This is a genomic window from Glycomyces sp. MUSA5-2 (assembly GCF_037034145.1).
Taxonomy (GTDB): domain Bacteria; phylum Actinomycetota; class Actinomycetes; order Mycobacteriales; family Micromonosporaceae; genus Glycomyces; species Glycomyces artemisiae.
This window is the reverse complement of the sequence record NZ_JBAGKG010000006.1, coordinates 1-230686: the sequence shown is the minus strand read 5'-3', so window position 1 is coordinate 230686 and position 230686 is coordinate 1. Positions and strand designations below refer to the sequence as shown.

Here is a 230686-nt window from a genome sequence, read left to right as displayed (position 1 = left end):
GGGGCCAGTCCATGGTGCTGTCGTCGCGCGTGTCGCTGCGGTCCTCCGCTTGGTAGTGGTGGGTGTCGTGGACGTCGATCGCGATGGTGAGCTGCTGGTCGGTCGTCGCGGTCCCGGCAGGCCGCCAGTACCAGTCGCACCGGTAGGTCGAGGACGAGCCGGTGGTGGAGGCTGAGGGCCGGGGCGGTGCCGCGTCCGCCCAGTCCAGGTATTGGACTGCGGCGTCGTCGGTGCCGAGGCAGTGCTCGGCCCAGTCGTCGGGGGCGGCGAACTCGTAGCCGAGTCCCGGCCGCAGCAGCGCATAGACCGCGAGTCCGGCGAGGATCAGCGCGACGGTCCCGGCGGCCAGTCGGATCCGTCGCGCCGAGCCCGGCTCCCAGCCCCGCGGGGCGCCCGGGGCGGGGGCAGCGCCGGGCGTGTACGAGGGCGGTGTCCCTGGTGGGCGTCCTGGTGGCTGCTGCACGGTGTTGTCGGTCCTTTCAGTCTCGTCGGGCGGGTCAAGGGTGAGGTGCGCGGTGCCGCGCGGTCGGTGGGAGTTAGAGCTCGGTGGTGTGGTGTGGCCGCAGGCCCTGGTCGCAGACGGGGCAGTGCGGTGGGGCGTCGGCGAGGGTGCGGGAGTCGGTGCGCACGGGCCGCAGCGGCCAGCATCCGCAGATGCCGCTGAGCCGGACCGGGAAGACCTCGCGGCGGGCGCTGTCGAGCGCCTGGTCGAGGTCGGCGAGCTGGTCCCGGTAGCGGGCGCGGGCCGCCTCGTCGAGGGCGACGGGGATCCAGCCGCGGCCGGGGACCTTGTCGCAGACGAGGCCGACCTCGGCGGCGACGGTGCGGAATCGGCGGTTGTGCCAAGAGGTGACCGGGGCGGGGAGCCAGTCGATGAAGGTGCCGGTCTCGCGCAGGTGCCGGGTACGGGCGATGCCGTGGGCGGCATCGTGGAGCACCGTCAGCGCGAGCGCCTCGGCGGAGGCGTCCTGGATCTCCAGGATGCCCAGATGCAGCTGCGTCTCCTGCTCGCCCAAGGGCCCGATGCCGGTGTCGGTGCGGTGGCCCCAGTCGTAGGGGGTGTGCTGGCGGGGCGGCTGGCGGTAGACGATCCGCGCATCCGGGAGGTCGGGGTGGTGGCCGCTGATGGCGTCCCAGAACGTATAGAGGCTGGCCGAGACGGCGGGGAGCAGGAGCGCATCGCCCGGGCCGGGGGCGTGGGTGTCGATCACGGCCGCACCGAGTCCGGCGGCGGCGGGGTCGACGGCCCGGTAGGGCTGGCCGCAGCGGCTGCAGGTGGGGAGGGCGTGCGCGACCATGGCGGCTTCGGCCACGACGTAGCGGTGCTCATCGCAGGCGCAGTAGGCCACGACCCAGTCCGGGCCTGCCGCCGGGGTGCGGGTCCGTGCGGCCTGCTCGGCCTCGTTGACGGCGGCGAGGACCTCGGCATACTGGTCGCGGGTGCCCGGGGCCAGTTCCACCGCGCCCCAACCGTCTTCGGTGAAGGTGCGGTGCGGCTGCAAGCCGACGGTCTCGGCGTAGCGGGCGAAGGATCGCAGGTGTCGGCCACCGGGGCGGCCGAAGGCCGCCGGGCGTGGGTCCGGCCGCCAATCCACCACGCCGTCGGTGGAGGCGAGGCCGTGGGCGGCATCGTGGAGGAAGCCGATCAGGTGCGTCTCGACTCCGGTGCCCGGATTGGACGGTGCGACGGCCATGAACAGGTCCGGCGTCGCCTCCCCGGCAACGGCGGGGCCGGCGCGGTGGAAGACCGCGTGGCCCCAGGCGGGGTCGCGTCGCAGCTGGTCGGGGTCGGTGCGCACGATGGTCACCGGCGGCAGCCGGGGGTGGTGTGCGCGGATGGCCTCCCACAGGCCGGTCAGCGCGAGGGTCGTCGATGTGTCCACAGGGGTGCCTTTCGGATGGTCGGGGTGGGTCGGTCTCCAGTGTGGCGGCCCGGACCCGTTGCCGGGCACCGTCACCGGGTACGCATCGTGCACGGGTCCTCGCGAGGGCCGGCGGCGGTGCCGGGCGGGGAGGCGCGACCGAGGCCGTTCGCAGGGCCCGGACACGGTCGAGTCGGTCAGCTCGCCCAGGACGGGCGGTCGCCCTCCAGGACGCCCGCTTCGAATACCGCTTCCCGCGCATCGATCTCCTTGATCTCGTGCAGTTCGGAGCCCACGGTGAAGAACCGGACCGGCTTCTCAAGGCTCAGGGCGTACTCGATTTCGAAGAGGACGCCGTCGGCGATGTCGCCGAATACCCAGGTCTCGTCGGTGGTGCGCACGAGGTTGTTGTTGGCGCGCCTGATGCGGTCGCGTTTGACGGCATCGCCCAAGAGGTCGCCCAAGTAGTAGCCGAAGAGGCGGAAGGGGTCCAAGGGCACGGCGTCGCGGCGCAGGACGAATTCGCAGATGACGTCGCGGCAGTAGAAGCTCAGCTTCGAGTGCGCCGTGTAGATCATCGGAAGCGGGACGAGCAGATCCATTCCAGTCTCCAATGCTGGTGGTGCGGGGTACCGCCTGCCGGTCGTGTCGGGTGCAGGCGCGGTCGAGTCCAGTGCGCGCCAAGGGCGGTCAGTCGTCATCGAGGCTGGACTCGGAGGCAGGTGTCGGCGTCGGACTGCCGCGGCGCTGTCGGGGTGTGCGCAGGGCTCGCTGGCCGTCTCCGGCTGCCGTTTGCACCAGGTCCTGGATCGCGCCGGGGCGCTGCGGGGGCAGGAACAGCGCCTGCTCGATGTCCAGTCCGGTGGCGAGTCGGCGCTTGACGGTGCGCAGGCTGACGGTGCAGTGCTGGTCGCGGGCCCAGGCCGACAGCCGCTGCGTGACGCCCCCGATCGTGTACGCGGGGTCGGTGCGCCGGGACGGTTCGGTCAGGGCCTGTTCGCTGGGCCAGCCCGCCTGCACCCGGTGTCCCAGGGTGCGCTCGCCGACGTTGCAGGCCGGGTCGCGGGACCACTCGGCGAGGGTCATCGATCGCCCGAATGCGGTCACCAGGCGGCGAGGCTGGTCCTGGGGTTCGTCCGGGATCGGTGGCAGCGGCCGCAGGTGGCGCGCGGTGGTGCTGCGTTCGAGTCCGGGGCGCGCCGCGGGCGCTGGTGGCGCGGCCTGTGCCCGCTGCCGCTGGTCGGGGGTGGGGTGGGGTGCGGTCACAGGCCGTGCCTCGGATGGTCCGCGAAATCGACCGGGACCGTCATCGCGGTCGTGTAGTAGGCGGTGGGGTCGGCGCGGTACAGCTGTGCGGGTCGACCGCCGCGGGAGGACCGGTCGCGGGCGTCGAGGGCCTGGAGGACGCCGCGGCGGTGCAGGGTCCTGTCGAAGTTCCCCGGATCCAGGCTGCTCCCCCACATGGCCTCGTAGGCTTCGCGCAGGTCGGTGATGGTGAACGCGGGCGGGCACAACCGGACGGCGATCGCGGTGGTGGCCATCAGGTACCGGATCTCGCACAGGGCCCCGAGAATGAGCGGCTCGGCGTCGCCGTGGGCGGCGTCGGCGACCGGGGTCCACGCCCATCCGGGCGGTGCGTCGAGGTCGGGGCCGGCGAGCGCGGCGGACCGGATCCGGACCGCGCCGTCCTCGATCACCGGCTCGCACGGGGCCGAGCTCAACCCGATCCGTGCCGCCTGCTCGGGGTCGGTGCCGGTGAGTGCGACCAGGAGGCGGTCGGCGGTCGCGCCGATGCCCCCGCGCTCGACCACGGCTGAGGGGAGGTCGTCCCGGTTCGTATGCGCCGCAGCGGCGCCGGCGCTGGTAAGGAGATGGGGGCGCCGGTCGCGGACGGCGAGCACCAGGAGGTCGACGACGACGCGATCGACGCCGGCGCGAGGGGCGGCGGGGGTTCGGTCGGTCATGGCAGGTCTCCAATCTGGAACCGGCCTCCGGTCCGCTCGGGTGCGGGGGCCGGCGCGGTGCCGGTCGGGCCTGGCCGGTGTGGTGAGGCTAGACGGTGGCATCGCCGGGCTCCTCGCTGGTGTAGTCGACCAGGACCGCGGTCGCGTCATCGGATCCTTTGGTGCGCGGGTATTGCCGCGCGTCGGGGTCGCCCTCCTCGATCGCCCGCACCTGTTTGATGATCGCTCCGGGGCCCTCGGCCAGGGCGAGCGCAAGGAGGCCGGCGGCGTCGGTGGCGCCGTACACCTCGGACAGGGCCGCGGCGCCGTCGGACAGCAGGAGGACCTGCCGCAGCCCCAGGACCGGGACGATCCGCGAGTACGCCCGGTAGGCCGCACCCGGGTCGGCGGCGGCGACCCAGTAGCCGCCGTCGGTGTTGCGCCGGGCGTGCATGACCTGCTTCATGGCGACCAGAAGGTCCTCGCGGGCCGGGTCGCCGATGGGGAGGGCGCAGGCGGCGTCCCGCTCGGATTGTCCGATGTGGTCGACGCTCTGGGTGTGGGCCCGGGTGTCGGTCTCGGTGGCGACGATGACGGTCGCATCCCCCAGGACCAGGACCTCGACCGCGCTCTCGCTGTAGGGGGCGAGGGCGGCGACGGTCGCCGAGGGCGTCCCCGGATGCGCCAGGTCGCAGCCGGGGTGCGCGGCGGCGGTGTCCTCAATAGCGTCCAGCAGCGCGAACCGCAGCCGCTCGGGGCCTCCGGCGGCGGCCGCGCGGGCGGCGAGGGCCTCGGTCAGAGCGCGGGCGTACCAGGCGGTGCCATGAGCGCAGCCGGTGTCGGTGCGGGCGGTCGCACCGTCGGCGAGGACGACGACGCCGACCGCGGGGTCGATCAGGTAGTGGTCCTCGTTGGGGCGATCCGGTGTCCCGGGATCGGTGGCTGCTTGGATGCGCATCAATACTCCTCAATGGTGGTGTCGTCGCAGGTGGCCGCGCCGCCTGCGGCTGGCGCGGGTACCAGGTGGTGGTGCCCGCCCACTCCTCGATGCTCAGCCACGGCCGCCCTCCTGGGCCGGATCGGACGCGAGGGCGGTGACGGTGGCGCTGGTGGGTTCGAGTGCGCGCCGGAGGGCGGCCGGGAGCGGGACCTGTGCGGACCGGGCGGCGCGCCGGTAGCGTTTGGCGGCGACGACCTGCCCGGTCGCGGCGGCGACGTCGGTGAGGAGTTCGAAGGCTAGGGACCGGGTCGGCTCGTCGAGGAACTGGTCGAAGACGTCGGCGGCGGCTTCGAGCTCGGCGATGGCGGCGGTGCCCTCGCCATTGGCGTGGAGGATCCGTCCGTATTCGAGCCGGCCCCAGGCCAGGCTCCACTGGTCCTCAAGCACGGCGAGCTCGGCGACGGCCTGCTCGGCGTGGGCGAGCGCCGGGCCGGGCTCGCCCCCGGCGAGGTGGAGTGCGGCCCGCGAGTGCACCACCATGGCGGTGCCGCGCGCATCGCCGCAGCGGCGGAAGCACTCTTCCGCGGCGTCCAGATGCGACTCGGCGCCGTTGGTGCCACCGCCCTCGAGGGCGAGCAGGGCGATCCCGCGGTGCGCGAACCCCGCGCCCCACCAGTCGGCGGCCCCGACCGCGGCGGCCAGGGCCCGCCGGTAGGCCGGTCCCGCCGCGTCCCGCTCCCCCCGGCGCTGCAGCGCGTCGGCCAGGCCGAGCAGGTGGTGGCGGACGGCATCGTCGAGGCCGGCGGTGGTGGCGGCGATGAGGCCGTCGCGGTGCAGGTCGTGCCAGGTCCGCCAGTATCCGGCGATCTCCCACAGCGCCCCGGCCTCGGCCGCGAAGCGCGCCGCACCCTCGTCGTCGCCGTCCTGGACCAGGTGCGTGAACCTCGCCTCCAGCTCCAGGCGCGCGGCGGTGAACCAGGCCATCGCCTCTGGGCCGTCGGCGAAGGTCAGCGGCTCCCGGGCGGCGGCGTGCGGATCGTGGCGGGGCCGGGAGTGGGGCAGGGCGGCGCGGCGGGCCGCACCGGCCAGCGCCGTCCACTCCTGGCGGGAAGGGGTCGTAGTGGCGAGGTCGGTCATGTCGTTCCGTTTCTCAGTGGTCGATGTGGCTCAAGGAAGGGACGGTCGCCCGGGGTGCGGCGGCAGCGCGTGCCGCGTCGCCTGGCGGCGCGCCCCGGGATTGGGGGTCAGCCGGTTAGCAGGCCGGCCTCGTCGAGGTGCTCGTGCACGGCTGGAAGCAGCACCGTGGTGATCCAGTCCCTGACGGTGTCGGCGCCGATCGGGCAGCCTCCGGCGCCGGGTGCCGGGCACGGGTCGGTGCCGGGGATGGCGACGGTAATCCGGACGGACACGATCACCGCGCCTGCCCAGGCGAGGGCTTTGAAGTTCGCCCCGTCGGCAGGCTCGGGGTCGGACGCCAGGACCGCCGCGTCCCAGTCGCCGCCGATCGCGGCAATCTCGGTCATGTCAGGGAAAGGCTGCAGGCCGTACGTGATGGCATCCGGGTCGGTCCAGGCTGCGAATGCCGCTGCAGCGGATTCGGGCGAGTGCCATGTGTCGCCGCTGGCCCTGACGACGATGGATTCCTTCATCATCTCGGCCTGGAACCGGATCAGGGTCTGCACGCAGGTGCCCAGGCGGTACTGCTCGGCGCGGCCGGGGTCGTAGCCGTACGCGTGGGCGAGCGCGGTGGTCTCGCCAGCGCCGAGCAGGCCGCACAGGTCCGCGGCCTCGAGCGGGGTGCCGGGGTCGACCGTGCGGTCCGGGACCGGGGTGGGACGGTCGGGCCCGGGGCCGATGACGCACCCGGCCCCGAGCGATGCCGCCAGCAGCGCGGCCGCGGCCCGGGCCCGCGGTGTCCTCCTGCGCGTCCGCGCGCCATGGAAGCGCCCCGGGCGTGCCGGGCTGGCGGCGAACGGCGGCGGGATCGCAGCGGGGCGTCGGTGGCCGAGCGGCCCTCGGGTCTCAGCCACGGTCGCCCGCCGCAGCATGCTCGCGTGCGGCACGCGTGGCCGGGGCGTCTTCCCTCGCACGGCCGCCGGCGGCGGTCGCGGCCGGTCCGGTGGCCTCGGGCATGGGGTGGGCGGTGCCGGTGACGGCGATCCCGGCCCCGGCGTGCTCGGGGAGGTCGACGAGGATGCGGGACGGGCATCCCATGTCGAAGCCCTGGAGGATCGTCACCCGCGTGCCGCCGGGGAGGTGGCCGAGCATGTGGAGGTAGGCGCCGGTCGCGGCCGCGGCCGCGCCGGTCGCGGGGTCCTCGTAGATGCCGCCGACCGGGAACGGGTTGCGTGCGTGGACCAGGGTGTCCGTCTCCCGCCAGATCAGGTCGATGGTGTCCCAGCCGCGGGCGGCCATGAGGGCGGTGAGGGCCTCGGTGTCGTAATCGAGGTCGGCCAGGCGATCCCGGGTGGCGGCGGCGATGACCGGATGGCGCGCCCCGGCGAAGACGACGCGCGGCGGCAGGGCCGGGTCGAGGTCGCCGGCCTCCCAGCGCACCGCGGCCAGCAGCGCCGCGAGGTCGGCCTCGCTGAGCGGGCCGACCTCGGGCGCGACGCTCGTCAACGTCGCCGTCACCGTCCCCTCCGGGGTGCGGGCGGTCGTCACCGGGACCGCTCCGGCCAGGGTGTCGAAGAGGAGGTCACCGGGGCCGGACCGGTCGGCGAGGGCGACCGCGGCGGCGATCGTGGCATGCCCGCAGAACGAGACCTCCCGTTGGGGGCTGAAGTACCGGACTTGGTACGCGGCCCGGCCGCTCGTGTCGCGGTCGGGGTCCGGTTGCACGAAGACGGTCTCGGAGTAGCCGATTCGGGCGGCGAGGTCCTGCATCGCCGCATCGTCCATCCCGGTCGCCTCCAGGACCACCCCGGCAGGGTTGCCGCCGCCGGGGCCCGCGGCGAACGCGGCCCAGCGCCCCACCGCGGCATCGTCGCCGCGGGCCCCGGGCGCCGTGCCGGGCGCGGCGGGCCGGACGGCGAGGGCGTCGATCTCCACCAGCGCGCCTGGCGGCAGGTTGACGCCGACGGTGGTGCGGGCGGGCCGGTGGCCGCCGAGCGCCTCGGCGTAGGCCGCGTTGATCGCCGCGAAATCGGCCCAGTCGGCCAGGTACACCCCGACCCGGATCACGTCGGTGAACGAGGCCCCGGCCGCGTCGAGGACGGCGGCGAGATTGGCCAAGGCCTGGCGGGTCTGCGTGCCGGCGCCCTCGGCGAAGGCGCGCGTGTCGGGGTCGGTGCCCAGCTGTCCGGCCAGCGCCAGCACCTCGCCCCTGCCGGCGGCCTGGGCGTACGGGCCGGCCGGGGCCGGGGCGAGCGTGGTGTGGACAACGGTGACGGGGCTGGTGGTTCGGGTGGGCATGTGGTGGCCTCCAAGGCTCGTTCGGTCGCGGGTCGTCGATGTCGGGCCGGCGGGTGCGGGGCTGGCCGGTGCTGCGCGGGGTGAGGCGGCCGCCGGGATCGCGGGAGCCACGGCAGACGGCGGGGCCCATAGTGGTGTGCGCGGGTCAGGGTGGTCGCGGTGGGCGGTCGCACTGGGGCGGGGCTGCATCAGGCGCGGCCCTCCCACTCCGCGGTGAACTGGGCGAGGAACCGCATCAGGAACTCGTGGCGGCTCTTGGCGATGCGGCGGGCGGTCGCGGTGTTGAGCATGTCCGGGATCCGCGCGGCTTTCTCCAAGAGGTGGTTGATGCTGGTGGTGGTCTGGGCGAGGTAGGCCTCGGCGGTGTCGGCGTAGAAGGCGGGGAGGTCGGGGTCGTACATCTCGCGGCCGATGGCGCCGCCGTAGGCCATGGCTCTGCAGATGCCGATCGCGCCGAGCGAGGCGAGCCAGACCGCGTCCTGGACGATCCGCCCCGCCGCCGACAGCGGCCGACGCGGGGTGTGGGCGCCTTGGAACTTGATGCTGGCGATGTCGGCGGCGACCGCATCGGCGAAGGCCGCCGGAGCGCCCTGGCCGATGAGGAAGGCCCGCGCCGCCTCGGCCCCGGATTTCGCATCGCCGGTGCGTTTGACGTCGGCGACGTCCTGGAGCGCGGCGGTGATGACGATCCGCTCGATGAAGTCGGGGTCAGTGTGGCCCTCGGCGACGGCCACAGCGCGGGCGTTGTGCACGACCATGCGGACGGCATGCGGGCCGTGGCCGGTCCGGTCGGTCGCGGCGTCGGCCAGGCCGTGCGCGAGGGCGGCCCGGGCCAGGTCGGTCATACCGAGGTGCTCGTCGACGTCCGGCAGCACGAACATGTCGGTCACAGTGTGTCTCCTAGCGTCAGATGCAGAGTCGGGTGCGGCGGGGTGCGGCGAGCGCGGCGGATCAGGCGCAGACGGGCGGCGAGCCAGGCGAGGTCGGCGGCTACCAGCCGGATCGCGGCGGTCTGCGGTGCGTCGCAGACGCCCTCGGCCCGGTCGCGGGCGAGCATCCGCGCAGCGATCAGCGGGAGGTCGGCGGTCGAGCGGGTCGGGTCGGTGGCCAGGAGCAGGAGCCGGTGGCGGCGCAGCAGCGTGGCGCTGGCGGCGCCTGGGTCGGTGGCGGCGGCCCGGGGCGGCGGGGCGGTCTGGCTCCAGCCGTGATGGTGGGCGCGACGGCACCACTCGACAAGCGCGGCCGGCCCGAACCTGGTGTCCAGCAGCCCGAGGCGGTCGAGTGCGGCGGAGCGGACCAGCCACGAGCCCCACACCGGCACGGGAGCGACGCACCTGCCGCCCGGCGCCGCCGCCGGGGGCGGGTCCGGAGGCTCGGGGTCGGACAGGAGGAGCGCGGCCGCGTGCGGGCGCCGCCGCCCGGCCGCAACGAGATCGCCGAGGGCTCCGGGGGCGGGGCTCGCTTCGGTGCCGGCCAGGAGCACCCAGTCGGCGCGGTCGCGGGACCGGGCGACCGTGCACGCGAGATTCGCCGCGCCGACCCACGTCACCGGCCCTCGCGGGCGCATCACCTGGACGTGCGGCGCATGCGCGGCCGCCCACGCGGCGACGACGCCGTCGCCTCGGGCATCGATCACGCGCACCCGCAGGCGCACCCGCTCGTCCGCCGCCGCACCGAGCCGCTCTACAGTGGCCGCCGCGTCGGCAGCATCCCAAGCGAGCACGACGGCAGTGACGGACGCCGGTGCCGCGGTATGCGCAGCGGGGCCAGCGGCGAGTCGGGGCGGCAGCAGCGGGCCCGGTCCGCGGGCGGCGACCGCCTGCCGCGACCGACCATCTCCGGGGGAGGCCTCCCGGTCGGGGCCGGTCATGTCGGGCTCCCGGCCGCGCCATCGGCGCGGTGAGCTCGGGGCCGGTCCGGTGCCGCCTCGGCCCCGGGCAGCACGTCGCTGACGGCCAGCCCACCGGCAGGGGCGCCGGTCGGCGATGCAGTGGTCGCGCTGGTGGCATGGAAAAGAATCCCCACCACGATGGCGAATGCGCCGAGGGTGACGGCGATCCAGATAAGGCCCCAGGCGCGGTGGGACGGCGCCAGGAACGCAGGCCGCACCACCACCGCCCCCAGTTCGCGTGGGCCCGCGTGTGCGTCCAAGTGGCGGGCCAGGTTCGTCCAGTCGTCGTCGTGGGCGTAGCGGTGGTGGAGCACGGTGCGGTGCGACAGTGTCGAGTCGATGATCCGCTCGCCGTCCACCAGCAGCGTCCCGCCCGTTCGCGGCCGGATCCACAAATGCAGGCCGAACGGGGGAAGCACGACCAACACGCGGGCCACCGGGTCGAACACGGCTCGGGGATAGCGCAGGTACCAGGCGCCGCAGACGGCCAGGCACACACCGAGCACGGCGTCCATCAACGCGATGGCGCCCCAGCCCGCCGAGTACGCGGCGCCCATGCACCCCGCCATGACCATCCCGACCCCGACCACCAACCAGGACTGGCGCCCGCGCATGCGCACCGTCAGGTGTGCGCCGGCCCGCGGTCCTGGATCGACCCGGTCCCGCCCGGGGCGGTGGGGAACCCGGGCTGCTGGTGTGCCGGGACGGTCGTGTGGCGCCGGGACCGGAGGCGGTCCCGGGAACGGATCGTGCGGCGCGGCACCCGCAGGCGGTGCGGGGTCCTGGGAGTAGACCGGGCGCGGCGCGCGGGGGCAGCGCTCCGGATCAGGGATCGGTGGTGTCACAGCATTCCATTCAGGAGCGATTGGGGAATCGAGTGGAGCAGGAGGCAAGGGGATGCCAGTGTGGCCCGGCGCCTGGTTCAGACATCGCGCTCCCAGCCGATGGGCCAAGGCCGCGAGCGCCACCCGTGCGGGGCCGGGACGCGCCCGGCCTGCACGGCCGCTTCCAGTGCGATGGCGCGGTGCTCGCAGCGCCGGCGCACCAATCGGGGGAGGCGCCAGAGCACGCGCGCGAGCGCGGCCGCAACCGTTCGGGGGTGCTCGGCCCCGCAGTGCAGGCGGGCGCGGGCCGCTCGCATAATCCCGGCGACCGGCAGGGCCGGGTCGGTGGCGATGAAGTCGAGGTCGTCGCGCAAGAGGTCGGCCGCGCTCCCGGTCCGCGACGGCACGCCGCCGGTCGATATCGGGACGGTGAGCGCCGCGCTGGCCCATCCGCGCAGGCCAGCGCGCCGTACCAGGTCGGCCAGGGCCAGGCCGGTCGTGTACGCCGGATCGAGGCTGCCGACGGCGTCGAGCAGGTCCGATCGCAGCACCACCGGTGCTCCGGCACGCCCGCGCAGCGCCGCGAGGGTCTCCAGCGGCGCGTCGAGGCCCGCGAGCTCGCGGGCCTCGACGGCCGCCGCTGTGCCCCCGGCAGGTGCCGGGCCGGGGCGGAGGCAGAAGATGCCGGTGGCCTCGAAGCGGTGGACGGTGTGGTGCACGGTCGCGAGCACGGCGGGCGCGACGGTGGTCGACGCCTCCAGGACCAGGACCGAGTCCGCGCCCCACCAGTGGACCATCCGCTGGACGGTGGCGGTGACCGCGCGGGCGCGGTGCCAGCTCGCGGGCCAGGTGATCGAGGCGAACTCGGGGAAGGCGTCCAGGATCCAGTCTGCGGCGGCGGCGCCGGGATGGTCGACGACGATTACTCCGACCGCGATCTGGTACTGGCTCGCTTCGCGTACGGCCTCCCGGAGCGAGTGCAGGGTCGGCTCGAGCGTGCCGCGGTCGGCGGCAGGCACGACCACGGCCATTGCCATACCCTTACCGCACATGCCCGCCGCCGATCTGCCGCAGGCGGGCACGGGCGGCGCGGGCAGGGTGCGGCCCCGAATCCGAGCGGGCTCGTCGTCGCCGCCCGAGGACGATCGGGTCGCGGCGCACTCGCCCGGGCGCACCGGCGCCCCTAGCGGCTTTGCGGCGTGCTGATGTCATGTCCATAACGGTGTGTTCCTCGCCGACGGTCACAGGTACGGGTCCGGGGGGATCTGGGCGCGGTACTGGCGGATCCGCCCGACCGCACCGGCAACGCACGCCCCGACCCCGGCGAGGGTGGCCGCCGCAGCCGCAATCGCCCGCAGCGACGTCAGGCCGGTGCCGGGGTCGAGGACGACCTCGGTTCCGAGCGCGATGAGCGCGGCCGCGGCGATGCCCGGCCCGAAGGCGCGGGCCAGGTAGGGGGCCGCGCGCGGCAGCCACGTCCAGGCCAGGATGATCCGGGGCCGCCGGGGCAGGACGAACCCCGCCGGGCGGCCGGGGTCGGGCCTGGCGGCTCGGTCGGTCGGGCCGGTGGCGACGTCAACGGGCGCAGGCATGCTCGCTCCTGTGGTGAGTCGAGATCGGTCGTGTGTCGTGGAGGCGTGCCGCGGCGGCCGCGCCCGGCCGGGCCCGCAACCCGCCGTCGCCGCTCACCAGGCGGCCCCGGTCGCCATGACGGCCAGGCACGCCGGGAGGCTCATCAAGGCGTCGCGCCGGGCGCGCTGGAGGGCGGCGTCGTGACCGAGCCGGGCCCGGTCCGCCACGAAACTGGCGGCGTGGGCGACGCCGAAGGCGACACCGACAATCGCCGGGAACGGCACGGGCGGCACACCGACCAGCAGCGGCACCACGGTGGCGAGGACGGCAGTAAGGCCGCCGGCGACGGCCGGGCGCCGAAACCACCGCGGCGGCTCCAAGCCGAGGGCCTCAAGGAGGCCGCGGGGGCGGTCCACCGAGAGGCGGGCGTCGGTGCCGGGATGGGCCAATGCGGCGAGCACCCGGCCGATGACCTCGTGGTGTTCGAGCTCGGCGCCGGCGTCGCACCGCTGGTAGAAGGTGCGGGCCCACAACTGGAGGTCGGCGGCGCTGAGCGACCCGGACTGCACGCGGCCGATCGCGTCGCCGACCTGGATTCGCGTCAGGCGGTAGCGCAGGTCCGGCGCCGGTTCGATATCCACCAAGGCCCGGGCGGCTCCGGGCACGGGGCGATGGAACTCGGCGAGGTCGGCCAGGGCCTCGCGCTGGCGCCGCTCGTATGCGGGCGTCGAGGTCTGCTCGGCCCACGCGGCCAGGTGCGGGAGGGCCGCAGCCACCCACGCCGCGATCACCTCCCGGTCGAGGCCCTCGGCGCCGGCGAGCTGCCAGTGGTCGACGAGGACCCCGGTCACCGGATGGAACGCGAGCTCGGCCACCGGGACCGGGTCGGCGGCGGCGCCGCGCAACAGGACCGCGCGGCCGGGCCGACCGGTGCGCTCCAGCGCGAGGTCAGCCGTGCCGCACCAGAAAGCGGCGATGATCATCCGGTTCGCGTGCCTGGTGGGAGTCACCGGGGTCCTCCCGTCGAGGCCGCACCCGCAGCCCGTCCGGCACCGGGGGGACGGCGGCCTGCTCCCGGCGGGGTTGCCTCGGGCCCGCGCGGTGGTGGTGCGGTGCCGGGATCGGTCTGGTCGGGGACGTTCAACGGGTCGGTAGTGGTGTCGGTGTCGGGCATCGGATCGCTTTCAGCGCAGCGCGCAGGGTGGGGCCGGACGGTCAGGGGGCGGGTGCCGAGCGCGGCTCGCAGGGCCGGGCTAGGTGAAGGACATTGCGGCTTCGACGCGCGAGTAGTCGCCGAATGCTTGTTCGACCTCGTCCTCGTTGAGGCCGAACCACTTGATCGCGTACTCGTGGGTGCGTTTGGTGGGCCGCGCCATGGTCGCGCCCAGGCGGGCCGCGTCGTCAGCGGTCCACTTTGCGCCGAGCCGGTCGTAGAGGACAGGCATCTTCTCGTGCGGTTTGTCGACCACGACGTCGTGGTAGGGGACGTCGATGATCTGCTCCCTGGGCACCGCCGCCCGGCCCTGGCCCGGCGCCACGGTCCGCGCCGCGCGGGCGCGCTCGACCATCCAGGGGAGCATCCGCAGGCACATCTGCCCGACCTCGGCCGGGTCGGGGCGGTGCACGTGCATCTGCCAGGAGGTCTCCACCAGGGAGCAGATCGAGCCCATCACCGTGACTGGGGCGCGGTGCATCCACACGATCTGCGCGTCGGGGAACACCCGGATGATCTGGTCGAGGTTGGCGAGGTGCGTCGGGGACTTGATGACCCACCGTTGCGGCTCCCTCCCGTGCTGCAGCACTTGGTAGGCCTTCTTCAGCAGGTCGTAGTCGCGGGTGTAGTCGCGCTGGTAGCACCATGTCTCGTATCCGCGCATGGGCGCTCGTGCCAGGTGCTGGGCGCCGTGGGGCAGCAGGAACGGGTCCTCGTCCGCGCCGGCGGCAGCCTGGGGGTGGATGGCGCGCATCGACGGCGCCAATCGCAGGACCAGGCGCATCACCTGGTCGATCTGGCGGACCAGGCGCGCCTCCTCACGGGGCGGGAGGGCCAGGGAGGTGTGCATGAGCTCCCACAGCGCCGGCGCCCGGTGCCCGGCCGACTGGGCGATGACTTTGTGGGTGACGGTGGTGCCGGTGCGGGGCAGGCCGACGATGACGATCGGCCGCTCGATCACCTCCCGCCCGATCTCGGGGTGGGCGGCGTGGAGGGCTTCGATGCGCATCTGGTTGGCGATCCGGGCCTGGACGTCGCCGCGGGCCATGGCCCAGCCCAGCCCCGACAGCCCCGGCGCGGTCGCGAAGCCTGCGAGCAGGCGCCGGTAGCCGTCGATGTCGGCCTCGTGCATCGGCGGGTGATCGCCGGCCTGGTCTCCGGCCCGCTCGAGGAGCTTCCAGAAGACCCGGTCGGGATTGTTGCGGGATCGCAGGCTCGGCGCCATGAGGGCGTTGAGGACGGGGATGAGGTTCGAGGTGCGTTTCATCAGGGCTCGTTTCGCATCATGGGGGCGGGCGTGGCGGGGAGGGGTGTGCGGTTCAGGCGAAGCGGTCGCCGAAGAGCCGGTTGAGGATCCGGGTGCCCAGGCGGACCTTGCGTGAGGCGCCGTCGCAGCTGCGGCAGGTCTTGGAGGTCGTCAGGACCCAGAACCGCCGTTTGAAGCGCCCGCCGCCGGAGCAGCGCAGGCAGTCGCGTTCGGTGTAGATCGCGCAGTCGATCAGCCAGGCGAGGACGAGGGCGGCCGCGGCGATGCCGGCGAGGAACGGGTGGCCCGTCCACAACAGGCCCGCAGCCGTCAGCGCGCTGATACTGGCCGCTACGACGTTGCGGACGCCGAACGCGCAGGCCACCGCGATCGCGACAGCCGTCGTATCCGGCTGCTGGAGGAGGAAGAGCAGGAAGTCGAGCAGCCCGGTGAGGGCCGCGGTGAAGGCAGTGGTGAGGGTCTCGGTCATCTCGGAGGACGGGCCGGGGTCGGGGTCGCCTCCTGCCGCCGGCCCGGGCGGCAGGACGAACACTGGTGGGGTACACGGAAATCGCAGGCATCGGTTACAGGGGCTCGCCTTCGCCGTCGGTGCGCCGCCGCTGCGCGCTCTGGCGGCGGGTGTGCGTGGCGACGACCAGCGCGATCCACCCGATCGCGATGCCGGCGGCGAGCGCGCCGGCGATCAGGACCGGCCAGAGCTGGTCGATCCCGCCGTGCCAGGACAGGTACAGCAGCCCGGCGCCGACCGCGAGGAGTGCGAGCGGCACGGCGAGGGCCCGGGCCCATTCGCCGGCCGCGGCGAGCAGGATGGCTAGGCGCATCAGGACCAGCCTCCGAGCAGTCTCGGGTGGAAGACGTCGGGCTCCCAGAGGCCGACGACGGCCAGCGCGATCATGTTCCCGTCACGGAGCTCAACGCTGGTCTGGAAGGCGCCCTCGCTGGTGTCGAGCGCGGCGGTGCATTCGGCCGCGAACGCGCCGACCCACGCGGTGAGGGCGGGATCGGTCTCGTGCAGGTTGCCGACCGCTCGCTGCAGTTCGCTTGCGACCCATCGGACTGCGGCCGGGGCATCGAACTCGGCGCCGCGCTCGTACCGGTTCCACGGGGTCAGCCGCCAGATCCGCGCCTCGGCCGGGAGTGCCTGCGCCACATGCCCGTCCACATACGTCGGGACCGGGTCGGCGCGGCGCTCGTACCGGTAGCAGTGGTAGATCGCCGTGCCCGGTCGCGGCAGCCGCGGCTCCTCGCTAGGCGCGTCGCGTTCAGGGCCGGTGCCGCCTGCGGATGCGCGGTGGCGGACGTAGACCGGCCGGATCGGGACCAGTTCCTCAACGACCGGCACCGGACACCTCCCTTGGCCGGCGGTTCCCGAGCACAGAGTTGGGCTGCGCGGGCAGACCCGGCGAGAGCTCCAGGCCCCCGAACGCCCACCGCCACAGGGCCATCCCACACACCACGGTCAGCTCCGCTGCAAGACCGGCCATGTCGCTGTTGAGCGCGTCCTGGTGCGCCACATGCAGATGCGGCGTCCGGCTCTCACCCCACCGGATCACCCCGATGTAGCCCGTGCTCTCCGGTGCGGAGGCGGCGTCGGTGCACCAGATCGAGGAGCCGGAGTCCACCGCGTAGACCACGGTCCGGTCCCCGATCTGCGCCCGGCCCAGGACGGTGCCGTGCGGCAGGCCACGCGTCGACGTCGCCGCCGACACCGCCCCCTCCGCGGCACTCTCGACAGCGCCATTGCGCCCCCGCATTCGCAGCCGGCCTGCTCCCCCCTTCATGCCGCCACCCGATCCGTCGCAGCGGCATGAGCGGCCAGCGCGCATTCCCAGCGCGACTTCACCCGCGCCTGGAGCCTCAGCAGCAGGTCCACCGGGAGCGCACCGGTGTTGCCGAGGTGGAGCGCGGCGGTGTGATCGTCGAGCCGGTCGGCCCAGCCCTCGAATTCCTCCACCAAGACCCCCCGGCCTCGTTCCAGCGGGCGGCGGATGATCGCGACCCGCTCGCCGACCAGGTCAGCCCACAGCTCGAACACGACCGCACCGTGGATCTCGCGGTCGCGGTTGTCCGCGGCCTGATCGTGCCAGCGGCGCCAGCACCCGGCCGCCTGCACCAACACGAGCTCCCGCAGGCCCGGGCTCGCCCAACTCGCCCGCGCCGCTTCGACGACGACCCGGACCGAGCCGGGCCCGGGCAGCCCAGAGACCAGCGCGAGCGGATGCACGGCCCCGGCCTCCTCGACCACCACCCGCACCTGCCCGGCTCCGAGGTCAGGGGTCATGAACACTTCGTGGCCGGCCACGCGGAACCGCATCCACGGCCCCGGCCCGGGCAGACCCTCAGGGACTGGTCGCATCCTCATGCCCGCTCCCCTCCCGCGCTGGCGTGCACAGAGCCGATCCCGTGCACGCCAGCAGGACGGGAGCGGTCCGGTCGCGCAACTACCGCATCCCACCGCGCGACCGGACCCGAAGGAGGCCGCCGCAAGCCCTCCCCCTCGCGACACCTCCCCGTCTCGGTGTGCCCGACTGGCCGGCCGAGCCCAATGCCGGCGGAGCCAATCAGAGGGCCGTCAGGTCGCGGGTGCGCACCGAGCCGGTCCGAAGCCCGCCTTGCAGCAGCACCTGCCGTAACGCCAGGATCCCCCTGCCGCCAGGGCTCGTCCTCGCCCGGTTCGGCGAGACACGCAGGGCACCAGGCAGACTCGTTCGGGCGGATCACATACCGCCAGCCGCAGGCGGCCAGGCCATCCCCCACCTGCACGTAGCCGACCACGACCAGCCGCAGCAAGGTCGTGCACCCGGCACAGGTCACCAGCACCGGCCGGGCGGCAACGCCCGCGCCGGTCATCTCGATCCCGAACACGACGGGCCGGTAGCCCACGAGTACGGGAGTGGAGGCGGCACTGCCGTGCACGGCAGCCGTGTGTGCCGCCGCCCCCACTCCCTCCCCAGGCACCGGAGCCAGGAGATCCCCGGTACCCGCACCGCCGCCACCCCACATAGCGACAGCACGACTCGAAGTCGTTGCGTCAGCAACACCAACGCGATCAAAGACCAGCTCGACGTTGCGCATGCACATCAGGAGGACCCTCCCGCCTGCGCGATTAGCGCGGCACTGGCGTCCTTCGCCTGCTGCTGCATCGCCCGCCCCTGCTTGCACAGCCGCCGGCGTTCGCCCCCGGCGCCGCGGCACCGTCCGCACCCGTCGACGTGATCGAGGTATTGCGCCCGCGCCGCATCAGGTGGAATACTGGTCGAAGCTGGTCCTTTTCCTTTCATGGAGTCCTCCAGGATTCGTTGATGGTCTGGTTGTTCGGGGTTGCGCGCCGTCATGTCCAAGTGGGGCGCGCCGGCCCCGTTAACGTGTCCGCGCCGGAGTCCGGCGCCGGTTGAACAGGCCCGCCCCGGCCGCGTTGCTGTCGTCAGCAGCCGCGCGCCGCGCGCCCTCAGGGCTGCCGCGCACCTCACCAGGCCCTGGGTCCCTCACCACGTCCGCGAAACAGCTCCGGCCGCACTCGGCCAGGGCCGTCGCTCGTTCCGGTGTCAGCCATCCCTTATGGGACAGCGGCACCACATGCGGCTGCATCGTTCCGATACCGGTCAGGTTCGCAATCCCGCGCGGCGACACCGCCGTGAACTGCGCGGTCACGAACGTGGTTCCCGGGGCCCAGACGAACTCGATCCGCTGCCCGTCGATGACCGTCTCGCCGATCGACACCTGCACACTGTCACTGGGGTTCATCCGATGACCTCCAGCTCGAAGTGCCGCCAGAGCACCTGCACCGTATCCACGACCTCGATCCGGGTGGCCGACGTCCAGACCGCGAGCGCTGTCGCCAACTGCGGCCGCGGACCGGAAAGCCCGACGACCCGGCCGAGCTCGCCGTCGAGATCGTCGGTATAAGCCAGGCGCACCAGGTCGAACGCGTCACCCTCGCACTGGAACATGGCAACTTCCTGCTCCGCGAGGTCAAAGCGGTCGATGATCCGCCGAAGACTGCTGGTTGCGGTCACTAGGGACTCACCGCCCCTCGCGGCAGGCCCACGCCGTCCCCGACTGATCCCCTGCCGACACTCACAGGCGCCTGCGCTTGCGTCGAGGACACCGTCGCAATGGCACGTTCGAGTGCGGCCGCGAACAGACTGGTGAACTCCAGCTTCCATTCAGCAGTGTTGTGTCGGTAGAGGCCGACAAACTCGATGCCAGGATCGATACAGGTAGGTCGATGTGCCCGCGCAATCACCTGGCCTTTGGCGTCACCGAGCCGCGCGGTGACGCTTCGGCCTGTCCGGGCGACCATCATGCAGACCAGGTTTCGGCCATCGGGCCCTGAAAAGGTATCCAGCAGGCTTGACGGCAGGAGCGTCACTGCTGCAAGGCCTCGACTTTCAGACTGCGGAACGGCCTCACGCAAAGCTCGAATCGACAGGGTCCGCAACGAGTCCTTCCACGAACTGCTTCGCGTCCGCCATCGGTCCTCGATCTCGACAACCGGCTCGACACTCAATGGGTGCCAGATCCTCGCCACCGATGTGCGACTGCCCTCGCTGCCGCTGTGCCGCACCGCCACCGATCGACCAGTACGCGAGACCACGAGCGCAAGCTCTTCGCCATCAGGACCGCTGAAAGTACCGAGCTCCTCGTTGGGATTGAGCGCTTCCTCGTTCACCTGGCCTCCTCTCACGTTGACCGACCGCGGCGGTGGCCGTGGATTGATCGTGTGAGAGAGACCGTAAGCCCTGGTCAGCGGCGTACACAATCTCCAGCGCCGGTTCGCATCACCGGTTGCCACTGAAAGCTGCCACTCAGAAGGTCGAAATACTGTTAGTTCTAACTGGCAGCACCCACTGGTGCTTGAATGTGCGCTCATCGCTACAATCTGGCCGTATGACCGCGAACGAAACCAGCGCCTCCACCGCTATCTCGACTCCTCACGCAGTCATCGCTGAGATCCTTGAACAGGAGCGAACGAAGCCGCGCCCGGGGAAACCCAAGGGACTGTCGAAGGCAGACATCCCCAGTGACGTATGTTCGCGGACCACCTACAACATGCTCATCAAGGGGACATATCCCAAGGTGAACCCCTCGATGATTCGCGATCTTATGGACGACATATTCCACTCTGATCCTGAGCTCATCCGCGAGGTTCGTGAGCTGGCACGAGCCACCCACGAAGAGCGATGGTGGGAGGCCTACCGATCGGGCATCGCAGACAACAGCTGGCTTGCAATCCAGCGCGAGGAACGCGCCTCCCGCATCGTCAGCCACACGAACAATTTCGTTCCGGTGCTCGCCCAGTCCGTCGAGTTTCTCTCGGCCCTGTTCGACTCGCTGAAGAAGACCGTCAAGGAACACGATGTCGACCTTGACGCCGCATACCAGCTTCGCCTCGGCCGACTGGAACGATGGGAAGATTCGGAGCAGCCCCTGACCTGCGTTATCGGTGAAGCAGGGCTGAGGATCGATCTCGGCGTGGACGTGCGCGAAGCACAGATGCGGCACCTCCTGAAGCTTCACGAGCTGCCTCATGTTGAAATCTTCGTGGTCCCGTTCTCGGCAGGCAGGTACAGCGTTCTGCAGTATGAGTTCAGCATCCTCGAGTTCGACGACGGCCCGGAATCGCTCATCCGCGTCGCAGGTTTGAGTGAGCGATACCTCACGCCGGACAGCCGACACGGGCGGTTCTTCCGCGACGGGATCACCGAGGCCAAGAACATGGCGATATCGATCAAGGAGTATGCAGATGGAAGCGCATGAAGGCTGGCGCAAGTCCTCCCGATCCCAGCAGGGCTCCAACAACTGCGTCGAGGCCCGGGTAGCCCCGGAGGGCCCGCAACTGTCTGATAGCAAACTGGCTGGTGAACACCGCCCCATCATCACCCTCGATGAAGCCTCATTCGTGACCTTCATCGAGCACATTAAGTCAGAGTCCTTGCGCCGTACGGACTGACGGAAGAAGAAAGGCCCGCCAGGTGGGACTGAGCGGACCAATCAGACAATCGCAGCACTCAGCATAGCGTGACCGCCACCCTCTGTGGGGGCGGTCGCGCTTTTGAGTCCCAACAGGGCGCTTCCATGGGCGAGGCTACGAGAGCTGTCTTCGGAGGACCGCGGCGAGCGCCCTTTCATGAACCAGCCCAGGGCGCGTGAGATCAGCCGTCGGCATCGAGCAGTCCACGATCGTGAGGTGGTTGGCGGCTGGAGCAACGCCACCGTCAAGGATCACCGCCGCATTGATAGCCGTGTGGTCCAGGAACGCATGCACCTCCTGGACGGAGATAGCCGGCCCGGGTGCGTCAACACCGGCATCGCCGGAAATGTTCACCGTCGTGGCCGCGACAGGCACTGGTGAGCTGAGCGCGAGCTCCCCGAGCGGCCCGGGGGCGATCGTGACGAGCGCTGGCGATCCGACGGTGGCCTGTTGCACGTCGGCCTGCGGCGTAGATTTCCATGGCAAGAGCATTGCGAGGTTGCCGGGCCAGAACGCGTCAGCGAGGAGCTCAGCCTCAGGGTGCATGACGAACAGGTCCGCGCAGACCTGCCGTGAAGGGGCGATGTACACGAGCGACTTCGATCGTGGTCGCTGTTTGCTGGTGAAGATGCTCTCGCAAGCAGCGAGATTGGTCGCGTCGGCGCAGATCATGTACCAGCGCTCGGTCGGCACGATCACCAGCTCTCCATCATCGAGAGCTCGGGCCGCCTTCTCCAGTTCGCTGACAGGGATGGATTTCACGCGCATCATTCCAATCGTCATTCTTATCGAGGGTTGTCGGCCCTCACGTTCGCAGCCCCTGGTAGTCAAGCCACGGATCGTGCAGTGCATCGAGCCGCCGCTGTGCATGGTCGGTGTGCTCGACGCGGAAGTACACCATGATTCTTGGCTCAGCGCCGAAGTTGCGCCCGACGGCATGAGGGACAAGGTGGTGCATCAGCAGAAGATCGCCCGGTCGACCGAGAAAAGGGGTGCCCGATTGTGCATCCAGCTCCGGGGGGACTTGCTTTGTGAGTCCCTGGGACCATTCGGACTGAAACCATTCCGACATGGCTTGATGGCCACCGGGTTGGTAGTGGAGCGCCCCGCCTTGCGGGTCGGTGATGTCAGAGAGCACCACACCGGCTAGCAGGGAGAAGGTTCGCAGTTCATTCGGGTCGAGGTGTGGGCATGCCACGCCATCGACGTGCATGGACTTCTCCGGCTGTGGCGTGGATAGCCTCCCTTCAGGTACGCGGATCTGCAGCTGCATGGTGGCGACCGGACGGAAGGTGCCCAGGAGTTCCGCAGCCAGTTCCGCTGCTGGCGACTGGGCGAAGAGCGCTAGGAGGTCCGGGTGGCTCTTGAACTCGGGGGCGAACGTTCGTTGTGTGTAGCCGTCGATGAGGGCAGGATCCATAGCCTCGTGGTACCAGTCGTCGACGAGTTCACGAGCGCGGGAGATCAGCTCTGGCGCGACGGCGTTTCGCCGAATGAGCATCCCTTCACGAATGAAGGTGCTCTTCTCGTTGGGGGTGAGGGACATTGAACCTCCAGATGGCTTCAGGACTGCGATCTTCTTCAGGTAGTCAAATTGTCGAGCGCCCGCTCGGCTGCGTGGAGGGCACTGCCAAGGACGGCTTTCCCCATCGTGGCGGTCGCCTTGCGAGGATCGCCTCCAATGACGCCGACCCTCGCGAGGGCGTCGTCGGCAGTCGACCACGGCCAGGTCGTGCCTCGATTGAGAACGAACTCCTCGATGCGAGCGCTAGCCCCGGCATGGTGCGGTGGGATTCGATCTAGATGCACGTCTTGAGCTGCAAGCGCGAGCATGATGGCGGTCTCGGTGATTCCCGCGTGTATCTCGGGGGTCGATCCGTCGTTCGCAGCGATAGTCGACAGTGCGATCGGGTGGATGATGCAACCGGTGACGCCGTGGTCATGCTCGAGTTCTCGCAAGAACGGTTCCAAGAGTCCCCGGTTGCCTCCGTGGCCGTTCACGATCAGGATCCTCCTTGCGTCAGTCGACCGTAGATGCTCGGTGATGACAGCCTCGAGCAGGGATCGGAGGCTCGTGATGCGCAACGAGATGGTTCCGGGGGCCCAACTGTGCTCCAGTGACAGTCCGTATTGGATTGCAGGAAGCTGCCATATGTCGAACCGTTGACCGTGCTCCTGTGCCAGGAGTGCGGTGAACTGCTCTGCGATGATGGTGTCGGTGTTGAGCGGCAGGTGCGGGCCGTGCTGCTCCTGTGCTCCGATCGGCAAGCACAGTATGGAATCAGCGCTGATCGCGTCCGAGATCTCGAATGATGTCAATCGGCCGAGTGCCCGCATCGCCGGCCTGGTGTCGTCGTTCATCGCGGTTGCCGTCGACCGATGCGGATGAGGAACTCGTTTTCCTCGGTGAAGTGATCCTTACTATTGTGCTGGGCGAGAGCGGCCAGCACTTCGGTCTCGAACGCTTCGAGGCGATCGCCGAACAGGTGCGGCGCGGCGAATGTCGTCGAGTAGAGGTATCCGAGGATGCTTTCGGTGGTCCATTCCCGGTGCACTGGTACTCGTACTTCTTCGACCTGGTTAAAGGGGGATTCCTCCATGATCTCGCTGTAGGGCCGGTTGTGGTGGTTGAACGTGCCGCTCCCGGCGCGGCGTTCTTCACCGAGGAAGTCTTTGATGACGTTGCGAACCGATTGCTTCCATGGGCTGTTGGCGACCCAGAAACTGTTGTCTCCGAAGATGGCGACGGCGCCGTCGTCCGCCACCTGGTCGTCGAGCAGCTCTAGTACCGTGGCTTGATCGAGCCAGTGGAAGGCGCGGCAGATGGTGACCAGGTCTGCTTGCCATCCTGCTGGGGGTTTGAACTCTTCGGCCGTCGATTCGACCAGCGATAGACTAGAGCCTTCGGGGAGCTGTGGACGCAGGGCCTTCTCTGCCACCGCGAGCATCCCTGGGTCGTTGTCGATGGCGATGATGTCATCGAAGTGGTGCAGCAGGGCTTCGGCGACGAGTCCGGTCCCGGCCCCGACGTCGAGTAGTCGGCGGGGCGAGGCCGCGACTGTGGCCTGATCCAGAATCGTGGCTACCTCCTCCGGAATGCCGGGTCGGAACTGGCGGTAGTAGTCGGCGGTGCCGGTGAATAGGCTCATGCGTTCCTCGTCTCGAGTAGGCGGCAGATGTATTGAACGGCGTCGGTGAAGTTCTCCGCGACGTGCACGTCGTTGGTCACCAACGGGGATTCGTTAGGTGGTGTCCGTCCATGTGAAATCCAAATGACGGTGGCGTTGACGGCTCTGGCGCCGAGGATGTCGCACTCCCAGTCGTCGCCGACATGGATCAGGTCTGAGGCCGCGAGCTGGTAGACGCTTGCGGCATTGATGAACGCCTCCGGGTCGGGTTTGGCGAAACCGGTATGGCAGGAGGGGAAGTGGGTGCTAACCCATGGGGCGAAGAGTTGCTCAAGCCGCTCGGTGTCGACCTCGGCGCAGGTGACGTTGGAAATGGTCACTACCGTCGCCCGCTGGCTCAGTCGGCGCAGTGCCGCGGGAACCCCGTCAAAGAGGACCAGAGGTGATACAGGGAACCCGGAGGGGAAGTCTCGGGGTGATATCTCCAGTGCGGCGCAGACCTTCCCGATGACACTTGGGGTGATCGTCGGCGCGGTGTGGAGAATTCCGCGCATGATGCGTCGGGCTTCTTTGGGCGTGAGCGGTGACAACGCTGAGAGTCGGGCGGCTATACCGGGCCCTTGCGCACCGCCCAACGTTCCTCCGATGTCGAGACTGACTACTGGCCTCTGTGAGGTGCTCATTTGGCTTCGCTCCTGTGTTGGGGGAGCGCGGCCACGATGACCACGATTCGCGCTGCGCGGATCGATTCGGTGCTCGCCTCATTGAGGAAGGTCAGTGCATATCTCAGTTCGGCGCTGTCGAGTGCGTCGAGGTTGCGATTGCTGTTCTGCGCGGCTTCTGCGAGGTCTTCGGGGATTCGACGCGGGCGGATACCCCGTGGCAGGTGGAGTGTGCCGCTCCAGGTTCCATCCGGCGTATTGACGGGTGCTTTCTGGCGAAGGACTGTGACGTCGTCGAGCGTGATGATCTGCACAGGTGCGGGTCCTGACCCGAGGTCGAGGAGGCCAGAGAGGAACGTGTCGTGGCCGTCGAGGCGTTCGTCCAGGACGAGAAGCGGACCATCTTGGCCCTGCCGAGTGGTCCCGTTGACGGAAATCTGGGTCCTGGGTTGATTCATCGGATGCTCCGTGGGTTGGCGCCGAGGCCAGGATCGTCGGACATGCGAAGTCTGCCGTCCATGGGATTCCAGGGATCGGTGTACTGGAGTTGGCGGCGAGGTTCCCACTGGTGGCGGTATTCCACGGCAGGCACTGCATCAGGGTACGCCGCAGCCAAGTGGATGCCGGGGACCATTGACCGCCCGTGTGGATACATTGGAACTCCGGTGTTGCGGCTAGTCTCGAGAATTTGGACCGCGCGTGTAATACCGCCGCATCCGACGACGTCGATTGTCAGTGCGACCACGCGAGACTGCTGAAGGAGCGATTTGAAGTCGTCCTCAGGGCGTAGGCGCTCGCCGATGGCAATGGGCAGACCCGCGGCGGTGAGTCGGCGGTAGGAGGAGGCGAGGTGTTCGGGGAGAGGGTCCTCGAGCCAGATGAGTGGGGGCAGTTCGGTAGTTGCCGCAACCGCTTCGGCGAGCGCCCGATCCCAGGTGCCGACGGCGTCGACGGCGAACGAACCGTCGAGGACGGAGCCTGCTCGGTGCATTGCGGTCACGAGCTTCGCAGCCTCGACTTCCACCGTTCGTTCTGGCCTGCGGCGCAGGCCCCATTTGGTGAAGGCCCAGGCGTATTCAGATACCTGGCTGAGCGCGCGTGTACTGCAGGTGTCGCTGAGGTCTTGGCTGAGCCATGAGAAATAGGCGCGAACCGCGCGCGAGCTGCGATGCGGAGCGAGCAGGTTCGCGACTGTTCGGCCGACAAGCTTCCCGTGCAGATCCCATATCGCACAGTCGATAGCGCCGACGGCCCAGTCAGAGATTGTCGGCAGATGGGATCGCAGGTGCGGTCGAAGCCGTTCATGCGCGAAGGGCGATGCTCCAATGACGAGGTCCCTGGCTGCTTCGATTGCTCGACCGATGATCCCGCTGACCGGTCCATACCAGCCGGTCTGGTCGGCTGCATGCACGCCGACGAAGACCGTGTCGTCTCCAGGTTGGGTTCGCATGCCGGTCAGTGCGACCGTAACCCGGTTGATCAGCGGTTCGGACACGGTTCCTGCCGGGAGGTAGTCGTCAGCTCGATCGCGGCTTGTAGCAACCCTTCCGAGTCGAATGCAAGTTCGTGCGCCAGGGCTTGCTGCGGCATGGGCCCACGTGGTTCTCTCCACCCGATGACCCGGACCGGCCTGCGCACTCTTCCAGCCAGGAGTCCCCACACTGCAGCAGGATGACCGATGGTGGCTATGACCACCGGGGACCGCTCCCCGAGGAAATGGCGCACCTCCGCGTCCGTCATTCCCCTCGGCCACCGCCGCGGGTCGCCGAGCACAGTCAGGTCGAGCAGGCCGACCACCCGGATACTGCACCCCAGTTGCCTCCGGATGTTCGGTACGGCGGCGCTGATGACGGCGGCGGCGAGATCGCCAGCTGCGACGAACGTGAGTTCCGGCTCTTGCGGGTCGCTCAAGTGCGGCCAGATCGCTAGGCCACGTGCCATTTCCTGTTTGATCGTGAGCTCCGGTATTCGCACCTTCGAATGCTTGCCGGCGATGACGATGTTGACGTTGTCGGTCGACTCAAGCATGCTGTCAAGCGCAACGGCAGTCCGGTGCGGGTCTGCTGGAGTGAGCACGTGGACGGCGGGATCCTCGGTTGCCAGGAGCGCGGTCGCCAGTGATGGGTCGCCGTGGGTGTAGGTGTTGTGCCAACCGTAGGAGGTCAGTAGAACGTTGAGGCTGGGGGTCTTTGCGCGCCCTGCGAGTCGACGATGCTTGAGATGGCCGATCAGTCCCGAGGTGAAGAGAGGCGCGAATGCCTCATAGGAGACGAGAAGGCCGCGACGTCCGCTGGCGGTCCATCCGCCCAGCCAACCCAGGAGAATCTCTTCCGCCAGTACCTCGGACGTCCATTCTGCGCTCGCGAGCGAGCCCAAGTGGTTCGATTGAAGCTCATCGGGACTGAATAGGTGAAAGTCACCCTGCGCGGCGTGCTTGACCAGAACTTCGGCGACGGCATCGCCAAATCCCTTTGGGCGCACCAGTTCGAGCCCCTCAGACCCGCCCTCCGCCGCTGGCCAAATACTTGTGCCACGGTTCCAGACGGCAGCATTGAGAGCTTCGGCCAGCACCCCCACTGGCCGCGCATCGCGGTCGAACAGTTCAGCCGGGCGGTATGACACCAGCCAGCGCTCCAGTAGCTCCTGCTGTCCGCACTCATCGCGGACGAGCGTGAGCGGGGTCTTGTGCAGCCTTGCAGTACCCAGAAGTGGTATGCCATCGACTGATTCGGGCCCGGTCCAGCCCTTGACACAGGAGAAGACGACCGTTGACTTCGTCCCGGCGACGACGTCTTGAATGGAGTCGGCGAGTGCGTTGCTGAACGCCCGGTGCGCTTCCAGAGCGTCGCCGTCCACGCGCACGACCCGGGCATGCCAACCTAGACCAGAGAAATACGCCTCGAGTTCGGTCTCCGTCATCGCCCCAAGCAGCGATCGGGAACCCATGCGGAACCCGTTGAGGTGCAGGATTGGAAGGACTCGGCACGGGTCGAGTGTTCGGGCAGCAAGCCATGAGGCGGCTGTCGTGGGCGTTTCGCACTCGCCATCGCCGATGATGGGCACTGCAATCCGCTCTGGTGCCGCCATGGCCAGTCCGTGGCTGAAGGCGAGGGTGCCTCCGAGGCAGCCGCCGGGCGAAATCCCGCCGGGCAGCAGCGGGTGCGTTTCGGCTCCCAGACCGCTCACCTGCGGAAAGTCTGCTGCAAGCTGCGCCAAACCGGCCGCGTCGCGCGTGTACTGGGGCCGGATAGAAGCGAGGTGCCCGTTCAGCCAGGAGTATGCGAGCTGGACCACCCCGGCGTGACCTGCGCCGATTACTGGGATCAGTTCACGTTCGGGTGGAGCGACTCCTGCCGCGAGGGCCGTGTGGGCGAGGGCCCATGCGGTACCGGGCACGGTTCCCCAATGCCCAGCAGGACGGGCCTTGATCTTCGCGTTGAACGTCCGCTCATGCAGCGTAGGCGGTACGTCGAAGTGCACAAGCACCACAGCGACAAAGGTCGCTGCTCTCCATAGTGCGTCAGCCAGCGCGTTCACGGTTGCACCAACCACTCGCTGCCGAACTTGAAATACCACAGGGATCGGTAGCCCTCCCATGCGGCGGGGCGCAGGCCGGTATTGTCGAAGATCCGTTCGATGTCCCGGCGCGCGTGCAGGTAGTACCCGACAGACGCCGATCCGTCTGCTCGCAGATACGCCATGATCGAATTGTGTGCTTGGTACACCTGGAAATTCGGGAACTCGGTGATGTAGGGGAGCATTCGAGCTACTCCGTCGCGGAGCTCGCGCAGCGAGTCCAGTCCTACGATGTACGTGAACGAGGTGTCGTGGCCCGCCCGCGCTGCCCGGCGAAGGAGGTGCGGCATCTCCTCGGGCGCCAGATCTGCCTTGCTTGACTTGAGGAGCAGCGATCGCCTCCCGAAACACTCTGCCGTCAGACGCAGCACGAACGGTGAAACATGCGTCGCCAGTTCCTCGAAAGCGGCGTCTGTCCGAAGTACCGAGGTAAGGAATCCGATCCGGGCGCCGATACCCTGAGCGGTAAGGACCTCGCGAAGGCTCCGGACATGTCCTACCGCAGCTCGCTCCCGTTCGAAGCAGCCCGTCGAGACCGTCACTTCCTGAAGCTCAGTCAAGTCGTGGCGCGGGTGCTGCGCGGTCATGGCTGCCAGCAGTTCCCCGAGTTGTCTCTCTTCGGCCAAGCGCGGATCAGCCGCCGCTTCCAAGGTATTGGGACAGAATGCGCACCCCACGCATCGACTGCGGGCGTTGGGATTGAGTGTCGCGGCCCGCCCGTCATCGCGGAAGTATCCGCCGACGGCATCATCGGCGACGACCCGTTCGACCGTGCCTACGACTTCCTCATCAAGCATTAGCAGATCGTCTTGAAGCCGGAACGGGGAGGTCCGCATGTTGAGCGGCACGATGACGGTCCATGCAGGTGCCGGACGCATCGACAGCCGTATTGCAATCCGCGCACGGTGCTGACCTTGCTCAGCCCAGATACCATGCAGATTGATCGCGATAAGCAGAATGTCCTCAGCTGGCACCTTGTAGAGTTTCGCCAGCCGTTCGACGTCCGAGAGCGTCACCACCGCTGCCGAATCAGGATCAAGTACTGCCACTAGGTACTCCGTTCTCCTCACCAGTGCATCTGGGCCTCGTTGGCCTAAACGGATGTTTAGGATCCATTGTGTGTCGCTGCCTCATGAATTTGCTTGCGGCCGTTACATCCCCTCTTGCTCAGGAACAAGCGTAGGAGGATCCGGACAGCATCCGCAATCTTCTGGGATTGCTCAATGCCGCATTGACTACTGGCGGCTAACTCTGTATGTCAATTTTCTCTGTGAGGTTGGAGCGGTTCGGATCCTCCCTGTCCTACCGCTGTCACCAGATGTTTGTTTCAGCATCACCAATGGGCGGGAGGTGGACTGGAACTTTTCCGCTCCAGAGCCCGTTACCTCAGCCTCTCGCAGCAGCCGGGAGAGCGCGACAGGCCCAACCAGCGCCCTCATCCCGTGGAACCGTTCCACAGCAACCGGACAGCCCGCAGCAGACTCGGACGCAACCGATACGATGGACGCTCGTCCACCGACCTCCGGAGGCGACGACGTGTCCCGGCGAAAGCTCTTTGCGACCAGTTCGATCGATCCGACGTTTTGGCATGACTCCGAAGTACGGACTTCGCTGGCTCGGCGCGACATCGCCGCGTTGCTCACCGCGTTCATCAACCACCACACCGACTGCACGCAGACCAGGCTCGCCCAACTCATCGATCACGATCGCTCCGACGTTTCCCACTGGGTCAATGGCCACCGGCAGGCGTGCGTCAGCGATATCGAAGTCCTCGCCCGCATCGCGGATGGACTACTCATGCCCGATGCTTCACGCGTTCTGCTCGGGCTCGCACCCGCCCGGGCCCGCGCCAGCACATTCGCTACGGACCCCGCTTCGCCCTCCAGTCTCGGTGACCGAACGGCCATCGATGTCGCGATCTGCGGCAGCCGCAGGGGGGATTCCGACACCGACGCCATAGACGCAGTCATTGCCCCACTGGCACGACTGGTCCTGCGCGAGGGCTGGCAGGTACACCACGGTCCAGTTGGACTCGGGATTGAGGTCATGACCTATATGGCGGACCAATACCAGCCACCGGGCGCCGACGCGGCCATTGGCCGCTACGGGCACCACAACGTCGTCGCCCCGGCGCACTGGGTCCTGGTTATCGGCGGAGGCCAAGGCACCGCGATCGAACTCGACTACGCCACGACATTGGGTAAGCGAGTCATCCCGCTCGCTGCTAGCGGTGGAGCCGCCGCACAGTTCGCAGCCGAGGCTGCCAAAGACAGACGCCTGCGATCCTGGATCACCGACGAGGCCTTTGGATCGCTGATCGCCTGCACTCCAGAGACCTACCCGACACAAGTGCTCAACCTGACCCGATCCGGCACCACCGAGGAAGTCCAGAACACATGACCAATAACAATGCCCGGCCGTACGTACTCCTGTCAGTTGCCGCCTCAATCGACGGCTACATCGACGACGCCACTCCCAACCGCCTCCTACTTTCCAATGACGAGGACTTCGACCGTGTCGACCAGGAACGCGCGGGCGTCGACGCCATCCTCGTCGGCGCTAACACCATCGCCGCCGACAACCCCCGCCTCATGGTCAGATCCGAGGACCGCAGGCGCACTCGGGTCCAGGCCGGCGCGACCGAGTCACCCATCAAGGTGACCGTCACCCGAGGCGGCACCATGCTCGACCCGCAGGCGAAATTTTTCTCCACCGGAGACCAGGACAAGCTCGTCTACACCACTAGTTCGGCGCGCACCGACGTCGCGAAACGCCTGGAGAATGCCGCAACCGTCATCGACGCTGGCGACCCGCTCGATCTCAACCGTGTCTTGGGCGATCTCGCTAGGCGTGGAGTCCAGCGCCTAATGGTCGAAGGCGGTAGCCAGATGCACACCTCGTTCCTGAGCGCAGGACTCGCCGACGAAGTCCATCTCGTGGTGGCGCCATTCCTCATCGGCCACCAGTCCGCTCCGCGATTCGTCGGTATTGGTGAATTTCCCCAAGGCCCCGACAACCCGTTCCGACTCGCTGATGTCGAGCGTATCGGCGAAGTCGTCCTACTGCGCTACCTTGCGCCCACACAGTAGCTGCCAAAAGCAATAGCAGCGATCCATACGGTCCGCTCTACTACTACAGATATAATAGCCGGTTCCATTCGGCAGACATGAAAGAAGCAACATGAGCAACGAGTCAGGGTCGCGATTCCGCGATGCGTGGATCGAGGGCATCAAGCGGCATTTTCCCGGGGAACCCAAAGCGGGGTACATCGCCCCTTGGGAGGAAATGCCCGAATGGGAGCAGACCGCTGCCGCCGCCGTATACGAACAGGTCCGCCACTTCATCGCGACCAGCGACGGCGCTATCGCGCACCTCGCCCCAGTGCAACGCGGCCAATTCATCGCCGCGTGCTGGAATGCCCAGATCCACCGGCTTCTACCCTCCCCCAAGGCCAGCTACGTCGCCCCGTGGGAGGAGCTCCCCGACTGGCAGCGCGCCACCGATATGGACATCTTCACCCACATCGAGCGACTCGAATCCCAACGCGGATAGCCACTCCAGATCCAGGACGCGTGTCCGCCTAGAGCAGGACACGGTGCTGTCAGGCACACCACCGAATGCAGCGCCGCCCTAGAGTTGACTCCCGCAAACCGACTCGAAGCGGCCGTCGACTATCTCGGGGTCACAAGGCCTTGGTTCATCGCCCGCTGTGTCAAACTCAGCGGAACTGAACTCGACGGGCCCCTGCGCTCACGAAGCCGTCCACCTGACCGACCGGAGTACCATGCCCTCCACCACACTCACACTCGGACGCACGATCGCCGTCACCTTCGAACCCGGCGACGACTTCCTGACCGAACTCAGTACCGTCTGCCAGGACTACGGAATCCGCCAGGGCTACCTGCCGATGTTCGTCGCCGCGTTCACCACCGCCAGCATCGTCGGCACCTGCAAGGCCGTCGAAATCCCCGCCGCACCGGTGTGGGACCAGGTGCAGCTCGAAGCGGTCGAGGCCGTCGGCGCCGGCACCCTCGCATGGGACCCGCAACAGCAGAAGATCGCCCCGCACCTGCATCTCAGTGTCGGCGAGAAGCGCCGCTCGGCCACCGGGTACACCAGCCACCTCCTGGGCGCTACCGTAGATTTCCTCGCCGAGCTGATCATCCAGGAAGTCACCGCGCCCCAGCTCCTGCGCGAGCCCGACCCCAGCATGTACAACGTGCCACTGCTGCGCTTCACCCCCGGCACAAGACCCGGCGAACCACGGGCCTGAGGTTTCGCTAGATTCTGTACGGTTCGATAACACCTTGTGCCGATCACTTCCTCGCATCCATCCTGGTGTACATGCTCGCCAACGCTGTTCCCCTGTACCGGATTCGGATCCGCGCACCGAAGCTTGAACTGCGCTTGGCACTACCCGATGAGCTGCCGCGGCTGGGGACCGCAGCGGCGGCGGGCATTCACGCGTCTGATGAGCGCCCCTATCTCGCTCGGCCCGGGAGCACCTCGTGGGTGCTGCTGGAGCCCCGAGAGCGGGCGCGCGCCGTGGTGCTGCAGCAGTTCGAGGCCATCGGCGCTTGGAGGCCCGACAAGTGGGTGCTCCCGCTGGGCGTGTTCGTCGACGACGAGCCGGTCGGGGTGCAAGTGGTCTACGCCGAGCACTTCGCGCTCACGCGCGAGGTGGCCTCCTCCTCTTGGCTGACCATCACCCGCCAGCGCCAGGGCCTGGGCACACAGATGCGCCAGGCCGCTCTGGCGTTCGCGTTCGATGCGCTGCATGCGCGCACGGCGTTGACGCGCAGCTTCGAGGACAATCGGGCCGCCTGCCGGGTTTCGGAGAAGATCGGGTATGTCAGCGACGGCAGCGAAATCGCGGCCCGAGAGGACGGGAGAGCACACCTCGCCCGCCGGTTCCGCATCAGCGCAGATCAGTGGCGCTCAGGACCTCGGCCCCCGGTCGCCGTCACCGGCCTGGACCGTGCCCTGCCGTACTTCCTCGGCAGCGCGCCATGATCGAGCACCGACCCGTCCGCGCATTCGACGATTCAAGGAGTGCTGCTCATGCTCGCCGATCTCATCCCCCTGTTCCACTTGCGGATCCGTACCGCCCGGTTGGAACTGCGACTGCCCCACCCCGACGAGCTCCCCGCGCTGGCCGCCGCAGCCGCATCGGGCATTCACCGACCTGACGAGCGGCCCTTTCTCGCAGGACCTGGCGAGACGGCGTGGGCGCTGCTGCCCCCGCACGAGCGTGCGATGAACCTCATCCAGTGGAACCTGAGCGCACTCGGGAGCTGGAAACCCGAGCAATGGCGCCTCGAACTCGCCGTGTTCCTCGAGGGCGAGCCCATCGGCGTGCAGGCCGTCCATGCCGAGCATTATGCGATCACCCGGCAGGTCACCACGGGGTCATGGCTGCGCCTCGACCGCCAGGGGAATGGCCTCGGCACCCAGATGCGCGAGGCGGCCCTCGCGCTGGTCTTCGATCATCTCGAGGGAGAGTGGGCGCGCACCTGCACCTACGACCACAACCTCGCCTCGAACCGCGTCTCCGAGAAGCTCGGATACCGGCCCGATGGGCTCGACGTCGTCGCAAAGGAGGACGGCCGAGCCCACACGGTGCGCCGTCATCGGATGTCCAAAGCAGATTGGACGGCCATGCCCCGGGGTGCGGTCGAGGTTGACGGAGTCGCTGACGTTCGATCCTGGGTCGGACTCGATGCTCAAAATGGAGGAGACCGACAAGGGTAAGGCTCTGAGTCGGAGCCCGGTCGATCCGCCGATGCCCATTTTCACAACAGGTCATGCACCGCCGCACCATCTTCCGCTTGCCGGGCAGGTCATGCGCGAATCGGGATGGCGGGTTGGCCTCCGGCCAGGGGTCCGGCCACTTCCAGCAGCCGCCCCACGGCACCATCGATGAAGGCGTCGAATCCGGGGGAGATACCGGTCTGAACGCCCTCGAACCAGAATACGTGTCCGGCGCGCTCGTGCCCGGGCCGGACCACCACTGCCGTGCCGCCTTCACGCGCCCACGCCACCGGGTAGACGTCCTCGGTCTCAAGTTGTTGCGAAGCCAGGTCACCGGTCGCCGCCAACTGCGCCGTCATGGCCGCCATGCGGCTCCGGTCGCCCAGCTCCGCGAGCCCGAACAGCGCGACCGGCCACAGCGCGGGCCAGCCGTCGGCATACCGCAGGAACCAGCGGTGGCGCTCGTCGAAGACGATGCCGCTCGCCCGCTCCCCGGCGGCGATCGCCACCGGTGCGGCGCGCGATCGCGGCGGCCCGGCCCGCAGATTCCCGATGTCGAGCCCGGCGAGCGCGACCAGGGCGCGCATAGCCGCATACAGCGGCAGCGGCCGGTCCGCGAACGGGTCCCCAGGAGTGTCCATGCCCGACCGTATCCCGTTCGGAGGCTTCGGCTTCGCATCCCGCCAGGCGGCATGTCGGTACCAGTCCCGGCCAGTGGTCGGGCGATAGTCCCTGTCTGAGCTGCCGTTCGCACCGGGCGAGGCCGACAGGCAGGCTGCAGCGTTGCCGCAGCTCACACCGTCGCCCCGATGTCGATCACGTGCGGTGCAGTACAGGTGACAAACCCGCTCGGGCGCGCTATCGTCTTGTCTCGTTCCGAACACATGTTCGACTAAACTCAAACTAGGAACGGGGGTTCTCATGGCGTCTGGCGGTGCCGTGCGCGCCGACGCGGCGGCGCTCGCCGCTCGGCTCGGCCTGGTGCGCGCCCGGGATCTGGTGCCCGCCCCGCCGGCCACGGCCGGCGGGGCGGCGATACCCGCACCCCGCACCCTAGCGGTCACCGCCGACATCGCCCCGCTCCTGCCCGGCGCCGGCATGGCGGCCAGCACCGCCATCGGCGCCGGCGCGACCGGTGCGCTCGCCCTGCTGTGGCGGCTCCTGGCCGGGCCGACCACGGCAGGGCTGTGGTGCGCGGTGCTGGGCCTGCGCGGGATCTACCCGCTCGCCGCCGCCGCTGCCGGGGCGGACCTCGACCGGCTCGCGTTCGTGGACGCGGCCGGGCCGCGGATCGGCGACGCGGCGAACGCGCTCGCCGACGGCCTCGCCGCCCTCGTCCTGCCCTCCGCCGCACTCACCCCCGCACAGACCCGCCGGCTCGCAGGGAAGGCCAGGAGGGCAGGGTGCGCGCTGATCTGGTGGGAGACCCGGCACGTGCCCGGCGTCGACGCCCGCCTGGACGTGGCCGCCGCCCGGTGGCAGGGTCTGCGCGCCAACACCGGCCGATACTGGGGTGCGGGCGAGCTCGACGCGGTCGAGCTGGAGGTGCGCGCCGCATGGCGCTCCGGCCGCGGCGCGCTCGAGCGCCTGTGGCCCTACGGCGGCGCCCCGCAGGCGCCCTCGAACGTGATCGCGCTGCGGCGGCGATGATGTCGCGGCTGCTCGTCGTCCACCTCCACGGCATCGATGCCGCGACCGACCCAGCACGGTTCAACGCGGTGCTTGACATCCTGACCGCGCATGCGGCCCACTTGGAGGTCCTCGGTCCCGCCGCCGCGGCCCTGCGCCTTCCCGGCCACGGCGACGAAGCGGCCCTCGCGGAGGCGGTCCTGGACGCCGTCACCGGCCTGGCCGGGGCCGACGCCGACATCGGGATCGCCGACACGCTCCTGGCCGCCACCCTCGCCGCCGCCGAAGGCCGCATCGTCCCACCCCGCAGCGACGCCGCCTTCCTCGCACCCCGACCCCTGGGCGACCTGGCCCGGACCGGCCTCCTCGACCCCAAGACCGTCGAGACGCTCCGGCACCTGGGCATCGGGACCATCGGTGCGTTCTGCGCGCTCGACGGCGCCGCCGTGGCCGAGCGGTTCGGGGCTGCCGCCCGCCGCGCCCAGACCCTGGCCGCCGCCGACCGCGACCGCCCGCTCATTCCCCGGGCCCCCGACGAGGACCTCACCGTCGCAATCGAACCGGACGAGCCCTGGGCCACGGTCGAGCAGGCCATGTTCGCGGCCCGGCCCCTCGCCGAGGAGCTCCTGGCCGCGCTCGCGGCCCGGAACCTCTCCTGCACCCGGGTCACCATCACCGCCGCCACCGCCGCCGGGCTCACCCGTACGCGCACCTGGGCCACCGATCTGGACACCGACGCCGCAGGGCTGGCCCGCCGGGTGCGGTGGCAGCTCGACGGCTGGCTCACCGCCGGCGGCACCGACGCCATCGCCCGCCTCACCCTCGCCCCCGCCGCGGTCATCGGCCTCATCGAGGCCGGACGGGGCCTGTGGGAGACGAAGTCCCCCACGGAGCTTCGCGCCGAGCGGGCGCTGCGGCACGCCGAGACCCTCCTGGGCCCCGGGACGGTCGTCCGCGCCCGCGAAGGCGGAGGCCGCGACCTTGCCGAGCGGCTCCATCTCCTGCCCTGGGACGCCAATGACCGGCCCGAGCCGGGCGGGCCCTGGCCCGGCACCCTCACCGGCCCGCCGCCGGCGATCACCGTTGCCGAACCGGTCAGCGTCCTCGACACCGCAGGCGAGGCGGTCACATGCGACGCCCGCGGGTTCGTCTCCGCCCCACCCGCATTCCTTACCGATACCGACGGCACCCGCACGGCGATTACCGAGTGGGCGGGCCCGTGGCCCGTCCAGGAGCGCTGGTGGGACCCGGCCCGACGCCGCCGCTACACCCGCCTCCAGGTCCTCCTCGCCGACGGCCGGGCCGCGCTCCTGATCCGCGAGCACCAGCGGTGGACCGTCACCGCCTGGTACAGCTGAACCTCAAGCACCCGCATGGACGGTCAACCCAGGGTGCTTGCGGCGGGCACCGCGGCTACTCCAAGGTCCCGAACCGGCGCCGGTCGGCAGCGATCATGTCGATCCAGTCGCTGCGCGACACCCGCAGCTCCTCGGCTCGATGTTCAAGCTTGCCGTCCGCTGCGGCTGCGGCGAACTCGGCTCGCAGGAACCGGGTCTGGACCGCTTCCCACACGACCAGCTGCTGCCGCAGCCGGTCGATGATCTGCTCCAGCGGCAATCGCACGTCAATGGCCGCATCACCAGTTGGGCCGTGGACGAATCCGCGGGTCCGCTGCGCCGCGATGTAGATCCGCGTCATCGCCTCCAGCACCGCCAACGTCTCCGTATTGTCCGCGCCCCACCAGTGGGACACGCCGCCCTCGAGCGTCTCGTAGAACGCCGGATGGCCCGGCAGCTCGTGCCCGGCAATAGTCTCCACAACGCATTCGCCGGGACTGCCGTCGGCGTTTCCGGTGTCGACCAGGAGCACGGTGTGCGAGCCCGCGTCGTAGAGCACCCGGGTCCGCCCACCGAAGAACGCGCTCAGATCCGGCTCCTCCAGTGCGTCGGGGAAGTCCTGGACCGCGGCGGCGCGGGCAGCATCGGCAGTGGGGTAGGTCGTTTCCGTCATGCCGGGAACTTAGATGCACCGGCCGCCGCCGTCAACCCGCAGCGGGACACTCACCCATCGAATCCAGAGTCCACGCCGTCGCCGCCTGGCAGGGAAAGCCGATGCCGGGGGCGTCCGAGGCCCACCAGCGATCATGCGCGACGCCGCCCCGCAAGGTCGAGGTCGTAGACGGCCCGGTGCTTCCCGACGCCCTTGAAGTCGGTGATGACCTCGACGCCTTCGGCAGTGACCTGATCCCCTGGCCGGTTGGTGAACCCAAGGCGCATCCATGCCCGGTGGGCGACATGGTTTTCAGGAGCCGAGGTCAACGTGATCCTCGTGCACCCCCGCTCGGCCGCCACGGCGCGCAGCTGGCCGACGAGCATCCGCGCCATGCCTTGCCTGCGGTGGCCGGCGTCGACCATGAGGTCCTGGAGATAGATCTCGCCCGGTCGCGTCTGCGACTGCACCGCGATCGCCGCAGCCACCACCACACCCTCGTCATCGAGCACCACCGGGCACGTGTCCGCGAAATGCGTGGCGTACAGCCAGTAGTCGGAATCATCCCTCGCCCGCACGAACGGCGCGCCCGCCGCCATCAGGTCACGGACCGGGCCAGCGAGGTCGAGCGTCAGATCAGTGAGGCGCATAAGGCGCCATCGTAAGCGGTGCGGCGTGTTCGGGTGGGCCCGACTCGATCTGCTTGCCATTCGCACGGTGCCACCCGCGCCCCGAGGGGCCCTTCATGGCGGCGGTCGGCGTTAGCATGATGGCACGATCCCACGCACGAAGGCGCCCAAGGCGCTGTACGGAGAGGGCTACCCGGTGACGGACATGCTTGACGAGACGGCCAGCGATCGCGCCGGTCACCGGCACCGGTTGGGCCCCTTCGATACTGAGACCGACCCGTCCAAGCATGACGCCGCCATCACCGCGCTCGCCGGCGCGGCCTGGGCGCGCTGCGGTCTCTGCCGCGCCTCGCATGCCGCAGCCCTCGCCGGACACACCGCGGTCCTGGTGCGTCTGGTCGAGCTCGTCGCCCGCGCGTACACCAGCCGCCACCCACTGCGGGAGCTCTCGCCGGACGGGACCACCCAGCGGACCGCCGACCTCGCCGAGATGACCGCCACCGACCGCGCCACGGCACTGGACCGGATGAGCCGCGAGGCCCGGATCCAGCTCACCGACCACGCGGCGAGCCTGCTGGTCGGCGTGTGGTGGATGCGGCAGATGGCCGCCGAAGCACCCGAGCGCGCCGCCGCGGCAATCACGCGCGCCAGGGAACGATACGACCTCCCCTCGGCCGAGGCGGCGGGCGCAGGTCCGGCCTGGGCGTGGGCGCACCTCCACACTGCCCGGCGCACCTACGAGGGCGCCTCCGCCGGGTCCTACACCACCGAGTACACGCTGCACCTCGCCACCACCGACGATCCTGGCGACGCGGACGTCCTGCTCGGTCCGATCGCCCTGGACCCGCCGGTCTCCTCTGAGCGCGAGGCCGACCTGGTCCTCGACGCACTCGGATGGGCCCGGGCCTGGGCGCGGGGCCGCTGGCAGGAGCTCGATCCCGCGACGCTCCAGCAGGGGAACGTTCAGTGGCCCGACGGGCGGGCATGGGTCCGTTCCGACGGGCACCAGGTCCTGCGGGTGCGCCGCGGCGCACCCGCACCCATCGAGCCGGTCCCCTATGGCGAGGACTTCCGCTGGCCGCTGCAGTCCGACCGGTACTACCCCGTGGACGACCTCACCCTCGTCGGTCCGCCCCCAGGCCACGTCCGGTACGCGCTCGGCCATATCGCCTCGTCCGAACCGGGCCAGCTCCCGACGTCCCCGGTCCGGACCGACCCTGGGAGGGCTCCGGGTCTTGAGGACGAGCGAACCGCGAGGGCTCGCGAGAGCGTTGAGCGGTTCCGGCAATGGCTCGGCGACCAGGTGCAGGCCCACGGCTGGCCGAGCGTCGGCGCTGATACCGAGCACCTGTCCCTGGCGGTCCTGGCTTGGGTGGCGGGCGACCCCGACGAGCACCGCCGCGCCCGGCAGGTCCAGTGCCTGGCCGCTGCGGTCGCGGCCGGGCACGCCGACCCCGCGCACCTCGAGACCCTCGCCGATATGCCGCCGTTGCCGCCGACAGCGCTGCTCCAGGCCGTCTACCGCCTCTACCCTGAGGCATGATCCCGCAGCCGCACCAGCCAGCCTTAAACCAGAAAGCCGAGACCCGACTGCGGCGCTCGCAACGGCAGGGCACGGCGCGGCAGCGCATAGAACACACCCGGGCTTGCACCGAACCGGCCGCCAGCGCCCCTGGTTTCCACCGAGTCGGACAGCGCGCGAGCCCCTCACCGAAAGCAGGAACCTCACATGGCCGCCGAACCGACTATGGACGTGCGGGTGACGGTTAGTGTCGACGACACCGTCGTCCAGTCGCACGCGTCTTCGACAGCTGCATCGCCCGAAGCACTGTCCATATCGACGCCGACCAACTGCGCTCCGCTCTCGAACTCGGCGTTCTGAAAGCGGAGGTGCTGATCCACCCCCTCCAGCCGGGCAAGTACCTCAACCGCTGATCATGCGGACCTGGTCGCTGCACCGTCGTGGTCCTCCAGCAGTCGCGCGCCTCGCCGCCACCGCGGGCGCGCTGGTCTCGGCGTTCCTCCGAGGCCGGGTGCCGCCTTGCTGCAACTGCCGCACCCCAATAGCGGCCGGCACCGCGCCTCAGACGGGCAGGTAGCGGTCGATGACGCTCCACAGTTCCTGCGCGACGAAGTCCGCGAACGCCTTCGTGCGTGCAGGGTCGGGATCGGGTTCGGGGTCCTCGTCGGTGAGGGTGACGGCGAGATAGTCGTGGTAGTCGCCGTAGATCCGGTGGGCCCAGATCGTGACCACTGCCTGATCCGCGCCAGAATCAGTGCTCACGAGGCAGGCGTCCGCATCGGCGGCGAGGTCCGCCCCGGCAGCGGCGAGGGCGTCGGCCAGGTCGGGTGTGGTCTGCAGGGTGCGGGTGCAGCCGCTGGCCGGGCCCCAGGGGATCGTACGCGGATAGGCCCACAGCATCTCGATGGCGACCTCGGCGCTCCCAGCAGGACGGCCGTCGATGACGAGGTCGAAGGCGACGCGGCAGCCGCCCGCGTTCGCGAACGACCCCTCCGGGGACGTGGTGAGTCCGGTGAAGGTGAAAGCCGGGCTGTTGCTGTCGGCCGCTTCCCAGGCGGTCGCCGAGCACAGCCCGCCCGGGTCCTCGGCTGCGGGGCCGAGCAGGCGCTCGGCGCGTGTCGGGGCCGGCTCCCACCACGGGCGCTCCGACAAGACGGTCGCCAGCCCCATGCCGACCGCGAACATCACCAGCGCCAGCGCGGAGGTGAGCAGCCGCCGCCCGAGACCCGGCCGCCATGGCCGGGCCCGGTTCGTGGGGACGGCGGGCTCATCCATGGCCGTCGGCGCCTTCGAAGTCGGCTTGGTCGAGGTCGGCGCCGCTGGTGCCGGTGCTGCCGGCTTGGCCGGCGACGGCGCCGTGGAAGTCGCCGAGGGCCTCGATCGAGCCCTGGACGTCTTCGGCGGTCTTGCGGTGCATGTCCCACAGGAAGATCACCAGGGAAATGGCGGCGATGATGAAGCCGATGATGATGGACAGGGGCGCCAGGAGGGCGCCGAGGAACCCGCCCAGTCCGAGAATGTAGGCCCACAGGCCGCTGGCGGCCATGCCGTTGCGCGCGGCGACGTCATCGAGGCCGGCGAACTGCTCGCGCAGACTGGTGTCGAGCTCCTCCAGCGAGGCCTTCAACCGCTCGGCCATGTTGTACAGCACCAGCGCGGTGCCTTCGGCCTTCGCGCGGACCTCCTCGAAGAAGACGTTGATGCCCTGGTAGATACCGCCGCCTTCGACCCATGCGCGGAACCGGTCGGCCAGATCGCCCCGCCAGGAGTCCTCCAGCAGGGTCTCGAAGTCCGCATCCGACAGCGTCGCGAACCGCTCCTGGGTGGCCTGGTGCAGCCGCAGGGCCGCGGTCTGGATCGCGACCGCATCGACCGAGCACAGCTCGTACACCACCTGGCTGGGCAGGGGCGCCTCGGCGAAGGACCCTGCGGGGTTGCCGATGCCGTACTCGACGGCGAGCTCGTCGAGGATCCTGATGTACTCGGCCTGCTCCTGGTAGAGCGCGACGATCGGGTTGGCCCACGCGGTGTCGACCGCATCGGGCAGGGAGGTGACCTCGTCGGCCATCGTCAGCTCCTCCAGTTCTCGAGCTCGGCCGCCAGCGCGTCCATGTCCGCGGTGATGGCGTCCTCGGTCTCGAGCCAGCGGTCGACGAAGAGCGCCAAGGTCTCCCGGAGGTCCTCGATGAGCTGGGCGGCGGTCACCGCCTCCCCCGCTCGGGCGAAGAACACCATCTCGATGGCGGCCGCGGCGCCTTCGGTCCACAGTGCGTCGGGTCCGAGGCAATCGAGCGGGAGCATCAGAGCGCTGTCGAGGTCGGCGGGGTCGACGGCGGCCGGGGCCTCGGTCGCCAGGAGCGCGGCATGGCCGGTGAGGGCATCGAGCCGCGGCCCGAGATGGTCGCGGTAGGCCAGGACCGCATCGGGGTCCATGAACACCTCGGTCACGGCGCCGCCTCCGCTCCGGGTCGGTCGCCTAAGAACGGGACCGCGCGCACCACTTGCTCGGCGAGGAGATGGTGGGCGCGGTTGTGGGCCGCGATGACGGCCGCGGTGATGTCGGCGGGGTCCATCGCCTGGGCCTGATCGGATCCGATCGCGATCCGGCAGTGCCCGTCGAGCTCGGCGGTCGCGGTGACCGCCCCGCCGGCCGCGGACGCGCTCGCCTGCATCGCCCGGACCAGCCGCTCCCGCACGCCCTCGAGGTGGCCGGCCGCGTGATCAAGCGCGTCCCGGCGTGAGCTACTGGCGTTCACGGTGTCGCCTCGGGTCGGGCCAGGGCCGCCTGGATCTGGTCGACCCGTTGGTGGAGGCTGCCGATCAGCTCCGAGAGGGCGGCCGACCGCCACTGCCAGCCGTCGGGTTCGAAGTCGAGGTCGGGGGCGTCGATGTCGACCGCGGTGAGGTCGCCGAGGAGGTTCATGGCCGCACCGACCCGGCGGACCGGCCACGCCTCCGCGACCGTCAACTCCGCCAGGACGGGCGCCGCCCTGACATCGTGCGGAGTCGCGCCTGCGGCGGCGAGCTCGCGGCGGGCATACATGATCACATCGGCATCCAACGGGACTCCCTGGACTAGGGCCACATAATCGGACTTTCTTCATGCTACTGAGCGCCGCCGCAGCTCACCGCCCTCGAATCGACAAGTGTCGCTAACTCGTCACTTCGCGGTCGCAGCGGCTCGCCAGGGCAGCAGGCCACCTGCACACCCGTCAAGCGACGGCCGAGAGCGCGACACGATCAGCGTCACTAGGCCCCTGGGCGCGCATCGGGCGATTGCCGATCCCTAGGCCGCCGCCGGGTCCCGCACCGGCCCGAAGCCCGCCCGCACCAGCACGTCATGCGTTGCCGTGCATACTGGTCGCCATGACGGCTCCCGATCCTGCACGGCATTTCCTGGTCCGACCCGGCGCACCGTTCACCGAGGCGCTGGACCTGCCGGGCTGGGAGGACTACAGCATCTGGGGCTATGACGACCCGCTCGGCTCCTTTTTCGCGCAGCTGTGGCGCAACGACTCCGGCGGTCCCGACGAACCGCAGGTCGCCATCAACGGGTTCGACCGCCGCCTGCCCTGGCCCCAGACACTCGCCGTCCACATCCGGTACCACACCAAGACCGACCCGGCCGCCGTCGTCGCCGCGCTCGGCATCGCCGACCCCGACCCGCATCTGCGACCGCCCTCCGCCCTGCGCACGGGCCTCAGCGAGCACCCCGACAACCGCCCTTTCGCTGAGGGCTGGCGGTACGCCCTGCACTGGCTGCTCGGCACTGTCGACGAGGCCCCAGGGTCACGCGTCAAAGCCCACCCGTTCACCGGCGATCCCCACCGGGCAGCCGCAGAGAGCGCCTTCGCCAGCGGCCGCTGCTACATGACCGTCGAACGCGAGTGGTACGCCGGGGCCGACACCGCGCTGGCCTGGGCGCTCCGTCGCGCTGAGGACTGACTGCTGATGACGCTCAGCATGTGTCAGCTCCGGATAGTTGGCCAGCACGGTGCGCGCTTAGGCCAAAGGACAGCTTGCAGCAACCAGGTTTTGACAGGCGCGGTTCGCGCACTTGGCTCCGGGTGCGAGATGCGTCAACACTACCCTGCGCAGACGCTCCGTCCTTCATGGAGCGCATCGTCGAGGCTGAGCCTCGCGCCGGGGAACCCGTTGGGGTCGTCGAGGAGGATTTCGCGGGACTGGTACCAGCCCAGGTTTTCTAGCTGGTGGTCCTCGACCCCTTCGAGACCGTAGACGACACCGTCGAAGACACCTGTAATGACTTGCTGTTCTCCGCGGCACTGGAGCACTCCGTCATCGAACTTGAATGGCCAGATCTTCCCGGCGTCCTCATACGCTGCACGGGAGACCTCGATCTCGCCTCGGATGGTGCTCACGTCCTCCTTGAAGTCGTCGTCTGCTTTCGCCGAAAGTGACGAGAGCGCGATAAATCCAGCGATGACGGCCACCGCGACGATTGCGAATTTCGTGAAGCCGCCGCTGACGCTGGCGGGTGTGGCCGACTGTTGGACGGGCTGGTTCCGAATTGCTGTGTTCATCGCACCCGCCAGGCTGTGGGCACGGCTGTTGATCGGAGTGACTTCGCCGGATCTGCTGTATTGGAAGAGGGCGACGGATCTGCCGGCCCAGGCGATGGCTGTGTCCGTGTATCCCGCAAGGCTGTAGAAGACCGCGGTCTTCTCTTCACGTTTGGCGGTGCCGAGCACGTCTCTGATCTGCGGTTCGCTGGTTTTGGTCGCTTCGAACTTCACCTGCGCAATCGCTCGGCTTGAGTTGACGTCCTTGCCGTGGTCTGCACCATTGCGGGTTGTCTCAGCGTCGTCGAACCCGAGGGCCCGCATGTGCGCGGCAGCGCATGCTTCTGCGGCTTCCCAGTTCATGATCACCTGGTCGGTCTTCCATTCTCCCCGTGTTGTAATGGTCGTCTCGCGCTCGGCGATGCCAGGCGGCACCGCCCGATCGCATTGCCGAGTGTGCGAAGCAGCTTGGCGCTGTTGCGGCGGAAGTCCTGCCCGGAACGGTTTGCGGTCAAAACAATGTGAGCTGCTCGAATGTGTTGTCGTCTTGGTCGGAGTCATCGTCGCTGACGTACTCGTCGTCCTCATGCGGCAGGGCGTACTGGTTGGTGCGGTGCGCCATTGCGAGTGCATAGGGCAGTTGGAGTCCTTCAGGGTGCTCAGCGCAGTAGCGCTGTTGGTGGACGAACATGGCCCAGTCTGCGGCCGAAGCGTCCTCATCGGCCCGTGACAGGCCGGCGACAGTGATCTCGAGCAGGCGTGGGACCGGCATGGTCTCGCCGGGCTCGGCTGGCTTGACGCCTTTGTACTGGTAGTCAGTGAACTTGCGAGCAGCGGTCGGGCGGGTGTTGAGCTTGGCGCTTTTCTCAGTGAGGCTGTAGTACACCCGCGCAGCAGTCTCGGCGTCTTCCCGCTGCCACAATCCGGTGGTGAACCCAGCGGTCTCGTCGGCCGCTTTCGCGGAGGTCGCCCACCACGCTGGGGTTTCCGCACGGCTGTTTTCGAGTCGGGTGCGCACGACTCTGAGCTTGGGGCCGACCACCGCGAGGGCTTTAGCCTGGCCATCGCCGATTCGGAGCGTGCCGTCGGTGAGCCCTTCGTCGGTCAGCCAGCTCCATCGTGAGCGCAGGTTGGTGGCCTCGGCGAGGACGAGGGTGTGCCTACCGCGCAGGCTCGGCAGTGTTGTGCGGATCAGTCTGGCGACCTCTTCGCGCTGCGCGTCTTCGTATCTGAGGTGCTCGGCGCGCGGAGGCGACGTGGCGAGCTCGCAGAGCAGCTGCGGGTACGTCATCCAGTCGTCGGAGTCCGCGGTGCGCGCCATGATGCGCGGTTGCCCGGGTCGGATGAGGATCGCGATGGGTGTGTACAGGGAGTGGTGCATTTCGGCGGTGGTGTTGCGGCGGACGAGCCAGAATGCGACCTGGTCGAAGTCGTCGGGGATCTGGAGGTCGCTGGTGTGGGGTGGTAGGAGGCGGATACCGAGTTGGCGCATGCCGTCGCCGAACGCGGCACGGGCGCGGTGTGGGACTTCCTTTTTCTTGCCGCCGGTGGTGATGAACTGGGTGACGCGGCCGGCTTCGGCGGCGCCGACGCGGATGGCCCGGTAGGGGTCGGCTTTGCGGTCGGTGCGGTAGTGCTCGCGTTCGGGGATTTCGGCAAGGACGAGTTCGCTGCGATGGGGCTGGGATTCGAGCAATGCACGGATTTCTTTGGCGCGGTGGGCTTCGGCGGCTTCGTGGCTGGTCTTGCCGGTGAGGCGTCCGAGGTCGCCAAGGAGGTGCCCGCCGGCGTGGAAGGTGAGGCGGACGGCCAGGCCCGGGCAGGTGAACAGGAATTGGTTGGGTTCGCCGTCCACTGGAGTCGCGTCGAGGCCGAGCCATGCTGCGGCGGCCTCGGTTAGGGCCGTCCGGATGCGTGTGGTGGAAGTGAGAGCGTCGATGCGCAGTTCTTCGGAGCCGAGGGCTTGGGTCAATCGCGCGCGGCGCACGGCGGCGTTGTCGCCGTCCACGATGGCGTTGGCTGCGGCGGCGTCGTCTCGTTCGGCCTCCCAGATCTTGAACTGTTCCTTGTATTCCTTCTCGGCTTTGGTCTTGGCCTCCTGGCTCTCCCATTCGGCATCCGCCTTGGGCGCTTTCGGTTCTCGCGGAGTGGAGACGCGGTCGGTGTATTGGCCGGGCGCGGCCTGGTTGGGATGGTTCGTGCGTCGCAGGCCCACGGCTGGTTCGAACTCCGCTGGGAGTGCGGAGGCGGCCCAGGCGATAAGGTTGCGCCGTTCGTCGGGCATGATGCCTGCCTCGACGCCGTGGCCGCCCATTTGGGTGTGGTGGACGACACCGAGGTCATAACCCAGGTGCGAGCGCAGGAAGCTGCCGGGGTCGGTGCGGACCTGCGCGAGTTCGGGGAAGGCGTCGATGAATGCCAGTCGGCCGAGGATCTGGGCGGGGCCGCCGCCGCGCCAGACGGTTTCCTTGCGACCGCGGTCCCATTTGAGTGCGGGCATGGCGAAGCGTGGTTCCGGTTCGCCGGGGCCGACTGCAGGCGTGGTGCGCAGATAGACGCTGACCGAGCGGCGTGGCGGGATGAAGACCTTGCTGGTGACCCAACGGCGGATGCTGGCGCTGATGTGGAGCCGGGGTTCGGAGTCGAAGGGGACCGTGCGCATCTGCAGGTGCAGAACTGCCGAGAAGTACCAGGTCTGGGTCTCGTTGTTCTTGTTGGCAGTGGTGTATTCCTTGGGCGGCCAGGACATCAGTTCGGCGCCATCGTCGCAAGGCACTTGGGCGAAGCGCAACGCGCCTTCGTAGGGGTGCGTCCGGGCGCGGGCAAGAATGTGCTCAGCGGCAACTTCAGGAAGGAGCCGGTACAGCGATCGCTCCAGGACGGCGGTGCCTCCGGGCGAGGTGCGGATCCAGTCGGCTCCTGGTACGGCGAGGGTCCAGTCATCCTGGTGCGCTTCGACGTCGAGCGCTTCGCAGGCATCACGCAGGTCGGCAAAGGTGGCTTCGTCGCCGAGCAGGTCGAGCATGTATGCCTGGGTGATGCGTTTGAGCAGGTTGCTGCGGGCGCGGTTCCGGGAGTACAACCATCCCGGGGCGGCGTCTGGTCCGATCTTCGCGGCGGTGTCGATGATGTCGGGTGCGATGGCCCGCAGCGCCTTGTTGACCGGGCCCATGGACGGGTAGCGGTCGGCGTGGAAGGAGCTCCAGTTGCGCTGCCAGATCTGCTGCAGCAGGCCCGGCCAGTGCTCGGGCACGTTGAAGACGTAGTAGTCGCCCAGGAGCGCGGCGAGGTCGGTGTCTTGGCGCAGTCGGAAGGCCGCGGTCCCCACATAGTTTTTCTTCTGTCCGCTCATCCCTTACTCCTTGGTGTCGAGGCTGATCAATGCGTCCCAGAACGGTTGGAACAGCGCTTGGGCGATGGCCCGGTTGTAGGCGGAGGCGTTGCCGTCAGGGGCCAGGTGGGGTTCGAGGATGGCTTCGAAGCGTTTGAGCATGCTGGTGTCGGGTGTGTCGCGGGCGGTGTTGCCGCTCGCCAGGCCCGGGGCGAAGGCCGCGTCGCAGAACTTGACGCGAGCGGGCGCGCCCCCGCGGACCAGCCGTCCGATGACCTGCCACATGACGACGAGCTGATCCCAAGTGAAGGAGTCCTTCTCGCCGTCCTTGAGCGAGCTCCAGGCGACGGTGCGGGTGAGGTATCGGTGCCATTTGCGGACCGCTTGTCGGCGGAACGCGGCCGCGGCCTGATCGGGGGTCGGGTTCCCGTAGCGCAAAGCGTCGAACTCGCCGTCGCCGACGAACCGCATGGCCCAGTCGTTCTCGGCATGGATGGCGAGGTTGATGTCGTCGGGACGGTCGTGGGGGCGGGCCAGGAAATAGACGGTGCCGATGGCGGCCGTGCCGTCGTCGAGAACGATGTTGTGGCCGCGTTCGACCGCCAGCAGGGGTGCGACGAGGATCTGGCTGTCCAATCGCGGATAGGCGGCAAGGTCGCCACGTCGCAGGGAAAACCAGGAGTCGTCGTTGTCGGCGTCGTCAGCGATCAGGAGCGTGACCTTGCCCTTCCATTCGGGCAGGTCGTTCAGGAAGTGTGCGGCCACCCTGGCTTCCTCGTATGAGCCGGTGAGCAGCAGGAGGCGCCGCCGCCGGGGGTCTTTGATCTCGGCGAGCTCGTCCTGGAACGGACTGGTTTGTCCGACCAGCTTCCGGTCGGGTTCGGCGAGCTGGCGCAGCATCTCCGTCAGGACGGCTCGGCGTTGTTCGGGCGTGCGGTTGCCCGACAGGCGCAATGGTCGCCCGTCACTGTCTTCGAGGAACTGGCTGTGGAAGACCGTCTCGCGCACCCGGTCGACATAGTCTTGGCGTGGGCTGAGGATGGCATCGACCGGCGCGTGCAAGTGATAGCGGCTAGAGGTGCCCGCCCAGCTGGTGGCCGACATTGCCAGGACGTGCGGGCCGGGCCGGTCGGCCGAGGCGCCCAGCGAGGGCAGGCGCTGCAGCAGGTCCCTGCCGAGCCCGGAACAGTGGAAGAACCGCAGCGATCCGCTGTGCGGCGGAGGACCGGGTTGCTCAGGCGTGAATTGGTAGCCGAGCACATTGCCCATCGGAGATTCCGCCATCAGCGGCTCGTAGTCCCGTGGGGGAGTGCGGGTGAGCGCGTTCGAGGCCGATTCGAGGTTCAGCGCCGACTCGACCAGGGGCCACATGCTCGTCAGCACCGTCAGCTGGTCATCCAGCACTGCGACGAGCAAGGTGAACGCGAACCGCTGCCGGTCGGCGTCGTCGCTCCCGGCCGGTTCGGACGCCTCGCAGGTCAGGCCCGCGATGAGACGGCCGAGCCGGGCATGGTCCACGTCGGTGTTGATCACGATCGCATTGGCCATATCGACGAGCTCGCGCAGGAGCGCTGCGTGCGGATGTGTTCTCGGGACGCTCGTCTGCAGGGGCTTGTCGCGAAAGTCGTTGAGCACCCGCTCGAACAGCGACTCCCCCGCGTCGTCCTCCTCGCTGGTGATGACGCCCCCGAACCAGTCGCGGTAGAGCTCCCGGTGGAGGGTCGCGGCACTGAAGTAGTCGGTGCCGACCCAGCGGCGCAGATCCTGATCGTCATTGAGCATCGAATAGATCCGGTCGGCAGCCGCAGCGACAGCGTTGAGTGCCACGATCCAGCGGCTGACCTCCTTGTCGGAGAGTTGGCGGCGCCCCTGGGCGTTGATCTGCTCGAGCGTGTGGCGGCGCAGCCAGTCGATCCAGGAGTCCGCGCCTCTCCCGCACAGCGTCGCCGCTGGTGCGAAGTGGATGTCGAGCTGCGTCTGGACGCGGTCGGCCTCGTCGACGATGATGAGGTCGGAGCGGTCGCAGGCCGCCTCGAGATAGCGGATGCGGGCGTCGGTCTGGTGCCTGGGGACGCTGGCGTGCAGCAGGCCAGGCACCGTTGCGATCCAGATAGGGGCGTCAATGAGTTCGCGAGCGCCCTGGTGCCGTGGGCAGATGCTCCAAGCAGGGCACCCGTGGAATCGTTCTGGCTCCGGCCGCCGAGCGGTGGTCGGCAGCGCCTCCGCATCCTCGTCGGTGAAAGGGTCGTCTAGCACCGGTGCCGCTACTGGGAGGAGGCTGGTGCATGGGGCTTCGTGGAGACGCAGTGGCGTCACACCTTCGAGGCCTCGGAGTGCATCGATCATGCAGGCGCTGGAGAGGTAGTCGAACGCCGGGTCGTTGTGCTCAAGCATGCTGGCCGCCCCGCTGCCGTGCTGGCGCCGGTGCAACCGGTGGATGTGCCGCTCGCGCGTAGTGCGGCCGATGATCGGGGCGGCATGCACCTGCGGATGCCCGAGCCTGTTGAAAATCGCGGTCGCTCGGAGACTCTCAGCGACGTCCCCGACCACGATCGTGACCTTCAGCCCTAGATGCACCACACAGTGGTAGGTCAGGAGAAAGCTGATGGTGGACTTGCCCGCACCGACCATGCCGACCAGGTGGAACAGGTCGGCGATGGTGAACTGCCAGTCTTCGTCGAAGACGAACCCGCCGAACGCGGTGGCCACCCGGACATCGCCGAGGCTCTGCACCCACTGCCGACGCTGGCCCTGCGGCAGCACCGCTTCGGCGGCGTCCATCGCTTTCGCTGCGGCCAGCAGTTCGCTGCCAGTAATGATGATCGGATTGCCGCCGCCGGCCTTGGGCTGCCCGAAGGAGTACTGGCGGGGTGCGGGGCTCGCGGCGAGGGACTCGGGAAGATTGACCGAAAAGTGGCGGTCGCCGACGCGGAACCGGTGCTCGCCGGCTCTCGCGATTGGCAGCGGGGCCTGCACCAGATCGGGGAGTGAATCTAGGACCTGGTCGTAGAGGGCAAATCGGCCTGCCGCCAGCGCGAGCTCCTGGCGCTGTTCGGGTCGACTGTCGAGGTCGGTGAGGGCGAATCCACGGAATTGCTCGGGGACTTGCATGTAGCGTTTGACCTGGCGGCGCCAGATATGGCGTCGTCGTAGCGATCCGAGGTATTGACGCGCGCAGGCGATGCGGTGGCGCTGTTCATCGGTCAGGTCGGCATGGAAGACTTCCGCGTAGGGCATGCCACCGAGCAGCGTCCACCCGTCGCGAGCGCGCCCTTCGGGGAGGACATCCAGCAGGAGGTGGAGCCCGAGTTCGACTCGGGCCATCGCGGCCGGGGTAATCGTGCCTTTGAGTTCGGCGGGCCATCCCCGAAGGCCGGCCTCGATCGACTCCGACCAGTCGGCGGTGCTACGCACTGGCGTGGTCCTTTCCTGCAGCGGCTGCCCGGATGCCGGACATGGTCGTATCGACTTTTTTCACGAAGCTGCTCACGGGCACCGGCTCCAAAAACGGTAGATTCGGGTGCCGGATCTTTCGTGCGTACGTGAACGACTCGGCGTAGCCGCCGCCGGTAAACCGGTAATCGGGGACGACGAGGAACGCCTCGTCGAAGCCGGGGTTGGTCTTGAAGGTGGTGAATCTGCGGCCCAGGACTGCGCCGTTGGCGTAGTCCTTGACGTCGACGGCCCACCGGAGGCCGTTGGGGAGGATTACGAGGAGGTCGCAGGCGTCGAAATTCGGCCACATCTCGACTTTGACCCCGCTGGCGATCAATCGGTCTTCGAGGTCCACTTCAGACAGGCCCGGACCGGTGACGAATGCGCGAAGGGGGTACTCCAGGTGGTACACCCCGCCGTTGGCGCCTGCTTCCAGTTCCCGGCGGATCTTCGCGGACTTGCGGCCGCGGCACCGGTCGAGATCGCAGACCCAGCCACGCCCGGTAACCGGGGTCAGGAGGCATCCGCATCCGTCGCATTCGGCGAAGACGCCCTTCGACTGCAAGCCCGCCGGTGCGGGCCGGTAGCAGGATCTGAGGACGTCCATGCACGGCTGCAGGAAAAGGTCGTCGCCGAACGCCTCGAGCATCTCCAGCTGCGTCATGGTCGGCCGCCGGATAAGCAGGCGCCGGAAGGCCACGTATGAATTCGGGGACTTTGCTTCCCGGCATGCGGTGAAGGCGGCATCGAGGATGGCATGCTCGAACTTCTCACCGAGCGGGTCGCGGTAGTCGACGATCAGCTCCAGGCACTCCTGGGTCGGGTGCATCGACACGTTGTCGAGGAGGACCGCGCCGGAGTCCGATCCCGGCAGCCATTCACGCGCCGGCACGCCTGCGATCAGCGCCACCATGTGTGGCACGCTGCGCGGCACGACATATCCGGTTGCAAGCGAGGTCCGGAGTACCAGATGGTTGTAGGCCCGCTGGGTCACCTGGTCGTAGACTGGGTCACCGGGTACCTCGGTCCGGGACAGTTTCACTACGGCGGTCGCGACCGCCGAGAGCAGTTGGTCGGCTGTGACACCGGTATCGGTCACCGGCCGCCTCCTTGAATGGATTCGGGGCACCATCGCTGGTAGGGGCACCGACTGCAGGCCGGGCCCGGTGATGGCGCGAAGTGGTCGTCATTGAACCAGAGGGGTACGACACTCGCCAGGACTTCTCGGGCGGCTGCAATGTTCGAATCGTTGCCGCACTCCAGGTATCGGATATCCGGGCCGCGGTCGGTCAGGTACTCCACTTCGACACGGGCCACCGGAGTGTCCGCACCGAACGCTCCTCCCTCACACAGCAGGAGCGCGATCGCCAGTTGGATCCGTTTCCAGGAGTCGAACAGGTTCCATCCGCTCCGCGGCGGAGCGCCCGACGTCGCGGTCTCGCGCCACACCAGCGCCCCGTCCTCGCGATAAAGCAAGTCAGGTTTGGCTTTGATGATCGCGGACGCGTCAGGGTCGAAAGCGACGATGGTGGCTTGCGCTTGAGCGCCGGTGACGGCGCATCCGCTGTCCCAGGGGCAGGTGTACCGGTGGCCGGCCAGAAGTCGGCGCGCACGCTCAAGCTCGGCAGACCCGATCCGGTCTGAGCCGACAAGTGCCGACACTGGCGCCCGCAGCTCGTCCAGACTGCATCCGCGGTCGCGAGGCATGTCGTGGAGGGCATTGAGCCTGGCATCGACGGTGCGGCCGGTCAAGGTTGCGGCTGTCTCGTCGCTGGTGCCGTGCAAGTTGATGCGAGCGAGGCGGTCCTTCCGTGGGCAGTCCTGGTAGTACCGCAGGCTCGTCGCCGAGACCTCTCGCAGCGGTCGGCGCGGGTCGCAGACCCCGAGCATGCCCTTCAGTACCGGGATTGTCTCGCACGCGTCGAGCCGCTTGCACTCATCGCAGTCGTGGCCCGGGATTGCCTCCGCCGGACCCATCACCGCGGCGATGGCCGGGCGCCCCAGGGACTCATACCGGGCTTTCGCCGACGCAGGGCTCCCGTTCCACAGTTCTCGCGTTGCCCCGTCGTTGAGCCCAACGGCGAGCACCGTGACCTCGTCGGCTTCCACTGACGTGTCGTCGAGGGAGAACGGTCCAGTCCAGGGATCAGGGCGTTCGCCGAGGCTTCCCATCGCGGTCGTGTAGGCCGCGATCGCGACCTTGACCTGATCAGGGGACCGTTGGTCGGGAGAAGTGAAGGTCGGCATGACCAGGACGCGGTGGCGCTCATTGACGTCCGACACGTAGCCGCGGCCCCAGGAATACAGTTCCCTGGTCTCACTGCTCCCTTTCGCCTGGACCACCCACCAGCCCCGCACCGCTCGAAAACCCATGGACATGAAATCGGGATAGGCGAACGCCGCGTGGGCAATCCAGCGCCGCTCAGGAACATCCAGCCGCTCACCCCACCGATCGAGAATCGACAGGGCCTGTCCGAGGCGGACTCCATCATGCTCGTGCGCGTCGAGAACTGCAAAAAGCGGTTCGAAAAGGAAGTCCTGCAGGACAGGGCGCTGGCGCCATACGCGGTTGACGGGGCGATTCACGCGGGCTTTGGCACGTCGCGCTACTGCGCACGGTGCACCGATTGCCGTGGCCATGCTCGCGCTGATTCGGAGGACGGCAGGCGTAGCCGGGTTGACAGAGTGCTGCTCCAAGAAGGGGCCTTCCGCAGAGGAATGCTGTCCGGCCACGCCAAAGGGCGCCCGACTGGCTTCCTACCGCCGAACTGAGAGGCTCGATGGATACAAGCGGCCGTTCGAACCGTCTCTATGTACCAATCACGGCTCAGCCTGTCAACCGCCGTTTTCCCTATGGCGCACACGCTCTGGACGGAGTGTCACCATTGTGGCTGGAGTGTTGTTTCGGCGACTGTGATGTGGGCAAGCTCTCCTGGACCGTTGGCGCTCCTCGTCTGGCCATCCGCTCCTGCGACGCGCACCCATAGAGTCAGCGGTACTGGAGGCTCCTCTTCGACCACTGGGACATGCAGTTCGGCGTCGGGGCCAAGCATGGGAGCTGCTTGTTCGGTAAGCATCAGTGTGATCGACTCCTGAGTCCTCGCGCATCGACGGATTCCGCAGTACACGTCCCGACTTCGTCGAGAGAAATCTAGTAGGTGTTCTACCGACCAGAGCGGTGGCGATGTCATCGAAAATAATGAGAGCCTTACCCTGGCCCCGGTCAGGCCGATTGTCCAGTCGAGCAGCGGATCACTCACCGAATTCTGCGAGGCGCAGCTCGGGATGCTCGTTCTCCCGGCCTGACGTGAGGATGAGACGGAGGTAGGCGGCGATGTTCGCGAGCTCCTTCGTCTGGAGCGCGAGGTCAAGCCGCAGCCCATCTACTCCGAGGGCTTCGGCAGCCTCGGCAGAGAAGTTGAATTGGATCGATTCACTGGTCATCGTGCACAGCAGGATGCCGCCGTAGCAGGACTCGTCCTCGTCAATGGACACATGGTAGGTGTCCCACCCCATTTCGCGTTCGGAGTCTGCAACCTCCCTGAGCGAGCCTTGCAGCATGACACTGTGCCCGCCGTCGCCGGTTTCCCCCATACCCAGGATTGCGACCCCGTCCGCCAGCATGCAGGCGACATCCTCGGCTGCGAACTCCATTGCGTCGCGCTACTCGCCGTCGCCGCTGAGATCGAGTTCCGGGTGCTCTGCGGACCGTCCTGAGGTGAACAGCAGGCGCAGATGCGTGGCAAGTCTAGAAATATCCTCACCGGGAAGGCTGAACCGAACCTCGACCTGATCAGTACCGAACGTGGCAGCAGCTTGTTCGGAGAACGTCAGTGTGATCGTCTCCCGGGTCATCACGCATCGGCGGATGCCGCCGTATACGGCTTCTTCTTCGTCGAGGGAGATGTAGTAGGTGTCCATTCCAGTCCGCACATCAGACTCGTCCGGGGCATCAAGGCTCGACTGGATGTCGACCGTGTGGCCCTCGTCATCCGCTTCGGCAAGGAACAACTGCGCCACTCGGTCTTCGACTGCGAAATCGACTTCCGCTGCGCTGAACTCCATTAGCTCCGCCCCTCGTTACGGCCAGGTCTCATCGTAGCCCCACTTGTATATCACGTTAGCTTGTCGGTCCTGCATCAGGCGTTTCATGGCATTCTTGCATTGTGGACACGGTGGTCGGGTGCCTGCGATTTCTACCCGAGAGCCGGGTGGAATCGGATGGGTATTGAAGAACGGGTCATCGTTCATTTCCGGGTGGGCGCTGCCGTGCATGCGGACCGATCGGTTCTCCGTGTGAGAGGCACTTGCCCCTTTACGCCGCCCAAGCGCTTTTTCCTGGCCCGTCTGGTTCCCGCTCTCGATGTCGTAGTCGTAGAGGGTCTTGCCACTGCTATCAGCGACCCGGACGTGCGCGAAGTGCCCCGGCTTGCGCTTCTTGTCACGGATCTGGTCAGTAGGTCGTGGCGGGGCGACGCCCCCGAAGTTTGCGGCTCCACTCGAATCGGAGCCAGCACCGTGGCCGCGGGTGCGTTCGACGTGCAGTTCGGCCGTTCGCGCTTCCAGCTCGGCGCTGCTGGCTGCTGCTCGCGCCCGCTCGAGACTCTCCTTTGCCGCAAAGTAGTAGCCAGCGATCCCCTCGTGCCCGTTCGCCGTTGCGTCCTGGGCGTTGGATTCGCACTCAATTTCTGCTGCAGCGGATTGGAGCAGAATGGTGTCGATTTGGTCCAGCGCTTGCCTGATCTGCTGGAGGATGTCGTCGTTGGAGGTCACGCAGGGGCTGCTTTCTGGGGGTAGGGGCGCGATACACGTAGGCAGTCGCGCCCCGCGGCGCTTGGGCCGCCGCGGGGTGTGCCGCAGGTCCGGACGTCGTCCGTCCCTGCGGGATCGTCGAAATCGCCGCGATTACCCTTGCGTCTGCGCCACCCAGTTCTGGGCCTCGTCGGCCTCAGTCGACGCTCCTTGCAGCGCCGCCGAGACTTTCTCCATGGCCTCACTCCCGGTCCGGTACAGCGAGGCGATGCCCTCGTGCCCCTTGCCGCCTTCTTCATCGGCGCTCTGCCGGCAGGCTTCCATGGCAGCAGCAGCGGCCACGTTGGCCTGCTCGATGCCCTCCTTCACTTGGAGGATCATCGCCTGAATTTCGTCCCGGCTCGCCATGCGAAGGAGCTCCTCTCACACCGGCCCCCCAAGGCGAGGGGCAACGTCCCCGCGATCCTACGACACCAGCTCACATCCGCGGCCCCGTGATGAAGGCGGCACGCTATCGTTGGCACGCCGCATGATCACCGCCGCGCCCTGCTCGACACCAGCGCCGCCGCCGATACGCCAGCGCACACCAGCGGCACGGTCGACGCATCCAGTCCGAAAGCTGCCAGGAGGACCTGGCTGCCCGGTCCCGGCGATCATCCCGCCTCTGACAACGACAGCGAGTGTGCCGCCATGGAAACCCCCGCCCAGCACGGCCCCGACACACATGTGTCCTGCGTCGGCTGCGACGGGACCGGCTCTATCCTGATTCGCTGCTCCTGCACCCGGACCACCGGCGAGCACCTCATCGAAGATGCCGGCACCAGCTCCCCAGTCGCGACGGCGCTGGCCTTCCCCGACTGCCGCGTCTGCAACGGCTCCGGAACGCACACGTTGACGTGCAACGCATGCTCCGGCGCCGGAGCGATTCGCCCGCAGGTCGTCTACACCGCCGTCAACCTGGACACCGGTGCGATCGCCTCCGAGACCCTCATCCCCGGCGCCCTCACCCCCGTCCCCCACGAGACTTCTCCTGGCCGAATCCAGCACTGGGAGCTCCCTGCCAGCGCCGTCGTCGACCGACTCGTCGCCGCCGTTGGCGGCGAGCTTGACCGACGACACGCCACAGCGGACCTGTACCGCAAGAACCTGCCGCTGCCGAACACCTGGGCACCGGAGGTGCCGCACGCGCGGCGCCTCGAATTCGAAGCCATCGCGCTGGCCCGCGCCCAGACGCTCACTCGCCACCGGCACTTCTTCACCACCCAGGCCGCCGCAAGCCGCACCGCCGCGCCTGATCGCCTCTCCACGCTGGCCCGGGTCGCGGACCTGGTGCACGTGGACCTGCGTTGCTGCCGGTTTCCAGCCTCCGGCGCGACAGGGCAGGACAGACCGGCATGGACCGTGGTCTTCGCCGTGCCCACCGACGATCTCCCGTTCCCCGACCCGGGGCCGGTGCTGCACGCGACGCTCGATGCCGCCCTCACGGCCGCCGACCCTGTCGTCCTGCTGCGCAGAGCGTTCGATGAGGTCGATCCCTCCCGTCCCGCTCCCGCCGCCTTCATCGACCCCGCGCACCTCCAACCGGTGCCCGGAGACACTCGAAGCGATACGGAGGTGATCGCCGCACAGCTCGCGACCCTCGCCGGCGAGGACACCGGGGCACTCGCGATCCGACGCGCGGGCACGTGGCACTACACCAGACTCGACACCGCCGACGCCGTCGAGCGCTTCACCGAGACGGCGACCGGTCAGATCCGCCGCACCATAGTGCCGACGTGGACTCCCGCCGATGCACCACCGCCGCCCGCCTGGCGCGGCCGCCCGATCCCCGAGCGCGTGTGCCTCCAGTGCGAGACCGGCACCACCTGGGTGCCGTGCGAGTGCATCGACACGCTCACCGGGCACGCCGATCCGCTCTGCGACGCATGCGGCGGCACCGGATCCCGCCCGTCCGCGACCTGCACCATGTGCGGGCGCACCGGGCGCCTGCGGTACGGGTACACCGTGACCGTCACCGATCTCGACTCCTTTGCCCGGCACTGGAACTTCGACTTCGACACCCGCAACGACCATGAACCGCAGCTGTGGTCGCTGGACCCCGAACTCCGCCGCTACCAGCTCCCGGAGTCCGATCGCCTCACCGCCCGGCTGTTCGATGCCGGGATCGACTACGCCGACCTGCGCACGCTCACTAACCTGGCGCCGACCCCGGACCTGGTCGACGGCGGCACCCTCGCACCGCCCGGCACACCCCTACTCGACGTGGTGCACCAGCACACCCGCGAGCGCGCCGCAGGGCACGCTGGCGGGCGCATCGTCCTCGTCTGGCAACAGCCGGCCGCAGCGACCGTGTCGCAGGCTGTGCGCCTCGCGTGGGGTCTGGGATTCGACCTCGTCATCGGGGCCGAAGACCGCAACACCCCTGCCGCTGCCGGGACCGCGCACAGTGGCATGCGCTGGGGCGCGGCCTTCCTGCGGCCCGGGCAGGCCGCCGACCGGACACTGACCGCCGCCTTCGGGAAACGACACCTCGCCGACGCACTGCAGGCCGCCATCGACGGCCTCCCGCATCAACTCAATATCGCCCGCGACGGCAAACCCGGGCCGACCGAGGTCGTGCCGGCGCCGCAGCAACCGGATCCGCCCCATGTCGGCGGTACCGAGCGGCTGGAGGCGGTGCTCTCACGACTCGCCACGACACACACTGGCACCGAAGTCGCCGCCCTGGCCGTTCGCCTCGCCCCCGCCTCAGTGTCGGTCGGATGGCTGGTTGCAAGCGCCGAGGCGAGCGTGCAATCTGACGTCCCGATCCTCGAGGCGCCGAGCCTGGCGGAGTTGCTGGAACGGCTCGGCTAAATCCGGGCGCGACAAGTCCTCGGCTCTTACGCGGTGGAGTGTGGCCCGTCCGGGTCGTCGAGAAGTCGCAGTTCGATCGCGACCGCGCCGAGCGAGCGCTTCTCGGGCCCGTACAAGGCATCGATTCCGGCGAGTTGTGCTGCGATGCTCCGGCACGGGTTGATTCGGTCTGCGTCCTCGGTCTCGTACAGCGACTCGAAGCTGTCGTACCGCCGGACGTCGATCACGCGCACCGCCAGCGTCCGGTCCCCGCAGGTGAACCTGATGCGGTCGCCTGCCCGCAGCGCCTGGCGCTTGCGGTCGGCCGATCTCACCTCGATTGTCTTCGCCCCGTTGAGGATCAGCTCGAAGGGTTCGTCGAGCAGGTGCATCTCGATGGCGTCCGGGTCGGCGTCCCAGCTGACGCGGATGCGCGAATGCTGCTTGTCGAGCACGACTGCTCCGGCGCCCTCTGCTTCGATGCGGGCGTCTTTCGGGTAGACCTCGAACACCGGGTCGGCATGGCTGAGGTGCTGCCATGCGCGGGCGTCGTCGGCGATCCGTGCGGCCAGGCCCGCCGCGCCCGGCCCGTAAGCGAACACCCCGACCTCGTGACTGGTCTCGGGGTCGCCGGGGTTGGTGGGGCGCAGCGACAGATGCGCCACGGCGCCGTCGTGTGCGATGCCGTAGACCAGGCCCCAGGCGCGCAGTGCGTCGGGCAGGTAGGTGCGCGGTGCGGCGAGGGTGAACATGCCCGGATGGTGCACGGTGAGGTACACCAGGAGACCGTCGTAGGGACTGGGGTAGGCCAGTCCGACACCGGTCCAGATCCGCACCGGCTCGGCCGCGAGCATCTCCGCGATGTCCGCAGGGACGAGTGGGAGCTCGCCTGCAGCTTCGAACTGGAGCTCCTCGCCGACGGCGGCGGTCGATCGCGGTCCCGCGTCGCGGCCGCGCTGGGCGAGGAACCCGCCGGCGAGCACCTGCCTGGATCGCAGGCCGTACGCGGTCGCTTCGAAGCTCAGGATTCGCTGAATCCGCCCCAGGGCCAGAGGCATGACCAGGCGGCCGCCCGGGGCGAGCTGCGCGATCCACTCCGGTGCGGGCTCCCAGGCCCCGACCGACACCAGGATCCGGTCCCATGGCGCGCCATTGGCGTCGCCGAGCGCCCCGTCAGCACAAGTCACCGTGACCCGGCTGTAGCCGTTGGCGTCGAGGTGCCGGTGCGCCTCATCAGTCACGTCCGGGTCGATGTCGATCGTGGTCACCTGGCCGGTGGGCCCGACCAGTTCGGCCAGGAGCGCGGCGCAGTAGCCGGTGCCGGCGCCGATCTCCAGGACCCGGTGGCCGGGCGCGAGGTCGAGCATGTCGAGCATCTGCGCGACCATCGAGGGCTGCGAGATCGACGACAGCGACCTCCCGGACTCGTCCCTGCGGGTGACGACCGCGTCGTCGATATAGGCCGTCGCCAGATCGACCTCGGGGACGAAGGCGTGGCGGGGCACTCGCCGCACCACTTGCAGTGTCGGAGCGGTCAGGTGCGGGAAGCCGTGTTCGATCCGGTCGACCATGGCGGTGCGGAGCGCGGTCGCGCGGTTGTCGTCGTCGGTCACGGCCGCCACGATCCCATACTGGTCCGACAGTCCTTGCATTGCAATCCGCCGGTTGCGGGCGCGGATGGCCGCCGCGCTATCCGACGGCGCCCGGGAGTGCGTTGGCTGTCGGCGCGGCCTCCGTGGCGGGCAGTGGAAGCGGGCCGTCGATGACCGCGAGGAGTGCGGTCGCGGCGCGGCGCAAGGGCGCTTCGAGCGCGTCTCGCTTGCGGTGGAGCTGGTCACGGTAGACCGAGGTGGTCAGCGCGACCGGGTGGTCGGTCCTGGGCCCGTTGTGGACCAGGATTGCCATGCACGCGCCGACTTCGTTGAACTGGGCCTCAGCGATGAACAGGTGGCCGGGCTTGTCGACCAGTCGCTGCTCGAGGTCGTCAATGGTGGTCGGGGTCTGTGGCGTGAACGGGTGCAGTCCGTGTCGGGCGAGGTAGCGGCGGCGCTGGAACGAATCGAGGTGCGCCAGGACCGCTTGGCCGCCCGAGGTGGCATGGGCGGCATCGGCCGTGACGGCGGGCAGGAGCGAATCGCCCTCGGGTGCGGGTCGGAAGTGGGAGAGGATGAGCCCGTGCTCGCGCGAGATGCGGACGAGCGCGGCATCGTGCCCGGATGCTTCGACGTACTCCTCGATGATGCCATCGAGGACCTCGTCGCTGGCGGTGCATGGCGGCAGCATGAGTCCGTCGGCGTCGATGCGGTATCTGCCGGTTCCGGGGCCGGTCTCGGCGATGCAGTGGAACTCGGTACCGATGCCGATCGCGGACCAGGCCTGGTGGGGGTCGATGCCGACGTGCTCGGCGAGTTCGGTCGGCGTCAGTCCGTCGGGGGCCTGCCGGAGGTGTTCGAGGACGCTTTGGAACCCTCGGATGAGCTCGGCCGATCCTCCGGCGACGGTGGGGCCGGGATTGTGGCTGCCGAACGGGTCGCGGAGGATCCAGCCCCCGGCGGCGAGGGATTTGAGGTGGGTGCGCAGGGTCTGGTCGGACATGGTCGCTCCGGCCTCGGTGAGGATCCGCCGCAACTGCTTGGTGGTGCGCCCGGGGTGCTCAAGGACGGTCTGGAGGATGCGCAGGGTCCGTTCTGACGTCTGCACGGGCCATTGCCGATTCGGATCTTCGTGCGTATCCATGTCCTGTGTCCCCCGATACAGGCGGTGTCGGTGATCGGGTACCGGACGACTCAGGAACGTTCTCGAAGGCGTAAAGGTCGAGATTTTTCTAGCGGAGCTGGAATCGCGCGAGGCTTTCCGACCTAGCGGTTACTGACAGTCATCTGACACGATCGTTTTTGTGAACTCTCATGATACGCAGCAAAATGTGCTAGCCGCAAGGCTCGCGGCCCTGGTCAGCGTCGTGCTCGCGGCAGCCGCCTGCACCGACGCCGCTTCAGACGACGCGTCGACCCCCACCGATGACGCCTCCTCGGCGTCGGCCGCTCCCGTACCGCCCGAAGCGATCGAGGACCCCGAAGCGGCGGCGATCGCCGCCTACACCCGGTACTGGGACACCCTGACCGCCGCCGCCGCAGCACCCGACGGCGACTACAGCGAGTTCGACGCCATCAGCGCCGATCAGGCGCTGGAGTATGCCGTCGCCATCGAGTCCGAAGCCTTCGAGAACGGGAACCGCATGATCGGCACTGTCGGCCTCAATCCCTCGGTCAAGGACGCCGTCATCGGCGACGACCTCACCCAGGTCATCGTCCGCGACTGCGCGGACACCAGCGGCATGCAGACCCTGAATCAGGACGGCGAACCGGTCGCTGGCGAGTCGTACGGCCCCCAGGAAGTCCAAGCCAGAGTCGAACTCATCGCAGGCATGTGGATCATCACGGTCCTGGCGATCCAGGAGGTCGGATCATGCGTCCCCGACGACTAGCCGTCCTCCCCGCCGCGGCAGCCGCCCTGGCCCTCGTACTCCTCGCCGACCACCCGGCTGGGGCCGATTTCGGTCCCACCTGCTCGGACGACGACGACTGGTGCGAGGTCGAGGCCGAGGACCCGGGCGACGCTGGCGGCGACGGCGGCACCGGGGCTGACCCGGGTGTTGACGACGGCGCCGAACCGCCCGCGGGGGGCGGTTCGGGCACCGGGACGGATGCGCTGAGCGACTGCACGTCGTCGGTCGTCGATGATGTGGATTCGCATCCGCTGGCCGGCCCGCGGCCGAGCGACCAGTCGGTCCTGGTGATCGAGAACTGCACGATGGAGTCCGGATCGAGCATCCAGTCCGCGGAGTGGGTCGAGCTCGGCGCCGACGGCCAGGTCGGCATCTCCACCGAGGTGCTCGCCCAGCGCGCGGTCGACCGGCTCGTGCTCTTGCAGCCACAGATCGGGGCCAGTCCCGAAAGTCAGCAGCTGGTGCGGTTGCCGACGTGGCTGTGGGTCGAGGAGGCGACCTGGTCGGTGCGCGTGGCCGAGGCCGCCGCGGGCGACATGACCGCCACCGCCACCGCCACACCGGTCGCCGTCTCCTGGGACATGGGCGACGGGTCCACAGTCGATTGCACGGGCCGCGGCGTCGAGTGGAAACGCGGCACCGACCCGAAGGCGGCCTCGGAGTGCTCGCACACCTACCTCCAACCAAGTTCGGACGCGCTGGCGGTGACGGCGACGGTCACCTGGCGGGTGACATGGGTCGTGACCGATGCCGAGGGCGAGCTCGATTCAGACACCGAGCCGGACATGACCACGGCCAGTGACACCGCCTGGCCGGTCCTGGAGTCGCAAGCGCTCGGGGAGCGCTGATACCGATGGCAACGGGGGGAATCGTGAATGCCAAGCAGCCCAAGGGCACCGCGCCGAAACGGCGTCGCCCGCCCAGGCGCACGGTCGCGCTGATCGCCTGCATCCTGGCGGCGCTGGGGTCGGCCGCGCTGTTCTCGACGGTGGCGTTCACCAACGCTGAGGAACGCACCGAGGTGCTCATCGCCCGGCAGGCGATGCCGGCCGGGCACATGGTCACCGACGCCGACCTGGACCAGCGCGAAGTGGCCGCGGCCGATGTCGCCGCGCTCGGCGCGATGGACGCCGACCGGGGCAGCGCCGTGGTGGGCAAGGTCGTGTCGGTGCCGGTGACCGAGGGCGCGCTCATCACCGAGCAAGTGCTCGGCGACGCGTCCCTGCCGGAAGCAGGCAAGGTCACCGCCACCGTGCTCCTTGCCGATGGCCGGTGGCCGACCGCGCTGGAAGCGGGTCTGCCGGTCACCGTCATGGGCGTCAATGCGGCGGGAGCGCCGTGGCAGGCGGGCGCGGTCGCGCTCGATCTCGCTGTCCCCGAGGGCGGTGGCGGGGCGCTGGTGTCGCTGTCGTTGGCCGCGACCGATGCCGCCGGGCTCGCCGGGGCCGATCCGGCCTCGCTCATGGTCGTCATCACCGCGCTCACCGCCCCGAGTGGAGGGAACTGACATGGGACTGATCGCCGTCGCCGAACTCGCCGCCGCGCAGGGCGCGACGACCACCGCACTCGGGCTCGCCGCATGCTGGCCCGAGGCCGAGGTCGTGCCGGTCGTGGTCGAATGCGACCCGGCCGGAGGGGACCTCGCGGCCCGCTGGGACCTGTCGGTCCGCCCCGGCCTGGCCGAAGCCGGCGGAGCTGCAGCCGCCGCCGAGCAGCCCGGGCCTGCGGCCCTGGACGCGGGAACACAGGCCATTGCGGTGGCGGGCCGCACCGTCGAGGTCGTGTGCGCCTCCTTGGGCGGGGCCGAGGTCGCCCCGGCCCTGGCCGTGCTGGCCGCGCCCGGATCGAAGGCCCTTGCGGCCCCGGACGGGTGGGTCGTGGCCGATGCCGGGCGCCTCGACCCGCATGCCCCGACCTGGGCCCTGCTGGCCGCCGCCGACTGCACCGTCCTGGTGGCGCGCGCCGACCTCGAAGGGCTCGCGCACCTGCGCGCGCGCCTCGACGCATTGGCGGGCTCCCTGGCCGGCCCCATCGCGAACCGGGCCATCATCGCCCTCGCCCCGGGGACCTACACGGTCGACAAGGCAACCGACCTGCTGCGGGCGGCCGGGGTGGAGATCCCCGTCGCCGGACCGGTCGGCCGGATCCGGCCGGTCTCGCCCGACCCGCTCGGGTGGCGCGGCAAGCGCGCCCTCGGCGCCTGGCACCGCCTCGCCGCCGCCGTCCACGCCAAGGCCCTCACCGGCCCGCCCCTGGCGCTCACCGCCGGAGCCGCGGACACGAAGGAGCTGTCATGACCACCACCGCACCCGCCCTCAGCGTCGACGCCGCCGACGAGACCGCCACCGTGGAGGCCTTGTGCGCCGCGGCCCGGGAGGTCCTGGCCGCGCGTCCCGCACCCGGGCCAGGCGAGCGGCCCGCGGCGATCGCCAACGCTGCCGAACAGGTCGTCCAGCAGCACAGCCAGGACCTGCTGCGCGCGGGCCGGTCGCCGGTCGATGCGGCCGGGCAGCGGCGGCTGCGCCAAGCAGTCGAAGCGCGACTGTCCGGCCTGGGGGCCTTCGCCCCCCTCCTCGCCGATGAATCCATTGAGGACATCTGGTGTATCGGGTGCGACAACATCACCGTGGTGCGCGCCGGCGACGTCCGGGAGGCGGCCGCACCGGTCGCGACCTCCGATGCCGACCTCGTCGACCTGGTCCGCGCCATCGTCGCCGCCGGCGGCACTGACGGCGAGCGCCGCTTCGACGCCGCATCGCCAACCGTGAACTACCAGCTACCGGACGGGTCACGGTTGCATGCGACCCTGGGCGTCTCGGACCGGCCGACCGTCTCCATCCGCCGGCACCGCCTCGTCGAGGTCAGCCTCGCCGAGCTGCGGGCAGCGAGAATGTTCGGCGCCGATATCGCCGCGTTCTTGGAGGCGGCGGTCGCGGCCCGGTGCAACATGATCATCAGCGGACCGTTCCGGTCGGGCAAGACCACACTGCTGGGTGCCCTCGCCGGGCTGCTGCCGGCCCAGGAGCGGCTCATCACCATCGAGGACGCCCGCGAGCTCGGCCTGCACCGCGACTCCCGCCACTCCCAGGTGGTCAGTTTCGAGACGCGCGAGCCGAACATCGAAGGCGCCGGGGAGGTCTCGGCCTCCCGCCTGTTCCGGGAGGCGCTGCGCATGTCTCCGGATCGGATCATCGTCGGCGAGGTCAGGGGCGGTGAGGTCCGGGTCATGCTGGAGGCGATGTCGACCGGCACCGACGGGAGTCTGTGCACCATGCACACCTCCTCCAGCCAGGGCGTGTTCTCGAAGATCAAGAGTTTCGCGCGCGACGGGGGTCTCGACCCGGAGGCCGCGGCCGAGAAGATCGCCGAGGGCCTGGACTTCATCGTCCAGATCCGCCATACGCCCTCCCGCGGCCGGTACATCTCCTCGATCCGTGAAGTCCGCGGCGCCGAGGGCACGCAGGTGGCCTCGAACGAGTTGTGGGAAGAGGGCCGGGACGGGCGGGTCCTGTTCCGCACCATGCCCTCCCAGGCTCGTGCCGAGCGGCTGCTCGAGCACGGCTGGGTCCGGCCGGAACTGGCCGGGTGGTGACCATGGACGCCGCTACCGCATTCCTGGGCGCCGCCTTCGGGCTCGCCGTCACCGGCGCGGTCCTGGCCGCCCGCCGCCCCGCACCTCCGGCCGACGAAGACACTGACACCCCTCCTGGACGGGTCGTGCCGTGGCGGCGTCTGGCCCTGACCGCGATCCTCGCGGCGGCAGTGTTCACCGCGACCAGGTGGCCGGTCGCGGCCGCCGCCGCGGCCCTGCTGGCATGGTTCGCGCCCACCATCTTCGGCGGGGCCCGCGAGTTCACGGCGGCGATCGCCCGCATCGACGCGGCAGCGGCCTGGGTCGAATCGCTGCGCGACAACCTGGTCGCGGCCACAGGCCTGGAGGCGACCATCGTCGCCTCGGCCCGCCGCGTCCCCCCGGGACTGCGCCCGGAGATCCAGGCGATGGCGCAGCACCTCCGCGCCGGTGCGTCCCTGAAATCGGCGCTGCTGGACTTCGCTGCCGCCGCAAACGAAGCGATCGTCGACGATGCGGTCATCGCGCAACTGGAGGCCAGGACCAGCGCCGGAAATCTTGCACAGGTCCTGACCCGGCTGGCCGAAGAAGCGCGGGAAGAGGCCGGGCGGATCCTGCGCATCCGCGCGGCCCGCGCCCGGATCCATACCGCCGCACGGCTGATCACCACGGTCATCGTCATCATGACGACGCTGCTGATCGCCTTCGGCTCCTCGTACCTGGAGCCGTATAACAGCGCCGCCGGGCAAGTGATGCTCGCGGTCGTATTCGCGATCGCGGCCCTGGGCCTGTGGTCGCTGTTCCGCCTCGCCCACGAACCGCAGCCACCGAGCTTCCTGCGACCGGCCGAAATCGAGGAGGCCCAGTCATGAACCTGCTGCTCGCCGCCGTGCTCGGCATCATCTTCGGGCTCGGAGCTGCCGGGGCCGTCCTGGTCCTGCGCCCCGCCCGTCCCCGAGCCGCGGCCGCGCTCGCCTCAGTCACCGACCACACCCCGGTCACTGGCGCCGCCGGTGATGAGCGGGTCGAGGACCACAGGTGGCCACCGCCGCGGATGCGCACCGACCTCGCCGCGATCGGACTGCCCCCGGCGCTCTTCCGCCAGCGCCTGGTGCGCACCGTCATCGCCGCCGTCGCGGTCCCGCTCATCGGGGCCGGACTGCTCGCTGCTGTTGGCATGGGGGGCGTGCTGGTGCCTGCGGCCGGGCTCAGCGCGTTCGCCGGACTCATCGCCTACCAGTTGACCTGCGCGCACCTGCGCGCCGCGGCGAACGACGCGCGCGATGAATACCGCAGGGGCCTGGCAACCTACCTCGGGCTGGCCGCGATGCGCCTGTCCTCGGGCGCGGGGATCGAATCGGCGCTGCGCAAGGCGGCCGCCGCAGGGCACGGCCCGGTGTTCGCGGCCATCCGCGCCGCGCTCGACCGGGCGGCGATCCTGGGACAGTCCCCCTGGGACGCCCTGGCCGACCTCGGGGAGCGCGTCGGTGTCGCCGCGTTCGAACAGCTCGGCGCCACCGCCGGCCTCGCCGGCGAATCCGGCGCCCGCATCGGCACCTCGCTGGCCGACCGCGCCCGCGCCCTGCGCCTGGCCCGTCTCGCCGAGCTCGAGACGAAAGCCAACATCGCCACCGAGCGGATGAGCCTGCCCGTCGTCGCGCTCGCCACCAGTTTCCTCCTGCTGATCGGCTACCCCGCCATCACCTCCGTCCTGACAGGACTGTAAGCCGCGACCAAGGAAGAACTACGAGAGAGAACGCACCATCGGGGGATGACATGTACCACGCATATTTCGAATGGATCCGCTGCCACATGGCCGATCTCGCCAGTGCCGCCCGCGAGGACGGCGGCCAGGGCGGGATGTCCGACGAGGTCTCGTGGACCGCGATCATGGTCGCCGCTGCGATCGCCGCCGCCACGGCCATCGCGGGCGCCGTGGTCGCCAAAGCGTCCGGGATCGCGTTCTAGGCGCCAGGCCATGAGCACCGCATTCCATGACCTCTTGCGAGTACGCACGGCGCAGCGCAGGTTCCGCGCCCCGGCCCGGGGACATCGGCAGGGCGCCATCGCCATCGATTCCGAGCCGCTGCCGCTGCTGCGGGGGCCGGTCTGGAACCGCGGCGCCGGCGTGGCCGAATCCGTCATCGCGGTGTTCGCCGTGTTCCTCTTGCTGTGGTTCGGCATCCAGCTGGGGATCTGGGCCCACGCCCACCATGTTGCCGCGGCCGCCGCGCAGACTGCGCTCGCTACCGCACGGACCGAGGACGGCTCGGCCAGCTCAGGGGCCGCCACCGGCGCGGCATCACTGGGGATCAACGCCGGCGGGTCGTTGGAGGATGCCAGCATCACCGTCGACCGCGGCGCCGAGACGGTCACTGTCACGGTCACCGGGCACGCGCCCGGGGTCATCCCGGTCCCGAACTGGTGGGGCGTCACGGCTTCGGCGACCGGCCCGGTCGAGCGGTTCGTCCCGACCGGGGAAGGCGGTTGAGTCGTGTCCGCCGCCGGGATACTGCTGGCGCCGCCGCCGGGCATGGAGCATCGCCTGCATCGCCATGCCGGGTCGGGGATAGTCGAGGTGGTCCTGTTGTCGCCGCTGGTGGGTTTCATGGCGCTCGTCATCTTTGGGGCCGGCCAGATCGTGTTCGACCGGATCGCGACCGACGGGGCGGCGCACGCGGCAGCCCGGGCCGCCAGCCTCGAGCTCACCATGGGCGAGGCCCAGAGCGCCGCGGCGGCAGCGGTCGAGGCGAGCTTGGGCGACCGGTGCACGGCGTACTCGGTGCACCTCTCAGGCGACCTCGCGCCAGGCGGGACTGTCACCGCCACGCTCACCTGCACGGTTGACGTTGAGTCTCCAGTCTGGCCGCCGCAGGAGCTGATCTCGACCGCCCTCTCGCCGGTCGACGCCTGGCGAGGTGCGCCATGACTCCCACTGAGCCGCTCCCGCTCCTGGTCACTGGTGGCTGTGACGGATCGCAGCACCGGGCCAGTGCCGGATGGGCGACGGGCGTCGTGGTGGTCATGTTCTTCGCGCTCGTGGCCGTGCTCGGGCTGGTCGCCGACGCCGGGCTCACCGTCGCGGCGAAAGCCCGCGCGCAGACGGCCGCTGCCGAGGCCGCCCGCGCTGGCGCGGCCGAACTTGATGTGGAGTTCCTGCGCACCAACGGCATCGTCCGGCTCGATCCCGCTGCCGCACAGGCGGCGGCCAGCGCCTGGCTGGGTGCAACGGGGCACTCCGGCACCGTCTCGGCGACGGTCGCCGAGGTCACCGTGACTATTCGAGACACCCACCCGACGCAGGTCCTCACCTTCGTCGGGGTGTCGTCAATTCCGTTCACCGCCACTGCGACCGCGGCCCCCAACCAGGGGGAGGACGCCGCGGCTGGCCCGAGCACAGGGAGTCCGCCATGACCCGCATTGCCACATCCACCACGGGCCCGTCGTTCGGCGCGCGGATGGCATGGGGCGCCGTCGCCGGGCTGGGCCTGGGTGTCCTGCTCGCCGGCGTGCCGGTAGCTCTGGCCTCCGGGTTCGGATGGCCGCCACCGGTGCCGGACCGGGATGCGCTGGCCTACCCGCACCTCCACGAGTCCGAATTCCTCGCCATCGCCCTGGCGTGGGCCGGATGGCTGGTCTGGGTCTGGCTGGCGTGCACGGTCATCGCCGCTCTCGTCCACTATCTGCGGTGGGGGATGCGCCCGGAGACGCTGCGCGATTCGGCCTCTCCGGCCCGATGGCTCGCCGGAGCGCTCATCGGCACGGTCGCCACCGCCCTGCCCGCCACCAGCGCGCTGGCCGCCCCCGCGGCCCCGGCGCAGACGAGTGCCGGCCTCGAAACCGGTGCCGACGCCGAAACAGATGCGCCGACGGCCCGGCCCCTAGTCTGGACGACGACTGAGGCCGCGCCGGCCGAGGCCGAAACGGCGGCAGCCGCGACGCCGGTCACCGGCGGCAGTCCCGATCTTGACAGCGGTGCGACGGTGCATACTGTGCGGCAGGGCCAGGACCTGTGGACGATCGCCGGCATCCACTACCACGACCCCACGCTGTGGCCGCTGATCTGGGAGGCCAACAAAGGCACCGTCTTTGCCGACGGTGAGACCTTCACCGACCAGGACGACATCAAGCCGGGTTGGGTCCTGCGCATCCCCGCCCACACGACCGCCGCCGACATGGAGCCCGACGACGACGGATTCATCACCGAGACCGTCGACCCCGATGAGACCCTGTCGGGCTATGCCGAGGAGTACCTCGGTGACGCGTCCCGGTACGGAGAGATCTTCGAGGCCAATGATGATCGGGTGCAAGCCGATGGCCGGACCCTGGACGACGCAGATGTCATCGTCGACGGCTGGCAGATCCGCATCCCTGTCGAACCTGACCTCCAACCGGCACCGGCAGCGGAACCGGAAGGGGAACCGCCGGTCCCGGGCGACGGGGACGACGGTCCGGTCGATACCGGACCAGATGAGCACGCCGACACCGAACCGCCCCCGCCCGACCCCGAGCCGGACCCCGGAGCGGATGAGGACAGCACGCGGGAGGCGGCCGAGGAGGAGCGCACGGGCGTGCTCGATGCCGTCCCGTTCGGCATCTGGCTGACCGGCGGCACCTGCCTGGCCGCAGCGACCATCGCCGCGATCGCGCTGCGGCTGAAGCGCCGGCGCGCTCCGGCCGATCACGGCAGCGACCGGATCGAACCCGATGCGGCCTGGACCGGCCGGCTGTCCGATCTCGAAGCGCGCATCGAAGCCGAGCACCGCAAGCTCATCGCCGCACCAGCAGGACCCGGACCCGCCATGGCCGATCCCGACGAGCCCGAATCCGAGGCCGAGCGCGGCCCGGTTGCGGTGCGGCAGTTGGCCGCCGACGGGATCGGTCTGCTCGGACCCGGCCAGCACGGGGTCGCCAGAGCCGCGATCATCGCCGCCGCCAGCGCCGGCGCCGAAGTGCGCCTCACGCAGGCCGCGAACCTCCGCCTCGACCTCGACGAGACGCACCTGCCCAGGTGCGTGACCCTGACGGCGGACATCGACGGCGCCCTCGCCGGGCACCAGGCACCAGGCGACGTCCTGCTCGTGTGCGCCGACACCGAAGTGACTCCCGCCGACCCGGCTTCGCTCCCGCAGTTCCTGTCCACCGACGGGCACGGGGCGATCATCCTGGGCGAATGGGAGCCGGCCACGGTCCGGGTGGCCGGCGACGGCACGATCGAAAACGCTCCGGCGAGCGCCGCGGACCTCGGCATCCTGCACATCGCCGATCGCGACACTACCGTCAGCCTGCTGCAAAGCCTCAAAGAAACCGACACCACCGCCGCACCCCCTGAGGACCCGGCACCCGCTGGCGCGGGGACCGCCGCCCATGGCCCGACCGAGCCCGGGCACACCGTCCCCGGCGACGTCCAGGCCACCCCCGGCAGTCGTGCACCCATCCCTTCGGACAGCGCACCTACAGCAGCGGCCGATCCGGCCGGGCCCATCGCACGCCTGTGCCTGTTCGGGCCTCCAGAGGTCTACATCGGCGATCAAACAGTCGCCTTCAAAAAGGGGCGGCGCGCCAAGGCCTTCCTGGCCGCCCTCGCCCTCGCCGACGGGTCGGTCAGCAGAGCCGACCTCCTGCACGCCGTTCTGCCCGACCACGATGATCCAACACGGGCCCGCTCGAACCTCAACACGATCGGCTCATCACTGCGCGGCAACCTGCAACAGGCCCTCGGCACCGAATCACCGATCTACCACTGGGACAAGCACACCGACCGTTACGAACTCGATCCGGCGGTCTTCACCACCGACCGCGACGCCTTCGACAGCGCCGAGCAAGCCGCAGCACTGGCCACCGATCCCAAGCACGCCGCCGCGCAACTGGAACAAGTGGTGCGCCTCTACACCGACGACCTGGCACCGGACCTCCACACTCCCCAGGTCGACCAGCTGCGCGCGCAGTACCGCGCCGCCGCCGCCCGCGCCGCACAGAAGCTGGCCGACCACTACGCCGAGCACGGCGACCGGGCCCGCGCTGAGCACCACCGCGCCCGCGCCCGCATCCTCGGCGCCAACGAGCCGGCAACGCCATGACCGCCGCCCTCGCCCTGCTCGCAGCTCTGGCCGTCCTCGTGCTGGGGCCATATGCATTCGCGTTCGAATCGGCCCTGGCCGGTGGGCGGTTCGCCCCCGACCTCACCGCGCGGCAACGGCACGTCACGGCCGCCATGATGATGGCCATCGCTGGCGCTGCCGCCCTCGCCGTCACACACACCAGCGCGCTGCGGCCGGCATCGATCGCCCTGATCGCCGCCGCCGCGGCCACACCGGTCCTCGCCTTCATCGACATCCGCGCCCGCCAGCTCCCCCTGCCGCTCACCGGTCTGCTCGCCGCTGCAGCGGCACTGGCCTTCAGCATCGACGCCTTCTCCCACGGCACCTGGTCGCACGCCTGGAGCGCACTGGGCTCGGCTCTCGTCACCGGGTCGGTCGCCGCCGGGTTCTGGTACTTCGTCCGAGGCTTGTTCGGACTCGGGGATGTCACCCTGCTCACTGTTATCGCCCTCTACCTGGGATGGTATTCCTGGGCAGCCGCGTGGCTCGGCGTCCTGGCGGCGACCTTCGCCGCATGCCTGCTGGCCCTCGCCCATAAGATCCGGTACCGCACGAAAGGCGCCCGGATCCCGCTCGGACCCGCCTTCCTCTCAGCGTGGTGGCTCCTCGAAGCACTCACACTCGCCACCTGAGCTCCCGGAAGACACATCACCATTCAATCCATAGTGGACTAACGAGGCGAGGAGAAAGGGCCCTCCTCCCGGCTGTAGCGGCCAGGGGCCTACCGGGTGCAGCGACTGCGCACGTCCGGCGGAGGCGCCGATTGGCGCCTCCGCCACGGACGTGCGCGAGGGGAGCGACGATCGCTGCTGGCGGAGTCATGCAGGTGGCGGGCCGGCGTCGGCAGGGTGGAGTTCGGTGTGTTTCTCGTGCTTGCCCACCTCAGGACTCCTGGGCTGCATTGCCGTGACCGGTGCGGCGAAGCTAGGCTCCGCGGAGGTAGCTGCGCGAGTCCTTCGTGGCGGCACCGGCATCCAGGACGTCGGCGATGGCGGCTACGGCCGGGGGGAGTTCCTCGGCCTCGGCCATGACGGCACGCGCTGCGGCCACCAGGGCCGAGTCGTCGGCATCCCAGGCGGCCAGGGCCGCGAGCGCCGCGCAGGCGGTCCGAGCGGGCCCGTAGGCGTGGCGGGTGAGTTCGTTCCACAAGTGACATCCGGCGGCGGCCGTGTGGGTGCCGTCGAGGATGTGGTTCACCGCGGCGGCGAACAGCGGGGAGTCGGTCGCCAGCGCGGTGGACAGGTTGATTGCTTCGGGTGCGGTGAGGGGCCGCATGCGCGAGAGGAGGTCGTCAAGCTGCGCGCGGTCGCGGACGGCTAGGGCGGCGGCGTCCGCGCTGGCGGCGAGCATTCGCAGCCGCGCGATCTGGTCGTTGGCGGCGACCAGCTGGTCAAGTTCACCGATGCCCTCGGGCAGGCCGAACAATTGCATGCGGGCTGCGCGCACCCCGTGGGCGCAGATCGCGATCGCCGTCAGGCGGGCCCATGCCGGGTCGAGGTCGGGGAGCGGCTCGGTGTGGAGTGCCAGGTCGGAGTCAGTGCTCTCGGCCAGGCGACCGTAGCGGGTCCCGCTGTTGGTCACGATCAGTGCGGTGCTGCGCTCGATGAAGTCGAGCGCGTCGTGGAACTCACCCACCCTGACGACCGCTTCGGCGACGTCGGTCGGATCGGCTGCGAACCCGATGAGCCATCCGCGGGTGGCTCCGGCTCGGCTGAGGGCCTCGCTGAACTCCGCGAGCTCCTCCTCCCGCTCGTATCTGAGGTGGTGCAGGGGAGCGGCCACGATCTGCAAGGGACCCGCGAGGCCGAGCGCGATCGCCACGAGGGCCTCCTCGGGCGGCTCGTTCAGGAGGTGAGGCACGAGCGCGGCGATGACACCGGGGTCGGCGTCGGCGAGCTCGTGCAGACGAGGGAGGTGGCCGGTGCGGGAGGTGCGGCCCTCGCCGCCGTGCTGCGCGAGCTGCTCGCGCAGGGTTCGCGCTTCTCCTGCTATGTGCCCGGCGCGCTCGTAGATCGGATCGCCGGTGGCGTTGTGGAACACGGGGTTGCGCCCCTTTCTGGTGTGGAGTGGACGGCGCGGCGCCGGAGGGGCGCCGCGCCGGGTTCGGTTAGGAGTTGCGGACCTCGGTGAGGCTCTTCAGGTCGGCAGCGCCGAGGTGCGCGCGCGGACTGGCGCATTGCCCGGAGAATGCGACGCCTTCGGCGCGGAGGCGCTCGCGTTCGGCATCAGGGTCCGCGTAGCAGGCGCGGGGGCGGCCCGCCGAGGTGAGGACGCGGTGGCGTCCTTGGACTGCCTGGAGGTCCAGGAATCTGGTAACCACCTGCGCCCGGACGCCGGTCACCTCGCCGAGCGCACTGCTGCTGGTCCACTTCCCCGCTGGTATCGCCTCCACGACCGTGCGCACCGTGTCGGTCCATGCGGGCGCCCTGCGGGGTGCGGAGGTCACGTGCGCAGGTCCGGACGGCGCGGAGGACGGTGGTGCAGGTTGGCGCCCGATGGCCTCGCGCAGCTCGTCGGCGTACATCCGCTGGAGCGGATCGGCGATGCCGATCGCGCTGAATCCGACACCTTCGCGACGCAGCGTGCGCTGGACGGCGTCGGGGTCGAGGCCGGTTGAGCCCCGAGAGCTGGGCCGCCCGGTCACGTTGAGGACCCGGTGCCTGCCGACGATCGTGTGCTTGGCGAGGTGGCTGACGATTTCGCGCTGGTGGTGGCCGGTCAAGTCCGTCAGGTCCTTGAACGTCGTCCACCGTCCTTCGGGGATCGCCGCGAGCGCGGCTCGGACCACCTCATGCCAGGATCGCCGGTCGCCGGGCCCTGGGTCAGGTCGGCGGGGCCGCACCGCGGCGAGCTGTTCGAGGTATTCGGGGAAGTATCCATGCGGGGCGGGCCACGCCTCCGTGTGGACCTCGGGCGCCGCGGCTCCGGCGCTCCAGGTCATTGCGAAGCGCGTACCTGCGCAGTAGGCCCGGATCGTCACGGCCCGAGAGAGTCCGGTTCCGCTGAAGTGCGCGCGGGCGGCCCCGGTGAGGTCGTCCAGCTCCGCCCCGCCCATCAGGTGCTGGTACTCCTCTGCGGCGGGGGCGGCGATGGTCATCTCGGCGGTGTCGTCGCAGATGGTGAAGGTCTCGCCGTCCTGGTCGACGGGCCAGTGGAGGTACTCGGCGGCGAGGCTCTCCAGGAGCGCGCCGACGCGGACGCGGTAGTCCGATCGCCACGGCGGCGTCCCTTTGGTACCGGGCTCGTCCGCCGGGCCGGGGGCCCCGGCGTGGTTCTCGGGGACGGCCGCGCGCAGGCCCGGCGCGTCGGGGGCGTGGAGTTCGAGGGCGACCGACCGTCCCAGGAGCCGGACGGCCTGGCCTTCGCAGAGCCAGCCCAGGCGCGGATCGGTCCAGGCCGGGCGGACGCCGATCGCGACCGCGTCACGTCCGCCGAGCTCCTCCTCGTAGAACACGGCGCCGTGCCCGAGACGGATGTACTCGCCTTCCTCGGGTGCGGCGTGGCCGGAGAGTCCGACCCGGGCGGCCTGCTCGGCGGTGGGGCGGTCAAGCACGCGGGCGACGAGGGTCCCGCGGGCGCCGGTGTGCTTGGTGTCGAAGCGGTGGCGGCTGCCCTGGTCGTCGGTGAGGGTGAGGGTGCCCCAGCGGTCGCTCATGACCTCGGCGCGGTGGATGACCACGCGGCCCGCGCCGAGGGCGAAGCGCTGGCCCGCGGGGACATCGGCGGCCGGAGCGTCCCACCATCGGGTCTGGCATTCGGGGCCGCAGAAGCGGACCGAGCCGGGTTTGATCGGGATGCGGCAGGCCCAGCAGAGCGTGAATCCCACCTCAGGCCCCCACAGCGACGATCGCGGCGCGGCCGGGGCGTGCCGGGGGCGGGGTGGCGGATCGGGCGATGACGCCGATGGCGACGACCAGGTGCCCGATGTTGTCGGCGTCGAGGGCCAGGAGCGTCGCGCCGAGGTCGATCGGCAATCCGGCGGCAAGGGAGACGGCCGCCATCGCGAGTGCCCGCTCGCCCCCGGACAGGGGTGTCCGCGGCAGGGCCGTGCGCATCGTCCCGAAGTCGATGCTTGCCGTGTCGCCGGAGACGGCGATGTTGTCTGGATCGGCGCTGCATCCGATGAGCCGGAGCTCCTCGACCCCTACCGGCGTGGGGAACTTTGCGAACCGGTCACCGGTGCGGGCAGCGGGGGACTCGGTCAGCGGCCAGATCGAAAGGTCGATCGGGCCTCGTGGTCGGCTTGCGATCGCAACGAACTCTTCGGAAGGGCTGCGGCCGACGATGATCGGGACGAGCCCGGCGACGGCTCTCAGATCGAAGGAGGCGAGGCCATGTATCGATTTGCAGACTGGTGGGTTCACTGTTGGTTCCTTTCTGGAGTGGGCGCGGCCGCTCGGAATAGGGTTCAGGTGCTGGCCGCACATTGACGGATCAACCGGGCGGGGTCAGCCCCCCGGATCCCGTGCAGTCCCTGCTCAGCGGCCCTGGGCGGCTGTCGGGTCTTCCCGACCCGTTGCGACAGTGCCGATGTGCTCGGCTGCGGCGCGCGAGCGCCTCGGAGGCGCCGTCATACTCCGTCACCGGTGTACGACGGCGCCCCCGCGGCAAGGACGGGTGCCGGTCAGGTGAGGTCACGGACCCGGTAGGTGATGGGTTTCTCGTTTTCGAGGGTCAGCAGCGCGACCTGGTCCTTCCCGGGCGGTTCGGTGAGCTTCGCCATCACTTTGCTGACCGATCCGTAGGAGTGCTTGGAGACGAGGTCGCCGTGCTGCGCGCGCAGTTCCCGCACCACCTCGCCGATCTTGTAGGACTCTCCGGCGTTGTCGGGCTGTTCGAGGAATTCCCGCACCAGGCCGCTGAGTTGATCCTTGGCCAGTTTGGAGGTGCCGTTGCCGCGGAGGCCCGATCCGGGTTTGCGTCCCTTGGGCATGCCCGGGATCGCCTTGGTCGTGCCGCATTCGGGGCACGCCACCTGGTCGGGGGCGTCGTCGGGCTGGACTTTCGCCGCTTGGTCGAGCAGGTCGGCCGTGTCCGTCCCCTTCCATGCCCAGGTGCATTCCTCCGACTGGGGGTCGAAGGGGCGCGAGCACTCGATCAGGCCCTGGTGGGCCAAGGCCCGCAGTGCGGTGAGCAGGTGCAGGGACGTGGCCGAGACGTATCCGGCGGCGGCGATCTCGGCGGTGCTGAGCGGGCCGGTGGCTCCGGCGAGGGTGCGGGCGGCGTGCATGACCATCTGGTCGGCGTCCCGGACCTCGGGCTCGGTTTCCTGATCGTCCGCGGAGGCGTCCGGGGCGCTGGCGTCGGGATCGGTGTCTGCTCCCGTGCTGACGTGCGAGGGAGCGGCGGGGGCGGCTGGTGCCGCGGTGGGACGGTTCGGGTCCTTGGCGGCTTCGGTGCCGCCTGCCGCGGGGGCGGGAAGGATCCAGGTCCACTCCCGGGCGGTGCCGGTTCCGTCGACGCGAAGCACCGGCGGGGTGGCGGTGGCGAGTTGATTGAGGATCTTTCCGGCCAGTTGCTTGGAGACACCGGTCCCCTGCGCGATCGCATCGAGGCCGTGGACACCGGGGTTGGTGCTGAGGAATTCGGCGATCTTGCGGGTAGCGGGGTCGGGTTGCTTGGCAGCCATGGGCTGCTCCTTTCAGGTAGTGATTGCCATGTGCATGACGATGGCTCGACTCCTAAGGGAGGTCGAGCCATCGGCGAGTGGTTCGGAGAGTGGTTCGTCGGTCGGCGGGTCTCCTTTCGGTTGCGGCGGGTGAGTCAGGTGGGACCGGCGCCCTCGCGGCGTGGTTGCGCCCTGCAGGTGAGGCCGTAGCCGGTAAGGGCGTCAAAGACACGGTCGGGAAGGGGCCGGGTGCGGTTGCGGGCGTTGCTGAGTGCCCGGCCGAGCCGGTATCCGTCGGCGCACTGGTAGCTCTTGGGGACCTGGGCGTTGCCATGTTCGGTGACGTACTCGCTCAGATGGGTCAGGAGCAGGTCCCATTGGTGCTGGCGGGCGTTCCAGATGAATCCGAGCGCAGCGAGGCGGTCGTGCACCCACTCCGGCGCGCTCTGGGGATGGGCGCGGAGGTTGCTGATGCGCTTGCCGAGGTGGTATCCGTCGTCGCAGGTGAAGTCGGAGGGGACGAGCAGATCACCGTGGTGCGCCTGGTATTGCTCGAGTTCGTCGAGGAAGGTTGTCCACCGGTGCTCTTCGACGTCCCACACCATGCCCAGGGCTTCCAGCTCGTGCTGCACCTGCTGGGGAACGGTGGTGCGGTGCTTGCGGGCGCGCCAGAGCCGCCCCGGCAGGTCGAAGCCGTCCTGACTGGTGTAGTCGGCCGGGACGGTGAGGTGTCCGTGCGTGGTGTGGAAGGCGCGAGCGTGCTCGAGTAGGGTCTGCCACCGAAAGGCGTCCAGGTCCCACACCATGCCGACAGCTGTAAGTGCCGCCGCGACCTCAGCGGGCAGATCGTCTCGGCGCCTGCGCGCGTCGGCCAGTGCACTCCCGAGCGGGTACCCGTCGGGACGGGTGAATCGCACGGGCACCACTGGGGTGCGGTGCTCGGTGCGGTGGGCCGTGAACGCCCGGATGAGGTCGACCCAGGAACGAGCCCCAGGCTCGGCGTCGATGCCCATCGCCTCCAGGGCTTTCCGAGTGGTCGGCAGGAGCCGTTCCCAGGTCTTTCGGGCTTGCTGGAGGCGTGCACCGAGCGGGTAGCCGTCCTCGCACCGGTACCGGGTGGTGATGTGGCCGTGTCCGTGTTCGCTGGTGAATGCATCGGCGTGGTCGATCAGGAGGGTTTCTTTGTGGGCTTGGCTGTCCCAAGTGATCCCGAGCGCGTCCAGCTCCGTGCGGATGTGGGCGGGGATTCGGTCGGGGTGGCGGCGCATGTCCACGACGCGGGAGCCGAGCTGGTACCCGTCGGGGAAGGCGTATCTGGCCGGGACGTCGCCGTGACCGTGTTCGGTGGTGAACTGCCGCAGCCGTTCCAGCAGGACCGCCCACCGGTGTGCCCGGCCATCCCAGACCATGCCCAGGTCCTCGAGGGCGTCGACTCGGTGCGGTGGGAGCAGGCCTTTGGCGCGGCGCTGGCGCTGGTAATGGATCCAGTTCCCCAGTGGGGCTCCCGACTCGAAATGGCCAGCGGGGACGCGCAGGTGCCCGTGTGCGGCCGCGAACGCGGCAGCGGCGTTGTAGCCTTCCTGCCAGGCGGTCGTCGTGCGGCGCACCAGCAGCAGCCGGAGGCGTTCGGCAAGGCGGATGTCGGCGCCGGCGGGAAGCTCGATGGTGATCCGGTCGGGCAGTTCGATCGGGGTGTGGTCATAGGTGCGGCGCTGCCGGTCGAGCGCGAAGGCGAGGTCGCTGTCGAGGGAGCGCAGGGCGTTGACCGCCTCCCACAGCACCTCCCACTGCTGAGGGTCGAGGTCGGTGATGTCGGTGGCGTCGTCGGCGGCGGGGATGACGATGGGGACGATGATGGTCGCAATCCCCTCGCCGGTGGGGCTGGTACGCAGGGCCCGGCCGATGGCTTGGACAGTGTCGACCGGACTGTGCTTGGCGTGGGTAAAGATGACGCCGTCGACGCTGGGAACATCGACGCCCTCGCTCAGGCACCGGACGTTCGACAAGACAGTCACGTCGGCGGGCGGGTGGCGGAGCGCCTCGAGGTGGCGGCCACGGGTGGGCCCGAGTGTGGTGCCGTCAAGGTGGACGGCGTGCACCGTCCCCGGGCGCTCGGCTTCAGAGAGCAGGCCGCGGGCGGCGGGGAGGCCGCGGGTGAACTCCTTGGAGGAGTCGATGCGGCTGGCGAAGGCGATGACGCGCCGCAGCCCGAACTGCTTGACGGCTTTGAGGCAAGCCAGCTGGGCGGCGAGGAGGCGCAGATCGCGGCCCGTCCCGTCGCTGGTGGTCCAGTCGTGTTCAGTGTCGTTGAGGGCCTGGAGGAGGTCGGCTTCGCCGATCCCGATGACCGCGACGCGGTAGTCGTCGAGATGCCCCTCACGGATCGCCTCGGCGAAGGGATAGCGATAGGCGACCGGGCCGAACAGGTCTTCGTCCGACATCGAGTGGTAAGCGGTGGGGTCGTCCGCTTCGAGGTCGATGCGCGGGGTCGCGGTCAGAAACAGGCGGCGCGCGGCGGGCAAGGCCTGGTTGTGGAGGATCCGGCTGATGAGGCCGGGGGTGCCAGTGAGGTGGTGTGCCTCATCGCAGATCAGCAGATCGGCGCTGGCTCCGGCGTGCTGGAGCGCGTCGCCGAGGACGGGCGCGGAGCGGTAGGTGGCGACGATGAGTCGGCGCCCGGAAAGTCCGGCGAGATGGGCGCGGATGGCCTGGGGGTCGGTGGAGGTGGCGGCGCGCAGGTCGGACAGCGTTGCGGCGGTGTCCGGGTCCGTGTCGGTGATGGTGTCGTCGGAACACACCGCGAGCACGGCGTCGAGGTGCGTGTGGCGTCTCCAGGTGGCGATGATCTGAGCGGCGAGGGCAATGGTGGGGACGGTGACGACGATGAGGGTCTCGCCGGGGCAGAGGCGGTCGGCGGCGGCCAGGGCGATCAGGGATTTCCCGGTGCCGCAGGCGGCGTGTACTTGGGTCCGGTCGTGGGCTTTGAGTTGTGTGCAGATCGCCTCGACGGCGTCGCGCTGATAGGGACGTAGGTTCACGGCGGGCTCCTTCATTGCAGGACATCGACAAACCCGACCCCGACAGGAGGCATGGGCGTCGTGGACGGCAGGTGGGATGGGACCACCGCTCCAGGCGGGTGTCGAGTCCGCGACGAGTGGTTGAGCGGTGCGGAGTGTTCGGGCTTCGGCAAAGGCCAAAGTGGCTGCGATTGGGTAAGGGCAGGCGCGCGAGCGGGCTGGCGAACCGGTGTGGTTCGCCAGCCCGAGACGAATGCGGTCCTTGACTGGGAGTTGGAGTTAGAGGCGCTTGCGTGCAGAGCGGTCGCCGAGGATCGCCTTGAGGGTGCGACCGGTCGCCTCGTGAATCCACCGGGTGGTCGAACTGTTGCCGACAATCCCGGTGTGCGCGACGGCGGCGGCGGTGGTTGAGGTGTGGAAGCGGCCGTCGTCGCCCAGGAGCATGCCGTCGACCTGGACGGTTACGGTGTAGTCGTCGTCGCCCGGGTGCGTGTACCTGAGTCGGTCGCCGGGGGCGAGCTCGCCGGATGCGAGCAGCAGATCAACGTTGCCGCGGTGGCGGCCGGTGCGGTGGCGGGCACGCAGCGAGGGTTGCCCGTCGGGGCCGGTTTCGAGGAGGCCGAGGACCCGTTCGAGGACTTGGTTGGCGCTCTCACCGGGTTGGGCGAGATCGGTGAGGTGGTCCAGGACGGTCCCGGTGATGCGGATGGTGAACTGCTCGTTCATGTGCTGCTTTCTGGTAGCGGAAATGCGGTTCGGGATGGGTCTGGCCGCACGAGCGCTCGTGCGGCCAGGGTGTTGTCGGCAGGAGCGGGAGGCCGCCGTGCGGGCGGCCTCCCGTGTGCGGTCAGGTCGCCTTCGCGGCCTTGGCGAGTGCGTCGGTGACGGCGTCGGCGAGGACGTCGATCACCGCACTGGGCTTGGGGCACGGGATGTGCTCGGCGTGGGCGAGCGGCCTGGAGCGGGCGGGCCCGAGTTGGATGACCGCGCACCCGGCTTCGGTGAGCTGCTTGCACTGGTCGGCGACGACCTGCCGCTGGGAGGCGGCGAGGTCCCCGTCGGTGATGAGCACCAGGGCGCGGGTGTTGCCATCGGCCTGGTCGAGGTCGAGGGCGGCGATGAGGCCGGCGATCGCGACGTCGGCGTGGTCGGTGGCGTACTCCAGGACCGGCTGGGGCACCTTCTCGGGTGTCTCGCCGACGGCCAGCAGCGCGCGGGGCCGCTCGCCAAACGTGGTGGCGGCGGCAGCGCCGCCGGAGATCTTCGTGGCGTGCGCGAAGATCCACGCCGCCGATCCGGCGGGGTCGAACCAGTCGCTCATGGACCCGGAGACATCGACGGCGATCCCCACGCGCGCTTCGGGGTCGGCCGGTGCCGCCTTGGCCCGCTGCTTCCACATCTGCGCGCTAACCAGGGCCCCGGCGGCTCTCTGCGCGGCGGCGGACTGGACGCCGCGCATGTTCAGCCGTCCTGGCGGGAGCGCGGCGGGGGCGCTGGTGTGCCCGGGCGGGCGCTGCGCGGCCTTCTTGATGGCCGCGCCGAGCGTGGCCTTCGCGGCGTGTTCCTCGCTGGTGGGGTCGCGTTCGGCCTCGGGCGAGGTGAACTTGTCCCACAACTGCTTCCCCGCCTCGGCGGTGGAGTTCCCGCCGGCCCCGCCTCCACCGCCGGTGAGGTTCCAGCCGGTGGCGGCGTCGGGATCGGCGGCGGTGGGGGCGTCGGCGGCGATCTGGGCGAGCGCGTCGGCGATGGCGTCCTCGACCGCTGTGAAGGCGCCGGTGGCGGCCGCAGTGTTCGCGCGGTCCTTGGCCTGCCGGTTGATCAGGGCCCGGGACCAGGCGACGGCGAGGTCTTTCATCCGGCCGGTGTCGGTGTCGGGGCAGATGATCGCGCCGCGCCACAGCTGCTGGAGCCGGTTGAGCAGGTCGGCGCCGAGTACGGCGTGCAGCGCCTGACGGGCGGCGGTGATGCCGGGGTCGGTGCGGTCGAAGACGCCGGCGTCAACCCGTCCGAGGGTCAGGCAGGCGGCCTCGGCGGCCTGCGCCAGGTCCAGCAGCGGGTACGAGCTCGCCGCGGCCGCGGCGGGTTGGAGCTGATCGGCGGCCGAGCGCAGCCACTGCCGGTCGTCGGGGCGGCGCTTGAGGTGGGCCGCTTCGATGCGGACCTCTTCGAGCAGGACGGCGGAGCGGGCGACCCAGAACGGCCAGGCGTCGTCGAGGTCCCACTGGGAGTGGCGGACATGGGCGCTCTGGTGGCACAGGACGCCGATGAGGACCGGGTACCAGAAGTGGTCGAAGGAGTCGGCCACATCCATCTCGTCGGGCGCCAGGCCGGGACAGCACAGGTCGGTGTCGAGCTCGACGACGTTGTGGGCTTTGAGGTAGGCGCCGGCGGCGCCGTGCCCGGCCCCGGGGGTCGCCACGACGGTGGTGCCGCCGGTCCCGAGGATGACGGCGAGCAGGTCGGTCAGGTCGGCCGAGACCTGCCGCCATGCCGGATCGCAGGGTGTGGGTGTGCTGCCGGTCGGCTGGTGCGGATGCTGTCGGGTCATGTCGATGCTCCATTCGGTTGCGGTTGCGGTTGCGGTTGCGGTTGCGGTTGCGGTTGCGGTTGCGGTTGTGGTTGCGGTTGCGGTTGTGGTTGCGGTGCTGTGGGTGTGGGTGCGGTCGGTGTCCCGGCGCTGGAGGGCGGCGGCGCTGGCGCGGGCGGCGCGGGGGCGGTGGTGGTGGTGAGTTGGGCGCCGAGGGTCAGCGGGCGGGCGCGAGTCCCGGCGGCGGCGGAGACAGCCTGGGCGACCACGGTGCGGTCGGCCTCGGGGGCGATGCCGACGAGGTTGTGCAGGGCGAACTTCTCGCCCATGAGGCGCGCGGTGTCGCGGAACGCGATGAGCTCCCGCATCTGCGGCGCCCACGTGACCTTGCCTTCGGTGTGCTTCTTGGACAGTGCTTTGGCGATCGTGATCGCCGCGGTCGGGACGCCGAGCTGGGCGGCGAGGTCGTAGTCGGTGTGGATGTCGATGTGGATGCCGAATCGGGAGGCGAGCGCCTCGGTGAGGACCGCGCCGTGTACGAACGGGTTGTGCCCGGCCAGGACGTAGAAGCCCTCGGCGGCGGTGACGGTTTCGTTCTTGTGGGCTTTGATGGCGATCTCGCCGCGCCCGTCCATGGCCGGGTAGAGCGTGGCCAGCACTGGTGGCGCGATGAGGGTGGCGTCGTCGATGAGCAGCGCGCGGCCCTCGCGCATAGCTCGCACCAGGGGCCCGTAATGGAAGACGAAGGTCCCGTCGGTCTCCTGGGTGTACTCGCCCACCAGGTCACCGACGCAGGTGTCGCCGTCGCCGGCGACGGTGACCAGGTCGGGGAAGGACGCCTCGGCCAGGGCGGTCTTGCCCGTCCCCGGCGGGCCTTGCAGCAGCACAGGGATGCCGGCCGCGCGCAAGTCCTGCAGGACCTCGACATCGGGGCGGCCGTGGAGGTCGCGCGGGAAGTACGAGGTGCCGTTGGGGCGCGCTACGGGCGCCACGCGGCGGCGCCTCCCGGAGGTCGGCGCCGGAGCGGGTGTCGGTGCGGGGGCTGCCTGGGTTGTCTTGCTGGTGGTGTCGGTGGCGAACAGGAGTGGTTTGCCGCCGAGGTTGACCGCGTCGCCGTCGGCGACCAGGCGCTTGAGCGATTGGGCGACCGCACCGGAGGAGGTCTGCCCGTTCTTGAGGACTTCGGCGTAGACGGCGGCGACGGTCATCGGCTGGCCGCTGGCGGTGAGGATGTCTTGGATCTCGCGTTTGAGCGCGTTCGGTGGTCTGCCTGACATGCTGCTGCCTTCCTGTTGCAGGGCATGGAGAAACGGTCTGCGCGGGCCCGCTGCAGTGCGGGCCCGCGCAGGCGAGTGGTGCAGCCGCGGCCTCGCTGGAGGCCGCGGGTTCGGCGTGCGTATGCAGCGCCGGTGGCAGTCCGGTCGATACGATGCAGGAACTGCTTTTCCTTCTGGTGGAGCAGGGCAGGCGCGGCCCGAGATTTCGCGGTCTGGTGGTCGCGCCTGTTACAGGTCGAGCGGGCTCGACCAGACCCGGGCCGAGTGCGGCGGGTCGGCGATGCGGTGGGCCTCAAGGCTCACGATGTGGTTGTGCAGGTCGTAGAGGCGCTGGACGTCCAGCCACCGGGTCGGTCGCGGCACCGGGCCGGTCGGGACGGTCCCGACGGCGTATCCCGGAGCCTCGGTCCGGTCGAGGACGAACAGGGCGCCCGCGCCGAGCGGATAGGTCCGGCCCACCTCGGGAGCGCGGGGGCCGACGCCCAGGAGCGGGTCGGTCGGCATCACCGGCCAGCGCAGCGCGGTGACCGTGGCGTGCAGCCGGACGTACATGCCGTCCCAGTCCCCGAGCGTGAAGCGCGCCAGGTCGAAGCTGTCGGCCTCGGGCCGGAGGCTGACGGTCCCGTACCGGCCCAGGTCGCGTTCGGCCGCAGGCCAGGTGAGGATGCCCGTCCCCAGCAGCAGCTGCGGCGGCCGATCGAGATCAGTCACGGCCCCTCCCGCTCGTGGTGATCGGTCCGGTCCACGGTGTCGCGTAGAGACGGATGGTCTGCATGTCGAGGTCGCAGCAGGCCTGCGGGTCCAGCCAGGGCCCGAAGGTCGCGGCGTCGGGGAGCAGGCCGATGGTGGGCGGTCGGTGCGCTCTGCCGGGGAGCCGGTGCAATCGGCCGCGGCCGATTTCGATCTCGTCGCCGATCGCGACCGTGCGGGGTTGGACGCCGAAGTCGGGGTCGGCCCCGAGGACGGGAGCGTGGACGCCGCTGACCCTGGCGGTCAAGATGACCCGCGTCCCTGCCAGCTCGAGGTCCGGGAGCTGGTAGTTGAGTGCGCGGAGCTTGTTCCCGCTGCTGTAGACGGGTCGGCCGATCCGGAAGCTGCCGAAGCGGCCGATATCGATTTCGGCCGCGGGGAGGCTGAAGATCCCCGAGAGGAGGAACTTTCGTGCAGGCTGGTGCATGCTGGTGCCTTTCTGAAATGGTGCGGACGGCGGGCGCGGCAACGCTGTGACGCCCGCCGGGTACAGGACTGGTCAGGTTGCGCCCCTGGTGGGCTACAGTCCTGACGCCGTTGGTCCCCGTGTCGGTCCGGGACGGGGTGCAGCGGCGAGGTCAGGTGCCGATGCCGGTGTCCACGAGGTGGCCCGAGACCAGGGGTGCGCCGTGGTCGAGGTCGGCGGCGGCGACGCCGTAGGCGATGACGTCGGCCAGCAGCTCCGCAAGCGGGCAGTGCTCGCCGAGCGCGAGCTCGAGCGCGGAGGTCGCGGTGGCGAGGTCGCCGGTGCGCCAGGCGGCGAGCGCGACAAGTGCGAGGGCGGTGGCCCTGGCGTCGTCGACGCCGATGCGGGCGGCGCCCTGCCACAGTTCGATGCGGGCCTGGACGGAATTCTTGGCCGCCCAGACCGCCTCGATCGCCTCGGCGAGCACCACCGGGTGTTCGGCGAGCGCGAGGCCCAGCTCGACCAGCGTCGGCACGGCCGGGACGCGCGGGTCGGCGAGTGTTGCGGCGAGCAGGCGGCGGTCTGCGGCGGCGAGGTGCTCGGGGTTGGTGGCGCGGCGGCGCCCGATCGCCTCGTGCCGGATGCGGCGTGCGGTCGCGAGCACGTCGGGCGCGACTCGCTCCCCGGCCTCGCGCTGCATCGTGCGGGTCTGGTGGAGTCCGGCACGGCAGGCCAGGGTCCACATGCGCGCGACGACCGGGTCCAGTGCGACGACGCGGTCCCAGGTGCCCGGTTCCGGTTCGCCCGCGCACCTCGCCAGGCGGCTCCATTGGAGACCGTCGGCGGTGATGTGCAGGAGCCGGTCGTTGCTTTGGAATACGGTGTCGGACATGGCTTCCTGGAGCGCGGCGATGCGAGATGGAAGTGCCTGGGTGTCGTTGGTGTAGGCCAGCAGCCACAGCTGGCGGCAGTCGGCGGCGGTGAAGACGCGGATGAATCGGTCGGCGGCGTCCTCGGTGTCGAGGTCGGCGAGGGGCCAGGAAGCCAGGGCGCCGGTGGTGGCGCCCCAGGAGCCGATGCCGACGATCTCCTCGACGGGGGCCCGGCCCAGCAGGACCGGGGCCAGGGCGGCGACGACGCCGGGGTTGAGCAGGTTGATGGTGCCGACGCCGGAGGCGGCGTACGATCGCAGATACACTGCGTTGTCCTTTCTCACGATGGGATGCTTGCGGTGCTGGTGCGGGACAAGGGGGTTCCAATTCGCTTGTCCCGCACCGCCTCTAATTGGTGCTGGCCGTCTCAGGCGGCCGCGTGGACGGGTGTCGGTGCCTCGGCGAGCGCGCGGGAGCAGGTGCAGGCGCGGTGGATTTCGAGGCGGACGCTGCGGTCGGCGGCGAAGCCGACAGCGTCGCGGTCGAGCCAGCACCAGCCGTCTCCGCGCGGACTGCAGCCCGCCAGAACGGCCTCTTCGCTGCCGACGGCACCGGAGATCTCCAGGCAGACGTGGCCGCGCGCCAGCGCGAGACTCACGGTGGCCGGTCCTTGGGTGTGGAGTCCGGTCCAGCGGGTGAGGCCGGGCCAGGTGTCCTTGTGGAGGACGGCCACGAGCGTCCCGGTGCCGCCGAGCGGGACGCGGCGGAGCGCGAGACGCTGCTCGGTGGCGGGGTGGTGCAAGGCGACCATGCCTTCCCCGCCGGTCCGACCTTCGGCCTCGGGCAGGCGCAGCACGCCGAGACCGAGGACCTGCACGGCAGGCGGGTCCTGGCGGTGCTGTTCCTGGGGTGCGATCATGCCCCCACCTCCTCGGCCGCGTCGTCGTCTCGGGTGTCGTCGTGCTCGGCGTCGGCGCGTTCGTCGCGGTAGATCGCCTGGGCGTCGGCGAGGAGCTGGTCGATATCGCCGCCCCAGCCGTCGGCCCAGTGCCCGGCGTTGCAGATGAAGTCCCGCAACACCTCAGCGCGGACCTCGTTGTCGGCGTACGCGAGCGGTGCGCCCTGGCCGGTGCGGGCGGCGAACGCGTCGAGGGTCTCCTCGACCAGGTACCCGCGCTGCTCGTTCGCTACGACCGGGTCGTCGCTGATGCGCGAGTCCCGCTGCTGCACGCGGAAGCGGCACGAGCTGCACGGCTCGAACCACCGGTGCGGCTCCTGTCGGCGCTGCCCGCAGTGGCGGCACCAGGTCCAGATCTCCGCTCGCCATGCCTCGAGTTCGCGCTCCTCGGCCTCGACATCGCGCCAATACGCACGGAGCGCGTCGGTGATGAGCTCGTCGATGAAGGCGCCGGTGCCTTCGCCGCAGTGGAGCTCGTCGACCAGGGCGGCGATGATCGTCTCCCGGTCGGGCAGGTCAGCGCTCGCGCCGGTGGAGGCGGGGCGGAGTCGGAGGGCGGCGCGGTGGGCGCGGGCGCGGTTGCGCTCGGCGAAGGTGCGGGACTCATCGTGCACGATCTGGTCGAGGTGGGGCATCGTGATGTCGGCGCCGCCGGGCGGTGCTGCGGCGCCGCGGCCGCGGCCGGGGCCGGTCGGGTTGGGCTGGTTGGTCACTGGTGTGCTCCTTCGGGTCGGGTTCGGGTTGATTGCGGCATCGCCTGCGGTCCTGGGGCCGCGGCGGTCCGCTGACGCGGGGCGGCTCGAGTGTCGGTGTGGCGGCGGGCGGGGGTGGCGAGGGTGAGTTCGGCGCACACCTGCGCGAGCGCCTCCAACGGCTTGCGCTTGGTGTGCCGCTCGGCGGCGAACACCACCCGGCCCGCTGCGACTTCGAGGTGGACGGTCTCGCCCTCGGCGAGTTCGAGCGCGTACCCGCACCAGTCGAGTTCGCGGCGCAGGGTCCGCAGCCACACCGCACCGGGCCCGCGCCCCTTCGACCCGGGTGTGCCGGTGTCGGTGTGGATGGCCCGGGTCTGGTCAGGGGTGAAGACTCGGAAGCAGCCGCGCTCGCGGTTCTGCGTGCTGAGTACGTAGAAGCCGCTGGCGCGCTTGCGGATGCGGTGGCCGTGTTCGAGCCAGGCGTCGCGGGTGCCGAGCTCGGTGACTGTGGTGCCACTCGCGTGCTCCTGGAGGGAGAGCAGGCATTGGCTGCGCAGGCTCCAGCGCCCGATGGTCGGTGATCGCAGCGCCATCTGCGTGGTGATCGCGCCCGCTTCGGGGAGCGCGAGCACGCTGTCGGCGGCAGCGACGAGTTCCGCGAGGCGCTCACGCCCCCGCGTACGATGATCCATAATGGAGGATTTCCTTTCGGTTCGGTCGGTGGGGAGATTGGCGCAACTCCACGCGCGCGTCGAGTCGAGTTCGCGTGCACCGGAGTGCGCCTGCTCGGGCCGCGTGCGCGCGACGTTGCCCCCTGTTGGCATGCCAGGTGGCGGCGTCACGGGCGCCCGCCGCCGGTGCTGCCGGGCGGGAGGGCGGTGGCGTGGACGACGAGGTCGTCGTTGCGCACATGGACGGTGTACTGCTCGCCCTCGTCGCCGATGCCGGTGAACTGCCCGGTCATGCGGGCCACGCAGCCGTCTTCGTTCGCCAGGGCGGCGAGGTGGGCGAGGCGGCGCAGGGATATGACCATCACGGCGTGGTCGGTGCCGAGGGCGCCGGGCTTGACGGCGATGACGGTGCGCTCGTCCTGGGACAGGACGGGGATCAGCACCGGGGCCAGGGTGGGGTAGGCGCGCGGGTTGATCGAGGCGAAGTCGAGGTGGTGGTCGAGGTGCTGGATCCACCACTCGACGCTCATGGCGGGTTCGAGGCCGATGCGGCCCTGGTAGGTGATGTCGGCGTCCATGCTGTCGTCTGCTTTCTGTTCAGGCCCGTTGCCGGGCATACGGAAGGGCAGCGCCGTTCGGCGCTGCCCTCGCTGGTTGTTGGATCGCTGCGGGACTGCGAGTGCGGTTACGGGGTGCGGGTCGGTGCGGTCAAGTCGTGGAGGGTCGTCGTGATGGGGGCGAGGTCGTCGGTGTCGAGACCGGCGTCGTCGAGGACACTGCAGTGGAGGCGCAGCAGCAGTTCCTTCGCGGCGGGACAGATCGGGGCGAGGTGCGCCGCAACGATGCGGGCTTCCAGGCTCGCGAGGATGCGGGCGGCGCCAACCAGGTGCGGTGCGGCGTCGGCGGTGATGCGCGGGTGCCTCCGGCGGGTGCGGGTGCCGAGGACGAAGGCGGCCGCGCCCACGAGGGCGGCGAGCAGCAGCTCGCCGAGTGTGAAGTCGAATGACATGGGTTGGACCTACTTTCGATGGATTGGATGACGAAGGCAGGGGCCGCGATGCGGCCCCTCTTTTCCGTTGGCGTGCGGCAGAACGCGGCGCGCCTGATCGGTGCGCCGCTGAGAACACGGCGGAGCCGAGCGGACGACTCGGCGGGCCGGGCCGGGCAGGTCAGTGCTGGCCCTGATTCGTGCAGCAGGGCCGGTCGCAGTCCCAAGCCCGGGCGGCGATGAGCGCCTGCAGTTGGGTGGGGCTGATCTCGTCGAGGACGGCGTCTGCGAGGACGCGGGTGCGGTTGTCGTCGGTGATCTGGGCCTGGCGGGCCAGCGCCATGCGCGCGGCTGAGCGCCGCCCGGCCAAGTGGCAGCCGAGCCCGGCCATGCCGGCCGCCCAGTGGCCCTCGCCCGGGAGCAGGCGGGCCGCCCACAGCCACGGGTCCAGGCGCGGGTGCGCGGGCGTCGTGGCGAAGGCGCGGCACACCCATGCGAGGGTGCGGCAGTCCAGGACCGCCCCGCCCATCGCGAGGGCGTGGCCCGGGCCGGGCAGGAACGCCATCTCCTGCGCGAGCTCGACCGCGCGCTGCCCGTCGTGGTACCGCTCGGTGGCCGACATCTCGGCCCGGGCCCGGCGCTCGCGCGGCACCTGCACCGGCCAGCGGGGGTCGCGGTGGCCGAGGGCCCCGGTCGCGTCGAGCACGCCCCATCGTCCCCAGGCCCGGCTGTCCGCATCCAGCGACGCGATCGTGCGCGAAGGGTCGAACGCGGTTCCAATGGGCGTCCAGGGCTGGTCCAGCTTGCGGTAGAAGAGGTCGCCGGCGTCGGTGTCGATGCGGACCAGGACCGTCGTCAGCTCGAGAAGGGGACGCTCGAGCATGGACCTGAGCTGGTCGTCGGTGGCGACCAGCCCGTCACAGCGCTCCTGGGAGGTGTAGGCGAGGACGGCGGTGTCGCAGTATTCGCTGCCGGCCTCCCGGACCGCGGAGCGGAGGCGGCGCATGGCGTCCGCGTCGTCGAGGTCGATGCCGACGCACGCGATCGGGCGTGCGTCGGCGAGCCAGACGACGGCGATCGCCTCGTCCAAGGGCCGGCTCAGCCAGCGCGGAGCGAGGATCGTCAGGTCGGCCAGTGAGGCGCGGCCGGGCGCGGGGACATCGGGGTCGAGCTGGACCCCGGTGTACAGGGCGGAGACGGTCGAAGCGGACATGGTGTGGTTCCTCTCGATTTGGTGTGCGGTGGGCGCATACGAAGCGACCGGCCTGGCGCCATTGCCGGGCCGGTCGCAAGCGCGGTCGGGCCGGCGTCGGTTTCAGGTGAGGTCCGCGGGCGGGCGCGGCTCTGCACCGGCGAACGGCGGCCCGTCCGGGTGCAGGACGTGGAGCTGTGGCGGCTCGAAGCCGGCGGCGACCATCCACATCGCCAGCGGCCAGCGATGGCGGTGCGGAATCGCGACGGCCGCACCGTCGGCGCCGCGACCGCAGAGCACGGCTTCGCTGTAGCAGTTCAGGAGGCGGCCGCCGACGAAGCGGCTCACGCGCGCCGCGAGCGCGTTGTACCGCAGTTCGAACCCCGCTTCGCGGGCCGCGACCAGCTGCAGGTCGTCGCCGAGCTGCCGCGAGTACCAGCACCGGGCGGGCAGGCCCGTGACCTGCGCCAGCAGGTCGGGGCGCAGTTGCTGCCAGGTGGCGTTCCCGGTCAACGGGTGCAGCACCACCACCGGGTGGCTGAGCTGCTCGACGGCAGCGGCGAACGCCGCAGGCCCGGCCATCGCCTCCAGGTGGCGGGCGGTGGCTTCCGGCAGCGGGTACGCGATGTTTCGGCCGAGCGGGCGGACGCGGTCGCCCGCCGCGGGAATGACAGTCAAACTGGAGCCGTTGTCCCACAACACCTCCAAATGCCCGATGTCGCTCTGCCAGGACATGACGGTGCCGAGGGCGCCCGGCGCGAGGTCGGTAAAGGGGTCGTTCATCCTGACGAGCGCGACGCGGTCGCCAGTTCGGTACAGCGCGTGGGTCATTGCTTCCTCTTCTCATTGATAGGGCTCAAGGCGGCAGCACCGTTCGGCGCTGCCGCCCTTGACTGCAAAGACCCGTCCCCGCTGCGGATGGCAGGTGCGAACGCTGGCACCGCCTCGGAGCAGTGCTGCGCCGCGGTTCGGAGCGGGAACGGGTCGGTATTCGACGGGACGGTCAGGCCGTGTCCTCGATGGTGGTGCGGGCCAGGACCAGCAGGTCGGCGAGCGCGTTGCGGGCCTCGTGCCGCTCCTCGATCGCCTGACGGACCGGTGCGATCAGGAGGTCGACCCGGGACGGGTGGAGGTAGCCGCAGGTCTCGACTGCCGCATCGGCTTCGGTGAACTGGCGGGTCTTCGACTCAGGAAGCCAATCGACGATCGCCAGCGTGAGGCGGTAGGGCCCCAGGGTCGCGTTGGCGACGCGGTCGGCGAGATGGAGGCGGTCGGCGGCCGCCGTCAGTTCGTCGGCCAGGTAGCCATCAAGGAGGGGCAGCGCCTCCAGGACGGCGTCCCAGCCGGTCTCACAAATGGTCGCCGCCATCCGGTCGGCGTGCGGGAACTGCACCCGGTTGATGAGGTCGGTCATGGTCGCGTTCCTTTCGATCGAGGGAAACAGGAAGCGGCGCACCCGATCGGGTGCGCCGCTGTACGGAGGCGAACTGCGGGGATGGTTCAGCACGGACCGGCCCACGCCGCCGCGCTCGTGCGCGGGTTCGTGGTCGGTACGGTGAGGTTCGCCGGGAGGTTCGGCGGCCAGCCAGTGGCCCCCGCGCGGCACCGTTCGAGGGGCTCGAACAGCGCCCGCTGGTCCCACCACAGCGGGTCGCCGATTTCGAAGCGGCCGATCCAGGTGCCGTGGCGGTGGAGTTCGACCCGGATGGCCGCGTCGGCGACGGCGAGCCAGGTGTGCACGATCGCGTCCTCGCGCGGGCCGGGTGCGGCGGCGATGCCGACACCGGCGAGCAGGCCCGGACCGCAGGGGCTCGCGGCGGCGAGGAGGTTGGTGATGGATTCGAGGTCGAGCGCGGTCTCCAACCACCAGGCCGGGATCGGGGCGTTCGAGCGCACCCGGATGGTCGGGTCCTCGTCGAAGTCGACGAGGCCCCAGCTGGCGACGAGCAGTCCGGAGACGGTGAGGCGGCCCTCGGCGTCCTGCCAGCAGGCGATGGTCCAGCGATCGCCCTCGTAGAGGCTCTCGGGTGCCGAAGCAGCCCAGCGGCGCAGGGCGGCGGTGAGGTCGTCGTGGTTCACGATGGTGTTCCCTTCGAAGGTTCGGGATCGGAGCAGGGCAAAGAAGAAGGGCGCAGCCGTCGGCTGCGCCCCTGCAGGGTGTGGACTGGCGGTCGGTTCCGTGGTCGTGCGATTCCTCCTCGATCAGATCGGTGCACCGGGCGGTGCCGCTGCACCGCGTGCCGCCGCGAGGCACGTCGAAGCCGCAGGGCGGTGGGCTCCCGGCGCAGCGGCGTCCCTCCGGCGCATGGCCTAGTCCCCGGAGGGGGCCGCGGCTGCCGCGGTGGCGCGGCGGGGCTTGCGGCCCTGGCCGGTGAGGGTGCGCTTCAGCCACCGCCACACGCGCAGCGGCCGGGGCCAGGAGCGACGGTCATGCGGGAGGCGGCGGCAGCCGCGGCACCGGCACGCGGGCCGGTGGAGGGCGAACAGGGTGAACGCCTGCTCCCGGTCGCACCCCTCGATGGTCAGCCGCGTGTGCTGATCGAGGATGACGATCGCGACCACCCCGAAGCGGGCGATCTGCAGGCTCTTGATCGTGGCGGTCATGCGGTAGGGGCTGCGCACCTTCCAGTGCGAGCGCACCCCCGCCGGGAGGGTCAGGACCGGGCGCACTTTGCACCGGTCGCCCACGTTCCAGTCGAGGTAGTGCATGGTTGACTCCCGTCGCTCACGTCGTGCCGGGCACGACGAATGCCCGCGCGCCGGACGGCGTGCGGGTGCGTGCTCTCGAGGTGAAGGCAGCGCCTGCGGCGCTGCGGTTATCGGTTGAGCCGGGGCGCGGTACTCGCTGCCGGGTTCGCCGGTTCCGACCAGGAAGCTGGTGGGAGGGTCGACGAACGGTCCGGAACGGGCAGGCGCCGCCTGCAGCTCAGATATGGAGTTGGAAACGGGTAATGCTGTATATAGGCAGGGTGCGCGGGCGCTTCCGCGCGGGTGCGCGCACCCAATGCGGGCTCAGGATCGCGCCATGGGGTGAATGTGCTGCATGCGGGCTCGGGCAGCCCTTAGACTCCGAGGATGGAACCCGTATCGCCTCCCCGCGGTTACCGGACGATCCTGACGCTCGTTCTGGAAGCCACTCCTGCCGTCCGGTGGGCGCGCCGGGCCCGATTCCTCGGCTGGGCCGCGGTTGCCGTCGGCGTGATCGCGCTGGCGCTGAGCTGGGATGCACGCTCCTGGGCGGCCTGGTTGATCGCTGCCGGATTCGTCATCGGCGTGGCTGCGCGCCTCCACCTCATGGCGGCAGTGTCCGGGGGCCTGGCCGGGCGTACCCCCGAATACGTCATCGCGGTCGCTGTGGCGGCCACACTGACGCTAGCCCTGGTCGTGGCACCGCTGTCTGCGGCGGACACGTCCCGCTCGTCGGCACTGTGGGCCCTGGCGATCGGCGCCATGCTGGTCGCGATCGACCAGATCGGGTACCAGTGGTGGGTGTGGCGACGAGGCCACGGTGCCCTCGGTACCGCGGTCATGGTCCGGGCCTACCAGGGGGCTCTGCAGGAGGGGTGGACTACCGATCCTGCGACCGGCAACCAGCTCAAGGTGGTGGCCGGCAAGCCCGGCCGCTCGGCGCCACACACCCGCATGACCGTGCTGGAACGCTCCAGCAGCCCCGCACCGATGTGCGTCGCTTATCAGGCCGGCAGCGGGCTGCCCGGGTACGGCCTTGCGCTTCGCCGGTACCACATCCTCGCCGACGAGCCCGCTGCTGCCGCGCTGGCGCCGCTGGCGGAAGGGGAGCGGGAGGTGCCGCCGATGCGCGTCGCCGAGGTGCTGGCGCTGTGGTGGAAGGTGCGGCGCTGCGAGGCCGCTGTCCGCCATTCACCGGTCGACAATGCCAGCGCTCACTAGCACACTGTGTCAGCGGCCTATGCGACTTCCCCGTTCGCGGTTACGAAACTTCCCCGCAGCACCTGTCCGATCTCAATTAGGCCGAGGCAGCCAGACCGCTGTTGAACTGCGATTTCTCATGGTTCCTGGGGCAAGGTCCGGGTCGGTCAGCCGAACCCCGCTGGTACACACCGGCTAGAGTCATCCGATGTTCGCTGCCATGACGGTGCTCATCCCGGTAGCGCTGATCATCCTCGTGGCGTTGGCGGTCGCCGCCGTAACCGTCCCCTTGAGGAAGCGCCGCCCCGCTCGAAGCGCGGTATTCATCGCCGCATCGCTTGCTTCCCTGTGTATCGCAATCCTGCTCTACCTGGGCACACTCTTCATGTCTTCACCGTGGGACGCCAGATACGAATGCAGTCGGCACGGTGCAGGCGAGTTCGTGAACCTCACAGAGTCACTGTTCCCTCCCAGCGTCGCGCTCGAATGCACGGAGCGGACAGTCCAGCTCGTTCCGGTTGGAGCTAATGCCGCACTGATGCTGCTCATCGCCGCGACAGTCGGGTTCGCCACCGCGGCGATCGTCGCCCACTGGAAGAGCATCGGATAGCAGAAGAGCCGGATGCCGCTTGCTTGCGGTGGTCCGGCTCGCTCGTGCCTCCCAGGATGCTTTGGGACGCAGCAACACGAGACCGACTCAGGATGGGTGCCTCAGCTCGACTGAGACAACCCCCGGATGCCTCCGCTAAAACGAGACTGCCTCGGAACTAAGGAGACGGGACAGCACCGCTACGCTCCGTAGTTCACCCAGTCGAGGACTGGTCAATTTCTTGACTGGTCAATTTCTTGACCGTATGATCGGACTCATGACGACACCAAGTCAGCGACCCGAACCGCATACACCCGTCGACATCGCCAATTACTTGGGTGAACGCCGAAACCTGTTCCTCGCGCTCGTTGCCGATCTACGGAACGGCTACGGAGTCAACGAAATAGCGCAGATGGCCGCCCCTGCGCTGAGCCGACCCGTCGTCCAGGAGCATCTGGCCTGCGTGCGACTCAAAGAGGCCGCTGTCAGCGTGCTCGCCGGCGCGGAGATCGGTGAGTGGCTTGACGTCTCCTACCCCGAGGATGGCAGCCGTCGACCACGCAAGGTGCTCATGCAGCTTGGAGGGTTCACCGAAGAGCACGACATCGATGAGACCTTGCTTTCAAGGAAAGCGATCAAAGTCCTTGAGTCGGCCGGCATCCTTTGTGAGAGTGGAACAGATGATGCCGCTGCGGACCTTACTGCCGACATCCCCCTCATCCTCACGCACTTCCGGCGCGAGTGACCAGCACTTCAACCAATTTAGGACGATTCGCGAACTCGATCGGCTCGTTGATCACGTTCTGTAACTGTCAATGGCCGCCACCGGAGAGCGCCGTTGGGGACGCCGCGACCGCCAGCGGGGAAGCACTCTTGGCCGACCGTGCCTGGTTGGTGGGAGTCGCTGGCCACGTCGGGGAGTGCGACTCCTTGCGTTCCAGCCGAGGCGGGGCGTCGCGCTCGGGCTCGTTTGAGGGCGCGAACGGACAGGTGACGCGAGGAGACCGAGAGGGCCGAGCACGAAGGAGACTGAGCGGGTCGGGAGCCGGTTGACACGGGCCTGGGGGTATATACACATATATATTCGGTTCCGTGAGGCTTGGGTCAGTTCGGCATCGTGCTGCAGGTTCGCAAGGTGCTGGGTGCGGGCGGGTGGACGGGTCGGTTGACGGGTGGTTGGCGGCCTTGATCTGGACGGGTCGATCAGGACGGGCTCTTGGTGACCTTCAGTCAGCAAGTGCCGCAAGGCTCGTGGGCTGACCGGTGGCCAGCAGCGTCCACCGCTGTCCGGTGAGGATCCCGGTGCCGGCGTCGTAGAGGGTGTCGGCGGTGGGCAGCGGCACGGTCACCGTGGCGGCGACGGTGAGGTCCCGGGTGTGCGGGCAGGCGCGCTGGAGCGCCTCGAGCCGCTGCCTGGCGGGGAGTCCGAACAGGAGGAGGCGGTCGCCCAGGGGCCCGGGGAGGCGGCCGTCGCGGTAGCGGTGGATCTTGTCGACCAGGTGGGCGATGGTCTCGGTGCCGCGGTCGTGTTCGTACCACAGCCGCAGGGTGCGGCCGTCGTTCCAGGTGAGGGTCGCAGCGGCGTCGGGCCGGGCGTTGATGATCTGCGCGGCGGCTGTGGCTTCGGGAAGCCACTCGGTGACTCGGGCGGTGCCGGTGGCGCGGGCGGCGAGATGAAGGTGGGCGAGGAAGGTATTCACGCCTTCCTTGTGGGGGCGGTGGGCAGAGTGGAAGGTCTGCTGGGCGGCGATGGCCGCGGCCGCGCGCGTGGGGGGCGTGGTGCCGTTGCGCAGCGCGCAGACGGCGGCGCCCGCCCAGGCGAGGGTGTAGCGGTGGGCGCCCGACCCGGTGACGCGGCCGTGAGTGATCAGGCCGAGTTCGGTGAGGTCGTGGAGGCGGGCGGCGGCCCGGCGGCGGTTGGTGAAGAAGACGGCGGCGATGATGCTGGCGGTCGCGATCCGGTGCTCGGCCAGCAGTTGCAGGATCTGGTAGTCGCGGGCCGTCAGCCGGGCAGCGAGGGCGATGATGGCGTCGATGTGGATGCTGTTGTGGGCCTTGGCCATGTGTGCCTCCAGGTGGTGAACGGCCGGTCGGAATCGGCCAGCGCTCGGATCGTCTCCGCGTGGCCGAGGGCCTCGGGCAGCGGAAGGGTCTTGAGGGTGAAGGCCGGCTGGATCTGGCCGGCGACGATGGTGCGGCAGGCGGCGGTGTAGGCGCCCATGTGGACCAGGTCGTGGTCGGTCAGGTTGGGGAGGGTGTGCGCGGCGAAGAGCTTGGCGTCGCGGGGGCTGGAGGCGAAGAGGATCTTGGTGCGGGCGTTGGCGTCGAGGGCGTCGGCGAGGTCGCGCGGGAGCTGCCCGAGATGCTGGTGGGCGAAGGTGAAGGAGAGCCCGAGTTTGCGGGCCTCGGCGAGGACGTCGGCGAGCATGTTGGAGAACAGCAGGTAGTTGTGGCCCTCGTCCATGTAGAGGGTGCAGTCCCGGCGGGCCCGGGCGGGGAGGGCTTGACGGGGCAGGACCGCCTGCCAGACGCCGGCGGCGATCAGGGACCCCAGGAGGCGGGCGGCGTCGTCACCGAGGACGCCTTTGGGGAGGTTGACCAGGATGATGCCAGCGTTGTCGAGGGCGGCGGGCAGGTCGATGCACAGCTCGTCGGCCGGGTCGCCGATGACCTGGCGGATGAACTTGCGCGACAGGACCGACCGCAGCCGGGCCAGGACGGGCCCGCTGGCGACGGTCTGGACGCTCTCGGGCAGGGCGTCGAACCAGCGCCAGAACTCCTGGAGCACTTCGTCGTCCTGGATGCTCGTCACAAGCGGGGCGCGGCGGACGCGGTCGGAGAGGATCAGCGGCAGCGCCGAGAGGCCGGCGAGGTCCTTCTGCTGAAGTTGGGCCTGGGTGCGCAGGGCCTGCTTGGCGATGTCGTCGGCCCTGGGCCCCCAGTGGTCGGGCCACAGCTGACGGAAGATCCCGACGAGGTGGTCGATCGCGATCTCGCTATCGGGGGCGCGGCGGACGGGGGCGAGGCCGGGCGGGGCCTCGGGACGGGTGGGGTCGATGATGACCACCCGGCCGCGGGTCTGGTCGGGGTCGAGCCGGTCGAGCACGTCGCGGATGAGGTCACCGTGCGGGTCGAGCACGACCACTGAGCGGCGGTCGCGGATGTCGGCCAGGATCAGGTTCACCATGAGCGTCGACTTGCCGACACCCGTGGCCCCGGCCAGATGCAGGTGGTAGCGGGCGTCCTGGGCCGAGAGCGCGACGCGCTTGCCGCTGGTGGCGGCGACGCCGAGAGTCTTGGTGCCCCGGCCCCCGGAGGGGACCTCGGGGGCGGGGGCGACCGGGCGGGCGCCGGCGCGGGCGAGGGCGGGCACGATCGCATCGGCCGGGACGTGCGCGAGAGCGGTGACCTCGGCGGCTGAGGCGAGCACCCCGGGTGCGGGTGCGGCCCAGGTGTTGAGGGCGCGGACGAGGCCGGTGCCGCCGCGGCGGCGCCGCCAGGCTCCGCCGAGGATCGGGGCGGTGGCGGCGGCGAGGTTGCGGGCCCGGGCGACCGTATACGGTTTCCCGACCGTGGTGGCCACGGCGTACCGCACGCCGATGGACCAGAGGGCGCCGTCGGCGAGCCGGTCGGCGACCTGCTTGCGGTGCGCGGTGATCCAGGCCGGCTCGACGGGGCGGTGGACCGGGGTCGGCCGGTGGCCGGCGCCGGGGGTGACCAGGTCGAGCAGGCCGCCGAGGAGCGAGGTGCGGGTGCGGGGTCCGGCGGCGGTTTTCGCAGCCCGGCGCACCTGGGCGGGGGCGGCGGGGCGGGCGGTGATCTGGACGAGCGCGATGTCGTCGCCGCGGTGGGAGACACCGGCGGCGATCAGGCCCCGCAGCACCTCCCCGGTGTCGGTGGCGGCCACCAGGGGCACCGCCGAGGCCACGTGGCGCTTGGCGAGCGCGAACCATCCTGACTGGAGGTGCGTGCCGTCTCCTGCCGGCAGGGGCGCCTGGGCGTCGGTGACGGTGCAGACCGCGCCGGGCCAGCCGGCGTCGACGGCGTGGATGATCTGGTCGGTCGGGAGGGTGCCGGGCACCCAGATGCGCACCGCCAGGCGCCCGCCGGTGAAGTGGTACTCCCACACCAGGTGGGCTTGGCCGTGCCACCAGCGCCGCCAGCGGCCGTGGCTGATCGAGGCGAGCTGGCGCCAGGCCAGGACCGCGCTCTTCGGATCGACCTCGGGCGGGGCCTCGATATGCACGTAATGGCCGCCCTTGCGCGCGTGCGCAGCGGTGTTCGCACGCACGCTCTGGCGCACGAGGGCCAACGACAGGGCCAGGGCGGCCGCCAGGACTGCGGCCGAGAGCAGCAGCCCGACCGGGATCGCCACCTCGGGCAGCAGGTCGGCGGGGGTCACAGCGCCACCTCCACGCTCTGGAAGAACGCGACCGGTTCCAGGGCGGTCGCGAAGGACGGCTGGTGCGAGCGGTGGACTTCCAGGTGCAGGTGGGGTCCCGAGGAGCGTCCGGAGGAGCCGACGTAGCCCAACAGGTCCCCGGCCGCGACGGTGTCGCCGACGGTGACTTCGGGACGGGAGCCCATGTGGCAGTAGCGGGTCAGCAGGCTCTGGGCGTGGGCGATCTCGACGTACCAGCCGCATCCGAGGATCTCGGGTGACCCGTCGACGTCGCACGAGAGGTTCCGCCCGGCGGGGGTGCGGGCGTTGCACACCACGGTGACGACCTCGCCTGCAGCGGCGGCGAGGATCGGCTCGCCGCGGGGTGCACCGAGGTCCACGCCGTTGTGCTGCGGGCGCTCGGTGGTGCGCCACCCGGAGGTGACGCCGTACCCGGCGACCGGGTGGATCCACTCGCTCGCGCAGGCCTCGCTGATCGCCGCCACCGCAGCCCGGGCACCGGGTTCGTCGTCGGCATAGGCATCGGGGTAGGCCGAGACCTGGACGCGTTGCGCCGCAACAGTGACCGGCAGCTCCTCCCAGCCGTCGACGTCCTCGAGGGCGTCGAAGAACAAGCCGGCGCTCCCGGCGGGATCCATCAGGGTCGCGATCGGACCCCAGTGCGGACGTTGCTGAAAGATGCCGATCGAGTCGTGGTCGAAGCCCTCGCCGTCGTGGTCGAAGTCGTAGGAGTCGGGCACGGCGGGGTTGGCGAGCACCCGGATCGTGCTCTCCTGCATGGCGGTCGCGATCGCGACCACGGCGGCCTGTTCCGGGAGTTGCCGTTCGGAGGCGGTCTGCCAGATGGCGAACGCGTGCGCGGCCTGGACCTTCCCGAACCCCGACCCGAGGGCATCGGCGATGGCCTCGAGGTCGGCGTCCGCGATCGTGCAGGCGCCACCAGTGCCGATAGCGGCGTGGCGGTCCGGTTGGGCGGCGCCGACGGTGACGACCAGGCACCCGGCCACGGCCGCGCACAGCACCGCGGCGACGAGGATGAGGCGCTTCATGACCGGCTCCCCGCGGACAGGCCCGTCAAGGCGAGGCGGTGCTCGACCGGGCTGGCAAGGGCGCGGAAGGCGATCTGTGCGCCGCCGCCGAGCAGGAGCCCCTCGCCGAGGCGGGCCGAGCCGATGAGCGCGGCCGCGGCAGTGGTGAGTTTGAACGCTGCGGCGATGCCGTCGATCGCCTGCGGCGCTTGGCGAAGCAACACCTGTGTCGCCGCGTTGTGGATGACGGTGCGCCCGAGCTCGGTCCCGGTGACGTCCTCGGCGTCCTGGGTGACGACCGAGAGCCCGCAGTTGCGTTTTCTCGCCGATTTCGCCAGCCTTGAGAGCCACTGGGCGCCCTGGCCGGTGCGCAGCATCAGCCACGCCTCATCCACCACGATCAAGGTGCGGGGCCCGCCGGGGGTGAGGCTGCGCCAGATCTGGTCGAGGACCAGCAGCGTCGCGACCGGGGCGAGTTCGGCGGGCACGGCCGCGAGATCCCACACCTCCAGCGGCGACGCGGACGAAAGCACGCCGCTCGGTGTCGAGGCGCTGCCCATGTCGAACACGGTCCCGGGGCCGACCCAGGGCCCGAGGCGGGCGGCGAGGTCAGCGCCGGTCGTGTCGCTGGCGAGGACGGCCGTGACGTCGGCGAGGGCCGGGGCCGGCCGGGCCCACGTGGCGGGGTCGTCGCTGATCCCGGCGGCCTCGTAGCAGGCGGCGACCGCGCGCTGCAGCACCGCGGCCTCGACCCCTGGCAGGCGCTCGCCCAGGAGCGTCTCGACCACGGTGCCGGCGAAGAGTCTGCGCCGGCTCAGCTCGTCGGCCTCGCCGACCGCGGGCATTGCGAGGGGGTCGAGGCGCTCCCCGGGCCCGCCGGGCCGGTGGACGGTCCCGCCGACATGGGCGGCGAGGGCGAGGTACTCCGATTCGGGGTCGACGACCACGACCCGCACGCCCTGGTAGAGCTCTCTGAGGATCGTCGTCTTCGTCAGATAGGACTTCCCGGCCCCCGAGCGCGCGATCGTGACGGAGTTGTGGTTCTCCTGGGAGGCCCACCGGTCCCACAGGACCGGCGCCCCGGTGTACAGGTTGGTGCCGTACAGGACCGCGGTCTCGGGGATCGCGCCCAGGTCCGGTGAGGCGAACGGGAAGGCCGCGGCGGCCGTGGCGGTGTCGACGGTGCGGTGCGCCCCGACCGGGTCGATCCCGAACGGGACGCCCGCGATCGCGCCCGGAAGCTGCCGTGCGGTGGCCGGCCGCAGGTCGATCATCGCCGCGGCCGCCCGCGAGCGCACCCGCGCGCACACCAGGTCGAGGTCGGCGGGATCCTCGGCGTGGACGGTCAGGTACAGGGCCTGGCGGTGGAGTTGGGCGTGGCCGCGGGCGACCTGGGCGGCCAGGTCGGCGGCGTCGGCCGCCGCGGCCTCCACCGCCGGGTCCTCCAGCCGCCCGCGCACGGACTGGTAGCGGCGCTGGGACTCCAGTCGGGCGCGGCGCCGCTGCAGCTGCATCGCGGCGACTTGGGCGGGGACGCCCTCGAGGTGCAGGCTGATGGCGACGCGGGTGCCGGGGACGGCGAGCCGCCCGGCCCACCCCCACGGCAGCGTCGCGGGGTATCCGGTCACGAGCAGGACCGCGCTCCAGGAGTCCCCGGTGCGCAAGCGCCGCATCTCGACCACGGTCGCATCGGGCCACAGATCGGCCTCGAGCCCGAAGCGGGTGCGGGTGTGGTGTCGGTTCATTGCGACCAGCTCCCGAACGCGGGTGTGGCGGTGCCGTACGGGTCGAGGCCGTACCGGATCCGCTCGGCGAGGGCGGCTCGGTCCAGGCGCCGGCACGTCGTCTCGATCTGGGCGAAGAACGCCTCCACCTGGGCCGCTGCCAGTGAGGCCGCCTCGGCGTCGGGCCCGGTGACAACGACGGTGATCTCCCGGGCCAGCAGGTCGTGCCCGGCGGTCAGGCTGGCGAGCCAGGCCCGGTGCGCCCGGGCAGCGTCACGGAGGGGCCCTTCGCTGAGCTCCGCGGCGCGGGTATCGAGGCCGGCCAGGTAGCCGGTCAGGTCGATCGGGCGGTGGTTGACGCACACCTGGAGGTGGCCTTCCAGGGTGTGCAGGAGCCGCGCGAACGCATCGCACAACGCGCCCTGCTCAGCGCCGGAGCGCAGGTCGAAGTTCACGCATCCGGCATCGAGGGCGATCGCCGCCCCGGCCGGACCGAGGTCGATCACCCCGGCCTTGTCCACGCCGTCCACCGGGACCGGGGCAGGGCGCACGCTGGTGCGGCGCGCCCGCCGACCGGTCAGGGCCGCAGCCGCTTTCCCCGCGCTCGGTGCGGGACTGCCGGCGGCGAGCGGGGCCCGCGGGGTGCGCAGGGCCGCCCATACGAGCCGGTCCAGGCTCGTCCCGTCCCGGCGGATCATGGCCAGGGCGAACGCCGCGGCGGCGACCGGTGCCGAGAGAGCGATCAGGAACACCGGGTGGACCTCGCCGGCGAGGGCCTGCCAGATCCCCCACAGGGCGAGGGCGGCCGGTGCGAGGATCGCGACCTGGCGGCCGGTCAGGTTGAACAAGATCCGGTCGGGCAAGTCGAGGTCGGCCGGGACGTAGACGCTCATCGCCGCTCACCCCGCTCCGGCTGGGAGGGCGGCTCCTGGTCGGGTCGCGGCGGCGTGGCCGGCACCGGGCGGCCGGGTCCGGCGGCCATGCGGGCCATGGCCGCGGCCGCGGCCCGGCGCAGCTCGGCCTGCCGCTCCTGCGCCTCGTCGCGGGCGGCGGACTCGCGTTCGGCGCGTTCGCTGTCGAGGATCCAGTGGTCCAGTTCGGCCTCGTTGCGGCGCGATTCCAGCATTTCGACTTCGTCGGGCCGGACCGTCACCCGGGCCGGTTCGTACGCCTTGCGCGGCATCAGGGCCCCGTCGGGGACCTGGGCGAGCGGGTCCTCGCCGGGGACCGGATCCGGGCTGGCGTCGCCGAGCGGCGAGTCCGACGGCGCGCCAGCATCCACCGGTCGCCGCCCGCCCAACGGGTAGTGCACGGGCCGGACGCGTACCGGCCCGCCGCCTTCAGGACTGACCGGTGCGGCATCGGCGTGCGGCGAGGACCCTCCGGTGTTGTCCGGCTCGGCGGAGCGGCGGGCGTCGGTCGTATTGCGGAAGTCGGCCCAGTCACCGAATCCTTCCGGTTCGGGCGGCAAGTCGGGGAATCGGTCCGCCGCGCCAGCCGGATCGGCTTTCGCAAACGGCCGACGCATGTCGATGCCCCAGGCCTTGTCGCCGACGTTGATTGACGGCTGGGGGCCCTTCGCAGCGCTGATCGATTTCGACATCAATACGGCGCCGAGCAGGCGCGCGCCGGGCAGGTGCATCGGGCGGCCGCGCGCGATCCGGAATGCCTCTTGGTGGACTTTCCAGATCATCCACACGATCACCAGGAGGTACAGATCGGTGACATTGATGTGGAAGAGGTGGCCCCAGTAGCGGGTGTCGGTCATTTTGATCCAGACCCACACCAGGGCGGCCTGGCCAATCGCCGAGGCCATGCACGCCCCAAGCATCCGCCACCACAACCGGGCCGCCCATTCGGTCACCGGGAGCCCGTGGCAGGCCAGCGCGACCGGCGCGAGCACCACCACGAAGAAGAAGGCGATCGCGCGCACGATCGCGGTGAACAACAGGACCAGCAAGCAGACCGCGACGGCGAGAATCCAGAGAATGTCGACGAGGAGGTTCGGCTCTTCGCAGGCCGACACGTCGCCCGCATCCATGCAGTCGAGGTAGTCGTATTCGGCATCCATCCAGTAATCGACGGTCAGCTTTTTGGGGAACTCCTCCAGATATGCGCTGCCGCTGGCGTTCGCTTCGATCGCGACAACGCTGAAACCGTCGACGACGGCATTGGTGGCGTCCATCGCCTGCTCCACGATCACCGCCGACAATCCGGCCAGCAGTAGGCCGACGACCAGACGGGGCGCGATTTCACGAATGGTGTACCGGGTCTGGAGCGTCTCGTGTGACATGACGAGGTACCCGCCCACGACGACCACGAGTGCATAGCCGACTCCGGCGAGCACGAGGAATTCATCGGCCAGCGGTTGACCGGAGTCCCAGGACATGGACGACAAGTGGATCCAGTCCATATCCTCCAAGACGCCTCGCAGGCCGTCGCGAAACGCCCGGAGCAGCCCCTGCACCCATTCCAGCAACCCGTTGAGGGCGTCCTCAAGCCATTCAGGCATATCCGCACACCCCCTCGCAGTACCGAAGGAGAATTACGTGGAGAAACGATCCGGAGTTTCTATGCGCAGGTCTCGGCTTCGCGAAGGACGGTGCGACTGCGCGCGTATGCGAGCTGTGCGGCGAAGAGGACCTGGCCGCGCAGGGAGTCGGCGGAAAGACAGCCGGCGCGAGGCTATTCATAGGTCAGAATGCCTTTGAGGATCTCGACGAACGGGATCGCGAGCAAGATGATGGCGAAACCCAGTGCCGCCGCCCGCAAAGCTGTTTTCGACTTCTCCGCTTCCCCCGGTTCAGAGGCCAGCAGGTATCGCAGACCCGCGATCGTGAGCATGACTGCGACGACCGTCCCCGCGATACCGACCACCCACAACCGAAGGTTGTCGAGCACCGCGATGATGTCGTCGGTGTCGGCCAGCGCCGCGCCGGGCGTGGCGAGGATCAGGACCGCGATGCCGACGCCGGCCGCCGCTGCGCGCGGCGCCCATCGGGCCGGGCGGGCCCGGGTTGTTCGGTGAGCCGTTCCCACGTCTCGCACCCCCGTGCGATCGAGTCGTGAGGTCGGCCCGGGGGTTGGCCGGGCCGACCGGGCCCGTCGGCGGGGGTCGGTGCTCGGTGAGACACCACCTCCTCAAGTCAGGTGCGAACAGGAATGCCTGGACCGCACCCGCGCCTGCGGGGCCCGAGCCGGTCATCGGTCCGACCGGCTCACCTAGGTACGGCAGGGTGCGCGGGCATTTCCGCGGAGGTGCGCGCACGCACCGCGCACCCGAGCAGGCGAAACATCGCAGCCGGGCGCAAACCACCGGCCGGAGGGTGCGCGCACCCCGACCAAGCCCGCACCGGTCGCCTCGCAGTGAGTGCGCGGAGGTGCCGGGCAAGGGTGGCGCCGTTCAGCGGGGGTGCGCGACGGCAGGTGCGCGCACGCCAGGCGTGAGGTGCGCACGGGGCTGGACGCACCCTCGGGTGCGCGCGCTACCTGGGAGAACACCGAGGCAACCGGCCTCGAACAACTGCCAGGAGCCCATCATGCGCACCGACACGACACCGCTGGAAGTGGTCGCTGCAGCGTTCACCGCCCTCATCACCGGCGAGGAGAAGATCACCGTCGACGCCGCCACGATGAGCGGTCTACCCGATCGCGAACTGAGCCTCGCCGAGATCGCCGCCATCTTGAGCGACCGCGACACCACGAACGGGGCCAAGGACGCCCTCTGGGCCGAGCTGGTCATCCGGACCAGGAAGTCACCGGCGCCCTGGACCTTCATCTGCGCCGGCCTGGCCCTGCCCGGCCTGCGCAACGCCGTCAAGAAGGCGGCCTGGTTCGCCCCCAGCTTCGCCGAACGCGCCGACATCGAATCGGCCGCCATCGAAGGCTTCACCACCGCGCTCCCTGACGTCGACCTCGTCGCACCGCGCATCGTCAGGCGCCTGTGCAACTCGGCCCACACCCAAGCCCGCCGCTACGCCAAGGAACTCGGCCGCTACCAGAAGGGCATGACGTCAGTCGTCTACGAATCCCGCCCGCCCAGGAAGCCCGACGGCCACGTCGACTTCGTCCTCGCTCGAGCCGTAGGGGACAATGTCATCGACGAGGATGACGTCAGGATGATCCAAGACACCTTCCTCGACGGCCAGAGCGTCAACGACTATGCCGAGGCTCATGGCCTCAGCGCCGATCAAGTCACCCGATGGCGCCGTCGGGTCCGTGAGAGTCTCGGAGAGTGGCTCGGAGAATAACGGCTGCCACCGGCTATTGGATACGGTTTGCGATATGCCTGACCCGCATATGAGCGTCTTTCCGCAGATTTTCCAGCAGTGAGCTGTACTCAGCGAGCGGTGAAGGTGAATCCGCTATGGCACTCACTAGCCGTTCTCGCACCCGGTCCTGAGGATCATTGGCAAGCGACTTCAGTTCTGACGCCATTGTTCCTGCGCGGACCAAACAGACCGCGGCTGCCGCCCTCACCGAAGGCACAACATGGGTGGCGAGGAGCTTCGGTATATGCACAGGGATCTGGGCGACCGGAAGGTGAACCAGTGACTCGGCAATCTCCGCGAGCACCTTAGGCTCGGTTTCTGATCGGAGCAGGTCAATAATGCAGTCAAGCACCATTGAATATTGTTCGGGAGTAGCGGCCAGGGCGGCGGCGGTATGCACTCCAGCGCCTCGGATAGAGCTGTAGAAACCTTGCATGCGGACAAAACCAAGCGGGTCTGAGAAGAGCTCTCTATCGGCGTCGTCCGCACTGCCATCGAATTCTCCTAGAGCAACTCGAATGACTCGTCGGAAAATCGCCTCGCGGTGGTTCGAAGATCGGATCTTTGCCGCTAGCGCATTGAGATCATGGAGTGCGTTTTGGCGATTCTTCGCTACATCTGCCCGACACTCAGCTTGATTCAGGAGAACTTGAGCGATTGCGATTAGCTCGGACTCGGTAAGGACTTCCGCGACCAACCCGAGCTCCCAATGAGAGAACCCGTATGAATGGGTTGTGCCGTCTGGAGGCGTCCATGATTCAAAATCTGCAACGTACTGAGTGATGAACTTCTCGACCCGACTCCTGATCGACAGCCCAAACGCAGCAATAAAAATGAGACACAAAACTCTATTGAGAGGGTTCTCTTCAAGTTCGGTTTCAAGCATGTTCCAAACAAGGCCAGAATATTTCTTTATGATCCGCTGTATTCTCACTACCAGGTCTTCGCCGAAATTTTCGGTGTCATCGCGAAGGATTTGAAGCGCGAGCTCCAAGGCTGATATGGCAGAGGTGCCATTTTCTTGGATAAGGCAAGCCAGAATGCTGGCGTACTCTCGATGGTATCTGAGCGACTCGCCTGCAGGAAGTTCGCCCTTTTGTCGCCTTATTAGTTCCACGATTGCATCAGCTTGTGACTCAGTGCAGGTGTCTGCGAGCGTCGCGATGATAGTGGCCGCCACATCAGTCAGAGCCGGGTGCCGACCCTTCCAAGGCTTGTCGAGTACTGCGAGTGCGGATTCACACCAGAGACTGCCTACCTCATCTGTCACGAGATTTGCACACGCGGCCATCGCACTGAAGCTCGCCGGCTGGGAGTTGGGCGCGCATAGGAAAGGGTCGTCAGGCTTGAGGCCAACGACAATGCCAGTTAGCTTTGCCGCATGCTCCTTAGCGTCTTTGGCGGCTCCGGCGCGGCTGTACCAGCGCAATGCCTCAATCGGCCTTGACGATCGCTCACAAATATTGCCCATAGCATGGCATGCTTCGAGTTCTTGCGTGAGGAAGCCACCTACGACACTCGCCCACAGCCACATTCGCACCTTCGCCAGTCTGTCAGGTGAGGGTTTCATACTCCCCGATTTGGCAGATCGTTCCAGTGGACCGATCCTGGGCACGATCGCCTTGTCGCCGCTGGTCGCCGACAGTGCGGCGAGCATGCGGCGTTGTTCAGCCGGTCCCTTGAAGATCATCGTCCCGGTCCAGGCCAGGAGGTTCCAGCGGATCGGATTCCATTCGGCGGCCTCGCTTCCCATGCGTTCGCGAAGCGCCTCCTTCACAGCGAGGCGATAATGGCCTTCTGCGCGCTGCGGGTCCTGGAAGGCCTCAGCTCGCCCGTGGCGTGCCTGAGCCCATGCCCGGCGACGTCCAGAGCTTCCCGTGAGATCGAATAGAGCCGTCCAGTCGGACGTGAATTCGGCAAGGCAGAACCCCAAACGAAGCCGTAGGTCCGGGTCGCCATCCGGAGTCTCAGCGAGGACCCTGGTGTATGAAGCTATCGAAGTACTGCTTGGAGCCGAGCGCGCTACTGCGTTGTACCACTCAGCGGCGAAAACTGCGAGCGGCAGTTGATAAGGCTCGTCACCTTCGAACGCAGCCACGCACTCATCAAGTGCCTCGAAACTGTTCGCTTCTTGCGACCAGGGCACACGCATTGCCAGCAAGAGGGCGTTGATCGCGCGCTTGGTCGCCTCTGGGAGCATCTGTAGGCCGCTGACCTTGACTCCGTACCACCAGGACTTGGCGCGCGAAATATTGAAGTCCCTATGGATCGCGTCCCAGGCCAAACGCAGAAGCAGGTCGACTGATTCCTCCTCCTTGCCCGCCTTCAACAGTGCCAGCGCCTGACGGTGCCGGTACTCCTCAGCAATCGGATGGAAATCATCGCCATCGAGCCGCGCAGCGATAATCCCATACCGTCTCGCGGCCTCGAGCGCCTCGCCAGCCTTCTCCAGCTCCTGCGCGTCATGCACATCGGCATCCATGCCACGAGCGGCAATCGGACCATCGAACAACTCGTCTGCAGAGAGAACCGGAAGGTCTTCAATCTCCTGACTCAGATGGTAATGATTTTCAATGACACCGCGATTGACGCCAACAGCGGTGGCCTGCACGCCGGTGGCGCTGACCTGGTTCGCACGCCTAATCCGTCTTATCAGCTTCAGGATCATCGCGAGCACCCGAGTTAAACGTATTGGTGATATTGCCATAGTTGTTTCCAACAACAGTGGATTGTGTGCCAGATGTTGTCACAGACCCCTGAACGGGAGCTTGCTTCCCTTCCGATTCGCCCATCGCGATTCTGCTTGCCACGGCATTTCCGACAAGGAGAATCACTATCAGGGCTCCACCTAGGATGACCCAGGCCCAAGTAGCCCCGTCGGTAAGCCTGTTGACTACGATCCCGCCTGGTATAAACAGGATAATTGGGATAGATGTAGCAATAGTGTAAGGTTTCCACCGCTTCACCAGGCCATTATTTCACGTCCTCCGTCCCGCGGCGGCTCAGCGGCTGCTCCACTTTCAGTCAGGGCTTGTACGAAGCGGTGGTTTCACGTAGTAAGCAGCGTCGTGTGCATGATGTCGTTGATTCCAGGCACTGCGCGCTGCCGCCCGTCCTCGGCGACCGAGAGTCGCGCGGAAGCAAGTTGATGCTCAATCTCACCGAGCTGGACCGCGACGCCGCCGATGTCGACCGCCAGTTTCTCGGTGTACTCGACCTTCGTGTGTGCTTCCTGCTCGAAGTATTGGAACGGGGCGCCTTCAAAATGGGCTTCGGTCCAGGAACTGACGAGCGTCTTCCCCTGCAAGAGCAGGATCGCCTGGTCAATCTTGCGCCAGTCAGCCTCAGTGACCTCAGAAAGGTCTGGGACGGTGATGGGGTGTTCCGTGTACTCCTGGATTATGACGAGAGAGCGGACGAAGGACAGGACCGCGGGGTGGACGAGTTCCGTCTGCTGGTTGATCGGGGACTTGCTCCGGTACGGCCCGAGCTTGCCGCCGATCTCAAGGCAGTTGGGCTCAGTGAACTCCGACAGGAACTCAAGCACCGGTAGCACCTCGACCGCTGTCGCACCCACCAGGCCGTGTAGCGCCAATCGCATCGAATGGCGACCGGTCTCCTTGTCGTGGAAGCTGTCAACGGAGAACGTTTTTGAATCGTGGATGCTCTCTACCCACACGCCGGTGCCGCTAGGTCCGACCGACGGCGGGAACACCTTCATCTCGATCGGCGAACCTGCTGTTCCGTCTGGACGAGCAATGCGCATTCGGATTTCTTTGGGCGGGACTGTATCGGAAGGGCTGATCCGCACTGTGCCGACATCGCTGCGCGCGAGCCCGCCCGGGAGATCGGCAGTCACTGAGGCGGCCACGGTAAGCGGAGTGCCGTACTTGAGCCATGAAGCGTAGGCGTCGTGATCGAACCCCGGATCTTCGAACCGGAAGGCCACATCGACCGGCACGGGACGGTCTTCTGTCGCGCTGGCGTAGCGTGCGTAGATCTTCAGGGTGACCCAGCCTGTCGGCAGGCTTCTCTGAGTGGCGCCGACCAGCCACGGCTCGTTCCGCAAGATCGGCTTTTCCGGATCGATGCTCACGGCGTACCGGAAGTGCGGGTCATAGTCGAGAATTGCCAGGAGGTCGGCAAGGTGGTCCTGGAGTTCACCGGGAGTGACCGGCGCAGTCAGGGGGGAGTTTGTTGCGTGTATCTCCTGCACCCCAAGGCCAAGGCGGGCGACTGTCTCGGTGGCTACGCGGAGGCGCTCGCGGCCATCTGCCAGGTAGTAGTCAATCACATTGGGGTATTTTGCGGCGAGCCCGTCACAGTAATCGAGCCCGCGCCACTTGATGATTCGGCCAGGGGCGGCCCGCCACTCCTCCAGGCGGTCCACCTCATCGTTTTCGAGTGCCAGCGCCGCATCCTGTCTCATTTCAGCGATGACGCGGTCAGGCATCGGTTCGAACCAGTCACGTAGATTCTCAAGAGTGGGGTCGAGCGGCATCACGAGGTACCAGTCCGCCAGTGGAAACCCCCTTCGGAGGAACGTGAGCAAGACTCGTCGAAACGAACTCTCGATTTTCTTTTTCTGGCCCGCAGACAGGTTCTGTGAGAACTGCTTGATCTCCAGGACGTCTAGTCTGTTCGGCTCCAGAGAGTTCGGCGTCAAGACATCGATGCCTCCGTCACCCTTTGAGGCGCGGATTCGATTAGCGTGAACGAACTCCGTGCAGAGCATGCACGCTAGTACGGTCTCTACCTGTTCGCCGTCAAGGACGGACCAACCCACCCGCTGCATGAGAGGCTTCCTGTCATGTGTTGTCACCAGCGTCCACGAGTTAGCAGGAGTGAGGTGCGACACAATCTTCTGAATCCTGGCTCCCTTGAGCAACAGGATCACTTGAACGAGCTGCGCGGCTCGACCACCCGCCGATCAGTCAACTGAGCGGACGGAGTAGATGTTGTGTCTGAGGCTCCCAGGAGCGTTGAATGACCTACTGCTTCAGAGCAAAACTTGCTTCCACTACCCACCGACCGCCGCGTCCCGCGGCCGATGAGGTAGAGGTTCTGCGTTGTGCCCCCGGCAGGATTCGAACCTGCGACACCTGGTCCCGGAAACCAGTGCTCTATCCACTGAGCTACGGAGGCGCGCCCGACGAGTCGGACGGAACGATGCTATCAGCCCCCGGACGGGGGGTCGAACGCGGTTTGGCCGGTGAGGATCACACCTTCGTTTCGTCCTGCGATTCGGCGCGGCGAGTGTCGGAGGGCGGGCATAGGCTGACTCCGCCGAAACCTGTGAGCCTAGCGGACACGCTGCGGTTTCGCCGTGCGAATCACCGGAAAAACACATCATCTTGGGGCGACCCCAAGGACCGACCACAACATGTATGATTCCCCTCTGTCAGAACCAACAGCACGAGGGGATGCAGAGATGACCGGGCTCGCCACCACGCCATCCGCCACCACCACCGCTCCGCAGCAGCGGGAGCCCGAGCAGGGCCCCGCGGCGCTGATCGCCGAGCGCATTCGCGTCCATGCCGCCGGACTGCCCGACGTGGACGGCGAGAAGGTCATCGCCCAGATCGAGGCGGGCCTGTGGCCCGGCGCGACCGAGAAGGCGCTGCGCGAGCGCGCCGTCGAGATCACCTCGTCGAGCGTCGCCTCCGAGCCGACCTACTCCAAGCTCGCGGCCCGGCTCCTCGCCGAGCACATCGCGGAGGAGACCGCGGGCGAGGGCGTCACCTCGTTCACGACCTCGATCGCCGCGTGCCGCGACAACGGCCTGCTCGCGGACGACCTCGTCGCGTTCGTCGACGCCAACGCCGCCGCGCTCGACGCCGTCATCGACGACGCCGCCGACGACCGCTTCGAGTACTTCGGCCTGCGCACCGTCTACGACCGCTACCTGCTGCGCCACCCCGAGCACCGCACGGTCCTCGAACGGCCCCAGTACTTCATGCTCCGCGTCGCGTGCGGCCTGAGCCAGTCCGTCGAGGAGGCCGCCGAGCTGTACCGGCTCATGTCGGCCCTCGCGTACCTGCCGTCCTCGCCGACCCTGTTCAACTCCGGCACCAAGCGCGCGCAGCTGTCCTCGTGCTTCCTGCTCGACTCCCCCAAGGACGAGCTCGACTCGATCTACGAGCGCTACAGCCAGGTCGCGCGCCTCTCGAAGTACGCGGGCGGCATCGGCATCGCCTGGTCGCGCGTGCGCTCGCGCGGCTCGCTCATCCGCGGCACCAACGGCCACTCGAACGGGATCGTGCCGTGGCTGCGGACCCTCGACTCGTCCGTGGCCGCGGTGAACCAGGGCGGGCGCCGCAAGGGCGCCGCGTGCGTGTACCTCGCGACCTGGCACGCCGACATCGAGGAGTTCCTGGAGCTGCGCGACAACACCGGCGACGTCGAGCGCCGCACGCACAACCTGAACCTCGCCAACTGGATCCCCGACGAGTTCATGCGCCGCGTCGAGAACGACGCCACCTGGTCGCTGTTCGACCCCAAGGAGACCCCCGAGCTGGTCGACCTGTGGGGCGAGGAGTTCGACGAGGCGTACAAGGCCGCCGAGAACGCCGGGAAGGCCCGCAAGACCGTGCCGGCCCGCGAGCTGTACGGCCGCATGATGCGCACCCTCGCGCAGACCGGCAACGGCTGGATGACCTTCTCCGACACCGCGAACCGGACCTCGAACCAGACCGCGCGCAAAGAGAACGTCATCCACCTCTCGAACCTGTGCACCGAGATCCTGGAGGTCACGAACGACTCCGAGACCGCCGTGTGCAACCTCGGGTCCGTGAACCTCGCCGAGCACTGCTCGCCCGAGGGCTTCGACTTCGAGCGGCTGGAGACGACGGTCCGCAGCGCCGTCAAGTTCCTCGACCGCACCATCGACCTGGGCTTCTACCCGACCGCCGAGGCCGAGAAGGCCAACCGCAAGTGGCGCCCGATCGGCCTGGGCTGCATGGGCCTCGCCGACGTGTTCTTCAAGCTGAAGCTCGCGTTCGACTCCGAGGAGGCGCTCGCGCTGTCGACGGCGATCGCCGAGCGGATCGCGCTGGTGGCGTTCGAGACCTCCGCGGGCCTCGCCGCTTCGCTCGGGGCGCACCCGAACTTCGCGGAGACCCGCGCCGCCGAGGGCGTGCTCCACCTCGACCACTACCCGAACGCGCGGATCACGCTCACCGAGCGCTGGGACGCCGTCCGCGGGCAGGTCGCCGAGCACGGCCTGCGCAACTCGCTCATGATCGCCATCGCGCCGACCGCCACGATCGCCTCGATCGCCGGGTGCGCCGAGTGCATCGAGCCGGTCGTCTCCAACGTGTTCAAGCGCGAGACCCTGTCGGGCGAGTTCCTCCAGGTCAACCGCCACCTGATCGCCGAGCTCAAGGAGCGCGGCATCTGGAGCGAGCAGCTGCGCCAGGCCATCGTCGTCGCCGAAGGCTCCGTCCAGGGCATCGACGCGATCCCGGCCGACCTCCAGGAGCGGTACCGCACCGCCTGGGAGCTGCCGCAGCGCGCCCTGATCGACCTCGCGGCGGCCCGCACGCCGTTCATCGACCAGGCCCAGTCGCTCAACCTGTTCCAGGCCAGCCCGACCATCGGCAAGCTCTCGTCGATGTACCGGTACGCGTGGCAGCAGGGCCTCAAGACCACGTACTACCTGCGCAGCCGCCCGGCGACGCGCATCAACCAGACGACCGTGAGCGCCGCGCCCGCCGCGCAGGCGCAGCCGGAAGGACAGTCGCAGCCCACCGAGCTGGAGGTCATCCCGGCCGACATCGCGTGCTCCCTGGAGAACCCGGAGAGCTGCGAAGCCTGCCAGTAGGACCGCCGGAGGCGGGCCCGGCCGGGCCCGCCTCCCTGTTCCCTTGAACAGCACAGACTTCGAACTGCCGCCCGCCCCTAAGCGAACCGACTACCGAGAGGACGCCCAATGCTGCTCGACCCGGGCATGAACCTGACCCTGCGACCGATGAAATACCCGGACTTCTACGACCAGTACCGGGCGGCGATCAAGAACACGTGGACCGTCGAGGAGGTCGACCTCGCCTCGGACCTGACCGACCTGGCGACGTTCACCCCGCAGGAGCAGCACCTCATCCACCGGCTCGTGGCGTTCTTCGCCACCGGCGACACGATCGTCGCGAACAACCTGGTGCTCAACCTGTACCAGCACGTCAACTCCCCCGAAGGGCGGCTCTACCTCTCGCGCCAGCTCTTCGAGGAGGCCGTGCACGTGCAGTTCTACCTGACGCTGCTCGACACGTACCTGCCCGACCCCGACGAGCGCGCGAAGGCGTTCGACGCGGTCAACAACATCCCGTCGATCAAGCGCAAAGCCGACTTCTGCTTCAAGTGGATCGACGAGGTCTTCGACATGCAGGAGCTGAAGACCGGCGAGGACCGCCGCAAGTTCCTCCTCAACCTCATCTGCTTCGCCGCGTGCATCGAGGGCCTGTTCTTCTACGGCGCCTTCGCGTACGTGTACTGGCTGCGCAGCCGCGGCCTCCTCGACGGCCTCGCCACCGGCACCAACTGGGTGTTCCGCGACGAGTCCTGCCACATGAACTTCGCGTTCAGCGTCGTCGACGTGGTGCGCCAGGAGGAGCCCGAGCTGTTCGACGAGGAGATGCGCAAGCAGGTCACCGACATGCTGGAGGAGGCCGTGGAGGCCGAGCTCCAGTTCGCCGAGGACCTCATCGGCGAGGGCATGCCGGGCATGACCGTCAAGGACATGAAGTCGTACCTGGAGTACGCCGCCGACCAGCGCCTCGTGCGCCTCGGCATGCCGAAAAAGTGGGGCTCGGAGAACCCGTTCCCCTTCATGGCGCTCCAGGACGTGCAGGAGCTGACGAACTTCTTCGAGCGCAGGCCGACCGCCTACCAAGTGGCCGTGGAAGGCAAGGTCGACCTCGACGAGGAGTTCTGATCCCGGGCCGCAGGGTGTCTCCCGCCTGCGGCTGAACGAGGAGGGGCCCGGCGCTGGTGCGCCGGGCCCCTCTTTGTCGCTGCTTGTCGCTCGCTGCGCTCGCTCCGGATTCCCGAAGCGGCGCCGCTTCGCTTGCCGCTACCCCGCTCTCGCGAACGTGGAGCCCGAAGCCTCGGTGCCGTCGCTGAGCTGGGCGACGCACAGGAACGTGCCGTCGCCGGGGACGTACACGTCGGTGGTCCAGTCGACGGCGTCGCTGGAGACGAGCTGCGAGAGCGGGCCGCCGTCGGCCTGGCCGTTCACGCAGGCCGCGGCCACGGTCGGATCGGCCCGCGCCGCTTCGACGTCGGCGACGCCCTCGGGGAGCTGGCCGGTCGCGTAGGCCTCCCACAGGTGGTTGCCCTCGCAGCCGGTCGCGGCGAACGCGGCGTCGAAGCAGGCCGGTTCGGCGACGCAGCCCGCGCCCTCGACGGTGAGCGTGCATTCGCCGACGTAGTCGTCGGCCATGGACTGGGACGCGAGGTCGGCGGGTTCCTCGCCGCCGCCGAAGAGCCACACGCCGCCCGCGATGAGGAGGCCGAGGATGACCAGGCCGACCGCGCCCATGCCGATGAGGCGGCCGATCTCGGAGCCGCCGCCGCCCTCTTTGAGGCGGCGCTCGCGGCGGGTCAGGCCGGTCTCGTTGCGGGGCACGGGGACCGGGAGGCGGGAGTCGTGGTCGTCGTCGCGTCCGCCGCTGAAGGCCTCCCAGCGGCCCGTCTCGCCCGCGAAGTCCGAGCCGGGGGCCGGGGCCGGGGCGGGGCTCACCGGAGGGCTCACGGGCGGGCTGGGCATGCGCGCGGGGCCCGCTGCGGGGGCCGCGGCGCGGCGCATCGGCGCGGTGGCGGGGGCCGGGGGCTCCTCGGCCGCGGGGCCGCGGCGCTTGGCCGGGGCGAGGCGGAGCGTGGACGGCGAGTCGGGCAGGCCGCCGAGCTCGGCGTAGCCGGGGGCCGCGGGCTCGTGGAACTCCGTGGGGGCCGCGTTCAGGGGCGGCGAGGTGTAGGCGCCGTAGAGCCCTTGGGACGCAGGCGAAGGCGCGTGCGGGAGGTCGTCGGTGACGCGCGGGATGATGCCGGTGGACGCCTCGGGGATGCTCGCGAGGAACTCGCGGAACTCGACCGCGGTGGGGCGCCCGTCGGGGTTGTTGATGAGCGCGGTGCGCAGCATCTCCAGGAGCAGGGGCGATATGCCGGGGATCGCCGGGATCGGCTGGTCGAACAGGGCCGCGACCTCGTTGATGTCGAGGCCGCCTTCGGCGGGGAAGCGCGGCGGGTTGCCGCTGAGCATCGCGTAGAGGGTGGCCGCGAGGGAGTAGACGTCGGCGCTCGGGCCGACGTGCTGCATCTGGAAGACCTCAAGGGGCGCATAGGCGGGCGTCGCCATCATCGAGAACCGCTCCCCGGGGCGGGGGGTCGGGATGAGGCTGGAGAGGCCGAAGTCGGCGAGCACGGCGTGGCCGTGGTGGTCGATGAGGAGGTTCGCGGGCTTGATGTCGCGGTGGACGATCCCGGCCTCGTGGGCCGCGGCGAGCGCGTCGGCGATGCGGATGCCGATCTCGATCGTGCGGTGCGGGGGGATCGTGGTGTGGCGGTCGAGCAGGTCGGCGACGGAGCCGCGGCAGCGCTCCATGACGACGTACGGGTTCGCCTGGTGGGTGAGGCCGGCCGAGAGCATCTTGACGACGCAGGGGTGGTCGGAGAGGCGCCCGGCGGTCTGGACCTCGTGGCGGAAGCGCTCGCGGGAGGCGTCGTCGGTGAGGGGGCGGGCCTCGATCTTCACGGCCACTTCGGCGCCGTCGTCGAAGCGCGTGGCGCTGTAGACGGTGGAGTAGGCGCCGCGGTCGATCTCGGTGAACCCGGTGAGGCGCTCGATGCCGTGCAGGAGCGACTCGGGGTCGGCTTCGGGGCGGGCTCTCGGCGGGGAGAGGGGAGCGGTTGGAGCACCGTAGGACGACATGGTGTCCACTGGAAACTGCCTCCGTTCTCGGCCGACGTGCAAGCCGAAAGGTCGCTCGGTGTCGAGCCTGTTCAGGTCGGGTGCGCGGGTCAGCGCCGGGGTGCGCGCCGCTGCGTTGCGAGAGCGACTCGGGCCTGGGGGATCCGAGTCATGGGACCTATCGGATAACGGTACGGCAACGCGCCCACGATTCTGTATACCCCTAGACGAAAAGCCAGCGAGAACTGGCCGAACGGTTGATATGTCGCTTCCCGAGGGCGAAGTACCGGTGGCGCATAGTGAACGCATCCCCCGTGTAGCGCGCGGGAGGACGGGTGTTCCGGCGGCCTCCGCGGGGATGCCCGTCCGCCCGCCGCGTCCTCCGATCATCAGGCTCCCGCCACCCGGTCGCCGTCGAGTTCCATCGCGTCGGCGAGGTATCCGGCGGCCCACGCGGTGGACTCCGGGTCCTCGCCGAAGGACTTGATCACGGTCTTGGCCCATTTCGCGGCTTCCTCGGGACGGCCGTCCTCGTCGAGCAGGCGCGCGTAGCGGGCGACGATGGCCCGGCGCGGGCGTCCCAGCGACGGCTCGTCGTAGTGGGCCGCAAGGGGTTCGAGCATCCGCAGGGCTTCGGCGCGGTCGCCCTTGGCGGCGCGCACGTCGGCCAGGAGCGCGGTGTTGGCGGCGCGGCCCGGCTCCAGGACGTCGTCGGTGAGGAGCGCGAGCGCTTCCTCGGCGGCGGTCTCGGCGGTCGCCGGGTCGCCCATTTCGAGCGAGCAGCGGCCTCTCAGGTTGTGCGCCAGGCTGATGAGGAGCGGGTGGCCGGTCTTCGCGCCGTACTCCTCCGCGTGCGCGGCGAGGTCCAGGGCGTGGTCGAGCGCGCCGATCGAGCGGGCCGCGAGGGCCCGCACGTACTTCGCGAAGCCGCGGCCCCAGTCGTCGTCGATCCGCTCGAAGTCGCGGAAGGACTTGCGCGCCAAGGCGTCGGCGCCTTCGGGATGGCCGAGGCCGATCTGCGCGGCGGCGCCGATGGCCCGCAGGAGCCCGACGGCGAACACGTCCCCGGAGCGCTCGCCGATGGGCATGAACACGTCGGAGAGGCGCTTGGCCTCGGTGAAGCGCCCGGCCATGAGGAGCGCGAACGCGGACACGCCGCGGACCCACGCCCGGCCGACCAGGTCCATCTGGCGCGCAAAGGCTTTGGCGGCCTCGCGGAGCACTTCGTCGGCGCCGTCGAAGTCGCCGCGGGCGACGAGGACCCAGGCCTGGTGCTGGAGGGCCCAGGCCAGGCGCTTGTCGTCGCCGACGCCGAACGCCACGTCGTAGGCGTCCATGAAGCGGGCCTCGGCCTCGGACAGGTGCCCGGCGAGGAAGTCGAGGAGGCCGATGCGGCACTGGGCGTCGCAGCGGGGCCCGGCGAGCCCTTCGCGGCGCGACAGCGCCAGCGCGGCCGTCCAGGCCCCGCGGGCCTCGGCGAGCTCGCCTTTGTAGCGGTGGAGGCGGCCGCGCAGCAGCAGGAGCTGGGCGACGAGTTCGGAGGCGTCCTCGGGGAAGTCGTCGCCGAACAGGCGCGGCGAGGGGTGGTCGTCGTCGCCGTGCGCGTGGTCGTGGTCGTCGTCGGGGATGAGGCCGATGTCGATGGCGAGGCCCTCGATCTCGGCTTCGGCTTCGACGGTGCGGCCGAGGCGGGTGAGGGCGCGGCCGCGCAGGAGCCGGTCGTCGTGGGAGAGGGTGGCGATGCGCTCGACGCCGTTGAGGAGGGCGACGGCGCGCTCGGGCTCGGAGGCGTCCATGGCGCGGTCGGCCTGCTTGCGGACGGCGTCGACGGCGAGCGGGAGGACGTTCCAGACCTCGTCGATCGCCTCGATCTCGACTTCGCGCGCGAGAGTGACGGCCTGCTCGGCGTGGAAGACGACGAGGTCGTCGGCGCTCTGGCCTTCGAGCTCGGTGTCGGCGGCCCAGCGGGCGACCTCGGCGTGCGCGTGCGCGGCGTCGGCTTTCCCGATGGGCGCGTAGGCGGCCTGGCGCAGCAGGGGGGTGACGAAGCGGTAGCCGCCGTAGGAGCGGCGGCGGAGCATGCGGCGGTCGAGGAGCTCCTGGAGCGCGAGGTCGAACTCGCCGGGGACTTCCTTTTCGAGCAGTTGCGTGGCCTCGGGCGGGACGGCGTCGCCGAAGATCGAGGCGGCGCGCAGCAGCGCGCGGGCCGCGGGGCTGAGCGCGTCGATGCGGGCGCCGAGGACCTGCGCGAGGTCGCGCGAGAGGACCTTCCCGGTGAGCGAGCCGGCGGCGAGGCGCCACTGGTCGCCGGTGCCGGTGAGGAGGTCCTGCTCGACGAGGAGGGTGACGAGTTCGGCGAGGTAGTACGGGTTGCCCTGCGCGAAGCCGAGGAGGCGGTCCTCGTCGGGCTTGGGCAGGCGCCCGCCGCCGAGGAACTCGCGCAGGAGCCGCGCGGCGTCGGCGCCCGCGAGCGGCGGCAGCGGGTGGACCTCGGCTTCGGAGATGCGGGTGAGGACGCCGGAGGACCTGGTGAGCTCGGGGCGGCCGTAGAGGAGGACGAGCACGGGGCCGTGGATCTTCGCGAGCGCGACGCCGAGGGCGTCGATGCCTGCGGCCGAGGCGGTGTGCAGGTCGTCGATGATGAGGACCATCGGCGTGTTCGTCGACATGTGCGTGATGAGCTCGGCGACGGCCTCGGGGATCGTGTACGCGTCGGACTGCTGCCCGGTGAATCCGCCGACCCGGTCGGCCGCCCCGGGGCGGCCGTGGCCGAGGAGGCCGAGCAGGACGGTGATGTTCAGGCGGCATTCGCCGTGGTCGGCGTGGCCGTCGGCGATCCTGCGGAGTTTGGCCTCGGCGGTGGCGCGGTCGTCGTCGAAGCGCAGGCCGGCGGCCTTGCGCACGAGGTCGGCGAGCGGACCGAAGCGGCGGCCCTCGCCGTAGGGAGCGACGCGCACGGTCAGCACTCGTGCGCCGCGCTCCGTGGCGAGCGTTCTGACTTCGCGGGCGAACCGGGTCTTGCCCATGCCCGCTTCGGCGGTGTGGATCAGGACGAGCGGCTCACCGCGGTCGATGACGGCTTCGAGCCGCCCGGTCACGCGCCCGATCTCGGCGTCCCGGCCGATGAAGGGGGCGGTGTCGCCGAGGCTCGCGCGCGTCCCGGGCTCGTCTTCGAGGCCCAGGAGCTGGAACACTTCGACAGGCTCACGCTTTCCCTTGAGGCGCACGGGAGTGAGGCGGCGCCAGGCCGCGGCGTGCTTCGTGGCGCGCATGGTCTCCTCGCCGGCCCAGATGGTGCCGACGGAGGCGATCGCGCAGATGCGCGCGGCGGTGTTCACGGTGTCGCCGATGACGGTGTATTCGAGATTCGCCTGCATGCCGGCCACGACGAGCCCGGACCGCAGCCCGATCCGGAGCCCGATCGGCAGACCCCCGCCGGACTCGGCCTTCAAGAGCCTCCGGACGCGCTTCTGCATGGCCTGAGCAGCCCGAACGGCGCGCTCGGCGTCGTCTTCATGGGAAAGCGGGGCGCCGAAGACGGCCATGATGCCGTCCCCGGTGAGCTTGTCGACGTGCCCGCCGAACTCGTTGACCGCGGAGACGCACTCCGCGAGCAGCCGGTCCGTCACGGACGAGACCCGCTCGGGGTCGAGGCTCTCCGACCAGGTCGTGAAGTCGGAAAGGTCCCCGAAGAGCACCGTGACATAGCGCCGCTCCGTCTGGGGAGCGGTCGCTTCAGGTGACAGGGGCGCGCCGCAGTTGTGGCAGTAGCGCGCGCCCGGCACAGTGGGCACGGAACAGAACGGGCAGGTCACAGCAGCACCAACGCCGGGACGGGGCTGTGTTGTTCCCCACTCCTTGTGGGAACGGGGCCAAACTTGCGATTCACGGTGGCAAGGATACGTGGCCTACCTGACAGATACCTGTGTGCGGAGGCACAAATCCCCGAGGAGGGGACCAACCCTCCCCCGTTATCGCCGACCCCCACCCGAACGGCTGATCCGGTTACGATCATGCCGTTGCGCAGCACCCCTCACCCTCCGCACCCGAAAGACACCCCATATGGCCCCTCCCCTCTCCGACCCCGACCGACGGGTCCTGAAACTCCGCCCCAACCGCCGCAATTACGCGATCATGGCGGCCGTCGGTGTGCTGTTCAGCGCGTTCTACATCCTGGTCATGCCGCTCGGCATCGGCGCTTGGAACCACCTGGTGAACCTGGTCGTGCTGCCGGGGGTCGCATGCCTCTTCCCCGGCCTCATGGGTCTGGCCGGGTTGTTCTCCTATCGGTACCGCCTCGACGACCAGGTGCTCGAAGAGCTCACTTACTGGCGATGGGTCATCCGCACCTACCCTCGGAAGGGCTACGACCGCCTCGAATTCGTCAACGACCGGCTCTACCAGGCCGACGGGCACGGCGAGTCCCGCAAAGTCCGCATATGGCGCTGGACGGTCCACCCCGACGACTGGGCGGTCTTCGCAAAAGTCGCCCCCAAGCCGCGCCGGCTGGACGACCTCCCGACCATTCCGCCAGCGCAATCCGCACCGCCGCCTCCCCCAGCCCCGCCATCTCCGGCCCGCGGGCTGCTGACTGTTCGGTACAACCGACCTCATGTGTGGTGGCTGCTGGCGGGCAGTGCGCTGCTCTGGTTCTGCTTCCTGGTGCTCTGGGCCCGCTCGGCTCCCGGTTACAGCTTCGACCGCTGGCTGGCGTTCGCGATCTACATGGCAGGGCTGATCCAGTCGGCCTTCTCAATCAAGGCGCTCCGAGCCAAGATCTGCTTCAGCTACGACCCACAGAGGCGCGAGGTGACCACCCGAGGTCGGTGGGGTTCCCGAACCATGTGGTACCCGAGAGACTCCTCAGAGGGACTCGAATACTCGGTCCACACCGGGACCATCTACAAGATCACCGCCCAGGGCAGGCGCCGCAAGTTCGTCCGGATGTCGCACTGGCTGAACGGGGAGGACTGGGCGGCCGTCGTGGACCATCTGCTCGCCAGCGCACCAGCAACCGACACCGGTGATTCGATCCCCAGGACGCCGTCCCGAGTACGGGTGCAGGTGAACCCGTGGCGGGCCGTCTCGGTCGTTGTGGGCGGCTTCGGATTGGCGATCTTGTTCTTCGCGGCGGACCCGAGCGAACCCGGCTTCGCCTGGGAACTGCTGTACGCCACGATCGCGGGCCTCGCGCTGCTCACCAGCATGGACGTGGTGAATCACCTGGCCTTCAGGCCGTTCTTGACCTTCGATCCCGAGAAGGGCCGGGTCGTTATCCGCCCCGGGACGAACCGCCACGCGGTCTTCCCTTCGAAGGACTTCGAGCGGGTCGAGTACTCGATCTATGACGCGCGTGCCTACGAAGTCCGCTCGAACGGCGAGCGCAAACGGCTCCCGATCCCGCGCTGGTACATGAACCGCGCCGACTGGGGAGCGTTCGCCGACGCGCTGATCGCCCACCAGGAGCAGTCGGCATCTGAACCCCTCGAAAACGAAGGACTCCCGAAGTGAACCCGCCTCCCGCGCCCGAAACACCTCCGGCCCCGCAGGGGGATGCACCGCCGTTCCGCATGCGCCTCGACTCGCTCGGCGCTGAGCGAACCGTAATCACCGTGCCGTTCAGGCGCGGGCCGCTCCTCTGGATGGTTGTGCTCAGCTGGCCGCTGACACCGGTGGCGTTTGCGGCGGCCATTTACCTCAGGGTGATCGGCATCGAAAGCCAGCTCCCCATGATCGTGCTCGGTCCGCTGCCGATGGTCGCGGTCTTCAGCACCGTTCTCCTCGTACTCAAGGTCGGGCTCTCGTACGACCTGCGGCAGAGGCAGTTGAGCGGCCTTAACGGACCGATCAAGTGGCGCTTCGGAGACCGTATCGAATACTCGATCTACCGCGGGCGGCTCGAACTGATCCGAGCGAATGGCAAGCGACGCGGGCTCACCCAGAACTCGTGGGCGCTCGACCAGGATTCCTGGACCGAGTTCGTCAACGTCTACCTGTCGCACCAGAACGAATGGAAGCGCGCCGACGACAACGCCGCTGCGCCCGCCGCTCCACCGAATCGAGCGGGCTCGCTGATCGAGGTCGGCATACGCTGGCGCTTCTTCACCTGGATTCTGGTCGCCGGACTCGTCTACGCCGGGCTCAACTACCTCTTCTGGCTCGACACCACGGAGAACTACTCGCCCTACGGGCCGATGGCGATCATCGCCGTCGGCTGCTTCCTGTTCGGCACGGTGCCGCTCGTCCTCAGGCCGGTGCTCACCTATGAGGACGGCCGGGTCAGCGTCAAGACGTTCGGCCGGGCGCGCGAGTTTCCGAGCAAGGGGTACGAGCGGTTGGAGTACTCGGTGTACTGGGGGTGCCTGTTCGAGGTGCGCGCCGATGGGAAGCGGCGGCGCGTCGTCAGGGGGTGGGCGCGCGATCAGGAGTCCTGGAAGGTGTTCGTGGACCGGTTCATGGAGGACCGGTCGTCTGAATAGACGCCGAGGCCCGGTCCCGCGGGGTGCGGGCCGGGCCTCGTTTGCGGCTTTGCTTAGGCGGTGACCAGGCTGGCCTTCTGGAACTCCTTGACCGAGGTGTAGCCGGTCTTGGCCATGGCCCGGCGCAGGCCCCCGAAGAGGTTCTGGGAGCCGTCGGAGGAGTTGGAGGGGCCGTAGAGGATGGCTTCGAGGTCGGGGACCTCGATGTCGCCGGAGTCTCCCGGGCGGAAGCGGCCGCGGGGCAGCTTCGGGTGGGAGGCGGCGGAGTGCCACCAGGCGCCGGCGGCCGGGGACTCGGCGGCGTCGGCGAGGATCGAGCCGAGCATGACCGCGTCGGCGCCGCAGGCGACGGCCTTCGCGATGGCGCCCGAGTTGGTGATCTCGCCGTCGGCGATGAGGTGGACGTAGCGTCCGCCCGTCTCGTCGAGGTAGTCGCGGCGGGCCGCGGCGGCCTCCACGATCGCCGAGGCCATCGGCACGTCGATGCCGAGGACGGTGTCGGTGGTCGACCAGTCGTCGGAGCCGACCCCGACGATGACGCCCGCCGCGCCCGTGCGCATCAGGTGCATGGCCGTCTTGTAGTTCGTGGCCCCGCCCACGACGACCGGGATGTCCAGGTCGGCGATGAACTGCTTCAGGTTCAGGACGTCGCCGCCGGAGGAGACGTGCTCCGCGGAGACGATGGTGCCCTGGATGACCAGCAGGTCCACGCCCGCCTCGACCGCGAGCGGCGCGAGCTCGGCCGTGTGCTGCGGGCTGAAGCGGATCGCCGTGGTGATCCCGCCCGCGCGGATCTCGGCGATCCGCTCGGCGATGAGCTCGGGCTTCACCGGCTCGGCGTAGATCTCCTGGAGGCGCTCGATGGCGTTCTCCGCGGGCGTGTCCGCGAGCTCCTTGAGCAGCGAGGTCGGGTCGACGTAGCGGCACCACAGCCCCTCGCCGTTCAGGACGCCCAGGCCGCCGAGGCGGCCCATCTCGATCACGGACGCCGGGCTCATCGTCGCATCCGAGGGATGCGCGACGGCCGGGATCTCGAACCGGTAGGCGTCGAGCTGCCATTCGGTGGAGACATCGTCGATGTCCCTGGTGCGCCGGGTCGGCACGAGCGCCACTTCGGACAGCCGCCAGCCGCGCGCCACGATCTTGCCGGGGCCGATCTCGACCAATTCCCGCACAGTCTCTCCTCCTACCGGGCCCGACTACCGCGTGTGGTAGTTGGGCGCTTCCACGGTCATCTGGATGTCGTGCGGGTGGCTCTCCTTGAGGCCCGCAGCGGTGATCCGGACCAGACGGCCGCGTTCATGCATCCCCTCGATGGTACCGGCCCCGGTGTACCCCATCGCAATACGCAGACCGCCCACCAGCTGGTAGACCACCTGTGCGAGGGTCCCGCGGTAGGGAACCTGACCTTCGACGCCCTCGGGGACGAGCTTGTCGTTGGAGTCGACCGCGTCCTGGAAGTAGCGGTCCTTGGAGTAGGACTTCGCCTGGCCGCGGGACTGCATGGCGCCCAGGGAGCCCATGCCGCGGTAGGACTTGAACTGCTTGCCGTTCATGTAGATGAGCTCGCCGGGGCTCTCGGCGCAGCCTGCGAACAGCTGTCCCATCATGACGGTGGACGCGCCGGCGACGATGGCCTTCGCGATGTCGCCGGAGTACTGGATGCCGCCGTCGGCGATGACCGGGACGCCGCGCTCGCGGGCGACGCGGACGGTGTCCATGATCGCGGAGACCTGGGGGGCGCCGACGCCCGCGACGACGCGGGTGGTGCAGATCGCGCCGGGGCCGACGCCGACCTTGATGCCGTCGACGCCCGCCTCGATCATCGCGGCCGCGGCCTGCGCGGTGACGATGTTGCCGCCGATGATGTCGACCTTGTGGCCGAAGTCCTTGGAGATCGAGGCGATCATGTCGAGCACGCCGCGGGAGTGCCCGTGGGAGGAGTCGACGACGAGGAGGTCGACGCCCGCCTCGACGAGCTGCCCGGCGCGCGCGTACTGCTCCTCGCCGACGCCGATGGCGCCGCCGACGCGCAGGCGGCCCGAGTCGTCCTTGGACGCGTTCGGGAACTCCTCGCGCTTCGCGAAGTCCTTGACGGTGATGAGGCCGCGCAGGTAGAAGTCGGCGTCGACGATCGGGAGCTTCTCGATCTTGTGCCGCTTCAGCAGTTCGAGGGCCTCCTCCTGGGAGACGCCCTCGGGCGCGGTGATGAGGTTGTCGCGGGTCATGACGGAGGCGACCTTGACGGACAGGTCGGTCTCGAAGCGCATGTCGCGGTTGGTGATGATGCCGACGAGCTTGCCTTTTTCGTCGGTGACCGGGAGGCCGGAGATGCGGTACTTGCCGCAGAGCTTGTCGACCTGGTCGAGGGTGTCCTCGGGCGAGCACGTGACCGGGTCGGCGACCATGCCGGACTCGGAGCGCTTGACGAGGTCCACCTGCTGGGCCTGCTCCTCCGCGGGGAGGTTGCGGTGGAGGATGCCGAGGCCGCCGAGGCGGGCCATGGCGATCGCCATGCGGGCCTCGGTGACGGTGTCCATCGGCGCGGTCAGGAGCGGCACCGAGATGCGGATGTTGCGGGTGAGCTGGGAGGAGGTGTCGACCTCCGCGGGAACCACCTCGGACTCGCCGGGCAGCAGCAGCACGTCGTCATAGGTCAGGCCGAGCGGGATCGCACTCGCCGCGCCCATCGGCACCGTGGTGCCCCCGACACGCTCGCCGGCAGCGCCTTCGAGCCCTTGAATTCCGAAATCCCCTGAGAACGCCATGGGGCAATGGTAGTGCCGTAACGTGCGTCGCCCCGCGTCGCACACGTCCCCGTGGGGTGTGATTCACGGCGGGGAGCTGGGCATCCGGTCATCCTCTGAATCGAGACGGCCCCGGGCGGGCGCCGCGGGGCCGGTCGATGAGTGAACAAGGGTGTGAAGTTGAGGGGGAGGTGAGGTGAGGGGGGTTACTCGAAGAGGTCGCCCGCTTCGTCGGTGAGGCTCTCGACCACGTCGCTGTCGGAGACCGCGTCCCACGCCTCGGTGGCGCCGTCGCTGACGTCCTCCCACACCTCGGTGGCGTCGATGTCGGTGACCGCGTCCGCGACCCCGTCCACGACGTCGTCGAAGATCTCTTCCACGTTCTCGCCGAAACCGTCCATGTGCCCGTCTCCTCGCATCCGTCGGGGTGTCTTGCGGCCCAGCCTAACCAGCGCGCCACGGCGTGTCAGCACCTGATCGCGACGATGGCACGCATCCGGGAGTCCCGCGCCGCGCACCCGCGCTCACCTGGCGTCGTCGCCTCGGGGCGTTAGGCTGGAACCGTGTATGAGGAGCCTCGCGACCCGTTCGCCGACGATCCCGACCACGCGGAGGCGCTCGCCCCGTTCGAACCCGAGCTGGACGACGACGACCGCGCCGACCTGCTCGAAGACCTCCACGAACTGGAGATGTTCGAGAAGGTGCTGCAACCGCAGGGCTTCCGGGGCGTCGTCGTCGACTGCGCCGACTGCGACGAGCCGCACTACTTCACGTGGGGCCTGCTCATGGCGAACCTCCGCGGACTGCTGGAGGCGAACTGCGCGCAGGTCCACGAGCCCGCCTTCGATCCGGACCCGGCGCACTACGTGACCTGGGACTACGCCCGCGGGTTCTCCGACTGCTGGGTGAAGGTGCACGGCCAGGCCGACTAGGCCGGGCGCTGGAGCAGCGCGCCGTCCTCGACGACGGCCGCGATGCGCGGCGCCTGGACGACCACGTCGCCGAGCCGGTCCGCGTCCACGACCACGAGGTCGGCGGCCGCGCCCGGGACCGGGCCGCGCTCGGGCAGCCCGAGGACCGCCGCCGGATTGGCGGTGATCGCGTCGAGCAGCACGCGGCGGTCGGCGGGCGAGACGGCCCGGAAGAGCAGCCCCGCAAGCCACGCCGCCTGGAGCTGGCTCCCGTTCCCGTAGGGCGCGAACGGGTTGCAGAGGTTGTTGTTGGCGATCGAGACGCGCACGCCGAGCGCGGCGGCGCGCAGGATGGGCGCGACCGAGCGGGTCGCGAAGCCGCCGGAGGCCGCGCGCGGGTGCCCGGCGAGGTAGAGGTCCGTGGCGGGCATGACCGCGAGCGCGATCCCGGCGTCGGCGAGCGCTGCGAGGGCCTTGTCCGGGTCGTCCATGGCGGCGAGGGTCGTGACGTGGCCGATCGCGACCCGGCCCTGGAATCCGAGGGCGCGGGTGCGCTCGGCGACGAGGTCGATCTGCGACGCGGCCGGGTCGTCGCTGAAGTCGAGGTGCAGGTCGACGGGTGCGCTGTGGGCTTCGGCGAGGGCGAACACGAAGTCGAGGTGCGCGGCGGGGTCGGCGTCGACGTAGGGGCAGCCGCCGACGACGTGCGCGCCTTCGCGCATGGCGGCGCGCATGAGGTCGGTCTGGCCGGGGAGCTCCAGGCCGCGCTGGGGGAACGCGGTGAGCTGGAGGTCCAGGCGGGTGTCGAGGCCGCGGTGGAGTTCGAGGAGGTCGAGGCCCGTGGCGGGGTCGATCTCGACCATGGCGCGGGCGGCGGTGGTGCCGTTGCGCAGGAGCGTGTCGGCGGCGCGCTGAGCGCCCGCGGCGACCGCCCCGGCGGGGAGCCGGTCGCGGAGGCGGGCGACGGTGGCGATGGCGTCCCCGAGGTCGGGGGTGAGGGCGGCCCCTTCGGCGGCGAGGGCGTCTTCGATGGCGGGGAGCAGGAAGGCCTTGTCGAGGTGGACGTGGGCGTCGGTGAAGGCCGGGAGGACGACGCGTCCGGCGGCGTCGAAGACCTCCGGACCGGGATGCGGCATTTCGCCCAGACCTGCGGTCGGGCGAGTCGCGATTCGGTCGCCCCCGGCTTCGATGGTGCCCGGCGGGTCCGACAGCGGCTTCGGAAGCGGCGGTTCCGGAAGCAGTGGTTTCGGAAGCGGAGTGACGCTCACGATGCGGCCGTCGGCGATGTGGAGGTCGGCGAGGCCGTCGGCGGTGCGGGCGTTCGCGATCCGGGCGAGTGGGGTCACGGGGGTCCTTCCAGGGGGGCGCCCGGCCGCTGCCGCGGCCGGGCGCCGGGGCGGGGCTACTGGAGTCCGATGGCCGGGTCGATGAACTCGTTGGTGACGATGTCGTCGGCCGAGATGCCCTCGGGGACGGTCTCGCCGTAGCCCTCGAAGATCGGGAGGACCGCCGCGATGACGCGGTCGACGCGCTCGGTGTCGAAGTTCCCCAGCGTGTCGTCGGGCCCGTTGGCGACGATGCCCTCGGCGAGCTGGACCTCCACCGAGTCGGCGTTGCCCTCCAAGGTGATCGGGGGCCCGTCGGGGATGGTCTCGGCGATGCGGAGGATGGCCTCGTTGACGGGCTCGGGGTCGTTCACGTAGTCGATCTGGGCCTGCTGGAGCATCGGCACCAGCTCGGTCAGGCACGGCGCGAGCTCGTCGAGCTCGCCGGAGCGGACCGACCAGGCGTGCTGGTAGATCTCGTACCCGGCGTCGTCGACCAGAAGATAGTCGGTGGGCTTCATCCAGCCCTCGACGTCGTGCTCCCAGCGGTACGGCTCGTTCGACACGTAGCCCTGCTGCATGACGCGGCCGCCTTCGGCGACGAAGCGGCTGGGGGTGCCGTCGAAGGAGGCGTCGGCCTGCGACGGATCGACGTACCCCTGGGCGATGAGGTAGTCCATGAAGACCTTGCCCTCGGTGTAGACGATCGGAGCACCGGTGGCCTTCACGTCGTCCCAGGAGTCGATGTCGTAGGTGGCGGGGTCGAACATGACGATCTGCGGCGTCCGCTCCAGCGATGCGAACACGCCGGTGACCGGGAACTCCGCGTTCGCGCGCACCGCGTCGTCGGTGGGCACGAACCCGAGGGTGATCGAGGTGTCCTGGTACATCTGCGCGGGCACCGGCTGGCCGCCGAGGAACGGGCCGCCGAGGCGGACCTCGACGTTGACGCCCGTGTCGCCGAGCGGGCCGGTGTAGGCGCCCTGCTCGACGTCGACGGTCCCGTCGGGGCCGACGAGCTGGAACGCGGCGGCGCGCTCGGGCGTGGCGAACCAGTCGGTCTGGATGACGATCGTGGAGGGGCAGATGTCGGCGAGGACGCCTTCACCGGTCGGGGCGGGCACGTCGGTGGCGGTGGCGGTGCAGGCGGCGAGGAGGCTCGCGCCGGTGAGGGCCGCCGCCGCGGCGGTGAGCCGGCGCCGCATGGGTGCGTGGTGCATGGGTGTCTCCAAAGGGGATGGTGAGGGTTATCGCTTGCCGTGCAGGCGGTCGACGCGTCCGGCGAGGAGGTCGAACGCCCAGAACAGGCACAGGCCGACGAGCGAGGACAGCAGGAGCGCGGTGAGCAGCTCCTCGGTGGCGAGGCGCTGGCGGTAGACGTCGATCATGCGGCCGATGCCCGGGACGCCTTGGCGGAAGAAGAAGTCCGCGACGATCGAGCCGATGATCGCCTGGCCGCCGGAGATCTTGAACCCGGAGATCATCGCGGGCAGGGCGGCCGGGAGCTGGAGCTTCCACAGGCGCTGGAGGCGGGTCGCGCCATGGAGGGTGAACAGGTCGTGCTCGGCCGGGGCGACGGACTTGAGGCCGAACAGGGTGTTCGTGACGACCGGGAACAGCGAGACCATGACGCAGACGATCACGCGCGACCCGAACTCGTACCCGAACCAGAACCCGAACAGCGGGACCACCGCGAGGATGGGGATCGTCTGGAGGACCACCGCGTAGGGGTAGAGCGAGAACTCGGCCCAGCGGGCCTGGCTCATGACGACGGCGACGAGCACGCCGAGGACGATCGCGATCGCCAGGCCGCACAGCGCGACCTGGACGGTGTTCCACAGGGCCGTGAGGATCTCGGTGCGCGCCACCGGGTCCAGGAGGCCCTCGGCGACCACGGCCTCGGGGGGCGGCAGGAGGAACCGGGAGGCCTCGGGCACGAGCAGGTGGCTGGAGGCGGCCCACGCGGCGATCACGAGGACGAACACGGCGACCGGCGCGAGGACGCGGAGCGGCGCGGGCCGGCGGCGGGGCCGCTTCGCCTGCGGCGCTTCAGTATCGGCGGGGGCTTCGAGGACCGCGGTCATGCCGGCACCTCCTGCTCGGCGCCGCGCAGGGCGGCCGAGACCTCGGAGGCGAGGGCCGCGAACTCGGCGGTGTAGCGCAGTTCGGGGTCGCGCGGGAAGGGGAACGGGACGGGGAGGTCGGCGGCGACCTCGCCGGGCTGGCCGCGCAGGACCACCACGCGGGTGGACATGAACACCGACTCGGGCACGGAGTGGGTGACGAACACCCCGGCGAAGCCGTCGCGTGCGAACAGGTTCCCGACCTCGGCGTTCAGGTGCTGGCGGGTGATCTCGTCGAGCGCGCCGAACGGCTCGTCGAACAGGAACAGCTCGGGGCGCATCGTGAGCGCGCGGGCGATGGAGGCGCGCATGCGCATCCCGCCGGACAGCTGCGAGGGGCGGTGCTTCGCGAAGGCGGCCAGGCCGACCCGCTCGATCGCGTCGCGGGCAGCTTCGCGCCGCTCGGCTTTCGGGACGCCGGCGAGTTCGGCGGGAAGCTCGACATTGCGGGCGACGGTGCGCCACGGCAGGAGCGTGGCCTCCTGGAAGACGTAGCCGAGGCGGCCGGCGCCGACCTCGACCGATCCGCCGGTGGCCGTCTCGAACCCGGCGGCGAGCCGGAGCATCGTGGACTTGCCGCAGCCGGAGGGGCCGACGAGCGAGACGAACTCGCCGGGGCGGATCTCCAGATCGACGTCGTGGAGCGCGCGGGTGCCGTTCGCGAAGGTCAGGGAGGTCCCGCGGAAGGCGAGGGCCGGGTCGATGCTCATCGCGACCGCCTGGAGCGGTCGTATACATGACCCGGCCCGGGCCTTGTTTCGGAGGTGAGCCGTGCGTTCATGGCTCAAGTTCTACCGGTATACCATTGCAGGTTCCGGTCCGGAGGATTACACGGGTATTTCGTATACGATCAGTCGGTGAAGACGCCGTCGTGCGCGACGACCGCGCCGCGCTTGACGACGAGTCGGCGCGGCGGCACGCTGACCACGGCTTCCGCTGGGGCCGAAGCGGTCACGGCGAACAGGTCCGCATTGCATCCGACGGCGAGCCCGTAGCCGTCGAGGCCGAGGACGGCCGCGCCGCCGTGCGTCCCGGCCGCGAGCGCGAGCTCGATCTCCGGGTCGGACATGAGCCGGTCGCGGAAGGACACCTGGTTGATCCGGCGGAGCATGTCGCCGTCGCCGTACGGGGTCCACAGGTCGCGGATGCCGTCGTTGCCGATCGCGAGCCGCGCGCCGGTCTCGGCCATGAGGCGGACCGGGACCACGGGCGCGCCGCCGACGGCGCAGGTGATCATGGCGACCCCGGCGTCGGCGAGGGCCTCGGCGATGCGCCGCTGGTGGTCGGGTTCGAGGCCGCCCATGGCGTACGCGTGGCTGATGGCGACGCGCCCGGCCATGCCGAGGGCCTTGGTGCGCTCGATGATGAGCTCGTACTCCCACGCGCCGAGGAGTCCCTGGTCGTGAAGGTGGACGTCGATCTTCGCGCCGTGGCGCTCGGCGAGGTCGAAGAGGAGGTCGAGCTGGCCCGCGGGGTCGCGGTCGAACCCGGCGGGGTCGAGGCCGCCCACGGTGCCGACGCCGTCGGCGAGCGCTGCCTCCAGGAGCGCGGGCACGCCGGGGCGCGTCAGCAGGCCGCCTTGGGGGAACGCGACGAGTTCGACGTCCACGCGGCCGGCGAGGCGGGCCGCGGCCTCGCGGACCGCCGCGACGCCGCCGAGGCCCACCTCGGGGTCGATGTCGATGTGGCTGCGCACGAAGGAGGTCCCGGCGGCGACCATGGCGCGCAGGAGGTTCGCGGCGTAGTCGGCGCTGGGGATGCCGAGTTCGGCGCGGCGGCCCTCGCCGTTGCGGATGCGGCCTTCGAGCGTGCGGCCGCCGGTGTTGGGGGTCCAGGGGCCGCCGAACATGGTCTTGTCGAGGTGGCAGTGGGCGTCGACGAGGCCGGGGAGGACGATCGCGCCTTCGAGGTCGATCACCTGGGGCGCTTCGAGATCGAGGTCCGGGCCGACCGCGGCGATGCGGCCGTCGGTGATCGCGATGTCTGCGAGGTCAAGGGGGAGGCCGGGGGTCCAGGGGCGGCCGTTCCTGAGGAGGAGGTCGGTCATGGGGGTCCTTTCGGTCAGGTGAGGATCATCGCGGCCCCGGCGGCGGTGCCGAACGCGATGACGACGACGCGGAAGACGATCGGCCGGAGGCGGTCGGCGAGCCGGGCGCCCGCGAAGCCGCCGAGGAGGCACGCGGGCGCGAGGACGAGGACGGCGAGCCAGTCGACCGGGCCGAAGAGGGAGACCGAGAGCATCGCGGCGGTCCCGGTGGTGAGCGCCAGGAGCGCCTTGAGGCCGTTGAGGCGGCCGATGACGGCGTCGATGCCGAGGGCGAGCGCGGTGAGGAACACGATCCCCATGCCGCCGTTGAAGTACGCGCCGTAGACGCCGCCGAGGAAGACGCCCGCGTAGAGCAGGGGCGCGGAGGGGCCGCCGCCGCGGGCGGCGAGGCGCCTGGTGATGAGCGGCTGGGCCGCGAACAGGGCGGTCGCCGACAGGATCAGGTACGGGACGAGCGCGGTGAAGACCTCCGGCGGGGCGGCGAGGAGGGCGACGGTGCCGCCGACCGCGCCGACGGCCGCGATCGCGACGAGGCGCGGGAGGACCTGGCGGAACCCGGAGAGGTGCCCCCGGAGGGCGAAGGCGTTGCCGGCGTAGCCGGGCCACACGGACACGGCGTTGGTGACGGTGGCCGGGACGGGCGGGAGCCCGATCGCGAGCAGCGCCGGGAACGTCAGGAGGCTGCCGCCTCCGGCGATGGCGTTGCACAGGCCCGCGCCGAATCCGGCGGCGACGAGCAGGGCGAGGTGCTGAGGGTCCATGGGTTCCTTCCGGGAGCGGCGGAACCCATCGTATACAACTGTTCGCGAGGATGCTTCTAGGGCGTTCAGGGGGTAGAGGTGGACGGCCGTCCCCAGCCCCCACCCTCCCAGAGGGGACCGTAGCGCCCAGGTTTGCGCGGGGGTGCGACAGAAACGGCCCCTCAGGCCGGAATGTCACCCGATCGGGCGCGCCTGCGGTAGGCGGTGGTGGCCCGCACGATGTGCCGGCCGAGGAGGGCCGAGGCGCGGTCGGCGTCCCCGGCGGACAGGGCCGCGAGGATCTCCTCGTGCTCGCGCCAGGAGTCCTCGGCGCGGAGGGTCAGGCCGACCGCGTAGACCCAGGCGATCTTCTGGCTGAGCTGGCGGATCATCTGGCCGAGGACCTCCGAGCCGGAGGCCTCGGCGATCACCTCGTGGAAGCGGGAGTTCAGGCGCGGGACCTCTTCTAGGCGGCCCTCGCGGACCGCGTCCCAGCCGAGGTTCACCAGCTCCTTGAGGCGCCCGAGCTGCTCGGGGGTGCGGTTGCGGGCGGCGCGCGCGGCGCACATCGGCTCGATCACCGAGCGCAGCTCCAGCAGGTCCTCGGCCTCGGCCTCGCTCAGCTCCTTCACGAAGACCCCGACATAGGGCTTGGCCTCGACGAACCCTTCCGCTTCGAGGACGCGCAGGGCCTCGCGGACGGGCACGCGGGAGACGCCGTAGCGCGCCGCGAGGGCCTCCTCGGTGAGCCGCTCGCCGGGGGCGAACACGCCCCGGATGATGTCCTCGCGGACGGCGCGGACCGCCTCCTGCGGCGCGCGGCGCGGCCCCTTGTCCCCAGCCATGAGATCCTCCACTACGATCAGGCCACCATTGTCGTATACATCCCCTCGCCCCTGGAACGCGGTGCCGCCCATGACGCTCCTCCAGCCGCTCGCCGACTACGACGGCGCCGACCACTACCTGCCGTCCCGGCCCGACACGGTCCAGTGGGGGCGCCTCCCGAACGCCGCCGCCGCTCCGGTCCTGAAGGTCCGGTCCGGCGACACGGTCTGCTTCGACACCGTCAGTCATGAAGGGCTCCTTGAAGACCAGGGCGGGGACCCGGCGGCGTTCTTCGGCGCCAACGGGATCGGCGAAGTGCTCCAGGACGCGGCGCGGATCGCCCGCGAGTGCGTGCGGGAACCGGACGCCGGGCCGCACGTCGTCACCGGGCCGGTGCAGGTCGCCGGGGCCGAACCCGGCGACGTCCTCGAAGTGGAAGTGCTGCAACTGGAGCGGCGGGCCCCGTACGGGGTGGTCTCCAACCGGCACGGCCGCGGCGCGCTCCCCGGGGAGTACCCGCAGGAGGAGGGGACCGTCAGCACCGTCGCCACGGTCGACGACCGCGGGCGCGGCGTCCTCCCCGTCGGCGACGGCAGGTCGCTGCGGTTCCCGCTCGCGCCGTTCCTCGGGATCATGGGCACCGCGCCCGCCACGGAGGCGCCGGTCCACTCGGTGCCGCCGGGCCCGCACGGCGGGAACCTCGACATCCGGCTCCTCGGACCCGGCGCGAAGCTGTACCTGCCGGTGGCCGTGCCCGGCGCCTCGTTCTACACCGGCGACCCGCACTTCTCGCAGGGCGACGGGGAGGTCGCGCTCACCGCGTTCGAGGCGCCGCTGCGCGCCACCCTGCGGTTGACGGTGCACTCGGACCCGGCGGTGAGGAGACTCGCCGCCGCCCTTGGCGGCCCGTACGCCGAGACCGGGGAACACTGGATCACGACGGGACTCGACGAGGACCTCGACGAAGCGGTCCGCAAAGCCGTGCGCGCGTCCCTGGTGTTCCTGCGGGAGCGCCACGGCGTCCCCGGGCCCGTCGCGCTCGCGTACCTGAGCGCGGCCGTCGACGTGCGGATCTCGCAGGTCGTCGACCTCGTCAAAGGCGCCCACGTCACGCTGCCCAAGGAGTTGGATCTTGACTGACCCGTTCATCGCCCTCGTGGACGACACCGGAGGACCTGGGCCGCTCGAAGGGCTCCGGCTCGCCGTCAAGGACCTGTTCGATCTGGCCGGGACGCCTACGGGCGCAGGCAATCCGCGGTGGCTGGAGACGCACGTGCCGCCGGAGGAGGACGCGGAGGCCGTCGCGCGGCTGCGCGCGGCGGGCGCAAGGGTCGTGGGGAAGACGATCACCGACGAGCTCGCGTGGAGCCTGAACGGCTCGAACTTCCACTACGGGGTCCCCGAGAACCCGGCCGCGCCCGGGCGCGTGCCGGGCGGGTCGTCGTCGGGGTCGGCGTCGGCGGTCGCGCTGGGGCTGGCGGACATCGGGCTCGGCACGGACACCGGCGGGTCGATCCGGGTGCCCGCGTCGTACTGCGGGCTGTGGGGGCTGCGGCCGACGCATGAACGCGTGAGTCTGCAAGGGGCCGTGCCGCTCGCGCCGACGTTCGACACCGCGGGCGTGCTCACGAGGGACGCGCACACGCTGCGCCTGGCGATGCAGGTGCTCCTGGAGGAGCCGGTCGAGGACCACGCGCCGATCCGGAGGCTCTTGGCGCCCAGCGACATCTGGGAGGAGATCGCGCCCGCGACGCGCGCGGCCGTGATGCCGGCGGTCGAGGCGCTCGGGCTCGAAGTGGACACCGCGCCGTTCTTCGACGACCCGCAGTTCGGCCTCGTGCACGAGGCCGCGCCGAAGGTCGCGCCGCTGGAGAGCGCCAGGCGCGCGTACGCGACGCTCCAGGCGTGGGAGGCATGGCAGGCCCACGGCGCGTGGATCGAGGCGTCCCGGCCCGAGTTCGGGCCGGGCGTCAAGGCGCGCTTCGCGAACGCGGCGAAGCTCACCAGCGCCGACGTGACGCGGGCGCAGCGGGTCCGCAGCGGCGTGGTGGCGCTGGTCAGGGACCGGCTCCCCGAGGGCACCGCGCTCGCGATCCCCGCCGCGCCCGGCCCCGCGCCGCGCATCGGGGAGGAGCCCGACCGCGAGGCCATCGTGCGCTTGACGTGCATCGCCGGGCTCGCCGGTGCCCCCGGTCTCGCCCTTCCGGCCGGGCTGGTCGAGGACCTGCCCGTCGGTCTTCAGCTCGTCGCCACTCCGGGAGGCGACGAGGTCCTTCTGGCGCTTGCCGATCGGGACTGAGCCCCGCGGGGGTCCTGCCGGTTCCCCGCTGCGGCGCCGCTCCCGCCGGGGCGCCGCGGTTCAGTCCTCAGTAGACGGTGGCTAGCAGACGAGCCCCGAGCGGAAGGCCTCGGCCACCGCGTGGGCCCGGTCGCGCGCGCCGAGCTTGCGGAACATGCGCCGCGCGTGGGTCTTGACGGTGTCCTCGGAGACGAACAGGTCGCGTCCGATCTCGGCGTTGGACTTGCCCTCCGACATGCCGCGGAGGACCTGGAGCTCGCGCTCGGTCAGCTTCATCCCCTGGAGGGTCGAGCGCTGCCGCGGGACGGTCTCGGTGACGCGCTGGAGGCTCGGGGAGGCGAACATGATCGCCTGCGCGAGGGCGACCAGGAGGTCGTCGGAGTTGTTGGACGGCGTGCGGATGACGCCCCTGGCGCCCGCGGCCACGACCATCGCGGCGGTACGGGGGTCCGCCGCGCCGGACAGGAGGACCCCGGTGCGCGGGGAGCGGGCGCGGACGGTCTTGACGAACTTGACCGGGTCCGGGGCGGCGAGCGCGACGTCCACGAGCACCACGTCCACCTGGCGGCGGCCGAGTTCGAGGAACAGCTCGGGCGATCCCTCGACCGACTTGACCGCCTGCGCCAGGCCCATGCGGGTCGCGCAGGCCGAGATCTTCTGTCCGGCTTGAGGAGTCTTAACACAGACCAGTACGGTTCTCACTTTGTTCTACCTTTCGGTGCGGTAGGCCGTGCGTGTCTCTCTACATCCAGCACGCAGGCGGTCCGCCGCCATGACGCGAGTTCGCGCGAATTTTTCGAGTGACTTTTCGAGGATTCCGGGAAGAGGCGTGGACGCATGGTGTTCGGGTTCGCTGACGCGAATACCTCGACCCTGATGGGAAACTGGGGGCATGACACAGCGAAGAGGCGGACGACAGCACCGGGCCGAGTCCCGCGATTTTGGTGATCATCGTTCACATCCACCTCGCCATGACCTGTCTAACGAACTAACGGCCCTGGAAGGTACGAGTTACGGGCGATATAAATCCCTGCGTGGCAAATGGTGGACAGGTCAGGCGATTCTCGACATTTTGAAAGTCCAGTCGGATCCGTTCGCCCCGCCGAGCCGGGTCGAGCTGTCCTTCGACGCCGAGGCCGCGGACCTCCTGCCCGAGTGGCACGCCACCCCCGAGCGGCGCCGGGCCCTCGCGGTGCTCCTCGCCAAGCGCTTCAAGAAGGCCTGTCCGACAAGGGACCTGCGGATCGACGCGGGCGGCCAGGAGATCCTGCGGCGGGCGTCGTGCCAGGTCGGGGAGGACGGCTCGGTCGTGTTCCGCCTCGGCGCGCAGTTCCCCGGGCACGGGCGGCGCATCGCCGGGCGGCAGGCCGCGCGGCTGCTGTGCGAGGACCTGCCGGACGCGGCGGACGACGCGCTCGCCGTCGGCGAGGAGGAGGCGGGCGTGTGGACGCGTCACGCCGATGACGTTGCGGCCCTGCGGAAGCAGGTGTCGGATTCCGGACTCGTGGCGTTCGTCGCCGACGGGTCGATGCTCGCGCGCAGGTCCGGAGTGGACGACCGGCCGATGGAGTCCGGGGTGCCGTTCCGGTCCCCCGACTCGCTCGCGGTCGAGGTGGAGCTGCCGCACGCGGGGACGGTGCGCGGCATGGGGATCGCGCCGGGCGTGACGCTCATCGTCGGCGGCGGCTTCCACGGGAAGTCGACCCTGCTGCGGGCCTTGGAGTCCGGGGTGTGGGACCACGTCCCCGGCGACGGGCGCGACCTCGTCGTCGCCGATCGGTCGACGGTGAAGGTCCGGGCCGAGGACGGGCGCGCGGTCACCGGCGTCGACGTCCACGCGTTCGTCGACCACCTGCCTTCGGGGGACGACACGCGGCGCTTCTCGACCGAGAACGCCTCCGGGTCCACCTCGCAGGCCGCCGCGATCGTCGAGTCGCTCGAAGCCGGTGCGCGCGTGCTGCTCATCGACGAGGACACGGCCGCGACGAACCTCATGATCCGCGACGCGCGCATGCAGGAGCTCGTGGCGAAGGACCGCGAGCCGCTCACGCCGCTCGTCGACGTGGTGCGGTCGATGGCCGACGAGCACGGCGTCGCGGTGGTCCTGGTCATGGGCGGGTCCGGCGACTACATGGACGTCGCCGACCGGGTCGTGCTCATGGACGCGTACGTCCCCGAGGACGTCACCGAGCGCGCGAAGGCATTGGCGGCCAAGCCGACCGGGCGGCGCGTCGAAGCGGAGGGGTTCCGGATGCCGCGCTCGCGCGTGATCGACGCGCGGTCGGTGTCCTCGGAGTCGCGCGGGAAGCAGAAGATCCGCGCCGACGACACCGACGGGCTGCGGTTCGGGGAGTCCGAGATCGACGTGCGCGCCGTCGAGCAGATCACCGACCACTCGATGACCGCCGGGATCGGGTACGCGATCGAGGCCGCGGTGCGGCAGGGCTGGATCGACGGAAAGGCGACCGTGGCGGAGGCGCTGGACCGCCTGGAGGCCGCGTTGGACGCGGAGGGCCAGGAGTTGCTGCTGCGGGTGCGGGACGCGGACTTCGCGGTGCCCAGGCGGTTCGAGGTGGCCGCGGTGCTCAACCGGATGCGGGAGCTGCGGGTGCGGCAGGACGTGTAACGCCTTGAAACAGGCGTAAAAGTGCCTTCGCGGCTCCGATCCCCAAAGGCCGCGAAGGCTCTTGAACTCTATCGGTTTCCCGACAGCGGCGCGACAAACTGTCGGGATGTTGACACTTGCGGTTCCACGGGCGTCCAGAACCCCGGACCCCGCCGCCGGGCACGCGGAAGGGCCGCCGACATCGTCGGCGGCCCTTGTCGTATTCGCTTGTCGCTCAGGCGAAGCCCGGACTAGTGCGAGTGCCCGTGGCCGTGGGAGTGGCCGTGCCCGGCCTCCTCCTGCTCCTCCTCGGGCTTGTCCACGATCGTCACCTCGGTGGTGAGCGCGAGGCCCACGATCGAGGCGGCGTTCAGGACCGCGTTGCGGGTGACCTTCACCGGGTCGGGGATGCCGGCCGAGACCAGGTCCTCGTAGGTGTCGGTGGCCGCGTTCCAGCCCTCGCGCCAGCCCTTGCCCGCGACCGCGTTGACGACCACGTCGCCCGACTCGCCCGCGTTCGCGGCGATCTGGCGCAGCGGCTCCGACAGGGCCGCCTCGACGATCTTGAGGCCGATGCGGGCCTCCGGGTCGGCCAGCTCGACCTTGTCGAGGGCCGCGATCGCGTGGACCAGGGCCGCGCCGCCGCCGGCGACGATGCCCTCCTCAACCGCGGCCTTGGTCGCGTTGACGGCGTCCTCGATGCGGTGCTTGCGCTCCTTCAGCTCGACCTCGGTGGCCGCGCCGACCTGGATGACGGCGACGCCGCCGGAGAGCTTCGCGAGGCGCTCCTCCAGCTTCTCGCGGTCCCAGGACGACTCGGTCGTGGAGGCCTGCTGCTTGATCTGCGCGATCCGGGCGTCGACCTCGTCGCGCTCCCCGGCGCCGTCCACGATCGTGGTGGCGTCCTTGGAGACGGTGACGCGGCGCGCGCGGCCCAGGTGCGACAGGTCGGCCTGCTTGAGGTCGAGGCCGATCTCCGAGGAGACCACCTCGGCGCCCGTCAGGGTCGCGATGTCGCCCAGGATCGCCTTGCGGCGGTCGCCGAAGGCCGGGGCCTTGACGGCGCACACGCGCAGCGTCCCGCGCAGGGCGTTCACCGTCAGGGTCGCGAGGGCCTGGCCCTCGACGTCCTCGGCGATGATGAGCAGCGGCTTCGAGGTCTCGATGACCTTCTCCAGCACCGGCAGCAGCTCCTCGATCGAGGAGACCTTCGCGTTGGTGATGAGGATGTACGGGTCCTCGAAGACCGTCTGGCGCGAGTCCTGGTCGTTGATGAAGTTCGGGGAGATGAAGCCCTTGTCGAACTGCATGCCCTCGGTGACTTCGAGGACCGTCTCCAGGCTGGAGCCGTCCTCGACCGAGATGACGCCCTCGGCGCCGACGACGTCCATCGCCTTCGCGATGAGCTCGCCGATCTCCGGGTCCTGCGCCGACACGGCCGCGACCTGCGCGATGTGCTCGTGGTCGGAGATCTCGATGGCCTGGCGCAGCAGCTCCTCGGACACGGCGTTCGCCGCGGCCTCGATGCCCTTGCGGATCGCGATCGGGTTGCCCCCGGCCGTGACCGCCTTGATGCCCGCGCGGCTCATCTTCTGCGCCAGCACGGTCGCCGTGGTCGTGCCGTCGCCCGCGACGTCGTTCGTCTTCGTGGCGACTTCCTTGACCAGCTGCGCGCCGAGGTTGGCGTACGGGTCCGCGAGCTCGATCTCCTTGGCGATCGTCACGCCGTCGTTGGTGATCAGCGGCGCACCGAAGGAGCGCTGGAGGACCACGTTGCGGCCCTTCGGACCCAGCGTGACCTTCACGGTGTCGGCGAGGTGGTCGATGCCGTGCAGCAGGTTCTGCCGCGCGTCCTCGGCGAAGTTGAGAATCTTCGGCATTGGTTCCCTTTCCTAGGAACGCGGACGGGCCCTCTGGCGAGGGCCCGGGGCGCGTTCTACTGCTCGACGACCGCGAGGACGTCGCGCGAGGACAGGACGAGGTACTCCTCGCCGTTGTACTTGACCTCGGTGCCGCCGTACTTGGAGTAGATGACCACGTCGCCGACCTTGACATCGATCGGGAGGCGGTTGCCCTTGTCGTCGAAGGCGCCCGGGCCCACGGCGAGGACGGTGCCCTCCTGGGGCTTCTCCTTGGCCGTGTCCGGGATGACGATGCCGGAAGCGGTGGTGGTCTCGGCCTCGTTCGCCTGGACCACGATGCGGTCGCCCAGCGGCTTGATGGCAGCCTTGCTCACTTGGTTTCTCCAAACGCGTGTTCACTACGGATGTCCGCCACGACAGCGCGGGTCTCGTCGTCGCGGGTGCCGAGGCACCGGCCCGTGGCTGGCACTCTCTCGGCGAGAGTGCCAAGGCGATCATAGCGCTTAGCAATCTCGCCCTGCGAGTGCTAAGGCCGACGTTAGTTCGTGCAGGTGGGGGCGTCAACACCGGGTCTCGCACGTCATACCATTGACTTGTGGAACCGAGCCTGCCCGAAGCCCTCCTGACCGACCCCGGGCTCCAGGCCCGCGCCGCCAAGGCCCTCGCGCACGACGGCGACCGCGCCCCGCTCACCCTCCGCAAAGCCGGCGTCGAACCAGCCCTCGCCGCCGCGGCCCTGACCCTCGCCGACCTCCGCCGCCACGCCCGCCCGAAGTTCGGCGACCTCGCGGACCGCCTCTACTTCACCCGGGCGGGCCTGGAGCAGGCCACGCGCTGGCCGGTGGCGGTGCGCCGGGCGGCCCGCTTCGCGGCGTCCGCCGGTGAGGTCACCGACCTGTGCTGCGGCCTGGGCACCGAAGCCTTGGCCTTCGCGCAGGCGGGCTTGGAGGTCGAAGCGATCGAACTAGACCAGGCAACTGCGGACTACGCGAAGGCGAACACCGAAGCCCTCGATCTGCCGGTCCGGGTGACCGTGGCCGACGCCCTCCAAACCCCCCTCGCCGAATCCGCCTTCGCGGACCCGGCCCGCCGCTCCGGCGGCACCCGCAACTTCAACCCCGCCGACTACTCGCCGTCGCTGGACCCCCTCCTCACCCGCCTCCGCACCACCCGCTTCGCCGCCGTGAAACTCGGCCCCGGCATCTCCCACGACTGGATCCCCGAAGGCGCCGAAGCCGAATGGGTCTCGGTCGACCGCGACGTCGTCGAGGCCTGCCTATGGCTGGGAGAAGCCGCCCAGACCCCCCGCCGGGCGAGCCTCCTGAAATCCGGGACGTGGCACGAACTGACAGGCACCGGCCAGGAACGAGCCGAGGTAGGCGCAGTGGCCGACTACCTCTACGAGCCCGACGGAGCCGTCATCCGGGCGGGCCTGATAGCCGAACTGGCGGAAGACCTCAACGCCCACATGGGAAGCGAGGACATCGCCTACCTCTACGGCGACACGCTCACCGAAACCCCGTTCGCGAGGGTCTGGAAAGTGGAGGAGGTCTGGCCCCTCCACCCCAAGAAACTCAAACCCCTCCTCGCCGAACGAGGAATAGGCCGCCTCACCATCAAGCAACGGGGCACCGGCATCGACCCGGCAACCCTCAGAAAGCAACTCAAACTCAAAGGCCCCGAAGAAGCCACCCTCGTAGCAACCCGCCTCGCAGGCGCCCACGTGGCAATCCTCTGCTCCGAGGCCTAGGCGGCGGCGAACGGCTTGATCTGGCGGAGGTCGTTGGCGAGGCGGTCGCGTTCGATTTCGAGGTCGTAGCGGTTCTGGAGGTTCATCCAGAACCGGTCCGAGGTGCCGAAGTATCGCGCCAGCCGCAAGGCCGTGTCAGCGCTGATGCGGCGCTTGCCGTGCACGATCTCGTTGATCCGCCGCGCCGGGACCGAAATCGCGAGCGCAAGCCGGTACTGGGACACCCCCAGCGGCTCCAAGAACTCCTCGGCCAGGATCTCCCCCGGGTGTATCGGTGGCATCAACGCTTCCATCGGCCTCCCCTTCCCGTGCCTCGTCCACCTCAATCTAGTGATAGTCAACGATCTCAACCCCCTCCGGGCCCGCATCGGTCCAGCGGAAGCACAACCGCCACTGCTGGTTGACCCGGATACTGTGCTGCCCCTCCCGATCGCCCTTCAACTTCTCAAGGTGATTCCCGGGCGGAACCCGGAGGTCCTCGATCGTTTCAGCCGCGTCGAGGATCAGCAGCTTCTTTCGCGCAGACCGCTGTGTGGCGTCGTTGAACTTCTTCGATCGCTTCCTCTCCCAGATCCGCTCGGCTTCCTTGTCGGCGAATGATCTAAGCACGCCCAATAGTAACGCATCGCGTTAATAACGTCTAGCGTTCATAGTCGGCGTGTCGCCAGAGCCGGTCGCGGGCTATTCGGGGTGGTCGAGTTTGTAGCGGAGGTTGGCGTCTTTTTGGGCGACCATTCGTTCGAGGTCGACTTGGAAGGTCTCCATCTTGGTGCGGAGGGCGGGGTCGGCGGCGGCGAGGATTCGAATGGCGAGGAGGCCGGCGTTGCGGGCTCCGGCGATGGAGACGGTGGCGACGGGGATGCCCGCGGGCATCTGGACGATCGAGAGGAGGGAGTCCATGCCGTCGAGGTGCTTGAGGGGCACGGGGACGCCGATGACCGGCAGAGGCGTTGCGGAGGCGACCATGCCGGGGAGGTGGGCGGCGCCGCCCGCGCCCGCGATGATCGCTTGGAGGCCGCGGCCGGCCGCGGAGTCGGCGTAGCTGAGCATGCCGTGGGGGGTGCGGTGGGCGGAGACCACGCGGACCTCGTAGGGGACGCCGAACTCGTCGAGGACGGCGGCGGCCGCCTCCATGACGGGCCAGTCGGAGTCCGACCCCATGATGACGCCGACGCGGGGCTGCTGTTCAGTCATTACTCGCCTTCCTGGAGCCGTTTGGCGGCGCGCAGGGCGCGGCGCCGCAGGAGGTCGGGGTCGTCGCCGCGGACGGTGACGTGGCCGATCTTGCGGCCGGGCCGGACCGCCTTGCCGTAGAGGTGGACGTGCGCGCCCGGGTCGTCGGCGAGGAGGTGCTGGAGCCGCTCGTCGAGGCGCGGGCCGCCGGGGGCGCCGCCGAGGACGTTCGCCATCACCGTGTACGGCGCGACTGCAGCGGTGGAGCCGAGCGGGTAGTCGAGGACGGCGCGCAGGTGCTGCTCGAACTGGCTGGTCTCAGCGCCTTCGATGGTCCAGTGGCCGGAGTTGTGGGCGCGCATCGCGAGCTCGTTGATGAACAGGCCCTTGGAGGTCTGGAAGAGCTCGACGGCGAGCATGCCGACCACGCCGAGCTCGCGGGCGACCGTCTCGCCGATCTCCTTCGCCTGCGCCGCGACGGCGGGGTCGAGGTGCGGCGCCGGGGCGATGACCTCGGTGCAGATGCCGCCGGTCTGGACGGTCTCGACGACGGGGTAGGCGGCGGTCTCGCCGCGCGGGGAGCGGGCGACCTGGATCGCGAGTTCGCGCTGGAGTGGCATGCGCTCCTCGGCGATGAGGCGGATGCCGGAGGCGAGGACGGCCTGCGCGTCGCCGGGCGCCTCGATCATCCACACGCCCTTGCCGTCGTAGCCCCCGGTCGCGGCCTTGAGGACGCAGGGGAGGCCGAAGGCCTCGACGTCGGAGATGGAGTCGACGGGGGCCCAGCGCGGCTGCGGGAGGCCGAGTTCGGCCATGCGGGTGCGCATGGCGTGCTTGTCCTGGGCGTAGAGGAGGGCCTCGGGGCGGGGCTGGACGTCGACGCCTTCGGCGGTCAGGGCGCGGAGGGCCTCCTGCGGAACGTGCTCGTGGTCGAAGGTGACCACGGTGCAGCCCTTGGCGAAGCCGCGGAGGTCCTCGACGTCGCGGTAGTCGCCGAGCACGGTCGCGGGCGAGACGACGGCGGCGCTCTCGGCCGGGTCGCCCGCGAGGACCTTGAGGGTCTGGCCGAGGGCGATGGCGGCCTGGTGGGTCATGCGCGCCAGCTGGCCGGCTCCGATCATGCCCACGGTCGGGAGTTGGGTCGCTGCATCCACGGCGAGAGCCTATCCCGACCCGAAATACGAGGAGTTCCGATCGATAACGGGCGTGACCTGCGCCCTTGGCGCAGCTTGCAAGCCATAAATTTGCATTGTCAGCCGGTCATGGGATGTTCTGCGACTTCGAGGAGTTGGTCCGGGGCTACGCCGAGCGCATCGCAGAGCGCCATGATGGTGAAGAACGCCGGTGTGGCGATGCGGCCGGTCTCGATCTTGCGCAGCGTCTCCGGGGAGATCCCGGCCTCGGCGGCGACGTCGGGGAGGCTGCGCGGGCCGCGGGCCGCGCGCAGCGCCCGGCCGAGGGCGCGGCCGCGGTCGTGCTCTTCGGGCCTCAGCGGCGGTCGGATCATACCGGTATTATAGTACCGGTATACAAATACCGGAACCCTATGGAAGGCCGACGATGATCGAGCTGTACTCCCCCGCCGAGATCGAAGCGATGCGCCCGGCGGGCCGCTTCGTGGCCGCCACGCTCTCGGAACTGGCGCGCACCGCCGAAGTCGGCATGAACCTCCTGGACCTCGACGACCTCGTGGCCCGCCGGATCAAGGAGGCCGGGGCGGTCTCCTGCTACGTGGACTACCACCCCTCGTTCGGCGGCAGCCCGTTCGGGAAGGTCCTGTGCACCTCCGTCAACGACGCGGTCCTGCACGGCCTCCCCCACGACTACAAGCTCAAGGACGGCGACCTGGTGAGCTTCGACTTCGCCGCGGAAGTCGAGGGCTGGGTGGCCGACTCGGCGCTGTCGGTCGTGGTCGGCAAGGCGAGGGACGAGGACCTGCGGCTCATCGACACCACCACCCGCGCACTCGAAGCGGGCATCGGCGCCGCGGTCGCCGGGAACAAGATCGGGGACATCGGCCACGCCATCGCCACCGTGGCGCGCGGCGACGGCCTCGGCGTGAACACCCAGTTCGGCGGGCACGGCGTGGGCCGGACCATGCACGGCGACCCGCACGTGCCCAACGACGGCCGCCCGGGCCGGGGCATGAAGCTGCGGCCGGGCCTGGTCATCGCGATCGAGCCGTGGTTCCTCCAGACCACCGACGAGATCGTCTACGACCCCGACGGGTGGACGCTGCGCAGCGCCGACGGCTCCCGCGGCGCGCACATGGAGCACACCGTGGCGATCACCGAGGACGGGCCGATCATTCTCACGGCCCGCGACTAGGACGGGATCAGGACGGGCGCTCGGCCTCGGCGCGCTTGAGGCGCTCCATGCGGTCGATCATGCGCTCCGAGACGACCTCCTCGGCGGTGACGGCGTACCCGTAGTGGTCGCGCCAGTCGCCGTCGATGTACAGGTACCGCTTGTGGAGGCCCTCGCGGCGCAGGCCGAGCTTCTCGGCGACGCGGTTCGACGGCCCGTTCTCGGGGCGGATGTTCACTTCGATGCGGTGCAGGCGGCCCACCGTGAGCGCGTGGTCGACGACGAGCGCGAGCGCGGTCGCGGTGATGTTGCGCCCGGCGTGGCCGCGGTCGATCCAGTAGCCCGCGTAGGCGGAGCCGAAGGCGCGGCGCACGATGTTGCCGACGGTGAGGCCGCCGACGAGCTTGCCGTCCCAGCAGACCGCGAGGGGCCAGCTGGTGCCGTCCTTGATCGAGCGTTTCAGGCCGCGGAGCATCGCGCGGAACGCGGCGGGCGAGTGGGCTTCGTGCCAGGTGGTGCCGGTGCCGGGCTCCCAGGGGGCGAGCCAGGCCTCGTTGGCGCGGCGCAGTTCGGACCAGCGGTTCGCGTCGGAGCGGCGGAAGGGCCTGACGCTCACCTGCTCGTGTTCGAGGTGCACCGGCCATCCGGGGTTGGAAAGGGTCATCGGTCTGGGTCCAACTGCGTTCGTGGGACGGTCATCGGGGGCCGTCCGGCTGGATGTCGGTGTGGGTCATCGGTTCCTGTCGAGCAGGAGCACGTCCACCGTGGACCCGGCGGGCACCCGGGTCGCGTTCTCGCCGATCGTCATCAGGCCGGTGGCCTCGGCGAGACCGGAGAGCGTGTATGAAGCGGCACCGAGCGGTGCGACGGTGTAGCCGCCGCCGCGGCGCTCGGCGACGCGGACGGGGCGGAATTCCCTGAGTCCGCTCGGTGAGGATACGGGCTCGGTCAGGTTGGCGCGCACGCTGGGCCGGAAAACCGGCTCCGCGCCCGCGAGCCGCTGGATGAGCGGGCGGGCGACGACCTCGAACGCGATGGTCGCGGCGACCGGGTCGCCGGGGAGGCACACGACGGGGACCTCCTCGGGGCCGATCGTGCCGAACCCCATGGTCTCGCAGAGGTACACGGCGATCGGCGTGAAGTCGACGGCGCCGTCGCGCGAGAACGTGCGGCGGACCATGTCGCCGGGGCCGGTGCCGGTGCCGCCGGTGGTGATGACGAGGTCGGCGCGCAGGATCTGGTCGTCGAGGACCGAGCGGAGCGCGTCGGGCTCGTCGTCGCAGATGCCGACGCGGTAGGCGTGGGCGCCCGCTTCGGAGGCGGCGGCGGTGACGAGGTGGGAGTTGACGTCGATGAGCTGGCCGGGCTGGGAGGGGCGGCCGGTGTCGACGAGTTCGTCGCCGGTGGCGATGACGACGACGCGCGGCGTGGGCCGCACGACGACGTCGGCGATCCCGGCGGCGGCGAGGAGGCCCACGAGCTGCGGGGTGACGCGGCGGCCCTCGTGGGCGAGGATCTCGCCCGAGGAGCGCTCGGATCCCATGCGGCGCACGCCGTGCCCGCGCCGGGGCGCCTGGCGGACGTCGACGGTGGCCATGCCCTCGTCGGTCCACGCGAGCGGGACCACTATGTCGGCGCCCACCGGGAGCGCCGCGCCCGCGGCGACCGAGAAGCACGTGCCCGCGACCAGGCGCACCGGGCGCCACGAGGACGCGGCGAGGTCGCCGAGGACCTTCAGGCCGACCCCGCGCTCGGGGCTGGCTCCGGCGATGTCGTCGGCCGCGCAGGCGTAGCCGTCGATCGCGGCGTAGTCGAAGGCGGGGAGCGGCCCGGGGTTGACCGCGTTCTCGGCGAGGACCGACCCGGTCGACTGGGTCATGTCGATGTCGACCGGGGGCAGGGGTCGGACGAGCGCCAGCGCCTTCGACAGGAAGTCGGCCAATGGCGTCGCGTCGCCGGTCCCCATCTCTCCTCATCCCCCCGTCGGTCAGAAACTCGAAATGCGCCGCCTGGCGGCGGTGCGGTCAGTCCAGTGTCGCACTGAATTCGCGCAGCCAGGCGTTGAAGCCGGGCAAGTCGTCCCGTCGGCTGGCGAGCTCGACGAGGGTCTGGAGGTACTCGACGGGCTGGCCGGTGTCGTAGCGGCGGCCGCGGAGGATGACGGCGTGGACGGGGGTTCCGTTGGCGCGCATGGCGTCCATGGCGTCGGTGAGTTGGATTTCGCCGCCGCTGCCGGGCTCGGTGCGGTCGAGTTCGGCGAAGATCGCGCCGGGCAGGACGTAGCGTCCGATGAGGATGAGATTCGACGGCGCGTCCTCGCGGGCGGGCTTCTCGACCATTCCGGTGACTTCGACGATGTCGGGCGTGTCGGTGGTGCGGACCGAGGCGACGCCGTACCGGGAGACCTCGGACTCGGGGACTTCGAGGAGCGCGAGGACGATGCCGCCGGTGTCGGACTGGAGGTCGATCATGCGCGGGAGGAGCTTGTCGTCGACGTCGTAGAACTCGTCGCCGAGGAGGACCGCGAACGGCTCGTCGCCGACGTGGGCGGCGGCGCGGCCGACGGCGTGGCCGAGGCCCTTGGCGCGGCCCTGGCGGATGGCGTGGACCTCGGCGATCCGCTCGGGGGCCTTGACGGCTTCGATGAGGTCGTGCTTTCCCTTGGCGGCGAGGGCCTCTTCGAGGTCGGGGCGCACGTCGAAGTAGTCGGTGATGGCGTCCTTGCCGCGGGCGGTGACCATGGCGATGTCGTCGAGGCCGGCGGCGGCGGCCTCCTCCACGATGTACTGGAGGACCGGCGTGTCGACGATGGGCAGCAGCTCCTTGGGGACCGCCTTCGTCACCGGCAGGAAGCGGGTGGCGTTGCCCGCCACGGGAATGACGGCTTTCGTGGCGCGGGGCGCAGATTCTGGCATATGGCGAGGGTATCGCGGGCACGCTCCGTCAGGTTCCGGCCACCCTGGAGAACAGCGGGTGAACGGTCCTCATACGGGCGCGACTCGCCACGTATCCCTTCCGGCGGCTTTCGCGGCGTAGAGGGCCTCGTCGGCTGCCGCGAGGACCTCGCCGGCGGTGTCGGCGTGCTCGCCGAGGACGGCGACGCCGATGGAGACGGTGACGCGCAGTTCGCGGCCGCCGGAGGCGTCGTTGACTTTGAAGGGGCGGGCGGCGACGGAGCGGCCGAGGCGCTCGGCGACCGCGGTAGCGCCCGCCGCGTCGGTCTCGGGGAGCAGGACCATGAACTCCTCGCCGCCGTGGCGGAACGCGAGGTCCACTTCGCGGATCTGGCCGGTGATGCGGCGCGCGAGCTCGGTGAGGACCTGGTCGCCGACGGGGTGCCCGTACGTGTCGTTGACGGTCTTGAAGCGGTCGAGGTCGATCGCCAGGAGCGCGGAGGGCCGGTGGTAGCGGCGCGAGCGCTCCGCTTCGCGGCGCAGCGAGGTCTGCATGAACCGGTAGTTCCACAGGCCCGTGAGCGGGTCGGTGAGGCTGAGGCGCTGGGCCTGGCGGTGCAGGAGCACGTTCTCGACGGCGACGGAGGCCTGCCCGGCGAAGGTGCGGAGCGTGTCGACGTCGCCGGGCTCGAAGTCGTCCCCCGCGATCCGGTTGTAGAGGACGAGGACGCCGAGGACCCCGGACTCGGTGCGCGGGGCGCCCGGGTCGTCGGACTCGGCGGGGGCGCGGCCCTCGAAGGGGACGGCGACGATCGAGCGGGCGTCGGGTTCGGTGTCGGCGCGGCGGCGGCCCTCGAAGCGGCCGTCGGTGATGCGCCCGTGCGCGGGCGCGCCGGAGGCGGCGATGGACCCGATGATGCCTTCGCCGAGGCGGATCGTCGCGGGCTGGTCGATGCCGAGGTCCCCTTCGCCCGCGCGCTGGCGCAGCTGGTCGGCGTCGTCGACGTCCACGAGCATGACGACCCCGGCCTCGGCGCCCGCGGTGACCATCGCGGTGTCGAGGATGACCTCCAGGATGCGGTCGAGGTCGAGGGTCGCGGTGAGGGTCTGGCCGAGGCGGCCGAGCTGGCCGCGCATCTGGTCGCGGGAGGCGGTCAGGGCGTTCACGTACGCCTGGGTCTGCGCGGTCATGCGGTTGAACGCGAGCGCGAGGTGGGCGACCTCGTCGCGGCCGTGGACGGGCACGCGCACGTCGAGGTCGCCTTCGGAGACGCGCTCGGCGGCGTCGGCGAGCTCGTGGAGGGGCCGGGTCGTGGAGCGGGCGAGCCACGCGGCCAGGCCCACGGCGCACAGGCCGGAAGCGGCGACCATCGCGGCGAGGGTCCAGTACATGGGGGTGACGCTCGTGGCGACCGTGCCGATGCTGAGCGGCAGGAACAGGTCGGTGTCGTCCCAGCGGCCCGCGTCGACGCCGCCGACGCGCATGGGGTCGGCGCGGCCGTCGAGGAGGACCAGCTCGGCGTCGGCGACGCGCGCGATGCGGGAGAGGAACTCCTGGTCGACGATGCGGAAGGCGCTGAAGACCGCGGTGGTGCCGTCGGCGTTCTGGACTTCGGCCTGGGCGCCGAGGGCCACGATCGGGCCGGTCCCGGCGTAGGCGGCGGCCTCGCCGCAGTCGACCCAGGCGCCGTCGGGGGCGGGCGCGCCGATGTCGGGGCCCGCGGTGGAGCCGGCGTCCTGGAGGCCGGTGAAGACGACGCCGTCGACCACTTTGCGGTCGACCACGAGCTGGGCCATTTCCAGCGCGTCGTCGTTGCCGCCGCTACTGTGGCTGAGGGCCACGACCGCGGCCGAGGCCTGGATGCGCTCGCAGATCGTGCCGAGGGTGGAGTCGACCGACGTCACCGCCGAGGAGGCCAGGGCCTCGCCGCGGGAGTCCGCCAGGTGGGACATGACGGCAGCGACGAAGACGGCCCCCACCAGGACCGGCCCGAGCACGACGACGAGGAACGCCGTGGTGAGCCGTGAGCGCAGCGACACCGAAGCCCCCTCAAGTTCACTCCCTTAGAAGACTACCTAGAGCTACCGACCGGACACGACAAGGCATCCGGTTTATCGTCACTCTGGCTGAATGGACGAGTGTGATCGCCTGTTCGGGGGAATCCTTCCAGGTGACATATGACGACGGAGGGAAATCGCATGCAAGAGAGCAAGCAGAACGCGCGCCGCGCGCTCCTGGCCGCGCGCACGGCGATGCCGGGCGCGGCCCGCGCCGCCGCCGATGTCGCGACGTGGAAGGCGTTGCGGGACTTCCTCATCGAGGCGGTCGACGAGGGCGCGACGGTCGCCGCGTACCGGCCGTTCGGCGCCGAGCCGGGCTGCACGCTCGAACCCGAACTGCCCGAACGGCTCGCGGTGGTCTACCGCGTGATGCTGCCGGTGCTGCTGCCGGACAAGGACCTCGACTGGGCCGTGGTCGGCGGCGAGGGGACGCCGCAGGAGCCCGGGCGCATCGAGGACGCCGCGGCCGTCATCGTCCCCGGCGTCGCCGTCTCACTGGACGGGACGAGGCTGGGCCGCGGCGGCGGCTCGTACGACCGGGCCCTGGCGAAGGTCGGCCCCGACGTGCCGGTGGTGGCGCTGCTGCGCGACGGCGAGTTCGGGCCGCAGGTCCCCGCCGAGCCGCACGACCGGCCCGTCACGGGCGTGGTGACGCCCGCGAGGGGATTCGTGTCACTGCGGTAGTGGCCGCCGCCTCACGGGCGAGAGGGATGGAATTAGCAGTCTCCTGCGTTGACTGCTAATGTCGATCGGGTCCCGTGTGAAGTCCCTGGAGGTTGGACGTGCCTGTCTACGAATACCGCTGCAAGGAGTGCGGTTACGAGTTCGACAAACACCAGTCGTTCTCCGAAGCGCGGCTGACGGACTGCCCGAGCTGCGAGGCCAAGGGCGCGCTGCGCAAGGTCTTCGGGAACGTCGGCGTCACCTTCAAGGGCAGCGGTTTCTACCGGACCGACTCGCGGTCCACGGACTCCTCGTCGCTCGGCTCGAACGGGTCGAAGAACGGCGCGAAGAAGAGCGAGTCGAAGTCCGAGGGGACGGCCAAGAAGGCCGAGTCGAAGCCCGCGAAGAAGTCGGACTCCGCGAAGGCAGCCTAGAACAGAGTTTTCATCCGGTGCCCGGTCGCTTTATGCGGCCGGGCACCGGTGCGTTCAGAGCGCGAGCGCCACGGCGGTCGTGAGGACCAGCTGCGCCAGCGCGACCGGCACGAGGCCCTTCCAGCAGAGGGCCTGGATCTGGTCGACGCGCAGGCGGGGCCAGGCGACGCGGAGCCAGATGACGACGGCGGCGAGCGCGCCGGTCTTCAGGAGCGTCCAGAGCCAGCCGAGGGAGTCGGGGCCGGGGCCCTTCCAGCCGCCGAGGAACAGCACCGCGGTGAGCGCGGAGATGACGACGATGCCGACGTACTCGGCGAGGAGCAGCAGCGCGAAGCGGAGCCCGGCGTACTCGGTGAGGTAGCCGAAGACGAGCTCGGAGTCGGCGACGGGCGCGTCGAACGGGGGGCGGCGGATCTCGGCGAGACCGGCAGTGAAGAACACGAGCGCCGCGGGGGCCTGCCACAGGAGCCACCAGGGGTTCCAGGCGTCGACGATCGCGGGCAGGCTGAGGGTCCCGGCGGCGACGGCGACCGAGGCGGCGGCGAGGACCAGCGGGAGCTCGTAGGCCATGAGCTGCGCGGCGCCGCGAAGCGCGCCCACGAGCGTGTACTTGTTCGCGGAGGACCACCCCGCCATGAGGACCGCGAGGACGCCGACGCCGACGAGCGCCACGACCACGAAGAGCCCCATGTCGAGCGAGGAGCCGACGAGGTCGCCGGGGCCGAGCGGGATGAACAGGATGACCAGGAGGTAGGGCAGGAGGGCGACTGCGGGCGCGAGCTTGAAGACGGGCTTGTCGGCGGCGTCGGGGACGAGGTCCTCCTTCTGCGCGAACTTGACGCCGTCGGCGATGAGCTGGGCCCAGCCGTGGAAGCGCCCGGCGTGCATGGGGCCGAGGCGGCCCTGCATGTGCGCCATGAGCTTGTGCTCGGTCTGGCCGACCACGAGGGGCAGGACGAGGAACGCGGCGAGGACCGCGACGACTTTCACCGCGATCTCAAGCGCCATCTCGGATCCAGTCGTCGGGGACGCCGGGGGGCTTCTTCGGGGCGCGTTTGCGGGCGGCGCCGTGGCCTTCGCCGGGCTCCTTCGCGCCGGGCCAGGGCTTGACGACGCGGGCGGCGAGCACGAAGTCCTTGCGGAGCGGGTGGCCCTCGAACTCGGGGGCGAGGAGCAGCGGAGCGGGGTTGGGGTGGCCGGGGAAGTCGAGGCCGAACATCTCGCGGGTCTCGCGCTCGTGCCAGTCCGCGCCGGGGTAGAGGTCGGTGACCGTGGGCGCGGACGGTTCGGTGAGGAGCGCGCGGAGGAGGACGCCGCGCTTCTCGGCGATGGACCAGAGGTGGGCCACGAGCCGGAAGCCTTCGGGGCCTTCATCGACGGCCGAGAGCCAGTCGAAGAAGTCGCAGCCGAGGACGTCGCGGCAGATGCGGACCGACTCGTGCCAGTCGCCGGGGGCGACGTCGGCGACGGCGCGGGCCCCGTCAGCGGTGGTCTCGGCGACGCCGAGGGCCTCGCGCGCGCGGTCGTCCCAGGTCATTCGGGCCTCCGCAGCAGCGGGCGGAGGCTGGGCTTGCGGAGGGGTGCGGCGCCGATCTGCTTCTGGAGCTCGCCGATGCCGTGCAGGAGCGCTTCGGGGCGGGGTGGGCAGCCGGGGATGTAGACGTCGACCGGGATGATCTGGTCGACCCCTTTGGTGACGCAGTAGGAGTCCCAGTAGGGGCCGCCGGAGTTCGAGCACGCGCCGAAGGAGATGACGTACTTCGGCTCGGGCATCTGGTCGTAGAGGCGCTTGATCGCCGGGGCCATCTTGTCGGTGACCGTGCCGGACACGACCATGAGGTCCGCTTGGCGCGGCGAGTGCGCGAAGGGGATCACGCCCAGGCGCATGAAGTCGTGGCGGCTCATCGAAGCGGCGATGAACTCGATCGCGCAGCACGCGAGGCCGAAGTTGAAGACCCACAGGGAATAGCGGCGGCCCCAGTTGAGGACGAACCTAATCGGCTCGCCGACGATCCCGGCGCCTTCACCGGGCCGGGCGGGGAACGGGAGTTTCACCGCCACCGCAGGACCCCCTTGCGCCAGGCGTAGGCGAGGCCGAGGGCGAGGACGCCGACGAACACGCCCATCTCGACGGCCGCCGCGGCCCCGAAGGCGCGGAAGACCGCGGCCCACGGGAACAGGAACACGGCCTCGACCGCGAAGAGCACGAACAGGAACGCGTACACGTAGTACCGGATCTGGACCTGCGCCCAGTCCTTCCCGACCGGGTCCACGCCGCACTCGTACGTGGAGCCCTTGGCCTTGGACGGGGCGCTCGGGCGCAGGACCGCGTTCGCCGCCATCGCCGCGGCCACGAACGCGAAGCCGGCCAGCAGCAGGACGCCGAAGACGGCGTAGTCGCCCAGGCGCGAGGTGTCCATAGCCACACCCTAATGCCGTGAAGGGGTCCGGCGATACCCATGCGGGGCGGGTTTGGAGGAGGAACGGCGCTGGGCGATGGCGCGGACGGAGCGCGGCCTCCGCGGATATCCGATGTGCACGCCGCAACCGAGCGGCACTCACACACGTGTTGAAGCTGTACACCCGCGAAAGCAAGAAGAAGCTGACACTTCGGAAGGGGGTCACGGCCCGTGACCGCTGCCGGCGCACCGACGATCCGCCCCGCGCTCGACGTCGGCACCCTCGACGCCGAGTTCGCAGAGGTCGTCGGCGGACTCGCGCACAGCGTCCGCCGGGGACCCCGCGGAACCGCCGCCGACAGTATTGTCGACATGGCGACCCCCCCTCGTGTCTCCGAGCGCGCCAAAGCGACAATGGTTGCCGCCGGGCACGAGCATCAGGGCCCGTTGAATGCCCTAGTTTCCCCTACCTGCGCAGGAGCGGATGTGCGAACGGAGGCGGAGTTCACCGACCTCTACGAGAGCCACTTCTCGGAGCTCGCCGCACAGGTGTGCGCTTATCTCGGGGACGCCACCGAGGCGCAGGACCTCGTCCAGGAGGCATTCCTGCGGGCGTGGCAGCGCTGGGACAAGGTCGGCGGGTACGAGGAGCCGGTCGCGTGGGTGCGCCGCGTCGCGTGGAACCTCGCCACCAGCCGCCACCGCCGCAACCAGGTGGCGCGCAAGTTCCTCCAGAAGTCGCAGGCCCCCGAGCCCGCGCCCGCCGCGAGCCCCGACCACGTCGCGCTCGTCGCCGCGCTCAAGCAGGTCCCGGCCAAGCGCCGCCAGGCCCTCGTCATGCACTACATGGCGGACATGACGATCAGCGCGATCGCCGCGGAGACCGGCGCCCGCGAGGGCACCGTCAAGTCCTGGCTCCACCGCGGCCGCAAGGAGCTCGCCGCGCTCCTCGCCGACCGGAACGACGACACCGCCGCCATCCGGACCACCGCCCTCAAGGCCGGGTCCGACAACGGGACCGACCCCGACACCATGCCGATCCGCATCCGCCGCGGCGCCCGGGTGCCCCGCCCCGCCGCCCGCCGATCTTCCGTGAAGGAGGACCGCTCATGAGTTCCGATTTCGATCGCGACCACGAGACGGTCGCGGCGGCGTTCCGGAGCCTCAAGGCGGAGTCCGCCGCGCAGTTCCCGCCCCCGCCGGTCGACGAGCTCATCATGCGCGGCCCGGCCGCCCTGCGGCGCAGGCGCCTCGTGTCGCTCGCCGCGGTCGTCGGCGCGTGCACCGCGGTCACCGCGGGCGGCTTCGCCGTCGCGCAGACCCTCGGGCCGCTCAAGGACGAACCGGACACCACCGGGTCCGCGAACGGGCCCGTCTCGAACACCGAGTCCGACGAGGACCCCTCGGCGTCGCCGGGCGGGCCCGCCAGCGGCGGCGTCGACGACGGCGAGGCGACCACGTTCGCGCCGTCCCCGCCCGCCGACGACATCGAGGCGCTCCTGATCCAGGGGCCCTTCACGGGCGACTGGGCCGAGGAGTGCGGGCCGGGCCTCCAGGACGCGGACTTCGAATCCTGGGAGATCACCGGGGACGCCGGCTGGAGCATCGCGTTCGCCGCCGAAGGGGACGTGGACCTCGACGGCGAGAAGGACACGCTCCTCGCGCTCACGTGCGGCGAGCAGACCGGCGTCGCCGCGTTCGCCGCCGCCGAGGACGAGGAGGGCGCTCCGGTGCTCGCGTCCTTCGGATGGGTCTGGCAGCCCGACGGCGAGCACGAGCCGGAGTCGGTCGCCGTCGCCGAGAACGGCGTCGTGACGGTCACGGGAGTGGACGCCGAGGACGCTCCGCTGACCGTGTCGTTCGCGTGGGACCCCGAGGAGCTGGTGTTCGCGCCCGTCGACGACGGCGACAGCGCCGAGCCGACCGAGGACGCCGGATCGACCTCCTCGACCCCGACCGAGACGCCCACGAGCGACGCCGCGACGTCCGGGACGACGGGCGCGAGCGGGTCCTGAAAGGCCCTCCTGCGAGGCCCCCTCGCGACTCCCGGCGTGTCGCCCGCGTCCAGCATCCGGGACGGCGTCCGTCGATGGGATCACCGCCGCGGACAGCCGAAACGAGAGGTCCAGGTCACTGAAACGGGCCGCGGTTCCCATACAGTGAGAGGTATCGCACCGAGTGGTGTCGCCTACATCGCGCCCGCCGCGCTGGGTTGGCACCGCCGCCGCGCGCCCGCGTAGCATCGCAAGTAAGACATGGCGGGGAACCGCCGTTGCAGCGGCGGAGCCCGTCTCCGCCGGGACCGAAGCCGCAGCCCCTGCGCGCCCCAGCAAGAGGAGAACTAGGTGAACACCGTCCGGCAGCTCGACCGGGTCGTCATCCGCTTCGCTGGGGACTCCGGCGACGGCATGCAGCTCACCGGCGACCGCTTCACCGCGGAGACCGCCAAGCTCGGCAACGACCTGTCGACCCTCCCGAACTACCCCGCCGAGATCCGGGCGCCCGCCGGGACCCTCCCGGGCGTGTCGAGCTTCCAGATCCACTTCGCGGACACCGACATCCTCACCCCGGGCGACCAGCCCGAGGTGCTCATCGCGATGAACCCGGCCGCGCTCAAGGCGAACCTGCGGGACCTCAAGCCCGGCGGCACCATCGTCGTGAACACCGACGAGTTCACCAAGCGGAACCTCACCAAGGTCGGCTACGACGAGAACCCGCTCGAAGACGGGTCCCTCGACGACTACCAGGTGTACCCGGTGGCCCTCGCGACCCTCACGATCGGCGCGCTCGCCGAGCACGAGGTGTCGAAGAAGGACGCCGAGCGGTCCAAGAACATGTTCGCGCTGGGCCTGGTGTCGTGGATGTACTCGCGGCCCACCGAGGCCACCGAGGAGTTCCTCCGCGGCAAGTTCAAGGCCAAGCCCGTGATCGCCGAGGCCAACATCGCGGCCCTCAAGGCCGGGTGGAACTACGGCGAGACCGCCGAGGCGTTCGCCGTCAGGTTCGAGATCCCGCCGGCGAAGCTCGCCGCCGGGACCTACCGGAACATCACCGGGAACACCGCGCTCGCGTGGGGCATCACCGCCTCCGGCGTCGCGTCGGGCCTGCCGGTGTTCCTCGGCGCGTACCCGATCACCCCGGCCAGCGACATCCTCCACGAGCTGTCGAAGCACAAGCGGTTCGGCGTCACGACCGTGCAGGCCGAGGACGAGATCGCCGCGGTCGGCGCGGCCCTGGGCGCGTCCTACGGCGGCGCGCTCGGCGTCACCACGTCCTCGGGCCCCGGCATCGCGCTCAAGTCCGAGACGATCTCGCTCGCGGTGTCCCTGGAGCTGCCGCTCGTCGTCGTCGACGTGCAGCGCGCCGGGCCCTCGACGGGCATGCCGACCAAGACCGAGCAGGCCGACCTCGTGATGGCCATGTTCGGCCGCCACGGCGAGGCCCCCATCGCGGTCCTCGCGCCGCAGTCCCCGTCGGACTGCTTCGACATCATGCTGGAGGCGGCGCGGATCGCGCTGACCTACCGGACGCCCGTCATGGTCCTCTCGGACGGGTACATCGCCAACGGCGCCGAGCCGTGGAAGCTGCCGGAGCTCGCGGACCTGCCCGACCTGTCGGTGGAGTTCGCGACCGAGCCGAACGCCGTGGACGCCAAGGGCGAGGAGATCTTCCTGCCGTTCCAGCGCGACCCCGAGACGCTCGCGCGGCCGTGGGCCGTGCCCGGCACGCCCGGCCTCCAGCACCGCATCGGCGGCATCGAGAAGGCCGACGGCACCGGCGACATCTCCTACGACCCGATCAACCACGACCACATGGTGCGCACCCGCGCCGCGAAGATCGCGGGCGTCGAGGTCCCGGACCTGGAAGTGGACGACCCGACGGGCGACGCGAACGTGCTCGTCCTCGGATGGGGCTCCACGTGGGGCCCGATCGGGGCGGCCGTGCGGTCCCTGCGCGAGAAGGGCGTCTCCATCGCCCGCGCGCACCTGCGCTACCTGAACCCGATGCCGCGCAACACGGCCCGCGTGCTCGAACAGTACGACAAGGTCGTCGTCCCGGAGATGAACCTCGGGCAGCTCGCGCTGCTGCTGCGCGGCAACTTCCCCGGAACCGACGTGGTCGGCTACAACAAGGTGCGCGGCCTGCCGTTCACCTCCAACGAACTGACGGACGCCCTGGAGGAGGTCATCAAGAATGGCTGACGCGGTGAAGCTGGACGCCCCCAAGCTGAAGGCCAAGGACTTCAAGTCGAGCCAGGAGGTGCGCTGGTGCCCCGGGTGCGGCGACTACGCCATCCTGGCCGCGGTCCAGTCGTTCCTGCCCGAGCTGGGCCTGGAGCGCGAGAACATCGCGTTCGTGTCCGGCATCGGGTGCTCCTCGCGGTTCCCGTACTACCTGAACACGTACGGCGTCCACTCGATCCACGGCCGCGCCCCGGCCATCGCCACGGGCCTGGCGGTCTCCCGCCCGGACCTGTCGGTGTGGGTCGTCACCGGCGACGGCGACGCGCTGTCGATCGGCGGCAACCACCTCATCCACGCGCTGCGCCGCAACGTGAACCTGAAGATCCTGCTGTTCAACAACCGGATCTACGGGCTCACCAAGGGCCAGTACTCCCCCACGTCGGAGCCGGGCAAGCTCACGAAGTCGAGCCCGATGGGCTCGGTCGACGCGCCGTTCAACCCGCTGTCGCTGGCGCTGGGCTCGGAGGCCACGTTCGTGGCCCGGACCCTGGACTCGGACCGGGCGCACCTGCACGAGGTGCTGCGCGCCGCCGCCGAGCACGAGGGGTCGGCGTTCGTGGAGATCTACCAGAACTGCCCGATCTTCAACGACAACGCGTTCGAGATCCTGAAGAACCCGGAGACCCGCGACGAGGCGATCATCCGCCTCAAGGACGGCGAGCCGATCCGCTTCGGCGACAAGGTCGTCGTGCAGTCCGGGTACGGGCTCCAGGTGAAGGACGCGGCCGAGGTCGACGAGTCCGAGGTCGTGGTGCACAAGGCCGATGTGGAGGACCCGGCGTACGCGTTCGCGCTGTCGCGCCTGTCCGGCATCGCGCTCGACCACACCCCGATCGGCGTGTTCCGCTCCGTCAAGCGGCCCACGTACGACAAGGGCGTGCGCACGCAGGTCGACGAGGCCGCGGCCGGAGTCGACCGCAAGGAGGCCCTGGACCGGCTGCTGCACGGCGGGGACACCTGGACCGTGCTGTAAGGCGTGCATGGGAACGGCCGGGCCCGCGGGCCCGGCCGTTTCGCGTTCCCAAGCGTCGCTAGACGAGGGGCTGGAGTTCGGCGGCGGCTTCGCGCAGGCGCGCGGACATGGGCGTCCAGGACTCGCTGATGTCGCTGAGCGGCATGGCGACCGCGAAGACCACGCGCTCGGAGGGGCTGCCGTCGCGGCGGACCACGACCCCGGCGCACGCGACGTCGGCCTTGAACTGGCCGAGCTCGGCATAGACGCCGGACTCGTCGCCGACGGCGAGGTCGTGCTCGAACGCGTCGGGCTCGACGAGCGTGCGGCCGGTGAAGCGGCGCATGCCCGCGGCGCGCAGGAAGCGGGCGCGGTCGTCGGGGCGCAGGGTCGCGAGGAGGGCCTTGCCGAGGGCGGTGGCGTGGGCGCCGTCGTCGAAGCCGACGATGAGGTCCTCCACGTGCGGGCTGCGGTTGCCCTCGATGACCTCGGTGACCGCCGGGCGGTCCTCCACGAAGCGGGCCACGAACGTCGAGTAGCCGGTCTCCGCGGAGACCTTCCGCATGTAGTCGCCGCAGGTCTTCGGGCCCGCGATGGCGCGCGTCAGCTCGGAGTAGCGGTCGGAGACCTCCAGGCCGAGCGAGTAGCGGCCCTCGCCGTCGCGGCGCAGGTAGCCCTCGTAGACGAGGGTCCGCAGGAGGTTGTAGGCGGTGGCGCGGTTGAGGCCGCACTCGAAGGCGATGCGCGGGGCCGAGACGCCGTCGGCGTGGCGGCCCACCAGCTCCATGATGCGCAGTGCGCGCTGGACGCTCTGGATCAATTTGGTCGGTTCCTGGCGCGCGGCCAGGCCGGGGTCGGTCCCTCGCGCTTCCTGCGAAGAAATCCCTGGTCGCTGCCGGTCCACCATACCGTCGCTCCAATTGCACACCGTGATCCGGAGGCCGTGGCGCCGCGGGGCGCCCACCGGATCGGCCGTGATCTAACTATATAAACAACAGCCGGTTGCGTCTCCGTCGCATACAGGGCAGTATCGATGTGTCAGCACCGTTCGCGAATCGGCTCCGGCCGACCGCGGACAAACCGCGGCGCCGACGTCGAGTCCCCACCAAACTTCCTCGTCGGAGCCGCGGACATACGAATAACCGAAACGCGGCGGCTCCCTCCCACCAGGGCCGCCGCGTTTCGTATGCCCTTGCGGGGCAGGGCGATCCGCTTGAAGTCCCGGCCGGCGCCAACCCGTGACACCGGGTTCAACCGTCGCACACGCTCAGTGTGCGAGTCAAGACAAGTCACCCGAATCCGTGAACGCACACCGCGTTTCCCTCGATGTGAGCACATTCTGGGCACGCCTTTCACGTTGGAGTACGGTTGCCGGCGTGCCCCCAGCCGTCCTGACGCCCTCCAGACCCAAGACCTCCGTGACGATCACCGCCGCCATGAGCGTGCAGGTCGCGGCCGTGCTGCCGCTGTTCCTGTTCGGCGGGCTCGCGGTCCAGATCGCCGACGAGCTCGGCATGGGCGTCAGCGCGATCGGCCTCATCTCCGGCCTGTACTTCGCGGTCTCCGCGGTCACCACCGTCCCCTCCGGACGGCTCGTCGACCGCTTCGGGGCGCTCGTGACCGCCCGTGTGGCCGTGGGGCTCTCGGCGACGGCGCTGCTGGGGATCGCGGGCTTCGCGCACCACCCGGCGGTGCTGACGGCGTTCCTGGTGCTGTGCGCGCCCGCGAACGGGCTCGGGCAGCTCGCGTCGAACACGGTCCTCACCGAATGGGCCCCGGAGGGCCGCAAGGGGCTCCTGTTCGGCGCCAAGCAAGCGTCGGTGCCGCTGTGCATCATGCTCGGCGGGCTCAGCGTCCCCGTCGTGGCGCTGACGCTCGGATGGCGGTGGGCGTTCGTGTTCGGGGCGCTCCTGGTGCTCGCGGCGCTGATCCCGCTCGCGGGGCTCGGGCGGCCCGCGACGCGGCCGAAGGTGCCCGGCGCGAAGGCGTTCGACTCGCAGCTGCTCGTGTTCGCGGTGGCGACGTTCCTCGGCGCGACCGCGGCCACGCCGATCGGCTCGTTCCTCACGACGTACACCGTGGACATCGGCGGGTCCGAGAGCTACGCGGGCCTGGTCCTGATGATCGGCGGCATCGCCGGGGTCGTGGGGCGCACCGCGTTCGGCGCGGTCGGCGACCGCGGGACCGGCCGCGAGTTCCTCGTCATCACCGTCATGCTGCTCACCGGGGCCGCGGGGGTGGCGACGTTCCTGTTCGAGCTGCCGTGGCTGCTGCCGCTCGGGACGGTGGCGGCGTACGCGTTCGGGTGGGCGTGGCCGGGACTCATGAACCACGCGGTGACCAGCCGGTACCCGGACGCACCCGCGGTGGCGACGTCGGTGACGCAGACCGGGATCTTCCTCGGCGGCGCCGTCGGGCCCATCAGCTTCGGGCTCGTGGCGGACCACTTCGGCTGGGGCGCCGGGTGGATCGCCGTCGCCGCGTCGATGGCGCTGTCGGCCCTGTTCATCGTCGCGGGCAGCACGCTCTTCGCGCGGCCCCGGCATTGACGTTCCTCATTGCGGTGCGGGCGACTCCCGTTCCCGCCCCGTCCCGCTTCGGACCGCCACACGATAAGGTGAGGCTGTGGTGACCACCCGACGTGCGCAGACCGCGCTGACCTTTACCGACGACGCGTTCGCCGAGGCGATGCAGGCTTCGCTCGACCTCGTCGAGGAGCGACTGCTCAAAGCCGTCGACACCGAGCAGCCGCTGCTGCGCCAGTCCGGGTCGCACCTCATCCGCGCCGGCGGGAAGCGCTTCCGCCCCATGCTCACCCTCACGTGCGCGCACCTGGGCGACCCCGACCGCCCGAACATCCTGGAGGCGGCCGTCGCCCTGGAGCTGACCCACCTGGCGACGCTCTACCACGACGACGTCATGGACGAGGCCCCCGTGCGCCGCGGTGCCCCCAGCGCCAACGCCCGCTGGGACAACTCCGTCGCGATCCTCACCGGCGACTGGGTGTTCAGCCAGGCCGCCCAGATCATGGCCGACCTCGGCACCGAGGCCGTGCGCCTCCAGGCCGCCACGTTCGCGCGCCTCGTGCGCGGCCAGATCAACGAGACCATGCCGCGGCCCGAGGGCATCGACGCCGTCGAATGGCACCTCGGCATCCTCTCCGAGAAGACCGGGTCCCTGATCGCCACGTGCGCGAAGTTCGGCGCCTGGTTCAGCGGCGCCGACGAGTCCGTGACCGCCATCGCGGAGGAGTACGGCGAGGTCATCGGCGTCGCGTTCCAGATCGCCGACGACATCATCGACATCACCTCCGACGCCTCCGGCAAGACCCCCGGCACCGACCTCCTCGAAGGCGTCCCGACCCTCCCGGTCCTCTACGCCCTCGCCGACGACGACCCCGCCGGCGCCCGCCTCCGCGCCCTCGTCTCCGGCCCCGTCGCCGAAGAGGACCTGGAGGAGACCCTCACCCTCCTCCGCGCCTCCAAGGCCCTTGAGCAGGCAAAAGACACCCTCCACCAGTACCAGGCCCGCGCCCGCGCCCTCGCCGGGGCCCTCCCCGAGGGCCCCGCCCGCGACGCCCTCGTCGACATCTGCGACTACATGATCGAACGCGACGCCTAGTAGTCCTCGCGAAACCGGGTGTGTTCTGCCGCGCACCCGTTGCCTGGTCGTTGCCCCGGTTCGCTATGGTTCAAGGCGCCGCCCTCGTGAGGGCGTCCTCCCAGGTTCCGACACCTCCGGCGTGCACTGTTCCCGCCGAGAAGGGGGCGCTGTGCGACCCTCAGCCAGGCCGAAGGCCGTGCTCGCCGCCCAGGGCGTGCTCTGGCTCCAGTTCCTCGCGATCATGCTGCTGTACGCGACGGGGCTGCGGTTCCTGTTCGACGCGACCAGGTCGTCGTCGAGCCACGACTCGATGCTCGACGTCATCGGGTCGATCAGCGCCGAGAACCTCGTGACGATCACCCTCAGCGTCGCGATCACGGTCTCGATGCCGTTCATCGCCGCCGGAATCGGCCGCCGCCGCGCGAAGGTCGTCACGATCGCCTGGTGGTCCCTAGTGATCGTCCCCGCCGCGATGTACCTCTGGATCCTCGGCCGCGCCTACTTCGCGACCTTCCCCGACTCGGCCCCGTTCTTCATGAGCGCCGCCGCCATGCTCGTCGTCTGCGGATCGTTCCCCGCCGTCGTCGTATCTCTGCTCCACACCCGCGCCGCCAAAGCCTGGTTCGCCGCGGGCGAACTCTTCGACGACCTCGACCGCGAACTCTCCGACACCTCGGAATTCGAGGCCGCGAGGTAAGCCGACGAGACGTGAGAGGGGCCGCGGGGATACCTCCCCGCGGCCCCTGTTTCTTCGCTGGTTACGTGTTCAGGAAGGTGCTCGCCTGGTCGACGATGTCGAGCAGGAAGCCCGGGGCGATGCCGAGGATGAGCGTGGCGGCGACGCCTGCGGCGACGACGGTGCCGGCCATCGGGCTGGGGAGGTTGACCGTGGGGGCGTCCGGGGCGGGCTCGTTGAGCCACAGGAGGACGACCACGCGGAGGTACGGGAAGGCGAGGATCGCGGAGGAGACGACGCCGACGATCACCAGGCCCAGTTCGTCCGCTTGCAGCGCCGCGGAGAAGAGCGAGAACTTCGCCGTGAAGCCCGAGGTGAACGGGAGCCCGGCGAGGGCGAGCATGAGGATCGTGAAGACCACGGCGGTGCCCGGGGAGTTCTTGCCCAGGCCCGCCCAGCGGGCGAGGTGGGTCGCCTCCTCGTCGCCGTCGCGCACGAGCGAGACGACCGCGAAGGCCGCGATCACCGTGAAGCCGTAGGCCGCGAGGTAGAACATCGTCTGACCGACGGCCTCGCCGAGGGCGATCACGCCGATGAGCAGGTACCCGGCGTTCGCGATGGAGCTGTAGGCCAGGAGCCGCTTGATGTTCCGCTGCGTGACCGCGAAGATCGCGCCGCCGATCATCGTCGCCACGGCGATCACCGTGAGGATCAGGTGCCAGTCCCAGGCGGACGAGGACAGGCCCACGTTGAACACGCGCAGCAGGCCGCCGAAGGCGGCGACCTTCACACACGCGGCCATCAGGGCGGTCACCGGCGTCGGGGCGCCCGTGTAGACGTCGGGGGTCCACATGTGGAACGGGACGGCCGCGGCCTTGAAGAGCAGGGCCACGGCGATCATCGCGACGCCGATGTACAGGAGCATGCGCGGCTGCCCGGAGGAGACGCCCGCCTGGTTGATCCCGGCGAGGTCCACGGTCCCGGCGAAGCCGTAGAGCATCGCCATGCCGTACACGTAGAACGCGGAGGCGAAGGCGCCCAGCAGGAAGTACTTGAGCGCGGCCTCCTGGCTGATAAGGCGGCGGCGCTTCGCGAGGCCGCACAGCAGGTACAGCGGGAGCGAGAGCATCTCCAGGGCGACGAACATGGTGAGCAGGTCGCCCGCGGTCACGAACATCATCATGCCGGTGACGGCGAAGAGCGTGAGCGGGAAGATCTCCGTCGCGCCGTCCTCGCGGCGCTGCTCGACGTCGGCGGCGGAGTCGGCGACAACCGCGGCCTCGGCGACGAAGTCGCCGCCGCGGACGGTGCGGCGCTCGGCGAGGAGCAGGACCGCGATGATCGAGAGGATCGCGATGGTGCCCTGGAGGAACAGCCCGGGCCCGTCGACGATGACCGAGCCGAGGCCGGTGCCGCCGAGGTTGAAGACCGCGCCGCTCTTGTCGGCGTTGAGGACCACCGCGACGAACGCGCCCGCGAGCGCGGCCACCGCGAGGGCGACCTGGACGGGGAGGCGCCGGGCCTTGGGCACGGCGGCCTCGACCAGGAGCCCCGCGAAGGCCGCGACGAACACGATCACCATGGGGGCCAGGCCGGCCCAGTCGATCGTGAGCTCTGTGGACTCACTCATTACCGGCTCCTTCGGCAGCGGGGAGGTCGACGGGCTCGTCGGAGACGAACCCGAGCGTGTGGTCGACGGCCGGCTCGATCAAGTCGATGAGCGGCTGCGGGAAGAACCCGAACCCGAGGATCGCGACCACGAGCGGCGCCACGAGGGCCTTCTCGCGGAACGTGAGGTCGCGCTTCATCGCGGGCACCTCGTCGAGCTGCGGGTTCCGCTCGCCCTGCATGGTGCGCTGGTACATCCAGAGCACGTACGCGGCGGCGAGGATGATCCCGAGCGTCGCCAGGACCGCGACCGGCTCGTTGTGCGTGAACGCCCCGAACAGGACCAGGAACTCCGAGATGAACGGCGCGGTCCCCGGCAGCGAGAGCGACGCGAGGCCGGCGAACAGGAAGATCCCGGCGAGCAGCGGCAGGGTCTTGGCGGCCCCGCCGTAGTCCTTGATCTGGGCCGAGCCGCGGCGCAGCGTCAGGAAGCCCACGACGATGAACAGCAGGCCCGTCGCGAGGCCGTGGTTGAACATGTAGAGCACCGCGCCCGTGGCGGACTCGGACGTGAACGCGAAGATCCCCAGGCCGATGAAGCCGAAGTGCGCGATCGACGTGTAGGCGACGAGGCGCTTGAGGTCGGTCTGCCCGATCGCGACGAACGCCGCGTAGATGACGCCGATGACGCTCATGCCGATCACCCACGGCGCGAACGTCCGCGTCGCGTCGGGGAACAGCGGGATGCAGTAGCGCAGGATCGCGAACGTGCCGATCTTGTCCATGACGCCGACGAGGAGCGCCGCGACGGCCGCGGGCGCGGCGCCGCCCGCGTCCGGGAGCCAGGTGTGGAACGGGAAGAACGGGGCCTTGATCGCGAAGGCGACGAAGAACCCGAGGAACAGCCAGTTCTGGAGCGTCCCCGAGGCCAGCGGGTCGGACTCGACGAGCGTCTGCCAGTCGAAGACCCCGCCGTTGTTGACCCACAGGGCGATCACCGCGACGAGCATGAGGAGCCCGCCGAGGAGCGAGTACAGGAAGAACTTGACGGCCGCGTACTGCTTCTTCGGGCCGGTGCCGTAGGAGCCAATGAGGAAGTACATCGGGACGAGCATCGCTTCGAAGAAGAAGTAGAACAGCAGCACGTTCGAGGCGAGGAACGTCGCGAGCATCGCCGCTTCGAGCGCGAGCACCAGCGCGAAGAACGCCGGGACCGAGCGCGTCACCGCGTCGAGGTCGCGCCAGGCCGCGAGCATCGCGATCGGCGTGAGGCCCGCGGTCAGCGCGACGAGGAGGAGCGCGATCCCGTCGACGCCCCAGGACAGGTTGAGGTCCCACGCGGAGATCCACGTGTACGACTCCGTGAACTGGAGCCACGGCGCGCCCTCGGCGTAGTCGAAGCCGACCGCGACGAGCGCCGTGATGACGGCGACCGCGCCCGCGAAGCCGAGCGCGGTCCAGCGGGCCGCGTCGGCGTTCTCGCGCTTGATCGACGCGACCACGACCGCCCCGATCAAGGGGACGGCGACGAGCGCCGACAGCAACGGGAGTTCGTTCATTGGGTGACCACCACCATGAGCGCGGCCACCACGATGACCGCCCCGGACAGAATGGACAGGGCATAGGAGCGGACGAAGCCGGTCTGGAGCGTCAGCAGGCGCCGCGAGGAGCCGCCGATCGCCGCGGACAGGCCGTTGACGGCGCCGTCGACGACGCGGCCGTCCATGGCGACGGACGCGGAGGCCGCGAGGCGGCTGGGCCGCTCGAAGACGCCGCGGTTGACGGCCTCGCCGCCGAGGTCGGCGCGGGCGAACCGCACGGGCCAGGCGGCGGCGCGCGGCACTTCGTCGGTGCCGTTGCGGAACAGGACCCAGGCGAGGGCCGCGCCGAGGACGACGGCGACGGTGGTCGCGACCGTGACCTGGAGGTGGGTCAGGTGGCCGTGGGCCTCGTGGTGCTCGCCGAACACGGGCGTGAGCCACTCGGTCACGGGCGAGGCCATGAGGCCGCCCGCGGCGAGTGAGCCGATGCCGAGGAGCACGAGCGGGCCGGTCATGATCGCCGGGGACTCGTGCGGGTGGACGTCCTCGGTCCAGCGCTTGGGGCCGTGGAAGGTGAGGACGAACAGGCGGGTCATGTAGAACGCGGTGAGCGCGGCGCCCAGGAGCGCGGCGCCGCCGACGACCCAGCCCTGCCAGCCTTCTCGGGTGAACGCGGCGGCGATGATCGGGTCCTTGGTGAAGTAGCCCGAGAACGGGAACAGGCCGATGATGGCGAGCCATCCGGCGGCGAACGTCGCGTACGTGAGCGGCATCTTGCGCCACAGGCCGCCGAAGCGGCGGATGTCGGTCTGGTCGTTCATGGCGTGCATGACCGAGCCGGAGCCGAGGAACAGCCCGGCCTTGAAGAAGCCGTGGGCGAGCAGGTGGATGATGCCGAGCGCGAACGCGCCGCCGCCGAGGCCCACGGCCAGGAACATGTAGCCGATCTGGGAGACGGTGGACCAGGCGAGGACCCGCTTGATGTCGTCCTTCGCGCAGCCGACGATCGAGCCGAACAGGAGCGTCAGGGCGCCCACGACGACGACGGCGGTCTGCACGTCGGGGTTGAGGCTGAAGATGACGTTCGAGCGGGCGATGAGGTACACGCCCGCGGTGACCATGGTGGCGGCGTGGATGAGCGCCGACACGGGGGTCGGGCCTTCCATGGCGTCCGGGAGCCAGGTCTGGAACGGCCACTGGCCGGACTTGCCGCACGCGGCGGCGAGCAGCAGCAGGCCGAGCGCGAGGCTCGTGGTGGTCGAGAGTTCGGCGGCGCCGTTGAAGACTCCGGCGAAGTCGACGGTGCCGAGCGTGCCGAGCATGAGGAACATCGCGAGGAGGAACCCGACGTCGGCGACCCGGTTGGTGAGGAACGCCTTCTTGCCGGCGGTCGCGGCGGCGGGCTTGAGCTGCCAGAACGCGATGAGGAGGTAGGACGCGAGGCCCACGCCTTCCCAGCCGACGAAGGTCATGAAGTAGTTGCCGCCGAGCACCAGGATGAGCATCGCGGCGGCGAACAGGTTGAAGTACGCGAAGAACTTCCGGCGCCCGGGGTCGTGGGCCATGTAGCCGACGGCGTAGACGTGGATGAGGAAGCCGACGCCGGTGATGAGCAGGCAGAAGACCGCGCTGAGCGGGTCGAAGAGGAGGCTCGCGTCGATCTTGACGGAGCCGACCTCGATGACGGTGAACAGGTCGAGGTGCGCGCTCTTGTCCTCAAGGCCCGCAAGGGAGCCGAAGAGGCCGAGCGCGAGCGCGAAGGCCGCGCCGATGGTCGTGACGCCGACCCAGTGGCCCCACTTGTCGGCGCGGCGTCCGGCGAGCAGGAGGATCGCGGCGCCCAGGGCGGGCAGGGCGATGAGCGCCCAGGTGAAGGACAGCAGCCCCTCGGCGGGCGCGTACGAGATTTCGTCCACAGTGTCCCCTCTAGGCCTTCAGGAGGTTGGCGTCGTCGACGGAGGCGGAGCGCCGGGACCGGTAGATCGACATGATGATCGCCAGGCCCACGACCACTTCGGCCGCGGCGACGGCCATGACGAAGAACGCCATGACCTGCCCGTCGACGGTGCCGGTGGTGCGCGCGAACGTCACGAGCGTCAGGTTCCCGGCGTTGAGCATCAGCTCCACGCACATGAACACGACGATCGAGTTGCGCCGCACCAGGACGCCGACCGCGCCGATGCAGAACAGGGCCGCGGCGAGGATCAGGTAGTACTCGGGATTCACGACTCCCGCCCTTCCGTGTGCTTCGGGGCCGCCTCGGCGGGGGTGAGCTGGCGCGGCGGCACGTACTCGGACAGCGACGCGGGCTCGATCGAGCCGTCGGGCCGCAGCGCCGGGGTCGCGGTCGAGTCCGAGGTGGCGAACACGCCGGGCCCGGGCTTGGGGCCGGGGTAGTTGCCGGGCGCGAACCGCTCGCGGCTGTGCTCCTTCTGGCCGCGGTGCGGGCCCTTCTTCGCGACGTGCGCGAACATGAGCGCGCCGACCGCGGCGACGGTGAGGACGCCGGAGACGATCTCGAACGGGAACAGGTACGTCGAGAACAGGGCCTCGGCGATCCGCTCCACGTTCCCCTGGCCCGCAGGGGCGGCGGGCTCGGCGATCACCAGGCCGGAGACGGCGCGGGCGAGGCCGGAGGACAGGAGCGCGGCCATGCCGATGCCGAGGACGACCGCGAGGAGCCGCTGGCCCCTGAGCGTCTCGAACATCGAGTCCCTGGAGTCGCGCCCGAACAGCATGAGCACGAACAGGAACAGCATCATGATCGCGCCCGTGTAGACCATGATCTGCACGAAGCCGAGGAACGGCGCGGACTGCATGATGTAGAAGACCGCGAGGCACATCATGGTGACCGCGAGCGAGAGCGCGGCGTGGATGGCCGAGCGGGCCAGGACGAGGCCGATGGCCCCGCCGAGCGCGATCGGCGCGAGGATCCAGAAGAAGACCGACTCGCCTGCGGACGCGGACTGCGCGAGCTCGATCACGACTGCCCGCCCTTCTTCTGCGCGAGCATCTCGGTGAGCGAGAACTCGGCGCCCTCGCTCGCGCCCGGGTTGACCGGGCCCGACTCGTAGTAGGCCTTCTCGCTGTCGCCCAGGCGCATCGGGTGCGGCGGCTGCTCCATGCCCTCGATGAGCGGCGCGAGCAGCTCCTCCTTGGTGAAGATGAGGTCCCGGCGGTCGTCGCGGGCGAGCTCGTACTCGTTGCTCATGGTGAGCGAGCGGGTCGGGCACGCCTCGATGCACAGGCCGCAGAAGATGCAGCGCGCGTAGTTGATCTGGTAGGTCTTCGCGTACCGCTCGCCGGGCGAGAACCGCTCGGCCTCGGTGTTCTCGGCGCCCTCCACGAAGATCGCGTCGGCCGGGCAGGCCCACGCGCACAGCTCGCAGCCGATGCACTTCTCCAGGCCGTCCGGGTGCCGGTTGAGCACGTGGCGGCCGTGGTAGCGCGGTTCGAGCTTGGAGGGCTTCTCCGGGTACTCGACGGTGACCTTCGGCTTGAACATGTGCGCGAAGGTGACGCCGAAGCCTTTGGCGAAACCGGACATTACTCCTCCTCCCCTTCAGTGGAACGGGAGCCGTTGATGGGCACTGACGATGTGTTCGCGGGTTCGAGCTGCTTGAGCGAGCGCGGGTTCGGCGGGACCGCGAGGTCCAGCGGCGGCACGGGGAACCCGCCCAGGCCCGTGTCCGGCTCGGCCGGGTTCTCGTAGGGCTTGCGGCTGGGCCAGAAGAAGATCAGCGCCATGACGACGATCGCGGCGCCCCCGGCGAACGCGATCCGCGTCGGCAGCTCGTTGCCCGTGTCCAGGCCGATGTTCATGGCCGCCAGGACCATGAGCCACACCAGCGAGACCGGCACGAGGACCTTCCAGCCCAGGTTCATGAACTGGTCGTAGCGCAGCCGCGGGAGCGTCCCGCGCAGCCACACGTAGAAGAACAGGAACGCCAGGACCTTCCCGAAGAACCACACGAGCGGCATGAAGCCCTCGTTCGCGCCCGGCCACCACGCGTCCGGGAACGGCGCGGCCCAGCCGCCGAGGAACAGCGTCACCGCCAGGGCCGACATCGTCACCATGTTCACGTACTCGGCGAGGAAGAACGACGCGTACTTCAGGCTGGAGTACTCGGTCGCGAAGCCCGCCACGAGTTCGGACTCCGCTTCGGGGAGGTCGAACGGGGCGCGGTTCGTCTCGCCGACCATCGCGATCACGAAGATCACGAACGACGGCGCCAGGACGATGAAGTACCAGCCCGGCAGCGTGATCTCCGCGCCGCCGATCGACAGCGGCAGGCCCTCGGCCTGCGCCTCGACGATCGCACCCGTCGACATCAGCTTCGACTGGAAGAACACCGCCAGCACCGCCAGGCCCAGCGCGATCTCGTACGAGATCACCTGCGCCGCAGCGCGGAGCGCGCCCAGGAGCGAGTACGCGGAGCCGGAGGACCAGCCCGCGAGCACGATCCCGTACACCCCGAGCGCCGAGCACGCGAGGATCACCAGCACCGAGACCTCGAAGTCGGTGAGCTGGAGCTCGGTCTCAAGGCCGAACACGCTCACCTCGGGCCCGAAGGGCACCACCGAGAACGCCGTGAACGCGCACGCGACGGCGATGACCGGCGCGGCGATGAACACGATCCGGTCCGCGGTCCGCGGCATCGTGTCCTCTTTGAACGCCAGCTTCAAGCCGTCGGCGAGGGACTGGAGGAGCCCGAAGGGCCCGTTGCGGTTCGGGCCCGGCCGCACCTGCATGACCGCAACGACGCGCCGCTCGTACCAGATGGTGAACAGCACCAGCAGGACCAGCACGATGAAGACGAGGACGCCCTTGATCAGCATCAGCCAGATCGGATCGTTCATGAGTTGACCGCCTCCACTTGGTCTCCCTCAGCGGGTCGGGGCACGTTCGGGTAGGCGCGGATGGTGACGACGTCGCCCGAGCCCGCGCCCAGGTGGCGGTAGATCCCGCGACCGGGGGCGTTCTGAGGCAGCCACACCACGCCCTCGGGCATCGCGGTCACCTTGAGCGGCAGCGTGATCCCGCCGATCGCCGTCGACACCGTCACGCCCGAGCCCTCGGAGGCGCCGATCGCCTTCGCCGTCGCGGCGCTCAAGCGCACCACCGGGTCCGGCGCGCAGCCCGCGAGCTGCGGGTTGTTCTCCTGGAGCGAGCCGCCGTCGAGCAGCTGCCGCCAGGTCGCCAGGACCGCCTTGCCGTCTTCCGACGGGTGCGCGGGCCGGTCGGCCGTCCAGTCCGGGGCCGGCTGGCGGGTGATCGGGTCCGGGAGCCCCGCGAGCTCGGCGCGCACGGTCCGCGTGTCCGCGAGACCGAGCTTCACGCCCATGACGTCCGCGAGCGCGTCGAGCACCGCGTGGTCGCTCATCAGGTCCGACTCGATGACCGTGTCGAAGGTCCGCAGGCGGCCCTCCCAGTCGAAGAACGCCCCGGCCTTGCCGGTCACCGGCGCCACCGGGAGGATCACGTCCGCCACGCGCGTCACCGCGGAGTGCCGGATCTCAAGGGAGACCACGAAGCGGGCCGCGTAGAGCGCGGCCTCGACGGCGGGCGCGTCCGCGAAGTCGTACGGGTCGACGCCGCCGACCAGCAGCGCGTCGATTTCGCCGTCCGCGGCGGCCTGGAGGATCTGCCAGGCCCCGCGCCCGTCCGCGCCGGGCAGGGACTCGACGCCCCAGTACTCGGCGAGCTGGTCGCGGTCGGCCGCAAAGGAGGCGAGGCCGCCGCCGGGCAGCAGGCCCGGCAGGCACCCGGCCTCGACCGCGCCCCGGTCGCCCGCGCGGCGGGGGATCCAGGCGAGGCGGGCCCCGGTGGCGCGGGCCAGCCGCACCGCCGCGGAGAACGCGCCTTCGACCGTGGCGAGGCGCTCGCCCAGGAGGATCACGGCGCCGTCCTCGGCGAGGGCGTCGCGCACGTAGCCGCCGCGGGTCCAGCCGTCGAGGAGTTCGGCTTCCTCGCCGGGGAGGGCCTCGATGAGGTTCGCGCCGAGCTTCTCGGTGCCGCGGGTCGCGAACGGGGCGACCACGTGGACTCGTTGTGCTCCTTGGCGGACGGCTTTGCGCATGCGCAGGAACGCGATCGGGCATTCCTCTTCGACTTCGAGGCCCGCGGTGAGGACCACGGGGGCCTTTTCGAGGTCCTCGTAGGTGACGGCGCCGCTGGAGGGGTAGACCCCGGCGACGGCGTGCGCGAGGAACTCGGACTCCTCGGTGGAGTGCGGGCGGGAGCGGAAGTCGATGTCGTTGGTGGCGAGGGCGATCCGCGAGAACTTCGAGTACGCGTAGGCGTCCTCGACGGTGAGGCGCCCGCCGGTGAGGACGCCGACGCGGCCGGAGGTGTTGTCCCCGGCCTTGCCGAGTCCGGCGGCGGCGCGGCGCAGGGCCTCGGGCCAGGAGGCTTCGCGCAGGGACCCGTCCTCTTCGCGCACCAGGGGTTTCGTGATGCGGTCGGCCGCGTCGATGTAGGACATCGCCCAGCGGCCCTTGTCGCAGTTCCACTCCTCGTTCACCGCCGGGTCGTCTCCGGCGAGGCGCCGGAGGACCTTGCCGCGGCGGTGGTCCGAGCGCTGCGAGCACCCGGCGGAGCAGTGCTCGCACACGCTGGGGCTGGAGACGAGGTCGAACGGCCTTGAGCGGAACCGGTACTGGGTGCCGGTGAGGGCGCCGACCGGGCAGATCTGGACGGTGTTGCCCGAGAAGTAGGACTCGAACGGCTCGTCCTCGTAGACGCCGACCTGTTCGAGGGCCGAGCGCTCCATGAGCTCGATGAACGGGTCGCCCGCGATCTGGTCGGAGAAGCGGGTGCAGCGCGCGCACAGGACGCAGCGCTCGCGGTCGAGGAGGACCTGCGAGGAGATCGGCAGCGCCTTCTTGTACTTGCGCTTGTCCTTGGCCTCCATGCGGGTCTCGGTGCGGCCGGTGCTCATCGCCTGGTTCTGGAGCGGGCACTCGCCGCCCTTGTCGCAGACGGGGCAGTCCAGGGGGTGGTTGATCAGGAGGAACTCCATGATCCCCTCCTGGGCGTCCTTCGCGACCTCGCTGGTGTGCTGGGTCTTGACGACCATGCCCTCCATGGCGGTGGTCGTGCAGGACGCGGCGGGCTTGGGCATCCCGCGCCCGTTGCCCATGTCGGGGACGTCGACGAGGCACTGGCGGCAGGCCCCGGCGGGTTCGAGCAGCGGGTGGTCGCAGAACCGGGGGATCTCGATGCCGAGCTGCTCGGCGGCGCGGATGATCAAGGTGCCCTTGGGGACCGTGACCTCGACGCCGTCGATGGTGAACGTGACTTGATCGGTCATGTCTAGTGGGCTCCGATCTTCTCGGCATCGAAGAGGGGCTGCTTGTGGCCCTCGATGTAGTCGAGGTAGTCCTGCCGGAAGAACTTCAGGGACGACGTGACGCAGGAGGTGGCGCCGTCGCCGAGGCCGCAGAAGGAGCGGCCCAGGAGGTTCTTGCAGGCGCTCTCCAGGAGCTTCAGGTCGGACAGCTGGCCGCGTCCGGAGAGGATCCGCTCGTAGACGCGGACCATCCAGTAGTTGCCCTCGCGGCAGGGGGTGCACTTGCCGCAGGACTCGTGCGCGTAGAACTTGATCCAGCGCCAGCACGAGACCACGGGGCAGTCCTGGTCGGAGAAGATCATGACCGCGGTGGTGCCGAGGATGGACCCGGCCTTGGAGACGGAGTCGAAGTCGAGCGGCACGTCGATGGAGTCGGCCGAGAGCATCGGGGTGGAGGACCCGCCGGGGGTGAAGTACCGCAGTTCGTGGCCTTCGGACATGCCTCCGGCGAGCTCGATGAGCTCGCGGAGGGTGGTCCCCATGCTGCACTCGTACTGGCCGGGGCGCTTGACGCGGCCGGACAGGGAGTAGATCATCGTGCCCGCGGCGGTCTCGGTGCCGAGGTCCTTCCACCACTGGGCGCCGCCGAGCACGATGTGCGGGACGGCGGCGATGGTGCCGACGTTGTTGATGCACGTGGGCTTGTTGTAGAGCCCGTGCGTGGCCGGGAACGGGGGCCGCAGCCGCGGCTGGCCGCGCTTGCCCTCCAGCGAGTCGAGCAGCGCGGTCTCCTCACCGCAGATGTACGCCCCTGCGCCGGAGTGGATCACGACGTCGAGGTCGAAGCCGGAGCCGAGGATGTCCTTGCCGAGGTACCCGGCCTCCTTGGCCTCGCGCACGGCGTTGCGCAGGCGCCGGGCGGCGTGGATCGCCTCGCCGCGGACGTAGACGAAGGCCCGCGACGCCTTGATCGCGTACGAGGCGATGATGATGCCCTCGATCACGGCGTGCGGGTCGTTCATCATGAGCGGCAGGTCCTTGCAGGTGCCCGGCTCGCCCTCGTCGGCGTTGACGACCAGGTAGTGGTCCTGGCCGTCGTCGGGCACGAACTGCCACTTCATGCCGACGGGGAAGCCCGCGCCGCCGCGCCCGCGGTGGCCGGACTCCTTCATGAAGGCGATGAGGTCGGCCTCGGAGTGCTTGAGGGCCTTGCGGAGCGCCTTGTAGCCGTCGAGCTGCTCGTAGACGTCGAGGCGCCAGGCGCCCGGCGAGAGCCAGCGCTTGGTGACGACCGGCTTGAGCTTGTCGAGGACCGCTTCGCGGGGACGCCGGGGACCGGGCACGGTTACGCTCACTTCGCTTCCTCGGGTTCTTTGGCCAGCAGTGGGGCGTTCGGGTCGTAGGCGGGGGCGGCGATCCCGGCCTCGGCGGCGAGGCGGGCCCCGGCGAGCGTGGCGTCGCCCTGGGCGTTGCCTTCGAGTCCGGCGGTGCGCTCCTCTTCGAACCCGGCGAGCTGCACGGAGAGTTCGCGGAGGGTGCAGAGGGGGGCGCCGCGGCTGGGGACGGGGCGGCGGCCTTCCTTGAGCTCGTTGACGAGTTCGAGGGCCTTGGCCTCGTCCATGTCGTCGTAGAACTCGTAGTTGACGGTGACGACGGGCGCGTAGTCGCAGGCGGCGAGGCACTCGGCGTGTTCGAGCGTGATCTTGCCGTCGGCGGTGGTCTCGTCGTGGCCGACGTCGAGGTCGTCGGAGAGCGCGTCGAAGACCTTCTGCCCGCCCTTGGCGTGGCAGAGGGTGTTGGTGCACACCGAGACGAGCCAGTCGCCGGCCGGTTCGCGCTTGTACATGGTGTAGAAGGTCGAGACCGCCTGCACCTGGGCCTTGGTGATGCCGAGGACGTCGGCGCAGAACGCGATGCCGTCGTCGGAGACGTAGCCGTCGTGCGACTGCACGAGGTGCAGGAGCGGCAGGAGCGCCGAGCGCTCGCGGCCCTCGGGGTAGCGGACGAGGATGGCCTCGGCCTGCTCGCGGATCTTCTCCGGGTAGTTCACCTGTCGCAACCTCCCATGACCGGGTCGAGCGAGGCCCCGCCCGCGATGACGTCAGCGAGCAGTCCGCCCTCGGCGAGCGCCGGGATGGACTGGAGGTTGACGAAGGAGGGCTCTCGCATGTGGACGCGGAACGGCCGGGTGCCGCCGTCGGAGACGGCGTGGATCCCGAGCTCGCCGCGGGGCGCCTCGATGGCGGTGTACACCTGCCCGGCCGGGACGCGGAAGCCCTCGGTGACGAGCTTGAAGTGGTGGATCAGCGCTTCCATCGACTGGCTCATGATGTGGCGGATGTGGTTGAGGCTGTTGCCGGAGCCGTCTGCGCCGAGGGCGAGCTGGGCGGGCCAGGCGATCTTCTTGTCCTCGACCATGACCCGTCCGGGTTCGAGCTTGTCGAGCCCCTGGCTGATGATCTTGAGGCTCTCGCGGATCTCTTCGAGGCGCACGAGGTAGCGGGCCCAGGCGTCGGCGCCGTTGTGGGTCGGGACCTCGAAGTCGTACTCCTCGTATCCGCAGTAGGGCATGGTCTTGCGCAGGTCCCAGGCGAGCCCGGCGGAGCGCAGGACGGGGCCGGTGACGCCGAGGGCGAGGCAGCCGGAGACGTCGAGGTAGCCGACGCCCTGGGTGCGCTCCTGCCAGATGGCGTTGCCGGTGAGCAGGCCCTCGTAGTCGTCGAGGCCCTTGGGCATGTACTCGACGAAGTCGCGGATCATCTGGACGCCGTTGGACGGGAGGTCCTGGGCGACGCCGCCGGGGCGCACGTAGGCCATGTTCATGCGCAGGCCGCAGACGGCCTCGAAGATGTCGAGGATCTTCTCGCGGTCGCGGAAGCCGTAGATCATCATCGAGAGCGCGCCGAGCTCCATGCCGGTGGTCGCGAGGGCCACGAGGTGGGAGCTGATGCGGTTGAGCTCCATCATGATGACGCGGATGACGTCGGCGCGCCGGGGCACCTTGACGTCGAGGAGCTTCTCGACGGCGAGGCAGTAGGCGGTCTCGTTGAAGATCGGCGCGAGGTAGTCGGCGCGGGTGACGAACGTGGTGCCCTGGACCCAGGTCCGGTACTCCATGTTCTTCTCGATGCCGGTGTGCAGGTAGCCGACGATGGGGCGGACCGAGCGGACGGTCTCGCCTTCGAGCTCGCACACGAGCCGGAGCACGCCGTGCGTGGACGGGTGCTGCGGGCCGAGGTTGACGATGAGGCGCTCTTCGCTGACGGGGTCGACGGAGGCGACGAGCTCGTCCCAGTCGCCGCCGGTGACGGTGTAGACGCGGCCCTCGGTGGTGTCGCGTTCGGCCGCATAGGCGTCGGCGCTGCTGTGATCGGTGGTGGTCACTTGTAGGCCCTCCGTTCGTCGGGCGGCGGGATGTGCGCCCCGTCCTTGTACTCGACCGAGATGCCCCCGAGCGGGTAGTCCTTGCGCTGCGGGTGGCCCTCCCAGTCGTCGGGCATGAGGATGCGGGTGAGGTGGGGGTGGCCCTCGAAGACGACGCCGAACATGTCGTACGCCTCCCGCTCCTGCCAGTCGGCGGTCGGGTAGACCTCGGCGACGGACTGGACCACGGGGTGGTCGAGGCCGACGGCGGTCTCCAGGCGCACGCGGCGGCGGTAGGTCATGGAGGTGAGGTGGTAGACGACGTGGAGGCGGTTGCGCTGGTCGGGGTAGTCGACGCCGGAGACGGAGTCGCACAGCTCGAAGCGCAGGCCCTCGTCGTCGCGCATGGCCTTGCAGACCTCGGCGGTCCGGTCGGGCGCGATGTAGATGGTCAGCTCGCCGCGGTCGACGACGACCGCGCGCACGGCCTCCTCGCCGAGGAGTTCGCGGAGGGCGTCCACGATCTCGTCGAAGTAGCCGCCGAGCGGGGCCGGGGTGGAGACGATCTCGCCCGCGGTGGGGGCGGCCTGCACGAGGCCGCCGAAGCCGGAGGTGTCGCCGGTGCCCTTGGCGCCGAACAGGCCCTTGCGCTCGATGCCGACGGGCTGGACGCTGTCGGCCCGGCCGGTGCCGGTGGTCTCGTCGCTCATCGCTTCGCCACCGCCTTCCTGATGCGAAGCTGCTCCTCGGTGCCGGCCTTGACGGCCTCGGTCCACTCCTTCTTGCGCTGCTTGTCGAAGCGGTAGGAGGAGGGCATCGCGCCGGGCTTGACGACCGGCTCGGGGAGGTCGGCGAGGGCCTGCTTCCGCTTCTCGCCCAAGGGCTCGTGCTGGACCTTCTCGTGGAGCTTGAGGATCGCGTCGAGGAGCATCTCGGGGCGGGGCGGGCAGCCGGGGAGGTACATGTCCACGGGGACGACGTGGTCGACGCCCTGGACGATCGCGTAGTTGTTGAACATGCCGCCGGAGGTGGCGCACACGCCCATCGACAGGACCCACTTGGGCTCGGCCATCTGGTCGTAGATCTGGCGGAGGACGGGCGCCATCTTCTGGCTGACGCGCCCGGCGACGATCATGAGGTCGGCCTGGCGCGGGCTGGCGCGGAAGACCTCCATGCCGAAGCGGCCGGTGTCGTAGCGGGCGGCGCCGGTCGCCATCATCTCGATCGCGCAGCAGGCGAGGCCGAACGTCGCGGGCCACATGGAGGCCCGCCGCGTCCAGTTCACGAGGGCTTCGACGGAGGTGAGGATGATGCCCTGCGGGAGTTTCTCTTCGATACCCATTTTGGCTAGTCCCAGTCCAGTCCGCCGCGGCGCCATTCGTAGGCGTAGGCGACGAACAGCGCGGCGATGAACATGAGGACGGCCCAGAACCCGAAGATCCCGAGCACGTCGTGGTGGACCGCCCACGGCACGAGGAAGATGATCTCGATGTCGAAGACGATGAACAGCATGGCGGTGAGGTAGAACTTCACCGGGAACTTCGTGGGGCCCGACGTCGTGGGCGCGGGCTCGATGCCGCACTCGTACGGGTCCTCCTTGGCGCGGTTCTTCCGGCGGGGACCGGCGATCCGCGAGGCGATGACCGAGACGACGCCGAAGCCGCCTCCGATCGCGAGCATGATGACGACCGGTACGTAGACTTCCATCCCCATCCTCAGAGCCTCCTTCCCAGAGTCGGTGTTATGAACCGCATGCCGTTGACGATCCGGTCGGCGGCGTCCCGCCCGGGCCGGTCGGTGAGGTTCGCGAGCAGTTTCAATACGACGCGCATGAGCGCCGGACGCTTCAGGCCGTGCTCGGTGCACAGCTTCATGACGGCGGGCCTGCCGATGAGGTGGACGAAGATCCCGCCCATCCGGTAGTAGGAGCCCCAGAGGCCGTCCATGCGGTCGGCATAGGTGCGCAGGACCGCTTCGCGACGAGGGACGTTGGGCGCCTTCAGGGCTTCGGCGACGACCTTGGCCGCGACCTCCCCCGCTTCGATGGCGTAGGCGATGCCCTCGCCGTTGAAGGGGTTGACCATGCCGCCGGAGTCGCCGACGAGCATGAGGCCGCGGCTGTAGTGCGGGACCCGGTTGAAGCCCATGGGGAGCGCGGCGCCGCGGACCGGGCCGTCGGCGTTCGCCTCGTCGGCGAGGCCCCATTCCTCGGGGGTGTTCGCGAGCCAGTCGCGCAGCAGCGCGCGGTAGTCGGTCTTCCCGTAGCCCTCGGAGGAGTTGAGGACGCCGAGGCCGACGTTGACGCGGCCGTCGCCGAGGCCGAAGATCCAGCCGTAGCCCGGTTGCAGCACATCGGGTTCGGCGGCCGTGCGCAGCGACAGCCACGACTCCAGGTAGTCGTCGTCGTGCTTGGCCGCGGACTTGTAGTACTGGCGGACCGCGACGCCCATGGGGCGCTTCTCGTCCCGCTTGAGGCCGAGGGAGAGGGCGAGGCGCCCGGAGACGCCGTCGGCGGCGATCACCAAGGGGGCCTTGAACTCGACGGGCTCGCCGTTGCGGGAAGCGGTGACGCCGCAGACGCGCCCGGCGAGGTCGAAGACCGGCGCGGTGACCTTGACGCCGGTGAGCAGGCGGGCGCCGGCTTCGACGGCCTTGTCGGCAAGGAGCTGGTCGAAGTCGTAGCGGGTGCGGGTGAGGCCGTAGTTGGGGAAGTCGTCGAGGACGGGCCAGTCGAGTTCGATGGCGAGGTCGTCGGCGACGACGCGCAGGCCCTTGTTGCGGATCCACCCGGCGGACTCGGAGGTGTCGACGCCCATCTTGAGCAGCTGCGCGACCGCGCGCGGGGTGAGCCCGTCGCCGCAGACCTTCTCGCGCGGGAAGCGGGTCTTCTCCAGCAGCAGCACGTCGAGGCCCCGGGCGGCGAGGTGATGGGCTGCGGCCGAACCCCCGGGCCCGGCGCCGACGACGATGACATCGGCATCCGGGGCTGCGTGAGTGGTCACGGGCGTCCTCTCAGGCGGATGGGGTGGTGATCCTTTACACGACTCACCCGCTTGTGAAGATCTTCACAAGCGTTTGCAGCCAGTCTAGAACTTCGATATCCACGCACTGTCACTTAGGTCCGCCTAAGTTGTCATTAATCGAGGTCACGAGCCGTACGCGCGTACTTGAACCAGAGTTGCGGGTGCGATTGGAGCGGCTGCGGTGGCGACCCCGAAGCAAGTGATAAAGCCGACAGTTGTGGTCACAGACAACTGTCGATGCCCCGAAACACTCTCGTAACACGAGCAGGGGTCGCGATCACTCCCCCGCGGGGCTGGTTCGCAAAACGGGCAGTACGTGGCGAGCGCCACATCGTTCGAATTTGAACTTCCACGGGAGCGCCGCTATGGTCGATGGGTAATTCAAATCTGAACTACTTGAGACGCATCACTTGGAAGAGGCAGCGCATATGTCCGTCGAACCCGTCAAGGTCTCCGTGATCTTCTACTCCGCCACCGGCAACGTCACCGCCCTCGCGAAGCAGATCGCCGAGTCCGCCGAGAAGGCCGGCGCCGAGGTGCGCCTGCGCCGCGTGGCCGAGCTGGCCCCGCAGGCCGCGATCGACTCGAACCCGGCGTGGGCCCAGAACTACGCGGCGATCCAGGAGATCCCCGAGGCCACCGCGGACGACGTGACCTGGGCCGACGCGGTCATCATGGGCTCCCCGACCCGCTACGGCAATGTCGCGGCCCAGCTGAAGCAGTTCATCGACACCCTCGGCCCGCAGTGGTTCCAGGGCCTGCTCGCCGACAAGGTCTACTCCGGCTTCGCCGCGGCCTCCGGCAAGCACGGCGGCAACGAGTCGACGCTGCTCGCGCTCTACAACTCGTTCCACCACTTCGGCGGCATCATCGTGGCCCCCGGCTACGCGAACGAGACCCTGTTCGCGAACGCCTCGCCGTACGGCGTGTCGCACTGGAAGGGCTACGACATCGACGAGCAGACCCTCGCCGGGGCCACCGCCCAGGCCGAGCGCGTCGTCGCCACCGCCGCGGCCCTCAAGGCCGGCCGCGCCGCGGTCGCCGCGTAAGCACACCGAACGCCCGGTCCGATTCCCAAGGGCACCTGCGGGAACGGGCCGGGCGTCGCCGTTTCCTATATCCTATAGGAAATAGGATATAGGCCTACTGGGCCTGGATGCGGGCGATGATGCGGCGGCACATGTCCCCCAGGAGGCGGATCTCGTCGCGGGAGAACTCGTCGAAGATGAGGTCGCGGACCGTCTGGACGTGGCCGGGAGCCGCTTTCTTCAGCAGCTCGCGGCCGCCGTCGGTGAGCGTCGCGAGGGTCGAGCGGCCGTCGGTGGGGCAGGCGTAGCGGCGCAGGAGGCCGTCGCCTTCGAGGCGGCGGGCGACGTGCGAGAGGCGCGAGAGCGAGCCGTTGCAGAGGTAGGCGAGGTCGCTCATGCGCATGGTCTGGTCCTCGGCCTGCTCCAGGACGGCGAGGACGCCGTACTCGAAGTGGCTCAGGCCCACGTCGCGGCGCAGGGACTGGTCGAGGGCGCCCGGGAGGCGCATGACCAGGCCGATCAGCGGCAGCCATGCCGACATCTCCTCGTCGTCAAGCCACGGCGCCGCATCACTCATGCCCCAAGCTTAACTTCACTACTTGATGCATCAAGCAACCCGAGTACCATTTTCATTGAAGGTTCAAGAGACTGGAGTTCCCGATGCCCACTCGTCCCGGCGCCGCGTTCGACGCCTTCCTCGACACCACCGCGCCCCGCGCGGCCGAGCGCCGCGACTGGACCCCCGCGGACGGGGCCCTCCCGGCGCTGTACCTCTCCCACGGCGCCCCGCCGCTGTTCGACGAGGCCGAGTGGATGGACCGGCTGTTCGCGTGGGCGCAGGGCCTGCCGAGGCCGAAGGGCATCCTGATCGTCTCGGCGCACTGGGAGGCCGCGCCGCTGATGATCTCCAGCCCGAACCCGGGGACGCCGCTGGTCTACGACTTCGGGGGCTTCCCGCAGCGGTACTTCGAGATGCAGTATTCAACGCCGGACGCGAGCGCGATGGCGAAGCGCGTGGCCGCCGCGATGCCGGACGCCGAACCGCTGCACCAGCACGCGAGCCGCGGGCTCGACCACGGCGCGTGGGTGCCGCTCAAGGTCATGTACCCGTACGGCGACGTCCCGGTCCTCCAGCTGTCGATCCCGACCCACGACCCCGACCGCCTCATCGACCTCGGCCGGCGCTTGCGCCCGCTCCGCGAGGAGGGCTACCTCGTCGTCGGCTCCGGCTTCATGACCCACGGCCTCCCGTTCGTCGACTTCCACCACCCCGACCGCATCCCCGGCTGGTCCGAGGACTTCGACCTCTGGGCCTCCGAGGCCCTGGCCCGCGGCGACATCGACTCCCTCGCCCGCTACCGCTCCCAGGCCCCCGGCATGCCGTACGCGCACCCGACGGTGGACCACTACGTGCCGCTGTTCGTCACCTACGGCGCCGCCTCCGACCAGGAGCAGCCCGCCCAGACGGTGATCGACGGCTACTGGTTCGGCCTCTCGAAGCGCAGCTTCCAGCTCGCGTGAGCGAAGCGCGAAAGGGGCGCCCCGGCTCGATGCCGGGGCGCCCCTTTCGCGTTCGGTCTATTTGAAGCCGCGGTGCATGGCGACGGCGCCGCCGGCGAGGTTGCGCCAGGCGACCTTGCGGTAGCCGGCCTTGACGATGCGGTCGGCGAAGGCGGCCTGGTCGGGCCATTCGAGGGTGGATTCGGAGAGGTAGCGGTAGGCGTCGGGGTCGGAGCCGACGCGGCCGGCGACCTTGGGGAGGACGTGCTTGACGAAGACGCCGTGGGCCTTGCGGTAGGGCTTCCAGACGGGGGTGGAGACCTCGCAGAGGACCATGCGGCCGCCGGGGGCGAGGACGCGGAGGATCTCGGTGAGGCAGGCGTCGAGGTCGTCGACGTTGCGGATGAAGAAGGACCCGGTGACGGCGTTGAAGGTGTTGTCGTCGAAGGGCAGGTGCAGGGCGTCGGCGTTCACGAGCGGGACCTGGCGGTCCTGGTGGGCCTGGAGCATGCCGAGGGAGAAGTCGACGCCGATGACGTCGGCGCCGGACTTGGCGAGCTCGACGGTGGAGACGCCGGTGCCCGCGCCGAGGTCGAGGCAGCGCTCGCCGGGCTGGAGGCTGAGGGCCTCGCGCACGGCGCGGCGCCAGCGCTTGTCCTGCCCGGCGACCATGACGGTGTTGGCGCGGTCGTAGTTCGGCGCGACGCGGTCGAACATCGCCGCGATGCGGCCGGGTTCTTTACGCGGGGTATTCGCTTCGTTCGCCTCGATCACCCCGACAGCCTCGCACACCCCGCAGAGAAAATCCGCCGGAGCCCTGTCGGTGTGGGCCCCGGCGGATCAAGGGGTTATATCGGGCGCGCGCGGGGTCACGCGTCGCGTGCGGCCTTGAGGGAGCAGGGAAGGGCCGCGCGCTCGCCCGGGAAGGGAGCTGTGCTGGGGTCCGCTTGGGGCGCACGGGGAGTCGTCGCGGTGGGTGAACCGTTCACTGCGCCTCCTCGTCGTCTCGGACCCGGCGCGGACGCCCGGGGTCCCAGTCTGGGATGACGCTGAGAGATCCCCCGAGTGCGGTCTGCGCTACACGATGAGCTTGACGCATGGACGCTGTGATGTCGATCTATGAAACCGAACCGTTATCGCGCGTAACCCATCCGATAACTAGTCGGTGGGCGCGGTCACAGGCGTTTCGGGGGCAAATGCGGCGGCGGGGCGCGCAATGCGCGCCCCGCCTTCTCCAGGGGATACAACAGAGAGGTGGGGCCTCTCCGGTGAATCGAGACTTAAGACACCGTGTACAACAGGGTGCTCATTCAGCATTGCGGATTACTGGCCGTGCGGCAAGTCTCGAAATCGAAGTGTTATCCACTGGGACGTGAATTACCGGTCCGTGAGACGGCCGCGGAGGACGGTGGCGGTGCACTTCCCCGCGGCCCCGGCGACGAGCGCGGCATAGGGGTCGCCGTCGGTGGGGACGTCGAAGACGGCGAGGTCGGCGCGGTTGCCTTCTTTGATGGCGCCGATGTCGTCGCGGCCGAGGGCCTTGGCGCCGCCTTCGGTGGCGGCGCGCACGAGCCACTCGTCGAGGCCGTCGCCCGCGTCGCCCTGGGAGAGGGCGATCCTGCGGAGGACGGGCCATTCGGCGGCGACGTCGAGGTCGGGCGAGGAGGCGCGGGAGTCGGTGCCGACGGCGACGGCGTTGCCTTCGGCGCGCAGGGCCGCGATCGGGGGCTCGCCCGCTTCGAGGCGGGCGTTGGAGCGGGCGCAGACGGCGACCGCGGTGCCCTTGTCGCGCAGGAGCTCCCGGTCGGCCTTGTCGAGGTGGACGCCGTGGGCGACGTGGGAGTCGGGGCCGAGCCAGCCGACCTTGTCCATCTGGACGGCCGGGGAGTGCCCGGCGCCGCCGTCGGCGATCTCCAGGTCGAGGCCGGCGCGGCGGTTCATGAACGCGAACGGGCCGGAGCCGCGGCGCACGAACATGTCCTCGTGGGCGGTCTCGGCGAGGTGGGGGTGGAGGCGGATGTCGAGGGTGCGGGCGAGTTCGGCGATGCTCTTGCCGACGTTCGTGCCGAGCGTGTAGAGGGTGTGGGGGCTGACGCCGACGGCGAGGTCGGAGTTGTTGACCGCGCGGGTGTCGGTGACGACTTCGCGCCAGGGGCCGCGGCGGACCTCCCAGGCGGCCTCGTCGATGAAGACGGCCTCCCAGTAGGCGACCCCGGCGAGGTCGGAGGCGAGGAGCGGCGCGAACCCGGCCGCGGCGGTGACGATGTCGGCGACGGCGGTGACGCCGTGGCGGATCGACTCGTCGATGCCCTCCTGGGTGGAGGCCTTCCAGGCTTCGTCGGCGGTCGCGGGGTTGCGGCGCGCGAACTCCTGGATCCACTCGAAGAATTCCTTCTCGTTGCCGTACATGTCGGCGAACGAGGTGTAGCACAGGTGCGTGTGGGCGTTGACCAGGCCGGGCGTCATGACCCCGGTGAACGCGGTGGTCTCGTCGGCTTCGGGGGCGTCGGCGGCGGGGCCGACGTAGGCGATGCGCCCGCCGTCGACCCCGACCGCGCCCTCCCGGATCGGGTCGCCCGCGACCGGGACGACGACAGGGGCGGTGTAAACGTGCATGCGCCCGAGCGTACTCGGGACTCCTATGCGGATTCCAGCGCCGCGTAGGCGGGTCGGACGACCGCTTCGAGCAGCTCGCGGCGCTCCGGGTAGTGCAGGAACGAGGCCTTGACGGCGTTCTCGGTGCACTTGCGGACCTCGGCCCAGCCCCACCCGAAGGTCTCCGACAGGAGCTGGAACTCGCGGGAGGTGTGGGTGCGGCTCATGAGGCGGTTGTCGTTGTTGACGGTGACGCGGAAGCCGAGGTCGAACAGGTCCTTGATCGGGTGCGTCTCGATGGACTCGGCGCCCTCGGTCTGGAGGTTCGAGGACGGGCACACTTCGAGCGCGATGCGGCGGTCGCGGATGTAGTGCGCGAGGTTCGAGAGCTTCGCGTCGTCGCCGGTGAGGTCGATGTCCTTGATGAGCTGCACGCCGTGGCCGATGCGGTTCGCGCCGCAGACCGAGACGGCGCCCCAGATCGACTCGGGGCCGACGGACTCGCCCGCGTGGATCGTGAACGGCATGTTCTCGCGGCGCAGGTAGTCGAAGGCTTCCACGTGCGCTTCGGCGGGGTTGCCGATCTCGCCTCCGGCGATGTCGAAGCCGACGACGCCCTTGTCGCGGTAGGCGGTCGCGAGCTTCGCGATCTCCAGGGTGCGGTTCGCGTGGCGCATCCCGCAGAGGATCGTGCGGGCCTTGATCGGGTTCCCGGCCTTCTCGGCGAGGCGCTCGCCCTCCTCGAACCCGGCGAGGGTGGCCTCGACGACCGCTTCGAGTGAGAGGCCGCCGGTGAGCTGCTGCTCGGGGGCGTACCGGATCTCGGCGTAGACGACGCCGTCGGCCGCGAGGTCCTGCGCGGCCTCCGAGGCGATGCGGAAGCAGTGCTCGGCGGTCTGGGACACGGCGATCGTGTGGTCGAAGGTCTCCAGGTACCGCGCGAGCGTGCCGGAGTCGGCGGCCTCGAAGAACCAGTCGCCGAGCGCCCCGGCCTCGGTCGCGGGCAGCTCGTGGCCGATCTCGTCGGCGATCTCGATGAGCGTCTGGGGGCGCACGCCGCCGTCGAGGTGCTCGTGGAGCACGACCTTGGGGGCCGCGCGCAGTTCGTCGTGGGAGAGAGCTTGATTCATCCCATGAATATAGTCAGCCGCGTTCGCGGGCCCGCCTCACAGCCGTACTTCATCCCAGTGGACGGGGCGCTCGCCGTCGAGGACCAGGGCCCATTCGAGGGCCCAGCGGCGGTGCCACACCAGGTTGTCGTCGACGCCGCGGGGCATCGGCTGGCCGGAGCGGCGGGCCTGGTCGCAGACCCAGTCGAGGCAGTAGTAGAAGTCGAGCATCTCGGCCACGACGCCCGGATCCCTGGTGGGAGTGAGCTGCCGGTCGCGCCACGCGCCGAAGGACTCGGGGCGGCGCAGGTCCGGGAGCAGCTCGGGCAGCTCCTCGGAGCAGGGGACGCCCGGGTCGAGGTGGTCGACGAGACCGAGCAGCCACGAGACCGTGTACAGGCTCTCCAGCTGGTCGGCGTACCGGGCGCGGTCGCCCCGGCCGCAGGCGATGAACCCCCACTCGTCGGGGGCGAGGTGGTCGAGGACGTGCGCGTCGAGGAGCCACCGCATCGCGAGCTCCTCGGGCATGTCGAAGACCCTGGCCTGCACGATGTTCAGGATCGCGGCGCGGGCCTCCACGTGGCCCCGCGGCCGCAGCCGCGGGAGCCGCCCCTCGGGGAACGGGAGCGGGAACTGCGCGGGCGGCGCGGGTATGCCGAGGGCGCTGAAGCCGTCCACAGTGCGCATACGAAGGGTCCGGGGATCTGAGGTCACCGTCGGCATGGGGCTCCCTACCACGTTGGGGTTCACCTGTGGGGGTGAGTGCGCATTCACTCGGTGGGGGTGGTTGTGAAGAACTGTAGCGTCCGACACACGCCCGAGTCAACGTGGGCCACGGAATTAGTACAGGTTCCATACACGTGTTACGCAGGTGTTTCACTCGCCCCGCCGCGAGTCGCAAGTGTCCGGTGGGGCGCTTTGAACGCCATGTGACAGCTACCATCTGACACCTGTACGAACCAGGGCTACTCGCGGGTAGGGCCTCGGAGGCACCGGGGACGGCCCGGCCTTCATGTAACGCCCGTCGCCGGGCAGACTTGAAACGTGAGCAGCCTCCAAGTCGTCGCGGACCGGTACCAACTGGTCCGCCCCATCGGCGCGGGCGGCATGGGCCGCGTATGGCAGGCCGTCGACCAGCGGCTCGACCGCGAGATCGCCGTCAAGCTCGTCAAACCCGACCTCCTGGACGGCCCCCAGCGGTACGAGGCCGCCGCCCGCTTCCGCCGCGAAGCCCGCGTCACCGCCCAGATCGGGCACCCCGGCGTCCCCGCGATCTTCGACGCCGGCCTCGACGAGGACTCCGGCGAGCTGTTCCTCGCCATGGCCTACCTGCCCGGCCTCAACCTCCGCGACCTCCTCGATGAGACCGGGCCCCTCCCCGCCGACTGGACCCTCGCCGTCGGCGCCCAGCTCGCCTCCGTCCTCGAAGCCGCCCACGCCAAGCAGGTCATCCACCGCGACCTCAAGCCCGCCAACATCATCGTCGGACCCCAGGGCCTCGTCCACGTCGTCGACTTCGGCATCGCCGCCGTCCTCGACGCGGGCGCCGCCCGCCTCACCGCCACCGGCGACAAGCCCGGCACCCTCAACTACATGGCCCCCGAGCAGATCCGCGCCCAGCCCGCCGGGCCCGCCGCCGACCTGTACGCCCTCGGCGCGCTCCTCTACGAGATGTCCACGGGCGAACGGCTGTTCGCCGACCGCGGCTCCGCCTACGAGGTCCAGACCGCGCACCTGAAGGAACTGCCCGAACCCGTCAGGCGCCGGCGCCCCGACATGCCGACCGGGCTCGACGGCCTCGTCGCCCGGCTCCTGTCGAAGGAGCCCGCCGACCGCGGCTCCGACGCCGCCGCCGTGTACCTGCGGCTCGCCGAACTCCTTGCGACGGCACCGGTCTCGGAGGCCCCGATCCGCGACTGCGGCGACCCGACCTGGCCGTTCCGGGCCCCGCTCGCGCCCGCGCGCGTCGCCGCGGAGGCCGCGAAGCTCGCGGCCGCCCCCGCGCCCGACCGGAGCGCCGAGCGCATCGCCGAAGCCGACCTGGCCTACGGCGCAGGCGACTACAACACGGCGCTGCGCGTGTTCCGTTCCCTCGCAAAGGATTCCGAGACACCCGACCCGGCGCTGGCGCTGCACTGCCAGGTGCGGGCCGCGCAGTGCCTTGCGGCCATGGGGAACGCGGCCAGCGCGCTGGCGGGCCTGTCCAGCGTCATCGAGCGGCAGCGGCGGCTCCTGGGCGAGCGGGCGCGGCCGGTGCTCAGGTCGCGGCGGGTCGAGGTCGACATGCTCGCGGCGGTCGGCTCGGGTCCGGAGGCGCACCGGCGCCTGGCCGGGCTCGTCCCGGAGATGGCGGCGGCGCTCGGCCCGGACGATGCCGATACCATCGAAGCCGAACGGCTGCTGCGGGCCTGGTCCGTGCCGCCCCAGGCGGGTCCGGGGTGGCCGTCGCAGCCCTCCGCCTCGCCTGGGAGTCCTCCTCGATGACCGCCCCCGGTCCCTACGCTCCGCCGATCGACCACAGGAAGCAGCAGACCCGGTACCGCCTCGGGCGGGTCGGGACGTACCTGTGGGCGTTCGCGCCCCTGCTCACGTGCGGGTTCGCCGCACCGGTGTCGTTCGGCATCGCGATGGGCCGGCGCCGCGACAACCTGACGGTGGCCGCGCTGATCCTCCACTCCGCGTTGATCATCGCGGGCTGCGGGGTGATCGGCGCGTACGAGTACCCGGCGCCGGACTGGGCGATGACCCTGTTCACGGTGTCGATCTGCATCACGTCGGTGGGCGCGACGGCGCAGCTGCTGGTGATCCGTTCGAAGGTGTGGACCGCGCCGGTGCGCCCGCAGGTCCCGGTGGCGCACTTGTCGAATTCGGAGGTCCTGGACCGGGCCCGGAAGCTGCGGGAGCAGGCGCGGCGGACGGCGCAGGCGGACCCGATGCTCGCGAAGCGGCTGGCGATCGGGCGGCCGGACCTGCCGCGGCAGTTCGACGACGGGGGCCTGGTGGACGTGAACCACGCGCCGCTGCACGTGCTCACGTCGCTGCCGGGGGTGACCGAGCGCAGCGCCCGCCAGATCCTGGAGTGGGTGGAGCGCTCAGGGCCGTTCGCGAGCCTCGGCGAGGTGATGCTGGTGATCGAGATCAGCCCGACCTTCGAGCATCACCTGCGCGAGTACTGCGTCTTCATTCCCTAGGAGCGGCCGAGTTCCGCGAGGACCGCGACGGCGGCGCGCGAGGCGTCGTCGGCGTACGTGGACGGGAACGCGTCGACGAGGCGCCATCCGGCGCGTCTCAGGGCGCGGTGGCGGTCGAGGTGGGCGCGGGGGCCGTCGGGGTGGACGGCGCAGACGACGCCGAACGCGGCGTCCCCTTCGCCGACGACGAGGTCGATCTTCCAGTGCCCCACGGGGTATCCGGCCCTGACGGCGGCGTCGGCGCCGGAGAGCGCGTCGGCGAGTTTGACGGGCCACTCGCTTCCGTCGCCTTCGGGGGCGCCGTCGCCGATGACGGGGCCGGGGGCGCGGTCGGCGTAGTCGAGGAACTCCCCTACGAGGCCGCCGGGGTCGGCGAGGGCGGTGACGACGTGGAGGTGCTCGCGGGCGCGGGTGACCATGACGTTGAACAGGTTCGCGCCGGAGAGGAAGCGTTTGCGCCCGGCGGGGTCGCCGGGGGCGACGCCGAGGGAGGCGATGACGGTCTCGGACTCGGAGCCTTGGAACGCGTGGACGGTGCCGGTGCGGATGCGGTGCGCGCGGATGGCTTCGAGGTCGAAGCGCTTCATGATGGCGGCCTCGATGACCTCCGCTTGGGCGCGGAACGGGGAGAGGACGGCGAGGCCGCGGTCCCCCGCGGCGACGAGTTCGGCGAGGAGTTCAACGGCGCGTTCGGCTTCGGCGGCGACCACGCCGTGCTCGTCTGCGGCGTCGGCGGGCGTGTGGTGGACGGTGATGGCGTCGGTCTCCTGGACGCGCGGGTGGGCGGTCATGGGGCGCACGCGGCCGCCGTAGAACTTGGCGGAGGAGAACCCGATGAGGTGGGGGACGCTGCGGTGGTGCTCGGTGAGCTCGATGACGGGCCCGGCGCCGCAGGCGAGGTCGTAGAGGCTGACGCGGCCGGTGTCGAGGCGTGCTTGGAGGTCGGTGAGGCCGTGGCGTTCGAGGACTTCGTGGAGGCGCGCGTCGGAGGCGAAGGACACGAACTTGAGCTGGCGGGGGTCCCCGGCGACGACGGCGCGGCGGGCGCGGGCGAGGACGGGGGCGGCGCGCAGCTGGTTGACGTGGCTCGCTTCGTCGATGATGACGAGGTCGAACATGGCGGCTTCGGGCGGCAGGAGCGCTTCGACGTCGGCGACGGTGCCGATCCACAGGGGCGCGGCTTTGAGGAGCGGGGCGAGGTGCTCCATGGCGCCGCGGCGCCTCGACCGGTCGCCTTGGGAGGCTTGGAGTTCGGCGATGCGGCGGGCGGCGCCGGAGCGGTGTCCGGCGGGGGCGGCGGCGCGCAGGGCGTTCCCGGCGGCGTCGGCGGCGTCGCGGTCGGCCTGTTCGAGGTTGCGCCACAGGGGTTCGAGGCGCAGGCCGCCTTCGGCGGCGAGGCGGGTCATGGCCTGCACGTCGCGGACGACTTCGAGGGCCTGCTGGAGTGCGGCCGAGTCGGAGTCGGTGCCGGTGAGGCGCTGGAGTTCCTTGCGGGCCTTGCGTCTGCGCCAGCGGGTCCAGGGCCAGCCGCCTTGGCCGCGGGTGCCTGCGGCGGCGGCCGCGACGGCGTCGGGGTCGGCGTCGCGCAGGCCCGGGTAGTCGTCGAGGAGGAACACGGGGGCGTCGAGGCCGCGGAGGCGGCGGCGCTCCATGTCGAGGCGGATCGAGATGGCGTGCTCGACGCGTTCGAGCATCTGGAGGGTCTCGTCGGCGCGGCGGCGGGCGAGGGCGGCTTCGGCTTTGAGGACTGGTTTGCGGTCGGCGAACGCGGCCGTGCTGCTGCGTTCGGTGTCGCCGAACATGACCGGGTCGGGCCCCGGGTGGCGGGCGAGGAGTCCGGCGAGGACGTCGGCGGCGAACACGGACTGGGTGGCGATGAGGACGGACTGGCCGCGGGCGACGGCGTCGAGGGCGATGGCGGCGAGGGTGTGGCTCTTGCCGCAGCCGGGGGCTCCGGCGACGACGGTGACCGGGGCGGTGCGGGAGCTGCGGACCGCGGCGGCCTGTTCGAGGTTGAGCGGCAGGGGGGAGCGGACCTCGCCGGTCTCGGGTTCGGGGGCGTCGGTCGCGGCGTACACGGCGGCGAGCGCGGTCGCTTCGAGGCCGGGGCGTTCGGACCAGTCGAGGAGGGCCTGGCCGATGGGGCCGGACTCGGTGCGGGGGCCGGAGACGTAGACGACGGACCGGGCGAGGACGACCGGTTGGGCGCCTTCGGGGTCGGGCCGGTGGGTGACGGCTTTGACGGCGTACCCGGCGGCGGTGGCGGCGGCGAGGAGCCAGGCGGGGTCGGCGAGGTCGCCGCCGGTGCGCTCGGGGCTGAGGACGGCGGCGAGGCGCGCGGCGTGCTCGGTGCCGACGAGCTTGGGGTGGACGGCGATGTCGCCCGCGGGGACGATCTTGTGGTCGAAGGGCTCGGTCTGGGCGACTTCGAGGCGCACGGGCCGGGTGACGAGGGGGACGGCGACGCGGCGGCGCTTCCCGTCGACGCGGTGCATCCCGGTGACGATGCCCCAGCCCTGCCGCAGGAGGCGCTCGTCGCGGTGGAGCTCGTCGTGCGCGGCGAGGTCGGCGGCGCCCGCGACGGTGGTGAGGCTGCCGGTCCAGGCGGACTTCTGGCCGATCTCGTCGGAGTCGGCGGCGGCGGCGGCCTTGTTGACGGGCGCGAGGGCGGAGAGCGCGGTGAGGATGCGGGCAGGGCTCATGGCGGCAGTGTACGGCCGTGCGGCCGGTGGGGCGCACGCGAAAGGCCCCGGGGCGGGAGGCGCCCCGGGGCCGGTTCAGGCCCTGCTATCGAACGACGTGCTCGCTACTCGACGCAGAGGACCGCGGTGGTGCGGACTCCGGCGAGGTCGGTGACCTCGTAGTAGCTGCCCGGGCAGGAGGCGATGGCCGAGTCGACGTCGGGGGCGGCCCAGTCGGCGGCGTCGAACGCGATCGCTTCGGTGACAGTGGTGTCGGCGGCGGCGTCGGCGCAGTCGAGCGTGAACCACTCGACGTCGCTGCTGGACATGCAGTCGCCGGTGTTCGGGGTGACCGGGGTCTTGCCCTCGGCGTTGGGCTTGTCGATGGCCTCGATGCAGAAGAGGTAGTCGACGTTGCCGGTGGTCTGGTCGTAGATCATGTTCCAGTCGGTCCACGGCTGGCCGGGGATGTACGCGCCGTTCTCCTCGCCGCAGGCGTCGTAGACGGCCTGGGTGTCGGTGAGGTCGCCGCCGGTGGCGGTCAGGCCGGGGTCGGCGGTGATCGAGGTGATGGTCCAGAACGCGTCCTCGCCCGAGCAGTCGATCGCGAAGGTCGTGGCGTCGTCGCTGAGGACCTCGTAGGGCAGGCAGTCGCCCGCGGCCGCGTCGGCGGCGGCGTCGAACTGCTCGCCGCTGACGTCGGTGCCCTCGGAGTCGTCGGAGGCGGCGTCGAGGATGCCGCAGCCGGTCAGGGCGATGGCGCCGGCGAAGGCGACGCCGCCAACGGCGAGAAGGCGGCGGAAGGGACCGAAGTTCGTGTTCATTGGCTGCTTTCTGTGCGGCACCGCGTCTCGGGTCGAACGGTGCTCCTGAGTTCAGCGTGAAGATATGCGGCGGCGGCGACTACTGTTGCGGCGCAGCCGGTGACCGAGTGCATTCACACGTCCGCGACCTGCGCTTTCACAGTTCCGCAGGAAGCGTGGGCCGGGTCGCATGACCGGGATCACCAGGTTGCGATTCGATCAAGCTCGAACGCCCGATTGGAAGTGTTCTTCCCCGTATCGCCCGATCCGGTTGCGTCCCTTGAGGATTGAAAAGGAGGACGCGGGTTCCGCCCAATGGTCTCCGCGCCCTCCGGTCCGTGGGTCCCCGGCGCGGGGCCGGGGAGGGTGCTAGCCGATCTCGATGTAGTAGACCGTGCCGTCGAGGGACCAGACGTCCTCGACGTAGATGAGGGTCTGCTCGGCGTCGGCCGGGATCTCGGCGCAGGTCGCGCCGCTCGACGTGCCGCCCGCGGTGACCTCGGTGGCGTCGATGATGTCGTTGGGCACGACGTTGGTGCAGGTCTCGGACATGACGCCGTCGGCCCAGATGCCGACGGTCGCGTCGAGCCACAGCGTGCCGGTCTCGGCGCCGTTGTAGGTGCCGTCGACGGTGAACATGGCGAGCGCGTTGCCGTCCGCGGGGGGCGTGTTGAACTCGTTCTCGGCCATGATCGCGTCGGTCGCGTCCAGCTGGACGTCGCCGACGGAGAGGGTCCAGTCGCCGATCTCGACGGTGGAGCCCGCGGGGAGCGGGGCCTCAGGGCTGAGGCCGTCGCCGGTGGCGGTGCCCTCTTCCGCGGCCTCTTCGGCGGCGGTGGTCGTGTCCGAGCCGGTGTCGTCGCTGCCGCCGCCGGTGGTGTCGTCCCCGGTGCCGCACGCGGACAGGGCCGCGAGGCCGATCAGGGTCGCGCCGCTGAGGGCGAGGAGGCGCTTCGAGATCTCGGGGAGTTCGATGTTCATGGGAAACCTTCCGTGGGGTGTCGATCGTTGATGGAAGCTTGTGAAGTTACTTCACGAGACTAGTAGACTGTGTCGAGCCTCCGCAACGCGGGGTGGGTTACGATTCGATAAATCAAGACAGGAGCCCGCATGACCTCCCGTGACGCCGGCCCAGGCGAGACCATCACGTTGACCGATCTGGCCCGCCTGGCCTCGGTCGGACGCAACGCCGTCAGCAACTGGCGGCGCCGAGAGCCCGACTTCCCCGCGCCCGTGGACGACTCCGCCCGCCGCCCCCGCTTCTCCTTGTCCGCCTTGGAGTCCTGGGCCCGGGCCCACGGCCGGGAACTCCAGGTCACCGGCGCCGACCGCCTCTGGTTCCGCCTCGCCGCGGCCCACCCGACCGCGGAGGCCGCGCTCGAAGCGGTCGCCGCGGCCTTCGACGGCGACGGCGAACCCGCCGCCGAAGTCAAGGCCCTCACCGCCGACGCCCCCGCCTCCGACCTCTTCGAGTTCTTCATCGAGCGCGCCCGCGAGGCCGCCGGGATCGGCGTCCCCCCGGGGATCGCGCCGCTCGCCGACATCGCCGCGGCCGTCAGCGGCGAGCACACGCACGAGCGCATCGGGAAGACCGTCTACGACCCGGCGTGCGACGAAGGCGACCTCCTCGCCGCCGTCGCCGCGAAGATCGGCCCGTGCAGAGCGCTCGACGGCCAGGACCTCTCCGGCCCCCGCGCCGCCATCGCCGCCAAGCGCCTGCGCCTCCTCGACGGCAAGTTCCGCACCGGCGGCGACGAAGGCGCCCGGATCGGCACGCGCACCGGCGACTCGCTGCTCTCCGCGCTCCCCGAGGACCGCTACGACCTGGTCGTGTGCGACCCGCCGTTCAACGTCAAGGACTGGGGCTACGACCGCCTCCCCGACGGCGACGACCCCCGCCTGGCCTACGGCACCCCGCCGCGCACCGAACCCGAGCTCGCGTGGGCGCTCCACTGCACCGCGCTCCTCGCGCCCGGCGGGCACGCGGTCGTGCGCATGCCCGCGCAGGTCGCCCACCGCCGCTCGGGCAGGCGCATCCGCTCCGAGCTGCTGCGCTGGGGCGCGCTCCGCGCCGTCGTCGACTCTCCCGAAGCCAAGGCGCACATCTGGATCCTCACCCCCCGCGGCGAGACCACCCAGCTCCTCGTCTCCAACGGCCGCGACTTCCGCGAAGCCTGGCTGAACTTCACCGCCACCCCCGACGCGCCGATCGCCACCCCCGACTCGGTCACCGTCCCCCTCATGCGCCTGTGGGACGAGGACGTCGACGTCTCCCCCGCGGTCTACCTCGCCAGCACCCCCGGCGGCGCCGACGACCTCGCCGACGCGGTCGCGCGCATGGCGTCGCGGCTGCAGGCCGTCGCCGGGCAGGAACTCCCCCGGTTCACCGGCGGCGCAGAGGAATCGGCGCCCGAGACGAGCCTCGGCGACCTCGAACGCGACGGCCACCTGGTCGTCGCCCCGGGCACGCTGGTCCCCGGCGAGGAGCCGGCCGGCCCGCGCTGCGTCATCGTCGACCCGGTCGGCGAGCCCCCGGTGCGCATCGGCCTGCGCGGCGAGGCGACCGAGATCCAGTGGACCGTCTCGTGCGAGCCCACAGTCGACTTGGCGTGGATAGCCGCGGCCCTGTCGGCGCGGCTCCCCGCGGCGTCGAAACGCACCGCCACAGGCGCCAAGCGCCGCATCCTGTCCGTGAAGATCCCCCGCCTCACGCTCGCGGAGCAGCAGCGGCGGGGGGCCGCGTTCGCGCGCCTCGAAGCGCTCCGCTCGGCGCTCGCCGAGGCCGGGCGGCAGGCCGAAACCCTCGCCGCCGAAGCCGCGGCGGGACTCGTGTCGGGCGCAGTGAAAGTCGAGGATTGAGGGCGATGAATGCGCAACGGCCGGGTATCCGCCCGGCCGTTGCCATGTCTGCATGCCTTGCCACCTGCGGTCTTGCCGCATCGTTGAGCCGCTGACAGGATTCGAACCCGCAACCTACTGTTTACAAGACAGTTGCTCTACCGTTAAAGCTACAGCGGCCTGCCTGCGCCGTTCTCCCAGCGAGACGGTTCGATTCTAACCGACCGGTATACCGGCCCGGGACCCCCGGAGCCGCAGCGGTCCCACCGGCCGCACCCGGCCCACGCGGCGCCAGGAGTTCACCGTTCCGTCTAAGTCCGGCGAACCGACGACCGGCGCATAAACTGGGCAAATGGCTACCCCTGAGCAATCCTCCATTTCGGCCCGCCCCCGCGCGCCCCTACCCGTGACGGCGGCGGTCGTCCTGCTGTGGCTCATGGTCGCCGCCATGGGATGGCTGGTGGCCGTCTCGGCCGTGATGACGGCGTTCCGGGTCTCCACCCGGTTCAGCGGCTCGGCGAGTGCGCTGGCGTTCGTCGAGCCGCTCCTGTTCCTGGTGGTCGCGTTCGCGATCGGGCTTGCGGCCGTGAAGGTCTGGACGGGCCGGGACTGGGCTCGGCGGTCGGTGGTGATCGTGAGCGCGACGCTCCTGGCGACGGCGCTGGCGACCCGCGCGGGGCTGACGTTCGGGACGGGCCTGGCGGGGACGTTCGTGCTCGCGGCGCTGCTGGTCCTGCTGGCGCTGCCGCCGTCGCAGCGGTGGTGCGACCGGGAGTCCGGCTGCCACAGCCCGCGGATCGGCGAGCGGGAGGAGCCGCCGTTCCTGGTGGTCGCGGAGCTCGTGATGCTGTGGGCCGCAGTCGTGTTCGCGTTGCAGACGGGGACCCGCGCCGTCCTCGCCGAAGCGGGCGCGGACCGGCTCGGCCTGGTGCTGGTCGCGGCGGCGGTCGTCCACGCCGTGCTGAACGCCGGGATGACCGGCCGCCGCAGGTGGGGATGGCTCGGGACCGTCGGGCTGTCGGGGATCTACGTCCTGTGGCTCGCCGCCGCCGCGGTGGCGTCCGCGGTCGGCGGCGGGCCGTGGGCGCTTCCGGCCGTGCTGGCCCTGCTCCCGCTGGTGTTCCTGTGGGCGCTGCTGAAGCCCGAGACGAAGTCCTGGTGCCGCCCCGCTACCTGAGCCCGAAGGCGCGGACGGCGGTGCGGGTGCGGCGGCGGCGCTAGTCGCGGAAGGAGAACACCTGGAGGCCGTCGGGGACGATGCACGCGAGGCGCGTATCCGTTGCGTCGCAGGCGTACAGCTCCAGGTCGGTGCTCAGCTCCGCGCGCGAGCCGTCGCGGCCCAGGCCGGTGACGCCGCCGGTGACCGTGCCGAACGTCGACCGGGCGGGCCAGGCGAGGGCCGAGCCGCCGTCGATCGGGTCGAAGGTCTCCTCAAGGGAGTTGTTGACCGCGTCGAAGCCCTTGTCGTAGATCTGGGTCCGCTTCGAGTCGCCCGCGTAGTACTCGACGAGGAGCCGGTCCCCGAGCGGCTCGATCCAGCCGTACTCCTGGTCGTCGAACTCGTGGGAGATCTCCTCGGCGTCGGCGTCGTAGACCCGCCAGTGGTAGACGTCGGTCTGGTCCTCCACCGCTTCGGCCACGCACACCAGGGCCTCGCCGCAGTCAGTCATGTCGGCGGGGCCGACGTCGCCGGACTCGATGAACTGCGAGTCGAGCTGCTTGAGGTCGTCGAGGCCGTACACGTTCAGCTCGTAGCCGGTCTCCTTGTCGGCGGCCACGTACAGCTTCCCGTCCCACGCGTAGTACAGGTCCTCGGCGGTCTCGATCTCGCGCTGCACGATCACCTCGCCGGACTCGACGTCGTAGACGTGCAGCACGTTGTCGCTCGTGACCGCCCAGAGGCGGCCGTCGCCGTTCGACGGCTCGGTCGGATTCGCGATGTCCTCGGGGACCCAGTTGAAGCTCCAGTCGGCGACCGTGGCGTCCTCGGTGCCCGCGGTCCACTCGGCGACGCGCTCGCCCTCGCCGTCGAAGACCTTGAAGCCGGCGCCCGCGTCGGCCTCCGGGCCGATGACGAGGAGGTCGCCGGAGCGGGAGGCGTTGCGGCTCGCGCTGGTCTGGGTGTTGCGGACCTCCCCCGTGGCGGGGTCGAGGAACACGAACTTGTACTCCCCGGTCTCGACCTCCTGGGAGAACGCCAGGAGCTCGTCCGAGAGGAAGTACGAGTTGTTCCAGCCGTCGCCCTCGAACACCTGGTCCTGGGACCACACCGGGTCGCCGGTCTCGTTGGAGAGCGCCCGGACGTGCAGCTCCTGCCCGGACTCGTGGTCGGAGGCGGTGGTGTAGAAGAACACCGAGCGGTCGCCGCGGGAGCGGACCTCGTAGATGCCGTCGTCGAGCTCGCCGCTGACCGCGGTCGCGGGCGCGACCTCGGTGAGGCCGTCGGCGAACGGGCGCTGCTTGTACGGGTTGAGCAGCCACCACGCGCCGATCGCCACCGCAGCGACGAGCACGGCCGCCGCGACGCCGATGGCGATCCACTTCGGAGGGACGCGGCGGGCGGTGTGGACGGTGCCGCGTCGCGGCGGCGGCATGGGCGCGCCCCCGTTGCGGCGCAGCAGGACCGTCTCGTCGGAGGCGGGGGTCACGGGCGGCAGGCCCAGCGACGGGGCCGTCGGGTTCGCGGGCGGCGACGTCACCGCCGCCGGCGGCGTCACCGGGACGGTCGCGGTCAGCGCGAGGGCCGCGCCCTCCGAGACCGGCAGCTCCGGCTGCTCCAGGACCGTCGGCGCGATCCCGAGTCCTTCATGGAGCATCTTGGACACCATGGGCATCCGCGAGGACCCGCCGACCAGGAACAGGCCCGCGAGCTGCTCGGGACGCCGACCCGTCAACGCGAGGACCCGCTGGGTCTCGCCGACCGCGCGCGACAGGAGCGGCCGCGAGATCTGGTCGAGCTCGCCGCGCGTCAGGTGCAGCGACTGCGCCATGTCCGGCACCGTCACCGGCGCCACGGAGGACCGCGACAGCATCTCCTTCGCGCCGCGCACCTCCTCCCACAGCTCGCGGCGGTTGCGCAGTTCGCTGGCGCCGTTCGGGTTCTCCAGGCGCTTCCAGATCTCCGGCTCGCGCTGCTTCACCGTCTCGCCGATGTGCGCCACGAGGGCCGCGTCGAAGTCGAGGCCGCCCAGGTCGGGCAGGCCGCCGTCGGCGAGGACCCCGAACGAGCCGTCCGGGCGGCGCTCCAGGACCGCGATGTCGAGCGTCCCGCCGCCGAAGTCGAACACCGCGAGCGGCTGCCCGGCCTGCACCTGGTGCGACAGGCGCGACGTGTAGTAGTGCGCGGCCGCGACGGGCTCGGTGAGGATCTTCACCGGCCGGTACCCGGCCTGCGCGGCCGCGTCGTGCAGGGCCCCGCGCCGCTGCTCCGACCACGCCGCCGGGCACGTCAGCACCGCGTCGGGGAGCCGCCCCACCGACTCGATCGCGGCGCGCGCGACCCGCGACAGGATCGCCGCGAACGCCGCCGTCACCGGGATCTCCCTGTCCCCCAGCAGGAGCGTCCCGTCCGAGATCCGCTGCTTCGGGTTCGGCTCGAACCGCTCGGGCGCGGTGAGCGCGAGCCGCTCGGCGTCCTTCCCGGTGTGGAGCGTCCCGGCGGGGTCGAGGAACACCGCCGAGGGCATCACCGGGGAGCCGTCGAACAGGAGCGGGCGGGTGCGGCCGTCGGGCCACACCACCACGGCCACGGTGTGGGACGTACCGAGGTCGACGCTGAGCAGGTAATCGGCCGGCATGGTCGTGCAGCTCCGGGGGCTAGGGCGTGCGGGAGGGTTTCAGGTTAGTGCGCGGTCACTACCGGCGCTGGCGCTGGACCTCGGCGAGTGCGATGGACGCGGCGACGGAGGCGTTCAGGGACTCCACCTCGCCGCTGATGGGGATGCCCGCGCGGTGGTCGCAGGTCTCGGCGACCAGGCGGGAGACGCCCTTGCCCTCGTCGCCGACGACGATGAGGAGCGGGTCGGTCGCGACGGGCAGGTCGAAGACGTCGACGTCGCCGCCGCCGTCGAGGGCGACGGTCATGAACCCGGCCTGCTGGCAGGCCTGGATGGTGCGGGTGAGGTTGACGACCTTCGCGACCGGGAGGCGCGCGGCGGCGCCCGCGGAGGTGCGCCAGGCGACGGCCGTGACGGAGGCGGCGCGCTTGGACGGGATGATGAGGCCATGGCCGCCGAACGCGGCGGTGGAGCGGATGATCGCGCCGAGGTTGCGCGGGTCGGTGACACCGTCGAGGGCGACCAGGAGCGGCGCGGTCCCGGAGGTCTTGCTGATTTCCAGGAGGTCGTCGAACTCGGCGTACTCGTAGGGCTCGATCTGGAGGCCGATGCCCTGGTGGAGGGCGTTGTTGGTGCGGCGGTCGAGGTCGCGGCGGGCGAGCTCCTTGATGGGGAGGTCGCGGTTGCCGGCGAGGCGCACTGACTCGGCGACGCGGTCGTCGAGCTCGGTGCCGAACGCCACGTAGAGGGCGGTCGCGGGGACCTTCGCGCGGAGCGCTTCGAGGACGGGGTTGCGGCCGAGGATGAGCTCGGGCTCGTCGTCGCGGCGCCGCGTCTGGGTGCGGGGGCGGGCCTTCCCGATGTTGGTGGTGCGGCCCTCGGAGGCGGCCTTGGCGCGCTCGGCGGACTGCTTCCGCTGGGTCTTCTGGGGCTTGTCGTCCCCGGTGTACTCCTTGTGCCAGGGGCGGTCGGCGGCCTTGAGGGTGCGGCCCTTCCCGGCCAGGCCCTTCTTCTGGCCGCCGGAGCCCTTCTGCGGGCCGGCCTTGCTGGTCTTGCGACGGTTCGGGTGCCCGCCCTTGGTGCTCATCGGTTCAAGTTCCCCAGTGGTGTCGGTCGTCTGCGGACGGGCGGTCGCCTAGTCCACGGTCCACACGGGACCGCGAGGGGTGTCCTTGACGGTGATGCCGGCGTGCGCGAGGTCGTCGCGGATGCGGTCGGCAGCCGCGTAGTCCTTGCGGGCCCTGGCGTCGGCGCGCTGTTCGAGTGCGAGCTTCACGAGCGCGTCGACGGCGCCGGTGAGCTTCGCGTCACCCGGGTCGTCCCATTGCGGGTCGAGCGGGTCGAGGCCGAGCTGGTCGAGCATAGCTCGCACGGCGGCCCCGATGCGGGCCGCGGCGGCGTCGTCGCCGGCGTCGAGGGCGGCGTTGCCCTCGCGGGCGGCGTCGTGGATCACGGCGACGGCGGCGGGCGTGTTCAGGTCGTCGTCCATCGCGGCGGTGAACTCGGGGGCGAGGGCGCCGCCGATGACGGCGTCGCGGCCGAGGGCCTCGGCGGCGCGGTGCACGAAGTTGGAGAGCCGCTCCCAGGCGCTCTGGGCTTCGGCGAGGGCGTCCTCGGAGAAGTCGACGGCGGACCGGTACTGGACGCCGGTGAGGTAGTAGCGGATCGCGGCGGGGGCAAAGCCCTTCTCGCCGAGCGCGGCGACGGACAGGGTGTTGCCCAGGGACTTCGACATCTTCGTGCCGGAGAGGTTGAGCATCCCGTTGTGCACCCAGTACTTCGCGAAGCCGAGCCCGGCGGCGCGGGACTGGGCGAGCTCGTTCTCGTGGTGGGGGAACATGATGTCGGTGCCGCCGCCGTGGATGTCGAAGGCGTCGCCGAGGTAGCGGCGGGCCATCGCGGAGCACTCGATGTGCCAGCCGGGGCGCCCGGGGCCCCAGGGGGACGTCCAGGCGGCGTCGGCGGGCTCGCCCGCCTTGTGGGCCTTCCACAGGCCGAAGTCGCGGGAGTCGCGCTTGAGGCCGCTCTCGGGGCTGGAGAGCATGTCCTCGGGGCGGCGGTGGGAGAGCTGGCCGTACTCGGGCCAGGAGGACACGGAGAACCAGACGTCGCCGTTGTCGGTGGCGTAGGCGTGGCCGCGCTCGATGAGCTCCGAGATGAGGTCGATCATCTGGGTGACGTGGCCGGTGGCGCGCGGCTCGTACGTGGGCGCCTCGACGTTCAGGGCGGCGTAGGCGGCGGCGAGCTTGCGCTCGTTCTCGTAGGCGATGGCCCACCAGGGGCGGCCCTGCTCCTCGCCGCGCACGAGGATCTTGTCGTCGACGTCCGTGACGTTGCGCACGTACGTGACGTCGTAGCCGGAGCGGCGCAGCCAGCGGATGAGCACGTCGTAGGAGACGCCCGAGCGGAGGTGCCCGATGTGCGGCGGGCCCTGGACGGTGAGGCCGCACAGGTATACGCCGACGCGGCCGGGATTCCGGGGCTGGAATTCGCGGATCGAACGGGTGCCGGTGTCGTACAGTCGCAGGCTCACCCGTCAAGTCTAGACAACGCGGGCGTGCGCCTAGCGCCCCGAGCCCCGCGTGTCAAGGGCGTGAACGGGACGGCCCCCGGCTGGTGCCGGGGGCCGTCATCGGGAGGCGGTCGATGGAGGGTTATGCGGCCCTGCGGCGCATGGCGACCAGGACGCCGCCGCCGACGGCGAGGGCCGCGGCGAGGCCGAGCAGGAGCCCGGTCGCGCCGGTGCCGGTCTTCGGGAGGACCCCGGCGCCGTCGTCGGTCGGGTGCTCGGACGGGTCGCCGCCGCCGGGGACGCCGTCGCCGGTGATGTCCCACAGGGTCGTGGTGCCGGAGACCTCGTTGCCGACCGCGAGCATGGGGCGGCCGGTCGGGGAGTCGGCGGCCGCGACGAACGCGATCGACTCGGGCCCGGAGTCGCCCCCGGCGCCCGCGGCGGGCTCGGCGGTGAAGTCGCGGTTCGACACGTAGTCGACGAACACGGCGTTCACCGGGTCGGTGACGTCGTAGACCATGACGCCGCCCTGCCGCTCCAGGCCGATGAACGCGTACACGGCGTCGCCGACCTGGCCGACGGCGACGGCCTCGGGCTCGGGGCCCTTGTCGTCGGAGCGGTCGTCGAAGTCGTTGGCCTCGTTGTCGGCGTTGAAGTTCGCGGACTCGGCCTCGGCGACAACCGCCTCGAACTCGGCGCCGGAGTCGAAGACGAGCTCCCCGTCGGCGGACCAGATGGAGAAGGACCGGCCGCCGAAGGAGTACAGGCCGTCGTAGCAGCCGTCCTCGGTCTGCCCGAGCGTGGTGGTGACCTTGAGGCGGCCGAGGGCCTCGTCGGCCTGGAGGGCGTCGAGGTCGGCGCCGTCGAACGCGCCTTCGCACAGCTCCAGGTCCTTGACGCGGGCCTCCTCGGAGTAGTCGCCCCACTCGCGCACGTCGCCCTCGTTGGCGGTCACGAGATAGGTCTCGCCGCCGGTGGCGAAGCTGTCGATCCCGTCGGGCAGGTACATGCCCTGCACGGGCCACGCCGTGATGTCCACCTCGTCGTCCTTGTCGGAGGCGTCGAGGCCGTTCCCTTCGGCGGCGTGGTCCTTGAAACCGAGCGGCAGCAGCTCCGCGACCTCGCCCGCGGCGAGGTCGACGACGGCGATCGCGTTGTTCTCCTGGAGCGTCACGTACGCGGTCGCGTCGTCGGCCACGGTGACGTACTCGGGCTCGATGGCGCGCTGCACGGCGTCGTCCCCGGTGAGGTCGGGGCCGAACACCCGGAAGCCCTCTGGGAGGGACGCCTCGTCCCAGGCGGTGAAGTCCGCGGTGGCGACGTCGTACGTGGCGGCGTCGACGATCGAGACCGTGCCGACCGGGTCGACGGCGTAGTCGTCGTCGGGTTCGCCCTCGTCGGCGGTGACGGCCTTCGACCCGTCGGGGGTGAACGCGATCGAGTCGGGCTGGGCGCCGACCTGCGCCGCGTCCTTGAAGGCGCCCTCGGCGTCGAAGAACGCGACCCAGCCCGGGTCGGTCTTCACGGGCGCCTCGACGGCGACCGCGACGGTCCCGCCGCTGACCGCCACGGAGTTGACCGTGGCGCCGTCCTGGCCGAGCGCGGCGGCGGCGTCGAGCACCGCGTGCTTCACGGGGTTCGCGGGGTCGGACACGTCGATGACGTCGACCACGCCGGCCTCGGCGTTCACCGCGAACACGCGCTTCGTGGAGGGGTCGTAGGTGACGATCTCGGACCCGCCCGCGGCGAACGCGCCGGTCGAATAGGTGCCCAGGACCGACAGGTCCAGGGCCGGGCCCTCCTGGGCCAGCGCGGGGACGGGCACGGCGAGCGCCGCCAGCCCGACCGCGAGCACGGGTACGAGCAGTCGCTTCTGCACAGCTGGTTCCTGACTTCTCGGGGGAACGGGGGTGACGGCCCCAGTCCACCGAGGCAAGGGGACCCGGGGCCCAGCGGAAGGGAAACGGGGCATGAACACCGAGTCGCGAATCGGCGCGCGCGTAGTACCCCGGTACCGGTCGCGGCCCGTTTGTCCTCCCCTGGCAGGAACGCGAAATCGGTCCGCGCGCCCATGCGCGCGGGGCGATCCGGCTCATAGACTGGGCGCGTCCCTGACCCGCGATCCCCATTGGAGGGGAGCCCCATGATCTCCGCGAAGGGTCTGTACAAGCGGTACCGGAAGACGGTCGCCGTAGACCACCTCTCATTCGACGTCCGCCCCGGCGTCGTCACCGGATTCCTCGGACCCAACGGGTCCGGGAAGTCCACGACCATGCGCCTCATGCTCGGCCTCGACCACGGCGAGGGCGAGACCCTCTTCGACGGGCAGCGGTTCGGCACGATCCGCCGCCCCATGAACGAGGTCGGCGCGCTCCTTGAGGCGAAGCCGTTCCACCCCACCAGGTCCGCCCGCAACCACTTGCGGATGCTCGCCGCCGGGAACCGGATCGCCGACTCCCGCGTCGACGAGGTGATGGAGTTCGTCGGCCTCGGCGACGTCAAGCGCAAGAAGCCGAAGGGCTACTCGCTGGGCATGGCGCAGCGCCTCGGCCTCGCGCAGGCGCTCCTCGGCGACCCGCGGACGCTGCTGCTCGACGAGCCGACGAACGGCCTCGACCCGCACGGCATCCACTGGATGCGCGACGTCCTCAAGACCCTCGCGTCGGAGGGCCGCACCATCTTCGTCTCCAGCCACCTCCTGTCGGAGATGCAGCTGATGGCCGACGAGCTCGTCGTCATCGGCCGCGGCACGATGATCTTCAACGGCGACGTCGACACGTTCGTCCGCGAGTTCACCCAGTCGCAGGTCGTCGTCCGCGGCCCCGACACGGCCTCCCTCGCCGAGGCGCTGAAAGCCGAAGGGGCCGAAGTGGTCCCGGAGGCCGACGCGCTGGTCGTCTCCGGCCTGGAGATCGGGAAGGTCGGGCACCTGGCCTTCACGTCGGGCGTCGAGCTGCACGAGCTGTCGACGCGCCGGGCCTCCCTGGAGGAGGCGTTCATGTCCGCGACGGGCGCTTCGGAGCAGTTCGTCGCCCAGACCCCCGTCGCCGCCGCTGGAGGGAACCCCGATGCTTGACGCACTGCGCTTCGAGTGGAAGCGCCTGACGACGCTCCGCTCCACCTACTGGCTCATCGGCATGGGCCTGCTCGTGTCCACGGGCGTCGCCGTCCTCGTCGGCGTCGCGGCCCGCAACGAACCGGTGAGCACCGACATCATGTGGATCGCCCTCAACGGCGGGGCCGGGTTCGGGCTGCCGTTCCTGGCCGTGTTCATGGCGATCATCGGGATCTTCGCGTGCGGCCACGAGTACCGCCACGGCACGATCCAGCCGACCCTGACGTCCCTGCCGCAGCGCAACCGGCTCATCGTCGCGAAGCTCGCGGTGGTCCTGTCGACCACGCTGGTGGTGACGCTCGTGTCGATGGCGATCAACCTCGCCGTGGTCTACACGGTGTGGGGCGAGGCGCCCGGCCTGTTCGAGGACCCGCTCGGGACCTCGCTCATCGGGTACGTCGTCTACATGCTCCTGTACGTCCTCGTCGGCTTCGGTCTGGGCCTGCTGTTCCGCGGCGTCCCTTCGGCTTTGGTCGTCATCTTCCTGATGCCGCTCATCATCGAGAACATGATCGCGGGCCTGTCGACGATCCCCCAGCTCGACTGGCTCGTCCCCGTCGTCAAGTTCCTGCCGTTCTCCGACGGCGCCCGCCTCCTGGAGCTCTCGGCCCCCGACTTCGGCCCCGGAACCCCCGACTACGACCTGTTCTCCCGCTGGACCGCCGGAGGCGTCTTCGCCCTCTTCGCCGCCCTCATCCTCGCCTCGGCGTGGACCCTCTTCAAGAAACGCGACGCATAGACACGAACGAGGTGCGGCCCGTGGCATCCGCCACGGGCCGCGCCTCGTTACCGCTGAGTTGTCGGACCCCCGAGCAAGGGTTGTTGTCCGGGGGCCCGAAATCCCCGAAACCCCCGCTGCTTTGGTTGCCCTCTTACTGCTGCGCCGCTTCGAGTTCGCGGCGCACGAGGTCCGCGGTCTCGATCGAGTTGAGGGCGGCGCCCTTCATGAGGTTGTCGGCGACGACGAAGAACTCCAGGGAGTTCGGGAAGTCGATCGACTGCCGGATGCGCCCGACCTGCGTGCCCTCCCGGCCGACCGAGTCGATCGGCATGGGGAACACCATGTTCTCCGGGTCGTCCACCAGGTCCACGCCCTCGGCGGCCGCGAGCACCCGGTGCGCCTCGGCCACGGTGACCTCGCGCTCGAACGTCGCGTGCACGACCTGCGAGTGCCCGACCGCGACCGGCACGCGCACGCACGTCGACGCGACCTTCAGGTCCGGCAGGCCCAGGATCTTGCGGGACTCGTTGCGGACCTTCAGCTCCTCGCTCGTCCACCCGTCCTCGCGCCACCCGCCGACCTTCGGCACCACGTTGAGCGCCAGCGGCGCCCCGAACGGCGCGTTGAACTCCTCGCCGAGCACCAGCCGCAGGTCGTTCCCGGCCGTGCCGGCGCCGTCGGCGCCGCCGACCTTCTGGAGCTGCGCGTACAGCGCCTCCAGCCCTTCCTTGCCCGAACCGGACGCGGCCTGGTACGACGCCACCGACATCGACACCAGCCCGAACTCCGCGTTCAGCGCGGCGAGCGTCGGGATCAGCGCCAGGGTCGTGCAGTTCGCGTTCGCGATGATCCCCTTCGGACGGTTCGCGGCGTCGCCGGGGTTCGCCTCCCGGCACACCAGCGGCACCTCGGGGTCCATCCGGAAGTACGCCGACTTGTCGATGACGACGACGCCCTTCGCGGCCGCCACCGGCACCCACTCCGCCGACACGTCGTCGGGCAGGTCGAAGTGCGCGATGTCGATCCCGTCGAACACGTCGGGGCCGATCGCCTGCACCGTCAGCAGCTCGTCGCCGACCTCCAGCTGCTTCCCGGCCGACCGCGCCGACGCGATGAGGCGCACCTCGCCCCAGTTGCCGCGCTCCTTCGCGATGAGGCGGCGCATGATCGACCCGACGACGCCCGTGGCGCCGACGATCGCGACGTTCAGCTTGCGCGCCATGCCTACCGCCCCGTCCCCGCGTACACGACGGCCGCCTCGTCGCCGCCGAGGTCGAACTTGTCGTGCACGGCGCGTACGGCCGCGGCCAGGTCCGTGTCCCGGCACACGACCGAGATCCGGATCTCCGACGTCGAGATGATCTCGATGTTCACACCTGCGTCAGCGAGCGCCTGGCAGAAGTTCGCCGTCACGCCCGGGTGCGACCGCATCCCCGCGCCGATCAGCGACACCTTCCCGATGTTCTCGTCGTAGATGAGCTTCTCGAACCCGATGGCGCCCTGGTGCTTCTTCAGCGCCTCCGTGGCCTTCGGCCCCGACTCCTTCGGGAGCGTGAACGAGATGTCGGTGTGGCCGTTGGCGGCGGTCGACACGTTCTGCACGATCATGTCGATGTCGATCTCGGCGTCGGCGATCACCTGGAAGATCGACGCCGCCGCGCCCGGCTTGTCGGGCACGCGGGTCACGGTGATCTTCGCTTCGGAGTCGTCATGCGCGACGCCGCTGATGAGTGCTTGCTCCACGGGAAGCTCCTCCATGTAACCCGACACGATCGTGCCGGTCTTGGTCGAGTACGACGAACGGACGTGCAGCGGGAGCCCGTACCGGCGGGCGTACTCCACTGACCGCAGGTGCAGGATCTTCGCGCCCGAGGCGGCCATCTCCAGCATCTCCTCGAACGTGATCGCGTCGAGCTTCTTCGCGTTCGGGACGATCCGCGGGTCGGCGGAGTACACCCCGTCGACGTCCGAGTAGATCTCGCACACGTCCGCTTCGAGCGCCGCGGCGAGGGCGACCGCGGTCGTGTCCGAGCCGCCGCGGCCGAGCGTCGTGATGTCCTTCGTGTCCTGGCTGACGCCCTGGAACCCGGCGACGATCGTGATGAACCCCTCGTCGAGCGAGGAGCGGATCCGCCCCGGCGTGACGTCGATGATCCGGGCCACGCCGTGCGCGGCCGTCGTGATCATGCCCGCCTGCGAACCGGTGAACGACCGGGCCTGGAAGCCCAGGTTGTTGATCGCCATCGCCAGCAGCGCCATGGAGATCCGCTCGCCGGCGGTCAGCAGCATGTCGAGCTCGCGGGGCTCGGGCACCGGCGACACCTGGGCGGCGAGGTCGAGCAGTTCGTCCGTGGTGTCCCCCATGGCGGAGACGACGACGACCACGTCGTCCCCCCGCTTTCGCGTCGCGACCACTCGCTCGGCGACGCGCTTGACGCGCTCGGCATTCTCGACCGATGAACCGCCGTACTTCTGCACGACTAGCGCCACGGGTTTCACCTCACTCGCTCATGTCTCGCGTGACATCCTCGGCGCCCCCGGAGGGGCGGCCATGCCACCTTAGCTGTGCGTATCGGTGTGTCGCCAGGTCGTTCCGGGTGCCGGGACAGAGAATCGGCCGGTGGGAACGAGATGGACGAAGCGGACAGTGGCGGCGCTCACGGCGGCGGCGGTGATCGCGGCAGCCGGGTGCGGCACCGCGACCGCCGAACCCGAACCGCAGGAGGCGCCGCCCCGGCACAGCGCCCAGGCGACCCTCATCGGGCGCGTCACCAGGGCGCTCGACGCGTCCTTCACCGCCGAATACGCCTGGTCGGAGGGCGGCACGGTCACCATGTGGGCCGCCGAGGACGGCACCTGGCGCGTCGACGTCCCCGACTGGGCCCTCGGCGGCACCGTCGACGTGACCGTCGCCTGGACCACCGGCGGGTTCTTCCAATGCGCCGCCGGCCGGTGCGTCAAGCTCGCCGGGATCACCGGCGAGATCCCCCGCACCTACGACCCCCGCGTGCAGCGGCCCTTCATCGAATGGCTCCCGCTGCTCCTCGACCGCCACCTCCCCTTCTCCGTCTCGCAAGAAGGCGACTGCTTCACCCTCACCCCGAACACCGTCGTCGTCGACACCCCCATCCCCGGCGGCGAATGGTGCCTCGACCAGGACGGCACGATCCTCTCCGTCGAGAGCAGCGAGTTCGGCACCCTCGAACTCGACGGCGAACCCGCCGACGCCGCCGCCACCGTCGAGCTCCCCGGCGACATCGTCGAAGAGGAACCCTTGAGCGCCAAGGCGCCCGAAGCACCCACCCCCACCCCCGACCCGTCCGCGACCCCCTCTGGAAGCCCCTCAGGGACCCCGACCGCGGACCCCTCAGCCACGCCGTCCGCGCCGCGCAGTCCGTCCCCCGATGAGGCGACCCGACAGTAAGGAAAGCGACAGGACGTGCCGTTTCGACTGCTGAGCGTGGCACCATGAACGATGGCGACCACGCCGACCGGCCCGGCCCGGCGGCCCCGCCAGGGGCACCCGCGGCGGGCTCCGCTGCAACCGAAGGACCGCGCATGAACGCACCCACCGACCGCCACGCGACCACGGCGGTCCCCATCCACCCGCTCCTCGCCACCCGCCACTCCACCCGCGCCCTCGCCCCCGACACCGACCTGACCGACGCCCAGGTCGCCGCCCTCCTCGAAGCCGCCCGCTGGGCCCCCAGCGCCGGCAACACCCAGCCGTGGCGGTTCCTCCTCGCCAGGCGCGGCACCGGCGAGTTCAAACGCGTCCTCGACTGCCTCAACCCCGGCAACCGCGACTGGGCCGGCCACGCCTCCGCGCTCCTCGTCGCCGTCCGCACCGACGCGAACGCGAAGGGCCCGCTGTCCCACGCGATGTACGACCTCGGGCAAGCCATGGCGCATCTCACGTTCCAGGCGCTCGCCGAGGGGCTCACGGTCCGCCAGATGGGCGGCTTCGACGCCGCGGCGCTGGCCTCGGAGTTCGACCTGGAGGCGCCGCTGGTGCCGACCACGGTCGCGGCGATCGGCCTCGCCGGGGACCCGGCGGACCTGCCGGAGTCGGTGGCGGGCCCGGACCGCAAGCGCCGCGAGCGGCTGCCGGTGGAGGACCTGCTCCTCAACCCGTAGGCGGCCGTCCCGCCGCGCCCGGCGGCCGGGGGGCCGCGTCACGCGGACGCGCCGCGCCGTCCCACGATCCGGGCGCCGGTGTCGACCGGCGCCGGTTCCGCGGTGTACGCTCACGTCGTCATGCGGTATTCGATGCTCCTTATCTGCCGCGGCGGGGCCAACTAGGTCGGCCTCCTCGCCGCGGGTTCTCGCATGCCGGCTGGATCAGTCCAAGGCTCAAGACAACCAGCGTCATTCTTCAGGAGCATTCCCGTGACTTCCACGTCTTCTTCCGCGCCGTTCGCCGAACGCGTGAAGCGCTACCAGCCGTACCACTCCCAGTTCAAGGTCGCCCTCCCCGACCGCACCTGGCCCGACAAGACGGTCGACACGTCCCCGATCTGGTGCGCGGTGGACCTGCGCGACGGCAACCAGGCCCTCATCGACCCGATGACGCCCGACCGCAAGAAGAAGATGTTCCAGCTGCTGGTAGCCATGGGCTACAAGGAGATCGAGGTCGGCTTCCCCTCCGCTTCGCAGACCGACTTCGACTTCGTGCGCCAGCTGATCGAGCAGGACCTCATCCCCGACGACGTCACCATCCAGGTCCTGACCCAGTGCCGCGAGCACCTGATCGACCGGACCTTCGAGAGCCTGCGCGGCGCGAAGCAGGCGATCGTCCACTTCTACAACTCGACGTCGGTGCTCCAGCGGCGCGTCGTCTTCGGCCTGGACCGCGACGGCATCACCGACATCGCCACGCAGGGCGCGCGGATGTGCCTGAAGTACCAGGAGATCCACACCCCCGACACGGCGATCCGCTACGAGTACTCCCCCGAGTCGTACACCGGCACCGAGCTGGACTACGCGGTCGAGGTGTGCGCGAAGGTCGCCGAGGTCATCCAGCCGACCCCCGACTGGCCGCTGATCGTGAACCTGCCCGCCACCGTCGAGATGGCCACCCCCAACGTCTACGCGGACTCCATCGAGTGGATGCACCGCAACCTCCCGAACCGCGAGTCCCTGATCCTGTCGGTCCACCCCCACAACGACCGCGGCACCGGCGTCGCCGCCGCCGAGCTGGCCGTGCAGGCCGGCGCGGACCGCGTCGAGGGCTGCCTGTTCGGCAACGGCGAGCGCACCGGCAACGTGTGCCTGGTGACCCTGGGCATGAACCTGTTCAGCCAGGGCGTCGACCCCGGCATCGACTTCTCCAACATCGACGAGATCAAGCGCGCCGTCGAGTACTGCAACCAGCTGCCCGTCCACGAGCGGCATCCGTATGCGGGCGACCTCGTGTACACGGCGTTCTCCGGCTCCCACCAGGACGCCATCAAGAAGGGCTTCGCGCACCTGGAGGCCGACGCGGACGCCGCGGGCGTCGCGATCGACGACTTCACGTGGGGCGTCCCGTACCTGCCGATCGACCCGAAGGACGTGGGCCGCACGTACGAGGCGGTCATCCGCGTCAACTCGCAGTCCGGGAAGGGCGGCGTCGCGTACGTCATGCAGAGCGAGTACGGCTTCGACCTGCCGCGCCGCATGCAGATCGAGTTCAGCCAGGCGATCCAGCGGGCCACCGACGCGTCCGGCAAGGAGATCTCCACCGAGGAGATCCACGAGGTGTTCCGCAGCGAGTACCACCCGGACTACCAGCCGCGCACACGCCTGGTCGTGGAGGACCACGACACCTCCTACGCGGACGAGAAGCTGAACCTCGACGCCACGATCGTCCTGGACGGCGTGGAGCAGAAGATCTCCGGCACCGGCAACGGCCCGCTCTCGGCGTTCACCGACGCCCTGTCGACCGTGGGCGTCCACGTCGAGGTCCTCGACTACGCCGAGCACGCCCTGTCCGCCGGGCAGCACGCCCAGGCGGCCTCCTATGTCGAGTGCGCCATCGACGGCCGCACCGTCTGGGGCGCGGGCGTCCACCCGAACATCGTCCTCGCCACCATGCGCGCGGTCGCCAGCGCCTACAACCGCGCCTGAGGCTCCGCCGGGCCCTCGGCCCGGCGAGGTCGCGAACGGACCGCGAACCGGTCCCCGTTGAGCTGCACCCGGGACGCCCCACAGGCCGTCCCGCCCGTACCGCGCGCCCGAACCAGGGAGGCCGGACCCGGACAAGCCACAAGCCGACCGGACGAGCACCACGAACGCAGCAGCGACCGAACCGCTAAGAGCCCGCCGGGGCGGGCCGCATCGCGGCCCGCCCCGGCGCTGTACCCGAAGATATCCACAGGCCTGTGGATAAGGGCCCGATGACCAGCGGAACCATCACCCTCCACAAAGTTATCCACAAGTAGCTTCTTCACATTCGACACTTGGCAACCCCACCTGTTGTAGTAGATAGCAAAAACGCCATCCGGTATCGGCGGGATGGCGGCGACAGAGGGGGAATTCGCGAACGTCGCCATACCGAGACCGGGCGCGGGACACCACCCGCGAGCCGGCCCCCGCCGGAACCGCACTCCGCGGAGCACACCGCGGGCGGCCGACCACACCAGGTCGGCCGCCCGCAACAACTGCACAAGGGAATCCCGGATCACACATCGACCTCCAGCCGCACCGTCACGGTGTCGCCCTCGTCGACGCCCCCGGCCCGCTTCCGGATATCGGCCTTCAGCGGCACGATGTACCCGCCGTCCTTGGGCCACAACGAGGTCTCCCAGGTGACTTCGCCGATCGCGGCCGTCACCGGGACCATGCCCCACCCGTAGCTGACCACCGCCGACGCGGCCGCCAACTCCCGGCACCCGTCCTCGGGCACCGACACGAAGAACCAGGGCGCGGGCCCGCGCCAATGCCAGATCTCGCCGCTGAACTCCAGCTCCATGCCCCGAGCATACGAACCCGCCCCGACACCGGAGCCCAGATGGGGGCCGGGTCGACCCGTCAAGCCGGGCGGGCCGACCGGGGCCGGGCCGGGCGCGGCCCGGGACATGCCCCGTGGGTGCCGGGGCGGCCCGGGCCCGTGAGGCGGGCGGGGTCAGCCCGGGAGGCTGGTGCCGAGGAGGCGGGCTCCCGTGGTGGTGCCGGGACGGAAGGGGTCGCCGGGGGCGAGGACGAGGTAGGCGCCGGGGCCCAGGTGGTGGTCGACGACGGTGATCTCGCCGAAGAGGACGTAGTAGGCGCGGGCGAGGCCCGGGTGGAGGTCGGATTCGGGCCATTCGATGCCGGGCACGAGGTCGTAGAGCCAGCCGTCGGAGCGGCCCGCGCCGGGGAGGTGGCGGCGGATGACGCCCGGGGCGACCTCGACGGGTTTGACCGCGTCGACTTGGACGGCCTGGATGTCGGTGCGCGCCTTGCTCATGGTCCCGTTCATGGGTCGAGTCTGCCCGGGCGCGGACGGTCGCGACAGTGACAGGATCGTCATCTTGGGGTACTTTCATGCCATGGAGCTTCACCGGGTCGTCGCGCTCGTCCGGCCGCCGCAGGCCGAGTTCGAGCTGGCCAGCGCCGCCGAGGTGTTCGGGCTGGACCGGCCGCATCTGCCGAGCCGGTATGCGTTCACGGTGTGCACGGAGCGGCCGGGGATCGTGCCGACGAAGGCGGGCGGGTGCGCGCTCGCGGTGACCGAGGGCCTGGAGGCGCTGGAAAGGGCCGACACCGTGCTCGTCCCGGCGTGGGCGGGGAAGGATTCGGAGGCGAGTCCGGCAGTGCTGGAGGCGGTGCGGGCGGCGCATGCGCGCGGGGCCAGGATGGTCGCGATCTGCACCGGGGCGTTCCTGCTCGCGGAGGCCGGGCTGCTGGAAGGCCGCCGGGCGACGACGCACTGGCGGTACGCGGACGAGCTGGCCGCGCGGTATCCGGGCGTCGAGGTGGATTGCGATGCGCTGTACGTGGACTTGGGCGACATCGCGACGAGCGCGGGGACGGCGGCGGGGATCGACCTGTGCCTGCACCTGGTGCGGCGCGATCACGGCGCCGGGCTGGCGGGGCGGATCGCCCGGCACATGGTGATGCCGCCGCACCGCGAGGGCGGGCAGCGGCAGTACGCGGTCGGGGCGGCCGGGGAGCCGTCGGAGTCGCTTGGGGCCGTGCTGGAATGGGCGGCGGAGCGGTTGCATGAGCCGCTGGCCGTTGAGGATCTGGCGGAGCGGGGCCGGGTGTCGGTGCGGACGCTCGCGCGGCGGTTCGACGAGCAGCTGGGCGTCAGTCCCGGCAAGTGGCTGCTGTCGCAGCGGATCTCGGCCGCGCAGGCGCTGCTGGAGGACACGGACCTGCCGATCGAGGCCATCGCGGTCCGGGTCGGCTTGTCGTCGGCGCTCAACCTGCGCAGGCGGTTCCGGGACCGGCTCGGCACGACGCCCGCGGCGTACCGGCGGGCGTTCGGCAGGACCGCCAGCGGGGCTGCGGCCGGGGGCTGAGCCGTTCGGCGTCCCGAACTGTCGCCTGCGTCTGGTACAACCGAACGATGCCGAACCCTCGCGACCCCATGAGCGCCTTCCGCACCGCGTTCAAACGCAGCGGTGTCGAGCGGCCCACCTTCCCGCTCTCCGTGCACGTCCTGCTCATGGTCGTCCTGGCGTCGGCGCTCCTGTCCGGTCTACTGTGGCTGTTCACCAGCGACCAGACGTCTCCGCTCAGCCCGGACCCCGACGACCGCACCACCCTTGAGGTCATCCGCCTGTCCCTCTATGCGATCGCGGGCGTCGGCGGCGTCATCGCCCTCACCGTCTCCTACCGGAAGCAGCGGATCACGGAGGCCACGGAGGTCCGCGAGGCCACGAAGCTGTTCAACGAGCGCTTCGCCTCGGCCGCGGACCAGCTCTCCTCAGACCACGCCGCGAACCGGCTCGCCGGGGTGTACGCGATGGCCGCGCTCGCCGACGACTGGGACGCGGGGCGCCAGACCTGCATCAACGTCCTCTGCGCGTACGTGCGGATGCCGTACGAGACGCCGCCGTTCCGCCACGAGCGCGAAGCGCTCAACGACCCGCCGCGGTTCCGGGCGGTCCTGGAGGAGCGGCTCATCCGCCACACCGTCATCAACGTCGTCGGCGGCCGCCTGCGCCGCGAGCCTGTGCCGGGGCGCACCTGGCACGAGCACGACTTCGACTTCACTGGAACGAATCTCGACGGCGGGAACCTCAACGACGCCCTGTTCCTCGGCCGCGTCTCCTTCGCGTTCGGGCGGTTCACGGCGGGCACCATCGACTTCTCCCGCGTCCGCTTCGAGGGCCCGGTGGACTTCACGCGGGCGCGGTTCCTCGGCGCCCGGCTGCGGTTCACGGAGACGCTGTTCGCGGGCCCGGTCCTGTTGTCGGAGATGACGATCGCGGCGGGTCTCCTCGACTTCAGCTCTGCGCACTTCGCCCGCGACGTGGCGTTCGACGGCACCGCGTTCACCGGCGGCCAGGTCCATTTCACGAAGACGATCTGCGCTTCCCCGGCGGTCGGCGTGGCGCCGCTGCTGGACTTCAACGGCGCCAGCTTCACCGGCACGTCGGTCATCTTCGACCGGCCGCAGATCGACGCCGCGACCCTCGACTTCTCCCGCGTCGCCGACTGGTCCCACCCGCCGGTGTTCAACCTCGCCGACGAGCGCGACGCCGTCCGCCTCCCCGAAACCGAGGACCGGTGACCCGCACGACCCCGCCGCGGCCCCACGACCTCCTCGCGCTCTTCCCGCAGCTCGATGCACAGGCGCGCAACGCGATCCGCCTCCATCCCCGTCACGGTGAGCCGACCGCGGCGGAGAGTTCCGTCGGCGGGCCGCTCCTGTGGCCCTCCGATGAGCCCTGGCCGGTGTGCGGGCTGGAGCACGAGGACCTGTTCGACGAGCCCTTCCCTGAATCGGTCCAGGGCGAGCGCGTGCCCGAGGCGCTGATCCCGGTGGCGCAGCTGTACTACCGGGACGTGCCGGGTCTGCCCTGGCCGGACCGGTACGACCTCCTCCAGGTCCTGTGGTGCCCGCGCGACCACCCCGAGGGCGAGGCGCCGTACAACCCGGAGTTCCAGGTGCGTCGGCGCACGGCCGGTTCGGTGGCGTCGCCGCTTGCGGCTGCGCCGGTTCCGCTGACCTGCAACGAGAACTACGTGCCGGAGCGGTGCGTCCTGCACCCGGAGGCGATCACCGAGTATCCGCACCGCGACGCCCAGGCCCCGGGCTGGAAGGCCCTCGGGCACGGCGGCGTCTGGGGCATCGTCGACCCGTTCCCGGTGGCGTGCGACTGCGGCGTGTTGCAGCTGCCGCTGCTCACCGCCGGGTCGGGCGAGTTCGACGGCGGCACCGGGAGCTGGCAGCCCGTCGAGGAAGCAGGCACCGGCTGGGAGTTCGCCGACCCGGTCGGGGTGACCATCGGCCGCGGGTACACGCTGCAGCTCTACTACTGCCCCGCAAGCGAAGACCACCCGAACCGGGCCGTGATGTTCTGAGCGGCAGCTCGGTTCAGGCCTTCAGGTCGGCCTGGATGCTGCGGGTGAACCCGGGCCTGGACTTGCATGTCGACGCAGGGGTGCAATCCGCGAAGTGGTCGATGTTCCCGTAGATCATGTAGAGCGCCAACGGGACCACGGCCCACAGATACGGCCGGTCGAGGACGGCGGCTGTTGCGGCGGCGAGCGCGCCGGTCGACGCGTATGCGGCGATCGCCCATGCGGCCGCCGAGAGAGGCATCCGGTGGAGGTGCGGCCCGCCTCCGGCGCTGCGGTAGGCGATCTGGTTCATCCAGGCCAGGCCCATGGCGACGCCGATCGCGACGGTGAACTCGACGCCTTCGAGGCCGGGGAGCGGGAAGCGCTCGGTGTTGGCGACGACTGCGGTGACGACGAGCAGCGCGCCGAGCAGGTACAGGTGCTGGATGCCGTTGGAGGCGAGGGCCTCGATCTTGGCGCGTGTCCGCAGTTGCGCCCAGGTGATGGTGTGCGGGCATGTCCACGAATCGAAGCCGTCGATCGTGATCCGCGGCCCGTAGTGGTGTTCGCGCTCCTCGTCCGTTCTCGCGTCGAGGTCCGCCCGTTTGCGCATGAGCCGGAGCATCAGCGCGCCTTCAGGATCGGTGGCGCAAGTGGCCCGGTCGGTGAGTCGGAAGCGGAGGAACCTGAGCTCCTGCATGAGGGCGAAGGCGGGGATGGTCGTGAGGATGAGCCACTCGTTGTCGGCGAGGTCGGCGCAGGCGAAGCAGAAGAGCGCGAACAGTGCGGTGTTGTGCAGGCGGAGCACGCGGTGACTCGGGCGGTGGGGGCTGCGGAGGGTGCGCAGGTACTCGATCGGTCCGGCCGCCAGTGGGATCGCGGTGAGCATGGCGATGACGCCGAGGGCTGTGCGGAGGTCGTCGGCGCCGTCGAGGCCGGACCGCATCGTCTGGATGCCTTCGGTCAGGCACCCGGCGGCGACGGCGAGTGCCGCGGCGGCGGCGATGAGGTGGCGGATGACGCGGTATTTCGACAGGAACGACAGGTCGCTCCATTGCGGCCGGTGGGTGCAGCGGCCGCGGGCGGCGTGCGATGCGGCGGCCGGGGCGTGGGGTTCGGCGGATTCGACGGTTATGGGCAGGTCGATTCGCGCCGATTCCGGCGTTTGGTTATCCATTTTGGGGCTTTCAGTGACACAAAGGGCAAGGTCCCGGCCGTGGGGCGGGTGGGGTGAGGGAATTCTAGGGGCCGGTTCGCGGGGGCGTCAAGGGCGGCGGAGGTAGCGGGAGCGGGTGGGGAGGGCGGGGTGGGTGTCGCAGGTGTCGCGGGGGTCGAGGACGGTGCGGAGGTAGGCGAGGAGGGCGGCGACGGCGAGGTTGGGGGCGGCGACGGCGGCCGCCCAGGGGAGGGCCGCGGGGCCGGCGAGGAGGGCGAGCGCGGTGGTGGTGAGGGCGATCCCTGCGGCGGCGAGCCAGAGGATCGGGGCTTCGGGGCGGTGGAGGCGGCGCCAGGTGCCGGGGAGGGCGAACACGCCGATGAGGCCGAACATGGAGCCGAGGATGAACAGGACGCCTTCGATGAGGGCGCGCTCGGCGAACTCGGTGCCGATCGAGACGAGGAACCCGCCGACGAAGAGGGCCGCGATCTGGACGAGTCCGGCGGCGGCGACCGCGAGGAGGCCGAGGGCGTAGAGGGCGCGGCCGCCGGGGGTGAGGTCGCGCAGGCGGGCGCGGTGGGGGCAGCCGTCGGGGCCCGGTCGGGGCTCGGGGTCGGCGGCTTCGGTGCCGGGGCGGGGGACGCCGGGTTCGACGGTGATCTCCCCGACCGTGCCCTCGGCGGTCGTCGCTTCGGCGGTCGTCGCCTCGACCGCCGCCTTCTCGGCTACTGCGTGCTCAAGCGCCGCCGTCTCGGCCGCGGCCTGCTCCGCCACCGCCGTCTCACTCGCCGCGTTCTCGTCGGCCGCGGTCTCGGGAGTGGCGTCGGCGGGTTCGCCGCGCGGTACGTCGGGTTCGTGTTCCATTGGGGCGCATCCGGTTTCGGAGAGGTGGGGTCCCGGCCCGGGCGGGCCGGGACCTTGCGCATTCTATGGACACGCCCCGGAGGGGTCGGTCAGCGGTAGGCGGACGACTGGAGCGCGTACAGCTCCGCGTAGGCGCCACCGCGGGCCATGAGCTCGTCGTGGGTGCCGGACTCGGCGACGCGGCCGCCGTCGAGGACGACGATGAGGTCGGCCATCGACACGGTCGAGAACCGGTGGGAGACCAGGACGGTGACGGTGCCGCGGGCGCGCCCGGCGCGGACCTCCTCGGCGAAGCGCTCGAACAGGGCGTGCTCGGTCTGCGGGTCGAGGGCGGCGGTCGGCTCGTCGAAGACGACCAGGAGCGGGTCGCGGCGCATCCGGCCGCGGCCGATGGCGAGTTTCTGCCACTGGCCGCCGGAGAGGTCGGTGCCGTCGTCCCAGCGGGCGCCCAGGCGCGTGTCGAGGCCGGAGGGGAGGTCGTCGATGACGTCGTCGGCCCCGGCGCGGGCCATGGCGGCGCGGACCGCGGCGTCGTCGTAGCCGCTCTTCAAGTCGCCGATGCCGACGGTCTCGCGGGCGGTGAACTCGAAGTGCGTGAAGTCCTGGTAGGTCGCGCCGATGCGCTCGCGCCACTCGTCGGTCTCGAAGTCGGCGAGGTTCGCGCCGTCGACGGTGATCGCCCCGGCGGTCGGCTGGTAGAAACCGGACAGGAGCTTGACGAGCGTGGTCTTTCCGGCGCCGTTCTCGCCGACGAGCGCGACCACGTTGCCCGCGGGGAGGGTGAGCGTGACGTCGTCGAGGGAGGGCCGTTCGGCCTCGGGGTAGGCGAAGGTGACGCCGTCGAGGCGGATGCCGTCGTCGAGGCGGGCCGGGACGGGCAGGGGGACGGCGGGCCCGCTGGACTGGGACGCGTAGGCGCGCAGCCACATCAGGCGGGAGCCGAGCTTCGCGGTGCGGACCAGGAGCGCCGACTGGATTGCGATGCCGCCCGCGGCGTTCGCGACCATGCCGATGAGGGACACGAGCAGGACCACGTCGCCCGCGGTGGCCTGCCCGCGGATCGCCAGGTACAGGACGATGCCGATCGCGGCGGCCATGCCGAGCGCGGACAGGACGCCCTCGCCGGTGGCGATGCGCGCGGCCTTCCACTGGCCCCGGTTGCGTTCGGCGACGACGGCGGCGCCGGTCTCGTGGTGGCGGCGGCCGATCTCGGCGGCGGACCCGAAGACCCGCAGCTCCTTCCCGGACTCGGCGAGCGTGGCGACCTCGAACAGGTGGCGGCGGCGCCGCTCCGGTTCGCTCGTGGCCTCCTGGACCTGCACCTCGACGTCCCCGGAGCGCTTCGCGATCGCCATCGCCCCGAGGGCGATCAGCGGGAACACCAGCAGCAGCGGGTGGACGGCGGCCAGGAGCGCGCCGCCGACGACGATCGTCACGAACGCGCGCACGCACTGCGCGAGCCAGTTGACGGCCCCCGAGAGCAGCCACCGGTCCTCGCGGATGCGCTGCACCTGGTCGAGGTGGTCGGGCCGCTCGTGGTGGTCGAGCCCGGGCGGGGTGCCCATGAGCTCCATGATCTCCCGGTCGGAGGCGCGCGCGGTGTGGTCGAGGACGAGGAACACGAGCTTGACGTAGACGAAGACCACGGCCCAGATGAGCGCCACCCCGAGGCCGAGCCCGGCCCCGGCGAGCCACGCCTCGCGGGTCTGCCCGTGCTGGACGGCGTCGATGATGACCTTGGTGAGGTACACGGTGGCCGGCATGAGCACGGCCTGGGCGACGCCGAGGACGAGCTGCGCGACGGTGGCCTTCGGGTGCGAGCGGAAGCCCACGGCCAGTGCGTACTTCAGGCCGCGCAGGCCCTTGCGGATGCGGGTGGTCATTCGGACTCCAGGGGCGCGGTGCGGGCGAGGCGGTTGGCCTGCAGGGTGAACGCTTCGGCGTAGCGGCCGCCGAGGGCCATGAGGTCGGCGTGGGAGCCGTCCTCGACGACGCGGCCGCCGTCGAGGACGACGATCCGGTCGGCGCGGCGCACGGTCGAGAACCGGTGGGAGATCACGATCGTCGTGAGTCCCGCGGTGATGTCGAGGAACTGCTCGTACAGCTCGGCCTCGGCGCGCACGTCGAGCGCCGCGGCGGGCTCGTCGAGGATGAGGACCTTCGCGCCCGCCTGGACGGCGAACAGCGCGCGGGCCAGCGCGATCCGCTGCCACTGGCCGCCGGAGAGGTCGGTGCCGCCGCCGTACTCGCTCGACAGGACCGTCTCCAGTCCTTTGGGGAGCGATTCGATGAGGGCGCGGATGCCCATGGGCTCGCAGGCTTTCCAGATGAGGTCGGTGTCGGCGGCGAGGTGCGGTGCGCCGAAGGCGATGTTGTCGCGGACGGTGAGCTGGTAGCGGGTGAAGTCCTGGAAGAGCGCGGAGAGGCGGGTGCGCCAGGCGGCGGGGTCGACGTCGGCGAGGTCGGTGCCGTCGGCGGTGATGCGGCCGCCGGTGGGTTCGTAGAGGCCGGCGAGGAGTTTGACGAGGCTGGTCTTGCCGGCGCCGTTGTGGCCGACGATCGCGAGGGAGGTGCCGGCTTCGATCTCCAGGTCGAGTCCTTCGATGACGGGGCGGGCGGCGCCGGGGTAGGCGAAGTCGACGTGTTCGAAGCGGATGGCGTGTTCGGGTGCGGCGGCGGGGAGTTCGGCGGTGGGGGCCGTCTCGGTGCCGGTGAGGCGGTCGTCGAGGGCGAGGACCTTGGGGACGGGGAGGGAGCCGAGGCTGAGGAACGCGGCGGTGTCGTCGAACGCGGAGAAGCTGAACATGGTGGTGAGGGCGACGAGGTAGACGGCGAGGGCGGCGAAGGTGACGGCGCCGGTGAGTCCGGCGTCGGCGAGCGCGAGGGCGGTGGCGGTGGTGAGGGCGAGGAGGGTGGCGATGACGCCGACGGCGGTGCGGGGGCTGAGGCGCTGGTGGCGTGCGGAGTACTCCATGCGGTCGGTCCACTGGCGGTCGTAGCGGTCGAGGAGCCAGCCCATGAGGCCCCAGACGCGGATCTCCTTGGCGGGTTCGGCGGTGATGGCGAGGTCGCGGAGGTATTCGGTCTCGCGCATCTCGGTGGAGCGGAGGTAGGCGGTCTTGCCGACGCGGGTGTAGTCGGCCTGCATGGCGATGAAGATCGCGGGCCAGGCGAGGAGCCAGGCGAGGCCGATCCAGGGGTTGAAGAAGCAGAGGACGACGGAGGCGCCTGCGGCGGCGAGGAATTCGGGGGCGATGGCGGCGAGGCCGCGGATGGCGCGTTCGGGGCGGATGAAGTCGGCGCCGAGCTGGCGGGCGATGCGCAGGAGGGCGAGGACTTCGTCGTCTTCGAGGTGGCTGATGCCGACGGGGCGGGCGACGGCGGCGAGGAGGCGGTCTTGGAGGAGGAGTTCGAGGTCGCGGCCGAGGTTGGCGGCGACGGCGTTGTGGAGGTGGGAGGCGAGGCGGCCGAGGAGGAGTGCGGTGGCGCCTGCGGCGAGGAGGAGGTAGGCGGTGCGGGCTTCGGGGGAGCCGGGTCCGGCGGCTGCGGCGGCGGGGACGGCGCCGATGAGGAGGCCGGTGGCGATGGTCATGGCGAGGGGGAGGGCGGCGGTGAGGACGGTGGTGGCGGTGAAGAGCGCGGTGCGGGGGCGGCTGATGCGGGGCAGGAGCCGGACGACGGTGAGGATCGCGCGGGCGGCCTCGAAGCGCGGGTTCAGCGGGGGTGCCATATGAATCCATTCATGATGTCATGATGACTGTGCGATGACACCATACCAGAGTCGCGGTGCGGGCGCATCTCCGTCGGCCATCCCGAGCCCCCACCCGCCCGAGGGGAAAGAGTAGGTGCGATCGTTCCCGCCGGGTCCGACGAAAACGGGCCCCTGCGGCCCGTTTGTCACCCGATCGGGTGCGGCCGGGCGCCCGGGTAGGCTTGTTCCTCGTGTCAGCGCCCAATCTCGTCAACCTCGAAACCGTCTCGAAGGCCTACCCCGACCAGGTCGTCCTCGACGCGGTCTCCCTCGGCATCGCCGCGTCCCAGCGCGTGGGCGTCGTCGGCCGCAACGGCGACGGGAAGTCCACGCTGCTGCGGCTCATCGCCCGCGCCGACGAGCCCGACTCGGGCCGCGTCGTGCACACCGGCGGCACCCGCGTGGCCGTGCTCGGCCAGACCGACGGCCTCGACGGCGCCGCCACGGTGCGCGAGTCCCTGTTCGGCGGCCTCGACGCGCACGAGTGGGCCTCGGACCCGAAGGTCCGCGAGATCCTCACCGGCCTCTTCGGCGGCCTGGACGCGCCCGCGCTCCCCGAGGGCCTCGACTCGTCGATCGGCGTCCTCTCCGGCGGCGAGCGCCGCCGCACCGACCTCGCGCGGGTCCTCACGTCGGACGCGGACCTGCTCCTGCTCGACGAGCCCACGAACCACCTCGACATCGAGGGGATCGCCTGGCTCGCAAGGTATGTGAACACGATGCGGGCGGCGGTCGTGGTCGTCACGCACGACCGGTGGTTCCTCGACGAGATCTGCGACCGGATCTGGGACGTGCAGCGCGGCAGCGTGTTCGAGTACGACGGCGGCTATTCGGCGTACGTGCTCGCGCGGGCCGAGCGCGAGCGGCAGGCGAACGTCGCCGAGGAGAAGCGCCAGAACCTCATGCGCAAGGAGCTGGCGTGGCTGCGCCGGGGCGCGAAGGCGCGCACGGGGAAGGCGAAGTTCCGCGTCGACGCGGCGAACGAGCTCATCGCGAACGAGCCGCCCGCGCGCGACACTGCCGAGCTCGTGTCGTTCGCGACCGGGCGGCTCGGCAAGACCGTGTTCGAGGCCGAGGACGTCACCGTCAAGGCCGGGGACCAGACGCTCCTGGAGCACCTCGACTGGATCCTGGGCCCGGGCAAGCGGATCGGGCTGCTCGGCGTCAACGGCGCCGGGAAGACCTCGCTGCTGCGGACCCTCGCGCAGGCCGCCGACTGGGACGGCACCGGCGAGCGGCAGCCCGCGGCCGGGCGGGTCAAGGTGGGCCGCACGGTGAAGCTGGCGTGGCTGACGCAGCACATGGAGGACCTCGACGGGTCCTGGCGGGTCCTCGAAGCGATCGAGCTGGTGGCCAAGCGGGTCCAGTTCGGGAAGAAGGAGATGAGCGCCGGGCAGCTCGCCGAGCGGCTCGGGTTCGTCGGCGGGCGCCAGCGCACGCTCGTGCGCGACCTGTCGGGCGGGCAGCGGCGGCGGCTCCAGCTGGCGCGGCTGCTCATGGCCGAGCCGAACGTGCTGTTCCTCGACGAGCCGACGAACGACCTCGACATCGAGACGCTGACGCAGCTGGAGGACCTGCTCGACGACTGGGCGGGGACGATGGTCGTGGTGAGCCACGACCGGTACTTCACCGAGCGGGTCGCCGACGAGACGTGGGCCCTGCTGGGCGACAGGCGCCTTCGGATGCTGCCGCGGGGCGTGGAGGAGTACCTGGAGCGGCGCGGCGAGGCGCCCAAGGGCGCGGTCAGGAGCGCGGGCGGGCAGACCCAGGCGGCGCCCGCCGCCGCGGCTCCGGCGGCGAAGGCGTCGGGGGCGCAGGACCGGGCCGTCCAGAAGGAGCTGTCCAAACTGGAGCGGCGGCTGGAGAGGGCGGAGTCGGGGATCGCGGGGGTGCACGCGGAGATGGCCGAGTTCGCGACCGACCCGGGCAAGCTCTCTGAGCTGCAAGGGAAGCTGACGGCCCTGGAGGCGGAGCGGGACGCGATCGAGGAGCGGTGGATGGAGCTCGCGGAGTAGCCCGGCCCGGCGGGCGTGCGGACGAACCAAACATCCTACCAGTTTCAGGACCGCTCATACCGGTTGGTAACCGACTCTTCATTCAGTGATTTATGGGGGTCTTCCAGGGTCTTCACTTTATGTTGTGACTTCCCTAACCTCGGTGTGAAAGCCCAAAAAGGCCGGTTCCACCGAACTGCGTCTTCCGCGCGGATGCATCCCATTGTTTCGCTTCGCGCGGTGAACAACTGAACCGAGAGGGAGTACCCCCCTATGACCGTCTCGCACCGTTCCGTCCGCCGAATATCCGCCGCCGCCATCGCAGGCGCGGCGGCCGTCGGCTCGCTCACCTTCGGCGGCCTCGCCGCCAACGCCGCACCGCTCGGCGAGATCCTGAACGCCGCCTCCCCCGACGTCATCGACGGCGAGTACCTCGTCGTCCTCGACGACGACGCCTCGTTCTCCGCGCAGAACAAGAGCATCGAGGGCGGCGGCGCCGACGTCGTCGCCGCGTACGGCGAGGTCGGCGCCTTCCTCGTGGAGTCCACCGAGGAGCAGGCCCGGGAGATCGCCGCGCAGGACGGCGTCGCGTTCGTCGAGCAGAACGCGGTCGTCTCCATCGCCGACGTGCAGCCGAACGCGACGTGGGGCATCGACCGGATCGACCAGCTCGACCTGCCGCTCGACGGGAGCTACGAGTACCTCGGCGACGGGACGGGCGTCCACGCGTACATCGTGGACACCGGCATCAACGCCTCGCACAGCGAGTTCGCCGGGCGCGTCGGCGCCGGGTACGACTTCATCCAGAACGACTCGACGCCGCAGGACGGCAACGGCCACGGCACGCACGTCGCCGGGACCGTCGGCGGCACCACGTACGGCGTCGCGAAGAACGTGACCCTCCACGCGGTCCGCGTCCTCGACAACTCCGGGTCGGGCACCACCGCCGGCGTCGTCAACGGCATCAACTGGGTGGCGGCCAACGCGGTCGAGCCCGCCGTGGCGAACATGAGCCTGGGCGGCGGCTACTCCGCGTCGCTCAACAACGCCGTCGAGGCCGCCGTGGACGCCGGGGTGACCTTCGCGGTCGCCGCCGGGAACGAGGACCAGGACGCGTGCAACGTGTCCCCGGCCTCCGCACCCTCGGCGATCACCGTCGCCGCCTCCGACGACACCGACACCCGCGCCTACTTCTCCAACTTCGGGTCCTGTGTGGACGTGTTCGCGCCGGGCGTGGACATCACCTCCGCGTGGTACTCCTCCAACTCCGCCACCAACACCATCTCCGGCACCTCCATGGCCTCCCCGCACGTCGCGGGCGCCGCCGCGGTCTACCTGGGCCTCAACCCGAGTGCGACCACCGACGACGTGGCCGCGTGGATCACCGGCAACGCCGGGACCGGCCGCGTCTCCGACGTCCAGGGCAGCCCGAACCTGCTGCTGTACACCGGCGACGAGGACGGCGGCGGCGACCCCGAGCCGAGCGACTGCGCCGCCACGAACTCCACCGCGACCGCCATCGCCGACCGCGCCACCGTCAACTCGACCCTGACGCTCGCCTGCGACGGCACCGCCCGCTCCAACTCGACCGTGGCCGTGAACATCACGCACACCTACCGCGGCGACCTCGCCATCAGCCTGATCGCCCCCGACGGCACCAGCTACGCGCTGAAGTCGTCCTCCGCGAGCGACTCGGCCGACAACGTGATCGCCACGTACACCGTGAACCTCGCCAACGAGACCGCCGCCGGGACCTGGACGCTGCGCATCGTCGACGCGTACTCCGGGGACTCCGGGCGCCTCAACTCCTGGACCCTCGAACTCTGATCCGCCCCCCTCACAACTGAATAGCGGGTGACCGGGGCGGACCCTCCCCGTCGGCCGCAGCCGCCGCGCACCGCGACCTGGAGCCGTCGCAGCGGCGGACGCGCGACCGGGGCCGCCCGGCACCCGTACGATGCACGAGGCCCGGTGCCCATCCGTCCACCGCGGACGGACGGGCGCCGTCCCGATCCCCTGCACTACCCCCGCAGTACCCGCAGTACCCCGAAAACCCCCGTCCCGGCGCTGGACTCGCCGGGACCACCCGAAGGGACCAATGTCCATGTCACCCACCAGAACCAGGCTGAGCGCCGCCGCGGCGCTCGCCGCCGCAGCAGTCACCGCGCTCGCGTTCACCGCGACCGCCGCCGAGGCCGCGCCCGAGTACGGCGCGATCCTCGGCGAGGACGCCGCCGGGGCCATCGCCGGCGAGTACATCGTCGTCCTCGAAGACGACGCGTCGTTCTCGACGCAGGTCAAGAGCGTCGAAGGCGGCGGCGCCGACGTCGTCGAGACCTACCGGGGCGTCGACGCGTTCCTCGTGGAGTCGACCGAGCTCGAAGCTCGGGAGATCGCCGCGCAGGACGGCGTCGCGTTCGTCGAGCAGAACGCCGCGTTCACCACCCAGGCCACGCAGACCGGCGCGACCTGGGGCATCGACCGCATCGACCAGCGCAACCGGCCCCTGTCGGGCACGTACACCTACAACTACACCGGCGCGGGCGTCCACGCCTACATCGTCGACACCGGCATCAACGCGTCCCACTCGCAGTTCAGCGGGCGCGTCGGCGCGGGCTACGACTTCATCCAGAACGACTCCACCCCGCAGGACGGCAACGGCCACGGCACCCACGTGGCGGGCACCATCGGCGGGACCACCTACGGCGTCGCGAAGAACGTGACGCTCCACGCCGTGCGCGTCCTCGACAACGCCGGCTCCGGCACCACCGCCGGGGTCATCAACGGCATCAACTGGGTGCGCACCAACGCCATCAAGCCCGCCGTCGCCAACATGAGCCTCGGCGGCGGCTACTCCGCGTCCCTGAACAACGCGGTCACCCAGGCGGTCTCCTCCGGCGTCACCTTCGTGGTCGCCGCCGGCAACGAGTCCACCAACGCGTGCAACCGCTCCCCCGCCTCCACGCCCACGGCCATCACCGTCGGCGCCACCACCTCCACCGACGCCCGCGCCTCCTACTCGAACTACGGGAGCTGCGTGGACGTCTTCGCGCCGGGCTCGTCGATCACCTCGGCGTGGTACTCGTCCAACTCCGCGACCAACACCATCTCGGGCACCTCGATGGCCTCCCCGCACGTCGCGGGCGTCGCCGCCCTGTACCTCCAGGCGAACCCGAGCGCGTCCCCGTCCGCGGTGTCCAGCTGGATCACCTCCAACGCCACCACCGGCGTCGTGACCAGCCCCGGCACCGGCAGCCCCAACCGGCTGCTCTACACCTACCTGTAAACCGGTGAGCGGCCCCGCGACAGGCCGCTGACCAGGCGGGCTGAGGCCCTGTGTACCAGCGGTACGCAGCGCTTCAGCCCGTTCGTCTGTTTCGGACAGTTGGCGGTGGTTGCCCATTCACTGATCTATTCATCCGGTACGGACCCTTTACACGATTTGTTCTCTCGTTTAGGCTCACTGCCAGGGTCTGACGGCCCGTCGCACGGCCGCAGCGCCCGGACGGGTGACGCGGACCGGGCCGAGGGGGCCCGGTCCGCGCTTCGGCCGGCAGCACGACGCCGCCGGACCCCGGGGTCCTCCCCCGCTCCCCCCAGAGCACCGGGCCCCACCCGAAAACCCTCCCCCCGAGGCGGGCGCGGCCCAAGCACCGCGCCCACGCCGGGGACAACCGAAGGAGTTCCTCTTGTCTACGGCAGGAACCAGAAAGCCCCAGCGCCGACACGTGCGCACCGCCGCGGCCATCGCCGCCGCGGCGGTCGCCGCCGGCGGGTCCGCCATCGCCGCCACCTCGTTCGCGAACGCCGAGGAGCCCGCGCAGGCCCACATCATCGGCGCCGACTCCCCCGACGCCATCGACGGCTCCTACATCGTCGTCCTCGAAGACCAGGCCCCCGGCCTGACCGCCCTCGCCGACGACCTCGGCGTGGACATCGACATCGAGCACACGCTCGGCACCGTCAACGGCTACGTCGCCGAACTGACCGAGTCCGAGGCCCTCGAACTCGCCGCCGACGACTCCGTCGCCTACGTCGAGCAGGACCAGCTCGCCCACGTCTCCGAGGTCCAGGCCGACCCGCCGTCGTGGGGCCTCGACCGCGTCGACCAGGACGCGCTCCCGCTCGACGCCTCCTACGAGTACACGCAGACCGGCTCCGGCGTCGAGGCGTTCGTGCTCGACACCGGCCTGAACGCGACCCACACCGAATTCGAAGGGCGCGTCGGCGAAGGCTACGACTTCATCGACGACGACACCGACCCCGCCGACGGCCACGGCCACGGCACCCACGTCGCCGGGACCATCGGCGGCACCACCTACGGCCTCGCCAAGGACGTCACCATCCGCGCCGTCCGCGTCCTCGACGACAACGGCTCGGGCTCCTACTCCGCCATCATCTCCGGCATCGACTGGGTCGCCCAGAACGCCACCGGCCCGGCCGTCGCCAACATGAGCCTCGGCGGGGGCTTCAGCCAGGCCCTCAACGACGCCATCGCCGCCGCCGTCGACTCCGGCGTCACCTTCGCGATCGCCGCGGGCAACGAGGGCCAGGACGCGTGCAACGTGTCCCCCGGCTCCGAGCCCTCCGCGATCACCGTGGGCGCCACCGACGAAGACGACGCCGCCGCCTCCTTCTCCAACTTCGGCGAGTGCGTCGACATCCTCGCCCCCGGCGTGGGCATCACCTCGTCGTGGATCGACGGCGACGACGCCGAGAACACCATCTCCGGCACCTCCATGGCCACCCCGCACGTCGCGGGCGTCGCCGCCCTGTTCCTGGAATCCAACCCGGACGCCACCCCCGACGAGGTCGCGGCCGCCCTCACCGAAGGCGCCGTTCCCGACGCCGTCGACGGCGTCAACGGCAGCCCCAACCTGCTGCTGAACACCGCTTTCCTTCAGTAGCACCGCCTTCAGTAGCAACGCCTCCAGCAGCAGAAGCCGGTAGCACTGCCCTGGCCGACAACCTCCTGTTGGGATGAGATGGGCGGGGCCCGCGCCTCACGGCGCGGGCCCCGCCGTCGTA

213 protein-coding genes, 2 tRNA genes and 1 pseudogene (1 of these 216 cut by a window edge) are annotated in these 230686 nt (G+C 70.3%); 67 read left to right on the top strand and 149 right to left on the bottom strand.

What is annotated here, in order from left to right:
• The 24 genes from WA640_RS20050 to WA640_RS19935 all read right to left on the bottom strand — a co-directional run.
• A protein-coding gene (locus tag WA640_RS20050) for a hypothetical protein (RefSeq protein WP_335990020.1) crosses the window boundary here: on the bottom strand, positions 1-463 show its 5' portion. It extends 260 nt beyond the left edge of the window; only the first 463 of its 723 coding nucleotides appear in the window; it begins with the start codon at positions 461-463; its stop codon lies beyond the left edge, outside the window.
• A gap of 73 nt (positions 464-536) precedes the next feature.
• Positions 537-1883 carry a hypothetical protein gene (locus tag WA640_RS20045; protein ID WP_335990019.1) on the bottom strand — a complete coding sequence of 449 codons (1347 nt, stop codon included), beginning with the start codon at positions 1881-1883 and terminating at the stop codon, positions 537-539.
• Between the two features lie 176 nt (positions 1884-2059).
• Positions 2060-2464, bottom strand: coding sequence for a DUF7768 domain-containing protein (locus WA640_RS20040; RefSeq protein ID WP_335990016.1), 405 nt, complete (start codon positions 2462-2464; stop codon positions 2060-2062).
• 88 nt (positions 2465-2552) lie between these two features.
• Positions 2553-3128: a hypothetical protein gene (locus WA640_RS20035; RefSeq protein WP_335990015.1), complete on the bottom strand. Its 576-nt coding sequence runs from the start codon at positions 3126-3128 to the stop codon at positions 2553-2555.
• Entirely contained in the window at positions 3125-3826 is a 702-nt protein-coding gene (locus tag WA640_RS20030; protein ID WP_335990013.1) for an NrtR DNA-binding winged helix domain-containing protein, read from the bottom strand. The genes WA640_RS20035 and WA640_RS20030 overlap by 4 nt, the downstream gene beginning before the upstream one ends.
• 88 nt (positions 3827-3914) lie before the next feature.
• Positions 3915-4763, bottom strand: a complete 849-nt coding sequence (locus WA640_RS20025) for a hypothetical protein (RefSeq protein WP_335990012.1) — start codon at positions 4761-4763, stop codon at positions 3915-3917.
• A 93-nt stretch (positions 4764-4856) separates the two neighbouring features.
• A complete protein-coding gene (locus tag WA640_RS20020) occupies positions 4857-5882 on the bottom strand; it encodes a hypothetical protein (RefSeq protein WP_335990011.1) in 1026 nt (341 codons plus the stop codon).
• 107 nt (positions 5883-5989) lie between these two features.
• Positions 5990-6775 carry a hypothetical protein gene (locus WA640_RS20015; protein WP_335990009.1) on the bottom strand — a complete coding sequence of 262 codons (786 nt, stop codon included), beginning with the start codon at positions 6773-6775 and terminating at the stop codon, positions 5990-5992.
• Positions 6768-8159, bottom strand: coding sequence for a PhzF family phenazine biosynthesis isomerase (locus WA640_RS20010; RefSeq protein WP_335990008.1), 1392 nt, complete (start codon positions 8157-8159; stop codon positions 6768-6770). Before WA640_RS20010 ends, WA640_RS20015 begins: the two co-directional genes overlap by 8 nt.
• Positions 8160-8347: 188 nt before the next feature.
• Entirely contained in the window at positions 8348-9049 is a 702-nt protein-coding gene (locus WA640_RS20005) for an HD domain-containing protein (protein WP_335990006.1), read from the bottom strand.
• On the bottom strand, positions 9046-10029 hold the full coding sequence (locus WA640_RS20000; protein ID WP_335990005.1) for a glycosyltransferase family 2 protein: 984 nt from the start codon (positions 10027-10029) through the stop codon (positions 9046-9048). The genes WA640_RS20005 and WA640_RS20000 overlap by 4 nt, the downstream gene beginning before the upstream one ends.
• Positions 10026-10607 carry a hypothetical protein gene (locus WA640_RS19995; RefSeq protein ID WP_335990003.1) on the bottom strand — a complete coding sequence of 194 codons (582 nt, stop codon included), beginning with the start codon at positions 10605-10607 and terminating at the stop codon, positions 10026-10028. Before WA640_RS19995 ends, WA640_RS20000 begins: the two co-directional genes overlap by 4 nt.
• A 365-nt stretch (positions 10608-10972) precedes the next feature.
• Positions 10973-11905, bottom strand: a complete 933-nt coding sequence (locus tag WA640_RS19990; RefSeq protein WP_335990000.1) for a hypothetical protein — start codon at positions 11903-11905, stop codon at positions 10973-10975.
• Positions 11906-12115: 210 nt separating this feature from the next.
• Positions 12116-12466 (bottom strand): hypothetical protein, encoded by a 351-nt coding sequence (locus tag WA640_RS19985; protein ID WP_335989998.1) that lies wholly within the window; start codon positions 12464-12466, stop codon positions 12116-12118.
• A gap of 93 nt (positions 12467-12559) precedes the next feature.
• A complete protein-coding gene (locus WA640_RS19980; RefSeq protein WP_335989997.1) occupies positions 12560-13456 on the bottom strand; it encodes a hypothetical protein in 897 nt (298 codons plus the stop codon).
• Between the two features lie 243 nt (positions 13457-13699).
• On the bottom strand, positions 13700-14926 hold the full coding sequence (locus WA640_RS19975) for a sulfotransferase family protein (protein WP_335989996.1): 1227 nt from the start codon (positions 14924-14926) through the stop codon (positions 13700-13702).
• Between the two features lie 52 nt (positions 14927-14978).
• The gene (locus WA640_RS19970) at positions 14979-15395 is read right to left on the bottom strand and encodes a hypothetical protein (RefSeq protein WP_335989994.1); all 417 of its coding nucleotides are present in this window, start codon (positions 15393-15395) and stop codon (positions 14979-14981) included.
• A 94-nt stretch (positions 15396-15489) separates the two neighbouring features.
• Positions 15490-15747, bottom strand: a complete 258-nt coding sequence (locus tag WA640_RS19965) for a hypothetical protein (protein WP_335989993.1) — start codon at positions 15745-15747, stop codon at positions 15490-15492.
• Positions 15747-16268: a hypothetical protein gene (locus WA640_RS19960; protein WP_335989991.1), complete on the bottom strand. Its 522-nt coding sequence runs from the start codon at positions 16266-16268 to the stop codon at positions 15747-15749. The genes WA640_RS19965 and WA640_RS19960 overlap by 1 nt, the downstream gene beginning before the upstream one ends.
• Positions 16255-16635: a hypothetical protein gene (locus tag WA640_RS19955; protein WP_335989990.1), complete on the bottom strand. Its 381-nt coding sequence runs from the start codon at positions 16633-16635 to the stop codon at positions 16255-16257. The genes WA640_RS19960 and WA640_RS19955 overlap by 14 nt, the downstream gene beginning before the upstream one ends.
• Positions 16636-16703: 68 nt before the next feature.
• Positions 16704-17207, bottom strand: a complete 504-nt coding sequence (locus WA640_RS19950; protein ID WP_335989988.1) for a hypothetical protein — start codon at positions 17205-17207, stop codon at positions 16704-16706.
• 1079 nt (positions 17208-18286) lie between these two features.
• Positions 18287-18670 carry a hypothetical protein gene (locus WA640_RS19945; protein WP_335989986.1) on the bottom strand — a complete coding sequence of 128 codons (384 nt, stop codon included), beginning with the start codon at positions 18668-18670 and terminating at the stop codon, positions 18287-18289.
• Positions 18667-18942 (bottom strand): hypothetical protein, encoded by a 276-nt coding sequence (locus WA640_RS19940; protein ID WP_335989984.1) that lies wholly within the window; start codon positions 18940-18942, stop codon positions 18667-18669. Before WA640_RS19940 ends, WA640_RS19945 begins: the two co-directional genes overlap by 4 nt.
• Entirely contained in the window at positions 18942-19598 is a 657-nt protein-coding gene (locus WA640_RS19935; protein ID WP_335989982.1) for a hypothetical protein, read from the bottom strand. Before WA640_RS19935 ends, WA640_RS19940 begins: the two co-directional genes overlap by 1 nt.
• Before the next feature lie 218 nt (positions 19599-19816).
• Between WA640_RS19935 and WA640_RS19930 the strand changes: the two genes are divergently transcribed.
• Positions 19817-20686 carry a Scr1 family TA system antitoxin-like transcriptional regulator gene (locus WA640_RS19930; RefSeq protein ID WP_335989981.1) on the top strand — a complete coding sequence of 290 codons (870 nt, stop codon included), beginning with the start codon at positions 19817-19819 and terminating at the stop codon, positions 20684-20686.
• Positions 20673-20879 carry a DUF397 domain-containing protein gene (locus tag WA640_RS19925; RefSeq protein WP_335989980.1) on the top strand — a complete coding sequence of 69 codons (207 nt, stop codon included), beginning with the start codon at positions 20673-20675 and terminating at the stop codon, positions 20877-20879. Before WA640_RS19930 ends, WA640_RS19925 begins: the two co-directional genes overlap by 14 nt.
• Before the next feature lie 135 nt (positions 20880-21014).
• Here WA640_RS19925 and WA640_RS19920 read toward each other — a convergent pair whose 3' ends face one another.
• From WA640_RS19920 to WA640_RS19880, 9 genes are read right to left on the bottom strand one after another with little or no spacing between them, the layout of a single operon-like run.
• On the bottom strand, positions 21015-21683 hold the full coding sequence (locus WA640_RS19920; protein WP_335989979.1) for an L-threonylcarbamoyladenylate synthase: 669 nt from the start codon (positions 21681-21683) through the stop codon (positions 21015-21017).
• 22 nt (positions 21684-21705) lie between these two features.
• Positions 21706-22446, bottom strand: a complete 741-nt coding sequence (locus WA640_RS19915) for a phytanoyl-CoA dioxygenase family protein (protein ID WP_335989978.1) — start codon at positions 22444-22446, stop codon at positions 21706-21708.
• A gap of 35 nt (positions 22447-22481) precedes the next feature.
• Complete coding sequence (locus tag WA640_RS19910) at positions 22482-23261, bottom strand: creatininase family protein (protein WP_335989976.1); 780 nt, start codon at positions 23259-23261, stop codon at positions 22482-22484.
• Positions 23258-24049 carry a class I SAM-dependent methyltransferase gene (locus WA640_RS19905; protein ID WP_335989974.1) on the bottom strand — a complete coding sequence of 264 codons (792 nt, stop codon included), beginning with the start codon at positions 24047-24049 and terminating at the stop codon, positions 23258-23260. The genes WA640_RS19910 and WA640_RS19905 overlap by 4 nt, the downstream gene beginning before the upstream one ends.
• Positions 24046-24711, bottom strand: coding sequence for an HAD family hydrolase (locus tag WA640_RS19900; protein WP_335989972.1), 666 nt, complete (start codon positions 24709-24711; stop codon positions 24046-24048). Before WA640_RS19900 ends, WA640_RS19905 begins: the two co-directional genes overlap by 4 nt.
• Positions 24708-25148 carry a hypothetical protein gene (locus WA640_RS19895; RefSeq protein WP_335989970.1) on the bottom strand — a complete coding sequence of 147 codons (441 nt, stop codon included), beginning with the start codon at positions 25146-25148 and terminating at the stop codon, positions 24708-24710. The genes WA640_RS19900 and WA640_RS19895 overlap by 4 nt, the downstream gene beginning before the upstream one ends.
• Positions 25145-26185: an enolase C-terminal domain-like protein gene (locus WA640_RS19890; protein WP_335989967.1), complete on the bottom strand. Its 1041-nt coding sequence runs from the start codon at positions 26183-26185 to the stop codon at positions 25145-25147. The genes WA640_RS19895 and WA640_RS19890 overlap by 4 nt, the downstream gene beginning before the upstream one ends.
• The gene (locus WA640_RS19885; RefSeq protein ID WP_335989965.1) at positions 26170-28227 is read right to left on the bottom strand and encodes a hypothetical protein; all 2058 of its coding nucleotides are present in this window, start codon (positions 28225-28227) and stop codon (positions 26170-26172) included. Before WA640_RS19885 ends, WA640_RS19890 begins: the two co-directional genes overlap by 16 nt.
• Complete coding sequence (locus WA640_RS19880) at positions 28224-29315, bottom strand: hypothetical protein (protein ID WP_335989963.1); 1092 nt, start codon at positions 29313-29315, stop codon at positions 28224-28226. The genes WA640_RS19885 and WA640_RS19880 overlap by 4 nt, the downstream gene beginning before the upstream one ends.
• 487 nt (positions 29316-29802) lie before the next feature.
• On the opposite strand from WA640_RS19880, the gene WA640_RS19875 reads away from it, so the two are divergent.
• The 6 genes from WA640_RS19875 to WA640_RS19850 all read left to right on the top strand — a co-directional run bounded on the left by WA640_RS19875 (position 29803) and on the right by WA640_RS19850 (position 34017).
• Entirely contained in the window at positions 29803-30666 is an 864-nt protein-coding gene (locus WA640_RS19875) for a hypothetical protein (protein ID WP_335989960.1), read from the top strand.
• On the top strand, positions 30663-31355 hold the full coding sequence (locus tag WA640_RS19870) for a RibD family protein (protein ID WP_335989958.1): 693 nt from the start codon (positions 30663-30665) through the stop codon (positions 31353-31355). Before WA640_RS19875 ends, WA640_RS19870 begins: the two co-directional genes overlap by 4 nt.
• A 91-nt stretch (positions 31356-31446) precedes the next feature.
• Positions 31447-31818, top strand: coding sequence for a hypothetical protein (locus WA640_RS19865; RefSeq protein ID WP_335989957.1), 372 nt, complete (start codon positions 31447-31449; stop codon positions 31816-31818).
• Between the two features lie 232 nt (positions 31819-32050).
• On the top strand, positions 32051-32539 hold the full coding sequence (locus WA640_RS19860) for a PPC domain-containing DNA-binding protein (protein WP_335989956.1): 489 nt from the start codon (positions 32051-32053) through the stop codon (positions 32537-32539).
• Positions 32540-32610: 71 nt separating this feature from the next.
• A complete protein-coding gene (locus tag WA640_RS19855) occupies positions 32611-33279 on the top strand; it encodes a GNAT family N-acetyltransferase (protein WP_335989954.1) in 669 nt (222 codons plus the stop codon).
• 48 nt (positions 33280-33327) lie between these two features.
• Positions 33328-34017, top strand: a complete 690-nt coding sequence (locus tag WA640_RS19850; RefSeq protein ID WP_335989951.1) for a GNAT family N-acetyltransferase — start codon at positions 33328-33330, stop codon at positions 34015-34017.
• An 89-nt stretch (positions 34018-34106) separates the two neighbouring features.
• On the opposite strand, the gene WA640_RS19845 is transcribed toward WA640_RS19850, so the two are convergent.
• A complete protein-coding gene (locus WA640_RS19845; protein ID WP_335989949.1) occupies positions 34107-34604 on the bottom strand; it encodes a hypothetical protein in 498 nt (165 codons plus the stop codon).
• Between the two features lie 334 nt (positions 34605-34938).
• Here WA640_RS19845 and WA640_RS19840 point away from each other — a divergent pair, with 334 nt between their 5' ends.
• Together WA640_RS19840 and WA640_RS19835 are read left to right on the top strand one after the other, a co-directional pair.
• A complete protein-coding gene (locus tag WA640_RS19840) occupies positions 34939-35667 on the top strand; it encodes a hypothetical protein (RefSeq protein ID WP_335989947.1) in 729 nt (242 codons plus the stop codon).
• Positions 35667-37004 (top strand): hypothetical protein, encoded by a 1338-nt coding sequence (locus WA640_RS19835; protein WP_335989945.1) that lies wholly within the window; start codon positions 35667-35669, stop codon positions 37002-37004. The genes WA640_RS19840 and WA640_RS19835 overlap by 1 nt, the downstream gene beginning before the upstream one ends.
• A gap of 55 nt (positions 37005-37059) precedes the next feature.
• Here the strand turns inward: WA640_RS19835 and WA640_RS19830 are convergent, their stop codons facing one another.
• Entirely contained in the window at positions 37060-37656 is a 597-nt protein-coding gene (locus WA640_RS19830) for a hypothetical protein (RefSeq protein ID WP_335989942.1), read from the bottom strand.
• Between the two features lie 131 nt (positions 37657-37787).
• The gene (locus WA640_RS19825; protein ID WP_335989941.1) at positions 37788-38285 is read right to left on the bottom strand and encodes a GNAT family N-acetyltransferase; all 498 of its coding nucleotides are present in this window, start codon (positions 38283-38285) and stop codon (positions 37788-37790) included.
• Positions 38286-38460: 175 nt separating this feature from the next.
• Here WA640_RS19825 and WA640_RS19820 point away from each other — a divergent pair, with 175 nt between their 5' ends.
• Positions 38461-39807, top strand: a complete 1347-nt coding sequence (locus tag WA640_RS19820; protein ID WP_335989939.1) for a hypothetical protein — start codon at positions 38461-38463, stop codon at positions 39805-39807.
• Between the two features lie 182 nt (positions 39808-39989).
• On the opposite strand, the gene WA640_RS19815 is transcribed toward WA640_RS19820, so the two are convergent.
• From WA640_RS19815 to WA640_RS19790, 6 genes are all read right to left on the bottom strand, one after another.
• Positions 39990-40166 (bottom strand): hypothetical protein, encoded by a 177-nt coding sequence (locus WA640_RS19815; RefSeq protein WP_335989938.1) that lies wholly within the window; start codon positions 40164-40166, stop codon positions 39990-39992.
• Between the two features lie 181 nt (positions 40167-40347).
• On the bottom strand, positions 40348-41061 hold the full coding sequence (locus WA640_RS19810; RefSeq protein ID WP_335989937.1) for a hypothetical protein: 714 nt from the start codon (positions 41059-41061) through the stop codon (positions 40348-40350).
• Positions 41054-41854, bottom strand: coding sequence for a hypothetical protein (locus WA640_RS19805; RefSeq protein WP_335989935.1), 801 nt, complete (start codon positions 41852-41854; stop codon positions 41054-41056). Before WA640_RS19805 ends, WA640_RS19810 begins: the two co-directional genes overlap by 8 nt.
• 2 nt (positions 41855-41856) lie before the next feature.
• A complete protein-coding gene (locus WA640_RS19800; RefSeq protein WP_335989933.1) occupies positions 41857-42234 on the bottom strand; it encodes a hypothetical protein in 378 nt (125 codons plus the stop codon).
• Positions 42231-42542, bottom strand: coding sequence for a hypothetical protein (locus WA640_RS19795; RefSeq protein ID WP_335989931.1), 312 nt, complete (start codon positions 42540-42542; stop codon positions 42231-42233). The genes WA640_RS19800 and WA640_RS19795 overlap by 4 nt, the downstream gene beginning before the upstream one ends.
• Complete coding sequence (locus WA640_RS19790) at positions 42539-42835, bottom strand: hypothetical protein (protein WP_335989930.1); 297 nt, start codon at positions 42833-42835, stop codon at positions 42539-42541. Before WA640_RS19790 ends, WA640_RS19795 begins: the two co-directional genes overlap by 4 nt.
• Positions 42836-43152: 317 nt before the next feature.
• On the opposite strand from WA640_RS19790, the gene WA640_RS19785 reads away from it, so the two are divergent.
• Positions 43153-43731, top strand: coding sequence for a hypothetical protein (locus tag WA640_RS19785; protein ID WP_335989929.1), 579 nt, complete (start codon positions 43153-43155; stop codon positions 43729-43731).
• Between the two features lie 140 nt (positions 43732-43871).
• Here WA640_RS19785 and WA640_RS19780 read toward each other — a convergent pair whose 3' ends face one another.
• The 9 genes from WA640_RS19780 to WA640_RS19740 form a co-directional block, all read right to left on the bottom strand.
• On the bottom strand, positions 43872-44744 hold the full coding sequence (locus tag WA640_RS19780; protein ID WP_335989926.1) for a restriction endonuclease: 873 nt from the start codon (positions 44742-44744) through the stop codon (positions 43872-43874).
• Between the two features lie 76 nt (positions 44745-44820).
• Positions 44821-47661, bottom strand: a complete 2841-nt coding sequence (locus WA640_RS19775; RefSeq protein WP_335989923.1) for a pPIWI_RE module domain-containing protein — start codon at positions 47659-47661, stop codon at positions 44821-44823.
• Between the two features lie 3 nt (positions 47662-47664).
• Complete coding sequence (locus tag WA640_RS19770) at positions 47665-51054, bottom strand: hypothetical protein (RefSeq protein WP_335989920.1); 3390 nt, start codon at positions 51052-51054, stop codon at positions 47665-47667.
• Positions 51047-52174: a restriction endonuclease-related protein gene (locus WA640_RS19765; protein ID WP_335989917.1), complete on the bottom strand. Its 1128-nt coding sequence runs from the start codon at positions 52172-52174 to the stop codon at positions 51047-51049. Before WA640_RS19765 ends, WA640_RS19770 begins: the two co-directional genes overlap by 8 nt.
• On the bottom strand, positions 52171-53661 hold the full coding sequence (locus tag WA640_RS19760; protein WP_335989914.1) for a PD-(D/E)XK nuclease family protein: 1491 nt from the start codon (positions 53659-53661) through the stop codon (positions 52171-52173). Before WA640_RS19760 ends, WA640_RS19765 begins: the two co-directional genes overlap by 4 nt.
• 666 nt (positions 53662-54327) lie before the next feature.
• Complete coding sequence (locus WA640_RS19755) at positions 54328-54729, bottom strand: Imm10 family immunity protein (RefSeq protein WP_335989911.1); 402 nt, start codon at positions 54727-54729, stop codon at positions 54328-54330.
• Positions 54730-54738: 9 nt separating this feature from the next.
• Positions 54739-55140: an Imm10 family immunity protein gene (locus WA640_RS19750; protein ID WP_335989910.1), complete on the bottom strand. Its 402-nt coding sequence runs from the start codon at positions 55138-55140 to the stop codon at positions 54739-54741.
• Positions 55141-55155: 15 nt separating this feature from the next.
• On the bottom strand, positions 55156-55848 hold the full coding sequence (locus WA640_RS19745) for a hypothetical protein (RefSeq protein WP_335989908.1): 693 nt from the start codon (positions 55846-55848) through the stop codon (positions 55156-55158).
• 132 nt (positions 55849-55980) lie between these two features.
• Positions 55981-56235 carry a hypothetical protein gene (locus WA640_RS19740; protein WP_335989906.1) on the bottom strand — a complete coding sequence of 85 codons (255 nt, stop codon included), beginning with the start codon at positions 56233-56235 and terminating at the stop codon, positions 55981-55983.
• Between the two features lie 282 nt (positions 56236-56517).
• Here WA640_RS19740 and WA640_RS19735 point away from each other — a divergent pair, with 282 nt between their 5' ends.
• The gene (locus WA640_RS19735; RefSeq protein ID WP_335989904.1) at positions 56518-58683 is read left to right on the top strand and encodes a hypothetical protein; all 2166 of its coding nucleotides are present in this window, start codon (positions 56518-56520) and stop codon (positions 58681-58683) included.
• A gap of 26 nt (positions 58684-58709) precedes the next feature.
• On the opposite strand, the gene fxlM is transcribed toward WA640_RS19735, so the two are convergent.
• The gene (gene fxlM, locus WA640_RS19730; RefSeq protein WP_335989901.1) at positions 58710-60284 is read right to left on the bottom strand and encodes a methyltransferase, FxLD system; all 1575 of its coding nucleotides are present in this window, start codon (positions 60282-60284) and stop codon (positions 58710-58712) included.
• 67 nt (positions 60285-60351) lie between these two features.
• Positions 60352-61362: an IclR family transcriptional regulator domain-containing protein gene (locus WA640_RS19725; RefSeq protein ID WP_335989898.1), complete on the bottom strand. Its 1011-nt coding sequence runs from the start codon at positions 61360-61362 to the stop codon at positions 60352-60354.
• Between the two features lie 223 nt (positions 61363-61585).
• On the opposite strand from WA640_RS19725, the gene WA640_RS19720 reads away from it, so the two are divergent.
• The 13 genes from WA640_RS19720 to WA640_RS19660 are packed head-to-tail and all read left to right on the top strand — an operon-like array spanning position 61586 to position 72471.
• Entirely contained in the window at positions 61586-62146 is a 561-nt protein-coding gene (locus WA640_RS19720) for a hypothetical protein (protein ID WP_335989894.1), read from the top strand.
• On the top strand, positions 62128-63015 hold the full coding sequence (locus WA640_RS19715) for a hypothetical protein (RefSeq protein WP_335989892.1): 888 nt from the start codon (positions 62128-62130) through the stop codon (positions 63013-63015). The genes WA640_RS19720 and WA640_RS19715 overlap by 19 nt, the downstream gene beginning before the upstream one ends.
• A gap of 23 nt (positions 63016-63038) precedes the next feature.
• Positions 63039-63674, top strand: coding sequence for an SAF domain-containing protein (locus WA640_RS19710; protein WP_335989891.1), 636 nt, complete (start codon positions 63039-63041; stop codon positions 63672-63674).
• 1 nt (position 63675) lies between these two features.
• Complete coding sequence (locus WA640_RS19705; protein ID WP_335989889.1) at positions 63676-64464, top strand: hypothetical protein; 789 nt, start codon at positions 63676-63678, stop codon at positions 64462-64464.
• Positions 64461-65759 carry a CpaF family protein gene (locus tag WA640_RS19700; protein WP_335989887.1) on the top strand — a complete coding sequence of 433 codons (1299 nt, stop codon included), beginning with the start codon at positions 64461-64463 and terminating at the stop codon, positions 65757-65759. The genes WA640_RS19705 and WA640_RS19700 overlap by 4 nt, the downstream gene beginning before the upstream one ends.
• A gap of 2 nt (positions 65760-65761) precedes the next feature.
• The gene (locus tag WA640_RS19695; RefSeq protein ID WP_335990307.1) at positions 65762-66610 is read left to right on the top strand and encodes a type II secretion system F family protein; all 849 of its coding nucleotides are present in this window, start codon (positions 65762-65764) and stop codon (positions 66608-66610) included.
• Positions 66607-67464 carry a type II secretion system F family protein gene (locus WA640_RS19690; protein WP_335989885.1) on the top strand — a complete coding sequence of 286 codons (858 nt, stop codon included), beginning with the start codon at positions 66607-66609 and terminating at the stop codon, positions 67462-67464. Before WA640_RS19695 ends, WA640_RS19690 begins: the two co-directional genes overlap by 4 nt.
• Positions 67465-67514: 50 nt before the next feature.
• Entirely contained in the window at positions 67515-67706 is a 192-nt protein-coding gene (locus WA640_RS19685) for a hypothetical protein (RefSeq protein ID WP_335989883.1), read from the top strand.
• Positions 67707-67716: 10 nt separating this feature from the next.
• Positions 67717-68229, top strand: a complete 513-nt coding sequence (locus WA640_RS19680) for a hypothetical protein (protein WP_335989881.1) — start codon at positions 67717-67719, stop codon at positions 68227-68229.
• Positions 68230-68232: 3 nt separating this feature from the next.
• On the top strand, positions 68233-68667 hold the full coding sequence (locus tag WA640_RS19675; protein WP_335989879.1) for a TadE/TadG family type IV pilus assembly protein: 435 nt from the start codon (positions 68233-68235) through the stop codon (positions 68665-68667).
• Positions 68664-69152, top strand: a complete 489-nt coding sequence (locus WA640_RS19670) for a pilus assembly protein TadG-related protein (RefSeq protein WP_335989877.1) — start codon at positions 68664-68666, stop codon at positions 69150-69152. The genes WA640_RS19675 and WA640_RS19670 overlap by 4 nt, the downstream gene beginning before the upstream one ends.
• On the top strand, positions 69149-71818 hold the full coding sequence (locus WA640_RS19665) for a LysM peptidoglycan-binding domain-containing protein (RefSeq protein ID WP_335989875.1): 2670 nt from the start codon (positions 69149-69151) through the stop codon (positions 71816-71818). Before WA640_RS19670 ends, WA640_RS19665 begins: the two co-directional genes overlap by 4 nt.
• Positions 71815-72471, top strand: coding sequence for a prepilin peptidase (locus WA640_RS19660; RefSeq protein ID WP_335989873.1), 657 nt, complete (start codon positions 71815-71817; stop codon positions 72469-72471). Before WA640_RS19665 ends, WA640_RS19660 begins: the two co-directional genes overlap by 4 nt.
• 292 nt (positions 72472-72763) lie before the next feature.
• Here WA640_RS19660 and WA640_RS19655 read toward each other — a convergent pair whose 3' ends face one another.
• From WA640_RS19655 to WA640_RS19555, 21 genes are all read right to left on the bottom strand, one after another.
• Positions 72764-73879, bottom strand: coding sequence for a DUF4192 family protein (locus tag WA640_RS19655; protein WP_335989871.1), 1116 nt, complete (start codon positions 73877-73879; stop codon positions 72764-72766).
• 67 nt (positions 73880-73946) lie between these two features.
• The gene (locus WA640_RS19650; RefSeq protein ID WP_335989869.1) at positions 73947-75665 is read right to left on the bottom strand and encodes a hypothetical protein; all 1719 of its coding nucleotides are present in this window, start codon (positions 75663-75665) and stop codon (positions 73947-73949) included.
• A gap of 1 nt (position 75666) precedes the next feature.
• Positions 75667-76203 (bottom strand): hypothetical protein, encoded by a 537-nt coding sequence (locus tag WA640_RS19645; protein ID WP_335989866.1) that lies wholly within the window; start codon positions 76201-76203, stop codon positions 75667-75669.
• Positions 76204-76463: 260 nt separating this feature from the next.
• Entirely contained in the window at positions 76464-77468 is a 1005-nt protein-coding gene (locus tag WA640_RS19640) for a hypothetical protein (RefSeq protein ID WP_335989863.1), read from the bottom strand.
• A gap of 134 nt (positions 77469-77602) precedes the next feature.
• The gene (locus WA640_RS19635) at positions 77603-80485 is read right to left on the bottom strand and encodes a DEAD/DEAH box helicase (protein WP_335989860.1); all 2883 of its coding nucleotides are present in this window, start codon (positions 80483-80485) and stop codon (positions 77603-77605) included.
• A 258-nt stretch (positions 80486-80743) separates the two neighbouring features.
• The gene (locus tag WA640_RS19630) at positions 80744-81190 is read right to left on the bottom strand and encodes a hypothetical protein (protein WP_335989859.1); all 447 of its coding nucleotides are present in this window, start codon (positions 81188-81190) and stop codon (positions 80744-80746) included.
• 121 nt (positions 81191-81311) lie between these two features.
• Positions 81312-83012 carry a hypothetical protein gene (locus WA640_RS19625; RefSeq protein WP_335989858.1) on the bottom strand — a complete coding sequence of 567 codons (1701 nt, stop codon included), beginning with the start codon at positions 83010-83012 and terminating at the stop codon, positions 81312-81314.
• A complete protein-coding gene (locus WA640_RS19620; RefSeq protein WP_335989856.1) occupies positions 83009-84268 on the bottom strand; it encodes an AAA family ATPase in 1260 nt (419 codons plus the stop codon). Before WA640_RS19620 ends, WA640_RS19625 begins: the two co-directional genes overlap by 4 nt.
• Positions 84269-84496: 228 nt before the next feature.
• Positions 84497-84979 (bottom strand): hypothetical protein, encoded by a 483-nt coding sequence (locus tag WA640_RS19615; RefSeq protein ID WP_335989855.1) that lies wholly within the window; start codon positions 84977-84979, stop codon positions 84497-84499.
• Positions 84972-85445, bottom strand: coding sequence for a hypothetical protein (locus WA640_RS19610; protein WP_335989854.1), 474 nt, complete (start codon positions 85443-85445; stop codon positions 84972-84974). The genes WA640_RS19615 and WA640_RS19610 overlap by 8 nt, the downstream gene beginning before the upstream one ends.
• A gap of 151 nt (positions 85446-85596) precedes the next feature.
• Entirely contained in the window at positions 85597-86622 is a 1026-nt protein-coding gene (locus WA640_RS19605; RefSeq protein ID WP_335989852.1) for a DUF4192 family protein, read from the bottom strand.
• Positions 86623-86723: 101 nt separating this feature from the next.
• Positions 86724-87215 (bottom strand): hypothetical protein, encoded by a 492-nt coding sequence (locus WA640_RS19600; RefSeq protein ID WP_335989849.1) that lies wholly within the window; start codon positions 87213-87215, stop codon positions 86724-86726.
• Positions 87212-87967 carry a hypothetical protein gene (locus WA640_RS19595; protein ID WP_335989846.1) on the bottom strand — a complete coding sequence of 252 codons (756 nt, stop codon included), beginning with the start codon at positions 87965-87967 and terminating at the stop codon, positions 87212-87214. Before WA640_RS19595 ends, WA640_RS19600 begins: the two co-directional genes overlap by 4 nt.
• Positions 87964-88641: a hypothetical protein gene (locus WA640_RS19590; protein ID WP_335989845.1), complete on the bottom strand. Its 678-nt coding sequence runs from the start codon at positions 88639-88641 to the stop codon at positions 87964-87966. The genes WA640_RS19595 and WA640_RS19590 overlap by 4 nt, the downstream gene beginning before the upstream one ends.
• A 146-nt stretch (positions 88642-88787) precedes the next feature.
• Positions 88788-89198: a hypothetical protein gene (locus tag WA640_RS19585; protein ID WP_335989844.1), complete on the bottom strand. Its 411-nt coding sequence runs from the start codon at positions 89196-89198 to the stop codon at positions 88788-88790.
• A 107-nt stretch (positions 89199-89305) separates the two neighbouring features.
• Positions 89306-89629 (bottom strand): hypothetical protein, encoded by a 324-nt coding sequence (locus WA640_RS19580; RefSeq protein ID WP_335989842.1) that lies wholly within the window; start codon positions 89627-89629, stop codon positions 89306-89308.
• A gap of 160 nt (positions 89630-89789) precedes the next feature.
• Positions 89790-90821 (bottom strand): hypothetical protein, encoded by a 1032-nt coding sequence (locus WA640_RS19575; protein WP_335989841.1) that lies wholly within the window; start codon positions 90819-90821, stop codon positions 89790-89792.
• A gap of 102 nt (positions 90822-90923) precedes the next feature.
• Positions 90924-91631: a DUF4314 domain-containing protein gene (locus WA640_RS19570; RefSeq protein WP_335989840.1), complete on the bottom strand. Its 708-nt coding sequence runs from the start codon at positions 91629-91631 to the stop codon at positions 90924-90926.
• A 172-nt stretch (positions 91632-91803) separates the two neighbouring features.
• Positions 91804-92214, bottom strand: a complete 411-nt coding sequence (locus WA640_RS19565; protein ID WP_335989839.1) for a hypothetical protein — start codon at positions 92212-92214, stop codon at positions 91804-91806.
• An 86-nt stretch (positions 92215-92300) separates the two neighbouring features.
• Positions 92301-92879, bottom strand: coding sequence for a hypothetical protein (locus WA640_RS19560; RefSeq protein WP_335989838.1), 579 nt, complete (start codon positions 92877-92879; stop codon positions 92301-92303).
• Positions 92880-93110: 231 nt separating this feature from the next.
• On the bottom strand, positions 93111-93509 hold the full coding sequence (locus tag WA640_RS19555; RefSeq protein WP_335989837.1) for a hypothetical protein: 399 nt from the start codon (positions 93507-93509) through the stop codon (positions 93111-93113).
• Positions 93510-93875: 366 nt separating this feature from the next.
• Between WA640_RS19555 and WA640_RS19550 the strand changes: the two genes are divergently transcribed.
• The 3 genes from WA640_RS19550 (at position 93876) to WA640_RS19540 (ending at position 96022) form a co-directional block, all read left to right on the top strand.
• Positions 93876-94709: a hypothetical protein gene (locus WA640_RS19550; protein ID WP_335989836.1), complete on the top strand. Its 834-nt coding sequence runs from the start codon at positions 93876-93878 to the stop codon at positions 94707-94709.
• Between the two features lie 187 nt (positions 94710-94896).
• Complete coding sequence (locus WA640_RS19545; protein WP_335989835.1) at positions 94897-95298, top strand: hypothetical protein; 402 nt, start codon at positions 94897-94899, stop codon at positions 95296-95298.
• A gap of 256 nt (positions 95299-95554) precedes the next feature.
• Positions 95555-96022 (top strand): hypothetical protein, encoded by a 468-nt coding sequence (locus tag WA640_RS19540; protein ID WP_335989834.1) that lies wholly within the window; start codon positions 95555-95557, stop codon positions 96020-96022.
• 481 nt (positions 96023-96503) lie between these two features.
• On the opposite strand, the gene WA640_RS19535 is transcribed toward WA640_RS19540, so the two are convergent.
• The 7 genes from WA640_RS19535 to WA640_RS19505 all read right to left on the bottom strand — a co-directional run bounded on the left by WA640_RS19535 (position 96504) and on the right by WA640_RS19505 (position 105470).
• Complete coding sequence (locus WA640_RS19535) at positions 96504-97340, bottom strand: replication-relaxation family protein (protein WP_335989832.1); 837 nt, start codon at positions 97338-97340, stop codon at positions 96504-96506.
• Positions 97280-99679 (bottom strand): type IV secretory system conjugative DNA transfer family protein, encoded by a 2400-nt coding sequence (locus WA640_RS19530; protein ID WP_335989829.1) that lies wholly within the window; start codon positions 99677-99679, stop codon positions 97280-97282. The genes WA640_RS19535 and WA640_RS19530 overlap by 61 nt, the downstream gene beginning before the upstream one ends.
• A complete protein-coding gene (locus WA640_RS19525; protein ID WP_335989827.1) occupies positions 99676-100728 on the bottom strand; it encodes a M23 family metallopeptidase in 1053 nt (350 codons plus the stop codon). Before WA640_RS19525 ends, WA640_RS19530 begins: the two co-directional genes overlap by 4 nt.
• Positions 100725-102452: a VirB4 family type IV secretion system protein gene (locus WA640_RS19520; protein ID WP_335989826.1), complete on the bottom strand. Its 1728-nt coding sequence runs from the start codon at positions 102450-102452 to the stop codon at positions 100725-100727. Before WA640_RS19520 ends, WA640_RS19525 begins: the two co-directional genes overlap by 4 nt.
• The gene (locus WA640_RS19515) at positions 102449-103324 is read right to left on the bottom strand and encodes a PrgI family protein (protein ID WP_335989824.1); all 876 of its coding nucleotides are present in this window, start codon (positions 103322-103324) and stop codon (positions 102449-102451) included. Before WA640_RS19515 ends, WA640_RS19520 begins: the two co-directional genes overlap by 4 nt.
• Complete coding sequence (locus WA640_RS19510; RefSeq protein WP_335989823.1) at positions 103321-104943, bottom strand: hypothetical protein; 1623 nt, start codon at positions 104941-104943, stop codon at positions 103321-103323. Before WA640_RS19510 ends, WA640_RS19515 begins: the two co-directional genes overlap by 4 nt.
• Before the next feature lie 173 nt (positions 104944-105116).
• On the bottom strand, positions 105117-105470 hold the full coding sequence (locus WA640_RS19505) for a pilin (protein ID WP_335989821.1): 354 nt from the start codon (positions 105468-105470) through the stop codon (positions 105117-105119).
• Between the two features lie 500 nt (positions 105471-105970).
• Between WA640_RS19505 and WA640_RS19500 the strand changes: the two genes are divergently transcribed.
• Positions 105971-106681, top strand: coding sequence for a hypothetical protein (locus tag WA640_RS19500; protein WP_335989819.1), 711 nt, complete (start codon positions 105971-105973; stop codon positions 106679-106681).
• A 13-nt stretch (positions 106682-106694) separates the two neighbouring features.
• Here the strand turns inward: WA640_RS19500 and WA640_RS19495 are convergent, their stop codons facing one another.
• The 3 genes from WA640_RS19495 to WA640_RS19485 all read right to left on the bottom strand — a co-directional run bounded on the left by WA640_RS19495 (position 106695) and on the right by WA640_RS19485 (position 111847).
• Positions 106695-109370, bottom strand: a complete 2676-nt coding sequence (locus WA640_RS19495; protein WP_335989818.1) for a hypothetical protein — start codon at positions 109368-109370, stop codon at positions 106695-106697.
• 381 nt (positions 109371-109751) lie between these two features.
• Complete coding sequence (locus tag WA640_RS19490; RefSeq protein ID WP_335989817.1) at positions 109752-111599, bottom strand: hypothetical protein; 1848 nt, start codon at positions 111597-111599, stop codon at positions 109752-109754.
• 175 nt (positions 111600-111774) lie between these two features.
• Positions 111775-111847, bottom strand: a tRNA-Arg gene (locus WA640_RS19485).
• 286 nt (positions 111848-112133) lie between these two features.
• Between WA640_RS19485 and WA640_RS19480 the strand changes: the two genes are divergently transcribed.
• Both WA640_RS19480 and WA640_RS19475 read left to right on the top strand, forming a co-directional pair.
• Positions 112134-114524: a ribonucleoside-diphosphate reductase subunit alpha gene (locus WA640_RS19480; protein ID WP_335989816.1), complete on the top strand. Its 2391-nt coding sequence runs from the start codon at positions 112134-112136 to the stop codon at positions 114522-114524.
• A 108-nt stretch (positions 114525-114632) separates the two neighbouring features.
• The gene (locus WA640_RS19475) at positions 114633-115628 is read left to right on the top strand and encodes a ribonucleotide-diphosphate reductase subunit beta (protein ID WP_335989814.1); all 996 of its coding nucleotides are present in this window, start codon (positions 114633-114635) and stop codon (positions 115626-115628) included.
• Positions 115629-115766: 138 nt separating this feature from the next.
• Here the strand turns inward: WA640_RS19475 and WA640_RS19470 are convergent, their stop codons facing one another.
• Together WA640_RS19470 and WA640_RS19465 are read right to left on the bottom strand one after the other, a co-directional pair.
• Positions 115767-117623 carry a serine/threonine-protein kinase gene (locus WA640_RS19470; protein WP_335990305.1) on the bottom strand — a complete coding sequence of 619 codons (1857 nt, stop codon included), beginning with the start codon at positions 117621-117623 and terminating at the stop codon, positions 115767-115769.
• A gap of 368 nt (positions 117624-117991) precedes the next feature.
• On the bottom strand, positions 117992-121396 hold the full coding sequence (locus WA640_RS19465; RefSeq protein WP_335989812.1) for an adenylate/guanylate cyclase domain-containing protein: 3405 nt from the start codon (positions 121394-121396) through the stop codon (positions 117992-117994).
• Between the two features lie 340 nt (positions 121397-121736).
• Between WA640_RS19465 and WA640_RS19460 the strand changes: the two genes are divergently transcribed.
• A complete protein-coding gene (locus tag WA640_RS19460; RefSeq protein WP_335989811.1) occupies positions 121737-123113 on the top strand; it encodes a hypothetical protein in 1377 nt (458 codons plus the stop codon).
• Positions 123110-124081: a hypothetical protein gene (locus WA640_RS19455; protein WP_335989810.1), complete on the top strand. Its 972-nt coding sequence runs from the start codon at positions 123110-123112 to the stop codon at positions 124079-124081. The genes WA640_RS19460 and WA640_RS19455 overlap by 4 nt, the downstream gene beginning before the upstream one ends.
• A gap of 53 nt (positions 124082-124134) precedes the next feature.
• Here WA640_RS19455 and WA640_RS19450 read toward each other — a convergent pair whose 3' ends face one another.
• The 3 genes from WA640_RS19450 to WA640_RS19440 all read right to left on the bottom strand — a co-directional run bounded on the left by WA640_RS19450 (position 124135) and on the right by WA640_RS19440 (position 127229).
• A complete protein-coding gene (locus WA640_RS19450; protein WP_106363319.1) occupies positions 124135-125256 on the bottom strand; it encodes a GuaB3 family IMP dehydrogenase-related protein in 1122 nt (373 codons plus the stop codon).
• A gap of 24 nt (positions 125257-125280) precedes the next feature.
• Positions 125281-126771 carry an IMP dehydrogenase gene (gene guaB / locus WA640_RS19445; protein WP_106363318.1) on the bottom strand — a complete coding sequence of 497 codons (1491 nt, stop codon included), beginning with the start codon at positions 126769-126771 and terminating at the stop codon, positions 125281-125283.
• A gap of 263 nt (positions 126772-127034) precedes the next feature.
• Positions 127035-127229, bottom strand: coding sequence for a hypothetical protein (locus WA640_RS19440; RefSeq protein WP_106363317.1), 195 nt, complete (start codon positions 127227-127229; stop codon positions 127035-127037).
• A 162-nt stretch (positions 127230-127391) separates the two neighbouring features.
• Between WA640_RS19440 and WA640_RS19435 the strand changes: the two genes are divergently transcribed.
• Positions 127392-127760, top strand: a complete 369-nt coding sequence (locus WA640_RS19435) for a DUF5319 family protein (protein WP_106363316.1) — start codon at positions 127392-127394, stop codon at positions 127758-127760.
• Here WA640_RS19435 and WA640_RS19430 read toward each other — a convergent pair.
• The 7 genes from WA640_RS19430 to WA640_RS19400 form a co-directional block, all read right to left on the bottom strand.
• A complete protein-coding gene (locus WA640_RS19430) occupies positions 127757-129085 on the bottom strand; it encodes an amidohydrolase family protein (protein ID WP_335989807.1) in 1329 nt (442 codons plus the stop codon). The two genes, WA640_RS19435 and WA640_RS19430, sit on opposite strands and share 4 nt — an antisense overlap.
• 56 nt (positions 129086-129141) lie before the next feature.
• Complete coding sequence (locus WA640_RS19425; protein WP_335989805.1) at positions 129142-130284, bottom strand: hypothetical protein; 1143 nt, start codon at positions 130282-130284, stop codon at positions 129142-129144.
• 27 nt (positions 130285-130311) lie between these two features.
• Positions 130312-131148 (bottom strand): ABC transporter permease, encoded by an 837-nt coding sequence (locus WA640_RS19420; protein WP_335989803.1) that lies wholly within the window; start codon positions 131146-131148, stop codon positions 130312-130314.
• A complete protein-coding gene (locus WA640_RS19415) occupies positions 131145-131897 on the bottom strand; it encodes an ABC transporter ATP-binding protein (protein ID WP_335989801.1) in 753 nt (250 codons plus the stop codon). Before WA640_RS19415 ends, WA640_RS19420 begins: the two co-directional genes overlap by 4 nt.
• A gap of 140 nt (positions 131898-132037) precedes the next feature.
• On the bottom strand, positions 132038-133234 hold the full coding sequence (locus WA640_RS19410; RefSeq protein ID WP_335989800.1) for an amidohydrolase: 1197 nt from the start codon (positions 133232-133234) through the stop codon (positions 132038-132040).
• A 14-nt stretch (positions 133235-133248) separates the two neighbouring features.
• Entirely contained in the window at positions 133249-133995 is a 747-nt protein-coding gene (locus WA640_RS19405) for a sulfite exporter TauE/SafE family protein (RefSeq protein WP_335989799.1), read from the bottom strand.
• Between the two features lie 161 nt (positions 133996-134156).
• On the bottom strand, positions 134157-134819 hold the full coding sequence (locus WA640_RS19400; RefSeq protein ID WP_335989798.1) for a GntR family transcriptional regulator: 663 nt from the start codon (positions 134817-134819) through the stop codon (positions 134157-134159).
• A 70-nt stretch (positions 134820-134889) separates the two neighbouring features.
• On the opposite strand from WA640_RS19400, the gene WA640_RS19395 reads away from it, so the two are divergent.
• On the top strand, positions 134890-135939 hold the full coding sequence (locus WA640_RS19395; protein ID WP_335989795.1) for an acetamidase/formamidase family protein: 1050 nt from the start codon (positions 134890-134892) through the stop codon (positions 135937-135939).
• Positions 135932-137098, top strand: coding sequence for an amidase (locus tag WA640_RS19390; protein WP_335989793.1), 1167 nt, complete (start codon positions 135932-135934; stop codon positions 137096-137098). Before WA640_RS19395 ends, WA640_RS19390 begins: the two co-directional genes overlap by 8 nt.
• Positions 137099-137179: 81 nt before the next feature.
• On the opposite strand, the gene WA640_RS19385 is transcribed toward WA640_RS19390, so the two are convergent.
• The gene (locus WA640_RS19385; RefSeq protein WP_091052314.1) at positions 137180-137800 is read right to left on the bottom strand and encodes a helix-turn-helix transcriptional regulator; all 621 of its coding nucleotides are present in this window, start codon (positions 137798-137800) and stop codon (positions 137180-137182) included.
• A gap of 190 nt (positions 137801-137990) precedes the next feature.
• Here WA640_RS19385 and WA640_RS19380 point away from each other — a divergent pair, with 190 nt between their 5' ends.
• Positions 137991-139724 (top strand): ABC-ATPase domain-containing protein, encoded by a 1734-nt coding sequence (locus tag WA640_RS19380; protein WP_335989787.1) that lies wholly within the window; start codon positions 137991-137993, stop codon positions 139722-139724.
• 230 nt (positions 139725-139954) lie between these two features.
• Here WA640_RS19380 and groL read toward each other — a convergent pair whose 3' ends face one another.
• The gene (groL, locus tag WA640_RS19375) at positions 139955-141583 is read right to left on the bottom strand and encodes a chaperonin GroEL (RefSeq protein ID WP_335989784.1); all 1629 of its coding nucleotides are present in this window, start codon (positions 141581-141583) and stop codon (positions 139955-139957) included.
• 56 nt (positions 141584-141639) lie between these two features.
• The gene (gene groES, locus WA640_RS19370; protein ID WP_106363304.1) at positions 141640-141939 is read right to left on the bottom strand and encodes a co-chaperone GroES; all 300 of its coding nucleotides are present in this window, start codon (positions 141937-141939) and stop codon (positions 141640-141642) included.
• A 221-nt stretch (positions 141940-142160) separates the two neighbouring features.
• Between groES and WA640_RS19365 the strand changes: the two genes are divergently transcribed.
• Entirely contained in the window at positions 142161-143315 is a 1155-nt protein-coding gene (locus WA640_RS19365; protein ID WP_335989779.1) for a class I SAM-dependent methyltransferase, read from the top strand.
• On the opposite strand, the gene WA640_RS19360 is transcribed toward WA640_RS19365, so the two are convergent.
• From WA640_RS19360 to WA640_RS19340, 5 genes are all read right to left on the bottom strand, one after another.
• Entirely contained in the window at positions 143312-143596 is a 285-nt protein-coding gene (locus tag WA640_RS19360; protein WP_335989777.1) for a HigA family addiction module antitoxin, read from the bottom strand. The two genes, WA640_RS19365 and WA640_RS19360, sit on opposite strands and share 4 nt — an antisense overlap.
• Positions 143597-143642: 46 nt before the next feature.
• Positions 143643-143924, bottom strand: coding sequence for a type II toxin-antitoxin system RelE/ParE family toxin (locus WA640_RS19355; protein ID WP_335989775.1), 282 nt, complete (start codon positions 143922-143924; stop codon positions 143643-143645).
• A 72-nt stretch (positions 143925-143996) separates the two neighbouring features.
• A complete protein-coding gene (gene purE, locus WA640_RS19350) occupies positions 143997-144509 on the bottom strand; it encodes a 5-(carboxyamino)imidazole ribonucleotide mutase (protein ID WP_106363300.1) in 513 nt (170 codons plus the stop codon).
• The gene (locus WA640_RS19345) at positions 144509-145642 is read right to left on the bottom strand and encodes a 5-(carboxyamino)imidazole ribonucleotide synthase (RefSeq protein WP_335989772.1); all 1134 of its coding nucleotides are present in this window, start codon (positions 145640-145642) and stop codon (positions 144509-144511) included. The genes purE and WA640_RS19345 overlap by 1 nt, the downstream gene beginning before the upstream one ends.
• Positions 145643-145740: 98 nt before the next feature.
• Positions 145741-145995: a helix-turn-helix domain-containing protein gene (locus tag WA640_RS19340; RefSeq protein ID WP_106363298.1), complete on the bottom strand. Its 255-nt coding sequence runs from the start codon at positions 145993-145995 to the stop codon at positions 145741-145743.
• Positions 145996-146048: 53 nt separating this feature from the next.
• Between WA640_RS19340 and map the strand changes: the two genes are divergently transcribed.
• A complete protein-coding gene (gene map, locus WA640_RS19335) occupies positions 146049-146816 on the top strand; it encodes a type I methionyl aminopeptidase (RefSeq protein WP_335989770.1) in 768 nt (255 codons plus the stop codon).
• A gap of 7 nt (positions 146817-146823) precedes the next feature.
• On the opposite strand, the gene WA640_RS19330 is transcribed toward map, so the two are convergent.
• From WA640_RS19330 to WA640_RS19315, 4 genes are all read right to left on the bottom strand, one after another.
• A complete protein-coding gene (locus tag WA640_RS19330) occupies positions 146824-147459 on the bottom strand; it encodes a GNAT family N-acetyltransferase (protein WP_106363296.1) in 636 nt (211 codons plus the stop codon).
• A gap of 66 nt (positions 147460-147525) precedes the next feature.
• Complete coding sequence (locus WA640_RS19325) at positions 147526-148761, bottom strand: molybdopterin molybdotransferase MoeA (protein ID WP_106363295.1); 1236 nt, start codon at positions 148759-148761, stop codon at positions 147526-147528.
• A gap of 58 nt (positions 148762-148819) precedes the next feature.
• Positions 148820-149710, bottom strand: a complete 891-nt coding sequence (locus WA640_RS19320; RefSeq protein ID WP_335989767.1) for a UTP--glucose-1-phosphate uridylyltransferase — start codon at positions 149708-149710, stop codon at positions 148820-148822.
• A gap of 69 nt (positions 149711-149779) precedes the next feature.
• Positions 149780-151729, bottom strand: a complete 1950-nt coding sequence (locus tag WA640_RS19315; protein ID WP_335989764.1) for a diguanylate cyclase — start codon at positions 151727-151729, stop codon at positions 149780-149782.
• 159 nt (positions 151730-151888) lie between these two features.
• On the opposite strand from WA640_RS19315, the gene WA640_RS19310 reads away from it, so the two are divergent.
• Together WA640_RS19310 and WA640_RS19305 are read left to right on the top strand one after the other, a co-directional pair.
• Positions 151889-152434 carry a 5-formyltetrahydrofolate cyclo-ligase gene (locus WA640_RS19310; protein WP_335989761.1) on the top strand — a complete coding sequence of 182 codons (546 nt, stop codon included), beginning with the start codon at positions 151889-151891 and terminating at the stop codon, positions 152432-152434.
• Between the two features lie 98 nt (positions 152435-152532).
• Positions 152533-152847, top strand: coding sequence for an FmdB family zinc ribbon protein (locus WA640_RS19305; protein WP_106363291.1), 315 nt, complete (start codon positions 152533-152535; stop codon positions 152845-152847).
• A gap of 54 nt (positions 152848-152901) precedes the next feature.
• Here WA640_RS19305 and WA640_RS19300 read toward each other — a convergent pair whose 3' ends face one another.
• The 4 genes from WA640_RS19300 to WA640_RS19285 are packed head-to-tail and all read right to left on the bottom strand — an operon-like array spanning position 152902 to position 155267.
• Complete coding sequence (locus WA640_RS19300; RefSeq protein WP_335989758.1) at positions 152902-153855, bottom strand: complex I subunit 1/NuoH family protein; 954 nt, start codon at positions 153853-153855, stop codon at positions 152902-152904.
• The gene (locus WA640_RS19295) at positions 153845-154384 is read right to left on the bottom strand and encodes an NADH-quinone oxidoreductase subunit C (RefSeq protein ID WP_335989756.1); all 540 of its coding nucleotides are present in this window, start codon (positions 154382-154384) and stop codon (positions 153845-153847) included. Before WA640_RS19295 ends, WA640_RS19300 begins: the two co-directional genes overlap by 11 nt.
• On the bottom strand, positions 154381-154860 hold the full coding sequence (locus WA640_RS19290) for an NADH-quinone oxidoreductase subunit B (protein ID WP_106363446.1): 480 nt from the start codon (positions 154858-154860) through the stop codon (positions 154381-154383). The genes WA640_RS19295 and WA640_RS19290 overlap by 4 nt, the downstream gene beginning before the upstream one ends.
• 38 nt (positions 154861-154898) lie before the next feature.
• Entirely contained in the window at positions 154899-155267 is a 369-nt protein-coding gene (locus WA640_RS19285; protein ID WP_106363286.1) for an NADH-quinone oxidoreductase subunit A, read from the bottom strand.
• A 465-nt stretch (positions 155268-155732) separates the two neighbouring features.
• On the opposite strand from WA640_RS19285, the gene WA640_RS19280 reads away from it, so the two are divergent.
• The 4 genes from WA640_RS19280 to WA640_RS19265 all read left to right on the top strand — a co-directional run bounded on the left by WA640_RS19280 (position 155733) and on the right by WA640_RS19265 (position 160463).
• On the top strand, positions 155733-156359 hold the full coding sequence (locus WA640_RS19280) for an RNA polymerase sigma factor (protein WP_335989752.1): 627 nt from the start codon (positions 155733-155735) through the stop codon (positions 156357-156359).
• Complete coding sequence (locus WA640_RS19275; RefSeq protein WP_335989750.1) at positions 156356-157261, top strand: hypothetical protein; 906 nt, start codon at positions 156356-156358, stop codon at positions 157259-157261. Before WA640_RS19280 ends, WA640_RS19275 begins: the two co-directional genes overlap by 4 nt.
• 330 nt (positions 157262-157591) lie before the next feature.
• On the top strand, positions 157592-159448 hold the full coding sequence (locus WA640_RS19270) for a 2-oxoacid:acceptor oxidoreductase subunit alpha (RefSeq protein WP_106363284.1): 1857 nt from the start codon (positions 157592-157594) through the stop codon (positions 159446-159448).
• On the top strand, positions 159441-160463 hold the full coding sequence (locus tag WA640_RS19265) for a 2-oxoacid:ferredoxin oxidoreductase subunit beta (RefSeq protein ID WP_335989749.1): 1023 nt from the start codon (positions 159441-159443) through the stop codon (positions 160461-160463). The genes WA640_RS19270 and WA640_RS19265 overlap by 8 nt, the downstream gene beginning before the upstream one ends.
• Positions 160464-160521: 58 nt before the next feature.
• On the opposite strand, the gene WA640_RS19260 is transcribed toward WA640_RS19265, so the two are convergent.
• Complete coding sequence (locus WA640_RS19260; RefSeq protein ID WP_245888917.1) at positions 160522-161262, bottom strand: IclR family transcriptional regulator; 741 nt, start codon at positions 161260-161262, stop codon at positions 160522-160524.
• A gap of 556 nt (positions 161263-161818) precedes the next feature.
• On the opposite strand from WA640_RS19260, the gene WA640_RS19255 reads away from it, so the two are divergent.
• From WA640_RS19255 to WA640_RS19245, 3 genes are all read left to right on the top strand, one after another.
• Complete coding sequence (locus WA640_RS19255) at positions 161819-162991, top strand: MFS transporter (RefSeq protein WP_335989746.1); 1173 nt, start codon at positions 161819-161821, stop codon at positions 162989-162991.
• Positions 162992-163130: 139 nt separating this feature from the next.
• Complete coding sequence (locus tag WA640_RS19250) at positions 163131-164063, top strand: polyprenyl synthetase family protein (protein ID WP_106363444.1); 933 nt, start codon at positions 163131-163133, stop codon at positions 164061-164063.
• 151 nt (positions 164064-164214) lie between these two features.
• Positions 164215-164742: a hypothetical protein gene (locus WA640_RS19245; protein WP_335989745.1), complete on the top strand. Its 528-nt coding sequence runs from the start codon at positions 164215-164217 to the stop codon at positions 164740-164742.
• 61 nt (positions 164743-164803) lie between these two features.
• Here the strand turns inward: WA640_RS19245 and nuoN are convergent, their stop codons facing one another.
• The 15 genes and pseudogenes from nuoN to WA640_RS19170 all read right to left on the bottom strand — a co-directional run bounded on the left by nuoN (position 164804) and on the right by WA640_RS19170 (position 181527).
• Entirely contained in the window at positions 164804-166351 is a 1548-nt protein-coding gene (gene nuoN / locus WA640_RS19240) for an NADH-quinone oxidoreductase subunit NuoN (protein ID WP_335989744.1), read from the bottom strand.
• Complete coding sequence (locus WA640_RS19235; RefSeq protein WP_335989742.1) at positions 166344-167888, bottom strand: NADH-quinone oxidoreductase subunit M; 1545 nt, start codon at positions 167886-167888, stop codon at positions 166344-166346. Before WA640_RS19235 ends, nuoN begins: the two co-directional genes overlap by 8 nt.
• Positions 167885-169786, bottom strand: coding sequence for an NADH-quinone oxidoreductase subunit L (gene nuoL / locus WA640_RS19230; RefSeq protein WP_335989741.1), 1902 nt, complete (start codon positions 169784-169786; stop codon positions 167885-167887). Before nuoL ends, WA640_RS19235 begins: the two co-directional genes overlap by 4 nt.
• A 10-nt stretch (positions 169787-169796) precedes the next feature.
• Positions 169797-170096: an NADH-quinone oxidoreductase subunit NuoK gene (gene nuoK, locus WA640_RS19225; RefSeq protein WP_106363273.1), complete on the bottom strand. Its 300-nt coding sequence runs from the start codon at positions 170094-170096 to the stop codon at positions 169797-169799.
• Entirely contained in the window at positions 170093-170854 is a 762-nt protein-coding gene (locus tag WA640_RS19220) for an NADH-quinone oxidoreductase subunit J (RefSeq protein ID WP_335989739.1), read from the bottom strand. The genes nuoK and WA640_RS19220 overlap by 4 nt, the downstream gene beginning before the upstream one ends.
• Entirely contained in the window at positions 170851-171417 is a 567-nt protein-coding gene (gene nuoI, locus WA640_RS19215; protein WP_106363271.1) for an NADH-quinone oxidoreductase subunit NuoI, read from the bottom strand. The genes WA640_RS19220 and nuoI overlap by 4 nt, the downstream gene beginning before the upstream one ends.
• Positions 171417-172730 (bottom strand): NADH-quinone oxidoreductase subunit NuoH, encoded by a 1314-nt coding sequence (gene nuoH / locus WA640_RS19210; RefSeq protein WP_335989737.1) that lies wholly within the window; start codon positions 172728-172730, stop codon positions 171417-171419. Before nuoH ends, nuoI begins: the two co-directional genes overlap by 1 nt.
• Positions 172727-175183, bottom strand: coding sequence for an NADH-quinone oxidoreductase subunit G (locus WA640_RS19205; protein WP_335989736.1), 2457 nt, complete (start codon positions 175181-175183; stop codon positions 172727-172729). The genes nuoH and WA640_RS19205 overlap by 4 nt, the downstream gene beginning before the upstream one ends.
• Positions 175184-175185: 2 nt before the next feature.
• Complete coding sequence (gene nuoF, locus WA640_RS19200) at positions 175186-176517, bottom strand: NADH-quinone oxidoreductase subunit NuoF (RefSeq protein WP_335989734.1); 1332 nt, start codon at positions 176515-176517, stop codon at positions 175186-175188.
• Between the two features lie 17 nt (positions 176518-176534).
• Positions 176535-177212: pseudogene (gene nuoE / locus WA640_RS19195) on the bottom strand (NADH-quinone oxidoreductase subunit NuoE); the annotation flags it as partial.
• A complete protein-coding gene (locus WA640_RS19190; protein WP_335989732.1) occupies positions 177209-178546 on the bottom strand; it encodes an NADH-quinone oxidoreductase subunit D in 1338 nt (445 codons plus the stop codon). The pseudogene nuoE and the gene WA640_RS19190, both read right to left, overlap by 4 nt.
• On the bottom strand, positions 178543-179235 hold the full coding sequence (locus tag WA640_RS19185; RefSeq protein WP_106363266.1) for an NADH-quinone oxidoreductase subunit C: 693 nt from the start codon (positions 179233-179235) through the stop codon (positions 178543-178545). Before WA640_RS19185 ends, WA640_RS19190 begins: the two co-directional genes overlap by 4 nt.
• Positions 179232-179867, bottom strand: a complete 636-nt coding sequence (locus WA640_RS19180) for a NuoB/complex I 20 kDa subunit family protein (protein WP_106363265.1) — start codon at positions 179865-179867, stop codon at positions 179232-179234. The genes WA640_RS19185 and WA640_RS19180 overlap by 4 nt, the downstream gene beginning before the upstream one ends.
• A 5-nt stretch (positions 179868-179872) precedes the next feature.
• Complete coding sequence (locus WA640_RS19175; RefSeq protein ID WP_181245692.1) at positions 179873-180232, bottom strand: NADH-quinone oxidoreductase subunit A; 360 nt, start codon at positions 180230-180232, stop codon at positions 179873-179875.
• Positions 180233-180240: 8 nt separating this feature from the next.
• Entirely contained in the window at positions 180241-181527 is a 1287-nt protein-coding gene (locus tag WA640_RS19170) for a geranylgeranyl reductase family protein (protein ID WP_335989726.1), read from the bottom strand.
• A gap of 449 nt (positions 181528-181976) precedes the next feature.
• Here WA640_RS19170 and wrbA point away from each other — a divergent pair, with 449 nt between their 5' ends.
• Complete coding sequence (wrbA, locus tag WA640_RS19165; protein WP_335989724.1) at positions 181977-182597, top strand: NAD(P)H:quinone oxidoreductase; 621 nt, start codon at positions 181977-181979, stop codon at positions 182595-182597.
• A gap of 94 nt (positions 182598-182691) precedes the next feature.
• Here the strand turns inward: wrbA and WA640_RS19160 are convergent, their stop codons facing one another.
• Positions 182692-183153, bottom strand: coding sequence for a MarR family winged helix-turn-helix transcriptional regulator (locus WA640_RS19160; protein WP_335989723.1), 462 nt, complete (start codon positions 183151-183153; stop codon positions 182692-182694).
• An 83-nt stretch (positions 183154-183236) separates the two neighbouring features.
• On the opposite strand from WA640_RS19160, the gene WA640_RS19155 reads away from it, so the two are divergent.
• Complete coding sequence (locus WA640_RS19155) at positions 183237-184097, top strand: dioxygenase family protein (protein WP_335989721.1); 861 nt, start codon at positions 183237-183239, stop codon at positions 184095-184097.
• A 57-nt stretch (positions 184098-184154) separates the two neighbouring features.
• Here WA640_RS19155 and WA640_RS19150 read toward each other — a convergent pair whose 3' ends face one another.
• From WA640_RS19150 to WA640_RS19135, 4 genes are all read right to left on the bottom strand, one after another.
• Positions 184155-184793: a class I SAM-dependent methyltransferase gene (locus WA640_RS19150; protein ID WP_442904792.1), complete on the bottom strand. Its 639-nt coding sequence runs from the start codon at positions 184791-184793 to the stop codon at positions 184155-184157.
• 660 nt (positions 184794-185453) lie between these two features.
• Positions 185454-186692: an amidohydrolase family protein gene (locus WA640_RS19145; RefSeq protein ID WP_335989717.1), complete on the bottom strand. Its 1239-nt coding sequence runs from the start codon at positions 186690-186692 to the stop codon at positions 185454-185456.
• A 23-nt stretch (positions 186693-186715) separates the two neighbouring features.
• Positions 186716-187801: an adenosine deaminase gene (locus tag WA640_RS19140; RefSeq protein ID WP_335989716.1), complete on the bottom strand. Its 1086-nt coding sequence runs from the start codon at positions 187799-187801 to the stop codon at positions 186716-186718.
• 36 nt (positions 187802-187837) lie between these two features.
• On the bottom strand, positions 187838-188467 hold the full coding sequence (locus WA640_RS19135; protein ID WP_181245690.1) for a DUF4272 domain-containing protein: 630 nt from the start codon (positions 188465-188467) through the stop codon (positions 187838-187840).
• 357 nt (positions 188468-188824) lie between these two features.
• Between WA640_RS19135 and WA640_RS19130 the strand changes: the two genes are divergently transcribed.
• Together WA640_RS19130 and WA640_RS19125 are read left to right on the top strand one after the other, a co-directional pair.
• Positions 188825-190264 (top strand): serine/threonine-protein kinase, encoded by a 1440-nt coding sequence (locus WA640_RS19130; RefSeq protein WP_335989713.1) that lies wholly within the window; start codon positions 188825-188827, stop codon positions 190262-190264.
• A complete protein-coding gene (locus WA640_RS19125) occupies positions 190219-190971 on the top strand; it encodes a ComEA family DNA-binding protein (protein ID WP_335989712.1) in 753 nt (250 codons plus the stop codon). The genes WA640_RS19130 and WA640_RS19125 overlap by 46 nt, the downstream gene beginning before the upstream one ends.
• On the opposite strand, the gene WA640_RS19120 is transcribed toward WA640_RS19125, so the two are convergent.
• The 3 genes from WA640_RS19120 to WA640_RS19110 all read right to left on the bottom strand — a co-directional run bounded on the left by WA640_RS19120 (position 190968) and on the right by WA640_RS19110 (position 195436).
• Complete coding sequence (locus tag WA640_RS19120) at positions 190968-193673, bottom strand: AAA domain-containing protein (protein WP_335989710.1); 2706 nt, start codon at positions 193671-193673, stop codon at positions 190968-190970. The two genes, WA640_RS19125 and WA640_RS19120, sit on opposite strands and share 4 nt — an antisense overlap.
• Before the next feature lie 104 nt (positions 193674-193777).
• Positions 193778-194476: a hypothetical protein gene (locus tag WA640_RS19115; RefSeq protein WP_335989708.1), complete on the bottom strand. Its 699-nt coding sequence runs from the start codon at positions 194474-194476 to the stop codon at positions 193778-193780.
• Positions 194477-194824: 348 nt separating this feature from the next.
• Positions 194825-195436 (bottom strand): hypothetical protein, encoded by a 612-nt coding sequence (locus WA640_RS19110; protein WP_335989706.1) that lies wholly within the window; start codon positions 195434-195436, stop codon positions 194825-194827.
• 129 nt (positions 195437-195565) lie between these two features.
• Between WA640_RS19110 and WA640_RS19105 the strand changes: the two genes are divergently transcribed.
• Positions 195566-197314, top strand: coding sequence for an N-6 DNA methylase (locus WA640_RS19105; protein ID WP_335989704.1), 1749 nt, complete (start codon positions 195566-195568; stop codon positions 197312-197314).
• 86 nt (positions 197315-197400) lie between these two features.
• On the opposite strand, the gene WA640_RS19100 is transcribed toward WA640_RS19105, so the two are convergent.
• Positions 197401-197473 (bottom strand) — tRNA-Thr (locus WA640_RS19100).
• Between the two features lie 172 nt (positions 197474-197645).
• Here WA640_RS19100 and WA640_RS19095 point away from each other — a divergent pair.
• Positions 197646-198470 carry a hypothetical protein gene (locus WA640_RS19095; RefSeq protein ID WP_335989703.1) on the top strand — a complete coding sequence of 275 codons (825 nt, stop codon included), beginning with the start codon at positions 197646-197648 and terminating at the stop codon, positions 198468-198470.
• Positions 198471-198510: 40 nt separating this feature from the next.
• On the opposite strand, the gene WA640_RS19090 is transcribed toward WA640_RS19095, so the two are convergent.
• From WA640_RS19090 to WA640_RS19075, 4 genes are all read right to left on the bottom strand, one after another.
• On the bottom strand, positions 198511-201090 hold the full coding sequence (locus WA640_RS19090; RefSeq protein ID WP_335989701.1) for an Hsp70 family protein: 2580 nt from the start codon (positions 201088-201090) through the stop codon (positions 198511-198513).
• Positions 201091-201148: 58 nt separating this feature from the next.
• Positions 201149-202156: a 23S rRNA (guanosine(2251)-2'-O)-methyltransferase RlmB gene (gene rlmB, locus WA640_RS19085; RefSeq protein ID WP_335989699.1), complete on the bottom strand. Its 1008-nt coding sequence runs from the start codon at positions 202154-202156 to the stop codon at positions 201149-201151.
• 48 nt (positions 202157-202204) lie between these two features.
• Positions 202205-203602, bottom strand: a complete 1398-nt coding sequence (cysS, locus tag WA640_RS19080; protein WP_335989696.1) for a cysteine--tRNA ligase — start codon at positions 203600-203602, stop codon at positions 202205-202207.
• Positions 203603-203723: 121 nt separating this feature from the next.
• The gene (locus tag WA640_RS19075) at positions 203724-205460 is read right to left on the bottom strand and encodes a choice-of-anchor I family protein (protein ID WP_335989694.1); all 1737 of its coding nucleotides are present in this window, start codon (positions 205458-205460) and stop codon (positions 203724-203726) included.
• Between the two features lie 264 nt (positions 205461-205724).
• Between WA640_RS19075 and WA640_RS19070 the strand changes: the two genes are divergently transcribed.
• The gene (locus tag WA640_RS19070) at positions 205725-206657 is read left to right on the top strand and encodes an ATP-binding cassette domain-containing protein (RefSeq protein ID WP_335989692.1); all 933 of its coding nucleotides are present in this window, start codon (positions 205725-205727) and stop codon (positions 206655-206657) included.
• Complete coding sequence (locus WA640_RS19065) at positions 206650-207435, top strand: hypothetical protein (protein ID WP_335989691.1); 786 nt, start codon at positions 206650-206652, stop codon at positions 207433-207435. The genes WA640_RS19070 and WA640_RS19065 overlap by 8 nt, the downstream gene beginning before the upstream one ends.
• Before the next feature lie 133 nt (positions 207436-207568).
• Here the strand turns inward: WA640_RS19065 and WA640_RS19060 are convergent, their stop codons facing one another.
• Positions 207569-208639, bottom strand: coding sequence for an aspartate-semialdehyde dehydrogenase (locus WA640_RS19060; protein WP_335989690.1), 1071 nt, complete (start codon positions 208637-208639; stop codon positions 207569-207571).
• Positions 208640-208641: 2 nt separating this feature from the next.
• The gene (locus WA640_RS19055) at positions 208642-209907 is read right to left on the bottom strand and encodes an aspartate kinase (protein WP_335989688.1); all 1266 of its coding nucleotides are present in this window, start codon (positions 209905-209907) and stop codon (positions 208642-208644) included.
• A 130-nt stretch (positions 209908-210037) separates the two neighbouring features.
• On the opposite strand from WA640_RS19055, the gene WA640_RS19050 reads away from it, so the two are divergent.
• The 3 genes from WA640_RS19050 (at position 210038) to leuA (ending at position 213525) form a co-directional block, all read left to right on the top strand.
• Positions 210038-210841, top strand: a complete 804-nt coding sequence (locus WA640_RS19050) for a hypothetical protein (RefSeq protein ID WP_335989686.1) — start codon at positions 210038-210040, stop codon at positions 210839-210841.
• A gap of 134 nt (positions 210842-210975) precedes the next feature.
• Positions 210976-211554, top strand: a complete 579-nt coding sequence (locus WA640_RS19045; RefSeq protein WP_335989685.1) for a nitroreductase family protein — start codon at positions 210976-210978, stop codon at positions 211552-211554.
• A 246-nt stretch (positions 211555-211800) separates the two neighbouring features.
• On the top strand, positions 211801-213525 hold the full coding sequence (gene leuA / locus WA640_RS19040) for a 2-isopropylmalate synthase (RefSeq protein ID WP_442904791.1): 1725 nt from the start codon (positions 211801-211803) through the stop codon (positions 213523-213525).
• A gap of 553 nt (positions 213526-214078) precedes the next feature.
• On the opposite strand, the gene WA640_RS19035 is transcribed toward leuA, so the two are convergent.
• Positions 214079-214369, bottom strand: coding sequence for a DUF1905 domain-containing protein (locus tag WA640_RS19035; RefSeq protein WP_106363238.1), 291 nt, complete (start codon positions 214367-214369; stop codon positions 214079-214081).
• 153 nt (positions 214370-214522) lie between these two features.
• Entirely contained in the window at positions 214523-214858 is a 336-nt protein-coding gene (locus WA640_RS19030; protein ID WP_335989680.1) for a hypothetical protein, read from the bottom strand.
• Between the two features lie 70 nt (positions 214859-214928).
• Here WA640_RS19030 and WA640_RS19025 point away from each other — a divergent pair, with 70 nt between their 5' ends.
• The 3 genes from WA640_RS19025 to WA640_RS19015 are packed head-to-tail and all read left to right on the top strand — an operon-like array spanning position 214929 to position 217914.
• Positions 214929-215903, top strand: a complete 975-nt coding sequence (locus WA640_RS19025; RefSeq protein ID WP_335989678.1) for a GlxA family transcriptional regulator — start codon at positions 214929-214931, stop codon at positions 215901-215903.
• A 47-nt stretch (positions 215904-215950) separates the two neighbouring features.
• Positions 215951-217120: a pentapeptide repeat-containing protein gene (locus tag WA640_RS19020; protein WP_335989676.1), complete on the top strand. Its 1170-nt coding sequence runs from the start codon at positions 215951-215953 to the stop codon at positions 217118-217120.
• Entirely contained in the window at positions 217117-217914 is a 798-nt protein-coding gene (locus tag WA640_RS19015) for a hypothetical protein (RefSeq protein ID WP_335989674.1), read from the top strand. Before WA640_RS19020 ends, WA640_RS19015 begins: the two co-directional genes overlap by 4 nt.
• A gap of 13 nt (positions 217915-217927) precedes the next feature.
• On the opposite strand, the gene WA640_RS19010 is transcribed toward WA640_RS19015, so the two are convergent.
• From WA640_RS19010 to WA640_RS18995, 4 genes are all read right to left on the bottom strand, one after another.
• On the bottom strand, positions 217928-219070 hold the full coding sequence (locus WA640_RS19010; protein WP_335989672.1) for a hypothetical protein: 1143 nt from the start codon (positions 219068-219070) through the stop codon (positions 217928-217930).
• 87 nt (positions 219071-219157) lie between these two features.
• The gene (locus WA640_RS19005) at positions 219158-219913 is read right to left on the bottom strand and encodes a hypothetical protein (protein WP_335989670.1); all 756 of its coding nucleotides are present in this window, start codon (positions 219911-219913) and stop codon (positions 219158-219160) included.
• 89 nt (positions 219914-220002) lie between these two features.
• The gene (locus WA640_RS19000; protein ID WP_335989669.1) at positions 220003-221796 is read right to left on the bottom strand and encodes an ABC transporter ATP-binding protein; all 1794 of its coding nucleotides are present in this window, start codon (positions 221794-221796) and stop codon (positions 220003-220005) included.
• The gene (locus tag WA640_RS18995; protein WP_335989668.1) at positions 221793-223643 is read right to left on the bottom strand and encodes an ABC transporter ATP-binding protein; all 1851 of its coding nucleotides are present in this window, start codon (positions 223641-223643) and stop codon (positions 221793-221795) included. Before WA640_RS18995 ends, WA640_RS19000 begins: the two co-directional genes overlap by 4 nt.
• Before the next feature lie 212 nt (positions 223644-223855).
• Here WA640_RS18995 and WA640_RS18990 point away from each other — a divergent pair, with 212 nt between their 5' ends.
• From WA640_RS18990 to WA640_RS18975, 4 genes are all read left to right on the top strand, one after another.
• Positions 223856-225679, top strand: a complete 1824-nt coding sequence (locus tag WA640_RS18990; RefSeq protein WP_335989666.1) for an ABC-F family ATP-binding cassette domain-containing protein — start codon at positions 223856-223858, stop codon at positions 225677-225679.
• 252 nt (positions 225680-225931) lie between these two features.
• Positions 225932-227485 (top strand): S8 family serine peptidase, encoded by a 1554-nt coding sequence (locus WA640_RS18985; protein WP_335989664.1) that lies wholly within the window; start codon positions 225932-225934, stop codon positions 227483-227485.
• Between the two features lie 277 nt (positions 227486-227762).
• Positions 227763-228944 (top strand): S8 family peptidase, encoded by a 1182-nt coding sequence (locus WA640_RS18980; RefSeq protein WP_335989662.1) that lies wholly within the window; start codon positions 227763-227765, stop codon positions 228942-228944.
• 403 nt (positions 228945-229347) lie between these two features.
• A complete protein-coding gene (locus WA640_RS18975) occupies positions 229348-230565 on the top strand; it encodes a S8 family peptidase (RefSeq protein ID WP_335989661.1) in 1218 nt (405 codons plus the stop codon).
• Positions 230566-230686 lie beyond the last annotated feature (121 nt).

Excerpts from the sequence above, each read along its gene's own strand:
- WA640_RS19665 (WP_335989875.1), top strand. The coding sequence starts at position 69,149 with ATGACCCGCATTGCCACATCCACCACGGGCCCGTCGTTCGGCGCGCGG.
- WA640_RS19825 (WP_335989941.1), bottom strand. The coding sequence starts at position 38,285 with ATGCGCCTCACTGATCTGACGCTCGACCTCGCTGGCCCGGTCCGTGAC.
- WA640_RS19830 (WP_335989942.1), bottom strand. The coding sequence starts at position 37,656 with ATGACGGAAACGACCTACCCCACTGCCGATGCTGCCCGCGCCGCCGCG.
- WA640_RS19565 (WP_335989839.1), bottom strand. The coding sequence starts at position 92,214 with ATGACCGACCTCATCAACCGGGTGCAGTTCCCGCACGCCGACCGGATG.
- WA640_RS19410 (WP_335989800.1), bottom strand. The coding sequence starts at position 133,234 with ATGACCGACCTCCTCCTCAGGAACGGCCGCCCCTGGACCCCCGGCCTC.
- WA640_RS19590 (WP_335989845.1), bottom strand. The coding sequence starts at position 88,641 with ATGGATCATCGTACGCGGGGGCGTGAGCGCCTCGCGGAACTCGTCGCT.
- WA640_RS19330 (WP_106363296.1), bottom strand. The coding sequence starts at position 147,459 with ATGACCCTTTCCAACCCCGGATGGCCGGTGCACCTCGAACACGAGCAG.
- WA640_RS19150 (WP_442904792.1), bottom strand. The coding sequence starts at position 184,793 with ATGTTCGACCGCGTCGCGCCGAACTACGACCGCGCCAACACCGTCATG.
- WA640_RS19925 (WP_335989980.1), top strand. The coding sequence starts at position 20,673 with ATGGAAGCGCATGAAGGCTGGCGCAAGTCCTCCCGATCCCAGCAGGGC.
- WA640_RS19680 (WP_335989881.1), top strand. The coding sequence starts at position 67,717 with ATGAGCACCGCATTCCATGACCTCTTGCGAGTACGCACGGCGCAGCGC.
- WA640_RS19865 (WP_335989957.1), top strand. The coding sequence starts at position 31,447 with ATGAGCAACGAGTCAGGGTCGCGATTCCGCGATGCGTGGATCGAGGGC.
- map (WP_335989770.1), top strand. The coding sequence starts at position 146,049 with ATGATCGAGCTGTACTCCCCCGCCGAGATCGAAGCGATGCGCCCGGCG.
- WA640_RS19420 (WP_335989803.1), bottom strand. The coding sequence starts at position 131,148 with ATGACCGCGGTCCTCGAAGCCCCCGCCGATACTGAAGCGCCGCAGGCG.
- WA640_RS19265 (WP_335989749.1), top strand. The coding sequence starts at position 159,441 with ATGGCTGACGCGGTGAAGCTGGACGCCCCCAAGCTGAAGGCCAAGGAC.
- wrbA (WP_335989724.1), top strand. The coding sequence starts at position 181,977 with ATGTCCGTCGAACCCGTCAAGGTCTCCGTGATCTTCTACTCCGCCACC.
- WA640_RS20025 (WP_335990012.1), bottom strand. The coding sequence starts at position 4,763 with ATGCGCATCCAAGCAGCCACCGATCCCGGGACACCGGATCGCCCCAAC.
- WA640_RS19685 (WP_335989883.1), top strand. The coding sequence starts at position 67,515 with ATGTACCACGCATATTTCGAATGGATCCGCTGCCACATGGCCGATCTC.
- WA640_RS19860 (WP_335989956.1), top strand. The coding sequence starts at position 32,051 with ATGCCCTCCACCACACTCACACTCGGACGCACGATCGCCGTCACCTTC.
- WA640_RS19575 (WP_335989841.1), bottom strand. The coding sequence starts at position 90,821 with ATGTCCGCTTCGACCGTCTCCGCCCTGTACACCGGGGTCCAGCTCGAC.
- WA640_RS19990 (WP_335990000.1), bottom strand. The coding sequence starts at position 11,905 with ATGGCCGTGGTCGTGCCTGCCGCCGACCGCGGCACGCTCGAGCCGACC.
- WA640_RS19670 (WP_335989877.1), top strand. The coding sequence starts at position 68,664 with ATGACTCCCACTGAGCCGCTCCCGCTCCTGGTCACTGGTGGCTGTGAC.
- WA640_RS19620 (WP_335989856.1), bottom strand. The coding sequence starts at position 84,268 with ATGTCAGGCAGACCACCGAACGCGCTCAAACGCGAGATCCAAGACATC.
- WA640_RS19295 (WP_335989756.1), bottom strand. The coding sequence starts at position 154,384 with ATGACCTGGGACGACCGCGCGCGCGAGGCCCTCGGCGTCGCCGAGACC.
- WA640_RS19415 (WP_335989801.1), bottom strand. The coding sequence starts at position 131,897 with ATGAGCATCGACCCGGCCCTCGCCTTCCGCGGGACCTCCCTGACCTTC.
- WA640_RS19185 (WP_106363266.1), bottom strand. The coding sequence starts at position 179,235 with ATGAGCGACGAGACCACCGGCACCGGCCGGGCCGACAGCGTCCAGCCC.
- WA640_RS19205 (WP_335989736.1), bottom strand. The coding sequence starts at position 175,183 with ATGACCGATCAAGTCACGTTCACCATCGACGGCGTCGAGGTCACGGTC.
- WA640_RS20000 (WP_335990005.1), bottom strand. The coding sequence starts at position 10,029 with ATGACCGGCCCCGACCGGGAGGCCTCCCCCGGAGATGGTCGGTCGCGG.
- WA640_RS19555 (WP_335989837.1), bottom strand. The coding sequence starts at position 93,509 with ATGCACTACCTCGACTGGAACGTGGGCGACCGGTGCAAAGTGCGCCCG.
- WA640_RS19785 (WP_335989929.1), top strand. The coding sequence starts at position 43,153 with ATGACGGCTCCCGATCCTGCACGGCATTTCCTGGTCCGACCCGGCGCA.
- groL (WP_335989784.1), bottom strand. The coding sequence starts at position 141,583 with ATGCCGAAGATTCTCAACTTCGCCGAGGACGCGCGGCAGAACCTGCTG.
- WA640_RS19030 (WP_335989680.1), bottom strand. The coding sequence starts at position 214,858 with ATGAACGGGACCATGAGCAAGGCGCGCACCGACATCCAGGCCGTCCAA.
- WA640_RS19905 (WP_335989974.1), bottom strand. The coding sequence starts at position 24,049 with ATGAGCCTATTCACCGGCACCGCCGACTACTACCGCCAGTTCCGACCC.
- WA640_RS19550 (WP_335989836.1), top strand. The coding sequence starts at position 93,876 with ATGGAACCCGTATCGCCTCCCCGCGGTTACCGGACGATCCTGACGCTC.
- WA640_RS19610 (WP_335989854.1), bottom strand. The coding sequence starts at position 85,445 with ATGCACCAGCCTGCACGAAAGTTCCTCCTCTCGGGGATCTTCAGCCTC.
- WA640_RS19755 (WP_335989911.1), bottom strand. The coding sequence starts at position 54,729 with ATGGAGTTCGCAGCCGAGGATGTCGCCTGCATGCTGGCGGACGGGGTC.
- nuoN (WP_335989744.1), bottom strand. The coding sequence starts at position 166,351 with ATGAGTGAGTCCACAGAGCTCACGATCGACTGGGCCGGCCTGGCCCCC.
- WA640_RS19510 (WP_335989823.1), bottom strand. The coding sequence starts at position 104,943 with ATGCCTGAATGGCTTGAGGACGCCCTCAACGGGTTGCTGGAATGGGTG.
- rlmB (WP_335989699.1), bottom strand. The coding sequence starts at position 202,156 with ATGAGCACCAAGGGCGGGCACCCGAACCGTCGCAAGACCAGCAAGGCC.
- WA640_RS19870 (WP_335989958.1), top strand. The coding sequence starts at position 30,663 with ATGACCAATAACAATGCCCGGCCGTACGTACTCCTGTCAGTTGCCGCC.
- WA640_RS19045 (WP_335989685.1), top strand. The coding sequence starts at position 210,976 with ATGAACGCACCCACCGACCGCCACGCGACCACGGCGGTCCCCATCCAC.
- WA640_RS20030 (WP_335990013.1), bottom strand. The coding sequence starts at position 3,826 with ATGACCGACCGAACCCCCGCCGCCCCTCGCGCCGGCGTCGATCGCGTC.
- WA640_RS19495 (WP_335989818.1), bottom strand. The coding sequence starts at position 109,370 with ATGATCCTGAAGCTGATAAGACGGATTAGGCGTGCGAACCAGGTCAGC.
- WA640_RS19845 (WP_335989949.1), bottom strand. The coding sequence starts at position 34,604 with ATGCGCGCCCTGGTCGCGCTCGCCGGGCTCGACATCGGGAATCTGCGG.
- WA640_RS19520 (WP_335989826.1), bottom strand. The coding sequence starts at position 102,452 with ATGAACCGACACCACACCCGCACCCGCTTCGGGCTCGAGGCCGATCTG.
- WA640_RS19115 (WP_335989708.1), bottom strand. The coding sequence starts at position 194,476 with ATGAACACGAACTTCGGTCCCTTCCGCCGCCTTCTCGCCGTTGGCGGC.
- WA640_RS19855 (WP_335989954.1), top strand. The coding sequence starts at position 32,611 with ATGCTCGCCAACGCTGTTCCCCTGTACCGGATTCGGATCCGCGCACCG.
- WA640_RS19835 (WP_335989945.1), top strand. The coding sequence starts at position 35,667 with ATGTCGCGGCTGCTCGTCGTCCACCTCCACGGCATCGATGCCGCGACC.
- WA640_RS19310 (WP_335989761.1), top strand. The coding sequence starts at position 151,889 with ATGCAAGAGAGCAAGCAGAACGCGCGCCGCGCGCTCCTGGCCGCGCGC.
- WA640_RS19695 (WP_335990307.1), top strand. The coding sequence starts at position 65,762 with ATGGACGCCGCTACCGCATTCCTGGGCGCCGCCTTCGGGCTCGCCGTC.
- WA640_RS19275 (WP_335989750.1), top strand. The coding sequence starts at position 156,356 with ATGAGTTCCGATTTCGATCGCGACCACGAGACGGTCGCGGCGGCGTTC.
- WA640_RS18980 (WP_335989662.1), top strand. The coding sequence starts at position 227,763 with ATGTCACCCACCAGAACCAGGCTGAGCGCCGCCGCGGCGCTCGCCGCC.
- WA640_RS19460 (WP_335989811.1), top strand. The coding sequence starts at position 121,737 with ATGGCGGCCGTCGGTGTGCTGTTCAGCGCGTTCTACATCCTGGTCATG.
- WA640_RS18985 (WP_335989664.1), top strand. The coding sequence starts at position 225,932 with ATGACCGTCTCGCACCGTTCCGTCCGCCGAATATCCGCCGCCGCCATC.
- WA640_RS19470 (WP_335990305.1), bottom strand. The coding sequence starts at position 117,623 with ATGTCGTCCTACGGTGCTCCAACCGCTCCCCTCTCCCCGCCGAGAGCC.
- WA640_RS19120 (WP_335989710.1), bottom strand. The coding sequence starts at position 193,673 with ATGAGCCCTGCCCGCATCCTCACCGCGCTCTCCGCCCTCGCGCCCGTC.
- WA640_RS19005 (WP_335989670.1), bottom strand. The coding sequence starts at position 219,913 with ATGGAACACGAACCCGACGTACCGCGCGGCGAACCCGCCGACGCCACT.
- WA640_RS19515 (WP_335989824.1), bottom strand. The coding sequence starts at position 103,324 with ATGAGCGTCTACGTCCCGGCCGACCTCGACTTGCCCGACCGGATCTTG.
- WA640_RS19155 (WP_335989721.1), top strand. The coding sequence starts at position 183,237 with ATGCCCACTCGTCCCGGCGCCGCGTTCGACGCCTTCCTCGACACCACC.
- WA640_RS19660 (WP_335989873.1), top strand. The coding sequence starts at position 71,815 with ATGACCGCCGCCCTCGCCCTGCTCGCAGCTCTGGCCGTCCTCGTGCTG.
- WA640_RS19010 (WP_335989672.1), bottom strand. The coding sequence starts at position 219,070 with ATGGATAACCAAACGCCGGAATCGGCGCGAATCGACCTGCCCATAACC.
- WA640_RS19160 (WP_335989723.1), bottom strand. The coding sequence starts at position 183,153 with ATGAGTGATGCGGCGCCGTGGCTTGACGACGAGGAGATGTCGGCATGG.
- WA640_RS19525 (WP_335989827.1), bottom strand. The coding sequence starts at position 100,728 with ATGAAGCGCCTCATCCTCGTCGCCGCGGTGCTGTGCGCGGCCGTGGCC.
- WA640_RS19950 (WP_335989988.1), bottom strand. The coding sequence starts at position 17,207 with ATGACCCCTGACCTCGGAGCCGGGCAGGTGCGGGTGGTGGTCGAGGAG.
- WA640_RS19810 (WP_335989937.1), bottom strand. The coding sequence starts at position 41,061 with ATGGATGAGCCCGCCGTCCCCACGAACCGGGCCCGGCCATGGCGGCCG.
- WA640_RS19900 (WP_335989972.1), bottom strand. The coding sequence starts at position 24,711 with ATGAGCACCTCACAGAGGCCAGTAGTCAGTCTCGACATCGGAGGAACG.
- WA640_RS19640 (WP_335989863.1), bottom strand. The coding sequence starts at position 77,468 with ATGGCTGCCAAGCAACCCGACCCCGCTACCCGCAAGATCGCCGAATTC.
- WA640_RS19715 (WP_335989892.1), top strand. The coding sequence starts at position 62,128 with ATGCGTCCCCGACGACTAGCCGTCCTCCCCGCCGCGGCAGCCGCCCTG.
- WA640_RS19090 (WP_335989701.1), bottom strand. The coding sequence starts at position 201,090 with ATGCCGGCCGATTACCTGCTCAGCGTCGACCTCGGTACGTCCCACACC.
- WA640_RS19380 (WP_335989787.1), top strand. The coding sequence starts at position 137,991 with ATGACACAGCGAAGAGGCGGACGACAGCACCGGGCCGAGTCCCGCGAT.
- WA640_RS19545 (WP_335989835.1), top strand. The coding sequence starts at position 94,897 with ATGTTCGCTGCCATGACGGTGCTCATCCCGGTAGCGCTGATCATCCTC.
- WA640_RS19475 (WP_335989814.1), top strand. The coding sequence starts at position 114,633 with ATGCTGCTCGACCCGGGCATGAACCTGACCCTGCGACCGATGAAATAC.
- WA640_RS19920 (WP_335989979.1), bottom strand. The coding sequence starts at position 21,683 with ATGACGATTGGAATGATGCGCGTGAAATCCATCCCTGTCAGCGAACTG.
- WA640_RS19910 (WP_335989976.1), bottom strand. The coding sequence starts at position 23,261 with ATGAACGACGACACCAGGCCGGCGATGCGGGCACTCGGCCGATTGACA.
- WA640_RS19690 (WP_335989885.1), top strand. The coding sequence starts at position 66,607 with ATGAACCTGCTGCTCGCCGCCGTGCTCGGCATCATCTTCGGGCTCGGA.
- WA640_RS19850 (WP_335989951.1), top strand. The coding sequence starts at position 33,328 with ATGCTCGCCGATCTCATCCCCCTGTTCCACTTGCGGATCCGTACCGCC.
- WA640_RS19425 (WP_335989805.1), bottom strand. The coding sequence starts at position 130,284 with ATGCACCACGCACCCATGCGGCGCCGGCTCACCGCCGCGGCGGCGGCC.
- WA640_RS19180 (WP_106363265.1), bottom strand. The coding sequence starts at position 179,867 with ATGGGTATCGAAGAGAAACTCCCGCAGGGCATCATCCTCACCTCCGTC.
- WA640_RS19285 (WP_106363286.1), bottom strand. The coding sequence starts at position 155,267 with ATGGACACCTCGCGCCTGGGCGACTACGCCGTCTTCGGCGTCCTGCTG.
- WA640_RS19535 (WP_335989832.1), bottom strand. The coding sequence starts at position 97,340 with ATGGCCAAGGCCCACAACAGCATCCACATCGACGCCATCATCGCCCTC.
- WA640_RS19000 (WP_335989669.1), bottom strand. The coding sequence starts at position 221,796 with ATGACCACCCGCATCCGCAAGGGCCTGCGCGGCCTGAAGTACGCACTG.
- WA640_RS19570 (WP_335989840.1), bottom strand. The coding sequence starts at position 91,631 with ATGACCCACGCGCTGTACCGAACTGGCGACCGCGTCGCGCTCGTCAGG.
- WA640_RS19945 (WP_335989986.1), bottom strand. The coding sequence starts at position 18,670 with ATGAACCCCAGTGACAGTGTGCAGGTGTCGATCGGCGAGACGGTCATC.
- WA640_RS19970 (WP_335989994.1), bottom strand. The coding sequence starts at position 15,395 with ATGACCGAGACCCTCACCACTGCCTTCACCGCGGCCCTCACCGGGCTG.
- WA640_RS19035 (WP_106363238.1), bottom strand. The coding sequence starts at position 214,369 with ATGGAGCTGGAGTTCAGCGGCGAGATCTGGCATTGGCGCGGGCCCGCG.
- WA640_RS19065 (WP_335989691.1), top strand. The coding sequence starts at position 206,650 with ATGCTTGACGCACTGCGCTTCGAGTGGAAGCGCCTGACGACGCTCCGC.
- WA640_RS19060 (WP_335989690.1), bottom strand. The coding sequence starts at position 208,639 with ATGGCGCGCAAGCTGAACGTCGCGATCGTCGGCGCCACGGGCGTCGTC.
- nuoH (WP_335989737.1), bottom strand. The coding sequence starts at position 172,730 with ATGAACGATCCGATCTGGCTGATGCTGATCAAGGGCGTCCTCGTCTTC.
- WA640_RS19585 (WP_335989844.1), bottom strand. The coding sequence starts at position 89,198 with ATGGACGCCGACATCACCTACCAGGGCCGCATCGGCCTCGAACCCGCC.
- WA640_RS19395 (WP_335989795.1), top strand. The coding sequence starts at position 134,890 with ATGACGCTCCTCCAGCCGCTCGCCGACTACGACGGCGCCGACCACTAC.
- WA640_RS19110 (WP_335989706.1), bottom strand. The coding sequence starts at position 195,436 with ATGAACATCGAACTCCCCGAGATCTCGAAGCGCCTCCTCGCCCTCAGC.
- WA640_RS19975 (WP_335989996.1), bottom strand. The coding sequence starts at position 14,926 with ATGAAACGCACCTCGAACCTCATCCCCGTCCTCAACGCCCTCATGGCG.
- WA640_RS19995 (WP_335990003.1), bottom strand. The coding sequence starts at position 10,607 with ATGGGCGCCGCGTACTCGGCGGGCTGGGGCGCCATCGCGTTGATGGAC.
- nuoI (WP_106363271.1), bottom strand. The coding sequence starts at position 171,417 with ATGTCCGGTTTCGCCAAAGGCTTCGGCGTCACCTTCGCGCACATGTTC.
- WA640_RS19500 (WP_335989819.1), top strand. The coding sequence starts at position 105,971 with ATGCGCACCGACACGACACCGCTGGAAGTGGTCGCTGCAGCGTTCACC.
- WA640_RS19145 (WP_335989717.1), bottom strand. The coding sequence starts at position 186,692 with ATGCACGTTTACACCGCCCCTGTCGTCGTCCCGGTCGCGGGCGACCCG.
- WA640_RS19140 (WP_335989716.1), bottom strand. The coding sequence starts at position 187,801 with ATGAATCAAGCTCTCTCCCACGACGAACTGCGCGCGGCCCCCAAGGTC.
- WA640_RS19020 (WP_335989676.1), top strand. The coding sequence starts at position 215,951 with ATGCCGAACCCTCGCGACCCCATGAGCGCCTTCCGCACCGCGTTCAAA.
- WA640_RS19965 (WP_335989993.1), bottom strand. The coding sequence starts at position 15,747 with ATGCGCCTAGCCATCCTGCTCGCCGCGGCCGGCGAATGGGCCCGGGCC.
- WA640_RS19705 (WP_335989889.1), top strand. The coding sequence starts at position 63,676 with ATGGGACTGATCGCCGTCGCCGAACTCGCCGCCGCGCAGGGCGCGACG.
- WA640_RS19540 (WP_335989834.1), top strand. The coding sequence starts at position 95,555 with ATGACGACACCAAGTCAGCGACCCGAACCGCATACACCCGTCGACATC.
- WA640_RS19300 (WP_335989758.1), bottom strand. The coding sequence starts at position 153,855 with ATGGCGCTTGAGATCGCGGTGAAAGTCGTCGCGGTCCTCGCCGCGTTC.
- WA640_RS19915 (WP_335989978.1), bottom strand. The coding sequence starts at position 22,446 with ATGTCCCTCACCCCCAACGAGAAGAGCACCTTCATTCGTGAAGGGATG.
- guaB (WP_106363318.1), bottom strand. The coding sequence starts at position 126,771 with ATGGGCGCGGCGAGTGCGATCCCGCTCGGCCTGACCTATGACGACGTG.
- WA640_RS19625 (WP_335989858.1), bottom strand. The coding sequence starts at position 83,012 with ATGACCCGACAGCATCCGCACCAGCCGACCGGCAGCACACCCACACCC.
- purE (WP_106363300.1), bottom strand. The coding sequence starts at position 144,509 with ATGACTGAACAGCAGCCCCGCGTCGGCGTCATCATGGGGTCGGACTCC.
- WA640_RS19600 (WP_335989849.1), bottom strand. The coding sequence starts at position 87,215 with ATGATCGCACCCCAGGAACAGCACCGCCAGGACCCGCCTGCCGTGCAG.
- WA640_RS19985 (WP_335989998.1), bottom strand. The coding sequence starts at position 12,466 with ATGCCTGCGCCCGTTGACGTCGCCACCGGCCCGACCGACCGAGCCGCC.
- WA640_RS19775 (WP_335989923.1), bottom strand. The coding sequence starts at position 47,661 with ATGAGCGGACAGAAGAAAAACTATGTGGGGACCGCGGCCTTCCGACTG.
- WA640_RS19630 (WP_335989859.1), bottom strand. The coding sequence starts at position 81,190 with ATGAACGAGCAGTTCACCATCCGCATCACCGGGACCGTCCTGGACCAC.
- WA640_RS19325 (WP_106363295.1), bottom strand. The coding sequence starts at position 148,761 with ATGGGGACCGGCGACGCGACGCCATTGGCCGACTTCCTGTCGAAGGCG.
- WA640_RS20040 (WP_335990016.1), bottom strand. The coding sequence starts at position 2,464 with ATGGATCTGCTCGTCCCGCTTCCGATGATCTACACGGCGCACTCGAAG.
- WA640_RS19840 (WP_335989947.1), top strand. The coding sequence starts at position 34,939 with ATGGCGTCTGGCGGTGCCGTGCGCGCCGACGCGGCGGCGCTCGCCGCT.
- WA640_RS19895 (WP_335989970.1), bottom strand. The coding sequence starts at position 25,148 with ATGAATCAACCCAGGACCCAGATTTCCGTCAACGGGACCACTCGGCAG.
- WA640_RS19805 (WP_335989935.1), bottom strand. The coding sequence starts at position 41,854 with ATGGCCGACGAGGTCACCTCCCTGCCCGATGCGGTCGACACCGCGTGG.
- WA640_RS19070 (WP_335989692.1), top strand. The coding sequence starts at position 205,725 with ATGATCTCCGCGAAGGGTCTGTACAAGCGGTACCGGAAGACGGTCGCC.
- WA640_RS20010 (WP_335990008.1), bottom strand. The coding sequence starts at position 8,159 with ATGCCCACCCGAACCACCAGCCCCGTCACCGTTGTCCACACCACGCTC.
- WA640_RS19360 (WP_335989777.1), bottom strand. The coding sequence starts at position 143,596 with ATGCCACCGATACACCCGGGGGAGATCCTGGCCGAGGAGTTCTTGGAG.
- WA640_RS19735 (WP_335989904.1), top strand. The coding sequence starts at position 56,518 with ATGGAAACCCCCGCCCAGCACGGCCCCGACACACATGTGTCCTGCGTC.
- WA640_RS19175 (WP_181245692.1), bottom strand. The coding sequence starts at position 180,232 with ATGGAAGTCTACGTACCGGTCGTCATCATGCTCGCGATCGGAGGCGGC.
- WA640_RS19250 (WP_106363444.1), top strand. The coding sequence starts at position 163,131 with ATGCAGGCTTCGCTCGACCTCGTCGAGGAGCGACTGCTCAAAGCCGTC.
- WA640_RS18995 (WP_335989668.1), bottom strand. The coding sequence starts at position 223,643 with ATGGCACCCCCGCTGAACCCGCGCTTCGAGGCCGCCCGCGCGATCCTC.
- WA640_RS19235 (WP_335989742.1), bottom strand. The coding sequence starts at position 167,888 with ATGAACGAACTCCCGTTGCTGTCGGCGCTCGTCGCCGTCCCCTTGATC.
- WA640_RS19440 (WP_106363317.1), bottom strand. The coding sequence starts at position 127,229 with ATGGACGGTTTCGGCGAGAACGTGGAAGAGATCTTCGACGACGTCGTG.
- WA640_RS19095 (WP_335989703.1), top strand. The coding sequence starts at position 197,646 with ATGGCTACCCCTGAGCAATCCTCCATTTCGGCCCGCCCCCGCGCGCCC.
- WA640_RS19340 (WP_106363298.1), bottom strand. The coding sequence starts at position 145,995 with ATGATCCGACCGCCGCTGAGGCCCGAAGAGCACGACCGCGGCCGCGCC.
- WA640_RS19580 (WP_335989842.1), bottom strand. The coding sequence starts at position 89,629 with ATGTCATTCGACTTCACACTCGGCGAGCTGCTGCTCGCCGCCCTCGTG.
- WA640_RS19740 (WP_335989906.1), bottom strand. The coding sequence starts at position 56,235 with ATGGCGAGCCGGGACGAAATTCAGGCGATGATCCTCCAAGTGAAGGAG.
- WA640_RS19700 (WP_335989887.1), top strand. The coding sequence starts at position 64,461 with ATGACCACCACCGCACCCGCCCTCAGCGTCGACGCCGCCGACGAGACC.
- WA640_RS19135 (WP_181245690.1), bottom strand. The coding sequence starts at position 188,467 with ATGCGCACTGTGGACGGCTTCAGCGCCCTCGGCATACCCGCGCCGCCC.
- WA640_RS19320 (WP_335989767.1), bottom strand. The coding sequence starts at position 149,710 with ATGCCAGAATCTGCGCCCCGCGCCACGAAAGCCGTCATTCCCGTGGCG.
- WA640_RS19480 (WP_335989816.1), top strand. The coding sequence starts at position 112,134 with ATGACCGGGCTCGCCACCACGCCATCCGCCACCACCACCGCTCCGCAG.
- WA640_RS19750 (WP_335989910.1), bottom strand. The coding sequence starts at position 55,140 with ATGGAGTTCAGCGCAGCGGAAGTCGATTTCGCAGTCGAAGACCGAGTG.
- WA640_RS19400 (WP_335989798.1), bottom strand. The coding sequence starts at position 134,819 with ATGGCTGGGGACAAGGGGCCGCGCCGCGCGCCGCAGGAGGCGGTCCGC.
- WA640_RS19405 (WP_335989799.1), bottom strand. The coding sequence starts at position 133,995 with ATGGACCCTCAGCACCTCGCCCTGCTCGTCGCCGCCGGATTCGGCGCG.
- WA640_RS19105 (WP_335989704.1), top strand. The coding sequence starts at position 195,566 with ATGACCTCCCGTGACGCCGGCCCAGGCGAGACCATCACGTTGACCGAT.
- WA640_RS20020 (WP_335990011.1), bottom strand. The coding sequence starts at position 5,882 with ATGACCGACCTCGCCACTACGACCCCTTCCCGCCAGGAGTGGACGGCG.
- WA640_RS19930 (WP_335989981.1), top strand. The coding sequence starts at position 19,817 with ATGACCGCGAACGAAACCAGCGCCTCCACCGCTATCTCGACTCCTCAC.
- WA640_RS19025 (WP_335989678.1), top strand. The coding sequence starts at position 214,929 with ATGGAGCTTCACCGGGTCGTCGCGCTCGTCCGGCCGCCGCAGGCCGAG.